The following is a 226,274-nucleotide window of genomic DNA, read 5'->3' as shown; positions in this document are numbered from 1 at the left end:
CAGCAGTCCTGCTCGTCGAGGACCAGAAACGGCCGGTGCGCGGCCGGATCGAGCTGGGACAGGGCAATGAGCCGCAGCCCGACCGACAGGATGTTGCAGACCGACCCGCCCTGGCCCGACCAGATGTCCTCGACATTGCCCCCCTGCTCCATGTCGAATTCGATGCAAAGCCGGTTGCCCTTGACCTCGCGCCGGGACACGACCGTGCGGTCCTGGCCGAGGATTTCGCGCACGGCGTGGCTGAGGTCGGCCTCGATTTCGTCGAGCACCTCGCCGAAGAGTTCCGCCGTCAGCTCCTCCAGCCGGGCCGCCACGCCCGGCGACAGGGCCAAAAACGCCTCGACCTCCCCAAGAGCCGCCCGGGCCGCGCCGTAGTCCCGCACCCGCCCCTCGGCCGCGCCGGACAGCCGGTACACCCGCCGTTCCAGCTCCCGTCGCTCCTCGGCCAACGCCGTCCAATCCAAAGCCGTTTCACTCTCCATCAGGCTCTCCTGCCCCCCTTCTCGCACAACAGGGCACACTTCCGTCACCCGGTCCTCAGCGGCCTGTGCTCACATACTTTTCCCCCGTTGGGGAGGGTCCGGGAGGGGATCATCCCCTCCCGGCCGCCGGAGGCATTCTTCATCCCCCTTTCTTTCCTCTTTCTACCCTTCAAACGCCTTCTCCACCGACTCCAATTCCCGGCGCACGGTGGCGATGTGGTCGCGGTACTCGGCCACGAGGCGGGCGTTGTCGGCGCGCTTCTGTTCCAGGAGCCGGCGCAGGGCCTCGGGGTCGGCTGTGCCGTATTCGGCCTGCGCCTTGGCTTCGAGTTCGGCCAGCTGGTTTTGAAGGTGGGAGAGGTCCTGCTCGGTGCGGACCTTGTCGTCGCGCAGGCGTTCGTATTGGGCCTTGAGCCCGGCCAGTTCGCGTTCCAGGCGGGCGTCGGCGTCGGGGGCGGCCGGTTCATTCGTCGGCATGGGTGACCTCGCGGTAAAGCTCCCAGATGATTTTCGTTTCCGGGTTTTCGGGGTTCAAGTTGGCGCTTAAAAATTCCCGCAGCCCGGCCCCCTCGCGGGTGCGTCGCCAGGCGAGGCGGGCCAGGCCTTCGAGAAACCGGGATTCGACCTCGGGCGCGGCCGTCTCCTCGGGCGGGAACTCCTGGTCCGGGAAGACTTCCTCGAAGGGCCGGTGCGGGATGGGCCACCGTTCCAGATCGTCGGCCCCGGGCCGCCAGATGGCCGCCATGGGGACGCGCTCCTTGGACCGCCGGCTGAAGTGGAGGCGCGTGATGTTGCCGGGGTTGGCCCAGCGCGTGGCGCCGGCCGTGACGGTCGGTTGGGGCCGGTGCATGTGGCCGTTTATGACCCAGTCGAGGCCCGGGATTTCCCGGATCTTGATCCGCTGCTCCAGGTAGTCGGGAAAGCCGATGCCGTGGTGGGTCAGCCAGACGCTCTCCTCGTCCGCCGCCTTTTCGACCGAGGCCGGCAGGGGCGCCCCGTCCGGGGACGCGCCAATGACGGCCGTGCCGGTGGGCGTCTCCAGGCGCAGGAAAAGGCCCGGCGCCTCCAGAACCTCGACCACGCCGGCCGCCCGCAAGACGGCCAGGGAGGTGTCGGCCGTGAACCGGGCCTGGTATTTGTCGTGGTTGCCGACCAGGACGAACGGATGATGGGGCCGGAAGAGCTCGATCAGGGCCACCATCAACGTGTTGGGGTTTTCGCGCGGCCAGTGGAAGAGATCCCCGAGCACGACCGGCACCAGGTCCTCGCGGGCGGCCTCGTCCAGGCAGGCGGCGAGCTTGGAGAGGACGTCGTCCATGAAGGATTCGAGCCGCTGCATGGGCGGGGCCCCGGCCACGTGGGGATCGGGGATGCAAAGGAGCCCGCGGGCTTTTTTCGTGGGCAGGGTCATGGCGTCTTTCCGGCCCCGGGCCCGGGGGTGGCGTGGCGGTGGCCGGGCCCGAGGAAATCGGCGGCGGAGAGTTCCCCGCCGCACAGGGGACAGGCGGGGAGTTCGGCCAATCGGGCCTCGATGCGCCCGGCCAGGGCGGCCAGGGACGCGGCGCTTCCGGCGGCGGCCGCCTCGGCGGCGGCAACGGCCTGCCGGGCCTCGGCCAGGGCGGCCAGGGTCGCGGCCAGAGGCTGGACGTCGGCCGGAACCGGCGGCGGGGCCAGCCCGGCCAGGGTCCGGTTCCGGCGGGCCAGGGCGTGTCCCGCGGCCCGGCCCGCTTCCAGGCGTCCGGCCAGGGCGGCAAGCGGTGCCACCGGGGCCGTTTCGGGCGGGGCAGCCAGTTTGTCCAGGGTCCGGTCGCGGCCGGCCAGCCGTTTGGCCGCCCGCCGGGCCTCGTCCAGGCGGCGGGCCAGATCGGCCGGCCCGGCCAGGTCGGCCAGGGCCGGCGGCGGCGCGAGCGGACCCAGGGCCCTGGCCCGGCCGGCCGCGCGGGCTTCGTCTGTGCGCAGGCGGGCGAGGCCGTCCGACTGGGAAGAAAGGCGGGCCGTGTCGGCCAGGGCCGGCGGGTCGGTGAGCGACGCCAGGGCTTGCCGGCGGCCCACGGTCCGATCGAGCCGGACGGCCAGGGCGGCTTGCCTGGACACGGCCCCAGCCAGGGCGGCGGTCGGGGCCAATTCCGGCGGCAAGGCGAGCGCCGCCAGGGCGTCCCGGCTGCGGCCAAGGCCGGCCACGCGGCCGCGAAGTCCGTGCCCGGCCGCCAGCACGGCGGCAAGGCCGGCCGCCTGCCGGTCCCCGGCGGCCAGGGCCGCCTCCAGGTCCGTGGCCGCGCCGAGCCGCAGTTCCAGGTCCGGCAGCGGCGCAAGTTTGTCGAGCTCGGCCAGGAGGCCAGCCATGCGTCCTTCCAGCCGTTTTTTCTCGGCCTTGGCCTTTTTCGTCCGGTCGGTCAGCCGATTTTGCATGCCAATCAGATGGGCCGCCTCGGTCGAGGCCGCGAAAAAGCCGGCCAGGACCGAACCGGGCTGGTTGAGCAGAAAGACCGGCTCGCGCTGGTTGCCGATGTGGACGTCCACCTCGTCGCCGCCCTCGATGGGCACGGGTCCGAGGCCAAGCACGGCCAGGACCGCCTCGGGCGGGGTGCGGCCGAACTTGGCGAACACTTCCGGTGCGGCCGCGCCCGGCCGCGTCAGCTCGTAAAGGGCGTATTTCGGCCGGCGGACCCAGGTGACGGTGGTGCCGTCGTCGGTCTCGGCCGTCACCCGGGCCTCGGTGGCGCCGTGGCGGATGACGTGTTTGGGCGGCGGATTTCTGGCCAGGCAGCGCAGGGCTTCGACCACGGCCGACTTGCCGGTGTTGTTCGGGCCGGTGAGGACGTTTAGGCCCGGGGCCAGGTCGAAGACCGTCCGGGCGTGGGCCATGAAATCGAGAAGCGTGAGCCGTGTGATCATTTCCGTCCAAAGAGACCAGATGCGGCGGGATTATTCAAGGGCAAAGGCGCGGCCTTCCCGGGGCGGGGAAGGGGGAGGGTCTCCTAAAAGGGCTTTACTTTCCAGGCGCTGTCCTTAACAATGGCCCATCATCAGAGATACAAGCCAGGAGCCGCCATGTCCGCCGCCTTGGACCAGACTTGTTTCGCCCCGGCCGAACGGGCCCCCTTCGACGAGATCGACCGCCAGTTCACCATTCTGACCGGCCATGAAATACCGGCGATCCTGAACGCCATCCCGGTCATCTCCATGGTGCTCAACCGTTGCCGCCAGGTCGTGTTCGGCAACCGCAAGTTCGTGGACGCGATCGGCGTGCCGGACATCCGCGAGGCCCTTGGCAAGCGGCCGGGCGAGGCCTTTCGCTGCGTGCACGCGGCAAAGACCCCGGGCGGCTGCGGCACCGGGGAATTCTGCGCCCACTGCGGGGCCGTGCGTTCCATCCTGCTGGGCCTTGCCGGCCGGGAAAACGTCCAGGAGTGCAACATCAACCGCGAGGAAGGCGGCAAGGTCGAGGCGCTGGACCTGCGGGTCTCCTCCTCGCCCTTTGCCCTGGACGCCGAGCAGTTCGTCATCTTTTCCATCACCGACGTCAGCCACGAAAAGCGGCGTCGGACCCTGGAGCGGATCTTTTTCCACGACATGCTCAATACCGTTGGGGGCCTGCAAGGGCTCATGGAGTTCATGGCCGAGGAGGTTGAGGACGACCTGCGCCCCGACGCCCAGCTCATCCACCGGGCCATGGTCCAACTCACCGACGAGATCACCTACCAGAAGCAGCTCTTGGCCGCCGAGACCAACGAACTCGAGACCAACTTCGCGCCGCTTCGCTCCGGCGACATCCTGGAGGTGGTGGAAGCCACCTTCCAGAACGGCGAGCAGGCCCGGGGCAAGCGGATCGAGGTCCACGACGGCTGCGACACGGTGGTCTTCGACTCCGACCCGGTGCTCCTGCGCCGGGTGCTCGGCAACATGGTCAAAAACGCCCTGGAGGCCACGGAACCGGGCGGCCTCGTGCGCATGGGCTGCGCCGCCGGCCCGGAGGCGGTGGAATTCTGGGTGCAAAACAGCGCCGTCATCCCGCGCAGCGTGCGCATGCGGATTTTCAACCGGTCCTTTTCCACCAAGGGCCTCGGCCGGGGCCTTGGCACCTACAGCATCAAGCTCCTGACCGAGCGCTACCTCGGCGGCTCGGTGGCGCTCGAGTCCGGCCCCGAAACCGGCACCATCTTCCGGGTCAGGCTTCCCCGCGGCAACCCGTCCTGAACCCCCGCCTCACTTAAGTTCCAGCACCAGCCGGATGCAGGAGAGCGGGGCCCCGATCCGTTCCGGCCGGCCGTCCATGGCCAGGGCCAGGGCCAGGGCATTGTAGGCCTCCTCCAGCAGGAAGCTCTTGAGCAGAAGCAGCATCTCCCGGCGGCCCGGCAGGATGGGCGAATCCCCGGCCTCGGCGGCATAGGCCCCGAAAAAGGCCCGGGAAACCGCCTCGGCCCACGGCCAGGCCCAGCCGCCGGCCCGCTCGGCATCCTCGGGATGGGCCTCCTTGTGCCGGCCGACCCCGGCTTCCCCGGCCGCGTAGAACGAATAGAACAGGGAGGCCACGTCGCGAAGGGCCGACCGCTTGAGCCGGCGTTCCCCCACCGGCCGTCTGGGATCGCCCTCGAAATCCACGACCAGAAAGTCCTTGCCCGTAAAGAGCAGATTTTCCAGGCGCAACTCGCCGTGGATGCGGATCTTGACCGTTTCGACCGAGGCCGTCAGCAGGCCGGCGATGGCCTGGAGCGACGGGGTTTCCCAGCCCACGGCCAAGGCACCCGCCTCCCGCCATTCCGGGGGCAGGGACGGCAGGGAACGGGCGAGCTGGGCCGTGGCCCGCCGGATGCGGTTGCGGATGGCCTGGTAGACGGACCGCTGGTAGAGCTTGGTGAAGGGCTCGGGCGCGAAGGCGCCCTGGCCCCGGGCCAGGGCCAGATGCATCTGGGCCGTGCGCCGGCCGAGGAGCCTGGCCATCTCCAGGTAGAACTCGTCGGCCATGCCGGCCATGGATCTGGCCATGTCCGGGGAACCGTCCCCGCTGCCGGACGCCTCTTCGGGCCCTTGGGGACGGTCGGGCAGGGCCCGGCGCTGTTCGAAATACCGTTCCAGGTGCTCGAGGGTGAAGTCGAGCCCCTGCCGGGCCCCGGCCACGTATTCCTGGACCGTGGCCACGGTGATGGCCTCCCCGCCGCCCTTGGGCCGGTATTCGACCACCCCGGCCAGCTTCGGGGTCTGGGGGAAGCCGCCCTCCCCGGACAGGTAGCGGAGCATCTCGGCCTCGGGGTGGGGCCCGCCGTCCAGGGTGCCGTAGAACTTGAAGTAGAGTTCGCCGTTATATTCCAGGCCGATGTTGCTCTGCCCTTCCCGGACCATCCGCGACGACGGACAGGCCCCGTCCCGGCACGGGGTCCGGGCGTAGCCGGGCTCGGGCAGGGCGACGAGCACCCCGTCGGCGCCGCGCAGCCGGGCCTTGCGGAAAACCGCCTCCGGCCACCAGGCCCGAAGCCCGGGCATGGCAAAGCCGGTGACCAGCGTTCCCTCCCGGCCGGCGTGGGAGACCTGGGCCACCACGTCCCGGGGGCTGTCGCGTTCGATGGCGGCCGCCTCCTCGCCCGTGGCCAGGGCCAGGACAAAGGACGCGACCCGGCTCTCGCCGGTCAGGGTCTGGATTTCAAGCAGCAGCAGCCAGGCGGTCAGCCCGCGCGGCCCAACGGGCACGGCGTCGAGGATGACCACCCGTCTGGCCCCGGCCAGGGGCGGGCCGGCCGGGCCCATGCGCCGGGCGTAGGGCGGCAGGGCCTCCTCGGCCAGGGCCTTGCGCTGGGTCGGACCGAGCAGGCTCTTGAGCCCCAGGCTGAGATCCAGGCGCGGGATGGCGGCCGAGGCCGTGTCCCGGGCCTGCTCCTCCCCCCGGGCCAGGCGCAGCCAGTAGTAGTCGTGCCGGGACAGCGGCAGGACATAGGGCGCGGCGGTGACGGGCGGGAAGCGGGTGCCGGAAAAGGCGTCCACGGGCGTGATGCCGGCAAAGGCGGCCAGATCGATGGCCGCCATCTGGGAAAAACGCGACAGGTTGACCACCACCAGGATGACCTCGCCCTCGTAGGACCGGGTGAAGGCCAGGACCTTGCTGTTCTCCGCGTTCAAAAAAACCATGTCCCCGCGGCCCATGACCGGCAGCCGACGCCGCAGGGCGATCATCCGGCGCATCCACCACAAGAAGGAGGACAGGTTGGCCTCCTGGTTCTCCACGTTGACGGCCAGGTAGTGGTACTGGGGGTCGATGACCGCGGGCAGGTAGAGGTTTTGGGGATTGGCGCTCGAAAAGCCGGCGTTCTTGTCCGGACTCCACTGCATGGGCGTGCGCACGCCGTCGCGGTCGCCGAGGTGGAAGTTGTCGCCCATGCCGATCTCGTCGCCGTAGTAGATGATGGGCGTGCCGGGAAAGGACAGGAGCAGGAAGTTTATAAGCTCCATGCGCCGGCGGCTCCCCTGCATGAGCGGGGCCAGGCGGCGGCGGATGCCGAGGTTGATGCGCGCCTGCCGGTCCGTGGCGTAGACCTTGTACATGTAGTCGCGCTCCTCGTCGGAGACCATTTCGAGGGTCAGCTCGTCGTGGTTGCGCAGAAACATGGCCCACTGGCAGGTCGGCGCAATGGCCGGGGTCTGCTCCATGATGTCGAGGATGGGAAACCGGTCCTCCATCATGAGCGCCATGTAGATCCGGGGCATGATCGGGAAGTGGTAGGCCATGTGGCACTCGTCGCCGTCGCCGAAATAGGCCACCGCGTCCTCGGGCCATTGGTTGGCCTCGGCCAGGAGCATGCGGTTTTTGAACCGGGTGTCCACGTGGGCCCGCAGCTTTTTCAGGAAGCCGTGGGTCTCGGGCAGGTTTTCGCAGTTGGTGCCCCGGCGCTCGTAGAGGTAGGGCACGGCGTCCAGGCGCAGGCCGTCGACCCCGAGGGACAGCCAGAAGTCCATGACCTTGGTGATGTCCTTTCTGACGCGCGGATTGTCGTAGTTGAGGTCGGGCTGGTGGGAATAGAAGCGGTGCCAGTAGTAGGCCCCGGCCTCCTGGTCGAAGGTCCAGTTGGAGTGCTCGAAATCCTTGAAGATGATCCGGGCCTGGCGGTACTTGTCCGGGGTCTTGCTCCAGACGTAGTAGTCGCGCCAGGGGTCGCCCGGGGGGGCCACCCGGGACCGCTTGAACCAGGGGTGCTGATCGGAGGTGTGGTTGACCACCAGCTCCGTTATGACCTTGAGGCCCCGGTCGTGGGCCTCGCGCAGGAAATCCTTGAAATCGCGGAGCGTCCCGTAGTGGGGATGGATGCCGTAATAGTCCGCGATGTCGTAGCCGTCGTCGCGCAGGGGCGAGGGATAAAAGGGCAGGAGCCAGAGCGTGTCGACCCCGAGATTGGCCAGATAGTCGAGCCGGCTGGTCAGGCCCGCGAAGTCGCCGATGCCGTCGCCGTTGCCGTCCATGAAGGCCTTGACGTGGACCTCGTAGATGACCGCATCCTTGTACCAGAGGGGATCGTCGTCACCGGGGAAGCGCATGGGGGACATGAAGAGGACTCCTTGGCCGTGCAGGTTTTGCCTTCCTTATACACAATCCTGGCGCGTTAGCCACTGTTGGGCCATCGGATCGGACCCGGCCTTTTTGACCGGCCTACCGGGCCACCACGGCCACGTCGACCCGGGCCGCCCCGGCCAGGAGCAAGGCCCGCACGGCCGTGTCCACGGTCGCGCCCGTGGTCATGACGTCGTCGACCAGAAGCACCCGCCGGCCGGCCACCGCCGCCGGGCTGCCGGCAAAGGCCCCGAGGATGTTGGCCAGGCGTCTCGGGCCCGGCAGCTGGCTTTGGGGGGTGGTGTCGCGCAGGCGGGCGAGGCCGGCCGGGGCCACCGGCCGGCCGAGCGCCCGGGACAGGTGCCGGGCCAGGACCAGGCTCTGGTTGAAGCCGCGCCAGGCCAGGCGCCTGGGGTGGAGCGGCACCGGCACAAGGACGTCCGGGCCGCCGGCCATGGACCCCGGCCCGGTCCGGGCCGCGGCCCGCAGGCAGGCTTCGGCCAGAAACCCGGCCAGGAGCCGGCCCTGGCCCAGGCGGCCGTTGAATTTGAAACCGAGGACCAGATCGCGAAGGAGCCCCTCGTAGCGGCCGTGGAAGGCGAACCCGTCCCAGGACCGGCCGCCGGCCAGGCAGGCCGGACAGACCAGCGGCGGCGCGGCCGGGTCTTCGGCCAGCTCGCCGCACCGCGGGCAGTGGCCGCCAAGGCGCGGGGCCAGCCGGGCGGCGCAGGCCGGACAGACGGAGCCGGCGCCGGCCGGGCCGGTCAAAAGCCCGTGGCAGACCTGGCAGCGGTCGCCCAGGGCCAGGAGGGCACGCCCAAGGCTCCGGGCCAGGCGGCGGAACAGGGGCGGCCTACGTTCCACGGCCGGCGTCCTCGCCGTAGGCCTCGACCCGGGCCGTGGCCCCGGCGTCGGCCGCGAGATCGCCGGGCGCGTCCAGCCCGCGCAGGAGACAGGGCTCCGCCGGGCGCAGGTGAAACGGCCACAGGAAGTATTTGAGGGTCAAGAGGGCGCCCTCGAAAAGCCGCTCGCCCCGGGGACGGCCGGCCACGAGGAGGACATGGGCGGCGCGGGCAGGCGGCGTGGCCACGGGCGGCGCGGCCGCCTCGGCGGCGAGCCGGATCTCGTAGTGGCGCTGGGCCCGGTCGATCAGGGCCTTGAAGAGCGCCGGCACGTGGTAGAAATAGATGGGCGCGGCAAAGGCCGCCACGGGCGTGGCCCGAAGCTTTTCGAACAGGGCCTCGGCCGCGTCGCCCGGCCGGGCCAGGGGACAGCGGTGGCCCGGCCGGGCGCAGGCCCCGCAGCCCCGGCAGGGGGCGACCGTGTGGTCGCGCAGCCGGACGATCTCCGCCTCCCGCCCGGCCCGGGCCAGTCCCCGGGCAAAGGCCAGGCCGGCGGCGTCGGAATTGCCGCCGCTTCTCGGGCCGCAGAGAAAAACCACCCCCGGCCCGGCCCCGGCCGTCACCGGGCGAACTCCGAGAAAAACGGGTTGTGGCGCTTCTCGTCCCCGACCGTCGTGGCCGGGCCGTGGCCGGCATAGACGAGGGTGGCCGGCGGCAGGGCGAAGATTTCCGTGGCCACCGACCGGATCAGCGCGTCGTAGTCGCCGCCGGCGAAGTCGGTGCGGCCGATGGAGCGGTAGAAAAGCAGGTCCCCGACAAAGACCACCCCGGCCTCGGGAAAGTGATAGGACAGGCTGCCCGGGGAATGGCCGGGCGTGGCCAGGACCCGGCAGGGCTGGCCGAGGAGCGTGGTTTCGCCGGGCGCGATCGGCTCCCAGTCGAAGGGCGGCACCAGCGGCAGGCCCATGAGCCCGCCCGCGCCGACTTCGGTGTCGAGCAGGAAGGCGTCCCCGGCGCCGCCGTAGGCCTTGGCCCCGAACTCCCGGGCCAGGGTGCCGACGCCGTAGAGGTGGTCGCAGTGGAGGTGGGTGAGGAGCACGGCCTCGAGGGCCAGGCCTTTTTCCTTCAGAAACTGCGCGACCTGGGCCGGGTCGCCGCCGACGTCCACGGCCACGGCCGCTGTTCCAACGACCGCCACATGGCAGTTGGTTTCCAGGGGGCCGAGGGGAAAAGTCCGGATATCCATGCAGCGCTTCACTCCCGATGGCTTGGTACGGGCCGGCCGCAGGCCGGACGGCCACGGGGCGCTTGCCGCGCCCTGGCCCAGGGTGTGCCGCTTCCGGGCCCGGTCCGTCAAGCGCCGTGGCCAAAGACCGCCGCTTCCGCTTGTTTTCCAGGCCCGTCAACGGTAGAGCAGACCCCCACACACAGCCACCAAGCGGGGTAGCGGCAATGCCTCTGGCGCCTCTTTCGCAACGCGATCTCATTTTGCACGAACAGTTCCTGAAAGACGTGTTTTCCAGGTTCCTGTCGTTTAAAACCTACAGCCTTTTTTTCCCGCCCACGGCCGACGACCCCATGGCCGCCGGCTTTGGCCAGGGATACGCCCAGGCCGCCCACCTGCCGGCCGAGCGCAAGCTCCTGATCCCGCTCGTGGCCGACGACCGGCTGCTTGGCGTGTTCGTGGCCCGGGGGGCGTCCCTGCCCGCGCCGCGCGCCATGCTGCCGCTTTTGCCGCGCATCGGGGCCATGGCGCTGGCCCAGCTGGCCCTGACCCGGGCCGCGGCCGCCGACGCCCTGACCGGCCTGGCCTCGGGCCACACCCTGACCGGGACCCTGACCCGCGAGATCGAGCTGGTCCAGGACCGGATCCTGCCCGGCTCGGCCAGCCTGGTCGACCCCGGCCTGACCGGCCTTCGCGGCGGCTTCGGCCTCATCGCCCTGGATCTCGACGCCTTTAGCCGGGTGGCGGCCCGGTACGGCTTCGTGGCTTCCGAGGCGGCCCTTGGCCGGGTGGGCGGCCTGCTCGAAGGGATGTGCCCGGAGGGGGGGCTGGCCGCCCGGCTCCACGACGACCTCTTCGGCCTCTTTCTGCCCGGGGCCTCGGCGGCCCGGTGCCGGGAGACGGCCGAGGGCTTTTTGCGGGAACTTGCCCGCATGACCTTTCCGGTCCGGGCCACGGGCGAACAGTTCAGCCTCACGGCCAGCGCCGGCTGCGCCATGTATCCCCAGGACATGCGCGGCGGGCAGTTCGTGGCCCCGCCGGCCGAACAGGCGAGGCTCCTTCTCGGCAAGGCCAAGCGGGCCCTGTCCGTGGCCAAGGACCTCGGCCGCGACCAGGTCATGGCCTACCACCGCATCCTGGCCGAGGGCGGCGTGGTCCTCGAAACCCTGCCCCTGTCCCGGATCTCGGTCAGCCACGGCCGGGGCGTGGACGCCGAGGCCGGCCAGCGGTTTCTCATCTGGTCGCCGCGCGACGAGCGGACCCTCGACATCCGCAAATCCGACGGCGAGCGGCTTTCCGGCCGCTACCCGACCACCTTCAAGGGCGAGGCCGTGCTCATGGACGTGGGCGAGGACATGGCCTTTGCCGAGGTGCTCCAGCTGACCGACCCCCACTGGCCCATCGAGCCCGGGGACCGGCTGCTCCTGGCCCCGGAAACCGAGGCCGCGCCCCCCGGCGGGGACGCGGGCCCGCCGCGCCGGGACATGGTGTCCGGGCTCTACGGGCACCACGATTTCCTGCGGGTCATGGCCTCGGACCGGGAAAAGCGGCAGGAATTCACCATGGTCCTGGTGCTTCTGCCCGAGGTGCCGTCCGAGCGGCGCACCGGCCGGCCGGCCGAGGCGGACATGGCCGAGGCTGCGGCCACCTGCCGGATGTTTTTCGGGCCGGACGCCGTCGGCGGCCGGTTCAGCTCGTCCAAGCTCGTCTTCTACCTGCCCGAGCGCGATCCGGCGGCCCTGCTCGAGGCGGCCGAGACCGCCGTCGGGGCCCTGGCCGAACGGCTCGGCGTCACGGCGGCCATGGGCCTGGCCGGCTATCCCTTTCTCCACTTCGCCCGGGCCGATGTGCCGGACAACTGCCGCAAGGCCCTGGACCATGCCCTGCTCCTGCCCAAGGGCCCGCGCCTGGCGGTCTTCGACTCCCTGTCCCTGACCGTCAGCGGCGACCGGCTTTTCGCCATGGGCGACATCTACGCGGCCATGGAGGAGTACAAGCAGGCCCTGCTCGCCGACGAGGGCAACACCCTGGCCCGCAATTCGCTCGGCATCTGCCTGGCCAAGCTCGGCCGCCTGCCCCAGGCCCGGGCGGAATTCACCCAGGTCATCGGCCGCGACGCCAAAAACACCATGGCCCTTTACAACCTCGGCTGTGTGTGCCGCCGGCTGGGGGAGAACGCGGCCGCGAGAAGCGCCTTCCAGAAGTGCCTGCGCGCCAACCCGGGCCACGTCTACAGCCTCTTGCGCCTGGGGCGGATGGCCGAGGAGAGCCGACGGTTCGACGCGGCCCTCAAGTATTACAAGCGGGCGGCCGGGGCGAAAAACGGCCCGGCCCTGACCTTGCGCCACCTGGCCCGGCTGGCCTTCAAGCGCGGCCGCCTGGACGAGGCCCGGGAGCACCTGCACCAGGCGCTCCTCCACGATCCCAAGGACGCCTTTTCCCTGCACCTCATGGCCCGGCTCTATCTGGAAGAAGGGCAGGATCCGGCCATTGCCGAGGCCATGGCCCGGCAGGCCGTGGCCCTGCGGCCCGACCGGGGCGAATTCTGGAAGGAGCTGGCCCGGGCCCTGTCCGTCCAGGGCAAGGCCGACGAGTCCCGGGAGGCCCTGGCCCGGGCCGAGGGCGTCTGAGCCGCCGCCGGGCGGGACAGACCACAAAAAAAGCGCGGCCGGGAGCAATTCCCGGCCGCGCCGCGTTGTTTCGACGGCCGTTTAGCGGAAGCGCGGCGGGACGGGGCCCGGCGCGAAGCCCGGACGGGGGCCCGGCCGGTAGCCCGGCCCTGCCCAGACCGGCGGCGGCACATAGCCCGGGCCGACGTAGACCGGCGGCGGCGCGTAGTACACGGGTGCCGGCGGATAGTAGACCGGCGGCGGCACATAGCCGGGGCCGACATAGACGGGCACGCTGACCGCGAAACCGGGGCCGGCCACGGTGATGGCCCGGGCCGTATCGGCCAGGGCCAGGACGGCCAGGACCAGGGCCAGGGTGCAAAGCAGACGTTTCATAGAGACCTCCCTGTGAAAAACCATGACGCTTTTCCCCATGCCAGGAACGTGCCACGGCCGTCGGCCGGCGGCCCATCGGGCCAACCCGCCGATGCGGCAGGCAAAAGACGGAACGGCCCTGCCGCCGGCCCCGGCCGGCCCGGCCGCGAAGCCCGATTTTTTCACCAGGCGGTTACGTTTTTTGCCCACACCGACGACATGTCGGCAAACCCCTTGCCCGGCGGCCGCAGTCCGGTTAGCCTCGTCCAAACGGCCCCCAAGGAGCCAGACCCATGATCTCCGACCGCATGTGGGAGCGGGCGGCCTTCCTGACCCGCTACGACGGCACGCCCGAGGCCGATTTCACGGCCGCCCTGGCCGGGGCCCACTTCGCCCGGGAAGCGGCCGCGGTCCACATCGGCACCAACGTGCCGGACGAAACGCCGCATGCCATCAGCACCCGGACCCTGGACACCGGCCTCGGGGCCATCGTCCGGGCCGAAGCCTGATCCCCCGTCCCGTTCCATGAAAAAAGGCGGCCCCCTGGGGGACCGCCTTGCCGGCGTTCGAAAACCCGCCAACGGCCGGGTTTCGGTCTGGAGACGGCCGCCTGCGGCCGTGGGATTCAGTCCGCCTCGGCCAGCGGGGACTCGCACTTCTTGAACACGATCAGCGGACAGTTCTTGCAGATGTCCGCGCCCGGGAAGGGGTGGCCGGAGCGGGTGAGGGACGCGCCGCCGGTCCCTTCCTTGCGGGCGAGCAACCGCTCCACCACGAGCCCGATATCCGGTCCCGGGATGGCCACGTTGATCTCGCCGCGCTCGGTCTTGCCGGCGTTGTAGCTGCCGCTGCAGGCCAGGAAGATGTTGGCCTCGCCGGTATTGTAGGCCTGGACGTTGCCGGCGCAGGCCGCCGAATTGATGGTCATGTTGGGACGCAGGGGATGGATGTCCCGGGCGGCCATCCAGTCCACGGCCAGGTGGTAGGCCTGCATGTTGTCGCAGTAGAAGTGGACCACGTCCGGGTCGAACATGGTGTCGGCCAGAGGCGAGACCGCCACGGCCAGCAAGTCCTTTTCCAGGCGCGGCTTGCTTTTGACAAACCGCTCGGCCTGCTCCAGGTCGCGCACGTACTTGAGGTGGCCCTTGATCTCGGCCGCGTCGATCTCCTTCCAGCCGAACACGCACTTGGCGTTGGAGCAGCCGAGCTGCTCCTTGCCGACGAGCACGGTCAGGCCCTCCATGCGGGCCCCGAGTTCGGCCTGGCAGAAGGTGAGTGCCTTGGCCGGCAGGTAGTGAGCCCCCCGGGCCTTGAAGGCATCGAGCTCGGCCTGGTCGAAAAAGTATTTGATGGCGATGGGATAATGCATGAGGCGCAGCTCGTCCATGAGGACCCGCTGCATCTCCTGGTAGGACAGTTTTTCCATGACTTCTCCTTGTTCCGCTTGATCGGCCTGGAAGCCCGGGGCATCCGGGGCGACTTGCGGCACGGGACGGCGGCCACGGCCGCCGTCTGTACCGTATTGTTTTCAATTATATATCGATCAGGTCGAAGGCCTGTCAACCGGAAAACTTTTGCGCTTTTTATCACCTGACGGATGCACGAATCCGTTGCGGACAGCAAAAGACTTGTGATTTTTGTCACAAGGACGTTGCAGGCAGTCCGCCAGGAACGTTGCGGTCACAGCAATGGCGCACCGTGTCGTTTCCGGATACCAAAACACTCGCAACGCCCATTTCGTGACGCGAGCTCTTGGGGGAGCCCACGGCCTGGGCCAGGGTGACGCGCTTGGTGGCCGGCAGGCCCATGGCCTTGGCCAGGGCCGCGCCGGGAGCGCCGCGGCCGGCGGCCAGGACGCCGGCCGCCGGCAAGGATGCTCTCCGATCCACACGGCCACGCCTTGGGCGTCAGGCGCCCGTCGGCCCGCCAAAGCGCCAGGCGCGGTCCCGGGCAACCGCCAACCGGGCCGGCGTCCCCTTGCCGCGCCGGCGGAAAAGGGACATAACGGCTAAGCCTGTCCGCAACCGGCAAGCGCCGCTCCCCACACCATGCAAAATGCGACAGCCCCCACCGACCAAACGCCGACCGAGGCCGGCACCCTGTGCGCCGCGCTGTGGGAAACCGCCGGCGACATCGTCGTGGTCCTGGCCCCGGACGGCCGCCTGTCGGCCATAAGCGACCGGGGCCTGGCCTTTCTCGGCCGCACGCGGGAAGAGGCCCTCGGCCGGGACTGGTTCGAACTGGCCATCCCGCCGGAAGACCACGACCGGGGCCGGGCCGCCCTGGCCGGCATCGTGGCCGGCCGCCTGCCCGCCCACGGCCGGTCCGACGCCTGGGACCTCCTTGCCGCCCCGGGCCGGCGGCGCATCAGCTGGAGCCACGCCCTCCTCGCCCCTGCGGCGGGCGGCCAGGCGGCCGTGCTCGGCTGCGGCCACGACATCACGGACCGGCTGCAAAGCGAAGCGGCGCTCCGGGAAAGCGACGCCGAGTACCGCAGCATATTCAACGCCGTAAGCGACGCCATCTTCATCCAGGACGCGGCCACGGGCGCGTTCCTGGAAGCCAACGACCGGGCCGTGGACCTTTTCGGGCACAGCCTGGAGGAATTCCGCCGCCTGGCGCCCCCCGACCTCACCGCCGGCTCGCCGCCCTATTCCGCCGACGAGATCCTGGCCAAGCTTCGTCTGGCCGGCGAAGGCCGGCCCCAACTCTTCGACTGGCTGGCCCGGGACAAAAGCGGCCGGCTCTTCTGGACCGAGGTCAGCCTGCGGGCCGTCACCTACAAGGGCCGGACCCGGATCATCGCCGTGGTCCGCGACATCACCGAACGCCGCATGGCCGAACGGGCCCTGCGCGCGAGCGAAAAGAAGTTCCGCCAGCTGGCCGAGGCCATCGGCGAGGTCTTCTGGCTCACCGCCACCGACTGGAAACGGACGTTTTACATCAGCCCGGCCTACGAACGGCTCTGGGGCCGCACCACCAGAAGCCTCTACGAGGCTCCCCTGTCCTGGCTCGAGAGCGTGCACCCCGAGGACCGGGACCCGGTCCTCTCGTACCTGACCTCCCTGGCCGGCAGACCCGTGGTCCCGGGCGTCTTCCCGGAATACCGCCTGCTGCGGCCCGACGGCACGGTGCGCTGGGTCCAGGCCCGCCACTTTCCCGTGGCCGACGACACCGGCGTCGTCTACCGGGTGGCCGGCATCGTCGAGGACATCACCGACCGGGTGCTGGCCCGCAAGGAACTCGAAGGCATCAACGAACGCCTCGAAGACATGGTGCGCGACCGGACCCGGACGCTCAACCGCATGAACGAGGAACTCATCCGGGAAGTGGCCGAGCGCCGGGAAGCCGAGGCGGCCATGGCCGTGGCCAAGGAGGCGGCCGAAGCGGCCAGCCAGGCCAAAAGCGAATTTCTGGCCAACATGAGCCATGAAATCCGCACCCCCATGAACGGCATCCTCGGCATGGCCCAGATCCTCGGCGGCACCAGCCTCGATCCGGCCCAGCAGGGCTTTCTCAAAGACATCGAGGACTCGGCCACCTCGCTTCTGACGCTCATCAACGACATCCTCGATTTCTCCAAGATCGAGGCCGACCGGCTGGAACTGGCCCGGGACCCCTTCGGCCTGCGCGGCGTCCTGGCCTCGGTCGAGGCCGCGCTCGGCGTCCTGGCCCGGGAAAACGGCCTGGAACTCCACGTGGACGTGGCCCCGGACGTGCCCGACGTGCTCCTTGGCGACGCGGATCGGCTGCGCCAGGTCCTGGTCAACCTCGTCGGCAACGCCATCAAATTCACCCGGCGCGGCGGCGTGGTCATCGGCGTCCAGTGCGTGGAAACCTGCCTGGCCCAGGAGTCGGCCGGGCCGGACGCCACCCAGGAGCTGGTCTTTTCCGTCAGCGACACCGGCATCGGCATCCGCCCCGAGGACGCCGACCGCATCTTCGAGGCCTTCACCCAGGCCGACGGCTCCTATACCCGGCGCTTCGGCGGCACGGGCCTGGGCCTGGCCATCACCCGCCGGCTGGTCGGCCTCATGGGCGGCGTGATCGGCCTCGAAAGCGAACCCGGCCAGGGATCGGTCTTCACCTTCACCGCCCTCTTCGGCCTGGAGGCCTTCGCGCCGGAACTGCCGGCCGGCCTCCACCGGGCCGAGAGCTCGGCCCTGCCGCCGCTGCGCGTCCTTTTGGCCGAGGACAACCGGGTCAGCCGCGACATCACCGAGAAACTGCTCCTGCGGCGCGGCCACGCCGTCACCACCGCCGCCGATGGCCGCGAAGCCCTGGACGCCGTCATCCGGCACCCCTTCGACTGCATCCTCATGGACATCCAGATGCCCGGCATGGGCGGCCTCGAAGCCACCCGGGCCATCCGGGCCCTGGCCGACCCCGATCGGGCCGGCGTCTTCATCGCGGCCGTCACCGCCCACGCCATGCCCGGCGACCGGGAGCGCTTCCTGGCTTCGGGCCTCGACGACTACCTCTCCAAACCGCTGCTTCAGACGGAGCTCGACCGGGTTCTGGCCGCCGCGGCCGTCCGCCGGGCCTGATTTTCCTGCACCGTTCTTGCATCCCTTCCTCCGGCCTCGCCAGGGCGGGCCAAGGACAGGGCATGGACAGCCGGCACCCGCTGCAAAAAGCCGCCGCCTTCGCCGCGGGGGGCTTGGTCGTCATCTGGATCGGCGGCGTCGGCGGCGCGGGCGCCTGCAAGACCGCCGCCTGGCTCTTCCTCGGCGTCTGGCCCGAAACCGCCCTCTACAGCCTCGCCCCGCCGCCCCTCATCCGCTGCGCCCTGACCCTGCCCCGCGACGCCATGGCCTCGAAAATCCTCCTCTTTCTCCTCACCACCGACATCCTGACCTACCTGCTCGCCGTGCCGCCGCTGCTGCTTTTCCCCTGCCTCCTCGTCCTCCTGGCCGGCCAGGGGCCGGGGGGCATCCACCGCATGGCCGCCAGGCCCTTCGCCACCGCCGGCGGCGGGCCGTCCGTCCGTCGCGTGGACCCGGCCTTTCGGCGCGATCGTGGATTGGGCGGCAGCTGCGGCGGGAAGCATTCCACGAAGCGTGGAGTGGGAGAGCAAGGGGGAAGAGAAGGGGAAGGAGAAGGGAAGATGCCTCCGGCGGCCGGGAGGGGGTCACCCCCTCCCGGCCGCCGGAGGCTCTTCGCTTCCTCCCCTCCCCCTACTCCACCCCGCCGCCGCGCAGCCGGTCCACGGTGCGCTGAATGAAGCAATAGAGCGCCGGAACGAAGTAGACGCCGAGGATGGTGGCGGCCAGCATGCCGCCGAAGACGGCGGTGCCGAGCGCATGCCGGCTGGCCGCGCCGGCGCCGGTGGCGACCAGCATGGGCACCACGCCGAGGATGAAGGCGAAGGAGGTCATGAGGATGGGCCGGAAGCGCAGCACCGAGGCGGCGACGGCGGCCTCGGCCGGGGTGTCGCCCTTTTCGCGGCGCATCTTGGCGAATTCGACGATGAGGATGGCGTTTTTGGCCGCCAGGCCGATCAGCATGACCAGTCCGATCTGGGCGTAGACGTTGTTGTCCAGCCCGCGCCACATCTGGGCGGCCATGGCGCCGAACACGGCCAGGGGCACGGCCAGGATGACGGCAAAGGGCACGGCCCAGGATTCGTACTGGGCGGCCAGGACGAGAAAGACCATGACCAGGGCCAGGCCGAAGATGAAGACCGACTGGCTGCCGGCCTTCACCTCCTGGAAGGCGATGCCGGTCCAGTCGTAGCCGTAGCCCAGCGGCAGCTTGCTCCTGGCCAGGCCGGCCATGGCGGCCAGCGACTGGCCCGAGGAGAAGCCCGGGGGCGTGCCGCCGGAGATTTCCACGGTGCGAAAGAGGTTGAAACGGCGGATGTATTCGGGGCCCCGGATATCGGTGGTCTGGCCGAGCGTGCTCAAGGGAACCATCTCCCGCGTGGCGCTTCGGACGTAGAAACGTTCGATGTCCGACGGGCTGCGGCGAAAGCGCGGCTCGGCCTGGAGCATGACCCGGTAGGTGCGGCCGAACTTATTGAAATCGTTGACGTAGAGACCGCCCAGATAGGTCTGGAGCGCCTCGAATACGTCGCTTGGCGGGATGCCGAGCGTCTGGACCTTGTCGCGGTCGAGGTTATAAAAAAGCTGGGGCACGTCCACGCTGAAGTCCGTGAAAAGGCCGGTGACGGCCGGCTCCTTGCGGGCCTCGTCCAGGAATTCGTAGGCCACCCGGGCCAGGTCGCCGACCTGGCCGCCGGCCCGGTCCTGGAGTTCGAACTGGAAGCCGCCGGTGGTGCCGAGGCCGGGAATGGGCGAGGGGTTGAAGGCCATGACCATGGCTTCCTGGATGCCGGCAAAAAACTGCCGGGCCCGGTTCATGGCCGCGTCCAGGGACAGTTCGGGCGTGGCCCGCTCCTCCCAGGGTTTCAGGATGACGAAGAGCGCGCTGGCGTAGGAGCTGTAGGTGCTGGTCAGGAGGTTGTAGCCGCCCAGGGACAGGACGTCGGCCACGGCCGGGTCGGCGGCGATGGTCTCTTCCATGCGCCGGACCACGGCGTCGTTGCGCTCGAGCGACGCCCCCTCGGGCAGGATGGTGTTGACGATGAAATAGCCCTGGTCCTCGTCGGGCACGAATCCCGTGGGCACGGATTTGAGGAGCCAGTAGGTGCCGCCGACCACGGCTCCGAGGCAGACCAGGGTGACGACGAAAAGGCGGATGGCGGCGCGCACGCCGGCGGCGTAGCCGTTGGTCGTCTTGTCGAAGACATAGTTGAATCCCCGGAAAAAGGCGCCAAGGGGCCCCCGGGCCTGGCCGGCCGGGCGCAGGATCAGCGCGCACAGGGCCGGCGAGAGGGTGAGGGCGCAGATGGCGGACAGGGCGACCGAGACGGCGAGCGTCAGGGCGAACTGCTGGTAGAGCCGGCCCGTCACCCCGCCCATGAAGGCGACCGGCACGAAGACCGAGATGAGGACCAGGGAGATGGCGATGACCGGGCCCGCCACCTCGGCCATGGCCGCCCGGGTGGCCTCGCGCGGGGCCAGGCCGCCGTGGTCGATCTTGTGCTGCACGGCCTCGACCACCACGATGGCGTCGTCGACCACGATGCCGATGGCCAGGACCAGGCCGAAGAGGGTCAGCGTGTTGATGGAGAAGCCGAAGACCTGCATGAAGGCGAAGGTGCCGACCAGGGAGACCGGCACGGTCAGCATGGGGATGAGCGTGGCCCGGCCGTTTTGCAGGAACACGTAGACCACGATGAGGACCAGGAGCACGGCCTCGAAGAGGGTTTTTATGACCTCGTGGATGGAGGCGGTGACGAACTTGGTGGTGTCGTAGGGGATGGTGTAGGCCATGCCCGAGGGGAAGTAGCCGGCCTGCTCGGCCATGATGGCCCGGATCTGCTTGACCACGTCCAGGCCGTTGGCCCCGGGGAGCTGGAAGACCTGGATGGTGCAGGTGGGCTGGCCGTTTAGGCGGGTGAAGGCGGAGTAGCTCTGGCTGCCGAGCTCCACCCGGCCGACGTCGCGGATGCGCACGATCTCGGCCCCCGAGCCCGTGCGCACGATGATGTCGGCGAATTCCCCGGGGTCGATCAGCCGGCCCTTGACCTGGACCGTCAGCTGGAACTCCTGGCCCGGCGGGGCCGGCGGCATGCCGATCTGGCCGGCCGGGGCCTGGACGTTTTGCTGGCGCACGGCGTTGGCCACGTCGGAGGCGGTAAGGCCCAGGCGGGCCAGCTTGTCCGGGTCGAGCCAGACGCGCATGCCGTAGTCGCGCTCGCCAAAGACGGCCACGTTGCCGACGCCGGGCACCCGGGCCAGGGCGTCGGTGATGTTGATTTTCGCGTAGTTGTTTAAAAACAGCGTGTCGCGGCTGCCGTCCGGGGAGTTGAGGTTAATGACCAGCAGCATGTCCGGGGACTGCTTTTTGACCGAGATGCCGCGCCGGGTCACTTCCGAGGGCAGGCGGGAGTTGGCCAGGGCCACGCGGTTTTGGACGTCGACCGTGGCCAGGTCGAGGTCGCGGCTGATGTCGAAGGTGACGTTTAGGACCATGCGCCCGTCGTTGGAGCTGACGGAGTTCATGTAGAGCATGTCCTGGGCCCCGTTGACCTCCTGCTCGATGGGCGTGGCCACGGACTCTTCCACGACTTGGGCGCTGGCCCCGTCGTAGGTGGCGGCCACCTGGACGGTGGGGGGCACGATCTGCGGATACTGGGCGATGGGCAGGGTGGCGATGCACACGGCCCCGGCCAGGGTGATGATGATGGAGAGGACGGCGGAAAAAACCGGCCGGTCGATGAAGAAATTGACCATGGCGGCCCCCTAGGGTTTGGCCGCTTCCGAAGCGGGCGCGGCGGCGGGGGCGGCCGGGGCGGCGCCGGGGGCCGGCACGACCTTGACCAGGGTGCCGGGCCGGACCTTGGACACGCCTTCGACCACCACCTGATCGGTCGGCGAGAGGCCCGAGTCGATGATGAACGAGGCGTCCTTGACCCCGCCAAGGGCCACGGTCCTGGCCTCGATCCGGTCGCCTTGGCCGACCACGTACACGGACTTGCTGCCCTGGACGTCGATGACGGCCCGCTGGGGCACGAGCAGGGCGCCCTGCCGCTTGTCCAGCACGGCCCGGACCTTGGCGAACTGGCCGGGTTTCAGAAATCCGGCGGGGTTGGGAAAGACGCCCCGGACGCCGAGCGTGCCGGTCTTGGCGTCCACGGCCCGCTCGGCCATGTCGGCCTCGCCGGTATGGGGATAGACCGAGTCGTCGGCCAGAACCAGGGTCAGGGGATATTCCCGCTCCTGGCCGCCTTTTTCGGCCATGGCCTTGGCCAGGGCCAAGTAGTCCCGCTCGCTGATGGAAAAGTCCACGTACATGGGATCGGTGGAAGAGATTTCGGCCAAAAGCGTGTTGTCGCCCTTGCCGACCAGATTGCCGATGGTGGCCAGGGACTTGCCGATGCGGCCGGCGATGGGGGCGGTGATGCGGGTGTAGCCGAGGTCGCGCTCGGCGGTTTCCACGGCCGATCTGGCGCTGTCGAAATTGGCGGACAGCTCTTTTTGGCTGGTCAGCCTGGTGTCGTATTCGTCGCGGCTGACGGCCCGCTGCTTGTAAAGGGTCTCGAAGCGCGTCAGGTCGACCTGCGCCTTGGCAAGCAGGGCCTGCTGCCGGGCCAGCTCTGCCTTGGCCTTTTGCAGATTCTCCTGATACTGGCGCGCCTCGATGACAAAGAGCAGGTCGCCCTTTTTCACCATGGAGCCTTCGGTGAAAAGCCGCTCCCGGAGGTAGCCCTCGACCCGGGCCCGGATCTCCACGTTCTCCTTGGCCGCCACCCGGCCGACAAACTCGGCCGTGACCATCACGTCGGCCACGGCGGGCGGGGCGGCCTGGACCATGACGGCCGGGGCTTCCGGAGCCTTGGCCGCCGCTTTCTCCTTGTCCTTGTCTCCCGAACCGCAGCCCCCAAGCAACAAGAGCATCAACAGCACGGGCAAAAAGGCGAATCCGGCCTCGGCCAGGGCACAACGACGCAGCAAGGGCATGGAAGGCTCCTTTACGGCTTTATGAAAGTATGCCTCCCTGATACGTCAGGATACGCCTGCCCGGCAACCGCTAAATCAGTGCAATGGCAACCATTGTACCGTCGCCGTTGCGCCCGGGCTCGCCGCGGCCCGCCCGGCCTGAATCCACACCGGATGCATCGGAGAACAAGGGAATCTCCGGCAGCGCCCGCCCGGAGAGCGCGGCCCAACAGGATCCTGCCTTTGCGTAAAGAAATACCAATGGATTGGGTCCCACCGGCCCATCTGCCAAGGCCTCTTCTCTTTGCCGCCCTGCTGTGCCAGTACTGTCCCACCCCACCGGGACGGTTCCGCCCGGCAGCGCCTTTTCCGGTCCCATTCCCGGAGAGGACCCCTGTGGCTTGGAACCGGTTGCGCCGTGGACAACCGCCGAGCCCCGGTCCGTCCGGCCATCGGCTGACCGTTGCCGCCCTACCCGGGGCGGCCGGCGGTTGACAGGCCCGCGTCCTTTGCCCCATTCCACGGGGCTGGCCCGGTCGTCGGGCCGCCAGGACGCCAAGGAGCCCGCCATGCTGCCCCATTCGCTTCGCTTTCTCGGCCCGCGCCGCCAGGATTACCTGCCGGGCCTGCTCGACCACTTCCGGCCCATCGCCCAGGGCATGGCCCTTCTCGAGGAAGCCCTCAAATATTCCCTGGCCCGCCGGCCGGAATCGGGGTTCAAGGTCCTGGCCGGCGAAATCGACATCCTCGAGGCCGAGGCCGACAAGATCAAGCGCCGCATCCGCAACCACCTGCCCGCCGCCCTCATCATGGTGGTGGATAAGACGCTTTTTCTGTCGTACACCAGCCAGCAGGACAATATCCTCGACGCCGTGCAGGAGGCCGTGACCTGGCTCGACCTGGCCGACTTCGAGGTGGCGCCGCCCCTGGCCCTGGCCGTGACCAGGACCGTGGGCGAGGCCGCCCGCACCGTGGACCTCCTGCGGCCGGCCCTGGCCGGGTCCATCGACCTGATCCTGCGCGCCCGGGGCGATCGCGGCGAGGTCAAGGACCGCATCGACGAGATCCGGCGGCAGCACGCCAAGGTGGTCAAGGCCAAGCGCGGCCTCATTGCCGCCGCCTACGGCTCGGGCATGGACTTCGCCCGGGTCTACCAGGTCATCCGGTTCGTGGAATACGTCTACCGGGCCAGCCACAGCGTCGAGGGCTGCGCCGACATCCTGCGGGCCATGCTGGCCCGCTGAGGGCCGCCGATCCCATGGACGCACCGACCGACCGCCTGGCCGCCATGGTGGCCCGCCTGCGGGAGCGGGGGCATCGCATCTCGCCCCAGCGCCTGGCGATCCTGGGCCATCTGGTCGAAAGCCCGGACCATCCCACGGCAGAGACCCTGTACCGGCGGCTGCTGCCCCGCTTCCCGGACCTGAGCCTGGCCACGGTCTACAAGACCATCGCCGCCTTGAAGGCCTGCGGCGAAATCCTGGAACTGCAGTTCAGCGGCCAGGACAACCGCTACGACGCCGCCTGCCCGACGCCGCATCCCCACTGCATCTGCCTGGCCTGCGGGGCCATCGCCGATCCGCCCGCCCCGGGCGTCCAGGCCATGGCCAAGGCCCTGGCCGAGGCCACCGGCTACGCCATCACCTCCCACCGCCTGGATTTCTACGGCCTGTGCCCGGCCTGCCGCCGCAAACGCGAGCAGAGACAGGAGCGGGAGTAAGGGGAACGCCCAGGCGGCCAAAGGGCTTGGCTCTTTGGCCGCCCTTTGCTTGGGCAAGGGGCGCGTCCCGCTGGAAACATTCGCCGAACAAACCAATTTTCCTGGCCATTCTAATAGCCTGCCCCCGCCTCTCCTGCCGGGCCGGACTCTTTTTTTCGCCCGGCCGGTTTTCTTTTCACTTTTCCGTTGCCACGGCCCGCCGCCTCTTGTAGAGAATGAGTATCCCTAAAATGCAACCCCGCCGCACAGCGGCGGCAGGCCTTTTGGCCGGAGGTGACGCAGATGTCTGAAAAAAAGACGCTGACCACGGGTTTTGGAGCACCGATCGGGGATGACCAGAATACGGCCACCGCCGGGCCGCGCGGCCCGGCCCTCCTGCAGGACGTGCACCTGCTCGAAAAGATGTCCCACTTCGACCGGGAGCGGATTCCGGAGCGGGTGGTCCACGCCAAGGGCGCCGGCGCCTACGGCTATTTCGAGGTCACGGCCGACGTGACCCGCTACACCAAGGCCGCCCTGTTCGCCCAGGTCGGCAAGCGGACCGACATGTTCGCCCGCTTCTCCACCGTCGGCGGCGAGCGCGGCTCGGCCGACACGGCCCGGGATCCGCGCGGTTTTGCCCTCAAGTTCTACACCGAGGACGGCAACTACGACCTGGTCGGCAACAACACGCCGGTCTTTTTCCTCCGCGACCCGCTCAAATTTCCGGACTTCATCCACACCCAGAAGCGCAATCCCCGGACCAACCTCAAAGATGCCAACATGTTCTGGGATTTCCTGTCCCTGACCCCGGAGTCCCTGCACCAGGTGACCATTCTTTTCTCCGACCGGGGCACCCCGGACGGTTTCCGCCACATGCACGGCTTCGGCAGCCACACGTATAAGTGGTACAACGCGGCCGGCGAATATTTCTGGGTGAAATACCACTTCAAGACCGACCAGGGGATAAAAAACCTGACCCGCCAGCAGGCCGGGGAACTGGCCGGCGCGGCCCCGGACTACGCCACGGAGGATCTTTTCCAGGCCATCGAGGCCGGCGACCATCCGTCCTGGACCCTCGAAGTCCAGATCATGACGCCCGAGCAGGCCAGGGACTACCGGTTTGACATCTTCGACGTGACCAAGGTCTGGCCCCACGGCGACGTGCCGCCGATGAAAATCGGCAAGATGGTCCTCAACCGCAACCCGGTCAATTACTTCGCCGAAGTGGAGCAGGCGGCCTTCAATCCCAGCAACTTCGTGCCCGGCATCGCGCCCTCGCCCGACAAGATGCTCCAGGGCCGGCTTTTTTCCTACCACGACACCCACCTGCACCGGCTCGGCCCCAACTACCAGCTCATCCCGGTCAACGCGCCGCAAAAGGCGACGGTCGCCAACTACCAGCGCGACGGCTTCATGCGCACCGACGACGGCGGCGGCGCCGGTCCCAACTACTGGCCCAACAGCTTCGGCGGCCCGGCCCCCGAGCCCGAGGCCCTGGAGCCGCATCTGCCCCTCGAGGGCGAGGCCGGCCGCTTCGCCTCCACCCACCCCAACGACGACTTCAGCCAGCCGGGCGAACTCTACCGCAAGGCCCTAAACGACATGGACCGGGAGCATCTGGTCGGCAACATCGTGGACCACCTCAAAGACGCCCTCCCGCGCATCCAGAAGCGCCAGTGCGCCCTTTTCCACAAGGCCGACGCCCAGTGGGGCGAACGCGTGGCCGCCGGACTCGGCCTAGACCTGGCCGAGGTCAGGAAGCTCGCCCACATGACCAAGGAAGAGCGCGCCGCGGCCACGGCCCAGTAGAGGAAGATGCCTCCGGCGGCCGTGGGGGATCATCCCCCCCGGACCCCCTGAAAGGGGGGAAAAGGGACGGCCATCGGTCGGGGGAGCGATTGCGAAAAATGGAAGGGGGGAATCCGGCGGGACCGGATTCCCCCTTTTTCATGGCCGCGTCGGGCCAGGGGACACGAGAGCGCGGGGAGCATCCCGGGAAGGGATTCCAAAGGGCGGCAGCCCTTTGGCCGCCGGAGGCTTCCCCCCGCGCCAATTTTCCAAGCGTGCTACGCTAGACGGCCAGGCCCGTGACGGCGAGCAGCCAGTAGCAGGCCGCCGCCACCAGAGCCGCGGCCGGGATGGTCAGGATCCAGGCCACCACCAGCCGGCCGGCCACGCCCCAGCGCACGGCGGACAGGCGTTTGGAGGCCCCGACGCCGATGACCGTGGTCGAGATGATGTGGGTGGTGGAGATGGGCGCGCCAAGCAGGGACGCGCCGCTGATGACGGCCGCGGCCGAGGTCTCGGCGGCGAAGCCGTGGATGGGTTCGAGCTTGAAGATCTTGTGCCCCATGGTCTTGACGATCTTCCAGCCGCCGGTGGCCGTGCCAAGGCCCATGGCCAGGGCGCACGACAGCTTGACCCAGAAGGGCACGTGCATTTCCGGGATCTGGTGGAAGGTGAAAAGGGCCAGGGAGATGATGCCCATGGTCTTCTGGGCGTCGTTTAGGCCGTGGCTGGTGGCCATGAAGGCCGAGGACACGATCTGGAGCTTTTTGAAAAGGAAGTTGACCCGCCCGGGCGTGCTGCGGCGCACCAGCCAGGACAGGAGCACCATGAGCAGGTAGCCCGAGAAAAAGCCGGCCACGGGCGAAAGGACCAGCGGCAGCAGGACCTTGTGGGCGATGGACCCGTAGCTTGGGGCGGAAAAGCCGCCGTAGGCGATGGCCGAGCCGATGAGCCCCCCGACCAGGGCGTGGGAGGACGAGGACGGCAGCCCCAGGTACCAGGTGAGCAGGTTCCAGAAGATGGCCCCCAAGAGCGCGGCCAGGACCAGCCCCTGGCTGCCGGCCACCATCTCCGGCCTGACGATGCCGCTGCCGATGGTGTGGGCCACGGCCTCGCCGAGAAAGGCCCCGACCAGGTTCAGGACCCCGGCCATGAGCACGGCCACGAGCGGCGAGAGGACCTTGGTCGAGACGATGGTGGCGATGGCGTTGGCGGAGTCGTGGGCCCCGTTGGTGAAGTCGAAAAGGAGGGCGATCCCCACCACCGCGACCAGGAGCACGGGGATGTCAGGCATTTTTGAGCACCACGCCTTCCAGCACGTCGGCCAGGGATTCGGTCCGGTCGACCGCGGCCTCGATGCGGTCGAAGATGTGCTTCCATTTGACGATGTCGAGGATCACGGCATAGTCCGCGTTGACCTCGCCGCCGTCGTAGAGTTCGCCGATGCCGACCATGAGCAGGGTCTCGCACTCGTGCTTCAGGTTCTCGATCTTGTGGAAGCTCTCCTCGGCCTGCTTGCTCTGGCTCATGCGGCCAAGGACCACGCCGAGCTCCTCGATCATGACCCGCATGTTGGCGATGATGCGCCGGGCCGGGTAGCGGATGCGGTCGAAGCCGAAGAGCCCGATGCGCGAGGCGATGGCCTTGATGAGGTTCAGGATGTCTTCCTGGGTCAGGTTGATCTGGTGGATGTCCTCGCGGTCGATGGGCGTGATGAAGGTCAGGGACAGTTCCTTGGCAATGCGGCGGCTTATGGCGTTGCCCTCGGACTCGATGATGTTGATGCGCTTGCAGCGCTCCTCCACGTCGTCAAAGGTGGTGAAGAGTTCGTCGAGGATGCCGGCCGCCTTGACGAGCTTTCGGTGTTGCTCCTTGAAAAGGTCATAAAATTTGGCCGACCTGGGGAACAGGCTGAAACCCATGCGCGTCTCCGCTGATTTGAGTTGGTCGAAAAAATGGAATCATCCGGCGGCGCGGGGCAGCCGCACCACCCGTGTCGCGCCGTCGAGAAACACTTCGCCGCCGCCCGCGGCCAGGCCGTCCGCCGGCAGTTCGAGGCCGACGGCGGCGGGCCCCTCGAAGCGGACCTCCACGAAACCGCCGGCTTCACCGGCTGTGGCGGCCGTGGCCGCCGCCGTGATGGACAGGGACACGCCATCGGGCGTCTGGGACAAAAGCGAGGCAAAGGTCCGCACCAGGGCCTCGTAATTCTGCCGCACCGGCAGGGGACCGTCCGGCCCGGCCACGATCCGGGCCGTGACCCCCTTGGCCCGAAGAAGGGTGCCGCTGGCCGCCAGCGCCTGCTTGAGGGCGGCCAGGGCGTCCACGGCCGGGGCCGCCTCCCGGGCCCTGGCGAACCGGTCCCGGGCCGCGGCCAGCAGGTCGTTTATGACGCCGGCCATGTCCCCGGCGGCCCGGACGACCGTGGAGAGGGCCTGGGCCGCGCCGGCCCGCTCCCGGTCACCGGCCGGTGCGGCGGCCAGCATGTCCCGGGCGCTCTCGGCAAAGCCCAGGACCTTGGTCAGCGGCGTTCGCAGATTGTGGGACGCGTCGATGACGAAATCCCGGAAGATCCGGTCCATGGTGGCGGCCTCGGTCACGTCGTGGAAGGTGACCACCCGGCCGGGACCGGCCGCGTCGCCGGCCACCCCCGCCACCGTCACCTCGACCACCCGGCCCGACTGCAGCTCGAACCGGCCGATGCGCCGGGATTTTTCGCCGCCGGGTTCGAACTCGCCCAAGGCCCGCTCCACGCAAAGGGGCATGCCGGCCTCGAGCGGGGTGCGGCCGACCAGCTCCGGCAGCCGGGGAAAGAGCTCCCGCAAGGCCCGGTTGGCGGCCACGATCCGGCCCGCGGCGTCCAGGATGGCCAGCCCCTCGGCCATGCCGTCCAAAATGGCCTCCTGCCGCTCCCGGCGGACCTCGATCTCGCGCACGTGGGACCCGATGCGCTCGCCAAGGGCGTTAATGGCCCCGGCCAGGGGGGCGAAGTCCCTGGCCCAGACGATGTGGATGCGCCGGTCGTAATGGCCGCGGCCGATATCGGCCACGGCCTCGGAAATCTCCCGGACCGTGCCGGTCATGCGCCGGGCCAGGCCCCAGGCGGCCACGCCCCCGGCCGCGAAAACCAGGGCCAGGACGGCGAGCAGCGTGTCCCGGAACCGGGCCACCTCGCCGCGCAGGGACGACACGGGCAGGGCCAGGCGCAAAATGCCGGCCGGCACGCCGGGAGACCCGGCCTGGGCCTCGGCCACGTAGAGCATGTCCCGGCCCAGGGTGTGGCTTTGCCGCACGTCCTGGCCAAAACCCGTTTCCCGGGCCAGGCGCACCTCGGGCCGGGAGGCGTGGTCTTCCATCTCCCCCACGCCCAAGGCCCCAACCTCGGAGTCGGCCACCACCCGGCCGGCCACGATGTAGGTCAGCCGGAACCCGAGGTGCGGGCCCAGGTCGTCGGCCCAGGCGGCCAGCGCCGCCTCGTCGGCAAAGGGGGCGTGGACGGCCAGCAGGTGGCCGGCCAGATTGAGCGAGGTCCGGGCCCGCTCCTCGGCCTCGGCCATGACCGAACGCTCGACCCGCCGCGTGGCAAAGACGAAGACCAGGCTCAGGACCAGCAGGAAAAAACACCAGGTCCACAGCAGATACTTGAGCGTGATGGAAGGTTTGGCCATGCCGTGCCCCCGCGTGGCGAACGCGTTACATGCCGATGACGGTTTCGTGACGGGGGAGATATAGGCGGCCTGGGCTCCGGGGGCAAGCCCGGAATGGGCGGATTCCCGGCCGGGGGTCAGGATCCGGGCGACGGCGCGACCGTCTCCCCGAGGTGGAGAAGGAGAATGCGGCGCATTTCCCGGATGGCCAGCGGATGGTCCTGGGCGGAGTGGCCGGAGCGGACGATCTTTTCCGAGACCGCGCCGTCCAGGTGGGAACTGGCGTAGGCCACCACCCCGTCGGTGCCGCCCGGGGTGTCGGCCGCCTTCTCGTTGCCGATGATCGAATGGAAGGGCACGGCCAACGGCAGCGAGGCCAGGACGCGCAGGATCGGACTGTTGGGCGACAGGCTGTCGACGCCCGTGGGAACGGGCAGGGCCGCCCTGGCCGCGTCCTTTTTGTCATGTCCCATGGCGGCGGCCAGGGCGGCCGTGACGGCCGTCACCGGCCGCAGCACGGTCAGGGGCAGGGTGATGAGGGCCCGCCCGATCCGCCCGATGGTGGTAAGCGCCAGCTCCGAGCCCCGGTGCGGCACGGCCACGAACACCATCCGGGCGACGTAGGGCCGGTGGGTGAAAAAAAAGATCTTCTCCACCGCCGCCCGGTCCTCGGCCGACAGGGAGAGCGACGCGAGCGGCGTTTTGGACACCGCGTCCCAGAGGGCCGTGCCGCTGTCCTCGGCCAGGGTCTTGGCGAGCAGGCCCCCCATGCTGTGGCTTACGACCACCATGGCGTTAAAGCGGGGATTGGTCCCGTTGGGGTCGAAGGTATGGCGCACCTCGTCCAGGGCCGCGCGGAGCATGGCCGCCGAATAGAGGACCGGATTGCCGGTCGGGTAGCGGAAGTACCAGAACTGGTAGCGGGCCCGGAGTTCGGGGTCGCCCATGAGGCCGTTAAAAACCGTGGCCCAGGTGGCCGGCGTGGACATGAGCCCGTGGACGAAGACCACCGGGATCTTCTCCGGGTCGTAGGGCTGGAGCATGTAGAGCCCGGACAGCTTGTCCCAGGCGGCCGGATCGAGCATGCCCTGCAGGCCGTTTGGCTCCGGGGACTGCTGCATCATGAAGGCCAGCGGCGTGGTCAGGTCGATTTCAAGCGGCATCCGCCGGTCGCCCACGGCCAGGGTGTCTTCCCGCATGGGATCGTGGACCTCGAGCTCGGCTTCGTACACGACCCGGGGGCCGGTGTCCGGCAGGGGCTCGATGCCAAGGCGCAAAAAGGCGGTGGCCGCGTAGGTCTGGCGCACGCGCGGGGTGAACCGGTCAATGGCCCGGCGCTCCTCCACCGGCGGCGGCTTGCGGACCAGGGCCAGGGGCACGCCGAGGCCGAGGCGGACCTGCTGCGGCGAGAGCCCCGCAACCTCGAACTCGTAGGCCACGTGGTAGCTCTCCAGTTCGGCCGGGGAAAAGGCCAGTTCCGAGACGCGGCCGGCCAGCCGGACCTTGCCCCGCAGCCACGGCAGCTCCTTGCCCGGGGCGTAGGCGAGGCCGGTCTGCCGGGCGTAGAGGATGTAGTAGGCCAGGGACCGGTTGTAGAAGTCCATGGCCTGCCGGGCATAGGGCTGGTAGACGCCCGGGGCCTCGGACAGCCGGGTGTTGAAGAGGTACTGGTAGGCGTAGACGGCGCTGGAAAGATGGAACAGGGCCGCCCGGTCCGGGTCGCCCTTGTTCCGGGCGGCCTCGAAATAGCAGAGTTCGGCCAGGACGAAGACCGCCTCCCGGCTGTGCTCGACCCGGGCCTCCCGGTCGAGGCCGAGGAGCATGGTTTCGGCGTCCCCGCGCCAGGCCCCCTCCAGGTCCCGCTGGGCCAGGAAGGCCAGGGTGCGCTCGGAGGGCCGGTCGGAATTGAGGGCCGTGCGCTCCAGGGCGTTGGCCCGGGTGTCGATGGGGACAGGCCGGACGCCGATGCGGGCGCAGCCGGCCAGGGCCAGGAGCACGAACCCCAAAAGCACGGCCCCGGCCGGAAGGCGCCGGGCCGCCAGACAGTGGCCGGGAAGCGGTTTACAGGCGTTTCGAAAAAGCATACCGGAAAATATCATCCCTTTTTAACCAGGAGACCTTATGCGCCACATCCTCCCGGCCGCCCTCGCAGTCCTGGTCCTGGCGCTCGGCGCCTGCAACGGGCTTTACGCCGTCGGCCAGAGCGACATCTCCGGCAAACCGACCGTCTACGCCACCGTCAACAAAGCCCCCAACCCCCTGCTCGTCGGCTGCTACATGCGAAGCGCCCCGAGCGAATACAACCGGCCCAACAAATACGAATTCTGCCTGGTCCAGGAAGGCGGCCGGTACGCCCTTTTCAACTACGTGATGGACGGCAAGTCCCTGGCCACGTTCAAGGACTGGACCGCGGCCACGGTGGACGGCGATTCGGTGACAAGCGGCTACGACGGGTCGCGCTACTTCGTCAAGGACGGCGAGGTCTGGCAGATGACCACCACCGGCGGGCCGCACCGCATGCTGCGGATAAACTGACACCATCCCCGGGGGTAACGGATGTCCGCAGAGGTGTTGGCCTGGTGTGGGGGCGTGGCCGCCTCCCTGGCCGTCGCGGCCGGGGCGGGGTGGCTGTTCGGACTTTCCGGCCCGGCCGGGGCGGCCGTGGCCGGGCTTTTCCCCGGGGCCGTGGCCGTGGCCGCCGTGCTCGCGGCGGCCGGCCGGCGGCGGGCCGAGCGGCAGGCCATGCTTCGGGCCCTGGCCGACATCGACGCCGGCCGGCCGCCGGCCGCCCTGCCCGGCGCCGGGGCCCCGGAAGCGGAGGCCCTGTCCCGGGCCCTGGCCGAGCTCGGCCGGTCCGTCGGCACCACGCGCGGCTTTTTCACGGGCATCCTCAAGGGCCTGCCCATCCCCTTCCTGCTGGTCGATCCGGACGAACGGACCCTTTTCACCAACGACGCCACCCTGCGAATGCTCGAAATCGACGGGCCGCCGGAGTCCCAGCTCGGCCGGACCCTGGCCGAGGTCTTCTACAACGACCCCGGCCGCGAGACCGTGGTCGGCAAGGCCATGCGCCAGAAGATGGTCTTTTCCAACAAGGAGGTGACCATCACCGGCCACAAGGGCGGCCGGCGCAACGTCTTCTACAACGTCTTTCCGCTTCTGGACGCGGCCGGCGCGGTCATCGGCGGCCTGTGCCTCTACCTGGACACCACGGAACTCAAGGCCAAGGAAGAAGCCCTGTCCCGGGAAAACGCCCGCACCTCCAGCCGGGCGGCCCGGGCCGGGGACATCGCTACCGACCTGGCCGCCACGGCCAAGACCCTGGCCCGCCAGGTGGAGCAGGCCAGCCAGACGGCCGGCAGCCAGCGCCGCCGCCTGGACCAGGTGGCCGAGGCCGTCACCGAGCTTGGCCAGTCGGCCCGCCACATCGCCGCCGTGGCCGGCGAGACCGACGCCGTGGCCGAAAAGACCCGCGACCGGGCCGCCGGGGCCGCCGCCACCATGGACCGGGTCCTTGCCGGCATGGAGGCCCTTTCCCGGACGGCCGCGAGCCTTGGCGGCCACATGGACACCCTGTCCGAGCAGGCCCGGGAGGTCGGCGGCATCCTCGGCGTCATCTCCGACATCGCGGACCAGACCAACCTGCTGGCTTTAAACGCCGCCATCGAGGCGGCCCGGGCCGGCGAATCGGGCCGGGGCTTCGCGGTGGTGGCCGACGAGGTCCGCAAGCTGGCGGAAAAGAGCATGGCCGCCACCAGCCAGGTGGAAAGAAACGTCACCGCCATCCGCCAGAGCGCCGAAACCAACCGGCAGGCCACGGGCGAGGCCGTGGCCCTGGTCCGGGAGACGGCCGCCATCGCCGGCGAGGCGGGCGAAGCCCTCTCCGCCATCCTGGCCCTGGCCGGAGAAACCACCAGCCACGTGCGCTCCATCGCCGAGGCGGCCACGGCCCAGACCCGGGCCGGGGACGACGCCGGCCGGGCCGGCGGGGAGATGGCCGGGGCGACGGCCGACACCACCCGGGCCATGGACGCCTCGGCCCGGGCGGTCGGAGAACTGGCCCGGGTGGCCAGCGACCTGGAAGCCCTTTTCAACGAGGCCGATGCCGGATGACAGGCTGCCTCTTTCCGGCTATGACAGGCCGATGTGGGAAACAGCTCTCGTATCAACCCTTACTTTTTTCGCGCTTGGCGCCTTGCTCCGGTTTTACATCCAAAAAACCGTGCGCACGCGCCATGACGCCTTAGCCCCCGGCCGGTTCGATTTCGACGCCTTCAAGTCCCGCGAGATCGCAGGACGCGGCGTGCACGACTCCACGCGGGTCGGCAAGAAACGCTGACCGCCGGCCAGGGCCCCGCGTCCGCCCGGGTCGCCGCTGTCCAGGCCGGCGCCCCGGCGGCCGCGCCCCGGCCCCTGACACCCGCAACCTTCCCCGAGGCCCGGCCGCCGGCCGGCCAGAGGAGACCCGTATGCCCCGCTCCCGCGTCCTCGCCTTCCTCGTCCTGGCCCTTCTGGCCGCCGCCCCGGCCTGGGCCGAGAGCCCCTCGAACCTGGCCGGCATCACCCTTGGCGACGCGGCCAAGGCGTACAAGGGCCGCATCCGCCCGGCCGCCACGCCCGTGGACAAGGCCCCGTGGCTGCGGCGGCAGGCCGTGGTCCCGGACAAGTATTTCGCCGGCGGCTACGTCCTGGTCGGCACCTGCGCCGCACCCGGCCGGGTGGCCCGGATCAAGGTCCGCTACCGCGACGGCAGCCTGGATTTTTTCCGCAAGGCCAGCGGCGAGATGCTTTCGCGCTACGGCGACCCCACCGAATACAAGGGCGAGCTCGACGGCCGGGTCATGGGCAACAAATGGGGTTTTTCCGACCCGTGGCTGCGGCCGGTGAGCCTCATCCTGCAGCGGGTCGAGGGCGAGGACCCGGAAACCGGGGCCGGCAACACCGTCAAGCTCACCAACTGGGGCCTGATCGAGGCCGAGCGGATCTGCTGGGAGGAGCGCCACGCCCCGCCGGCCGCCAAGGCCCCGGCCCGGGAGACGGCCAAGGGGGCGGCGCCCGACCAGGACAACGGCTACCTGCCCCGCTGAGGGACCGGGCGCCCCGCGCCGCGGCCTTCGTCCATGGAGCACACGACCATGCAGCAGATCCGGTTCGACGATTCGCTTCGCACGGGTTTTGCCCCCATCGACGAGCAGCACGAGCTGTTCCTCGGCATGCTCTCGGAGCTCGGGGCCCAAATCGCGGCCGGCGAGCACCGGCAAGGGGTCCTCGACGCCTTCCAGGGCATGCGCCTCTATGCGGACGGGCATTTCACGGACGAGGAAGCCCTCATGGCCGAGGCCGGCTATCCCGAGCTTCTGCCGCACTGCCAACTGCACGAGACGTTCCGGCAGATGGTCGGAGAGCTCGAGGGCCGCGCGGGCGAGGGGCCCGGCCTCCTGTCCCTGGAGACCCTCGAATTTCTCGGCGCCTGGTTCATCGGCCACATCCAGAACGAGGACCAGCGGTTCGCCGCCTTCGCCCGGGCCGGGCGCCCCGCCTGACCCGACGACCCCCACCGCCAAACGCCGAAGGGCCTGGGAAACCGCAATTTCCCAGGCCCTTTCCGCATCCTCCCGGCCGGCCGCCGGTCAGCGCGCCCCGTCCCCGCTCCCGCCGTCCCCGCCGCAGGGGGCCTCCCCCACGGCCGGCCCGCCGCTCCGGCGGACCGGATCGGGATTTTCGAGCAACAGGGCGTAGACGTAGCGTTCCACTGTTTCGAGAATCACCACGTCCGGCTTTTCCGCCTCGATGATGCCCGGGGAAAAGGCGTGGGACCACAGGAAGACCGACCGGGAACTCCGTTCGGCCAGAAATCCAGCCATGGGCCGGGCAAACGAATCGTGGAAAAAGAGCAGGCGCGGCCAGTCCGTCCGGTCCGTTTCGTAGGCCCGGCGTTCGCGTTCGGGATGGTCGGCCGGATCGGGGTACGGGCCGTCCGGGGCCGGCCGGGCCAGGACCGGGGTCGTTTTGTGCGGCACCCAATCGACCTCGCGCCAGACGTCGGGCAAAAGGAGCATTTCGGCCAGATCCCCGCCCGGCCGGTCCTCTTCCCGCACCGCGTATTCCGAGGCGCGAAGGGCCGGCAGTCCGGGCCGAAGCCCCGAGACGGCCTCGATAATGGCCGCGGCGCCGCAAAACGCGCCCCAGCCGTTCCAGTGGGTGTCGGTCTTCTGATAGGCCCGCCGTGTGGCCTTGGCCCCGGCCAGGGCGCCCCGCAGGTCGACCACGGCCAGGCCGGCCTCGCGCAGGCGCGGCACGAGCCGGTCGAGCCTGGACGCCGGGCCCAGGGGCGCGATGCCTTCGGGCATTTCCTCCGGGTAGACCGTCGCCTTGTTGGGCGCGAAGACCACCAGGTAGCCGATGCCCCGGGCCGCCAGCCAGTCGCGGCGCTCGACCTGGATGCGGACCATGGCCGCCAGGTCCTTTTCCGAGAGCGGCAGGACGTTTAAAAAATCGTCCAGGGCCCATTCGTTGGTGTAAAAAAGCCAGCCGTGCCGGCCGACCAGGACGCCCGGCACCGGGGACTCCCGGAAAAGGGCCAGCCGCAGCCGGCTGTTGGCCCGGATGAGATGGTCCCGAAACGGCGCGCCGTCCCGCACGGCCCCGGCCAGGGCCGGGCCGTACCCGGCCGGGTCGCTCCAGGCCTGGGACAGGGGCGGAACGGCGGCCAGGGGCCTTTTTTCCACGGCCAGCCGGCCGGACGGCAGGCCCAGGAGCGGCAGGACGGCCGACCCGGCCAGGAAGGCGGCCAGAACGCAACTTTGAAGCAATGGGAAAAAACGCGGCATGACGATCAGAACCTGGCGTAGATGAAGGGCGTGTAGGCCCCGGCCGCCAGGGCCATGGCCGAGGCGGCCAGCAGGCCGGCCAGGGCGGCCGTGCGGCACCACCCGGTGACCGTCCCGGCCGCATCCCCGAAAAGCGCGGCCGCCCGGTTCCAGAGGCCGCCAAGGGGCATGGCGAAAAGGACGGCCGCGGCCAGGGCGGCCAGCCGCTGCCGGGTGACTTCCGTGGCCAGGGTGTAGGTGAACCCGTCAAAGGAAAAGGAGAAAAGGGCCTTCCCATAGCCAAGGGCCAGGGCGGCGTCCGTGGCCCGGAAAAGGACCCAACCGAGCATGACGGCCAAAAGCAGGTAGGCGTGGCGAAACGCCGCCGGCAGCCGGTCGAGGCGCCCGCCCAGGGCCGTGCGCTCAACGGCCAGGAACAGGCCGTGCCACAGGCCCCAGGCCAGGAAATTGAGCGTGGCCCCGTGCCACACCCCGCACAGGGCGAAGACGACCAACAGGTTCGCCCGCACCCGCCAGGGCGAGACCCGGCCGCCGCCGAGCGGAATGTAGAGGTAGTCCCGAAACCAGGTAGAGAGCGAAATGTGCCACCGCCGCCAGAAGTCCCGCACCGAGGTGGCGACATAGGGGTGGTTGAAGTTCTCGGGCAGCCGGATGCCGCAAAGAAGGCCAAGCCCGAGGGCCATGTCGGTGTAGCCGGAGAAGTCGTAATAAATCTGGGCGGAGTAGGCGGCCAGCCCCAGCCAGGCCGTGCCCGTGTCGAGTCCCGGGCCCCGGGTGAAGGCCGCGTCGGCCAGCGGCCCCAGGGCCCCGGCCACAAGCGTCTTCTTGGCCAGCCCCACGGCAAAGCGCCAGGCCCCGTCCCGAAAGTTCGCAAGGGTCGGCCGGGGCCGGACCAGGGCCGGCAGGAGCGGCCCGAACCGGGCGATGGGGCCGGCCGTGATCTTGGGGAAAAAGGCCAGGGCCAGGGTCAGCCGGGGGAGGCTCACCTCGGCCGGCAGGACCCGGCGCTTGACATCGACCAGGTAAGCCACGGCCTGGAAGCTGAAAAAGGAGATGCCGAGCGGCGCGGCCAGGCCGCCGTACTTGTAGAAGGCGAGGAGCCCGATGTTGGCCGCGACGCCAAGGGCCGTGGCCCACGTCCGCGCCGCCCCGTCCGCCCGGCCGATCCACCGGCCAAGGCCGTAGTTGCCGACGGCGGCGGCCAACAGCACGGGCAGGCCGGCCGCGTCGGCCAGGAAGAAATAGGCCAGGCTGGCCACAAGGAGCACCGCTCCCCGGGCCCGCACCGGGGACAGGAAGAACAGGGCCAGGGTCAAAGGCAGGAAATAATAGAGGAATAACGGGGAATCAGGGATCATGGCCGCTCCGGGCGCAGGATGCCCCGGCCGACCGGCGGTGTAAACCGTTATTTTCCGGGGCAGGCCGGGCCGGCCGAGACCCCGCTTGCCCCGGCGCCTGTCCCCCACGGCCTTTCGGGTCGCCCCGGACCGCTTCCGGGACGTCTCCGGGCGCGGCCGCCGGCCTCCGGGCGGGGCCCGGGGCGGATGGCCGCCCCGGGCCGGCTACCGGCCTACTGGCCGAGCCACTGGGCCCAGATCTTGCGGTTTCGCGGGCCGTCCCATTCGCACAGAAACACGCCCTGCCAAGTGCCGAGCTGGATGCGGCCGCCGGACACGATGAGCGTCAGGGAGGGGCCGACGAGGGTGGTCTTGACGTGGGCGTCGCTGTTGCCCTCCACGTGCTTGTACCCGGCCTCCCGGGGCAGGAGCCGGGACAGGGCCGCGACCAGGTCGGCGGCCACGTCGGGATCGGCGTCCTCGTTGACGGTCAGGGCGGCGGTGGTGTGCGGGCAGTAGACGACCAGGGCCCCCTCGCGCCAGCCCTTGGCGTCCACGAGTTCCTGGAGGGCGCCGGTGACGCGGACGAGCTCTTCCCGGCGGGTGGTGTGCACCTCGAAGGTTTCCATGGCGTCTCCTTTACGTGCCGTCCCCGGCCGGGCGGAAGCCGTGGCCGAAGGACGGGTCGTAGAGTTTGGAATCGCCTCCCCGGCCAAGGCCCGGGAGCACGAGGAAAATCGTCTGCCGGTCCAGGCCTTCCCGGCGGGTGACGGCGGCCAGGGTCCCGACCGTGGCCCGGCGCAGGACCTCGCCGGGCCAGCCCAGGCGGTGGGCGATGGCCACCGGAGTGTCCCCGGGATAGCCGCCTTGGAGAAGGGCCTCGGCCACGCCCTCGGGGTCGCCGGCCGAAAGATACACGGCCATGGCCGCCTGGTGGCGGGCCAGATCGGCCAGGGCCTCGCCGGCCGGCACCGGGGTGCGGCCGGCCAGGCGCGTCAGGATCAACGTCTGGGTCGCCTCGGGCACGGTAAAGGACAGGCCGAAGGCGGCGGCGGCGGCCGAGGCCGCAGTCACGCCCGGGACCACGGCGTAGGGAATGCCGTCGGCCTCGAGGAGCCGGGCCTGCTCGGCCACGGCGCCATAGAGGGCCGGGTCGCCGGTGTGGACCCGGGCCGCCTCGCCGCCGGCCCTGACGGTCGCAACCAGCAGCGCGTGGGTCTGGCCCAGGGTCAGGGGGGCGGAATCGACCACCCGGGCATCCGGCCGGGCCAGGGCCACGATACCCGGGGACACCAGCGACCCGGCGTAGAGCACCAGGTCGGCCCGCCCGATGATCCGGGCGGCCTTGACGGTCAAAAGCTCCGGGTCGCCCGGGCCGGCCCCGATGAAGTGGACGCGGGGCGTGGCCGCGTTTGCGGCCCGCTGGTCAGGCACGGGCGGGCTCCTTGGCGGCGGCCAGGATGAAGACCGGGTTTTCGGCGGCCAGGCGGAGGTCGCCGCCAAGGAGCGAGGCGGTGTTGGCCTGCATCTGGGTCAGGCTCGACGACAGGCCGTGGTCGCGAAGGATCGTCAAGGCCGTGGTCAGGGAGCCGAAGAGGACGCAGTTGACCACCAGCCGGCCGCCGGGCCGCAGCCGCCGGCACAGGGCCGGCAGCAGGTCCGGCCGGCCGGACAGGCCGCCGCCGACGAAGATCCGGTCCGGATCGGGCAGGTCGGCCACGGCGTCCGGGGCCTCGCCGCGCACGGCCGTGACGGTGAGCGCCCCGGTCAAACGGATGTTTTCCACGAGCAGGGCATGGCGGCCCGGGTCGCGCTCCACGGCAAAAACCGGCCCGCCCGGACACAGGAGCGACGCTTCGAGGGCCACGGACCCGGCCCCGGCCCCGATGTCCCAGACCACGTCGCCCGGACGCGGGGCTAGGCCAGCCAGGGACACGGCCCGGACCGGAATCTTGGTGAAGACCCGGTCCAGGCGCATGAGCGCGTCGTCGGCCATGCCGAGGGTGAGCGGCACTTCCGCCGGCCGGGTCCGTTCGACCACGAGCAGGCTCAAGGGGGAAAAGTCGAGGGTCGTGGCCTCGGGCAGGGTCAGCCGCCACAAGCGCTCGCCGGGCAGGTTCAGGTCTTCGAGCACGGTCATGGCAAAGGCGTCACCGCCGCGTTCGAGGAGCCGGGCCGCCACTGCGGCCGGGGTGTTGACGGCGTCGGTGTAGACCGCGGCCAGGCCGCGGCGGACCAGGGCCGCGTAAAGGGGCGTCATGTCGTTTCGGCCGTGGAGCGACACGGCCGGCAGGTCCTGCCAGGGCAGGCCCAGCCGGGAGGCGGCCACGCCGACGGCCGTGACGTTCGGGAAAAAGACCAGCCGGGCCAGGCCGAACCGGCACAGGAGTGTGCGGCCGATGCCGAAGAAAAGCGGGTCCCCGTCGGCCAGGACGGCCACGGCCAGCCCCCCGGCCATGGCCTCCTCGATGGCGTCGCAAAGGGCGGCAAGCGGCCCGGCGATGGGGATGCGCCGGCCGGGGTGGTCCGGAAAGGCGGCCAGCTGGCGCGCGCCGCCGACCAGGACATCGGCCCGGGCCACGGCGGCGGCCGCCTCGGGTCCCAGACACGGCGGGCCCAGGCCAAGCCCCACCACGGCAACGGGGTTTTCAGTCACGACACATCCTCGGCGAACGGCATGCCCCCCTGTACGCGGGGCGCGGCCCGGGGTCAAAAGGTGCTTGCCCTTTTTATGCCCCTGGGCCACGAAATAAAATCCCGGCAGCAGGAGGCCACATGGAAGAACGACGGGTCACAATCACTTTTTCGGGCGGGGCGGCCGCGTCCCTGGGCTATACGGCGCTGGTCGGGCTCCTTTCCCTTCTCCTCGTGCCGGCGGCCTGGGGCGTGGGCGCCTTTATCGCCTGGTGGACGGGCAGGCTCGTCTTTGCCGACGGCACCCGGGCCGTGTTCGAGGGGCGTCCCGGGCGGGTCTGGCCGCTTTTCACGGCGCTTGTCTTCCTGGCCCTCCTGCCGGGGGCGGCCGCGGCGGTCGCGTCCCACGGCGGCAGGGCCACGGGCCTGCAGATGGTCCTGGCCCTGGCTCTTTTGCCGCTCATCGCGGCGCTCAAACTGCCGCTGTACCGGTGGATCATCGAGCATATCCGACTCGAACCGGGCGGCGCGCCGCGTTTCACCGGCCGTTATCCGGCCTATCTGGCCTGGGCGGCGGCGCTCACCCTGTCGTATTTCACGATCATCGGCTGGCCCTTCGTGGCCGTGGCCATGGTCAGGTGGTTTTGTCGCCACGTTCGGGGCGAGGGTTACGCGGTGGCCTTTGCCGGCACGGGCTGGGGCCTGCTCTGGCGCAGCCTTGTCTGGCTGGTCGGCATGGTCCTCATCCTGCCCATCCCCTGGGTCCTGCGGTCCCTGTACGCCTGGCTGGCGGACAACCTGGAGATCGTCCGCCACGACGCGCAAGGCGAATTCGGCTCCTTCTCGGCCTAGAATCATGCCTCGGCGAGGCGCCCGCCGTCGAAATCGAAGACCAGGAGCGTCAGGCGCGGTCCCTGGCCGGCAAACCGGCGCATGTGGGAAAGGGCCTCTTTGGCCAGCACCTCGGCCAAGGCCGTCTTGTCCCGGGGCGTGGGGGCCATATCGAAGGCGTGGCGGGCGGTGTTGGCCTGACCCGCCTGCCGGGCCAGGGGCCCGGGCCAGCCGGCGGCAGCGCACCAGCCGGAGAGCGCCGAAAAATCGGTGTCGCCCCGGCGGGCGTGGGTGTTGGCAAGGCCCTGGGCCATTTTGACCAGCTTGCCCACAAAGACCGCCCACACGATCTCCTCGAACCCCCGCCGGGCCGCTTCGGCCTGGGCAAAGGCGAAGCAGTCCGCCGCCTGGACGCAGGCCGTTTCCGGCAGATCGGGCCTGGCCCGGCGCAGGAGGGCCTCGCTGCGCCTCCCCGTGGAAAAGCCGGCCACCGGATGCCCGAGGGCCCGGGCCACGTCCAGGGCCTCGGCAATGGACGCCTCCCAGGCTTGATGGCTGAACGGCCGCACGATGCCGGACACGCCGAGGATCGAGATGCCGCCGACAATGCCCAGGCGCGGATTGAGCGTCTTTCGGGCCATGGCCTCGCCGCCGGCGACCGATACCACGGCCGCAAGCCCGCCCGCGTAGCCGGCCGCCTGGGCCGCCTCGGCCACGGCCGCCGCGATCTGCGCCCGGGGCGCGGGATTGATGGCCGCCTGCCCGACCGCAACCGGCAGGCCCGGCAACGTCACCCGGCCGACCCCCTCCCCGCCTGCGACCAGGACTTCCCCGGGCCCGGCTGCGGCCAGCCGCGACACCAGACAGCCGATCAGCGCCCCGTGGGTCACGTCCGGGTCGTCGCCGCCGTCCTTGACGACCCCGGCAAAGGCCGCCCCGTCCCGAAGCTCGGCCACGGCCACGGCAAGCGTCATCCGCCCGCCGCCGGGAAGCGGCACGTCCACCGCAGCTGGGGCCCGGCCGGTCAAAAGAAGCAGTGCCGCCGCCTTGGCCGCGCCGGAGGCGGCCGTGCCGGTGGTGAATCCCTCGCGCAGCGGCCCGTCGCGTTTCATGCCTCCTCCCCGGCGCGCTCCCGGCAGGCGGCGACAAACTGCCGGGCCGCTTCGGGATTGCTGCCGAAATGGAGATGCACGTAGCTGCCAAGCGTCCGGCCGGCCAAAAAACCTTCCGCCACGTCGATCACGCCCTTGCGCCCGGTCATGGCGTAGACGGCCGGCACCGCCCCGCTCCCGCCGACCAGCCGCGAATAGTGGAATTCATGGCCCCGGACCACCGTGCCGGCCGGTCCGAGCAGCGTCGCCTCCCGGGTCGTCACCTCGCGGTAGCCCAGGGCCGCAAACCGCTCGCCCATGGCCGCCCGGAGCGGAAAGACCCCGGCCATGGGATGTTCCCGGCCCTCCCCGTCCGCCACCGACTCCATCAGGTACATGAACCCGCCGCACTCGGCCAGGACCGGCCGGCCGGACAAGCAGAAATCCCGCACCGCCCGCCGCATGGCCGCGTTTTCGGCCAGCCGCCCGGCATGGAGCTCGGGATAGCCGCCGCCCAGGTACAGCCCGTCCAACCCCTCGGGCAAGCTCCCCTCCGCCAGCGGCGAAAACGGCACCAGCCCGGCCCCGGCCGCCTCCAGCAGGCGCAGGTTCTCGGCGTAATAGAAGCAGAACGCCCGGTCCCGGGCGACGCCGATGCGGGGAGAATAAGATGCCTCCGGCGGCTGGGGCGCTGCCCCAGACCCCGCCAGGGCGCCGCCCTGGACCCGCCGGGGGGGATCATCCCCCCCGGACCCCCCGACAGGGGGAAATGGGGGGAGTGTGTCCAGGAGGGCGGGGAGGTCCAGGGCGGCTTCGAGCCAGTCGGCCAGGCGGTCGAGACGGGTTAGGGCGTCGATGTCGTCCTCGGCTGTCAGGAGGCCGAGGTGGCGGGAGGGGGTGGCGAGTTCGGGCCGGCGCGGCAGCACGCCCCACAGGCGGGTGGCCGGCAGGGCGGCGGCCAGGGCTTCGCGGAGGAGGGCCGCGTGGGACTCGCTGCCGGCGTTGTTGAGGACAACGCCGCAAAAGGGGAGATCGGGATCAAAGGCGAGGTAGCCGCCGACGAGCGCCGCCGCCGACCGGGCCATGGAGGCCGCGTCGGCCACCAGCAGCACCGGCAGGCCGAGCAGCTTGGCCAGCCGGGCCGTGCTTCCGGCCTCGTCCGTGGCCGAGAAGCCGTCGAAAAGGCCCATCACCCCCTCGACCACCACCACGTCCGCCCCGGCCGCATAGCGTTCAAAGACCGCGCGCATGCCTTTCGCCCCGCACATCCAGTCGTCCAGGTTGTGGCCCGGCCGGCCGGTGGCCAGGGCGTGGTGGCCGGGATCGATGAAATCCGGCCCGGCCTTCATGGCCTGCACGGCCAGCCCGCGCCGGGAGAGCGCCCGCATGAGCCCCAGGGCCACCGACGTCTTGCCGCAGCCGCTGCGCGTGCCGCCGATCACCAGCCCGCGCGGCCCCGCTCTTTCCGTTTTCTGCATCGAGGATCCATAGCCGAGGTCGCCCCCGGGAGCCAGGGCGCAAAAGCCCTCCCCCCTCTGTACCACAGCACTTTTCTCCTGCGAAATCTGCCGTTTGAGCCAAATCTCCATACTTCGGCTTGCCCTTTTCCATTGATGCCGCTATTTTCACGTGAATGCTTCAGGATGGATCCTTCCCAACTGCAAACATTCACGAGAAAGGAACCATTCAAAAACACCCTCCTGCGTTTCCGATGCCCACCACGTCTGGATCGCAACAACATCGAACCAGGCACGCCGCAATTTTTTTGCGCAACCCCGGACAGCCAACAGGTACAGATCGACGCAAGGCCAAAGAATGATTCGTATTTCTATCCGTAAATTCACACTGCTCGGCCTCTGCCTCGGGACCGTTTTATTTTTTGCCCTCTATATCGCCATCAATAGCTATTTGCTGAAGAAAACATTTACGAATTTTGAAAACAACAGTCTGGCCAACGACGTCGTCCGGATGAGCAATGCCCTCGACGAGGAGATCCACAAGCTCGACGAGCTGATCCTGGACTGGGCCATCTGGGATGACAGCGCCCTGTTCATGCAGGGAAAAATGAAAAACTACACCAAATCGAACCTGAACGATCGAACCCTGGATTCGCTGCATCTCTCGTTCATCATGTTCGTGGACAACAGGGGGCGGATCGTCTGGTCCCGCAGCGAATCCGGCGAAGAAAACTATGTCGACGGTGTCCCGCAGCCAGTAAAGCAACTCATCTTCGACAAGACCTCGATCCTCGGCGGCGCCACTCAGGAAACCCGGATCCATGGCATTGCCAATTTGCCGCAGCAGCTGCTCATCATAGCCAGTTGTCCCATCCTGGACAGCGAAGCGAAAGGCCCCAAGCAGGGCACCTTGATCATGGGACGCCAGATCACGGCGGCGACCTTGGAGAAGGTCTCGGAAAGGGTACGCCTGAAATTCGATCTGGAGAGGAAAACGGACCCGCTTCCCGATACAATGCGTGCGTATATCCGGACCATCTCTCCCGAAGCCGGCAATGCCGCCATCGATATCTATGACATCGACGAAAACAGCCTGATTGGCGTGATGGCCTTCCAGGACATCACAGGCGAGGCCTCGCTGCGGCTCATGGTTTTTGGAGACAAGGATATCGTGCACCGCGGAGCGGCGGTCACCCTGCATTCTTCGATTCTGCTCGCCATCGGCGGCGCCATTCTCATCGGATCCATTCTTTTTCTTGTGGAAAGAAGGATCTTGCGCCGGATCATCAGCATCAAAAAGCAGATCACCCAGATCAATAGCGGCTCCAATGCCAGCAGTTCGCCGCCACGGATCCTTGTTTCGGGCGACGACGAAATCAATACCCTGGCCCAGGACATCAACGCCTATATCCGGGAGATCGACAACTACAGGACGAACCTGGAAACCATTATATTCGAAAGAACGAATGACCTGCAACAGAAAATCCTCGAAAACGAGCAGTATCAGAAGGAATTGAAACTGGCCAAGGATCTTGCCGAGGAGGCCAACAAGACAAAGACCGACTTCCTGGCCAAGGTGACCCACGAGATCCGGACGCCGTTGAACTCCATAAAGGGGATGAACGATTATCTTCTGAGCACGTCTTTGAACGATGACCAGCGGGAATGCCTGTCCATCATCAAGGAATCGTCCAACCATCTGTTGACCATTGTCAATGACCTGCTTGACCTGTCGAAGATCGAGGCCGGACAACTTGTCTTCGAGCACATCGACTTTGCCCTCAAGCAGTTGATCGAATCCACGATCAGGATCCTGCAGCCGCTGGCCAACCAGAAAAAGCTCGATCTTCACGTCGCCTATGAAGGCGATGCGGATATCGTCGTCAGGGGGGACCCGTCGCGCATTCGCCAGGTGCTGTTCAACCTGGCCAACAACGCGCTGAAGTTCACGCAGACCGGCACGGTGGGCATTGTCGCCTCGGTGGCCTGGCAGGAATCGCTCGATGCCTATGCGATCACGATTTCCATCAAGGACACCGGCATCGGCATCGCTGCGGAAGCGCTCCAGCGCATCTTCCAGCCCTTCGTCCAGTCCGACAATTCCACCAGCCGCAAATTCGGCGGCACCGGTCTTGGCCTGTCCATCTGCAACCAGTTGATTGCGCTCATGGGCGGCACCATCGCCGTTTCAAGCCGGCCCGGCCAGGGCAGCACCTTTACCTTCACGTTGCAGCTGCAGCGGGGAGACGCAAACCGGGTCCCGGCCCGCGGAGCGGCAGGATTTTTCCCCTACACGCCCCTGGACCGGCTGACCATTCTGGTGGTGGACGACAACGAATTGAATCTGGGTGTGGCCAAGCGGGTCTTTTCGCTCCTGAACCAGGAGCCGGTCCTGGCCCTGGGCGGAAGGCAAGCGCTCGATCTCCTGAAAACAGCCGTCTTTGACATCGTTTTCCTCGACATCGAGATGCCGGAGATCAACGGACTGGAGGTGACGCGCATCATCCGCAGCGGCAAGGCCACCCCGCTGAACCAGGACACCCATATCGTGGCCATGACGGCCTATTCCCTGGATACGATCCGAGAGCAATGCCTGCAGCAAGGCATGAACGACTTCATCACCAAGCCGCTGGACCCGGACGTCATTTTCGCAAAGCTGCTGTCGCTTGGTCGCACCGCGATGCCGGCCTGTCCCGACGGTCCGGCGGACGACTCCGCCCGCCAAGACGCCGATCCGGCTTCGCTTCTCCGGAGCCTGGCCGTTTTGAACGTGGAATCCGCTCTCAGGAAACTGGGGGCGGACAAGGAATTGTATCTCGATCTCTGCCGGGGGTTCCTGGAAAAGTTCAATGGGGAACGGTTCGATGTCCTCTATCTGACGCACCACCCGGAGCCCAGGGACCTGTCCCTGCACATCCATTCCCTCAAGGGGATTTCCCTGCAGATCGGCGCGGATCGCCTCAGTTTCCTTACCCAACGGCTTGAAAAGAAAATTGCCTGCGGCGAAAGCGACATTCACCGGGACCTGCTGCTTCTCAAGGACCAGATTGCCGTCGTCGAGACCCGATTGCGGGAACTCGTGCGGGAGGAGGAAGAGGAAGGCAGGGCACAGCCCCTGCCGCAGGAATGAGCAGGCCGCCTCGGCGAAAATGCCGCGCCCGGCGGACAGGCGGCAGGGCTTCGTGTCCCGTCCCCGGGACCAGCAGAGGGGACGGATTGTCGCCCGTGTCGGATCGATGGCGCTTTCTTGCCAGCGGACAAGGCTCAGGCGTCTTCCGGTTGCAGGATCTTTTTGACGACGCCGGTTATCTTTTCGACCGAAAAAGGCTTCACGACATAGGCGGTTGCGCCATGTTTGCCGGCTTCGAGTATCGTTGCGGTTTCAGCCTCGCTGCTGATGATGACAACCGGCAGGGCCCCCCATTTCGCCGAAGCCCGTACCCGGTCAAGGAGCGCTATCCCGGAAATCCTGGGCATTTTCAAATCCGCGAACACCAGATCGATCGCCGCTCCGCTTTCCAGCAGTTCCCAGGCCTTTTCGCCGTTGGCGGCGGTCAGGACTTCCTCGATGCCGATCTTGTGCAGGATCCTTTTGAGGACATGCAGCATGGCTGAGGAATCGTCGGCAACGAGGGCTTTCACGTTTTTCATATTTTGAAACAGTACTTTTCCAAGGGAAGTGTCCCTGTAAGCCCACTCCCCAGGCCCGTCCAGGCGGAGCGGAGAGGAGGCGCATCCCGACGCGCACGCCACACTTTCTGGCGCTCGAAGAGCCCATGAAAAACCTGGATTCCTGCGCAGTTGCCCCAGGCGGGAGCCTCTGGCGCCCATCACCAACCATCAGCAAATTCAGCGAAAAAATGAAAATAGTCAACCCCATTGGCCATGCGGCCGCAGACCCGCCACTGCCGCGCCGCCCGGCAGCGGCCGCTTCCGGGCGAACACCCGCGACCACGTCCGACGCCCGCCAGCCTTCGACGGCCGCAACCGCCGGTCCCCGGCCGGCGGGGAGAAGCCTCGTTCTTGACAATTCCGGCAAAAGTAGCCCACTTTCAAGTCCTGACCCCACGCCTTGATGACCCTTTTCCGGCGGCCGCGACGCGCCTGGTCGAGCGCGGCATGCGCAATCCTGCCTGCCCGTCCTCGGCGACGACGGCCGTCCCGCGGGGCAGATCGTCCGCCCCTGGCGAAATCGCCCCCAGGCCTTCCCCGGACAACGCAGCCGTGTTCCGCCCCACAAGGAGAGATCCATGACGCCTTCGGCGATGCAAATCGTTGCAGCGAGCCTCTTTACCCTGGCCATCCTCCACACCTTCACGGCGCCGCTGTTCTCGCGGCTGGCCCTGGCCCGCCCAGGCCATGCCGGGGTGTGGAACCTTTTGAGCGAAGTCGAAGTGGTCTTCGGCTTCTGGGCCTTCGTCTTGATGCTCCTCCTCTTTGCCGTCGAAGGCCGGGAGGCCGCCGTCGCCTATATCGACTCGTGCAACTTCACCGAGCCGATGTTCGTGTTCGCCATCATGGTCATGGCCGGGACGCGTCCCATCCTGCAACTGGCCAAGAAGGCCATATTTGTCGTCTCGACCCTGCTGCCCCTGCCGCGCGACATGGGTTTTTATCTGACGGTGCTGGTGGTGGTCCCCCTCATGGGTTCCTTCATCACCGAGCCGGCGACCATGACGCTCGGCGCATTGATCCTCCGGGACCGGTTCTACAACAGGGGCCTGCCCCCCCTGATGCAGTATGTCACCCTGGCGGTGCTCCTGGTCAACGTGTCCATCGGCGGCACGCTGACGCCGTTCGCCGCGCCGCCCGTGATCATGGTGGCCGGCAAGTGGCACTGGGACCTGGCCTTCATGGCCACGACCTTTGGCTGGAAGGCGGCGGTGGCCTGCCTGGTCAACGCCCTGGCCGCCACCCTGCTCTTCCGCCGACAGTTCGCCACGACCGGCCGGCCGGTCTACAAATCCGACGAAAAGCGGGTCCCGTTCCCCCTGATCGTGATCCACGTGCTGTTTTTGGCCGGTGTGGTGGTTTTTTCCCACCATCCGATCATCTTCATGGGGCTGTTCCTGTTCTTCCTCGGCGTGAGCCACGCCTACGCCCGGCACCAGGAGCCCCTGTTGCTGCGCCAGGGCCTGATGGTGGCCTTTTTCCTCAGCGGGCTTGTGGTGCTTGGCGGCAAGCAGCAGTGGTGGTTGCAGGAACTGTTGCGCGGCATGACGCACCAGCAGGTGTTTCTCGGCGCCACCATTCTCACGTCGTTTACGGACAACGCCGCCCTCACCTACATGGGGTCCCTGGTGGACGGCATGAGCGAGGCCTTCAAGTACGCCCTGGTGGCCGGGGCCGTGACCGGCGGCGGGCTCACCATCATCGCCAATGCGCCCAATCCGGCCGGCATCTCCATCCTGCGCGACGCGTTCGACACGAAAAGCGTCAAGCCGCTGCCCCTGTTTTTGGCGGGCCTGCTGCCGACCCTCGTGGCGGCCCTGGCCTTCAACCTTTTTTGAGCGGGGGCGTTGCGGGTGGGACTTGTCCCTTGGCCATGCCGCCCACCCAGCCCTGGCCTCTTGCCGATCTTTTGCCGGGAAAACGCCGGTCCCTGTCGAAAGCGCCCTGCGATCGTGCCCTTTATGACGGCGGACCCTTTCTACAGGCCGTCGCCGTCCAGTTCGATCAGGCCCAGGCGGACGGCGTAATGCACGAGCTCCGCCATGCTGGTTAACCCGAGCTTGCCGAAGATATTGGCGCGGTGGTTTTCGACGGTCTTGCGGGAGATGTAGAGATCCGCGGCAATGGCCCCGGCGCTGCGCCCTTCGGCGAGCAGGCGCAGGATCTGCTGCTCGCGCCGGGTCAGGGTGTCGTAGGCGGGATCGGCCGGACGCGAGCGGCGGACGGCGTATTCATCGAGTTTGAGGAGCAGCTGGGGCACGATGGAACCGTCCAGGTAGCGGTCGCCCCGGGAGACGGCCTCCAACCCGTGCAGCAGGTTGGCGGCGGCGGAATCCTTGAGGACATAGCCGAGGGCCCCCGCGCGCAGGCTTTCCGCCACCAGGTCCAGGCGGGTGTGCATGCTGACGACGAGAATCCGGGGACAAACGGCCAGGGTTCGCAATTGGCGGATGACTTCGATGCCGTTGGCGTCGGGCAGGCCGATGTCCAGGACCACGACATCCGGGGTCCGGGACCGGGCCAGCTCCATGGCCTCCCTGGCCGAGCCGGCCTCGCCGACCACGCCGTAGGCCGCCAGCCCGGACAGGATGGACCGCAGCCCTTCGCGAAAGAGCGGATGGTCGTCGACCAGGAGGACTTTTACAAGGCCTGGCATGGGCCCTGCCCTTCCACCGGGACTTCCACCGTGATCCGCACCCCCTTGCCGGGGCGGGCGCGCAGCGTCAGGCGCCCCCCGAGCAGCCGGACACGTTCCCGCATGCTCCAAAGCCCCATGCGCTTTTCGGACAAGGCCTGGGGAAGCCGGACCTCCGGATCGAAGCCCTGGCCGTCGTCGGCGATCCGGAGCAGGCAGTGCGGGTGGGAGGCGAGCAGGCGCACCGTGATGGCCGAGCAGCGGCCGTGCCGGCAGGCATTGGCCAAGCCCTCCTGCAGCACGCGATACAGGTTGATGCTCGTTTCGAAGGGCAAGCGGAGGGCCTCCATGCCGTCGGCAAAGAAGTGGATGGGAAGGCCATGCCGGGCGGACTGCTCTTCGCAGAGGCGAAAGGCCGTTTCGGCCAGCCCGAGCTGGCCGAGGGCCGGCGGCAGCAGGGTATAGGCCAGGTCCCGGAGGGACATGATGGCCGCGCCGAGGCGGGTCGAACACTCCAGAACCGTTTCCCTGGCCGGCTGGGCCTCGTCCGGATCGGAAGCGTCCAAAAGCGGCAGCAGCCTGTCGAGATTGAGGCGGGTGACCGACAGGGCCTGGCCCACGTCGTCGTGCAGTTCCCGGGCGATGCGCTGCCGTTCGTTTTCCTGGGCCTTGATCAGTTCCCGGGAGAGCTGGCGCAACCGCTCCTCGTTTTCCCGCGCCTCGATGATCCGGCCGAGATGGTCGGCAACGGCATTGAGCAGATGCCGTTCCTCGCGCAGAAACGGCCCTTCGTCGCAGGCCGGGCACTTGCTTTGATAGCCCACCTCCAGGCGGCCGACGACTTCCCCGTGCACCCGGATCCGGCCCGACTGCTTGGCAACCGGCCGGCGGGCGGCATTGGTGGCGAATCCCCGGCCGCCCACGGTCAGCTTGACGCAGGCGATTTCCGGATACTGCCAGGCCCGGGCCACGATGCCGCAAACGCCCGACAGGATGTCGTCGAGGGCCAGGTCATGGCGCTGGGAGAGCCGCGTGATCTCGTAGAGGCAGTCCAGTTCCTTGATCCGCTCCCGCAGGGCTCCCAGGATGGCCGCGTGCTCCGCTGCCGGCCCGGCCTCCGGTGTGCCTTCCGTCCGGGGCCCGGCCTGGCCCGTGCCTCGTGATGCGACTGTCTTGTCCATGCGCCCTTCCGCAGCCGGTTCCGTGGCCGGCGATCCGCCGGCCGGACCGGCATCGCGGCCGGCCCGGCGGCACTGTTGGCATCCCGGCGTCGCCCGCGCGTCCGGTCAGGAGAGCAGGATGCGCCTGGCCACGGCATCCTCCGCGTCCGTCACGTAGGGGATGCCGGTTTCCCGTTCCGTCTCCCGGTTCGCCGCGACGATATCCTCGCGGGCAATGGCCCGGACCGAGAATTTGCGCGCCCCGGCGAGCAGTTGCTGCAGCCCGGCGCCGAGTTTGTCGAGGAGCGTGCAGGTGGCCACGGCGCCCAGGGGAATCCGGCCCATCTCCTCCTCTCCGAGACGGCTGCGCAGGCCGTGCCAGGCGGCAAAGAACTGTTCGGGCCCGGCACCCAGGGCCGCCACGGACTTGGGCAGGCTCTCCCAATGGCCGTGCACCCGGGCGCGGCGGTCGGGATACAGGGCCCCCTCGATATTGGAGCCGAGAAATCCCGGGATCATGATGGCCCTTCCCATGCACACGAGCTTGGCAAAAGGGGCGCCGAGGGCCAGGGCCTTGAAGACATGGTCTTCCCGGGCGAACCCGCCGGCCAGGGAAATGTCCACCACCCGCCGTCCCGAGGCGGCCAGCGCGGCCGCGTACTCGCGGGCCTTGGCGTGGAGCGGCAGGGACGGTACGCCCCAGGTCTCCATCATGTTCCAGGGGCTCATGCCCGTGCCGCCGCCGGCGCCGTCGATGGTCAGCAGGTCCAGGCCCGCCTCCGACGCATAGCGGATGGCCATGGCCAAAGCCTCCATGCCATAGGCCCCGGTCTTGAGCGAAATGCGCTCAAAGCCCAACCCGCGCAGGTACGAGACCTTTTCCATGAAAGCCTCCCGGACCTGCCCTTCGTGGGTCGCTTCCGTATAGCCCAGCCGGCTGTGGCGGGCAAACTCCCGGATGGCCCCCTTTGCGTAAGCCCGGACGACATCGGGCCGCTCGGGATCGGGATCCACGAGATAGCCGCGCTTCTTGAGAAAGAGCGCGTAATCGATGTCTTTGACCTTGATCTCGCCGCCGATGTTCTTGGCGCCCTGCCCCCATTTGAGTTCGATGACCACGTCCGGGCCATACTTGTCGATGACATACTCGGCCACGCCGTTTCGGGCGTCCTCGACATTGAGCTGCACGATCATGGCGCCGTAATCGTCCTGGTACCGCCTGTAGATCTCGATGCGGCGATCCAGTTCCGGGGCGCGCACCACGCGTCCGTTTTCCAGAACGGCCAGCCGGTCGATGCCGACCACATTCTCCCCCACGACAATGGGAATGCCGGCCAGGGCGCAGCCCACGGCGAAGCTCTCCCAGTAGTGGGCCGCGACAAAGGTCGAGCCCAGGGCGCCGGTCATGAGCGGAAGCCGGATCTTGGTTTTCCGGGTGTTTCCGAAGGCGGTTTCCAGCCCGACGTTGTGGAACAGGCAGTCGTCCGCATCCCCGGACAGGGCGGCGGACAGGCCCTTGGCGCCGTACAGGCGGCCCTGGATGCGCAGGGTGTCATAGGAAATGCCGGCCGGACAGGCATTGGCCGCGCCGGCGGTGGTCTTGCCGAATTCCCGGGGGTAGAGCATGTCCCGGCCGACCAGGCTCGAAAGCCACGTCTCGCACCGGCCGGCGCAGTCCACCCGGCACAGGTTGCACAGTCCCGATTCCACCGGGGTTCCCCGGTTGGCCGTCCCCAGCACATCATTGGTCTTTTGTCCGTATTGCATGGTCGTTCCTCGAAGGGTCGCGTGTCCTCGGCCGCCGGCCGGCCAAGGGAATTGGAGATCGAAGGCGGTTTCTTAGCATGCGAAACCTCCTGTCGGTCGATAGGAAGACCACGGCATTTTCCGGGAACCTGTCCCGAAAAACCGGGAGAAATTCCCGGGTACGAACAGGACAATGCCCGATTTCAAAATTCCGGCGGCGCACTACAGTGGGGTTCACGATCGAGGGTACACGCATGGACAGGACAAGGTTTGCCGACACACTTTCGGGGTCGCCCCCGGCCCATCCGGCACGCTCCCGACCCGCCGGGCCCCCGGGGCGTCCGCCACGGCGGGCTGCGGCCGGCCCGGGGGCAGGGTTGCCGGTGGCCGCCATCTCGCGCCTGGGCGCCCTGCGCTGGCACATCCGCCTGGGGCCATCCGACGGGAACCACCGGCGGGAGGTGTACCTCTCACCGGAGGACGGGGGGCTCCTCTATGCCACGCGAACCGGCAACCGCCTGGCGATCCGGCTGCACGGCCCCCTCGGCGACGCCTGCGTCCGCAACCTGGGAGACTGTCTGATCCACGCCCTGTGCGAGGGCGTGGACCACATCGACTTCTGGCCGGGACTCCCCGGGGTCATCTCACCCGATGCCGGCCCCATGTTCGAAAGCTTCGGCCGAAGCCTGGCCCGCAACCATCTTTGCCTGGGGCTGGAAATACATGGCCCCGATCCCGGCCTGAAAGAACTGGCGGAGGCCTTCCGCCAAGGACTTGCCCAGGCGGGCAAACCGAACGGGACGTTATGATCGACGACTGGTGGCTGTTGACACTTCTTGCTTGCGGATGCTTGCCGCTCCTTTTCGGCAAAGGCCTCGGTTCGTCCCATCGACACCTTCCCCGGGACTTTGACTTCGACCAATACAAAAACAGGGAACTGAACCTCCGCGGGCTCTTCGACAAGACACGATTCAAATAGGCCCTCCCATGCCCTGTCCCGACGGCGCACAACCTTTCGCGGGCAAAACCACACCTCCCGTCCAGGCCAGGCCCTCCGGCACACGGCCGGAGGGTCGCCTTCCCCCGGCCTTGCAGGATCATGCCGGCGCATCGCCGAGGAAGGAATCAGCGCAGCTGGCTGTCCTTGTTGCCTCTCCGGTTGTAAGGACGCATCGCGCCCTGGCCCCGCTCCCGCTCCTCCTGGCAGGCGACACAGAGACGCACTCCGGGAAGGGCCCTTCGCCTGGCCAGGGGGATCGCTGCGCCGCATGCCTCACAGTCCGGCAACCCTTCGCCTTTCGGGAGCAAATTCCGGACCCGTGAAACTTCGTCTTCAATGGAGTGGGCAATCTGATCCTGCACCGCTCCGTCACCAGCCCAACCGTTCGCCATGGTCTTTTCTCCTTGAGGGCCGCGCGGCACGTCCGCCGCAATGGTCCGTCCGGAAAAGACTGTCAGTGCTCTTTGCTCAAAGTCAAGGATGCCCCGCGCAGCCGGGCAAAGGAGCCGGCCTGCAGGGAAACCGGGGCTTTTCGCCACTTCGCCGGATCAACGCGCCGGCGGCCGGCGAACCGGCCTGGTGCGGAAACGCGCCGGCCGGTGGGAAACGCCTGGTCCGGCGCTTCCCAGGCGTCCCGTGGCAGCCGGTCGGCAAGGGAGGGGCTATCCTTCCATTTTCTTGAACCCCAAGAGCACACGATACGGACCGGGCACCCCCGGCGGGGCCAAGGCAACCCTGTCGCCGCCGGTCAATACCGCCAGGGGGGGCGTGAAAGCCTTGCCGTTGACAAAAATGACTTCGACCATTTCTTCCGGCAGGCCGAGCAGGGCCAGGAGTTCCAGCCCGGTTATTTCTCCTTGAACCTCGACTTCCTTTGGATTGCTCCAGTTTTTTTTCCGAAACGTATCAGCCAGGTCCATGAAAGCGCGAAGGTGGATCACCGAAGACATGTGCGATTCCTCCTTTCGAATACATACCGTAAAGGCGGGGCAAAAAAAAGAGGTCCTTCCGGATTTTCCGTGGGTACCCGGGTTCAGGCCTGTCTAGGATAGAGGTCCAGGCCGCCGCAGAAGAAGTAGATAGCGGTCTTGAAGTGCTCCCGATTGCGGTACCCGCACGCCCTGCGCTTGATGGCCATGATCTTGCTGTTGAGTCCCTCGGCCGCGCCGTTGGTGATCCGATGCCGGCAAAAGGTCAGGATGTTGTCCAGATGCCGAGAGAGCATCTCCCCGACCTTGCGCATCGGGGGCAAGTCTGACTTCCTCACCCAGGTCAGCCAGCGTTTCATGAACCGCTTTGCCCAGCCGACGCTGAGGTAGTTCCACAATCCGGCCAGGCTTTCTTTCATCGCCCAGGCCTTGGCCACCTTCAGGTTCGTGGCCTTCAGGGCTTCCAAGGTCGGTCGGTGCTTGTCCGGCAGATTCTCTTCCCGGTAAAGCCAGATGTACTTGGTGCCCTTGAGGCGTTCGTCTTCCTGGCGGAGCAGTTCGCGATGTTCCTGCCGGCGGACCTTGTCCACGGCCTGGCCCACGTGCTGCATGATGTGAAAGCGGTCATGGACGATCTTGTGCGCCGCATCGGGCACGTGCTTGATCGTGGCCTTGAAGTACGGTTCCCACATGTCCATGGCCACGGCCCGGATGCGCTCGAGTTGCTGCGCCGTGAACTGCCGGTAATAGTCCTCGAGGCTCTCGGTCTTGCGATCCTGGGCCACAAACTCCACTGTTCCGCCAAGCAGGTCGCAGACCACGGTCATGTAGTCGTGACCTTTGCGGAAGGCCTTCTCATCGATACCAAGATAGCGTGCGGGGGTGGTCTTCTTCCTGGTTTGCCCTCGCCGGACGGCTCGATCCATGACGTTCCAGGCCTCATCCCAGCTGATCCGCATGAGCCGGCAGGTGCCGGACACGGTGGCGCACTCGCGCAACACATCGATGATCAAGCGCTCCATGAGCAAGGTAAAACGCCCTTTAGCCTCGGCCCAAGGCACTCTCACCTGAAGCACGCCGTGCTCGGGGCACTCGACGCGCGGAATCCGGGCATGAAGGAAGGTCTTGAACTGGCAGGTGTCGAGGTGACGCCATACCCGAGGCTCGGCATGATCCCGACAAGCCAGTTCGCGACCACAGGTCGGACAGCGCCAGCGGACACCGGCAACATGATCAACATGGACGTCCACCCGGCCTCCCGCCGTGTCCAACTCGACGTCGGCAACAAACCACGGGTCACTCAGCCCCAGAATCCGAGAATACAGGTCCGTGTCCTTCATGGTCACCCTCCCGGGGCGGACCATATCCGGTCACCTACCCACGGAAAAGTCGGAAGGACCAAAAAGATCTGCCGGGAGCCGGGGGGGACAGATCCCACCGCGGGCCGCGAAAGCGGCTTTTTTCTCCCTGGCCGGATGTTGTGAACCCTTATTGTGCATGAAGGCGAACGACAGTCCGCCGTTCGCCTTCATGGTCACCGAGCTGCGAACGCCTTGGTCCAAGGCGTTCGCGGTTTCTCGCAACAAACAGGCCTAGAAGTTGAACACCTCGTCGATTTCTTCATCCGTGAAATTCCAGGTCACGTTGTGCGGCGCGCACTCTTCCTCAAAGAACTCCGGCAGCCGGTCATCGGCATTGGTGAAGCCTGCCCGCTGGTTGAATCCACGCTCAGCCTTCAGGATGCTCTTGCCGAGGGCGACGACATCGTCGCCGGTCAGCGAGAGGTTGTAGCGGGCGTTGATCATCTCCACCAGGGCGTTGAAGCCATCGGCGATGTCCAGGATGGCGAAGGCGATAAACAGGCACATGCCCGTGCTGTCGACCGCGGCGGTGGCGATCTGCAGGTTGCGGGACAGTTCCACCTGGCCTTCCTTGCCGAGCGGATCCACGAACCCGCCGACCTTCAGGATGTTGGTGGCGACCGCATAACCGGCGGTATGGTCCGCGCCCATGGGGGTCGTGGCGTAGGTCAGGCCGACGCCCTTGACCGCGCGGGGATCGTAGGCCGGAATCGCCTGGTTCTTGACCACCGGAACCCGGGTCAGGCCGTACATCTGGCCGACCGCGCCGGCGCCGCTGCCGAGAATGCGGCCAAGGGGCGTTCCTTTGCGGATCTCCATGATAAGATCAAGCGCGGCCTTGCCATCGCCCCAGGGAATGGCCCCGCCTTCCATGGCCACGCCCACGGCAACGGCGGTCTCGATGGAATCCACGCCCACATCGTCGAACTCGCGGTCGGCGTAGGCGATCACGTCGAGGTCGTTAATCATCGCGTTGGCGCCAAGGGCCCAAACGGTTTCATACTCGAAGCCGCTGGTCAGGTACTTCCCTTCCTTGTCATTGTAATGCTGGGAACAACGGATGATGCAGCCGGCGTGGCAACCGTGGGTCGTCTTGCCGCCACGGGCCTCGATGGTGGCGGCCATGGTCTCGCCGCCGATGTTGTTGGCCCAGTCGTTGCGGCCGCAGCGGAAGTTTTTCGTGGGAAGGCCGCCGGCTTCATTGAGGATGTTGACCAGGACGTTGGTGCCGTACTTGGGCAGGCCCTGGCCGGTGACCGGGTGGGTGGTCAGGGCGTTGGTGAAACGCTTCGAGGCGCTCTTGAACGCTTCCGGATTGGAAATCGTGACTCCGGGAGCGCCGGTCTCGTCGATGACGACCGCCTTGATCTTTTTCGAACCCATGACGGCGCCCAGGCCGCCGCGGCCGGCGCTACGGATGTTGCACTGCGGATCGGCAAAGGAGATATTGGCCGCCGTGAGCCGCATTTCGCCAGCTGTTCCGATGATGGCCACGCCGACCTTTGGCCCGTATTTTGCTTGCAGGACCTTGATGGCCTCGTAGTTGCCCATGCCGATGGTCTCGGCGGGCGCTTCGTCGATGGTGACCTCGTTCATCGTCACCTTCACGACGTAATACTTGTCGTCCTCCGGAATGCCCTCGAACACCAGGGCCTTGATGTCCATCTTCGACATCTTCTGCCCGAAGGTGCCACCGGTGTTGCTTTCCTTGATGCCGCCGGTCAGCGGGCTTTTGGCGCCGCAGGAAAGCCGGCCGGAGTTGGCCGCACTGGTGCCCGTCAGATAGCCGGGGGCGAAAATCAATTTGTTGTACTTGCCCAGAGGATGACAGGTCGGTTTCACTTCGTCGGCCACAAAATTGGATGTCAATCCCCGACCGGCCAAACCGGCATACTTTTCGGGACATTCCTCAATCTTGACAGCCTTTGAAGCCATATCGATCCGGATAAACTTTGCCATCGAAGCCTCCATGATGTTGATAAAAGACGGCCATACCGACCTTACATCAGACAATTTCCCAGTTTTCCTCGTGCCTGCCTCGGTCTTTCGCCACTCCGCCCGTGCCCCCGTCGTCGTGACGCGGACGACCTCTGCCCGGTCTCCGAATCCTGGCGCCGGCGGCGGGGTCGAAAGGATTTTTCAGTTAGGTTAGAAATAGCAAGTTATGCTCCAAAAATAAAAATGCTATAATTATAGATAATTATAGCATCGTGACGGCGCGACGGGGATGCAAGCCAGGCCCGCCGTGACCGCACTCCGTCCAAAAGAGGCGGGAACAGGGAAGGTTTATTATGCTAATCTTAACATTTCAATCGGTTACAGAAAAGAGAACTAATGCAACACTCCGGTTTATTTTTGGGTCAAAATGCTCCAGTCCCGTCGGGGGGGGGACTCAGGAGGGAAAGGATCGACGCCTCCCTGGCCGGGAGGCACGCCTCACCGGTGGCGGGAATTTCCGATAAGCCGGCCGCGAAAGGAAAGCGCAGCTCGGGCGCCAGGTCTTGGCAGGGCCGGCCGCTGCGGCGGACTTTCGAAGGCAACGCATGAGGTGCGAACTACCCCCGACCGTTGCGGCCGACGTCCGATCCGAACCGGTGAAAGGCGTTGGCGAACCCGATGCCCGTTTTAGGGATGCTTCTTGGCGCGGACCACCGTGTTCCAAGGGAAAGGCCGCGCCTTTGGACGCGGCAAACGCGAGGGGAAAGGCAAAGCCCACGCCAACCAATATCATGAAAGGCGCGGGCTTTTTTCCAGGCCGAACTATTTCTTCGTATTGCCCTTGGCGTCCCGGGCCTCGGCCTCTTTCAGGAGTTCGACAATCCCGACATTTTTTTCCTTGGCGGCAGCGGCCAGCCCCTTCAAACCGTCGAATCCCTTCTCGATGACGAAGCTCTTCACCTCTCCCCGCTTGATATCGAACTCCTTCATGATCTGGTACATCTGATTCAGCGGATTATCCTGGCCCGTGGTGGTTTTTCTGGCGCTTTTGACCGACATGTCCTTCTTGGAAACATCGAACTTCGCCATGTACTCTTCACGGGTCAACCCATGGGAAGCCAGATGCCTTTTGCCGAGACTTTTGAATTCCGCCCCGCAGATGGCGCACTTGACGCCCTTCCTGGTTTTTTCGTGCTTCTGGGAAGCGTCGACCTGTTTGAGCGCCTCGGGTTCGATATCGAGGGCAGGCCCGCACCGCAGCGAACAAAGCTTTTCGTAGATGCTTTTGGTCACCACTTCCAGTTCGCTGAAATGGACCTTGCCGTGTCGCAACTGGTCTTTCGCCAGATTCAAAGCTTCCGCCCAAATTTCTTTATCGATCATGTCAAACTCCTATTTGCCTATTTGTTATGCAAAGGGGGTCAATAGGATTTCAGACGATTGATGTCAACATAGGGGATTCTTTTTGCCGATCCGTGCAGGCAATGGAAAGGTCCTGGCCGAAGGGAAGCGGCGGGATTTTCCGCTGGCGCGAGGTTTTCGGGGCCGCGGACAGCCCCTGCGGGCGGCGCCGGCCGCCGCCCGCCCCGCCTTGACCGAGATGGCTCAGCTCTCGCTTCGATTCGGACCGATCCCACGAAAAACGAGCGCCCCCAGGAGAGCGCCGGTAATGGGCGCGATCCAGAAGAGCCAAAGCTGTTGGATGGCCCAGCCACCGACATAGACCGCAACGCCTGTGCTGCGGGCAGGGTTGACGGAGGTGTTGGTGACGGGAATGCTGATCAGATGGATGAGCGTGAGGCAAAGGCCGATGGCGATCGGCGCGAACCCCGCCGGCGCGTTCTTGTGCGTCGAGCCCAGGATGACGATCAGAAACATCATGGTCATCACGACTTCCGTCACGATGGCCGCGTTCAGGGAATAGCCGCCCGGCGAGTGCGGGCCATAGCCGTTGGAAGCGAATCCGGCCGCCAGATCGAAGCCCGGCTTCCCGCTCGCAATGAGATACAGGACTCCGCCGGCGGCAATTCCGCCAAGAACCTGGGCCAGGATATACGGCACGAGCTTTTGCGCCGGAAACCGGCCACCGACACACAAGCCGATGGACACGGCCGGGTTGAGGTGGCAGCCGGAAATATGGCCGATCGCGAACGCCATGGTCAATACCGTGAGGCCAAAGGCCAAAGCAACGCCGAGCAATCCGATGCCGACATTGGGGAAAGCCGCCGAGATCACCGCACTGCCGCAGCCGCCGAGGACCAGCCAGAATGTCCCAAAGAACTCCGCACCATACGCTTTCATCGCCCACCTCCGTTTTGAAGTCTGTTCTCAACGAGTTGGTACAAAAAAAGCCAACCGCAATTGTCACACCTTACGGAAGAGGGGGGTGAATGCAAGAGGAGAGATGCGGAGCCTCTGAAAAGAGCGGATTGGAAAGGGCAAAGAGACGGCCCGCACCGCCGCCGACGGCCTACGGGCAGGCGGCGGGCCGGCGACCGGCACAATGCGAGGAAAGCGCTGTCAGGGCTGGCTCTCGATCCGCACGAAAGGGCCGAGGACGCGTTGGTCGGCCATCTGCAGGACGGGAGGAAAATAAAGCCTGTCCGCCTGGATATAGATCCTTTGGCCAGGCGCCGCGTCCCCGGGTTCCAGGCGAAATCGCCCACAGGTCGCCTCGCCCGGGCGAAACACCAACACGTCGAGCGTCTTGCCGGCAGCATTGCGCAGCGACACGGTCGCCGCTTTCCCGCTCACCAAGGGCCCCGGGACCCCCACCTCGATCTCCCACGGCCCGGCTCCGTCCAGGACCAGCGCCGCCGTGCCCGCGCTCCAGGACCGCTCCTTGCCGTCGATCCGCTCGGCCGCGAAAAGCCCCCGGGCCTCGGCCCGGGCGCCCGGGTGCGGCTCCTGGCGCAGCCCGGTCACGAGGGCGAAGACCAGCCAGAGGGCGACCGCGGCTGCTCCCCGGCGGACGCCGGCCCCCCTGCCCTCCCGCCCGGGCAACCGGTTGTCCGCAGCCAGGCCATGCCCCAGCAGGAGGAACATGAGGAGCCAGACCGGCGGAACGTAGGTCATCTCCTGAAAGAGGCCGAAGAGATGGAACACGATGGCGCTGGCCAGGGCGGCCCTGGCCAGGCCGTCCCCCCGTGCGGCCCAGAACCTCCAGGCCCGAAACGCGCAGCCGATCAATACCGTCCAGACCAGCACGCCCAAAAGCCCTATCCCGGAAAAGAGCTGGATGAAAAAATTGTGCGTGGCCTCGAAGGCCTCCGCGTCTTTGGGCATGGCCCGGGCGAGGCGGCTTTCCGGGTCCTGCATGAGCTGGCGGTATCGCCAGGCGTAGCTTTCATAGCCGTAGCCGACCAGCGGCGACTCCAGGCCGATCAGGACGCCCCCCGTGAACACGGTCAGCCGGGGCGTGTCCGTGAAATGCACGAGCCTGTCGGTGATCTTTTCCGTCAGCACCACGTCCTTGGACGTCTTCTGGCCCACGGCAAGATAGTGGTAGGCCAGAAGCGCCGAACAGAGGACGATGGAGAAACAGACGGCCACCCCTTTGAGGTAGGGGGTTCCGCCGGCGTTTTCCACCCGATGCGACTTGAAAAGCAGGAACACCGTCTGCAGGACCAGGTACAGGAAAATGATCCAGGCCGCCCGGGCCATGGTCAGGGTCACGACGATCGCGGACAGGGCGATGAAGACATAAACGGATTTCGACAGGTTAGAGCGCTGGAGCAGCAGAATGACGAGCGGGTAGGTCATGCAGAGGTACTCCGCATACCACCCCGGATTGAAAAAGAGGGAGGCCAGGCGGCCGTCCATGGACAGGGCCGCTCCGGACGAGAGGACATAGGCGGCCAGCCCGACAACAACGGAAAAAAGCGTCCCCAGGGCGATACCCCGGACCAGGGGCCGGAAGGCTTTCTCCTCCCCGTTGGCCAGGGCCCAGCCGAGGGAGGCGAAGAGCACCAGCCGCCAGGCCGCGCCCACCGCATAATAGGCATCGGCCGCCGGCGTGCCCGTCATCCACCGGGCCAGCCCCAGGACCCCGGCGGCCTTGTACGTGGCCCACAGGTCCGGACCGAGCGGCACCAGGACGCTCGTTGCGGCCATGGCCGGGAGGAGCCAGAAACACCACTCCATGACGGAACGCGGGGCCCGCAGGACCCGGTGCCGCTGGCGGATGCAAAGCAAAATCGTCAGGCAGAGGGTTTCGTATTCCAGCAGCCGGGTCGGCAGCATATAGTTTTGGAAGCCGAAAAAAACCAGCGAGCAGCCAAAGGCGCCAAGGAGCGCCGGCAGGCAACGGGGCCGCCAAAGGCCCAGCACGAGGCAGCCCGCCCCCCCGGCCAGGAAAAGCCTGTGCAGCATCCCGCCTTGCAGCAAGACGGCGCACACCACGACAAGGCTTGCGGAAAAAAAGCAGACCGCCGCCAGGGCGATGCCGACCTTCAGGGCGCGTGACAGGCTTTGCATACTTTCGGTCCAACTTTCCCCGGTCGATGGATTCCCGCGCCCCTTCCGGGGAGGTCCCGGACCGGACCGGCCTCAAGAGTTTGGAACGGATTTCGGAAACCCGGCCTTCCTGTGGCGGCCGCTGAAAATGGTGCTGCCATTTCTAGGAAAAATAGTTATTTAAATAGGATATTCTCAATATCCGCATGCACGGATTCCCAGGCGAAGCCCTAGCGGCCGCGCCCGGACTGGTTGCGCCCCGATAAAAAATCGCCGTACGCCTGGACGACGGAGCGGACCAGATCCCATCGGCCGGCGACGGCCAGGCGAACGACCCGCCCCACGAGGCGCTTTGCAAAGACGAAGGGCAGCAAGAACGGATAGGCATCCCGCGTATAGATCAAATTGCTGAGGTTCTCGTGGTAATTGGAGATGCCGTGGGCGGTCTGTTCCAGGCGTTTCCGGCTGCGCCCGCCCATATGGATGACCATGCTTTCCGTGCACCAGGACAACCGGATGCCATGCTTTTTCGCCCGCGTGCAGAAATCCAGCTCTTCGTAGAAAAGAAAGAACTTTTCGTTGAAAAGCCCGATCGTCCGGAAAATGTCGGCCGCGATGAACATCGAGCAGCCGTAGATATAATCCATCGGCAAGGGGGACAGGCCGGGAATATCCTCGATACGGGCCTCGGCGTGGAGGGGAGTGATCTTGGTCGTCCACTTGTCGTAGCGGAAACCGCCGGCTGTTTCGACACGGCCGTCGTCGTACCGCACGATCGTGCTGCCGACCACAGCCGCCTCGGGACAGCCGCGGCTGCAGGCGAGCAGGGCCTCCAGGCTCCGGCGGTCCGGAATCGTGTCGTTGTTCAGGATCCACACATACCGCCGGCCGGCCTCGAGCAGTTTCCGGATGCCGGGATTGATGCCGGCCGCATAGCCCCTGTTGCCCCCGTTGTCCAAGACCGTCACGCGAACGGGCGAATCGACGACATGGGCGGCAATATAGGCGTTGAAGATCCCGACGGAGCCGTCGGTCGATCCGTTGTCGCAGATCACGATGTCGGCCGGCAGGCAGGTGCCCGCCAGCACGGCCGCCAGGCAGGCCAGGGTCTCGGCATGGCCGTTCCAGTTCAGGATGACGACGCCGCACTCTTCATCGCAGCAAGGACGATCATGCATTCCAGTGTCCGGACAACAGGTTTCAACGCAGCCCGGCAGCGCGTCCCCTGCCGGTCCCTGGCCAGGCGCGCGGTGCGCGCATCGTCTGTCCCTGGGCCGGGCCAGGCGCCCAGGCCACTGCGCCGGTGAGGGACCGGCCGGCGGCGGATCCGGTCGCGCCGCCCCCGAAGCGCCGCGGGCGGGATGGGCCCAAGCAGCCGGTTTCGTGCCTGACGCCCGGCGCGAAACCGATTGTCCCTTACGCTGCCGGGAAGGCCGTGTAAACAAAGGGGAGCCCTGCCGACGGACCATCGGTCTGGCCCGAGGCGGCCTGGGCCCGAAGCGTTTCGGGGCCAAAGGCCACGACCGGAAACAGGAGCAGCCCGCCGTCCTCCCAAAGGGCGGAACCCTTTGCCACCGGCCACAGGATGCGGTAGCCAGGGAGCGTGTCTTCCCCACCCCGGCGGCTGCGGCCAGGACCGGGCCAATCCCCTTGAAAAAGAAGTGCCGCATGGACCGCTTACTCTTCGGCGTTTCCGGCCTGCCCGTGGACGCGGGAAAAAAGTTCAACTATGCCTCTGGCATAGCCTATCTCAAAAGCATCGGCCTCGATGCCCTGGAACTCCAGTTCGGGCGGCGGATCAACGTGACCGCCAACAACCGGGAGGCCATCCTCCAAAGCAAGCGCGACAACGGATTCACCCTGTCGGCCCATGCCTCCTATTTCATCAATCTCAATGCCGCGGCGGCGGACAAGCGGGAGGAATCGGTCCAGCGCCTCCGGGCCGCGGCCGAAGCCCTGGCCCAGGTCCAGGGGAAAAGCCTGGTCCTGCACCCCGGCTTCTACGGCCGCGACACCCCGGAGGCCGCCTATGCCAGAATCCGGGAAACCCTGGCCCTCTTGCCGCGCCTTGGCATCGACTACCGGCTGGAGACCACGGGCAAGCCGACGCAGTTCGGCACGCTCGAGGAACTGGCCGGCCTGTGCCGGGACGTGGAGGGGTGCAAGCTGTGCGTCGATTTCGCCCACATCCATGCCCGGGGCCAGGGGAACCTCAAAGGGTACGCGGATTTTCGCCGGATACTGGATTGCATCGAAGCGGAACTCGGGCGGTCGGCCCTTGACGACATGCACATCCACCTGAGCGGCGTCGCCTACACCGACAAGGGCGAGCGCAACCACCTGCCGTTCGCGGCGAGCGATTTCAACTACCAGGCCTGTCTGCGGGCCTTGAAGGACGTCGGGGCCAAGGGATGCGTCATCAGCGAGGGACCGGTCGTCGAGCGCGACGCCCTCCTGCTCCAGAAGACCTATGCCGCCCTTTGAGGCCGTGTTCCTGGACGACCAGGGCGGCATCTTCAAAAAACACAATCATGGAAGCGTGTTGTATTCCCATTCGAAGGCTTGGATTCCGAGGACGCGACACGTTCCCGCCGGCCCGGAATGGGGCCGGGTCAGGCCGGGTCCGCCTCGCTCCCGGCCGCGGCCGGACCGGACATCTCCAGCCAGACCGTGAAGGTGAAGGTGCTCCCCTCGCCTTCCCGGCTGGCCACGTCGATGGTCCCGCCCATGAATTCCACCAGCCGCCTGGAGATGGGCAGGCCGAGCCCCGCGCCGCCGTAGAGGACATGGGCCGAGGTGTGGGCCTGCTCGAAGCTTTCGAAGATGTCGTCCAACCGGTCCGCCGGAATGCCGATGCCGGTGTCCCGGACCGTGAACCGCAACCGGCGCACCACGGCTTCGTCTCCGGCCGCGTCGTCGTCCAGTTCCACCCGGATGTCCACATGTCCGGTGCCGGTGAACTTGACCGCGTTGCCGACCACATTGGCCAGCACCTGCCGCAGCCGGCCGGCGTCGCCGGTGACCGCGTCCGGGACGTCCGGGGCCACGGCCAGGGCCAAGGCCAGGCCCTTTTCCCCGGCCGCGGCCTGCATGGGTTCGATGGCGGCCCGGATTTCCCGGCGCAGGGCGAAGGGCTCGCGCAGGAGCCGGACCTTGCCCGCTTCCATCTTGGCGAGGTCCAGCACGTCGTTGACGATGCCGAGCAGATGCCTGGCCGACAGGTCCGCCAGGTCCAGGTATTGGGCCAGGGCGGGATCGGGGGATTTGAGCCGGGCCAGATGGATCATGCCCATGATGCCGTTCATGGGGGTGCGTATCTCGTGGGACATGTTGGCCATGAAATCGCTCTTGGCCCGGCTGGCCCGCTCGGCGGTTTCCTTGGCCTGGCACAGGGCCGCGGTAAGCTCCTTGCGCTGGCTGATGTCCTGGATGACGCCGATGAAATACAGGAGGTTGCCGGCCGCATCCGTGACCGGGGAAGTGGCCAGGTCGGCCCAGACGATGGAACCGTCCTTGCGCACGAACCGCTTTTCCCACGGGTGCGCGGCGAGGTGTCCGGCCCGCAGCCGCTCGAAATTGGCCTCCTCGTCTCCCCTGTCCCCGGGGTGCGTGATGTCGGCCGGCCGCAGGCCGGCCAGCTCCTCGGTCCCATACCCCGTGATCTCGCGGTAGCGGTCGTTGACCTGCAGGTACCGGCCGTCGGGAGTGACGAGGCTTATGCCCACGGCCGCCTGCTCGAAGACGGCCCGGAACCTGGCCATGCTTTCGCCAAGCGTCTTTTCGGCCGCGCCCAGGGAAGCGCCCATGGCATCCAGCTCCCGGACACGGGTGGCGGGCAACAGCGCGTCCGAACCCGCCGCCAGGGCCGCCGAGGCCCGGGCGGCCAGGGAAACCTTGGCCGCGAGCAGCCGCGACAGCCACAGCGCCACCAGGAGGCCGACCACCAGCAGCAGGCCGCCTCCGCCGCACACCATCCAAAGCGACCGGACGAGCGGGGCCCGCAACACGCTCATGGGAACGCCGACCGCCACCACCCACCCCCAGCCCGGCACCTTGGCAAAGGCCGTCTTGACCGGAACGCCTTCCCTGGTCACGGTATCGACCATCCCCGCCGACGCCGTGCGGATGGCCTGCTGGAGCGAGAGGGACACCTTGGTGCCGGCCGAGGTTTGCGGCGCCAGCGAGCGGGCCACGACGGTGCCGGAATCATCCATGATGAGGGCGGCCCACTCCGCCGGCAGGCGCAGGTCTTCCAGGGCATGCGTCCAGGCCTCGGTCGCACTGAGCATGCGCAGGCTGGCGGTCACCTTGCCGCCGGCCACCACCGGCACGCTGACGGCCACCACGAGCTTGCGGGAGACGGACCCGAAAAAGGGTCCGGAGACGGCGGGCCGGGTGCCCGTAAAAAACCGGCGCACCTGGTCCGTGTCCCTGACCGGGTCCAGCACCGCGCCGAAGGGTTCGAGGGTGCTAAAGACCTGCTCGCCGTCCGCCCCGGTCAGGGTGATGGCCAGGACGTCGCGATGCAGGGGCAAAAGGCGCTTGGCATGTTCGTGGACGGCCGGGAGTCTGCCCTGCAGGGCACTGTCGCACCGGGCGAGGGCCTCCAGGGAGGCCGCGTACGTGTCGAGGCGCTGGGCCACGGCATTGGCGGCGGCCTCCGCTCTTCGCGCCAAGGCCGTTTGCGCGGCCTGTTGCTGGGCACTTTCCAGGGCCACGACGGTGAAGGCCGAGAACAGGAGGATCGGCAACATGGCCAACACGCAAAGAAGCAGCAGCCATGTTCTGATGCCGAGGCTGAAATTCTTATCGATTTTCATGCATCAAACGCCGTCTCGCCTGTCTTTGGCCACAAGGATTTTTGGGCATACGCACGGAGCCGATTTCTGTAAAGCCAGGGGGCGCCCCCAAAGGGGCCGACCGCGTCGTACCGGCTGTTTTGCCTGACAATTCCTTGGACACCGCTTTTGCGGGAACGCCCTGTAACAGATTCGTGATCCTGCCGCCGCCCTTTTCCCCGGGGCTTCCCCCGCCCGTGGCGGCCCGGGCCTTGTCAAGGCGACCGCGGCGGCATACCCTGCCTTCCAGACCCCGCCAGCGGCGTTGGCCGCTGGAAACGTTGCGGCCGCCGCCCGGCGCCTGGCTCCCCGGCGGGCGGCCAGGCGCCGGATGCTCCGGAGGACCGCCTGCGGCAGCGGGTCTTGGCCATGGCCCCGGCACCGTGCCACCTGAAACCAAACGCCCCTCGTGTCACGTTTCGACGAGACGAGTTCCGCAGCCCCCTTTGGGCTGCGCTCCGGAAAGCACGGCGAAACCGCACCCGCCCCGCCCACGCCGCACGAGATCACCGGACACCAACCCGGTGGACGACGACAGCCGCCCGCCGGCTACTTCGGGACATCCCGGGGAGTCGGACATGAGCCTCATGGACTTCGGCGCCATCTGCGGCGCGCTGGTATTCCTGGCCCTGCTTGGCCTGCTCGTCTACAAGATGAGCTTTAGGCACTAACACTTCCGCTCCGGGCTCCCGCCCCCGGACGGGAGCCCCCTCCGAAGGCCGGCCCTTTTCCGGCCTGCCGGGCCGTCCGCATCCCCGGCTCTCCTGCGGGCGTCCGCCCCTTCTCCCGCCCGCTTCCTCCGCGCGGCCCGTTCCCGCCGCTCCGCCGGCCCCCGGCGCCTTGGCCCTCCTGCCGTGGCCCGCCCGGGGCCTCCGGCTCTTTCCTTCGCCGCCGTCTTCCGGACATCCCTGTGGCCAACCTGTTTCATTGCAGCATGTTGGCTGAATCACGGGGCCTCCTTTCCGCATTTTTTTGCAGCCAATGGCTGTTTTCCTGTTGCACAAGCCTCAAAATGGCGTATTCTGTCCAATATGGAGTTGTACCCAATGCAACTCTTTGGTTTTTAACATCTTATTTTGCGGAAGGAGTGCCCCCATGGACACCAAGATCACACCCGTCACCAACCCGACCTGGGGACTTACCACCGAAGAGTACGGTGATGTATCCAAAGGCTTCAGCATCAAGAACGATATCATGGGCAAGGATGTCTACAACGACAGTGACGAGAACATCGGCACGATCGAGGACCTGCTCGTGACCCGCGACAAGGCCATCACCTACGCCATCATCGGCGTGGGCGGCTTCCTCGGCATCGGCCGCCACGACGTGGCCATCGCGGTCCACCAGCTGCGCATCACCGGCAGCCAGATCATCCTGCCCGGCGCCACCGAGGACACCCTCAAGAACATGCCCGCCTTCGAGTACGACGAGTACCGATAATCTTCCCCCCTCTTCCCCCCCGGAGAGATTCCTCCCTCCGGGGCCTGCCTTTGGCCAGGGCTGCCCGTACGTTCCGACAGGCGGCCCTGGCCGTCTTTTTTGCGGCGTATGCGGCACCAGGACGCCCTGCGGCCAGGAATCTTCCCTGCCTCTGCCGCCCCCACCGCCGCCCACGGCAGGGAGCCGCTCCCCGGCCAGCTGGCCGCCCGAAGGCGGCAACCGGGTCCGACGGGGCGCCTCGGCCGTTTGACCAAACGCCGCTGCAGGCACGTTTTGGGGCGTTGCGGCGCGGGCCGGCCCCGAAGCCGGTCCGCGCCGCCCGCTTGCCCTTGTCCGAGGGCGACGGCTCTTCGAAATCCGCTGGCGCGAATTGCAAGACCAAGCCCCTCGGACAAGCCCATTCAAGACATCAGGCCGGAACCTTGTTTTTGACGTCCTCGCGCGCCCAGGCCCGATGTTGGCCGAGGGCCGTGATGAAGTCCGCCGCCACGGCCTTCATGTCCTTGGGCTTGGTGTCCATGATCACGCCGAGATCCTTGGCCGTCGCGTCCTTGCCGGCTCCGGGCACGAGCCCCGGCAGCTTGTAGGACTCCAGAAGCCCGACCGCCTCGCCCGTGGCCGCGATGGCCTTGCAATGCCTGTACATCTCGGAAATGAAGTTCTTCACCTTGCCCGAGAAGGCGAGCATCGAGATGCTGGCCTGGCCGCCCGGAATGTAGACGCCGTCGTAGAGCACCGAAGCCGAGGTGATGTAGTTCTTTTTGACCGGAACCATCTGGCCGTCCGCGCTCTCGATGTGGCCAAGGAGCATGGAGACGACCTCGACCACGGCGCCGGCCGCCACGAGGGCCTCCTGCATGGCCGCGAGCTGCTTGCCGTCAAAGCCCGGGGCCGCGATGATGGCCACCTTGCGGCTTTCGATGGTGCCCTTGGCCGTGCCGGCCATGCTGACCGCGGGCGAGCTCTTTTCGTACGTCGAGGCCTCGCCCGCCGGCGGGGTGGCCACGCCCACGCCCATGGCGATGGCCGCGGCCAGCTCGTGGTCGACCTTGTTGAAGTTGGCGACCATCCGCTCCCGGACCGCCTTGGACTCGACCTTGCCGAGCTCGAAGTGGGCGGCCTGGAGCAGGTGCCGGCGCTCGGGATCGGTCAGGCTCAGCCAAAACATCCGAGCTTGGCTGTAGAAATCCATGAACTTCTCGTCGCGTGACCGGGTGGCCGGACCCTCGATGATCCGACCGGCGTAGGGCACGAATCCGCCCTGTTCCCGGGAGGCCACGTTGGGCTCGTTGTCGCCAAGGGAGTTGGGAATATAGCTCACGCGACCCTTGTTGATGGTCTGGCGGTGCATGGCGTCGCGCTGGTTGTTGTGGACCTGGGCGATGGGCCTGTTGACGGGAATCTCATGGAAGTTCGGGCCGCCGAGCCGGCTTATCTGGGTGTCCAAATAGGAAAACAGCCGCCCCTGGAGCAGAGGATCGTTGCTGAAGTCGATCCCCGGCACCACATGCCCGGGATGGAAGGCCACCTGCTCGACCTCGGCGAAGAAGTTGTCGGGGTTGCGGTTGAGGGTCAGCCTGCCGATGATCTTGACCGGCACCTCCTCCTCGGGCCAGATCTTGGTCGGATCCAGGATGTCGAAGTCGAAGTTGTGCTCGTCGGCGTCCTCGATCATCTGCACGCCGAACTCCCACTCCGGGTAAAACCCCATGCCGATGGCGTCGTAGAGGTCCCGGCGCAGGAAGTCGGAATCCATGCCGCCGATCATCTGCGCCTCTTCCCAGACCAGGCCGTGGATGCCAAGCTTGGGCTTCCAGTGGAATTTGACGAACCGGCCCTGGCCGGTGGCGTTCACGAACCGGTAGGTGTTGACGCCAAAGCCCTCCATCATCCGGTAGCTTCGGGTGATGCCCCGGTCGGACAGGGCCCACAGGATCACGTGGGTCGACTCCGGAGTCAGCGAGATGAAATCCCAGAAGGTATCGTGGGCCGTGGAGGCCTGCGGGATGTGGGTGTTGGGTTCGGGCTTGCCGGCATGGATCAGGTCCGGGAACTTGATGGCGTCCTGGATGAAGAAGACCGGGATGTTGTTGCCGACGAGGTCGAAGTTTCCCTTGTCGGTATAAAACTTCGTGGCGAAGCCGCGCACATCCCGGGCCGTGTCCATGGAGCCCTTGCTGCCGAGGACCTGGGAGAAACGGACGAAGACCGGGGTCTGCCTGCCGGCTTCGCTCAGGAAGTCGGCGCTCGTGTACTCGCCCATGGCCTCGGTGCACTCGAACACGCCGTGGGCCCCCGAGCCCCGGGCATGGACCACCCGTTCGGGAATCATCTCGTGGTCGAAGTGGGTGATCTTCTCCCGGAAGTGGAAGTCTTCAAGGAGCGTGGGACCGCGCTTGCCCGCCTTGAGGGAGTCCTCGTCGTGGCTGATGCGCACTCCCTGGTTGGTGGTGAGGAACTCACCCGCGTCGTCGGCCGTGAACCCCATGATTGCCCTGGTCTTGGCATTATCGGGAGGAATCTCTCCCTTTTTGACATGCTTGCTCATACTGCTCCTTTGGGCGCAAAGCGTTTCCATGCTTTGATTGCAGGCCTCCCCTGTCCGCCCTGCTCCGCCCGGCAGGAGGGAAGGCACGATTCTTATGAGCCTAGCAGAAAAAAGGGGAGAGGCAAGCGGAAAACCGGCAAGGAACCGGCCGCTCCTTGCGACTGGAGCTGCATCGTGTCTAAAAGCAGCATGTTGCAGTCAGAAACTTTCTCCAAAAGCGACCATGGACAAAACCGCCTGCCGCCGGACCCGTTCCCAGAGGCCGAGCGGAAACCGGTTCCCCTGCCAAACGGTATCGACCGGCCGCCGGTTCTCTGGGAAAGTGTCAGCAAAAACGGGATGGCGGAGAAGCGGAAGCGAGGGGGGCGTGGACAGGGACGGACGGCGCGCCGCCTGTGTCCCGGCCGGGCTGGTCCGTGGCCTGTCCTCGAATCCGCAGGCACGGATTCGAGGACAGGCCACGCCCTGCTAGCCGTTGCCGCCCTACTTGGCCGGCGGGCCGAGGTGGGTCAAAAATGCCGTGAAGTTGCCGGTGTATTCGTGGGTGCCCACATGGGTGAAGACGCTGTGCACGTCGGCGTGGATCTCGCCGCCGATGTCGGTCCAGCGTTTGCAGAAGGCATAGTCCTCGGGCAGGTAGTCCCGGGTCTCCGGGTCGATGGCCGTCTCGAAAAAGGCCACGTTCCCGACGTTGTCGTCGTTGGTGTAGGAATAGTCGTAATGGAGTTCCGGGTAGGCTGCGGCCAAGCGCACCAGGACCTCGCGCCTGATCAACATGAAGCCGGTGGCGCCGTAATCCACGGGCAAAAGCCCGGTCACGGGCTCGGGGCGGCCGCCGGGCTTGAGCTTGACCGCGTAGTGGAGCGAGGCCGCCTCGGCCACCCGGGACAGGACGCCCGGGTCGATGATCCGCAGCTTGTCGAGGTCCAGGTGCTTGACCGGGTAGATGCCGCAGACCACGTCCTTGTCGGCCTGCAGATACTTCCAGGGCAGCTCCGGCGCAAAGCCGATGTCCGCGTCGATGAATAGGAGGTGCGTGTACTCCTTCTGGCGCAAGAACTCGTTGGCGATCAGGTTGCGCCCCCGGGTGATCAGGCTTTCGTGGGACGGGGTCAGCATGCCGGTGCGCACGCCCTGCTGTTCGAGAAACCCGATCATGGACACCACCGAACGCAGGTAATGGACCGTCACGTTGCCGTTGTAGCACGGCGTGCCGATCATCACCATGCGCGCTCCGGCTGCCTCCGGCTGGGACATGGACGACCTCCTGGATGTTCCGGGGCGCCCCGCGCGCGGCGGGGCGCCCATGGCTGCGGTTATCAAGCCACGGGACCGGGGAATCAAGAATCGGCCGGGAGTTGCGGCCCCCGCTCCCTACCTGCCCTGGGGCAGGAAGTACCGGCCGTCCTGCAGCCGGGCCGTGGACGTCACGTAGGCGGCCAGGCCGTGGAGGGTGACGTAGGCCACGTCCTTGTCCCGGGCCAGAAGGGGCAGGAGCGCCTTCCACTGGTCATTGGTGAATTCGTCGGGCCCGTGGGAATAGAGGCAGCAGACGCCGCCGATTTCCTTGAGCTTTTTCAAGAATGCCTCGACCTTGGCGGCAAATTCCGGACTGGCCGGGTCCGGGCCGAAGAGGTCGCGGGGCTTGCCGGCGTAGACCTGCATGAGGTCGTAGCCGGCGGGCGCGCCAAGGGCCGCGAAGCCGGCGGTGCCGACCCGGCCGCAGGTCAGGCCGAGTTCCCGGGCCACCTGCCGGGAAACGGCGTCCGTGACCAGGAAGGGGTAGACCATGGACTGGCAGGCGGTCCCGGGCAGGCCGGCCTCGATGTCGGCCTTGCCGCCGGCCATCTCGTAGCGGGCGTGCTCGGCCACGTTGACGTAAAGCGGCACGAGGCCGTTTTTGAAAAAGATGTCCACCCTGTCCCGCTCGGCCAGGAAGCGGGCGTGGATGTTGGCGTAATAGGGGTCGCCGAGCTCGGCGGTCACGCCGCGCACGTCGTTTAGGGCCTCGACGAGCTGCTTGAGGGTGGGGGTGCGCCCCTCCTCGGACAGGTCGAGCTCGGCCACGGTCCGGGGCGGGTCGTCGACCGTGATCCGAAGCTTGCCGGCCGACTGGTCCACCACGGCGGCGGCGGATTTGGCCCGGGGATCGAAATAGCGCAGCCGCACCACCCCGCCCGGAGCCACGGGCACGTGGTCGCGGGTGTGGTTGGCGATCTCGTGGCCGTTTGCCACGTGTTTGGCCATGACGGCGTAGTCCCCGGGCGTGGCCTTGGCCGTATTGAGGGCCAGCGTGGTCTTCATGCCGAAGGCGTCGCAATCGTCGGCCAGACGCGACCACAGCTCCAGGTTCGGCAGGTCGTCGATGACGATGTTGACGTAGGCGCGCGGGCCCTGGCCCGGGAGCGGCGCGCCCTTGGTGGCGGCGGAAAGCCCCTGGGCCCCGGCGGGAGCGGGAACGGACGCGGCCGCGAAAAGGAGCACGGCGAGCAGGAGGCCGCCAAAGCCGGCGGCAAAGCGGAACTGCACGGAACCCACCTCCGGGTCAAGGCTTGAGGGTGGCCAGCCCGTCGAACAGGGCCGGCGGATTGCCGCCGAGCCGCCAGACCACCAGCCGCCCGAAGCCGGCCGACCGGGCGGCCGTCCACAGGGTGGCCAAGGTTGTCGCGTCGGCGTGCCAGACCTCGTGGTCCTGGCCCTTGCCGTCGCGGTAGCGGGAAACGAGATACCCGTCGTCGGCCGAACGGGTGGTGGCGGCTTTGGTGCGGGCCAGAAGCGTCGTTGCCTCGGCCTCGTCGAGCTGCCGGGCGGCCTTGCCTCCGGTCCAGTCGAAGCCGCCGGTGGCCAGGGCCAGCCCCGTGGCCTCCAGGGCGCCCAGGGCGCGCAGCGAGGCGGCCTGCTGGGCCAGAAAGGCGGGCGTGGCCTTGGGGCCGGGGCCGGAATGGGAGCCGAAGAGGTTGTAGCCCATGAGCACGTAGTCCGGTCCCGTCGGCAGGGGACTCGAAAGGTAGCGGCGCTGGGGCTGGAGCAGCACGGACAGGGCCAGTCCCCGGGCCCGGGCCTGGGTCTGGAGTTCGCCGACGAAGACCAGGAATTCCGGCCAGACCGGGGCGGACACTTCCTCGTAGTCGATCTCGAGGCCGGAAAAACCATACCGCGCGGCCAGGGCCAGAAGCGTTGCGATGTGGCGGGCCCGGGCCTCGGGGCCGGACACCAGCCGGCGCACCAGTTCCGGGTCTTTGAGGCGGTTGCCCTGGCCCGAGGCCGTGACCAGATCGTTGACCACGGTGAGAAAGACCGGGGTGCCGCCAAAGACGGCCCGGGCGTTCCCGCCGAGCAGGGCCGCCCACGCCGGAGCCAAGCAAGGGGTGTCTTTTTCGTTGAAATAGGCCGCGAACACCCGGACTTCGTCGAAAAGCCCGGGATGGGCCCGCCATTCGGCCAGGCCCCGGGTCAGGTCCCAGTCGGCAATCCAGGCGGACAGGCGGTCGGCGGCGGCCGGCGCGGCCGGCCCGGTCGGCGACGCGGCCTGGGCCAGGGCCCGGCCCGGCGGAGAGAAGGCGGCCCAGGCCAGGAGAAAAAGGGCCAGGCACAGGGCCCGCACCGGGGGCCGCCGCCGGCGCACGGCCCGCGTGGCCTTTAGAACGTGTAGTTTATGCCTGCCCATGCTTCACTCAGATTGTAGTTCGGCGTGCTGAAGTAGGAGTACTTGAGCGACAACTTTAACCGTTCTTTCAAGGTGATGTCCATGCCGGCGTTGGCCCGCCAGACTTCCCGCCAGCCGTCGTTCCTGTCGCTCGAGGTGCCGTAGCCCAGGCTGCCGTTCACGTTGAACCAGCGGGCGGGCGAATAGCCGAAGGCGGCGTAGGCCAGGTGGGTGGCCAGATTCTGCGGGGCCCAGTACTCCATGGGGTTGCGGTCGCTGGTGGCGAACTGGAAGGCGTAGCCAAGCGAGAGGAGCGGGAATTCCATGAGCCGGCGCAGCAGGCGGCCGTCGGCGGAGGCGGTGTTGTTGCCGTCGGTGCGGGCGATGCCGTGGAGGTTGAGGAAGAGGTCCCAGAAGTCGAGGATCCGGTTGTGGCTGAAAAGGCTCAGCCGGTTGGCCATGATCCGGGCGCTTATGGCCTCCACCGTGTCGATGCGTTCGTGGGCCGCCTGGATGTCCCAGGTGCCGTCGACCTTGACCCCCTTGGGCGCGAGCGGCCCGTGGAGCGTGGCCTGGCCGTTGGCCCAGGTGCCGGGGCCGGCCTCGGTGCTTGTCAGCTGGCCCTGGACTTCCAGCCAGGAGCCGGGGTGGAAGAACCAGCGGCCGCCGACGGTCAGGTCCTGGCCGGACAGGTACTGGGTGTGGCGGGCCCGGGCGATGCTCTGGAGATCGGCGGCCGAGACCGCGCCGTCGGCGATGGTGTTGGCCAGCGCCTTTTGCATCTGGCCCTGGCGCTGGGAGCTGTCGATGGACCACTCCACGCCGCCGGCCCGGGCAAAGACCACCAGACTGTCGCGGATGTGGACGTTGCCGCCAAGGCCGGTCCACCAGTAGCGGCGGTTGTCGCTGTCCCACCAGGTGGTGGCCAGGGCCTCGGCCTGGGGCCGGGTGCGGAGCCTCGCCCGGTCGAGCTGGATGGCGGCCCGCCCGGAATCCGGGGCCAGGGCCACGGCCTGCTCGGCCAGGGCCACGGCCACGGGGTCGTCGTGGCGGTAGTAGGCGTTGACCGCGTGGTTGTAGGTCTCCTCCGCCGGATTGACCTTCAGCTCCTCGGCTTCCTTGAAATAGTTCTCGGCCTGCCCCAGCTGCTCCTGCCAGGAGGAGACCTTGGCCAGTTCGAGGGAAACCTGGTGCATGGGGTTGCCCTGGTCGAGGTAGCGGTCGAGGCTGCCGGCGTCCAGGGACGGGGACACGGCCCGGGCCGCGATCCGGCGGGGATCGGTGATCGGGGTCCAGAAGCCTTCGGGATTGAGCTCGAAGGCCATGGGGAAGGCGGCGGCCACGGCCTGGCCGTAGGCGTCGCGGCCGGCCGCGTCGGCGGCCAGCAGTTCGTCCGGGGCGTAGCCGCCGGGGTAGAAAAAGACCGGCCGGGTCTGGCCGAGGATTTCGCCCTTGGGATCGAGGGCCTTGAGGCGGGCCGACAGGCGGGACGGCGCATCCTGGCCGCCGGCCGCGTTCCAGAGGGTCGTCGGAGTGCCGTCCGGACCGGGCGCGGCCGGCGGCTTGTGGTCGGTCAGCGCCAGGGACCAGCGGCCGGTCCCGACCAGCCGCGCCATCAGGGCGGCATCCGGCAGGTACGGCGTGGCCGGGGCCAGGGATTCGCCCCCGACCACCAGCACGGCCCGGCCGCCGACCGCGGCCAGGAGGGCGTCGATTTTTTCGAGCACCCCGGCGTCGGTCCGGTCGATCAGGAGCAGCACGGCCGGATTCGGGTTCGTGTCCCTGTCGCCGAGGGCCGCGTCGCCGGCCGGGCGCCGGGCCAGGTCGTCGGCGCCGAGGAACGTGCCGTTTCGGGCGGCCACGACCCGGAGGTGGTCGGCCAGCTGGGACAGGCGGACCTTGCCCGGCGTCTCGGCGTCGCGCACGTCGCTGTAATAGAGGCAAAGGACCGGGCTTCCCGGACCGAAGGCCCGCAGCTTCTCCAGGGTCGGATAGGCCGGCCGGAAATCCTGCTCGCCCGCAGCCGCGATGGCGAACTTCATGCGGGCCGAGGCGTCGTCCGGGGCGGCTTCGTAGAGCGCCTTGGCCACCGCGTAGGCCTCCCTGGCCTGCCCGGTCAGCTGGTAGACGCTTAAAAGGCCGCGAAGGGACGGCAGGTGGCGCGGGTTTTTGGCCAGGAGCGCCTCGAACCGCTCCCTGGCCTCCGGGAACTTCTCCTGGTCGAGGAGCAGCCGGCCGAGCATGTTCTGCAGGGTCAGGGAACCGGGGTCCAGGGCCAGGTAACGGCGGACATAGCCTTCGCTGCCGGCCAGATCCCTGGCGAATTCCGAAGCCTCGGCCGCGACGCGCAAAAGCTCCCGGTCGTCCGGCCGCCGGGCCAGCCCGATCTCGGCCTGGCGCACCACCTCCCGGTAGTCGCCAAGGGCCATCAAGGCCTCGCACACCACCCCGCCGAGGGCCGGGTCGGCCGAGGCGGCGTAGGCCGGGGACAGGGCGGCCACGGTCTGGTCGAACTTGTTCTGGCGGTTCATGGCCCGGCCGAGGCCGGCCAGATAGTCCTGGGAATTCGGATTGTCGGCCAAAAGCCGGCGATAGAGGGCCTCGGCCCCGGCCGCGTCGCCGAGTTCCAGCCGGACCACGGCCGTGGTGCTGAAAAGGGCCCGCTCGTTTTTGGCCACCCGGGCCTCGTACCACTTGGCGTATTCCCGGGCCTCGGCGAAGCGGTTTTCGGCCACGAGCAGGCCGATCAGACGCAGGCGCAGGAGGTCGTCGGCCGGAGCCAGGGCCAGGCAGGCCTGGAAGTGGGCCACTGCCGCGGCCGCGTCGCCGTCGGCCAGGGCGAATTCACCCAGGGCATACTCGCGGTCAACGGGCGAGGCCTTGGCAAGAGCCTCGGCCAGAAGCCTTTGGGCCTCCTCGGCCCGGCCTTGCCGCTTTCGGACCAGGGCCAGGTAGAGCCGGGCCTGGTTCTGGGCCGGGTCGGCGGAGAGAGCCGCTTCCAGGAACCGGGCGGCCTCGTCGAGCCTGCCCGCGCGCCACAGGACCCGGCCGGCCTCGGCCTGGACCTGCCCCAGGGCCTTTGGCGGGACGCCGGCGGCCCAGACGGGGGGGGTGAGAAAGAAAAAGCCGTCCACCAGCTGGTCCGCGACCAGGGTCCGTGCGATGCGCAGATACAGCTCCCGGCCGAGTTCCGGGGTCAGGAGGCCGCGCACCACCCGACCGTCGGCGTTGAACCCCGTGACCGGGGCCTGGCCGAGCCCGCCGGCCGGCAGGGCGGCCAGGGAGCGCAGCTTGTCGAGGGCCAGGGGCGCCTGGCCGTTTTGCAGGCCGGCCATGGCCAGAAGGAGGTCCGGATAGGGGCCGGCCGGACCGGCGGCCAGGACCTTGCCGACCAGGTCCCAACGGTTGGCCGCAGCCAGGGACCAGGCGAGGCCCAGGGGCGTGACTTCCGGGGCGTTGGTCCGCAAAAGGGCCAGGGCCTCGCCGGTCCTGCCGGTCTCGATCAGAAGGGGCACGACCCGGGCCACCAGCGGATCGCTGGCCGGCAGGCTGCTGGCCAGCGACTCCTTCCAGAAGGCCAGGGCCGGGACCTCCCGGCCGGCCGCCCACAGCCGCCAGCCGATGTCGCGCATGACGGCCGGCTTGATGTCCATGTCCTCGACCAGGGCCCGCACGTCGGCGATGGTCTTGTCCGCGTCGCCGCCCTTGCCGATGCGGCGCACCATGGCGTCGGCCAGGTCGACGAACTGGTCGCGGAAGGGCTTTCTGTTCTGGATGCGGCCGAGGGCCTCGGCCGCGCCGGCAAAGTCGTCCTTGTGCCAGGCGGTCATGGCCAGGCCGAAATGGAGGCCGTCCTGGTCGGGCTCGCCGCGCAACTGCCCGGCGTAGGCCTCGGCCGCCTGGGTCTGGCCCGAGGCATCGAGCGCCATCAGGTACTGGCCCTGGAGGACCGGGTTTTTCGGGTCGAACTGGAGGCTTTTGTCCAGGAAGTCGGCGGCCCGCTTGTAGTCCTTGGCCGCCAGCCGGCCGCCGGCGATCCAGCTCGCCCACAGGCCGACGTTGGGGGCGCTGCGCCAGTCCTTTTCCCACAGGTCGGCCGCCTTGGCCGGGTCGCCCTGATTGTAGTAGACCCAGCCCAGTTCGCCGTCCACGGCCACCTGGTCGTAGTTGTTGGCCAGCGCCCCCTCGAGCAGGTCCCTGGCCAGATCCAGGCGCTGTTCGGCCAGCATCGCCTTGCCGGCGAAAAACTGAAGCGCGCCGAGCACGTCGGTGCGGGACGAGGCGGCCGGCGCGGCGGCCAGTTCGCGCAGGGAGGCCGGATCGCCCGAGGCGTAGCCGGCGGCCAGCCTGGCCACAAGCCGGCCGTCGGCCGAGGCCGGCTGCCAGGCGCCGAGAAAACGCCGCAGATCGGCCTTGGCCCCGGGCCGGGCCAGGAGATCGAGGAGCAGGGCCGCGGCCGTGTCTTCCTTGAGGCCCGAGACGTAGCGGCCAAGGGCCGGCTCCTTGCCGCCGGACTGCTCGTCCTGGCGCAACAGCGCCGTCAGTTCCAGGATGTTGGTCTCGACATTGTCCGGTTCGACCTTGAGGGCAATGGCCAGGGTGTCCAGTGCCCCGGCATAGTCCTTCCTGCGGATCAAAAGCGAAGCCTTCTGGTTCCAGAGCGGCGGATAGGCCGGGTCCTGGGACAGGGCCTGTTCGACCATTTCCAGGGCCTGGTCCGTCTGGCCGCGCGCCGCCGCCTGCTGGGACTGGCGCAAAAGCGTCACGACCGAGGCCTCGACGGCCAGGACGGGAGAGGGCGCGGCCAGCAGCAGCGCCAGGAGGAGGCAGGTGCGGATGGACATGGCGCTACCCCTTCACGTCGTAGTAGACAGCGGTGGAGTCGTCGGGCGTGGCGGCCCTGAAAAGCATGCGGCTCTTGTCGAAGCGATTTTCGAGCACCGTCATGTCGTCCTCGCCCTCGGCCGGGGGCAGGTCGAAGAGCAGCCAGTCCGGAGCCAGGGCGACATCGGTGGCGAGCAGCCGGGCCTTCCCGGCCGGACCCAGGCGCAGGGCCACGGCCAGGCCCCGGGCGCGCAGGTCGGCCATGGTTTTGGCCAGGACGGCGGGATCGGGGAAACGGTCCAGGGACAGCACGAAGCCGTGCAGCAGCTTGGCAAAGACCAGGGAGGCCGGGGCGTTGGCCACGAAGTGCGCGATCTCCCCGACCTTGGCCGCGTCCGCGTCCGGCAGGTCGAGGAAGGCGGTGACGCCGCTCGATGCCACGGAGACCAGGGCGGCGGCGTCGTTTATGGGATCGGCCGTCAGGGAGGCGGCCGGCAGGACCACGGTGGTAAGCGTGCGGGCCTCGGCCAGGGGCACGTCGGCCACCCGGCCGGCCTCCACCCAGCGCGGCGGAAAGGTGGCCAGGCGCAGGTCGGCAAACGACGCCACATGGCTCCCCCCGTCCCCGAGCGAGCCCAGGGCGAAGCTGCCCCGGCTGGTCCCGACGGCCAGCGGGATGGGGTAGGGGCTGACGTTCACCCCGTCCACGGCCAGGAGCAGCCGGTTGCTCTTGACGCAGCAGTCGTAGGCCACGGGGCCGGTGTGGTCGAGGGGCAGGACGTACTGGAAGATGGTGTTGAGCGAGGGACCGTTTTTCTCCTGGACCAGCACCCGGTCGGCCGTGGTCTGGATGCGCACGAAGGAGCCGGCGTCGCGGTAGCGCAGGTAAATGAGGCTCGCCCCGTCCGGGGAGGGGTCGACTTTCACCTCGCACCGGAAGTTCTCGAAGCCTTCGGAGCCGCGCAGCCGGGCGAAGCCGTCCTTGCCGGCCGGGTTGGCCAGGGTGAGCCGTGGCCCCTTGGCCGCGATCTCGCCCGCACCCACCTGCCACAGCCCCTGGCTGACCGAGGCCGCGAAGTCGAGAAAACGGGATTTGGGCATCCGGGACCCGATTTCGAGGAGCAGCCGGTCGGCGGTCCAGTCCGGGCCGACCTGCATCCGGGTCAGGGCCCGGCAGTCGGCCTCGCGGGGGTTGTAGGTCTCGCCGACCCGGGTGAAGGCCAGGGCGAAGTCTTCCTGGAGGGCCTTTTGGTTGGGCCGGGCCAGGGGTTCGGGCAGGCCCACGCCCAGGGTGTTGGCCGGAATGAAGAGGTAGCCCAAAGGCGGCTTGCCGGTGGCGGCGTCGATGGCCTGGTAGGCCTGTTTGTAGTCCCTGGCCACCCGGGCCTCGAAGGCCTCCGGGGTTTCGGCCGGTTTGCCGTCGGGCGCGGCCAGGTATTCGCTCAGGAAATAGCCGTAATGGCCGTCCGCGGTCTGGTTGATGAGGCCGGAGTGGTAGCCCATGGCGTTGACGTCCCAGAAGGGATTGTCCGCCACCTTCCTGACCTCGTCGTCGCGCACGAAGAAACGGTTCCAGCCCTTCAGGCGATCGGCAAAGAGGTAGAGCGCCGCGTTGTACCCCACCGCGGTCAGGACGGGCTGGCTGAAAAGCACGCTGTCCTTGCGGCCGCCCTCGAACATCAGGTAGAGGGCCTTGTCCGGCAAGGGCTTGTTTGCCTGGTAGAAATCGACGACATCCCGGGTGGTCACGGTCTTGTAGCCGGCCCGGGACAGGGCTTCGAGGTGCTGGCGCAGGGTGTCCTTGCCGACGGCCAGGCCGCCCTGGCCGTCGAGGGTGATGCCGGAATAGGAAATGGCCACGAACCCGTCGCGCTGGCTCCACAGGGCCCGGTCGTGGACCGGGGCCGTGTCGCGCCTGAAGGCCGTCTGGTAGACGAACGAGGCAAAGGCGGCGAGGATGGCGTACTGGAAGAGGTAGCGGAAGAATTTTCTCATGGTGTCCGTCCGGTGGCTGCGAGTCGGGTCCGGGGCCTGCCGTGTCCGTGGGCTCAGCCCATGCTCGGGCTCTTGTCATGCTTGGAGGCCCGGGTTCCCCATTCCGATTTCCAGAAGGTCAACACGGCCCAGACGATCTGCCACAGGAGCACGAAGAGGTAGAAGAAGCAGAATGGCACGCCGTAGAGCCAGAGGTTGGACCGCTTGATGAGAAGATAGGAGGTGCACATGAGCATGCTCATGAAAAAGACGCCGGCCACGTACATGGTCGGCCACACGCCGTAGGCCGCCGGCACGAAGACAAAGGCCCGCAGCACCACCACCGGGGCCAGGAGCGGCAGGATCACCCCCAGGTAGAAGGAGATGGCCATGAAGGGCTCCTTGTACCACATGAAAAGCGCGGCCCGAAGGCTCTCGCGCAACCACGACCGCTTCCAGCGCATCTGCTGGATATAGAACTGCCGGTAGGTCGAGGGCACGATGGTGTGGGTGATGGCCGTGTGCTGGTAGACGGCGTAGTGGCTGCCAAGGACGTAGTTGGTCAGGCTCCTGTCGTCGCCGAAGGTGGCGGGCTGGCCCAGGTAGCGCTGGTTGACCCAGGCGCCCAGGTAGCGCAGGAGCACGTCCTTACGGTAGGCGGCCAGGGGCCCGGACAGGCAGGTGACCGCGTCGAAGATGCTCTCGGCCGCCTTGAAGATGCGAAATCCGATGAAGTAGCGCACGGCCTGCATCCGGGTGAGCGTGTTGGTCCACTTGTTTTCCACTTCGCACCGGCCGGTGGCGGCCCCGATTTTCGGGTTCTTGAGCGGCTGGACGATCTGGAGGATGGAATCGGGCTGCAGGAAGCTGTCGGAATCGACGAAGACCACCACTTCGCCCTTGGCCCGTCGGGCACCCTCGGCCATGGCGTGGCGCTTGCCCCGGTTCTCCGGGAACACGTGGACGAAAAGCCGCTCCCCGACCTCTTCGAACACCTTGCGCTGAACCCTTTCCAACACGGCCACCGAACCGTCCGAACTGCCGTCGTCCACCACGATCACTTCCAGAAGCTCCTCGGGGTAGTTCTGGTTGAGGCAGCCGCGGATGGTCTTTTCGATCCAGACTTCCTCGTTGAAGCAGGGGATGACGACACTGACGGCCGGCTTGTAGCCCGGGTCCACGGGATAGGGCCGGTACAGGGCCGCGAAGAAGAACCGGGACAGGAGGTAGAACAGCGCGCACAGCCCGTACAGGAAGACCGGCACGTCGAACCAGAAGTAGAAGATGCTCTCCTTCTTGATGAACCAGACCCCGACCAGGGCGAGCAGGATGCCAAGGAGCGAGGAGGCCTCGAAGGAGCGCCACCTTTTGCGCTTGAAATACTCGGTGATGCTTTTTTCAAACCGCAGGGCCACCTGCCGGGTGGAACCATCCACCCGCACCACCCTGGCCGGCAGCTTCACGAACGACTCGTAGCCTTCGGGCATGGTGCCGGCGCTCAGGAAAAACCGCAGCATCACCGTGTCCCCGACGTGCAGGGACCGGTCGGCGTCCAGGAGCATGCCGCCCTCGGACACGTTCACGACCTTGCCGGAACAGTACCGGTACTTGCCGTCCACGGAATAGACGTCGGCCCGGCCTTCTGAAATGTAGCGCGTATCGTGCTGGCGGCGCGTGGCGTTCTTGGAAGGCAGGTCCGGGAGGAAACGGCGATCCGGGTTTTCTTTGGGGAATACTTCCATGTTCGTCTTGCCTCCCTGCGTGGGGGGTGTCGGGTGCCCGGCGCCGGATCCGCATCCCGGCCCGGCCTGGCCGCCTGGGTCCTGGCGTTTCATTTTGTTATTCATTCATAGCGGACAACAGGCGTCTCCCGGCGCGCGTCGCGGCGGCCGCGCCGGACCGTGGCGGCCGACGCCTCCGGCCCGACCACGCCCTCCGGAGAAAATGCTTTGGGAAACGTTCCCGTTATAGTCAGGAATGCTTCGGCGGGGTCCGCCCGGACATCTGCCCGCATCCTTTCAAAACCGCCCCTGCGGCCCCACCCCATTGGAAAGAAATCCGATTTTCGGCTCATGCTGCAAAACGGGGACCAGGGATCGCGCCCGGCGTTGCCCGCTTCGCCCCAGGCGGCCGGGGTCGGCATCCTTGGCCCGGGACGGACTTCCGCCGACCGGCCAGGCGATTACCTGCGAATATCCACGGACCGGGGAGAGGCGGCTCCAACGGCGAAAAAACGCCGCATCGGGCCGTCGCCGGCTTCGGCCGGCGGCCGTGGCCCGCGGCGCCCTTCGGGGTCGGGTCCCTTTTCCAGGGATGCCCGGAGATGCGCGACCTTCAGATCCCAGACAAGGAACGTCGGAAATTGGGGTGCCTTTTCGAGGCGGGGAACGGCGGGAACGCTGTCCGCAACCGGCCGGGGGTCCCGTCCGGCCGGTTGCGGCGAGGGAGGGAGTCTTTCTGAATTTCTTAATCGGCCTGTTTGGTTTTCATAACCGCGTCGGCCAGGCGGGAGAGGGCAAAGCAGAACATAACCACCAGGGAAACCAGGAAGATTTTTTCAACGGACATGGTGTTTACCTCCGGTTGCCTTCTTGCTTTGCATGGCGCGTGCCGAAAGCAGCTTCCCCTCCCCGTTTCCGCAAACGCAAAACGCCCGCCCGCCTCTCCGGGCGGACGGGCGCTTGGCGACCGGATGCCCCGCCTTGCCTACGGCGTCCGGTCCGCCTGCCGCTTCGGTTGCGGCAGAAGGAAATTGAGGACCACCCCGGCCACGCCGGCCAGGCCGATGCCTTCCAGGTGCACGCCGCCCAGGGAAAAGACCATCTTGCCCATGCCAAGGACGATGATCAGGGCCACGATCACCATGTTGCGCGGCTCCATCAGGTCCGCGCCCTCGCGCACCAGGGAGTTGAGCCCGACCACCATGATGGTGCCAAAGAGAAGCAGCATGATGCCGCCCATGACCGGCGTCGGGATGGTCTGGAGCAGGGCCCCGAGCTTGCCGACAAACGCCAGGCACGCGGCCGTGACCGCCGCCCAGGTCATAAGGGCCGGATTGTAGATCCGGGTCAGGGCCACCGCGCCCGTGACCTCGGCGTAGGTCGTCAGCGGCGGACCGCCCAGGCACCCGGCCAGGGCCGTGGCCACCCCGTCGCCGAGCAGCGACCGGTGCACGCCCGGATTCTCCAGGTAGTTGCGGCCCGTCACCTGGCCGATGGCGATGACCCCGCCGAAATGCTCGATGATCGGGGCAATGGCCACCGGCACCACGACCAGGATGGCGTCCAGATTGAAGGAAGGCCCGACGAACGACGGCACCGCGAACCACGGCGCGGCCGCCACCGGCCCGAAATCGACCAGCCCCAGAAAGAGGCTGGCCGCGTACCCGGCCCCGATGCCGCACAAAATCGGCACCAGCCGCAGCATCCCCCGGCCGTAAATGGCCACCAGCACGGTCACGGCCAGGGAGAAAAGCGACACGCCCATGGCCACGGGCTGGGGGAAAAGGACCGCCGCGCCGTCGCCCGTGCGGCCCATGGCCATGTAGACCCCGACCGGGGCCAGAATAAGCCCGATCACCATGATGACCGGCCCGGTGACGATGGTCGGCAACAGCCGCGACAGGATGCCCACCCCGCGCCACTTGATAAGGAGCGCGGCCAGGCCGTAGACCACGCCCACTGCGGCGAGCGCCCCCATGGTGGCCGGCACGCCGTAGGTCTTCACGCAGTACATGATCGGCGCGATGAAGGCGAAAGACGAGCCGAGAAAGATCGGAATGCGGAACTTGGTCAGCACCTGGTAAAGGAGCGTGCCGAGGCCGGCGCAGAAAAGAGCCACGTTGGGATTGAGCCCCGTCAGAAGCGGCACCAGCACCAGGGCCCCGAAGGCCACAAAGAGCATCTGCGCGCCCACGGGAAAATCCCGCACCCGCAACTCGTAATCCCTCCCCTCCCGTCGCTCTGTCGCCATGTCACCCTCCCTACTTACTTACTTGCTTGCACGTTCCCATGCCTCCGGCGGCTGGGGCATGACGAAGATGCCTCCGGCGGCCGGGGGGGATCATCCCCCCCGGACCCCCTGGACGGGGCACGCGGGAGTCGTGGCATAGGCACAACCCTGCCGTCCGCCTGCCCGGTCCGGGTGGGTCCGGGAGGGGGTGACCCCCTCCCGGCCGCCGGAGGCCTCTTCAATAATTACTTGGTGCCGAAAATCTTGTCGCCGGCGTCGCCGAGGCCGGGGATGATATAGCCGTTCTCGTTCAGGTGGTCGTCGATGGCGGCGGTATAGACCATGACGTCGGGGTGCTCGCGTTCCAGGCGGGCCAGGCCTTCGGGGGCGCTGACGAGAAAGAGGCCCATGATGTGGCGGCAGCCGGCTTCCTTGAGGAGATTGATGGTGGCGATGAGCGTGCCGCCGGTGGCCAGCATGGGGTCAAGGATCATGGCCCGGCGCTTGTGGATCTTCTTGGCGAGCTTGACGTAATAGCGCACGGGTTCGAGGGTCTCCTCGTTTCTGTACATGCCGACCACGCTGACCTTGGCGCCGGGGATCATGTCGAGGACGCCGTCCATCATGCCGAGTCCGGCGCGCAGGATGGGGACGACGGTGATCTTCTTGCCCGCGATGCGGTCCACTTCGAGGGGCCCGGCCCAGCCGTTGATGGAAATTTTTTCGGTCTTCAAGGACTTGGTGGCTTCGTAGGTGAGCAGTCGGGCGACCTCGCCGGCCAGCTCGCGAAAATCCTTGGTGCTGATGCCGTTTTCGCGGAGCAGGCCGAGCTTGTGGCGCACCAGGGGATGGTCGACGACGGTGACGGGCATGGGGCCTCCTGGCGTTTGGGGTGACGGGCGAAGCGGCGGACGCGGCGGGCGCGGGGCCGGGGCTGCCTATGCAGCCGTTATACGGAAAAGCCGTCCGGGATGCCACGGGCGGAGCTCCGGCAGCGACGATCTTGCGGCCGGCGAGGACTTGTGCCGGCTTGCGGCGGCCGGGTCAAGGGTGTTTTTCCCCGGCTGCGGCCCTAGGCGTGGGCAGGGCCCCCGGCCAGGGAGGCGGCCACCCGGGCCAGCTCCCGGTCCAGGGTCTCGACCACGGGCCGCAGCCCGGCCAGATCGCCGGCCGCGGCCAGGGCGGCCAGCTCGTCGGCCAGGGCCCGGCAACCGCCCGCGCCGACGGCGCCGCAGCTGTTCTTGATGGAATGGGCCGCCTGGCCGAGGGCCGCCATGTCCCGGGCCGCCAGGGCCGCGGCCAGACGCTCGCGGTAGAGCGGGGTTTCGTCGCAGAAAATCCGGCACAGTTCGCCGTAAAGGCCGGTGTCCCCGTCGAGGCGGGCAATGGCTTCGGCCCGGCGCACGGGATCGGGCTGGGGCGGCGCAGCACTCCCGTCGCGGCAGGCAATGGCCCGGAGCACGTCGGCGAGTTGGCCGAAATCCACGGGTTTGGCCACGAAGGCGTCCACGCCGGCCTGCCGGCACCGTTCCATGAAGGTGGAGAGGGCGTGGGCGGTCATGGCCACGATGGGCGTGCCGCTTCGGCCGGCTCCGGCCTCGCCGGCCCGGATGCGCCGGGTGGCCTCGATGCCGTCCATTTCCGGCATCTCCACGTCCATGAGCACGGCGTCGAAGGATTCGGCGGCCAGGCGGGCGATGGCTTCGCGGCCCGAGCCGGCCACGGTCAGCCGGTGCCCGAGGCGCGCCAGCAGGGCCTTGGCCAGCTTGACGTTCATGGGATTGTCCTCGGCCAGGAGCAGATGCATGGGCCGCTGGTCCTGGCGCAGGACGTCGAGGCTGCGGGCCGGCGGGGCCAGGGCCGCGGCTTTGGCCGGATCGCCCGGGGCCAGGGGCACGGTGAAGGCGAAGACGCTCCCCTCCCCCGGGGTGCTCGCCACCTCGATGACGCCGCCCATGAGGTCGACCATCTGCCGGCAGATGGCCAGCCCCAGGCCCGAACCGCCGAAACGGGCCGCGATGTCGCCGCTGGCCTGCCGGAAGGGCTCGAAAATGGTGGCAAGGGCCTCGGCCGCAATGCCAAGACCGGTGTCGGCCACGGTGAAGCGCAGCCACACGGCCGCCCCGTCGGCTCCCGGGCCGGCGGGGCCCAGGGCCGCCGGCCGGGCGGCCGGCTCCACCCGGAGGGCGACCTGGCCGTGCTCCGTGAATTTGAGCGCATTGCCGACCAGATTGGCCAGGATCTGGCGCAGCCGGGCCGGATCCCCCCGAACCACCCGGGGACAGGCCCGGTCCTGGCGCAGGCGCAGCTTGACTCCCTTGAACCGGGCCTGGGCTGTGAAGGAGCGCACGACCACGGCCAGGAGCCGGGCCAGGGAGAAGTCCTCCTCCTTGAGGGTCAGGCCCTTGGCCTCGGCCCGGGAGAAATCGAGCAGGTCGCCGACCAGTTCGAGCAGGCTGCGAGCCGCTTCCAGCACGTGGGCCAGATTGTCCCGGACATCGGCCGGCACCCGCGACTGGAGGGTGATGTCGGTGAGGCCAATGATGGAATTGAGCGGGGTGCGGATGTCGTGGCTCATCTTGGCCAGAAAATCGGACTTGGCCCGGTTGGCCTCCTCGGCCTCCTCCTTGGCGGCGGCGAGCTTCCGTTCGGCTTCCCGCAGCCGACTCACGTCCATGAGACATTCGATATGGCCCCAGACCCGGCCGTCCTCGCCGACGATAGGGGCGCTGTAGGCCAGAAACGGCATGCCGAGCAGGGCTTCCTCCTCCGGCGTGGAGGGGCGGGCGCAGCCACCGGCCTCGGCCGCGTCCCCGGCCAGGTGGCAGCAGTCGCAGGCCGCGTCCAGGCCCCGGAAGACCTCGTGGCAGGGCCGGCCGAGGACCGCCTCGCGGGACAGGTTCATGGCCCGCAGGAGCTTGTCCCCGGCGTCCACCACCTTGAGGTCCCGGTCGACCACGTGGACGTAGCCGGGGATTGCGTCGAAAATGGCCCGCAAGCGGCGGTGCATGTGGGTCAGCTCGGCCGTGCGGGCGGCCACCCGGGCCTCGAGGGTCCTGTTTTGCCCGGCAATGACCGCATGCTGTTCGGTCAGGCCGGCGAGCGCCTGCCGGAGCTGTCCGGTCATCCGGGCAAAGGCCTCGGCCAGCCGGCGCAGTTCCCGGCTGTGGGGCGCGGGCACGGGCAGGTCCCACCGGCCGAGCGAAATGGCGTCGGCCGCCTCGGCCAGCCGCTCCACCGGCCGGGAAATCCGCCGGGACACGACGATGCCGGCGGCGGCCGCCGCGGCCAGGCCGAGCAGTCCCACGGCCACGGTCTGGCGCGCCCCGGCATCGATGCGGCCCATGAAATCCGAGGCCGGGGCCACGGCCACCATGAGCCAGTCGAGGCCACGGCCGTCGGAGAACGGTTCGGCCAGCAGGTAGAGGTCGCCGCCCTCCCCCTGCACCTGGGCCAGGACCTCGCCCCGGATGCCGGCCAGGCCGCCGGGCCGGCCGGCCAGGTGGGCCACGGCCGCCTCCAGCATGGGCAGTCCCGAGGCTCCGGCCGGGGCCAGGGCGAACGTGCCGTCCGGACCGGCGACCATGCTCGTCTCGAGGCCGGCCGAGGAGGCGGCCAGAAGCGCGCCCGAGCGTTCGAGGAGATAGACCTCGCCGCTTCTGCCGACCTTGATGGTCCGCAGGAAGTCGTGGATGCGGGTGAGGGGATAGTCCACGCCGAAAACGCCCCGGAGCGCCCCGTCCGGGGCATAGGCCGGCAGGCAGGCCGTGACGGTCGGCACGCCCAGGGCGAAGTGCCGGTAGACCGGGGTCCAGGCCGGACCGTGGGCGGACGCGCCGGCCTTGTACCAGGGGCGGGTGCGCGGGTCGAAATTCCTGTAGACCTGCCGCAGGTCCCCGACGTCGCCGTCGGGCGTGACCGCGAAATTGAAGGAATCCCCGCCGGTCTCCCGGCCGGCCCGGACAATCTGGACCTCGCCGGCGGCCAGACGTCTGGCGCCGTAAAATTCGCCCGCGGCGTCGCCGTAAAAGCTGTAGGCGATGGACGGATTGGCCTCGACCACGGTGGCGAAAAACCGCGCGGCGTTGCGCGGGTCTTCAGGGACGAGCAGGCCGCGCCCCAGGGCCTGGGCGTTCAGGGCGTTGACCTCCGGCGGCACGGAAAGGTAGGCGGCCAGCGTCTGGCGGACCCGGAACAGGACCTCGGCCCGCAACTGGCCGGCCACGTCCAGCACCGCTTCCCGGCCGCCCGTCAGCCCGAGCCACCCCACCAGCCCGGCGCTGGCCAGCATGAGGACAAGGAAAGGAGCCGTCAGCCACACCCGCAGGGAAGGCTCCCGGACAGACCCGGGCCTGAAGGAAAACGGATGCGGCATGGCACGACCCGGTTGGTGCGTTCGAAAGGACGGGGCGGCGGCGCCCCGCTCTTGTCATTGCCAAAGACGGCCCGGCTGTCAATCCGCCCGCCCCGGCGTTTTGCCTGTGAAACCGGCCCGTGGCGCTCTTGGAGCCGGGCCGCCGGCACGCAGGGGGGCGCCGGGCCCTTTGCAAAAAATTCCCGGCCAGGCCGGGCGCGACAGGAAGAGGGGCAGTATTTTTTCCTTCGCTCTGCAGCGAGAAAACACCGGCGCCGGACGCCCGCTTCTTCGGCTGCCGCAAAGGCAACACCCCCCGCGCCAGTTCGTACAAGACGGCCATGGCCGTGCGACAACGGGAAGCACTCCTTGGCGCAACAACGTCGTTTCCTTCCAAGTCGTCGTGCAAGATCGGTTGTGCCCGGAAATTTCCCTCTCCGGCAGCCTTTCCCCCGACCTGCACCGGCCTTTGGCAGCGGCCCCGGCCACTCCATGGGCCGCGCCCACTGCGCCGGCCGGCCATCATCCCCCTGCTGTCTCTTGCACTCCCCAACGGGCCGTTATATCCAATGGAAAAATGATCCGTTCGAGGAGGGTTCCCATGAAAAAGCTTATCGTTCTGGCTGCCGCGCTCACCCTGGCCCTGTCCGCCGCCCCGGCCTTCGCCAAAGGCAAGACCTCCAAAAAGGCCGCCGCCAAAAAGACCTGGCAGTGCACGGTCGGCGGCAACGCCGTCATGACCGGCACGGTGGAAGAGTGCATGAAAATGGGCGGCATGGTCGCCAACTACCCGGGTCCGGACAAAGCCGCTCCCATGGGCAAGAAGGCCAAGAAAGCCAAAAAGTAGTTCCGCTTTTCGAGGGGGAAACGCCGCCGCCCGGATGCGTCCGGACGGCGGCGTTTTTTTGTTGCCCCCGGGGAGCCTGTCGGGCCGACCCCGGTCAGGCCAGGGTGTCGACCAGGAGCATGATGTTGAGGGCGATGACCACGGCCGCGACCACGGCCAGCACCCCGGTGGTGAAGGGCCGGTTGACGTAGCTGCCCATGACCGACCGGCGCGAGGTCAGCCCGATCTGGAGCAGGATGGTGATGGGCAGCTGGATCGACAGGGCGATCTGGGAATAGATGAGCCCCTTGAGCGGATCGCCCACGAAAAGGATGCACACGGCCGCGCCGACCAGGGTGATGACCACGCCGAGGCGCGAGTGGCTGTCGTGGATGTCGTAGGGCTCGCCGAAGATGCCGGCGAAGATGCTGCCTCCGGCCATGCCGGCCGTGACGCTCGAGGCCACGCCGGCCAAAAGCAGGCTTACGGCGAAGACCAGTCCGGCCGACGGGCCAAGCAGCGGCGAGAGAAGCGCCTTGGCCTGCTCCAGCTCCCCCACCGACACGCCGTGGCTGAAAAAGGCGGACGCGGCGAGCAAGATCATGGCGCTGTTGATGCAAAACCCGACCAGCATGGAAAAGAGCGTGTCCAGATACTCGTATTTGAGCTGGCGCTTGATCATCGCCGGCTCGTCCAGGTTCCACTGCCGGCTCTGGATGATCTCGGAGTGCAGAAAGAGGTTGTGCGGCATGACCACCGCCCCAAGGACGCTCATGACCACGGGCAGGGACCCGTCCGGCAAACTTGGGGTCACCCAGCCCGCAAGCGCGGCGGGCCAGTCGAGGTGCACGAGGGACAGCTCGAAAATAAAGGACAACCCGATGAGCGACACGAACCCGATGATGTAGCGTTCGAGCCGGCGGTAGGACTTGGAAAAAAGCATCCACAGGACCACGACCAGGGTCAGGAGCGTGCCCACGGCCAGCGGCAAGCCAAAGAGCATGCGAAGCGCGATGGCTCCGCCCAAAAGCTCGGCCAGGGCCGTGGACACCGAGGCGGCGACCGCCGTGCCGAGGGCCGAGACCGCCACCGGCCGCGGCAGGTGCTTCATGGCCGCCTCGGACAGGCAAAGGCCGGTCGCGATGCCGAGGTGGGCCGCGTTGTGCTGCAGGATGATCAGCATGACGGTCGAAAGCGTGACCATCCACAGGAGCGTGTAGCCGAAATCCGACCCGGCGGCCACGTTGGAGGCCCAGTTGCCCGGGTCGATGAATCCCACCGTGACGAGCAGGCCCGGGCCCACGTACTTGAAGATCTCAAGCGCCGTCAGCCGGGGCCGGGGATGGTCCCGCAGCCGGGCCATGTCCGACACGGCCGCCATGAAACGCCGCACAAACTCCATACCGCGCGCCTCCTTGAAACTTCAGGAAAATCATCCTGACAGAAGCCCGGGCCGACGGCAAGAAGCCATCCCGTTTCTTGACGGCAATGGTTGTCATGTATATTTTCCGCACGGCAACCGTTAAATGCGAGCCGATATGGACAATACGTTTTTCTTCGACATGGACAACGCCGTGGGCTACGCCATCGGCCATGCGGCCGCGCGCCTGAAAATCGGGCTGCGCCGGGTGTTTGTGGCCGCCGGCCACGACGTGACCCCCGAGCAGTGGGTGGTCCTCTACCGGCTCTACGAAAGCCAGGGCCTGACCCAGTGCGGGCTCGGGGAGCGCACGGTCAAGGACAAGACCACCATCACCCGCATCCTGGACCGTCTGGAAGGCAAGGGTCTCGTCGCCCGCCGGCGCGACGCCGCGGACCGGCGCAGCCAGCGCATCTTCCTGACCCCGGCCGGCGCGGCCCTGGTCGAGGCCCTCGTGCCGCTGGTGCGGCGCTACGCGGCCGAAGCCTTTGCCGACGTGCCACCGGACGACCGCCGGACCCTGGCCCGCATCCTCGGGAACATCGAAACCCGCCTGGACGCCATGCTCGAACCAAAGGACCTCCCATGAAGCCGTTTTTCCGCCCCAAGCACAAGCCCGAGGGGGCCTCGTCCAAGAAGAAGCAGGCGGCGATCCTGGTCGCGGCCGTCCTGGCCCTGGCGGGCTTCGGCTACTACCTCTATACGAGAAGCCTCATTTCCACCGACGACGCCTTCGTCGACGGCCGGGTCCACCCCATCACCCCGCGGGTGGCCGGCTACGTCAACGCGGTGCCGGTGGAGGACAACCAGCTCGTGGCCGCCGGGGACGTGCTGGTCGTCCTCGACCCGACCGACAACGCCGTGGCCCTGGCCCAGGCCAAGGCCGACCTGGCCTCGGCCGAGGCCCAGCTCGCGGCCCAGGAGCTCGGCGTGCCGCTCCAGCTGTCCCAGACCTCCTCCAAGGTGACCGCGGCCAAGGCCCAGCTCGAAAGCGAGCAGCGCAGCTTCGACCAGGCCGTCAAGGAACGCGACGCCGCCGTCCAGGAGGCGGACCAAATCCAGACCCAACTCGACCAGGACAAGCTCGATTACACCCGCATCAGCCAGTTGCGCGGCAAGGGCGTGGTCTCCCAGTCCGACCTGGATACCATCGAAAACAAGCGCCGGGGCCACGAGGCCCAGCTGCGGGCCGCCCGGGCCAAGGCCGAGGGCGCGGGCCGGCGGCTCGAATCCATCACCGCCGACATCAAGCGGCTGCGCTCGGAGATCACCCTGGCCGAAACCGGCCAGGACCAGGCCGTCATCCAGGACAAGGAGGCCGCGGCCCAGCGCGCCCGGGTGGAACTGGCCCGGGAAAAGGTCCGGCAGGCCGAACTCAACCTGACCTACACCAGGATCCTGGCCCCGGTGGCCGGGCACGTGACCAAAAAGCAGATCGAGTCCGGCCGGCTGGTGGCGGCCGGCCAGTCGCTCATGACCCTCGTGCCGCTGACGGCCAGCGAACTGTGGGTCACGGCCAACTACAAGGAAACCCAGCTTAAAAACGTCCAACCCGGCCAGCGGGTCACCATGGAGGTGGACACCTATCCCGGCCGCGACATCACGGGCCGGGTGGAATCCATCATGGCCGGCACGGGGTCGGTCTTCTCGCTTTTCCCCACGGAAAACGCCTCGGGCAACTACGTGAAAATCGTGCAGCGCATTCCGGTCAAGATCGTCTTTGACAAGGAAAACGGCGACCTGCCGAACCTTCGCCTCGGCATGAGCGTGGTGCCGACCATCCATACCGACTAGGAAGAAGCGGCCTCCGGCGGCCGGGGGAATGATTCCCCCCGGGCCCCCTCGGCGGGGGATGGCCGAAACCCTGTACGGAACGTTTGCAAGGACCCGGGGTACCATGGCGGAACAAGCGCCCAACAAATGGCTCATCACCCTGGCGGTGATGGTCCCGACCCTGATCGAGATCCTCGACACCTCCATCGCCAACGTGGCCCTGGGGCACATCCAGGGGAGCCTGTCCGCCGGCCAGGACGAGGTGACCTGGGTGCTCACCTCCTATCTCGTCTCCAACGCCATCGTCATCCCCATAAGCGGCTTTCTGTCCAAGCTCTTCGGCCGGCGCAATTACCTGCTCCTCTCGGTTGCGGTCTTCACCATCGCCTCCATGCTGTGCGGACTGGCCACCAGCCTTGGCATGCTGATCTTTTTCCGCATCGTCCAGGGGATCGGCGGCGGCGGGCTCCAACCCATGTCCCAGGCCATTTTGCTCGAAGCCTACCCGCCGCACGAGCGCGGGCTGGCCATGGCCATCTTCGCCATGGGCGCGGTCCTCGGGCCCATCCTCGGGCCGCTTCTCGGCGGCTACATCACGGACAACTATTCCTGGCGCTGGATATTCAACATCAACGTGCCGGTCGGCATCGCGGCCATCGGGCTCATCTGGCTCTACATCAAGGACCCGGGCTACCTGGTCCGGCGAAAGGCCGGCGACACGGTCGACTACATCGGCCTGGCCCTTTTGAGTGTGGGCCTTGGCTGCCTGCAGATCGTGCTCGACAAGGGCCAGCAGGACGACTGGTTCAATTCCGACGCCATCCTGGCTCTGACCGTGGTCGCGGCCGTGTGCCTCGGCGCCTTTCTCGTCTGGGAGCTGCGCACCAAGGCGCCCATCGTGGACCTGACCGTCTTTCGGGACCGCAGTTTCGCCACGGGCAACGTGGTCATGTTTTTCGGCTATTTCGCCTTTTTCGGGGCCATTGTCCTCCTGCCCCTCTATCTGCAAAACCTGATGGGCTACACGGCCTTTCTCTCCGGCGTGGTCCTTGGCCCGGGCGGGCTCATCATGCTGCTGGTCCTCCCCGTGGTCGGCAAGATGACCCAGAAGATCGACGCCCGGTACCTGCTGTTCGTGGGCCTGCTCATAAGCGCCTATTCGCTTTTTAACATGGCCGGCTTCACCCTCGGCATCGACCTCGGCACGGCCATCACGGCCCGCAACATCCAGGCGGTCGGCATCGCCTTTTTCTTCGTGCCGCTCTCCTACCTGACCATGGCCTACATCCCCAAGGAGGGCATGAACAACGCCTCGGCCGTCTTCAACCTGCTGCGAAACCTCGGCGGCTCCTTCGGCGTGGCCTTCATCACCACCCTCTTGGCCCGCCGGGCCCAGTTCCACCAGGCCCGGCTGATCGAGAACCTGACGCCCTACGACCTGTCCTACCAGACGGCGCTTGAGGGCATCAAAGCCTATCTGGCGCCCAAGGTCCAGGGGGTCTACGACGTCGGCCAGATGGCCGGGGCGGCCCTCTACAAGCTCATGCTCCAGCAGGCCAACGCCATGGCCTTCTACGACGTGTTCCACGCCCAGGGGATGCTTTTCCTCGGCTTGGCCGCGCTCATGTGGATCATGAAAAAACCGCCCATGGGCTCCAAGATGCCCGAAGGCCTGCATTAGGCAGGCCTTTTTCAGGGCCTTTGCGCCCTCCCGCCGATACCGCGAGCAGCCTGGGTCAATAGTTCCCTGGTACCGGCTAACCTGTTTCCTTCTTACCCATCGCCGGATTCAGCCGGCCCGGGCCGGCTGGCGGGACGCTTCCCGGCCGCGTTTCCTATTCCCCCCTGCCGCGCGGGGTGATTTTGCCCACCCGGGACGCGGCCGCCGCGGCTGCGGCCCGCCCGCCCGGTTCCAAACCCCGCTGGCACGGGATTTGATGCGAAAGCCTCCGGGCGACGCGCCCATAAGCGCCGCGAACCGTAACCAGGGAGGCGGAAATGGGTGGCTGGGAAGGAAAAGTCGACATCCACCGGATATTTGTCCTGCAACCGACCCGGCCGCAGACGTTTTTCGGCGTGGGAGCGCTCGCCCGGCTCGACGGCATCCTGGCCGGACTGGCCGCCGCCGGCCGGGACAAGGTGCTCCTGGTCACCGACACCGTGGCCTACCGGGCCAGCGGCGCCTGGGACACGGTCCGGCCCATGCTCGAACGCCACGTGGCCTGGGAGCACTTCGACGGGGTGCGCCCCAATCCCACCTACGCCAACTGCGAGGCCGCGGCCGCCCTCGGCCGGGAACTCGGGGCCACGGCGGTCCTGGCCATCGGCGGCGGCAGCGCCCTGGACACGGCCAAGACGGCGGCCGTGCTCCTGGTCCATCCCCGCAAAAAAGCCTCGGATTTCTACGAAAAAGGGGCGCCCGTCACCGGGGCCCTGCCGCTGGTCGCGGTCAACACCTCCCACGGCACGGGCTCGGAGGTCGGGGCCTTTGCCGTGGCCCAGTCCGACGGCGAGGAAAAGCCGGCCATCCGTTCGCCCCACCTCTACCCGGTCCAGACCATCGAGGACCCGGCCCTCACCGTCTCCCTGCCGGTCAAACTGACCGTGTCCACGGCCATGGACGCCCTGTGCCACGCCCTGGAGGCGGCCACGGCCGTGACCGCCTCGCCCTACTCCATCACCCTGGCCCGGGAAGCCGTGCGGCTGGTAGCCGCCTTTCTGCCGACGGCCATCGTCCAGCCAGGTAACCTCGCCGCCCGCTACTGGCTCATGTACGCCTCGGCCATCGCCGGCATGAGCTTCGACCTCGGCCTTTTGCACGTCACCCACGCCCTGGAACACGCCATGAGCGCGCTCAATGCCGACATCCCCCACGGCGAGGGCCTCGGCATCCTCCTGCCGGCCGTCTTGCGTGAAATCTATCCGGCCGCGCCCGAGGTCCTGGCCGACATCCTGGCCCCCATCGCGCCGGGCCTGGCCGGCCGGCCGGGCGAGGCCGAGACCGCCGTGGCCCGGGTCCGGGAATGGTTGGCGGCCATCGGCCAGCCGGCGACCATGGGGGCCTATTTCACGGGCGTGGACGTGCCGGCGCTGACGCGCATGGCCATGAAGTCCTCGCTGGCGAAAATGCTCTTGCCCCTGGCCCCCATCCGCGTGGACTGCGGCGTGGTGGAGCGGATCTTCCAGCATTCGCTCTAAGACGCCGGCCCGGGACGGACCGGCCGCCGGACCTCCTTCTTTCCGGGTTTGGACTTGGCTTTGGCCTTGGCGGGCGGCGCTTTGGGCGCGAGCCCGGGGTGGCTTTCCTGGAGCATGGCGAAGCGGGTCATGATGCGGGCCACGTAGGTGCGGGTCTCGGCGATGTTGGGGATGCCGCCGGAGCGGGCCACGGTTTCGGGCCCGGCATTGTAGGCGGCCAGAGCCAGCTGGATGTCGCCGAAGCGGCTGATGAGCGCGCGAAGGAACTTGGCGCCGGTGGTGACGTTGCGCTCCGGGTCGAAGGGGTCGGCCACGCCGTAGGTGGCCTGGGTGTCGGGCATGAGCTGCATGAGGCCGGCCGCGCCCTTGGGCGAGACGGCCGAGGCCGAGAACCGCGACTCCTGCTCGATGACCGCGTAGAGGAGTTCCGGAGCCAGGCCGTAGATCCGGCTCTTGTTCCGGACCAGGTCCAGGAGCGGCCCGGACTCGATGACCGGGGGAAAGCCCGAGGGACCGAGCGGGGCCGTGGCCATGCGGGCGTAGTCCCGGGTCGCGTCGCGGATCCAGTCGTCCTTGCGGTTTTGGGAAACCGCGCCAAGGTCCCGGAGCTTTTTCCTGATGGCCGGGAAACCGAGGTGCGGGTCCGACGGCCCCTCGTAGAGGAGGACGTAGTGCGCGTCGAGCTTTTCCTCACTCAGGTGCACGAGGCCGTAGTCGTCCTCGTAGCCGTACAGGGTGTAGGCGTCGGCGGGGAAAGGCAGCAGAAAGAGGGCCCCGGACAGCAGGGCCGGGAGAAAACGTCTTGGCATCGCGCCTCCGGCGGGATCGGCCATCCTCCCATAGGACGGCCGACCCGGCCGGTCAAGGGGCGGTCTATTTCCCGAACGGGCACTTCGGGTAGGTGCAGGCCCGGCAGGACAGGCACATGGACCCTTCGGCCAGCCCGGCCATATCCCGGCGCGTGAGCTTCAGACCCGAAAGGACCCGGGGCAGGAGCAGATCGAAGCTCGTGGTCTTGTGGAAAAGGGCGCAGGCCGGCACGCCGATGACATCGGCCCCGCCCACCCGGCCGACAAGGGCCATGGCCCCGGGCAGGACCGGCATGCCGTGGACGGCGTCGCAAAGGCCGGCGTCGTCGAGACCAAGGCGCGTCACGTCGTCCGGGTCCACGGACAGGCCGGCCGTGGTGACGATCAGGTCCGCGCCGGCGAAAAGCAGTTCGGCCACGGCCGCGGCCACGGCCGCCCGGTCGTCCGGCACCTTGCGGCAGGCCACGACCGCGCTTCCGAGGGCCTCGACCTTGGACCGGACCACCGGCTCGAACTTGTCCTCGATCAGCCCGGAATAGATCTCCGTGCCCGTGACCAGGACCCCGGCCCGGGCCTGCCGCAGCGGCCGGATGACAAAAAGCGGCCCCTCGGCCAGGACGTGCATGGCGGCCTCGAAGACGCGGCGCGGCAGGTAGAGCGGGATGGCCCGGCAGCCGGCCACGGCCTTGTCCGCCTCGACCACCAGATGCGACTGGCGCGAGGCGCACATGACGCCCTCGATCATGTTAAATGCCGTGAGGCGCTCGCGGTCGATGGTGAAAAGGCCGCCCGAAACGGCCATAAGCTCCACCTTGCCCTCGCGCGGCGGCCCGGACGGCACGAGCCCCGGCCCGCACATGGCCTCGGCAAAGGCCAGGGCCGCCTCGTTTTCGTGGACAAATTCGCCGAGCGGCTCGGACAGGTCCTCCACGTAGACGTTGTTGCGGCCCATGGTCTGGAGCCGGCAGACGTCCCCGGCCGTGATGTCGGCCCCGGCCGCGACGGCCACGGCCTTGGACGTGCCCGGCACGATCCGGGTCATGTCGTGGAGGGCCCGCCGGCCGGCGGCCGCGTCCAGGGGCACGGCCCGCAGTTTCGGCGTCTCGCTCTCGCGCAGGTAGGGCGCCTCGCCGGCGCAGCCCCGGCAGATGGCCCCGTCGGCCGCGGGGTAGCCCTCGTGGCAGACCGGACAGACGCCGATGGCCCCCATGTGGGACTTGGCCACGAAATCCGGCCGCAGCCGGACCTTGGCCACCCGGCAGAGAGCCCGGCCGCCGGCCTTGATCTCGGCGAAAAGCCTGGTCCGGTCCTGCTCCTTTTTCGGCTTGGTCTTCAGATACCAGGCGTGGATTTCCGGCCAGGCCTGCAAATGGGCCGGATCGAGCCAGACCCGGTACCCTTCGCCCGTGAACTTGTCGTAGAGGGACAAGGCGTAGCGGCCGAGGTTCAGAACCCGCATCCAGCCGTTGCCGTAGCTCGGCGGGGTCAGGATCTGGACCGCGTCGGGCAGGCATTTCTTGGTCTCCACCACCGCGTCGAAAAGGGTGCCCTCGGGCAGAAAGGCCCGGGCCGCGTCCACCATGTAGCCGCCGAGGATGAGCCCGGGCGCGGGGTTGCCGTGGAAGGCCGCGGCCACGTCCAGGAACTCCTCGAAGGTGTAGGGGCCGATGGCGCTGTCGGAGCGAACCTGTTCGGTCAAATTTGACATGCAAAACCTCGCAACACTACGCCCGGGTCGGCGGCCGCCGGCAGGCCGGCGGGAACGGTCAGGACACGTTGGCGTAGACGCGGTTGAGGAGCTGTTTGAGGGTCGCGATCTCCTGCCGGGACAGGCCCTGGCAGGCCCTCTCCAGACAGGTGACCCCGAGGTCGAGAAGCTGGTCCTTGAGGGACGTGCCGGCCTCGGTCAGGCGGATGCGGTGGCTGCGGCGATCGGCCGGATCGGGCTCGCGGCTGACCAGCCCCTTGTCTTCCAGGATTTTCAGCAGACGGGTGACGTTGGGCTTGTCCTTGTCGGCGCGGCGGGCCAGTTCCACGGGGGTCTGGCCGTCGGCCTCCCACAGGAGGTTCAGGATGCCCCACTGGTCCACCGTGATGTCCACCCCGGCCTCCTGCAGGAGGGTGTTCCCGAGCAGGCGCAGCCGCAGGGCCGTGCGCACCAGGAGAAATCCCAGGGACTCCCGCAGGGGAAAAGGACGCAGGTCGTCGGCGGTGGGAGGCGTTGCATTCATAGAGCCCTGTTCCTAGCAACCGAACACCCTGCGGTCAACGCCATTTGCCAATTTGCGTGACACTGCCGGACCGGCGGACCACGACGCCCGCGCCGGCCCGGCCGCGCCCCGGGCCCCTGCCTCAGGCCGGACGCACGGTCACGAAGTGCTCCTGCATGCACACGCCGCCGCCGCCCTTGTCCCAGGTGGCCATGCCCCGGGGCATGAGTTCGTTGTCGGCCACGCCCCGGCCCCGGGCCCGGCTTTCCACGGGCAGGGTGTGGCCGAAGCCGTGGACCATGAAGACCGTCTCCGGGTGGATGCCGTCCGTGACCTTGGCCTTGAGGGTGCCGGCGTGGGACCCGTTTCGCACCTCGACCAGCGCTCCGTCGGCGATGCCGAGCTTTGCCGCCTCGCCGGTGTGGATCCACAGCTCGTTTTCCGGCATCTGGGCAAAAAGCAGGGGATTATTCACCGTGTGGCCCTGGGTGTGGAGCCCTATGCGGCCGAAACTGACCCGGTAGCTGCCCTCGGGCGGCACGGCCGGGGCGGCGTACGGCGGCAGGGAGGGCACGCCGTCGGCTTCCAGCTTGGGACTTACGATCTCGATTTTGCCGGTCCCGGTCTTGAAGGTCTTGTCATCGACCGGCCGGTAGAGCGGTCCACCGAGTTTCACCATGCCGGTGGCCTCGAAGTCCCCGAGGGCGACGCCCGTGTCGGCCAGCTGGAACTTCCAGATGTCCTCGATGGAATCGAAATCGAGTTCCTTTATGCCCATGTGCCGGGCCAGATCGCGGTAGATCTCCCAGTCGGCCCGGGTGTCGAACCGGGGATCAAGCGCCCGCTTGCGCACGAAAAAGGACGGCGACACCCCGCTTTTGCCCGCGATCATGGACTCGCGTTCCAGGTACGGCGACATGGGCAGGACCACGTCGGCGTTCCAGGCCGTGTCCGACCAGGAGAAGGTGACGGCGACCAGAAGCTCCAGGTTCTTCCACCGCCGCCTGACGTCGGCCGAGTCCGGGAAGGCCATGAGCGGATCGTGGCGGTGGGCGATGTAGGCCTTGACCGGGTACGGCTCCCCGGATTCGATGGCCTCGAAGGCCAGGTTGACCAGGCCCGGGCCGGCCTCGAAGTGGGTGCGCCCCTCCATCCAGCCCACCCCGTCCACGCGCTTGTCGGCGGGCTTGGGAAAGAGGTCGACCAGGTTTTTGAGGCCCTTTTTGCCGACATGGCCGGGTTTGTTGACCAGGGGCAGGCCGCCCTTGGCCCCGATGGAGCCAAGGAGCGCGTTTATGATGTAGGCCGTGCGGCAGACCGCAAACGAGTCGCCGTAGCGGGCGGTCATCCAGCCCGGGTGCCAGATGACGGCCGGAGCCGCGGCCGCCAGCTGGGCGGCCAGGGAGGCAATGCGGGCGGCCGGCACGCCGGTCTCCCGGGCGGCGAAGTCCGGGCCGTAGGGCGCCACAAAGGCTTTGAGGGCGTCGAGGTCCTTGATCCAGGCCGTGGCGAAGGCCTTGTCGTAGAGGTCCCTGGCCAGCAGCTCGTGGATGACGGCCAGGTTGAACGCATAGTCCGTGCCCGGCCGGACGAGAAAAAAGTTGTCGGCCTTGGCCGCGGTCACCGTGGTCCGAACGTCGATGCAGGTGATCTTGGCCCCGGCCTCTTTCGCGTCGAGGAGGTCGTTGACTTCCTTGACGTTTATGGCCTCGAAGATGTTTCGCGTCTGGAGCACCACATGCTTGCTGTTCTTGTAATCGTAGGCCACGTCCTTGCGGCCGAAGCCGAAAAGCGAGAGGGCCGCGTGCTGGACGTTTCGGGCGCAGGCGCTGTCGTGGTTGCAGTAGTTGGGGCTGCCAAGGGCCTTTAGAAAGGCCCGGTGCATGTCGCGAAAGGGCCCGCCCCGGTCGGAAAGAAGGATCGAACGCGCGCCATGGGCCTCGCGGATGCGGGACAACTCCCCCGCCACGTGGCCGAGCGCCTCGTCCCAGGAAGCCCGCCGCCACTTGCCCTCGCCCCGCTCGCCGGCCCGGATCATGGGGAACTGGGGCCGTTCGTCGTCGGCCACCAGGGCCCCGCCGGCCGCGCCCCGGGCGCAAAGCGCCCCCTTGATGCCGGCGGCATGGGGGTTGCCTTGCAGATGCACCACCCGGTTTCCCTCGACCGTGGCCATCATGGGGCACCGCACGGTGCACATGCCGCAGACGCTGTAGACGCTTTTTCGTTCCATGGCTCACTCCGATCAACGCGGCGTTGCGTTCGTATCGCTTTTTTCCACCGCACACGAAGTAGCAGGAATCCGTGACCCGTGGCAAGGGAAAAGCGTTGTGAAACGAGGCGCATGGATATAAGAGAATCACGCCGTCCGGGACGGATGTTTGTGAAGGTGGGAACTTGTGCCCCGGGCCGTTGACAAGGGGGCCGGAAACACGTTTAGACTGGGTCAAAGAGATCCAAACGTCCCGGACGCAAGCGGCCGACGGCCGCGGGAGGCCACGGCGTGACCCTTACCAGACTGTTCAGCGAGGCGGCCGTCGGCCTCAAAAGCCTGCTCGTCGGGCTCGGCATCACCGGCCGGGCCATGGCCCGGCCGTCGGTCACGGTGCTCTATCCGAAACGGGAAGTGGGCAACCTCGACACCTACCGGGGCCACGTGGAGCTTGTCGGCAAGGACGGCGAACCGGCCGTGCCCCGCTGCATCGCCTGCGGGGCCTGCGTGCGGGCCTGTCCGTCCCAGTGCCTGGCCGTGGCCTGCCCCATCGGCGGCGGCAAGCCCGGACCGGAAGGCCGGTCGGCCGCGGAACTGGCCGGGGAGCTCATCCCCGAGGTCGAGACCATGGGCCCGGCCCCGCAAAAGGGGTGCAAGACGCCGGGCGCTTTCGTCTACGACTATTCGCTGTGCAGCCTGTGCGGCCAGTGCGTCAAAGCCTGCCCCGTGGATTCGCTGCGCTTTTCCCGCCACGCCTATTTCATCGGCACCCGCCGCCAGGACTTCCGCCTGGACCTGTTGACGCGCCTTCGCCGCCAGGCCCTGGCCACGGCCCCGACGCCCGCCGACCGCCCCATGAAGGAGCCCGCATGAGCAAGTACATGATCCAGCTCGACAAGAAGCGCTGCATTTCCTGCCACGCCTGCGAGGTGCACTGCCAGGTCAAAAACGCCGTCCCGCCCTCGGCCAAGCCCGGCAAGCTCGTGACCGTCGGCCCGGACATGGTCAAGGGCAAGCCGCGCCTGCTCAATCTCTACATGTCCTGCTACCACTGCGAGCGGCCCTGGTGTGTGCCGGCCTGCCCGACCGGAGCCATGGCCCGGCGCGAGGAAGACGGCGTGGTCTATGTGAAGGAAGAGCTGTGCGTGGGCTGCAAGGCCTGCATCCAGGCCTGCCCCTGGCGCATCCCCCAGTGGAACGAGGCCACGGGCAAGGTGGTCAAGTGCGACTACTGCCGCGACCGCATCGACGCCGGCCTCGACCCGGCCTGCGTCACCGGCTGCACCGCCCACGCCCTGACCTTCCAGCGCCCAGACCGCCCCACCCCGGACGAACGCGACACCTACGGCAAACGCCTGCTCCTGCGCCAAGGCTAGGTAAGCGAAGAGAAGAATCGGGGGGAACGCTTTTGAAAAGCGTTCCCCCCGAACCCCCTTCGAAACAAAGGGAGGACCGGGCTGGCGGCTCTTGGGCTTCTGGCCTTTTCTCCGTGCGAAAGGCTCTCCTTCTTTTGGGGACGAGGGCGGCAGAGCTACGGCCGGGGACGACCGCCCTTGACCGACTGTGACTTAAAAGTTACAGTCTTTCATGCTCGACGTCCGCCGCTACCAGACCGAAGACGGCCGGGAGCCAATCACGGAGTGGCTGGCCCGGCTCAAAGACCTTCGGGCCCGGGCGCGCATCCTGGTCCGGGTGGACCGCCTCAAAGCCGGCAACTTCGGCGACTGCCGGGCGGTGCGGGAAGGAGTTTCGGAACTGCGGATCGACTACGGCCCGGGCTACCGTCTCTATTTCGGCAAAATCGGCCGGACCGTCATCCTGCTTCTGTACGGCGGCGACAAGGACACGCAACCAGTGGACATCGACCGGGCTGTAGTCTGCCTGGCCGATTTTAAAAGAAGGGTAGGCTCATGAAAAATCTGGCCCAGGCCAGCGGCAGCCACGACGAAGCCCTGGTGCGGGAACTTCGTGCCGACCCGGCGCTGGCGGCCGAGTACCTGCAAGCCGCCATGGAAGATACCGACGAACCGGCCGTGCTTCTCATCGCCCTGCGCCACGTCTCCGAGGCCTGCGGCATGGCCGAAGTGGCCAGGGAAGCCGGCATTAAACGGGAAAGCCTCTACCGCGCCCTCTCGCCGTCCGGCAACCCGACCCTCAAGACATTGACCGCTGTGCTGCGGGCGGTCGGCCTGCGGCTGGCCGTGGCGCCCAGCCACGACATGGCCTGCACCGGCTGACGGGTACAGGACAAGAAAGAAGACTCGGGGGAAACGCTTTTCCTAAGCGTTTCCCCCGAACCCCCTTCGAAACAAAAGGGGGAACCGGGTCGGGTCAGCAGTCGGATTTTTGGACGGAACCGGCCGGGGCTGGCTGTGTCTCGGCGGCGGGCGTCTTTGCCGCCTCTTTTTTTTCCGAAACGGGCGCATGGTCCAAGCCGGCCGGCCCATCCGCCGCTGCGGCCGTCTCCGGAGCGGGCGGCGCGGCCTTGGGCTTGCCGGAAAGCGTCAGGGCGGCCTGGGCCAGGACCGCGTCCGCGAAACGCGCGCGGTTGGGATAGTGCATGGCCGCAAGAAACTCCCGCACGGCGTCGAGGCCCGGACAGACGGTGACGTACTCCTGCCGGCCGGCGATGTCCTCGGTCTCGGGGTAGGACACCACGTAATAGACGAGGAAGCGCCCGGCCCGGGTCTGGAAAACGGCCAGAAGCTCCACCCGGCCGGCCCGGGGCGGCATGAGTCCGTCGGGTTCGACCTCGCGGCGGAAAACGGCCAAGAGCCTGCCGGTCACGGTCACGGCGGACCCGTTTCGGGCCAACCGGAACTTTTTGACTTTCCCGAAAAGCTTTTCGCCCAGGTCCTTTTCGTTTTTCGGCCGCAGCAAACGGAGCATCGACGGGAGCCTCCACAGGCGGGAACTGGCCGCGGACCGGGTCCGCGGCGCAGGGGATATAGCCCGGCCCGGGCCGGGGGTCAAAAGGAAAGCGGGCCGCATAATCCTTGCCAGGCCCGCCGCTTTGGGCCATAAGACGGCTGTCGGGCCGGGTGGCTCGGAAAAAGGGCGTGGCCGGCGGCGGCGACGCCCTTTTTTAGGGCCTGACTTTGTGAAAAAAAGAACAATCTCCGGCCGCCATTTCTCCCCGTTTGCCCCCCTTTTCCGCCGGCATTGCGAAAAACAGAACAATTGCAACTCGTTCTTGACATTGCCACGCGCCGATGCTCTACCCTGGCCTGAAGGCTTCGCCACTGCGTGACGCCGAGCCCCGCGGCTGGCGCCCACAGGTACAGGCGGTCCCGAAAGCCCGGCGAGACAGGACGGAACGTTCCGCTCCCAGGGCCGCAACGGGACCAGGCCACGGTATGCACGGTTTTTTGCGGCGGCAGGCATGGTGCCTCCCCGCAGTTGGCTTGAACCGTACGCCCGCCCGATCCGCAAGACCCGGGCGGCCCGTACCCGCAACAGACGTTTCCCCCGCAACCCAAGGAGGCCCCTGGTGAAACACTGGAAGCTGACCCTGCCCCTGGGGCTTATGGCCCTCATCGTCCTGGCCCTGTGGACCCATCCGGCTTTTGCCGACAAGCTGGCCGACGCCATCGCCAAGGCCCCCCTGGGCGGCGAACCGGGCCAGATCGACCCGACCAAGCCGCTGGGGTTCCTCGGCATTCCCGGGGCCCCGGTCGTCAATCCCATCCTGGCCTTCTGCTGGGCCGTGTGGGTCGGCTGGATCTTCTCCACGGTCGGCGCCTTCGGCGGCGTCATGGCCGGCGTCGGCCACATGAGCGTGTTCGGCTTCGGCTCCTATGCCGGCGGCTTCAAGAAGACCGCGCCCGACCTCGGCAAGGTCGTCACCGACTCCATCAAGGCCTCCAACCAGTTCCTGGTCGGCCTGTCCGCCGCCATCAGCTCGTTTAACTACCTGAAGATGAAGCGGCTCGTCCTGCCCCTGGCCATCAGCCTCGGCCTCGGCTCCCTGATCGGCGCCTGGGGCGCCCAGGAACTGTCCGCCGGCAAGCTCGATTTCAAGTCCTACCAGGGCTACTTCGGCCTGTTCGTCCTCTTGCTCGGCGCCTGGCTCTTCTACGAGACCACCCCGGCCGGCCAGTCCAAGAAGCAGACCGCCAAAAAGGCCGCCCGCGCCTTCGAGGACGCGGCCAAGAAGATGCGCAGCGGCGAGGCCGTGGACGCGTCCAACATCGGCCTGCATATAAACCAGTTCACCCTGACCACCTGCGCCTTCACCTTCTACGGCGTGCCCTTCAAGTTCAATCCGCTGATCCCGTTCCTCGGCGGCGTGGTCATCTCGGCCGTGGCCGCCTTCCTCGGCGTCGGCGGCGGCTTCCTGCTCGTCCCGTTCCTGACCAGCGTGACCCAGCTGCCCATGTACCTGGCCGCCGGCACCTCGGCCCTGGCCGTGCTGGTCGGCATGGTCACAAGCATCATCACGCTGCTTGGCAAGGGAACGCCCATCGAATGGCACTTCATCGGCCTGGAGCTGGCCGGCGTGGCCGTCGGCTCGATCATCGGCCCCATGACCTCCAAGTACTTCTCCGACGTGTGGCTCAAGCGCCTTTTCATCGTGCTGGCCCTCTACGTCGGCGTGGGCTACCTGCTGGCCGGCTTTTTCAACTACAAGCTGCCCGGCGTCTAGGCCGGACGCTGTCTGGACACGGCTCCCCCTCCCGTCGTATCGGGACGGGGAGCCTTTTTCATGATGGACACCCTCCTCCTCGACATCTTCCTGGCCTGCGATGCCCTGCTCGTGGCCCCCTTCCGGCTCGTGCCCGACCCGGCCGCCGGGTTTCTCTGCGGCATGGCCACCCTGGCCGTGGCCGCGGCCGTCCTCGGCCGCCTGTGCGTGGCCGGGCTTGCCCGTCTCCACCGGGCGCGGCGGGAGCGGGAGGAAGGCGAGACCAGAAAGCACCACGAGCTGTCGCTTCGGGCCTTGCAGGCCGGGGACAAGACCGCCTACCAGGCCTCCAACCGGCTGGCCCGGGAGGCCTACGGCAACGCCATGGCCCTGGCCGCCGGCCGGGCGGCGGCGCTTTTATGGCCGGCCTGCGCCGTCCTGGCCTGGGCCGGCTGGCGTTTTGCCGGCGTGCCCCTGCCCCTGGTCGGGGAAGCGGCCGGACCGGCCGCCTTTTTCATCCCCGCCTACCTCCTGGCCCAGTGGGGGCTCTCGCGCCTCTTGCGCAAGCCGCCCGCCCGCCGGGACGCCCCGCCCGCCGACCTGCCCCCCTCCCCGTTCGGCTAGGGCTGGGTCCCCCCAAAGAACATATCCCTATCTTTCCAGAAAATATAACTATTCAAGTGTATTGTTCTTGAAATCCGCAGCGGCGGATTTCGAGGGCCCACCCGGCCCACCCTTTCCAGTCCGGCCGAAGTGGCGTAACCTTGGCCGGCAAAGCACAGGGGCGGACCATGCGGCGACGGGATTTTCTGGGGAGCCTTTTTCTGCTGCCGGTCCTGGCCGGCTGCGGCCGGGACGAGGACGCCCGGCACGTGGACCTGTCGCGCCGGGAGGAGCCGGCCCGACGCCTGCCGTCCAAAGCCGTCACCTACGCCTATCTGCCCCAGTACGCCCACACCGTCTCCTACGAACGCCACCGTCTGCTCCTGGCCTACCTCGGCCGGGCGGCCGGCCTGACCCTGCGCCAGGTCTTTCCCGACACCTTCGAGGAGCACGTCCGCATGGTGGACCGGGGCGAGATCGACATCTCCTTTTCCAACCCCTTTGCCTACATCCGCATGGCCCGCTCCGGGGCCCGGGCCTTTGCCCGCATCATCGAGCCCTCGGGCAAGCCCGACTTCCGCAGCCAGATCATCTGCCGCCGCGATAACCAAAACCTCCTGACCCTGGCCGATTGCCGCGGCAAGCGCTGGATGGCCGTGGACCCGTCCTCGGCCGGCGGCTACCTCTATGCCCTGGGCGAATTCCTGGACAACGGCATCCGCCGCCGGGACTTCGCGGAGATCACCTTCGCCCCGGGCCCGGGCGGCAAGCAGGAGAAGGTGGTCCTGGCCGTCTACGCCGGGACCTGCGACCTGGGTTCCATCCGCGACGGCACCCTGGACATCCTGCGCGGCACCATCGACCTCGGCCAGATCCGGGTCCTGGCCGAGAGCAAGTCCTACCCCGGCTGGGTCTACGCCGCCCGGGCCGGGTTCCCGCCCGAGGTCACGGGCCGCATCGCCGAGGCCATGTTCGCCCTGGACGCGTCCCGGCCGGACCATGAGCGGATCCTGCGGACCGCCGGCATGCGCGGCATCATCCCGGCCGTGGACGCCGATTACGACTCGGTCCGGACCCTGGCCGAAAAGCTCGGCCTCGACGTCATCGAGGACGCCGAATGATCCGCCCCCCCCGCCTCCTGCGCCTGGCGGGGGCGCGGCTGGCCCGCCTGACGGGCCTGTCCTGCCTGCCGCGCTTTCCGAGCCTGTCGCGCCTGAGCTTTCGGACCAAGATCAACTGCGGCATCGTGCTCATCGTCGGGCTCGTGAGCATACCGCTGGCCTACCTGACCTGGCGGGCGGCCGCCCAGTCGCTCCAGGCCGAGACCAGAAAGCGCGGCCTGGTCCTGTCCGAGAATCTGGCCATGCGGGTCTCGGACGCCATGCTGTCCATGGATCTCTTGCGGCTCAAAAACATGGTCGACGAGCTCAGGAAGGTGGACGACATCGTCTACGCCTTCATCCTCGACCGGGACGGCCGGGTGCTGGTCCACACCTTCCGGGACGGCTTTCCGGTGGAGCTGACCGACGCCAACGCCCCGGCCGGCGGCGCGCCCCACATCCAGCTCCTCGACACCGGCCGGGAACTGATCGACGACTTCGCCGCGCCGGTGGTCATCGTGGGCACGCCCTTCGGCACGGCCCGCATCGGGCTCTCGCGCACCAAGGCCGAGGCCGCGGCCGACCGGCTGGCCCTCATGATCGTCTTCTATTCGGCCCTGGCCATGGTGGCGGCGCTGGCCCCGTCGACGCTCTTCGCCCGGCGGGTCACCGAGCGGATAAACCGCTTGAAGATCCACGCCGAGGAGGTGGTCAAGGGCAACCTGGACCTGCGCACCGGCCCCCGGACCGAGGACGCCTGCTCGGCCATCATGGCCTGCGACAAGGCCGCCTGCCCGGCCCACGGCGACCGCGACCGCCGCTGCTGGCTGACGGCCTCCCCGGACCTCTATCGCGACGGCCCGGACTCCTGCCGGGCCTGCCCGGTCTACCGGGAGCAGAAGGGCGACGAGATCCAGGACCTGGCCGAGACCTTCGACGTCATGGCCGTGTCGCTCAAGACCCACCTCGACGAACTGCGCCGGGCCGAGCGGGTGCTCACCCGCCAGGAGCGGCTTTTGCGCACCATCCTCGACGCCACGCCGGACCTCGTCTGCCTTCTGGATGAGCGCCTGACCTACCTGGCCGTCAACCGGGCCTTTGCCACCTTTGTCGGCCGGGACGCCCAGGCCATCGTCGGGGCCACGGACGAGCAGGTCTTCCCGGCCGACGAAGGCGCGGCCATGCACGGCGAAAACAGGCTCGTCCTGACCTCCGGCCGCCCGAGCGACCGCGAGGTGCAGCTGCGCCGGGGCGGGGCCCCGGTCTGGCTCCACGTGGTCCGGGTGCCGGTCACGGACGCGTCCGGCCGGGCCATCGGGCTTTTGCGCACCGCCCGCGACGTCACCCAGCTCAAGCAGTTCCAGGAACAGCTCATCCAGGCCCAGAAGATGGAGTCCCTCGGCAAGCTGGCCGGGGGCGTGGCCCACGAGATCAACACCCCCCTTGGCGTCATCCTCGGCTACTCCCAGCTCCTCCAGGAGGACGTGCCGCCCGACAGCCAGATCCTGGTGGATTTGCAAACCATCGAGAAACAGGCCAAGGTCTGCCGGAAAATCGTGGCCGATTTGCTCGGGTTCTCCCGGCAGGCCGAAAGCGCCAAGATCGAAATGTGTTTCAACAATTCCCTCATGGAGGCCGTCACCCTGGTGCGGCACGCCTTTTCCCTGGACCAGGCGGCCATTGCCACGGACCTCGACGAACGCATGCCCATCATTTACGGCGACCCGGAAAAGCTCAAGCAGGTCTGGATCAACCTGCTGGCCAACGCCCGCGACGCCCTGGACAGGAAGGGCGGCACGCTTCTTGTCCGCTCGCGGCTTTTCGCCGCCGAGCAGAAGGTCACGGCCTGGTTCGCGGACACGGGCCCCGGCATCTCCCCGGACAACCAGAGCCGCATCTTCGACCCCTTTTTCACCACCAAGCCCGTGGGCCAGGGCACCGGGCTCGGCTTGTCCGTGTCCTTTGGCATCATCAAGGACCACGGCGGCACGATCACGGTGGCAAGCCCGGTGCCGGCCGGATTTTTCGACGCCGCCCTCCCGGCCGACGATTCTGGGAACGGGGCCGGGCCGGGCACGGTCTTCACCGTGGACCTGCCCCTGGACCATGAAGAAACCCTCGGCGGCAAAGAGGCCGCCGGTCCCGTGGAGGGATAACGCCCATGGCAGCAATCATCGTGCTCGACGACGTCATCGACGCCGGCGTGGTCATAAAGCGCATCCTCGAACGCAAGGGACACACGGTCGGCGTGTTTACCGAGGAAGAGGAAGCCCTGGCCCATGTGGCCAAAAAGAAGCCGGATCTGGCCATCCTCGACATGAAACTCAAGAAGATGAGCGGCGTGGAAGTGCTCGAGGAGATCAGGAAGCGGTCCCCGGACACCCGGGTCATCATGCTGACGGGCTATCCCACCCTGGAGACGGCCCGGGAATCGGTGCGGCTCGGGGCCTGCGAGTACTGCGTGAAGCCCATCGACAAGGAAGAGCTCGAGCGCAAGGTCGAGGAGGCGCTTGCCGGCCCCCCAAACGGCTGATAGCGGGTTGTTCGTGTTTTCCAAGGAACTCTTTCGACGCTGGACCTACCAGGTTTTCGCCCCGGGCGTGCTCCTTCGCGAGAAGTACAACGCCTTTCGGGAGCTTTTGCGCTTTGACGACGCCTGTCTGGAGCTGATCGCGGCCATCGAGGACATCCACTACGGCCAGGCGGCCGTGGACTGGGCCCGGGTCGTCCATCTGGCCCGCCGGCTGCGGATCTCGGTGGAGGAGATGGTGGCCCGGCTCACGAGGCTCTCCCCGGCCCACCACCTGGACCTGCCGGAATACGCCAAGAAGGTGGATTTCTACGTCCAGATGGCGCTCGATGTGCCGGCCGGGGACATGGCCCCGCCCTTTGTCGTGCCGCTCCCCGAGGTGGCCGGGGACGCGGCCCGGGCCGGGGGCAAGGCCGCCAATCTGGCCCGGGCCGGCCGGCTTGGCCGGGTGGCCGTGCCGCCGGGATTCGTGGTCACCACCGGGGCCTTCCGCTATTTCCTCGAAGCAGGCGAGCTGCGCCCCAAAATCGACCGGTGGCTGCGGCGCGTGGATCTGGCCCGGCCAAACGAGCTGGCCGAGGCGGCCGCCGAGATCCGGCGGCTCATCCTCGGGGCCAGGCTCCCCGACGAGGTGGCCGGGCCGCTGGCCGAAGCCGCCCGGGCCCTGGCCGTCGGCCCGGACGGCGAGCCGCTCCTTCTGGCCGCCCGCAGCTCGGCCGTGGCCGAGGACGGCCGGGCCTCCTTCGCCGGCCAGTACGAGAGCCTCCTCGACGTTCCGCCGGACGAGGCCGCCACGGCCTACCTCCGGGTCGTTGCCGGCAAGTACGCGGCCAAGGCCATCACCTACCGGGTCCTGACCGGCTATGCGGACGAGGAAACGCCCATGGCCGTCCTTTTCCTGCCCATGGTGCCGGCCGTGGCCTCGGGGGTGCTCTACACCCGCGACAGCGCCGACGAGGACGCGCCCATGGCCGCCTATGCCGTGCCGGGCCTCGGCGCGGACCTGGTCGGGGGGGCGACCACGCCCGAGCGCCTGGCCCTGTCCCGCCGGCCGCCCCATATTCTCCTCGACCGCCACACCCTGGACGCTCCGGTCCTGCCCGAGGCCGCGGCCCGGAAGCTGGCCGCCCTGGGACTGGCCCTCGAAAACGCCTTTGAGGCGCCCCAGGACGTGGAATGGGTCCTTGGGCCGGCCGGCGCCCTCACCGTGCTCCAGTCCCGGCCCATGGCCGTGGAGGGCGCACCCGCCGTGGCTCCCCCGCCCCGGCCGGACGTCCCGCCCCTGGTCGTCGGCGGCGGCCGGGCCTCGGGCGGCGCGGCCGCCGGCACCGTGCGCTTTGCCGCCACCGTCCTCGACGTGGCGGACATCCCCCCGGGCACGGTCCTCGTGACCCCGACCCTGCCGCCGGCCCTGGCCCGGGCGGCCGACCGGCTGGCCGCCGTGGTGGCCGTCGCCGGCAGCCGGGCCGGACATTTCGCCTCCGTGGCCCGGGAGCTCGGCCTGCCCGTGGTCACGGGCGTCGAGGACGCCTTCCACGCCCTCGCCGAGGGCGCGGTGGTGACCGTGGACGCCGACGCCGGGGCCGTCTACCCCGGCCGGGTGGCCTCGCTCCTGGCCCGGCCGCGCCAGAACCGGCCGAGCGAGGGCTCGCCCGTGGCCGAGCGCCTCGGCCGGCTGGTGCCGCTCATCGCCGGCCTGACCCTGACCGACCCGGCCTCCCCGGACTTCGCGCCTTCCCGGGTCAAATCCCTCCACGACATCGTGCGCTTCGCCCATGAAAAGGCCGTGACCGAGATGTTCTCCCTGGTCGGCCCCGGGGCGCGCGGCCTGGCCTCGGCCAGAAAGCTCAAAAGCCACCTGCCCATGACCATGTACCTCCTGGACCTCGGCGGCGGGGTGTTCGAGTCCGCGGCCAAGGACAAGGAACTGCGCCCGGACCAGATCCGAAGCGCGCCCATGTGGGCCCTGTGGTCGGGCCTGGCCGCCGACGACACCCCCTGGCCCGAGGGCCCGCCCATCACCGACGACACGGCCTTCGACCAGACCAGCGGCGGCATCTTCGCCAGCGACTCCAAGCATCTGGCCAGCTATGCCGTGGTCTCCGACCTCTACGCCCACGTCATGCTCCGCTTCGGCTACCACTTCACCGTGGTCGACGCCCTGTGCGGCCCGGCCGAAAGCCAGAACTTCGTCAATTTCCGGTTCAAGGGCGGCGGGGCCGGCTACGAGCAGCGCACCCTGCGCCTTTCCTGCGTGCGCCGCATCCTCACCCACTTCGGCTTCACCGTCAGGACCTCGGGCGACCTCCTCGACGCTTCCCTCGCCCGGGTGCCGGAGCACCTGGTCCAGAAGCGGCTGGCCATGCTCGGCTGCCTGCTGGCCGCCACCCGCCTGCTCGACATGCGCCTGTCGGGCGAGGCCGACGCCGACGCCTGGGTGGACCGATTCCTGGCGCGCACGGACCGGTGACCGGCCATGCCGGCAACCTTCCACGCCTACCCCCTGACCTGGGTGACGGGCCACATCGCCGTCGGCGGCGCCCCCATGTCCTACGAGCAGCTCGATTCCCTGAAGGAACAGGGGGTGACGGCCATCCTCAACCTGTGCGCCGAATTCTGCGACCTCCACGACATCGAGGCCGCCTCCGGGTTCGAGGTCCGCTACCTGCCGATCCCGGACGAAAAGGCCCCGGACCTGCCGGCCCTCGAAGGGGCCCTCGCCTGGCTCGACGAGGCCGTCTACCTCGGCAAAAAGGTCCTCATCCACTGCCGCCACGGCATCGGCCGCACCGGCACGGTCTTAAACGCCTACCTCCTGCGCCGGGGCCTGGGCCACAGGCTGGCCGCCAAGGTGCTGCGTCCCCTGCGGGCCAAGCCGGCCAATTTCGACCAGTGGTGGACGATCCGCCGCTACGGCAAGGCGGCCGGCCGGCTGACCGTGCGCGAGCCGAGCCTCGAATCCGGCCGGCGGGTCGATCTGGCCCCGTTTTTAAACGACTACGCCAGACTCGTGGCCACCGCCCGCCTGGCGGCCAAGGGCCTGCCCCGGTGCGGCCGGGACCACGCCCAATGCTGCCGCCGGCCGTTGACCCTCTCCCTGGCCGAGGCCGTGCATGTCAGCCACCGCGTGAACATCGGCCTGCCAAGCGAAGTGCGCCTGACGGTCATGGAGGACGCGGCCGAGGCCTCCCGGGAAATGGCCCGCCTCAACGCCCTCTACGGCGAGGCCAGCCCGCACTGCCTGTCGGCCTGGACGCGGCTTTGTCCGCTGTCCTTCGAGGGCAATTGCCGGATCTTCGCCAACCGCCCGCTCGTCTGCCTGCTTTCCGGCCTGCCGGCCGAGGCGGCCGCCGCCCTGTGGGAGCAGACCCTGGAGCCGGGCCTGGCCGCCCTGTCCCGCCAGATGCTTCTGGCCCTGGCCGGGACCATCGGCGAGGAGACCTTGCCGCGTTTTCCGCTGCCGGACGTGGTGTCCGGTCGCTACGTCTCCTCGGTCTTCAAGTTCCTCCTGGCCAAGGCCGGTCCGTCCGGACGTTGACCCGCCCGGCCCCCCGGGCTACAAGCCGGGGCACAAGTCGCCAAGGAGGATGGGCATGGCCGAGGATTTCAGGACGCTTCTCATGGAAACGGACAGGCTGCCGGACGGGGACCGCTGGTTCGGGGACATCCAGATCGGCGGCTGGTTCTACTTTTCCGCCCAGGCCGGGCCCTACCACGAAAGCCGGCCCCAGACGGTTCTGCCCGACCCCATGGGCTACGAATCCTTCGAGGTGCGCCTCATGACCGTCCAGGGCGTGATCAGCTACGGCCGCTACGGGGCCTGGCTCGACCTCCAGAACAAGCCCTGGGCCAAGCTGTTCGCCACCGAGCGGCCGACGGTCCTGTTCGCCCCGGACGTGCCGGTGGCCACCTGCCAGCAGATCTACGAAGACCTGCTCCACTACGCCCGGACCAATCCGCTGCCGTAAGCGAAACAGCCCCGGGAACCCGCGTCGACGCGGGTTCCCGCTGCGCGCCGCCCTCCCGTCCCCGCGCCTTCCCTCCGGCCGCCACTCGGTATTGCCCTGGCTATCGAATTTTTCTATTGCAATGGGCCGGAGGAATCGAAAATGCAAATACTGATCGTCCTGTCGAGCCCGGACCCGGAAATCAAATGGAACGCCGTGCGCTTCGGCAACTTCCTGCTCGAAAAGGGCGAGGAAGTGACCATCTTCCTGAACGGGCCGGCCGTGGACCTCTGCCAGGGCGACAGCGACGCCTTCCCCATCGCCGCCCAGGCCAAGCTCTTTGGCCTCAGCGAGGGCAAGCTCGCCGCCTGAGGCAAGTGCCTCGGCATCCACGGTGTGGAAGCCAAAGCCCCGGTCGTGCTGTCGAACATGGAATTTCTCTACGCCCAGATGCGGGCCGCGGATCGCATCCTCAACTACTAGCCCGGTCCGGCGGACCGGGCAGGGGGCCGGGTTTCGTTGCCAACGCCCCGGCCCCGCGCTATAGCCGGGCCATGAAGCGCCCCACCCCCTCCGTCCGCCGGCTCCTGGCCGGGTTTGTCTGCCTGTTCGCCCTGTGCCTGGTCGCCGGTTGCGCCGGCGTGGCCGACCGGGAACGCTCCGAAGCCCCGGCCGTGCGGCCCGGCCCCCCCCCGGCGCCGGCCACGACCGGCCAGCCGTTGCCGCCCGGCCCCCAGGCGACGGCGGCCGGCCCCTGGCCCGGGCGTCTCACCCCGGCCAGCCAGCAGATCCCGAGTTTCGCCTCCCTGGCCCCGGCCGTGGACCGGTCCATCGCCTACGCCGCCCGGAAGCCCGCCGGCGCCCTGGCCGTGGACCGGCCCGGAGCCCGGCTGACCTGGGGCCAGCTCCACCAGTCGCTTTCCACCTTCCGCCGCATCCTGCCGGAACTCGACCGTGATCCGAGTATTCTTTCCAAGTATTTCACATGGGCGCCCCTGGAGTCCGACACGCTCCTGACCGGCTACTACGAGCCGACCATCGAGGTCTCGCGCACCGCGCACGGGCCCTACGTCTGGCCCATCTACCGCAATCCCGGCAGCCTGGCCAAAACCCACAGCCGCGAGGCCATCGACTACAAGGGGGCCCTCAAGGGCCGGGGCCTGGAACTGGGCTTTGCCAAGGACCCGATCGCGGTCTTTTTCCTCCACGTCCAGGGCTCGGGCAAGCTGCGCTACGTGGAGGACGGCTCCACGGTCTATGCGCTTTTCGACGGCAACAACGGCCACCGCTACGTCGGCGTCGGCCGGATCATGGTCAACCGGGGCTGCTTCGCCGAGGAAGAGATGAGCATGCAGCGCATCCGCCGCTTCCTTGAGGAAAACCCGGCCCAGATCCGGGAATACCTGACCGCCAACCCGAGCTACATCTATTTCAAGGCCTCCCAGACCCCGCCGGTCGGGGCCATGGGCGTGCCGGTGACGCCCCACTGCAGCGTGGCCGTGGACCCGGGGTTCGTGCCCTACGGCACGCTGTTGGTGGTGGACGGCGACCTGCCCGGCTTTTCGAGCCCGTCGCCCGAGCGGTTTACGGGCTTCGTCATGGCCCAGGACACGGGCTGCATGCGCGGCAACCATTTCGACCTCTACCTCGGCCCCGGGGACAAGGCCGCCCACCAGGCCGGCCTCATGAAGGGCACGGCCAAGGCCTACGTCCTCATGCCGCGCTGACCCAGGCGCCGCGAAGGACGTTCGGAAGGGACCGGGGAAGGCGAGCCGGCAGCGGCGCATTCTTGCGGGATTCCAAAGGGCCGCCGCCTTGGGCCGCCGGAGGCCTTCCCCCCGGCTGGCATGGCGGCCTGCAACCACAGCGGGGCGGACACAGGCGGTTTCATGACGCGAGTGCTCATCGCCGACGACAATGCGATCTTCCGGGAAGTGATCAAGCGGCACGTGGTCGCGCTTTTCGGCTTCGAGACCGTGGAGGCCGCCGACGGGGCCGCGGCCGTGGCCCTGGCCGAGGCCGGCCGGCCGGACCTGATCCTGCTTGACCTCATGATGCCCGGCATGGACGGCATCGAGGCCATCCGCCGCATCCGGGCCCTGCCCGCCATGCGTGACGTGCCCATCGTCTTTCTCTCGGCCGAGACCGACCGCCGCAAGTGGGCCGAGGCCCTCTCGGCCGGGGCCAACGACTTCATCTCCAAGCCCTACCACCGCCAGGAGCTGGAGGCCCGGCTGTCGCTGCACCTGAAGCTCGCCAGCCTCGGCCGGGAACTGCGGTCCCAGAACGCCCTTTTTTCCCGGGAACGCTACCTGGCCGGCTGCGTCCAGCGCCAGCTCCTGCCCAAGGACCTCGATTTCCCGGGGTTCGAGTCGGCGGCCGTGTACCAGGCCCAGGAGCAGGTGGGCGGGGATTTCTACGAGGCCTGGGACGACGGCCGGGCCGTCTACATCCTCATGGCCGACATCTCCGGGCACGGCGCCTCGGCCGCCATGCTCATGGCTGTCTGCAAGGGCCTGCTCCTGTCCCTGCGCGAGGACCGGCTCTCGCCCGAGGAGATCGTCGGCCGGCTGAACCGGTTCCTGTGCACCCTGCTCGACGGCGGGGACCTCGACATGTTCGTGACCCTGGTCCTGGCCCGCATCGACCGGGCCGCCCCGATCCTGTCCGTGGTCTCGGCCGGCCACGTCCCAAGCTTCATCCTCGGCCCCCGGGGGCTTGCCGACATCGCGCCCCACGGCCCGGCCCTCGGCATCATCGCGGACTACGCCTGGACCGCCGAGACCGTGCCCTTCGGACGCGGGGACATGCTCTTTCTCTACACCGACGGCCTGACCGAGCTGCGCTCCCCGGACAAGGTGTTTTTCGGGGACGAGCGGCTGCGCCTGCTCCTGCGCCCGGACCGGTCGCCCAAGGACCTGATCGGCGAAATCATCGAGACCGCCCTGCCCTTTTGCAAGGGCACCCTCCACGACGACCTGGCCATGGCCGCCCTGCGCCGTCTCTGAGGGGGAAAAGAAAAGAGAAGAGAAGATGCCTCCGGCGGCCGGGAGGGGCTAAGCCCCTCCCGGACCCTCCCTGGCGGGGGAGGAGAGGGAGAAGGCCGGTCGTCGGTCAGACGGCCAGACTGGTAAGAGCCGCCGCCTTGTCCGGGAAGACGTCGAAGATGGTGCCGAGCGTCACCACCCGGATCACTTTCGCCACATGCGGGTGCAGGCTGCAGATGGCGAACCGGCCGCCGTGGTTGGCGACGGCCTTGCGGATCGAGACCATGGCCCCGATGGCCTTGCTGTCCATGAAGGCCACCTGGCCGAGATCGAGCAGCAGGTTCGCGGCCGAGGAACCGGCAAAACGCTCCAGCACCATGTCCTTGAAATCGTCGCTGACCGTATGGTCCACTTCGGCCGCTCCCACCTCCACCACCAGGCACGAGCCTTCGCGCGTCGCCGTCAGTTCCATGGATTCCCCCTCACGATGGTGCGTTGTGTCGCAGGGCCGGGCTCAGGCCTCGCCCGCGGCCTGGCCCCTGGCCACCTCGGCCGCGCAGGCCTCGCGCCAGGCCGGCAGGCGCTCCGACAGCCCGGAAGCCGCCAGATAGAGCTCGTCCAGGGGATTGAGCGCGTACCCCCGGCTGATGACCACCAGCTCGTGTTCGAAGCGGTTGGCCACGTGCACGGCCAGCAGCGGGGAAAAGCCGGCCCACCGGTCGCGGCCGGGCTCGTGGTGCAGGTACACGGCCCGGACCACGGGATCGTCCACGCCCCACAGGCCGAGCAGGTAGGCCCCGACCTCGGCGTGGGACGCGCCAAAGACCTGCCGCTCCATGTCGAGCACGGTGCCCCGCCCCTCCTGGCAGGCCGCGATGACCTCGCGGTAGGCGTCCGGAAAATTGGTGGCCATGACGAGCTTGCCGACATCATGGAGCAGGCCCGCGATGTAGCAATGCTCCTGGATCGCGCCCGGGGCCCCCTCCCCGACCGCGATCAGCCGGGCCAGCCGGCCCGTGCCGAAGCTGTGGGCCCACAGCTTCTCCAGGTCGAAGTCCCGGAAATCCTCCTTGCGAAACCGATCGAAGAGTCCGACGCCGAGAACGAGGGCCTTTATGACCTCGAGCCCGAGCAGGTTGACCGCGTGGGCCGGGCTCGACACATGGGTGCGCAGGCCGAAAAAGGCCGAATTGACGAGTTTGAGGATGCCGGCCGACATGCCGACATCCTGGGCGATGAGCCCCGCCACCTCCCGCATGGACGGGTCCTCGCAGGACAGGAGGTCGAGCAGGGCCGCGTAGAGCCGGGGCACGGTCGGCAGGCGGTCGAGCCTGGCCACCACGTTTTTCACCCGCTCATCCAGAAAGACCTCGCGCAGGCCAAGGCTCCTGGCGATGGCGGCCTTGAGTTCGGCCGGCTGGCAGGGCTTGGGCAGGAACTGGTGGGCCGGGCGCACGGTCTGCAGGATCATCTCCCGGTCGGAATGGCCCGAGAGCACGATGCGGATGGCCCCGGGATTGCGGATCTGGGCCTCGCGCAGGAACATGGCCCCGTCCATGCCCGGCATCCGCATGTCGGCCACCACCACGTCAAAGGGCTGCTCCGCGATCATGGCCAGGCCGGCCGCCCCGTCCGAGGCAAAGGCCATGTCCCACTCGCCGCGCATGTCGTGGAACATGCGGCGCAGGGCCGACAGGACGTTCGGCTCGTCGTCGACGAACAGTATCCGGGTCTTCACAACGGCTCCTCCCCGGCGGCGAGGCCGGCCGTGCCGTCCCCTTCGCCCCCGCCAAACGGCACGCGCACGACAAAGGTGGTCCCCCGGCCGGCCTCGCTGTCGAAATCGATGGATCCGCCGTGCTTGGACACCACGATGTTGTGGGTGATGGCCAGGCCCTGGCCCGTGCCCTTGCCCACCTCCTTGGTGGTGAAAAACGGGTCGAAGATCTTGCGGCGGTTCGCCTCCGGGATGCCGGCCCCGGTGTCGGCCACGGTCAGCTTCAAAAATTCGCCGTCCGCCTCGGTGCGGATGGTGATGACGCCCTTTTCGGCCGTGCCCTTGACCTTGTCGGCAATGGCGTGGGCGGCGTTGACCAGGATGTTGAGGAGCACCTGGTTGAAATCGCCGGGCAGGCAGAAGACCGGCGGCAGGGTCCGGTCGAGGTCGAGCGACAGGTCGGCCACGTACTTCCACTCGTTCTTGGCCACGATGACCGTGTTTTCCACGGCCGCGTTGATGTCCACCGCCACCTTGTCCTCGCCGCCGGGGTGGGAGAACTTCTTCATGGCCGACACGATGGCCGTGACCCGGGCCACGCCTTCCACGGACTGTTCCAGGGCCCGGGGGGCCTCGTCCAGGAGAAAGTCCACGTCGGCCTCGCGCCGGGCCGCCTCGATGGCCGTGGCGGCCTCCGCGTCGCCGGCCGTCCGGGCCAGCTCCCCGGCTAGGGCCGTGGTCTTTTCCAAAGCGGCGGCGAGGCCCGCGAAAGCCGTGGACAGAAAATGGAGGTTGTCGCCGATGTACTGGGTCGGGGTGTTGATCTCGTGGGCGATGCCGGCGGCCAGCTCGCCCACGCTCTCGAGCTTCTGGGCCACGGCCAGCTGGCGTTCCAGGGTCTTTCGCTCGCTGATGTCGAAGACGATCTCGAAAAGCTTGAGCTTGCCCCGGCGCATGGCCGCGACCACGGTCTTTATAATCGGCACGGTGCGGCCGTCCGGCCGGGTCAGCCGCATCTCCTCGTTGACCAGGTTGCGCTCGGCCAGGACGCAGGCCGTAATGCGGCGGCCGCCCTGGTCGCTCCAGTCGATGACCCCGCAGGACTTGCCGAGGAGCTGTTCGCGGCTTTGGCCGCACAGTTCCTCGGCCACGGGATTGACGTCCTCGATGATCCGGGTCTTGGGGTCGATGATGAAGATGCCGGCCTGGACCCCGGTGAGGATGCGGCGCAGGACCTCCTGCTCGTCGCGCAGGTCCTTTTCCACCCGCTTGCTGTCGGTCACGTCCGTGGCCACGCCGACGATCCCCTGGGGCCGGCCCTCGGCGTCGTCGAAGCGGGCCCGGTTGAGGACCAGGTGGCGTTCCCGGCCCGAGGCGTTCTCCAGGGCGATCTCGAACTGCTGCACCCCGTCCGTCTCCAGGATCTCCCGGTCCTTTTCGGCCAGGAATTCCCCGACCTCCTCGGAAAAGATCTCGCGGGCGGTCAGCCCCAGGGCGCTTTGGATGGACACGCCGAGAAAGGTCTCGAAGGCCCGGTTGAGGCTGACGTAATGCCCGGCCGGGTCCTGGACGTAGATGGGGTTGACGGCCGCGTCCATGAGGCTTCGCTGGAAGGAAAGCTGGTTATTGAGCTCGGTCTCGGTCCGGCGGCGGTCGGTGATGTCCTCGGCCACGGCGAGCAGGCATTCCGGACGGCCCTCCGGGTCCCGGACGGCCGTCACGTTGACCCGGGCCCACACCTCGGTCCCGTCCGGCCGCAGGTAGCGCTTTTCCCGGACCACGGAATCCTCGCGCCCGGCCAACAGCCCGGCCAGGGCGGTCCGGTCGCCTTCGCGCTCGTCGGGATGGGAGATGTCGGCATGGGCCCTGCCGACCAGTTCCAGGGCCGGCCGCCCCACCATGCGGGCGAACCGCTCGTTGACTTCGAGATACCGGCCGTCCGGGGTCTGGCGGTTGACTCCGATGCCGGCCTGCTCGAAGACGGCCCGAAACCGGCGCTCGCTTTCCGAAAGGTCGCGGCACCGGTCGGCCAGCTGTTCCTCGGCCCGAAGCCGCAGCGCCCCTTCGAGGGACACGGCCAGCTGGTAGGGATCGAGGGGTTTGAGGAGCAGCCCGTAGGGCCTGGCCTCGGCCAGGGCCGCAAGGCTTTCCCCGTCCCGGCTGGCGGCCACGAAGACGACCGGGATGCCCCGCCCGGCCAGGGCCTTGCCCAGGGCCACGCCGGCGGCGACGTCCGGAAACGGGATGCTGACCAGGGCGATGTCCGGGGCGAGCCGCACGGCCAGGTCCATAGCCGTGGCCGCGTCCGGGGCCGGCCCCACCGGCTGGTGGCCCAGCCGGACGAGCTCGCGGCGCAACGACTCCCCCGAGGCCAGATCGTCCTCGGCGACCAGAACGCGCCTGCGTTCCACGCTTGTGTCCGTGCCGGCCATGCGCCCACCCGACTGTTCCGTTTTGTCGCGACTGTACTCGCCACCCTAGGGCAAAACGGCGTGGGCGTTCAAGCACTATTGCGAAGCACTAGCCGGCGCAGTCCCCGCCCCCGTTCCGGGCCCGGCTCCGGCCGACCAGATCGGCCAGGGTAATGGCGTCGAGTTTCTCGTGCATGGCCCGGGAGGCCTCGGCCCAGACCTCGCGGGTCAGGCAGTCGGCCTGGCGCGGACAGGGGGTTCCCGCCTCGCCGTCGCACTCGACCAGGGTGAATTCGCCCTCCAGGGCCCGGACGATGGCCCCGACCGAAATTTCCTCCAAGGGCCGGGCCAGCTCGTGGCCGCCGCGCGGACCGCGCCGGCTGCGGACGAATCCGGCCTGCTTGAGCTCGCGCACCAGCTTTTCCAGGTATTTGACGGACACGCCCTGGCGGGCGGCGATGTCCTTGATGCGCACCGGACCGGCCTGGTCGTTTAAGGCCATGTCCAGGATCATGCGGGTTCCGTAGCGGCTGCGGGTGGTCAGCTTCATGGCGAGGCCTCCTGGCGGGATGGCGGACGGCAAAGCGATCAGCCCGGCGCACTCATCCATACGAATACGGTAGACAAACTCCCCGGCGGCGTCAACGCGACAAGGGTGCATCCGGAAAGAAAAGACCGGGCGGACCCGCCCGCCTCCTGCCGCCGTCCCTGCCGCCGCGACCGGCCCTCCGTCCCAGGCGCCCGGGCTGCGCTCCACCCTGCCCGTTGCGGGCCACGATCCCCGTCCCGGCCGGCCGCCGGACCGGCCCGTTGCCGCCGACTGCCGGCGCCCCGGCACGCCGTTCCTTCTGAAACACCGCAACCATTTCTTCCGGACCGTACGGCCCGGCAGCGCCGGAATTTTCTTTTAACATATTAAAATAAAAATATTTTTCAGCATGTTTCGAATCGAAACAAAAACCCCCGATTTTCTTGACACCGGCCCGGACGGGGGTCTAAAACAAAAACCGACTGAGTACTCAGTCGATTTGTGCGGACCTTCACATGACCAAAAAAGAAGCCATACGGTACGCTGCCACGGTCCTTTTCGCCCACAAGGGGTTTCAGGATACCACCATGCAGGACATCTGCAAGGTGACCGGGACCGCCGAGGGCACGATCTTTTACCATTTCAAGAGCAAGGAAGGCCTGCTCATCGCCATCCTCGAGCAGGCCAAGACCCGCATTCTCGAAGAGTACGACGCCGCCTTCACCGGCCGGGACTTCGCCTCGGGCCTGGAAATGATGGAAGAGGCCGTCACCTTCTACTTCCATCTGGCCGGGGTCATGGAACACGAGTTCACGCTGCTCCAGCGCCAGTTTCCCCACCAGCTGGCCGAGGACAACTCCGAGTGCCGGTCCCATCTGGCGGCCATCTACAACTGCCTGACCGACATCTTCGAACGGGTGGTGCGCGCCGGCCAGGACGACGGCTCCATGGGCGCGTTTCCGCCCCGGGAAACCGCCATGATCCTTTTTGCCATGGTCGACGGTCTGTTACGCCTAAAGACCTGCAACCTCTACGACGCCGGGGCGCTTTTCGACGAGCTGATCGCATCCTGCCGCAGGATGCTGGCCAAACCACGTGACGGGAGTTGCTGATGTTACTGAGAATCTTTCCCTTCCTCGGCTGGTTCAAGGGCTACGACATGGCCGCGCTCCGGGCCGACGCCATCGCCGGCCTGACCGTGGCCCTCGTGCTCATCCCCCAATCCATGGCCTACGCCCAGCTGGCCGGCATGCCGCCCTATTACGGCCTGTACGCCTCCTTCCTGCCGCCGCTGGTGGCCGCGCTCTTCGGTTCGAGCCGGCAGCTGGCCACCGGCCCGGTCGCGGTCGTCTCGCTCATGACCTCGGCTTCGCTCGCCCCCCTGGCCACGGCCGGTTCGGAAGGCTACATCGCCTACGCCATCCTGCTGGCCCTGCTGGTCGGCATCTTCCAGTTCTCGCTCGGCGTCCTGCGCCTGGGGCTGGTGGTCAACTTCCTGTCCCACCCCGTGGTCAACGGCTTCACCAACGCCGGCGCGCTGATCATCGCCTCCTCCCAGCTGTCCAAGATGTTCGGCGTCAGCGTCGACGACGCCGAGCACTACTACGAGACCATCATGCGGGTGGTGGCCGCAGCCTGGCACCACACCGACTGGACCACCTTCATCATGGGCGCGGCCGCCTTCGCCATCATGTTCGGGCTCAAAAAGCTCAACCCGCGCATCCCCAACGTCCTGGTGGCCGTTGTCCTGACCACGGTCGCGTCCTGGGCCATGGGTTTCGAGCACAACGCCACGGTGGATATGAGCGCCATCAAGTCGCCCGCGGTCGTGGCCGACATCGAGGCCTTCAACAAGGCGGCCGCCGCCCTGCCGGCCATCGCCGCCAAACGGGCCGAGCTGACCCCACGCGAGGACGCGGCCAAGGCCGCCCACGACCCGGCCGCCATCCTGGCCGTGGAACACGACATCGCCCTGCTCGACCTGGAAAAAGACCAGGCCGCCCAACAGAGCGCCGCCTTCCGGGACAAGCTGCGCCACTACCTCCTGGCCGGCGTGCCCGGCCAGGGCGGCACCCTGGCCCTCTACGACAAGGGCGAACTGCCGGCCGGGGCCAAGACCGACGGCCGCACCTGGATAATAAAGGTCGGCAACTCGCCGCTTAAGACCGACAAGCTCCTCATGATCGGCGGCGGCCAGGTGATCGGCGTCGTGCCCTCGGGCCTGCCGACCTTCACCATCCCCAAGCTCGACCTCAAGGCCATCGTGCGCCTGCTGCCCTTTGCCGCCATCATCTCGCTTCTGGGCTTCATGGAGGCCATCTCCATCGCCAAGGCCATGGCCGCCAAGACCGGCCAGCGCCTGGACCCCAACCAGGAGCTGATCGGCCAGGGCCTGGCCAACATCCTCGGCGCGGTCGGCAAGAGCTATCCGGCCTCGGGCTCGTTTTCCCGCTCGGCCGTCAACCTGCAAGCCGGGGCCATGACCGGCTTCTCGTCGGTCTTTACCAGCGCGACCGTGGTCATCGCGCTCTTTTTCTTCACCCCGCTCCTCTACCACCTGCCCCAGAGCGTCCTGGCCGCGGTCATCATGATGGCCGTCATCGGACTTTTAAACGCCTCGGGCTTCGTCCACGCCTGGAAGGCCCAGTGGTACGACGGGGCCATCTCGATCCTGACCTTTCTCTGCACCCTGGCCTTTGCCCCGCACCTGGACAAGGGCATCATGGTCGGCGTCACCCTGTCGCTTCTGGTCTTCCTCTACAAGAGCATGCGGCCACGCGTGGCCTCCCTGTCCCTGACCGAGGACAGCGCCTACCGCGACGCCTCGGTCTTCAAGCTGGCCGAGTGCCCGTTCGTGGCCGTGGTCCGGTTCGACGGCACGCTCTTTTTCGCCAACGCGAGCTTCCTCGAGGACCAGATCACCGAGCGGATGCAGGCGAGCAAAAGCCTCAAGCACATCATCCTGGCCGCGGACGGCATAAACGACATGGACGCCTCGGGCGAGGAAGCCCTGTCGCTGCTTGTGGACCGGGTCCGCAGCGCCGGTCTTGACATCTCGCTGTGCGGCGTGAAGGAATCGGTCATGGACGTCATGAAACGGACCCATCTTCTGGAACACATCGGCGAAGACCACCTCTATCCGGATCTGACCCAGGCCCTTTGCACCGTGCACAAGGATTCCTGGCACGCCCCGGGCGAGAGTTGCCCGCTGACCAGCGTGTGCCGTCTGCCCGGCGCCTAAGCCCGAACCTCTAAGGAGTCGCCATGTCCGTCATATCCATCTTCAGCGGCGTGTTTTGCAAGGAACAATCGGTGGTCGCGGCCCTTCACGACGCCACGGGCCTGCCCATCGTGCGCGACGCCGAGCTGGTGGCCCTGGCCGCCAAGCTCTCGGGCCTTGGCGCGGACAAGATCGAAAAGGCCTTTTCCGCCAAGACTTCGGTTTTCAACAAGTTCACCCACGAAAAACAGCGCGCCGCCGCCTGGTTGCGCCTGGCCCTGGCGACCAGGCTGGCCGAAGAGGACCGGATGCTCCTCGCCGGCTTCACGGCCCTTTTGCCGCCGCGCGAAATCGCCCACGTCCTTCGCGTCTGCCTGATCGCGGACGCCGGCTTCCGCCGGGCCGCGGCCGCCGAGGAGGCCGGGCTCCCGGACCGCGAGGCCCAAAAGGCCCTGGAGCGCGGGGACGAGGAACGGGCCCTGTGGGCCGCCCTGGTCGCGGACACCAAGGATCCCTGGTCTCCCTCCCTCTACGACATCGTCGTGCCCATGGACAAAACCGGAGTGGACGAGGCGGCCGGGCTCATCACCCGCCACGCCGCCGATCCGGCCGTGCGCGTCACCGACGCCTCCCGCCGCACGGCCCGCGATTTCCTCCTGGCCGCCCGGGTCGAGACCGCCATCACGGGCAAGGGCCACGACGTGGCCGTGTCCGCCAGGGACGGCGTGGTCATCCTGACCATCAACAAGAAAGTCCTGCTGCTCGACCGCCTGGAAAACGAGCTGCGTTCCATCGCCACCAAGATCGACGGCGTCTCCGACATCGTCACCAAGGTCGGCAAGGGCTACTACCAGACCGACATCTACCGCCGGGCCGACTTCGAGATGCCGACCAGGGTCTTGCTCGTCGACGACGAGCGCGAATTCGTCCAGACCCTGTCCGAGCGCCTGTCCATGCGCGAGGTCGGCTCCCACGTGGTCTTTGACGGCGAATCCGCCCTGGAGATGGTGGCCGACGACGAGCCCGAGGTGATGGTCCTCGACCTCAAGATGCCGGGCATCGACGGCCTGGAGGTCTTAAAGCGCACCAAGGCCACGAGGCCCGACGTCGAGATCATCATCCTGACCGGCCACGGCTCCGAGGCCGACCGCGACGAGTGCATGCGCCTTGGCGCCTTCGCCTACCTGCAAAAACCCGTGGACATCGAACAGTTAAGCGATACCCTCAAGCGGGCCAACGAAAAGGTGCGCGCCAAAAAGGCCGGCCAGTAACGCCTTGCCCGGTCCGCGGCCCCTTTGGCGGGCCGCGGACCGGGCCGGCCGGCAAACAAGGAAGGGGCCATGGATTTTCTCCGTCGCCTGCGCCCGGAGTTCTGGGACGGGACCGCCGAGGGCGGACCATACCGGAGCCTTTTCAACTACCGCCGCCTGTGGCGGCTGTCGGTGGCCTTGCTCGCCGCCGTGTCCCTGACCCCGCTTTGCATCATGACGGCCATCGACTTCGGGGTCACCAAGCGGGCCGTCACCCAGGAAAACCTCCAGCGCACCGCCATCACCACGTCCAACACCCGGCGCACCCTGTCCTATTTCCTGGACGAGCGCCTGGCCGCCCTGACCTTCGCCGCCCGCGAGGAGGCCGATACCGCCCTGGCCAACCCCGGGCGCCTGGCCACGCTCTTAAAAGACCTCAAGGCCGCCTTCGGCGGCTTCATGGACCTCGGCGTCATCGACGAATCCGGCCGCCAGATCGCCTACGTCGGACCCTACGACCTGCTCGGCATCGACTATTCCTCCCAGGAGTGGTTCAAAAAGACCCTGGAATCCGGCTTTTTCATCAGCGACGTCTTCCTCGGCTTCCGAAACGTCCCCCACATGGTCATCTCGGTTAGGGCCGAGCGGCCGGACGGCGGCTTCTTCGTCCTGCGCGCCACCGTGGACACCCAGCGCATCAACGACATCCTGGCCAGCATCGACCTGTCCGGCAGCGGCGACGCCTTCCTGGTCAACCACGACGGCATCCTGCAAACCGTGTCCCGTTCCCACGGCTCGGTGTTTGAACGCCTGTCCCTGCCCGTGCCGGCCCCCTCCGGGCGCACCGAGGTCTTCGCGACGACCGAGGCCGAGGGCGGGCTCATCATCGGCTACGCCTACATCGAGCGCACGCCGCTTATCCTCATGGTGGTCAAGCGCCAGGCCGAACTCATGAAGCCCTGGTACGCCATGCGCCTGGATCTGGTCGGCTTTCTCGGCGCCAGCATGCTGGCCATCCTGGTGGTCATCCTCGGGGTCGCCACCTACATGGTGGAAAAGATCTTCCACGCCGACCAGACCCGGGCCAAGACCATGCACCAGATGGAGCACACCAACCGCATGGCCTCCATCGGCCGGCTGGCCGCCGGCGTGGCCCACGAGATCAACAACCCGCTGGCCATCATCAACGAAAAAGCCGGGCTCATGCAGGACCTCATCCGCTACGGCAAGGAGCCGCCCACGCCCGAACGCCTGTCCGGACTGGTGGACTCGATCCTGGGGTCGGTCGAGCGGGCCGGCACCATCACCAAGCGCCTGCTCTCCTTCGCCCGGCACCTCGAAGTCCACATCGAGGCCGTGTCCTTGCAAAAAGTGGCCGAGGAAGTCCTGAGCTTTCTGACCAAGGAAGCCGAGTACCGCCGCATCCAGGTGGACGTGGAGGCAGACCCGGCCGTGCCGGCCATCGAGTCCGACCGGGGCAAGCTCCAGCAGATCCTCTTAAACCTCGTCAACAACGCCTTCCAGGCCATGGACGACGGCGGCCACCTGGTCCTTCGCGTCTTCGCGCCGGAACCCGGGACCGTGGCCGTCAGCGTGGCCGACAACGGCTGCGGCATCCCGGCCGCCGACGTCAAACGGATCTTTGAACCGTTTTTCTCGACCAAAAAGAAAAAAGGGGGCACCGGGCTCGGCCTGTCCATCACCTACGGGCTGGTGCAGGAACTCGGCGGCACCCTTGCCGTCGAAAGCGTGCTCGGCCACGGCTCCACCTTCACCGTGACCTTCCCCCTGGCCAAAGGAGAGGCTCGTGCGCCTATTGCTTGTGGATGACGAATCGGAACTGGTCTCGGCCCTGGCCGAACGCCTGACCCTGCGCGGCATCGAGGCGGATTTCGCCACCGACGGCGACGCCGCTTCCGAGCTGGTCCGGGCCAACCCCTACGACCTGGCTGTCCTCGACATGAAGATGCCGGGCCTCTCGGGCCTGGATCTCAAAAAAAAGCTCCAGCGCCTGCGACCCGGCATGCGCTTCATCTTCATGACCGGCCACGGGTCGGAAGAGGACTTCCGGGCCGGTTCGTCGGAAGCGGCCGGCTATCTGGTCAAGCCCGTGCGCCTGGACGACCTGCTCGCCGCCGTCAACCAGGCCCTGGCCGCCGGCCAGGGCTGAGGAGTCCGTATGCCGGAAAACGATGACCTGTTTTTTTTCGGCCGGGTCAGCGCCTCTGTTTCCCATGAACTCAAAAACATCCTGGCCGTCATCAACGAACAGGCCGGGCTCCTGGACGACCTGTCGAGGCTCGCCGGCCGGGGCATGCCCCTCGATCCCGAGCGCCTGGCCCTGGCCGCCTCCTGCCTGCTCAAGCAGGTGCGGCGCGGGGACGCCATCCTGACCCACCTGAACCGCTTCGCCCACACCGCCGACGCGCCCCGCCGCGAGGTCTCCCTGGCCGAGACCGCCGCCCTGGCCGTGGCCCTGGGCGAACGGCAGGCCAGCATGCGCCAGGTGGCGCTTTCGGCCACGCCCGGCCCGGACGCCCGGGTGTCGACCGACCCCTTCGTTCTTTGCCGGCTGCTCGCCCTGTGCCTGGAATGGGCCATGGCCGCGCCGGACACCGGCAAGACGGTCGCGGTCTGCGTGGAGGCCGGAGGAGACGGGGCGGGGCCGGCCCTGGTCGTCACCGGCCTGGCCCCGGACGCCGCGCCGGTGGACGACGGCCCGGGCCAGGCCCTGGCCGCCCGCATCGGGGCCCGCCTGGTCCGCCAGCCCGGCCGCGTGGCCATCGTCTGGCCTTAAGAAAGAGGACGAGGAAGAGGAAGAGAAGATGCCTCCGGCGGCCGGGAGGGGGTCACCCCCTCCCGGACCCACCCGAACGGGGTGGACGAATGGAAGGCACGGCGCAGGCGGCAAGGCGTCATTCCCGGCACCTCTAAACTCGCCCGGTTCCTCCGGGCGACGGGCCTGTGTGGCCGGAATTGGCCGTCCGACACTGGCTGCAAAGCCAGCCAGCACGGCCGGCCAATTCCGGCCACACGTCACATACCCGACCACCACCACCCCGCCACCCGCTTCCCCCCATCCCCGCTCCCCCGTCCGGGGAGTCCGGGGGGGATGATCCCCCCCGGCCGCCGGAGGCATCTTCCTTCTCCTCCCCTCCCCGCTACGCCCCGGGCAGCGAGACGGTGACGGTGGTGCCGGAGGCGGGGGTGGATTCCAGGCTGATCCGGCCGCCCTGGCTTTCGGCCATGAGGCGGGCGGAATAGGTGCCGAGCCCGCTGCCGCCGGCCTTGCCGCTGGTGGCGTATTTCTCGAAGAAGACCGGCAGGATGTCGGCCGGGACAGGCGACGGGTTGTGGATGGCGAGGACGGTGCGGCCGGCCTCGGCAAAGACGCGGATGGCGACCGTGGCGCCGGCCGCTTCGGCCTCGATGGCGTTTTTGAGCAGGTTGGCGGCGATGTTCTGGCACAGCACGGCGCTGCCCATGGCGAAGACCGGGCCGTCACCGGCCGACAGGGCCAGGGCCACGCCTTTGGGCGACGCGGTCTTGGCCAGCATGGCCCCCACGCCGGCCACGATCCGGGCCAGATCGATGCGCTGGACCTGGGGCACGTAGGTCCCGGTTTCCATCTTGTAAAGGTCAAGCGACAGCTCGATCTGGCGGAGCATGACCTCGCCGGCCCGTTCGATCTCGCCGAGCATTTCGCGCTGTTCGTCCGTGACCGGTCCGACGGCGGCGACGAGTTCCGGCAGGTTGACGATGCTGTTGAGCGGGGCCTTCAAGTCGTGGCGCATGATCCGCTCCACGTCCTCGCGGACCGCCTCCAGTTCCCGGCGGGCCGAGATGTCGTCGAAGATCCAGAGGGAGCCCGAGGCCGGGCTGTCGGGCTCGATGCGCGTGCCGTGGATGGAGCACCAGAAGACATGGCCGGCCTTGCTGCGCAACCGCTCCTCGAAATGGACGCTTTCGCCGGCCTCGATCCGGGCCAGGGTCTCCTGGCGAAAGGCCCGCAGCCGGGTGCTGCCGCCGTGGATGTCCTCCAGGGCCCGGCCGGCCATTTCCATGGAAGCCAGGCCGAAGAGTTCGGAAAAGCGGCGGTTGACCCGCACCACCCGCCTGTCCGGGCCGAGGTGGACGATGCCCACCGAAGAGGCGTCGAAGAGGGCCTCGAACTCGGCCATGAGCCGGCGCAGGCGGTCCTTGCGCTCCTTCTGCGCCGTGATGTCCTCTTTGACGGCCACGAAATGGGTGATGCGGCCGGCCTCGTCGCGCACGGGCGAGATGGAGGAATCCTCCCAGTAGATGCCGCCCTCCTTGGTCCGGTTGCAAAACTCCCCCCGCCAGACCCGGCCGGACCGGAGCGTCTCCCATAGGGCCGCGTAGAAGGCCGGAGGGTGGACCCCGCTTTTGAGCAATCTCGGGTTTTGCCCCCGGGCCTCCTCCGGGGTGTAGCCGGTCAGGACCGTGAAGTGCGGATTGACGTATTCGATGGTTCCGTCCGCGTCGGTGATGACGATGGAGGCCGGCGACTGCTCGACCGCCGCCCACAGGAGGCGCAGGGAGGCGTCGGCCCGCTTGCGCGCGGTGATGTCCGTGCAAAACCCTTCCAGCCGGACGATGCCGCCGGAGGCGTCGCACACGGCCCGGATGTTGAGCGACACCCAGATGGCGTCGCCGGTGCGCGTGCGGCGCCGGGTCTCGTAGTCGGACAGCTGGCCGCAGTCGGCCAGGCGCGCCAGCAGGGCCGTGCGTTCGCCGGGATCGCAATAGATCTGGTCCTGGATGTCGGTCACGCCCGCCAGAAGCTCCTGGGGCGTGTCGAAGCCGTACATCCGGGCCAGGCAGTGGTTGACCGTGCGGTAACGGCCCTCGGGGCCGGAGGTGAAGATGCCGACCGGGGCGTATTCGTAGAGGTTCCGGAGGGATTCGTTGGCGGCCGAAAGCTCCCGGGTGCGCGCCTCCACGGTCCGTTCCAGGTCGCCCTTGGCCGCGTCCAGGGCGGCGGTGGCCAGGCGGATGCCCCGGGCCAGCCGGGCCGGCCAGGTGAGAAAGACGGAAAAGGCCAGCCCCAGGACCAGCCAGGTGGCTCCGGCCGGGCCGAGCAGGGACCAGGGCACGGCCAGGGGGGCCCAGCCGCCGGCCGGGATGGCCGCCAGCCGCCAGGAGCCACCCGGCACGGCCATATCGGCCACGACCGGGGTGTCGCCGAAAATCGCCGGATCGCCGTAGGCCAGCGCGCCTCCCGGCCCCGCGTCGTCGCCGGCGCGGATGGCCAGCCGGATGGCGCCGATCTGCCCGGGCTCGACGTCCCGGAAAAAGGCGTCCGAATCGAGGATGACCGTGGCCAGGCCCCACAAACGCGGCGCATCCGGTCCGCCTGGCCCGGCCGGCAGCCTGACCGGCATGCGGGCGATGAGCCCCTGCCCGCCCTGGAGGAGCGGGACCGGGCCAAGGAGGGTCATCCGGCCGGATTCGAGGGTCTCGGCCAGGGCGGCCGCCTGCGGCGGCGGCAAGGCCTTTGGCAGGGACAGGCCGAGGATGCCGGGGTTGCCGGCCTCGGGAAAGACATGGCTGACGGTGAGGTCGCGGGCGAGCTGCACGGAACGGATGTCCGGCTCGCCTGCGACGAGCCGGGCGGCGAAGACCGTGAATTCCCGGTCCCCGGCATCCGGCCGGGAGGCGGCAAAGGCGGCCAGGGCGTGGAGGCAGGCGAGCCTTGCGGCCAGGGCCGCTTCCAGGGCCAGGCGGACCTCGCCGAGATGCGCCTGGACCGTGGCCCGCCGCCCTTCCAGGAAACGGGCGTTTTCGACCCGGAACACGAGCCACCCCGCCGGCACGACGAGCAGGCCCGCCGCCGCGAAGCCGAGGAGGAGAATCCCGGCCTTTGAAAAGAGGCCCTTGGCCATGGGCGGCATCCTTGGAATCACGTGCCGCAGGCACGGGGCAAAGCCCCCGGCTCCTGGGTCGTCGGGCCGTGGCGTCCCCCAAGACCGGGCATCCCTGCGACTTCCACCGTACTATCCGGCCACGGGAGGCGAGGCAAGGGGCATGGCCCGGACACACCGCCCACGTCGGGCCCTGCCTTGACTTCGGCGTTGCCCCCTGCCACGATCATGGCAATTTTCCCTCCGCCGCCGTGGCCATCCCCTCCAACCAAGGCCCTCCCATGCATACCCAGCCCGTAGCGCCCGTGGAACGCGTCTCCGTCACCACCCTGATCGACAACTCCCTGGACCATTTCCTCCTCGAAAGCACGGCTGTCCTGAAACGGCCGCTTCTGTCCTGGAGCAAGAGCCCGGTGGCCGAACACGGCCTGTCGCTTCTCATCGAGTTCGAAAGAGGCGGCGAGGCCCATACCGTCCTTTTGGACACGGGCCTGAGCGATCTGGCCCTTTCGCACAACATGGACGTCCTGGGCCTGGATCCGGACCGCATCGAGGCCGTCATCCTCAGCCACGGCCACATGGACCATATCGGCGGGCTGCCCGGCTTTCTGGCCAGGACCAGCCGGGGGTGCGACCTCATCTCGCACCCCGGGGCCTATTGCCGGCGGCGGCTCAACATCCCGGGCCAGGGGCCGCAACCGGAGCTGCCGGCCCTTAACGCGGCCGCCCTGGCCGAGGCCGGGGCCACCATCCGCACGGCCCCGGACCCGACCCTGTGGTTTTCGGACATGCTGCTGACGCTTGGCGAGATCGAACGGACGACGGCGTTCGAGCGGGGCTTTCCCTGGGCGGAAATCCACGAGGGCGGCCAATGGCTGGCCGATCCCTTCTGCGACGACCAGGCCCTGGTCTTTGACGTGGCGGGCAAGGGACTGGTGGTCATAAGCGGCTGCGCCCACGCCGGCATCATCAACAGCGTCCGCTACGCCCAGAAAGTGACGGGCACCCGGGCGATCCTGGCCGTCATGGGCGGCTTCCACCTGACGGGGCCCCTTTTCGAGCCCATCGTCGACCAGACCGTCGCGGCCATGCGCGAACTTGCCCCGGCCCATCTCATCCCCATGCACTGCACCGGCTGGAAGTCCACCCACGCCTTTGCCGCGGCCATGCCCGGACAGTTCATGCAAAGCAGCGTGGGCACGCGCTACGACTTCACCTGAGCGGGCAGGCGCGGCCGCGACCAGGCGGCCGCGCCCCCACGCTAAAAGACGATGACCTGCTTGCCGACCATCCGGCCCGAGAGCTGGTCCTGGTGGGCCCTGGCGAAGACGGCCGGATCGAGGCCCGAGTGCGCGGCGGCCAGGGTCGGCCGGACCGTGCCGGCGTCGAGGAGCCCGGCCAGCCGGGCCAGGATGCGGCCCTGCTCGGCCATGTCCGGGGTCTTCCACATGGAACGGGCGAACATGAATTCCCAATGGATGCTCGCGCACTTGGATTTAAAGACCGTGATGTCGAGGGGCCCCGACGGGTCGTCGATGCAGCAGACCGCGCCCTGGGGCCGCAGGCAGGCGGCCATGGCCGCCCAGTGGGTCTCCAGGTGGGTGGTGCAGAAAACGGCCGACACGTCGGCAAGGCCGGCGGCCTGGAGCTGGGCCGGCAGGTCTTTCCTGTGGTCGAGGACGATCTCAGCCCCGAGCCCCCGGCACCAGTCGGCGGACTCGGGTCGCGAGGCCGTGGCCACGACCCGAAGGCCGGCCCATTTGGCCAGCTGGATGGCCATGGAGCCGACCCCGCCCGCCCCGCCGATGACGAGGATGTCGCGCCCGGCGTTGGCCCCGGCGTCGGCGGTGAAACCGAGCCGGTCAAAGAGGGCCTCCCAGGCCGTGATGCCGGTCAGGGGCAGGGCGGCCACGGCCGGGGTATCGAGGCTCGCCGGGGCCTTGGCCGCGATGCGGGCGTCGACCAGATGGAACTCGGCGTCGCAGCCGGGCCGGGTCACGTCGCCGGCGTAATAGACCCGGTCGCCGGGGGCGAAGCCGGACACGGCGGCGCCTGCGGCCGCAACCGTGCCACAGGCGTCGTAGCCGAGGATTTTTTCCTCGCCGGCGGCCATCCTGGCGTGGACCTTGGCGTCCACCGGGTTGACGGAAACGGCCGCGACCCTGACCAGGAGATCGTCCGGCCCGGGCGCGGGAATCGGGACCTCGGCCAGGACGAACGCGCCCGGCCGGCCGGGCGGCACGCCGCCCTTGGCCATGACTGCCTGCATGGGAACCTCCTTGCCTCCGGTATGCCGGAGGCCTGCCGTATCCTATGGCCCGAATAAGGCCCGGCGGCAAGAAGCGACTGCCGGTGCCCGAGGCACCAAAAGGAGACCGGCGGCGGGGAGTGGCTAATACAGGAGGACCGCGTCCGGAAAGGCCAGGTCCTCCCAGGGCCGCCCGGCATGGGCCGTGGCCCGTTCCAGCAGGTAGACGCCGCGCAGGAACAGTTCCTGGGCAAAGTCCCGGTGCATCTCGAACCGGGCCGAGGTGGCGAGGGCCCGGGCCACGCCGAAGGTGAGCCGGGCCTCGAACTGGGCATCATTCTGCTCGGCGGCAAAGGACCGGGCGAATTCCAAAAACCGGGCCATGGCCAGTTCGATGCGGCCGCGAAGGCGCGCTTCAAAGACCGGCAGCCGGAAGTTGGAAGCCAGGAACACGGCCGTGTCCTGGACGTAGTCGCCCTCGGCCGAGCGGTTGAGGTCGATGTAGTGGATGCGCTGGGCCGTGTGGTCGTAGACGACGTTGTTGAGGTTGAAATCGCCGTGCAGGAACACGGAAAAGGGCGCGGCCAATCCGGCTTCGGCATCCGTGGCCGAGGCCAAAAGCTCGGGCACCGAGGCGATGGCCACCTCGCCGAGCCGCTTGGGCCCCCGGGCGAACCCGGGATAGAGCCGGAAGACGTCCTCCAGGCGGGAACGCATCTGGCCCATGAAGTCCGCCGGCACCGGCCGGCGCGAGAGCGTCTGCTCCCAGATGCCGCCCACGGTCTGGGTGACCAGGAAGCAGGCGTTTTCCACGATCTCCCGGTCGGCCGTCAGGACCACTTCCTGGAGATTGCAGCCGCCGAGATATTCCAGCAGCATGGAAGCCGAGTCGCCGTCGGTCTGGAAGGCCTGGATGGCCGGCGGGAGCCCCGGGGACAGGCGCTGCCACCGCTCGATGTTCTCCTTTTCCTTGGCCAGCTTGGCGGCCGTCCCTTCCTTGAAGAGCACGCCCTTGGACCGGGGCCCGTGCTCCTCGAGCCGGCCGATGCGGCAGCCCGACCGGGTGCCCCAGATGGAGCTGAACTCCCCGGCGGCAAGCGGGGCCCCGTCCTCGCCCTGACCAAGCGAATCCTGCAGGGCCTGGTACTGGTGGATTTTCAGCTTCTCGCCGAGGGCCGCGAAAATGACGGCCTCGCCGATGTTGAGCAGGGCGTCGCCCATCCGCTCCAGATAGCGGAAGATGTTGAAGCAGGAGATGGCGTTTTCCGGGGACTCGCCGCGCCGCAGATCGGCCAGGATGGCGTCGAAGGCGGCCTTGAACCGGTCGTCCAGGGAGAATTCCGCCCGGCAGATGCGCAGGGCCAGGCGCACGTCCTGGCGGGTCAAGGCCGGAAAGACCAGCCCCAGGGCCTTGTCCACGTCCACGAACGGGTCGCGGTAGTCGTAGCGGCGGATGAAGGCCGGGTCGGTCAGGTACTGGACCTGGGAGACGATGTTAACCGCGTAGTCCGCGATCCGCTCCAGGTTGATGTTGATGATGTTGGCGGCCCGCACCAGGTCAAGGGTGCGCTTGTTGGTGTCGCGGGAGTCGTGGATGCGGCCCCAGCAGGCGTTCTCGATGACGCTTTTCAGGTTGTCGATGTAGTCGTCGCGGCTCTCGATGCGCTTTATGCGGTCCGGGTCCGGCCGTTCGACCGCCAAAAGGGCGCTGGCCACCTGCTTGGACACCTCAAGGACCATGAACCGGAAATTTTCCTCGATCCCTTCCAATATGCGCATGGCGCCTCCCCGGCCCGTGTCGCGCCTCCGGACCCCGTGCCGGGAAGTCCCGAGGCCATGTGCTTACGCCCTGGCCGCCGCCTTGACCGGGCGGCCCGTCGCCCGAGGAGACGGCCTCAGGAGGAGGACTCGCCGGCGTCGATGACGAGGCCCGCGTCGCCCTCCTCGGCCGCGCCGTCCTCGCGCCAGGAAAATTTCAAGTGGAGCTTCATGCGCCCGCCCATGGACTTGGCCTCAATGAGAAACCCGAGCATGCCCTTGGGGTGGAGCGTCACCTCGCCCTCGCGGCTGGCGAACCGGAGTTCGCCGGCGGCAAAGCCGGCGGTGACCGTCTCCAGGTAGCGCCTGAGCGTCTCGGCGTCCTGGACGGACTCGTATTTGAACCGGGATTCCTTTTCCACGCGTCTCTCCCTTGTCGTCACAGCGGCGGGGCCGGCCCTCGAAAGAACCTGCAGCTTCTTGCCTGAAATTTCAAAGGGTTTCCAAAGGGCCAAGCCCTTTGGCCGCCGGAGGCTTCCCCTTTTCCCCTGCCGCCACCGCCGCTGGTCGTCCGACCCTGCCGTCGCGCGTGCCTATCCCAGCCGGGACCGGTATTCGGCGATGATCTTGCGCCGGCTGACCCCGTTTATGATCAGGCTCTTTCTGATGGCGAAGTCGTGCCAGGCCGGCTGGAGCCCGATTTCCCGGGCCGCCTTTTCCGGGTCCTGCTCGGCCGGGTCCCGGGTCTTTTCGCTCATGTGGCAGTCGTCGCCCATGAAGATGAGGATGGGGCGCTCGCCGTGCCAGCCCATGCGGTTGCGGCGGTTGACCACGTTGATCAAAAATTCCGTGTACTGCTGGGACTGGGGGTTCCAGACCTCGATGCCGTCCACGTCGTAATCGGCCAGAAGAATCGGCCAGAACTGCTCCGGGTGGGGGATGACGATGCCGGCCCCCAGGGACCGGGCCTCCTCGATCACCTCGGTCGCCCGGTAGAAGTAGGAGAGCGAAAAGGCCTCCTTGACCAGCTCCTTGACGGCCCTGGCGTAGACCTGCGCCTTGTTGACCAGCCGGTCGCCAAAGCGGGGGCGCAGGGTGTCGAGGAAGTTGCGCACGAGCTTGTTCTTGTAGGTGTCCTCGGGGAGGGTCGCCTCGTGGGCCAGGATGAGCGCTTTGAGCTTGGCGGCCTGGATGCGCACGAAGGCGACCAGCTCCTCTTCGGCGTTGCTGCGGCCGGCCGCCAGCTGGCGCCTTTCCTCCCCGGCCGGCTCGGCCAGGGCGTCCAGGTACTCGAAAAGCTGGGAGGCCCGGTAGCGGTGGGTGTGGCGCAGCATGGAGGCCAGGACCTCGGCCCGGTCCCGATCGAGGCCCTTGAAGTGGAGCAGGAGCTGCACCTTGCGGTTGAACCCGCTCGAATAGCAGTCCACCTCCACGCCCTGGTAGCCGTCGTACTCCAGGAGCATGTTGTGCTGGGTGGGGATGATGAGCTCGTCGATCCGGTTGGGATAGAGCTTGGCGATGCGTTCCTTTAAAAGCTCCATGGGCACGTGTTCGGGGTGCCAGTGGGCGGCCAGGACGTATTCCTGGCGCGGATAGGTGCGGACCGGATTGGCGATGCGCGCCGCCTGCTGCGGGGTCAGGGTGACGTCGTTTATGCGGGCGAAGGCCGCCTCGTCCTCCTCGGTGACGGCCGGGTCCACCCGGGAGAGGTCGATCTCCACGCAGCGGGCCTCCTCCGGTCCGGCCGGACCGGCGAGGCCGGCCGGGGCATGGCTGGAATCAGGCATGGCGGCTGTGACACTCCTTTTTCATGCGGTCAAGGGCCGCGACCGAGGCCGTCATGGCCGCGATGTCGCCGGCGGCCGCGGCTTCCTCCAGCCGGTCCACCTCGGCGTCGTAGGCCGGATAGAAGGCGTCGCCCTTGCCGGGGAAAGACGTCATGAGCCGGCTGTCGGCAATAAACGCGGCCACCACGTCCCGGTCCGGGGCCTGCCCGGCCCGCAGCGACACGACCAGGGCCTTGAAAAAATGCTTCATCCGCTTTTTGAGGCCCTTGTATCGGGGCCGGCCCTCGGGCTCCACGGCTCCGCCCCCCCCGGCATCGGCGGCAACGGCTTCGGGCGCGGCGGCCAGGGCCGCCTCCCGGGCCGCGTCCTCCCTGTCCACGCCGGCCGGGGTCGGCAGGGCGTCGAGACCCACGGCCGGGTACTTGAGCCGGACCTTCAGCATGGACGAGGCGCCGAGGTGTTTGATGCCGATTTTAAGGCTCATGAAATCGTCAAGCGGCACGACTTCGCCGCCGATGACGAGATTGCCGGCCGCGGCCTGGGCGGTCAGCCCGGCCAGGGTGGCCAGGGCCTCGACCCGGGGCAGCACCAACTCGAACTTCCGTTTGCGTGATCCGGACATGGTGGCGTTCTCCTTGCGTGCGGACCCGGATTGCAAGCGCAGGCCCACGCGTGTTTCGCGCCTATTGTAGACTAGATGATTTACGGTTTGATGGCAAAGGGGCGGGCGGGCTTTTCCCGGAGAAAAGCGCCGGGCCGGCCGCCCCCCTCCAGGCGGGAAAGGCTCAGCCGGCGGCCGGGTCCCCGGCCGGCAGGGCGGCCTGGGCGCGCCGGAGGGCCTTGGCCAGGTTCGCGGCCTCCACCGGCTTGGCGATGTAGTCGGTCATGCCGGCGGCCAGGAACTTTTCCCGGTCCCGGCTCATGGCGTAGGCGGTCATGGCCACGATGGGAAGGTCGGCCAGCCCTGCGGCCCGGATGCGCCGGGTGGCCTCGAGCCCGTCCATGACCGGCATCTGGACGTCCATGAACACGCAGTCGAACGCCTCCCGGCCGGCCGCGGCCACGGCTTCCACGCCGTTGCCGGCCAGGACCACTTCGCAGCCCTGCTTTTCCAGGAGCCGGCTGGCGGCCAGCCGGTTGACCGCGTCGTCCTCGACCAGGAGCACCCGGCAGCCGGACTTGCGGGAAAGGGCCATGGCCGGGGCCGCAGCCGGCAGGACGGCCGCCTCCGGCAGCCCGAGGGGCAGCATGAGATAGACGGTGGTCCCCTGGCCCGGTTCGCTCTCGATGGTCAGGGTGCCGCCCATGAGTTCGGTCAGCTGGCGGCTTATGGTCAGGCCCAGGCCCGCGCCCTGCTGGTCGCGGGTGTAGGAACTGTCGGCCTGGGTGAAGGGCTCGCCCACGGTGTCGATCTTGTCGTCCGGGATGCCGACGCCGGTGTCGGCCACGGTGAAAAGAAGCCGCGCCTGCCCGGGATCGGGCGAGGCCAGGGACGAAACCTCCACCGCCACCGACCCGGCCTCGGTGAACTTCATGGCGTTGCCCGTGAGGTTGAAGAGGATCTGGCGCACGCGCATCTCGTCGCCGACGAGGACGCCCGGCACGTCCGGGGCGGCCCGGCAGGCGAGCGGCAGGCCCTTTTCCCGGACCAGGGGGGCGAAGGTCTCGGTGATGGCGGCGAACACGTCGGCCAGGCGGAAGGGGGCCAGGGACAGGGCCATGCGCTCGGCCTCGATGCGCGACAGGTCGAGGATGTCGCCCAGGAGCCGGGTCAGCCGGCCGCCGGAACGGATGGCCATGTCCGCGTATTCGAGCTGTTCCTCGTCGAGCACGGTGGTTTTCAGAAGCTGCATCATGCCCAGGAGCCCGTTTAAGGGCGTGCGGATCTCGTGGCTCATGTTGGCCAGAAAGGCGCTCTTGGCCAGATTGGCCGCCTCGGCCCGCCGGGCCAGGTGCGTGGCCTGCCGGGCCGCCCGCTCCAGGTCGTCCTTGGACAGGCGCAACTGTTCCTCGATGGCCTTTCGCCGGTCGATGTCCTCGACCACGGAGATGAAATAGTCCGGCGCTCCGGCCGCGTCCCGGACCAGGGCCACGGTCAGGTTGATCCAGACGACGGTGCCGTCCTTGCGGATGTAGCGCTTTTCCCTGTTGTAGGTGTTGGTCACGCCGCCGAGCACCTGCTGCACCAGGGCCATATCCGACTCGAGGTCCTCCGGATGGGTGATTTTCTGGAAGGTCATGCCGACCATTTCCTCGGCCGCATAGCCGACGATGTCGCACAGCTTCCGGTTGACCCGCAGCCACCGGCCCTGCGGGGAGACCAGGGCGATGCCCACGGCCGCGAGTTCGAACGTGGCCTGGAACCGGCGCTCGCTGATCCACATGTTCCGGGCATGCCGCCCCTTGTCCGCCAGGAGCCGGCCGACCCGGGCCAGGAGTTCCCGGGCGTCGAAGGGCTTGACCAGATAGTCCTGGACCCGTTCGGCGATGAGCGTCCGGGCCAACTCGTCGTCGGCCTTGGCCGTCAGCATGACCACGGGCACGTCGTCCATGGCCGCGTTGCGGCGCAGTTCGCGGACCATGTCCTGGCCGCTGACCTCCGGCATCATCACGTCCGAGACGATCAGGTCCGGATGGAGGACCAGGGCCGCCTCCAGCCCCTCCCGGCCGTTGGACGCCATGGCCGTGCGGTAGCGGCCGCCGAGGATGCCGCCGAGATAGTCGCGCATGTCCGGGTTGTCCTCGACCACGAGGACCAGGGGCGCGTCGGCCGGCGGGCCGTCGGCCCGGGCCGGCCGACGGAGGCCGGGAACCGGTTCCGGCGGGACCGGCGCTTCGGCGGCCGCGTCCATCTCTTCCGGGGCGTCGTGGACCACGACCCCGTCCGGGGCCTTTCGCGGCAGGGTCACGGTAAAGGAGGCCCCGCCGCCCGGCGAGGCGTCAAGGAGGATGTCCCCGCCGTGGAGCACGGCGAATTCCCGGGCAATGGCCAGGCCGAGTCCGGTGCCGCCGTGGCGCCGGTCCGCGCCGCCGTCGAGCTGGCGGAAGCGCTCGAAGACCGCCTGGCGCAGGGCCGGCGGCACGCCCGGGCCGTTGTCGGCCACGGTCATGGCCACCCAGTCGCCGTCCTCTTCCAGGCGGACGTCCACGGCGCCGCCGTCCGGGGTGAACTTGAAGGCGTTGGACAGGAGGTTTTGCAGGATGCGCCGGACCTTTTCCACGTCCACGGCGGCACTGAGCCTTTCCGGGGCCGCGATGGTGAACCGGATCCGCTTTTCCCGGGCCAGGGACTCGAAGCACGAGCCCATGAACCGGGCCAGGCGGGCCACGTCGGCCCGGGCGTAGCGGGTTTCCATGCGGCCTGCGTCGAGCTTGGCCACGTCGAGCAGATCGCTCACATGGCGGTGGAGCAAGAGCGCGTTTCGCTCCATGACCCGGAGGTCGGCCCGGGCCGCGTCGTCGGCGCAGGCTTCGAGCCGCCGGGCCAGGGGGCCGAGGATCAGCGTCAGGGGGGTGCGCAGTTCGTGGCTGACGTTGGCGAAAAACCGGGTTTTGAGGGCGTCGAGCTCGCGGGTCTTTTCGTAGAGCCGGGTGATCTCCTCGTTGGCCGCGCGCAGGCCGGCGTTGGCGTCGCGGGAGGCGGCCAAGGCCGCCTCGGCCACCTGCCGGGCCCGGGCCAGCCGGCTGTGGGTCAGGCTGAAAAGCGTGCCCATGCCGCAAAAGATCAGGACGGAGATGAGGCTGACCGGATTGCCGAAAAGAAAGGAGAACCGCGGCTCCATGAAAAAGGAGGCGAGCATGGCCGAAAGCACGGTGGCGGCCAGCCCGCCGGCCATGCCGCCGACCTGGGAACTGAAAAACACGGCCGGGAAAAAAAGAAACCAGATATAGGGCCTGATCGCCCCCCAGAAAAGCCATTGCAGACCAAACGCCAGGAACGGGAAAACAACCGCCAGCACCAGGCCCTTGGAAACAAGGTCGCGGGGGAACGTTTTTTCCACAACATAGCCATCGTTTTCAATATCCTACCCCGCCATCCCACGCCAGAAGGCCGGGCGGGTCCCCACCGGAGGCCATTCCCTGGACACTTCACCGCTCTCTTTACTCCAGCCTAACCCCAAACGGGGAGGCGCAGCAAGCATCTTGCCTGTTCCGAATGCCCGTCCCCGCCCGCAGCCGGCCAAACCGGCCGGTCGGGAGGGGAATTCCGCCGCGAGCCGTATTTCCTTGCCCGTCCGGCCGGCCGCCGTCCCGGAAACAAAAAGGGCGGCGCCTCGCGGCCCCGCCCCTGCCTTCGCCTTTGCGCCCGGTCTGGCGTGGCGTTGGCCAAGATATTAAAATACTTATTTTAATATCTTGGCCTCCAAATTCGTGTGCGCGGATTTCGAGAACGCGCCCTTAGAGCTTGGAGCGCAGGACCATGTCCGTGATGGGGCCGCGCGACCGCTCGCCCTTGAGCACGATGTGGGCGTAGTTGGCAAATCCCTTGAACTTCCGCACGATCCAGTTGAGGCCGTTGTTGGCTTCGTTGAGATAGGGGTTGTCCACCTGGGAGGTGTCGCCAAGGACCACGCACTTGACCCCTTCGCCCATGCGGGTCAGCACGGCCCGGACTTCGGTGCGCGACAGGTTCTGGGCCTCGTCGATGACCACGAAGGCGTTCTCGATGTTCATGCCGCGCACGAAGGCCAGCGGCAGGATCTCGAACTTCTTGGGGTTTATGCGCAACATCTCGTCGTTGGGGTTCAGGAAGACCTTGTTGGCCGCCCGCGACCGGTGGAGCTTGACGAGGAGGTCAAAGACGTACTTCATGTACGGTTCCATCTTCTCGGACACGTCGCCCGGCAGGTAGCCCATCTTGGCCCCGATCTCGATGGTGGGTTTCAAGACCACGATCTTGTCGTACTGCTTTTTCTCCTGCACCGCGAACAGGGCGGCGGCCAGGGCCAGGAAGGTCTTGCCGTAGCCGGCCTCGCTCTGGATGGAGACCAGGTCGACGTGCGGGGCCATGATGAGTTCGAGGGCCAGGTTCTGGTACACGGTCCGAGGCCGGACGTTCCAGACATCGCAGGTGTAGTTGATGACCTTCTCGCCGTCCGGGGCGTGGAGCACGGGCTTGCCGTCGCGCCAGGTGAAGCAGTTGGGCACGATCTCGCCGTCGTCCTCGGCAAACCCGGTGTAGCGCTGGGATTCCGATTCGAACGGCCGGGAGTCCCGCAGTTCCTCGCTTTTGATGCCGCGCAGCCCGGCCCGCAGCTGCAGGATCCGGTCGTTGGTCACGAGGATGGGGTCGTCGATGGTGGAGGCTTCGATCTCGTCCAGGATGCGGTTGTCGATGCTGTCGGTCAGCTCGGAGCGGCTTTTGGCGTTCTGGATGAAGTGGATGTGGTCGCGGTTCTCGGTCAGGGTCTGGATGACGTTGGCCACGATATGGCGCAGCTTGGTCGTTTTTTTGAGTCCGTCGAGCTCCATGAGCACATGGCCCGGGATGTGGATGGCGTTTTCCACGCCGTTTCGAAGCTTCAGCACGCTTTGCGGGTTTTCGATCAGCACGTTGGTGTCGAGCACATAGTTCTTGCGGCCCTGGCTCTCTCCCTCGGTCATGCCTGCCTCCCTGGATTCCTTCCGCGCCGGCGGCGGTCCGTCCGGCGTCAACGAAAAGGGGCGGCCGGACGCCCATTGCGTCCGACCGCCCCGTTGGCCCGTTGGTGTGCCCTGCGGCGTCCGTCCCGCTCCCGGCGGACACGGCGGCCGAGGCCCGTGTCGCGTCCATGAGCAAGCACAGGCCCTCTCATGGACAACCGTATAAATTTATTAATTTTTCCGTGAAAAATACCGGCCTCTTCTTCAAGGGCCGCCCCCCTAGTTGATGCCGACCCGCTTGGCCACGTCGAGCACCTTGCTGCCCGGCTTCTTGGCGCAGGCCGCCATCAAGGCCTCGGAAAACTTGCCCAGGGGCGCCCATTTGAGCGTGGTGTCGCCGGAGACGCCGCTCAAGTATCCGTCCAGCCACAAGAGGATCATGCCGGCGGATTCGGCATCGGCTTCGGAGATTTCCTGGATGAATTCCTGGCAGGTGACGGCGCCGAAATCGATATCTTCGGCTTGCTGGTTTTTCTTGGCCAGGGCCGGGGCGGCGGTGGCCAGGACAAGGACAAGGCACGAAACCAGACAGCGGGACACGCGTTTCATGAGGGCTCCTTTGGCGGTTGGCGCGCGGTCCGCAGGCCAAACCACAAAGGCCGGCGGCGTGAGGCAAGGCCGTCGCGATTCGGCTAGAAGCTATGGAATTTTCGCAAGTTCCGCCAGACATATCCGCGCCGGCGTCCCAGCCGGCCGGCCGGGACGCCGGCCGCGGCCTTGGGGCCAAGCAGGCATGCCCCGCCCCGGTCCAACACGGCCTGGTTTTCCCGCGCCCCGGCCCGGCACCGTGCCTTGGAAGGCCACACATATCTATTCTTGATACAACATGCCGCAAAAACTGGTTTTTACCTTAAAAAGCACTGCCGTCTTTTTTAACGGCATGGACCTAGCGCTTTTTTTGCAGCTTGGCCCGGTAGAGGATGGCTCCGAGGTTCATGCCGAGGACCAGGACGATGAGCACCAGGGCCGTGCCGTACTGGAGGGGCCGGGTCTTGTCGATGTCCGTGCCGGCCGTGGCCAGGACGTAGATGTGGTACGGCAGGGCCATGACCGAGTCGGTCAGGTTGGTCGGGAGGTAGGGCGTGAAAAAGACGGCCGCCGTGAACATGATGGCCGCGGTCTCGCCGGCCACCCGGGACAGGCCGAGGATGGCCCCGGTCAGCATGCCCGGCATGGCCGCCGGCAGGACCACCAGCCGGATGGTCTGCCACTTGGTGGCCCCAAGGCCGAGCGAGGCCTCGCGGTAGGTCTGGGGCACGGCTTTGAGCGCCTCTTCGGCCGTGCCGATGATGACCGGCAGGACCAGGATCGAAAGGGTCAGGATGCCGGAGAGGAGGCTGACGCCCAGGCCAAAGAAGGTGACGAAAAACGCCAGGCCGAAAAGGCCGAAGACCACCGACGGCACGCCGGCCAGATTGTTGATGCCAAGGCGGATGAGCCGCAGGGTCCGGCCCGGGGTGGCGTATTCGTTTAAGTAGACGGCCGAGGCCACGCCGAGGGGAAAGGCCACGGCCATGGTGCCGAGGCTCAAGTAGATGGTGCCGAGGATGCAGGGCAGGATGCCGCCGGCGGTCATGGAGTCGCGCGGCATCTCGGTCAGAAAGCTCCAGGAGATGGCGGGCAGGCCTTTTATGAGCAGAAAGCCGCAGATAAGGAGCAGGGCTGCCATGTTGACGAGCGACGACAGGCCGAAGACGCCCCACATGATCTTCTGGGTGCGGTGGCGGCGGGCCAGGCTTTGGCGGGCGACGGCGGTGGCGTTCATGGGGAGTTCCTTGGCGGCTACAGCGTGGCCGCGCCGACCTGCTTGTGCTTTTCGGACACGTGGCTGGCCACGAGGTTGAAGACCAGGGTGAAAAGAAACAGCACGATGCCGATGGCGAAGAGGGCCCGGTAGTGGTCGCCGCGGAAGGACGCCTCGGCCATCTCCGCCGCGATGCTCGACGGCATGGGCCGGACCGCGGAAAAAATCGAGGTCGGGATGATGGCCGCGCCGCCGGCCACCATGAGGACGACCATGGTCTCGCCGATGGCCCGGGACATGCCGAGCATGACGGCCGTGGAGATGCCGGACAAGGACGCCGGCAGCACCACCTTGGTGATGGTCTCGAAGTGCGTGGCCCCCAGGGCCAGGGAGGCTTCCTTGAGCTCCCGGGGCACGGCGTAGATGGCGTCCTCGGACACGGAGCAGATGGTCGGCACGGACATGAAGGCCAGCATGATGGAGGCGTTGAAAAGGTTGAGGCCTGTTGCCAGGTCGAAGGTCTCCTGGAGAAACGGCGCCACCACCACCATGCCGAAAAAGCCGATGACCACCGACGGCAGGGCGGCCAGCAGCTCGACGATGGGCTTGAAAATGTCGCGGGTCTTGCGGCTGGCGATCTCGGCCAGGTAGATGGCGGTCATGACGCCAAGCGGGATGGCGATGGCCGAGGAGACCAGCGTGACCGACAGCGAGGCCACGATCAGGGGGAAAATGCCGAATTCCGGCGGATCGGAGGTGGGATACCACAGGTTGCCGAACAGGAAGTCCAGGACCGAGACGTCCTTGAAGATCGGCAGCCCCTCCGCAAAGAGGTAGATCATGATCAGCGCCAGGGCCACGATGGACGACAGGGCGGTCAGGAAAAAGGCGTTTTGGATCAGGCGGTCCTTGGTCTTGCGCGAAAGGGCCATGGGCGTCTCCAAGCGGCGCGTCCCGACGCCGCGCGGGCGGGCCGGGACGCGTTGCGGGCGTTTTCGGGCAGGCTAGTTGAGGGGAACGAAACCGGCTTCCTTGACCAGCTTCTGGCCTTCGGCGCCGAGCAGGAAGTCGACCAGGCCCTTGGCCGCGCCGGAGGGGGCGCCGTTGGTGTAGAGGTACAGGTCGCGGGAGACGGGGTACTTCTTGGACTTGGCGTTTTCCGCAGTGGCTTCGATGCCGTCGACCTTGAGGCCCTTGGTGGAGGCGTCGAGGTAGCCGATGCCCACGTAGCCGATGGCGTTCTTGTTCTTGCTGACGGCCTGGACCACCGCGCCGCTCGAGGCCTGCATCAGCGCGCCCGGGAAGACGCGTTCCTTTTTCATGACCAGACCTTCCCAGGTCTCGTAGGTGCCCGACGAGGTGTCGCGGGAAATGACGACCACCGGACCCTCGCCGCCAAGATCCTTCCAGCTGGTGATCTTGCCCGTGTAGAGGTCCTTGAGCTGGGCGGTGGTGATCTCGGCCAGCTTGTTGCCCGGATTGACGACGGGCACGATGGCGTCGATGGCGCAGACGATCTGGTTGGGGTTGACGTTTTTGGTCTTGGCCAGGTCGATTTCCTTCTGCTCCATGGCGCGCGAGGCCATGGCGATGTCGGTGGCGCCGTCGATGAGCGACTTGATGCCGTTGCCCGAGCCGCCGCCGGACACGGAAATCTTCACATCCGGGTGGGCCTTCATATAGGCCTCGACCACTTTCTGCATGATGGGCAGCACGGTGGTGGAACCGTCGACCTTGATGGTGGTGTCGGCAAAGGCGGTGGAAGCGATCATGAGACACGCGGCTACGATGCCAATCAGTTTTTTCACGGAAACCCTCCTCAATGGTTGTCGCGCCATGATTGGCGCGAAATGTCCCTGGTCACGGGCGGAAGGTAGGTTTGGCCCGTTACGGTTCGGTGACGGGGCCACGGAAAACGCGTGACGCCTCGGCCTGCGGCGTTCCCGCCGCTGCGCAGGCTCCTTGGGCCGGCACAATGTCACAATGCCCCTTTGCCCGGAAATGGCAAGCGGCGCAAAGCCGACCGGCCACGGAACGGGAGCGCCGCCTTGACCCGGGGCATCGGCCGGACTATCGTTGTATGGAAGCGGCGAAGGGGAAGGCTCGCCCCCCTGATTCCCGCCGCCGGAGCCGTCATGACCGCACCGTTTATCCTTTCGCCGTCGCTTTTATCCGCGGACTTCAGCCGCCTGGCCGACGAACTGGCCGCGCTCGCGGCCGCCGGCCTCACCTGGGCCCACCTGGACGTCATGGACGGGCTTTTTGTGCCCAACATCACCTTCGGCCCGCCGGTCATCGCCGCCCTGCGCCGCGTCAGCTCCCTTTATTTCGACACCCACCTCATGATCGAGCGGCCGGAACGGTATCTTGCGGCCTTTCGCGACGCCGGGGCCGACCTCATCTGCGTCCACGCCGAGGCCACCGTCCACCTGGAGCGCACGGTGGCCGAAATCCGGCGCCTGGGCGCGGCCCCGGCCGTGGCGCTCAATCCGGCCACCCACCTTTCGGCCGTGGAATACCTCCTGCCCGAGCTCGACATGGTCCTCATCATGACCGTCAACCCCGGGTTCGGCGGCCAGTCGTTTCTTCCCTTCTGCCTGGAGAAGGTCCGGACCCTCTCGGCCATGCGCCGGGAGCGGGGCCTTTCCTTCCGCATCCAGGTGGACGGCGGCGTGACCCCGGGCAACACCGCCGCCCTGGTCGCGGCCGGGGCCGACGTGCTGGTGTCCGGCTCGGCCTTTTTCGGCCATCCGCCTTACAAGGAGCGTCTGGATGTCTTTCACGCGGCGGCAGCGACGCAGGCCTCGTAACCCGGCCGGCCGGCCGGCCCGGCGCCTGGGCCGCCTGACCGGCCGGACCGGGGCCACCTGTCCGGCCGCCCACATGGCCGAGGCGGCCAGCCGGCTCACGCGCCTTTCCTCCATCATCGCCGCCCTGGACCAGGGCATCGCCTTTGTCGCGCCGGACGGGGTGGTGGTGGAAATAAACGACCGCTACCTGACGCTCCTCGACCTCCCTCGGGAGGCGGTCCTCGGCCAGCCCCTGGCCATCCTGGACCTCGAAACCGAGGACTACCAGGCCGGGGCCTTTCTCGACCTCTTCCGCCGGGGCGCGGCCCATGCCCCGGTCTCCTTCGACCGGCGCCTTTGCGACCGGGACGTCACGGCCAAGCTCCAGCCGGTCCTGGAAGACGGCGTTTTCACCGGCCTTATCGTGTCGCTGATCGACGTCACGCCCCTGGTCGAAGCCAGGCTGTCGGTGGAGCGGGAGAAAAGCTTTCTCGAACAGGTCATCACCATCGCCGGGGCCGCCATCTGCATCGTCAACCGCGACGACGTGGTGGTGACGATAAACGACGAGTTCACGGCCATAACGGGCTACAGCCGGGACCAGGCCCTGGGCCGGCGCCGGGGCGAGCTGTTGCGCGAGTCGCCCCCCTCGCCCTGCCCGGCCCGGCCCGGGGACGCCTCGGTGCAAAAACGCCAGTCCCAGATCCTGACCCGCGACGGCCGCCGGGTGACCATCCTCAAAAACGCCGCCCCCATCCGCGACAGCCAGGGCCTGGCCACGGGCGGCATCGAGTCCTTTGCCGACGTGTCGGACCTGATCCGGGCCCGGGTCGAGGCCGAGGAAGCCAGCCGCATGAAATCGGCCTTCCTGGCCAACATGAGCCACGAGATCCGCACCCCCTTAAACGCCATCATGGGGCTCTCCCAGCTCCTGCTTAAGACCGGCCCCAGCCCCCAGCAGCGCGAGTGCCTGGAAACCATGCGCTCGGCCGGCGAGGGGCTGCTCGTGGTGTTAAACGACGTGCTGGATTTTTCGCGCATCGAGGTCGGCCGCCTGGAGATCCGCCCCGTGCCGGTGGACCTCGACCGGCTCCTGGAGGAGATGCGCCGCATCATGGCCCCGGCCGCGGACGAGCGCGGCCTCACCCTGGCCATCGAGCGCGATCCGAAACTGCCACGGGTCGCGGTGTGCGATCCGGTGCGCCTCAAGCAGATCCTGTTGAACCTGCTCTCCAACGCCATCAAGTTCACTCCGAGCGGCCGGGTGGTCCTTGCGGCCGCCCTGCCCTACCCGCCGAAGGCCGAGGACGCGCCGACCCCGGTCCAGTTCCGGGTCCGGGACACGGGCCCGGGCATCCCGGAAGAGCTCCGGGAGCGGATCTTCGAGCCCTTTGTCCAGGCCGACGACGCGGTGGCCAGAAACCACGGCGGCACGGGCCTTGGGCTTTCCATCTCCGACCGGCTGGTGCGCCTTTTGGGCGGGGCCGGCCTGTCCGTGGACAGCCAGCCCGGCAAGGGCAGCACCTTCCATTTCACCCTGGCCCTCGAACACCCCGAGACCAGGACCGCCCCGCCGCCCACGGACCGGCCCCTGCCGCCGGCCGTGGACCTCGGCGGGCTGCGCACCCTGGTGGCCGAGGACAACCCCTTCAACCGCTTCCTGTTGCAAAAGATCCTGGAGAAGCTCGGCGTCGGCCGGCAGGCCTTTGCCGGAGACGGCAAAACGGCCCTGGACATGATCCTGGCCGCCGCGGCCGCCGGCACGCCCTACCATGCCATCTTCATGGACCTGCGCATGCCGGGCCTCGACGGCCTGGAAGTGACCCGCCAGGTCCGCCAGGCCGGCATCGAGACCCCCATCGTGGCCCTGACGGCGCAAGCCGCGCCAGACGACGCCGCCCGCTGCCGCGCCGCCGGCATGTCCGGCTTTTTTTCCAAACCCTACCGCATAAACGACCTGGAAGCGGTGCTCGTCGGGCTGGTTGGCGAGCCGGCCTCCCCGGCCGGCCGCTGAAGGTCCCGCCCATGCGTCCGCAAGATCCCCAAAACGGCAAGACCCTGGGCCGGGTCATGGCCTTCCTGCAGGACGCCCACTTCCTGACCCCGGACGAGGCCGCCCAGGCCCTGGCCGTGGCCGCCGAGGTGCTCGGCCAGGCCCTGGCCCGGCTGGAGAAGGCCGCGGGCGCAGGCGACGCCGGCGCCTGCGCCGAGGCGGCCCACGGCCTCAAGGGCAACCTGCTGAACCTCGGCCTGCCCGATCTGGCCGCCCTGGCCGAAGAGGCCTTTGCCAAGGCCCGGCGCGGCGACCTGGACCCGGCCCGGGCCGCCGGCCGCACCCTCGGGACGGCCCTCGCGCCCCTGCTGCCGGACGGCCGGCCGCCGGCCTGACCGCCGCCCGGCCGCAAGACGGCCTCCGGCGGCACCGGGCCTTTAGGCCGGCCTTCTACCGCGGTTCGCAGCAAAGCGAGGCGTCGTCGTCTTCCAGCGGCTCCCCGCAAACGTCCCCCTCCTCCCCGCCCAGATAGTCGAAATCGCCGCGCAGGGCCCGCAACGCCGCCGCCTCGTAGCCGATCTCGGCCGCGGTGCGGACGCCGAGCCGGCGCAGCAGCCCGATCGGCGGGCACCAGCCCTGGAGGGCGTGCTGGAGCAAAAAGCCGGCCACCACCGTCGGCAAAAGCAGCCACCGCTTGTTGACGCAGGACCCGAACCCGAGCCCGAGCAGGACCAGGCTCGACGCGTTGGTCTCAAGCACCCGCTCGATGTCCCACTCGCCTTCCAACTCCTCGAGCCGCCGGGTGATGGCCATGGGCCCGGCCCGCCGGTACCGCTCGATGTTGCGCTCGGTCTGCCGCCGGATGGCCCGGTTGATCCACGGCGGCGTATGGTCCTCGACTCGCCTGAACGTTTTCGCCAGCATGATCGCATCCTCCTTGGCTGGAGCGTGGGCGGGAAAAGGCCCCACCCTCCCACCTCTAGCACGACCGGAAGACGGGATGTCAACGGCCAATGCGCCCGGGCGCCCGGAAATCCACGGGACCAGGGCAGAGAGGTCACGCGGCACTAGGCTTCCGGGCGGTTGCGTGCTAGGGGAAGCCCTCATGAAGAGCACCCAAGCCGCCCTCCCCGGCGGCCCCGTTTACGTCGCCGGACACCGGGGACTGGTTGGCGCGGCCATCGTCCGGGCCCTGGCCGCCCGGGGCGCCGAGGTCCTGACCCGGACCCACGCCGAGCTGGACCTGACCGACCAGACGGCCGTGCGCGCCTTTTTCGCGGCCGCCCGCCCGGCCGCCGTGTTCCTGGCCGCGGCCAAGGTCGGCGGCATCCACGCCAACGACACCTATCCGGCCGATTTCATCCGCGACAACCTGCTGATCCAGACCAACGTCATCGACGCGGCCTACCAGAGCGGCGCCAAACGGCTGGTCTTCCTCGGCTCCTCGTGCATCTATCCGCGCCTGGCCCCCCAGCCCATGCGCGAGGAGAGCTTGCTCACCGGCCCGCTGGAAGCCACAAACCAGTGGTACGCCATCGCCAAGATCGCGGGCATCAAGATGTGCCAGGCCTACCGCCGCCAATACGGGTTTTCGGCCATAAGCCTCATGCCGACCAACCTCTACGGCCCGGGCGACAATTTCACGCCCGTAAATTCCCACGTCATCCCCGGGCTCATGCGCCGCTTCCACGAGGCCAGGCTCGCCGGCGCGGACACGGTCACGGTCTGGGGCACGGGCAACGCCCGCCGGGAATTTTTGCACGTCGACGACATGGCCGGGGCGGCGGTCGCCTGCTACGAGCGCTACGACGACGAGGAGATCATCAACATCGGCTCGGGCGAGGAAGTGACCATCCGGGAGCTGGCCGAACGGATGGCCCGGGTGACGGGATTTTCCGGCCGCATCGTCTTCGACGCCGCCAAGCCCGACGGCACGCCGCGAAAGGCCCTGGACATCGGCCGCCTGACCTCGCTCGGCTGGGCCCCGACCATCTCCCTGGCCGACGGCCTGGCCGGCACCTACCGGTGGTTTCTCGACAACATCGAGCAGGCCCGCCTGGCCTAGGGCCGAAGCCTCCGCCTCTCCCCCGGCCGGGTCTCCCGCCCGGCGGGAAGGCGCCCGCCGGTCCCGGCCCCGCTTGGCGCTTGCCAGCCTCGGGCCGCAGCGGTACCAGACGGGCATGACACCCAAGCGATCCTTCTCCCGGCTCTTCCTCTCCCTGCTCTGGCTCCTCCTGGCCCTGTCCGGCCCTGGCCCGGCCGTGGCCCTGGCCGCCGAGGCCGCCGTGTCCGGCGATCCGGGCTGGCGGCCGCTGCTCGACCGGCTGGCCGCCGACGGCCTGGACCGGACGGCCCTTACCCGGCTTTTCGCCGGCAACGCCGTGGCCTACGACCCGTCCATCATGGCCCGCAAGGTCGACGCCATGGTCAAAAAGGAGTTCGAGCCCAAACCCAAGCCGAGCCCCAAGACCCTGGCCCAGAGCAACTACCGGCATTTTTTGGTCCCGGCCGTCATCGACGGGGCCGTGGCCTTCATCCGGGCCAACCAGGCCGCCTTCGACCGGGCCAGGCGCGAGTTCGGCCCGCCGCCGGAACTGGTGGCCGCCTTCCTGGTGGTCGAGACCAAGCTCGGTTCCTATCTCGGCGACCGCGACGCCGTAAGCGTCCTGGCCAGTCTGGCCCGAAGCTCCGACATCGACGCCATCGCCCCATCCATGAAGACCCTGCAAGGCGATCCGGACCGCCGGGCCTTTGCCGCCAACGCGGCCAGGGACCGGGCCGAGTGGGCCTACCGGGAGCTTCTCGCCCTCCTGCGCTACGCCACCGCCACCGGCAAGGCCCCCCGAACCATCCCCGGCTCCATCTACGGCGCCATCGGCATCTGCCAGTTCATGCCCACAAACGCCCTGACCTACGGCATCGACGCCGACGGCGACGGCGTGGTGGACCTTTTCGCCCCCTGCGACGCCATCGTCAGCGTGGCCAGCTACCTGCGCGGCCACGGGTACCGGCCCGACATGACCGAGGCCGAAACCGCCAAGGTGGTTTACGCCTACAACCACAGCGACCTCTACGTCCTCGGCGTCATGGCCGTGGCCGACCGCATCAAGGCCAGACTGGGGGGGAGATAGGCAAGGCGCCTCCGGCGGCCAGGAGAGGCTCTGCCTCTCCTGGACCTCTCCGCCGGGGGGGATCATCCCCCCCGGCCCCCCCGAACGGGGGCGCGGCAAGGCGTCGGTTCGCATGAAACGGGCCGGGGATATTCGGAAGGGGAAAAGCGTATCAGGGGATGGGGAAGAACAGGGGGTTGGGGCCGGTGCGGCCGGCCAGGAAGCTGCCTTCGAAATAGCCCTGGCCGAACCCTTCCCGGTAGCCGGCGGCATAGGCGCCTTTCCGGGACAGGCTGGCCACGGGCGTGTAGCTCCCCATCCGCCCATAGGCCCGCACGAGCATGTCCCGACGCCGGTGTTCGAGATCGGCGATGCGGTCGGCCACTTGCTGGGCCCGGCTGAACCCCGGCTCGTCTCCGCTTAAGGCCTTCTTCGGCCCGCCCACGAAGATGTAGGTCACAAGGCCGATAACGCCGATCAGGATCACCAGATATTTCACCGGACCGCCACGGGGGCGTTACGGCCGCGCCCGGCCCCATGCCGGTCGGGCCCGCCCCTCCGTAGCCTTCTTTTCGGTCCCCGGGACGGCGATCTTTACCGGACGGGCGAAAATCCCGAAGGCCTGGCCGCGCGTCCGGGCGGTCAGGAACGGACGGCCGGGATGCCATGCTTCTTGAGCAGGGCGTAAAGCCTCGAGCGCGACAGGCCCGACACGTCGAGCATCCGGCCGATATCCCCGCCGAAACGCGTGGACAGGACGCGCAGGTAATCGGCCTCCCGGCTGTCGCGGTAGTCCCGAAAGCGCGGCAGGGGGGCGTCGGCCAACACGGCCGACGGCAGCCCGGCCCCGTCCGCCTCGGCCGCTGCGGCCAGGCGCCCCGTGACCCGGTTGCGGGCGGCACAGACCCGGATATGGAGCGGCAGGTGGACCGGCAGGAGGACCGTGCCCCCGGCGGCCAGGGCCAAGGCCCCTTCCAGGGTGTTTTTCAGTTCCCGCACGTTGCCGGGCCAGGAATAGGCGAGCAGTGCCCGGGAAAATTCCTCGGAAAAGGGCCGGGCCGGCGTCCCCAGCCGCGCGGCCGCGTCGCCCGCGAAATGGGCGGCGAAATCGAGAATGTCCTCGGGATGCCCGGCCAGGGGCGGCAGTTCGATGCCGACCCCCTGCAGGCGGAAAAGCAGGTCTTCCCGGAAAAGCCCCTGCCCGGCCATGGCGGCCAGATCCTGGTTGGTGGCGGCCACCAGCCGGAAGTGGCAGGCCGCCTCCTCCAGGCCGCCAAGGGGCCGGACCCGCCGCTCCTGGAGCACCCGCAAAAAGGCCTTTTGCACCGACAGCGGCATCTCCGCCACCTCGTCGAGAAAAAGCGTGCCCTCGTGGGCCCGCAGCAGCAGCCCCTCCCGGCGCCGGTCCGCGCCGGTGTAGACCCCCTTTTCCGACCCGAAAAGCACGCTTTCCACGATGCCGGCCGGCAGGGCGGCGCAGTCGACCACGACAAAGGGCCCGTCCCGGCGGGGGCTGTTGCCGTGGATGGCCCGGGCGAAAAGCTCCTTGCCGGCCCCGGTCGGGCCGGTCAGGAGCACGTTGACATCGCTGGCCGCGGCCTTGGCCGCCTGTTCCAGGCACTGCTCCCGCTTGGGATTGCCGCCGGCGATGCCGAGAAACCGGAACGATTCTGCCGTGCGGGCCGCCCCCCGGCCCCGGCTGCGGTGGTCCATGGCGCTGACCAGCTGGGCGGTCATGGTCTTCACGGTCGGCGGCTTCTCGATGTAGTCCCAGGCCCCCTGCCGCATGGCCCGCTCCGCCCCGTCCGGATCGCCCCAGCCGGTCAGCACGATGACTTCCGGGGTCGAGGGCGCGCGCCGGATGTCGCTTATGGCGTCCAGGCCGTTGCCGTCGGGCATGCGCACGTCGAGAAAGACCACGTCCACATCCGAGCCGCCGGCCAGGCGCAACCCTTCGGCCAGGGTGGCGGCCATGTCCGGCCTGTGGCCAAGCCGGCTCACCACCCGGGCCAGGGCGTCCCGTATGGTCTGGTCGTCGTCGATGATAAGGACGTTGCCCACCGCCTGCCTCCGTTGCCGCGCCGTTTCGCCACGGCCTGCCGTGGTCTTGTGCATGACCATCGCGTCCCGGCCTGTCAAGGCCCGCCTTCCGGCCGCCGCCCGGCCGGGACGCAAAAAAAAAGGCGGGTCGGACCCGCCTATCGCTCGCCTGCTCCCGGCCTCAGTTGGTGGCCGGGGCCGCCGCGCCGAGTCCGGCCAGGGTTTCGGGCCGGGTGAGCTGGTCGTTTGGCAGGGCCACGTATTTCTCGATCAGGGCGTGCCACAGCTTGTAGCCGTCGGGCCGCAGGTGCACGCCGTCCGTGGTCAGGCTCTCGTTTAAGGCCCCGTTCACGGCGAAGTGGCTGAACAGATCGATATAGATGCAGTTTTGGACCTCGGCGCACAGGGCCTTGAGGCCGGCGTTGAGTTCCGTGATCTTTTCGTTGGAAAGATCGGGCCGGTTGACCACGGGCAGGACGCTTTGCACAAAGATGAGCGTCTTTGGCGACCCCTGGTGGATGCGGCGCAGGATCTCCCGGTAGCGCGTCAGGATGCTGGCGTTGGCGCTCCACAGCTCGTTTACGCCTTCAAGGATGAAGACCTTCTCGGGCTTGAGCGCGACCACCGGGCCAAGGCCCTTCAAAATCTTCGAGGTGGTGTTGCTGACCGTCGCCTTGTTGACCACGTCCTTGAAATCCCCGGAATACTTCCAGCCAGCCGTCTGGCTGCCCCCCAGAAAAACCGTCTTGGCCAAGGCCTCGACCGAACCGAAAAACAGCAGGGCCGTCAAAACGACGCCCATGCGCAACCATGCCGACACCATTTCTCCCCTCTCCTTGCACAAACATTCCCTCGCCCGGCTGGGCGAACACGGGGGGCGGGATAGCATGCCCCGCGGGCATTGAAAAGACTTCTCCGCCCTCCCCCGTTGCCGGGGAAAAAGGACCGTGCGCGCAAAAAACAATCTTTTTTCAGATCAGAATTGACAAAATCCCGCTTTTCTGAATTCTGATGCAGTATGAAGAAGTAGTAACCGCCAAATCCGCAACCCGCCGTACCCCTCCCCCGACCACGCCGCGTCGGAGAACTGGCCGCGTTGCCGCGAGCGCCCATGACCGCCAAAACTTCCCGTCGTCTCATGGAAGAAGCGATATCCCAGCGTTCCCGCTGCTTTCTGTCGCTGCCCCAAACCGTCACGGGCATAAAGGAGCTCGACTGCTCCATCCGGGAATCCTCTTCCCGGGGCCTTCTCCTCGAAAGCACGGCCAAGGCGGCCGCCGGCCCCCACTGGGTGGGCCTGCCGGTGACCGGCTTTTTCCGGCTGGTGCTGCGGGACCACGGGCTGGAGGAAACCTTCTACACCTTTGACAGCAGCATCCGGGGGGCCGCCACCGGACCGGCCGGCCAGGCCAGGCTGCGCCTCAGGGAGCCCGAGGCCCTGGTCTTCGGCCAGCGGCGCAAGAGCCTGCGGGTGGAGCCGGACCTCGACCGGCTCCAGAAGGCCTTTCTGTGGCGCTACGACAAGGGCGCCACCTTCGCCCTGGACGCGCCGGCCCTGCGCGGCAGTGACTTCCAGGCCGGCCTGGCCCGGCTGGCCGACATCTCGGCCGGCGGCATGCGGCTCGTCCTGCGCGCGGCCCTGGTCCGGGACCGGGACCTGCTTCTGGCCCGGGGGCAACGGCTGGTCATCCATCTCCAGTTCGACGAACCGCGGGTGGCCGCCACAAACGAATTCTGGATGGTGGCCCGGGTCAGCCACGTCGCCCGGGACCGCATCAGCCAGGACGAGACCGTGGGCATGGAATTCCTGGCCGGCGGCAGCCTCGACCCCAAGGCCGGCAAGATCCGGTGGGAAACCGTCACGGACCATGTGATCCCGGGACTGGCCGACATCTTCTACCACTGGCACCTGGACCGGCACCGGGAGAAGCTGGCCTGAGGAGACCTGCGTCCCCTTACAGGGTCTGCGACGCCGAGGATTCCGGTGACGCCTGCGAGGCTTGGGAGGCCTGGCCGCGCAGGTCCCGCACGGACATGCCGCTGGCGGCCAGGCTGAGGAGGCCCGCGGCCGTCACGGGCAGGTACTGCAAGAGGTGCATGGCCAGGCCCACGGCAAAGGCCCGCTCCCGGTCCACGCCGAAAAAGCCGAGCGCCAGCACCACCGAAGCCTCGTAGACGCCCATGCCGCCGGGGACCCCGGGCAGGGCGAAGCCCAGGGTGGCCACGGCAAAGACCGTCAGCACCAGGGCCGGGTCGGCCGGCAGGCCGGCCATGAGGCAAAGCCCGACGGCGTAGAGCGCGGCGTAGCCGGCCCAGGCGGCCAGGGTCCACAGGCCGAGCCGGGCCAGGAACCCGACCCGCAGGTTGGCTTCCAAAAGCCCCAGCATCTCGGCCGCGAAAAGGCGCAGCCGCTCGCCCGGCAGCCACCGCAACACGGCGTGGGCCGCCTGGGGCCGGACCCGCAGCAGCAACAGGAACCCCCAGCCGCCCCCGACCCCGGCCAGCAGCGGATACAGGACCAGCCCCCGGCCAAGAAGCGCGGCCACGGCCACGCCGAGGGCCACAAGGGCGGTCAGGTCGAAAAACCGCTCCCAGAAGACCGCCTCCAGGGCCCGCCCCAGGGACACGCCCCCTTCCCGACGCAGGTAGAGGGCCTTGGCCATCTCCCCCAGCCGGGCCGGCAGCACGTTGTTGACCGCAATCCCCATGAGGCAGGCCCGCAGGCCGGTCACGGCCCCGACCCGGCCGGCCATGAGAAACCGCAGCCGCAGGCCCGGCACCAGGGTCGCGGCCAGGACCAGCGCGACGTAGAGGCCGACGGCCACGGGAGGAAAACCGGCCAGATCCGCCCAAAGCCGGGAGAAGTCCACGCCCCACAGGGCGTAGGCCAGACACGACCCGACCAGGGCCAGGCGCAACAGGAGGGAGAGGAACGGCCTCATCCGGGCCACCCGCCAAAAAAGGCCGGGAAAAGCGAGTTTCCCGGCCTTTTGCGCGACGCAGGGCGGGGCTGGATCATTTTTTGGGCAGGGAGGCGTAATAGGCGGCCAGGTCGGCCATGTTCTCGTCGGAGTGCTTTTTCATGATGGCGATCATGGCCTTGTTTTCGCCCTGGCCGGCCTTATAGGCCTCCATTTTCTTCAGAAGCGCGGCCGCGTCCTGGCCGTCGAGGTCGCCCTTGCTCTTGTGGCAGGCGCAGCCCTTGGCCAGATCGGCCCCCTTGGCCGCGTCGCCGGCGGCCAGGGCCACCGCGGCCGCGCCGCAGAGCACCAGGGCGAAGAAAGTCACGGCAATACGTTTCATGTTCCCTCCTTTGCTTGCCTGTGCATGCCGCCGCCCCGCGGCGGCGAAGTCCAGGGGGCATGCATACCCCACGTCGAAAAAAATGCAATCCTTGCGGCCCCATTCCCTTGCATTTCACAGATTTTTGTTGCAATTCCCCCTGCCCAAGGTAGTTTCGCAAGTCGAAGACAGTCCCTTTCAAAGGAACACCCCATGCTCCTGCGCCCCGCCCTCGCCCTGCTCGCCACCCTGGCCCTTTTCGCCTGCGCCCCGAGCCCGTCGGACAACGGCCTGCGCCAAGCCCTCAAAGAGCACCCGGACATGGTCCTCGACGCCCTGGGCGAACGCAAAAGCGAACTGTTCGGCCTGGTCGTGGCCGGACAAAACGAATACCAGGACGCCCAGCGTCAGGCCCGGCAGGCCGAGGAATTCAAGAAGCCGCTCACTCCGGCCCTGGACCCGGCCCGGGCCTTTCGCGGTCCGGCCTCGGCCACGACCACGGTGGTCGTCTATTCCGACTTCCTGTGCCCCTACTGCGCCCGGGGCGCGGTGACGCTCAAGGAATTCATGGAGCGCCACCCGGATTCGGTGCGCGTCCTTTTCAAGCACTACGCCACGGACGACCTGTCCAAGGAAGCGGCGCTGGTCTACGAGGCCCTGGCCGTCCAGGACCCGAAGCTGGCCTTCGCCTTCCACGACGCGGCCTTTGCCGCCCAGCAGGAGATCGAGCAGGCGGGCGCGCCGGCGGTCTACGCCCTGGCGGTCAAGCTCGGGGCCAACCTGCCCCGGCTGAGGCGCGACATGCGCAATCCGGAACTGGCCAAGCGCCTCGACGACGATGTGGCCGAGGCCCGGTCGTTCGGCATCGACGGCACCCCGACCTTCGTCATCAACGGCGTGTCCGTGCGCGGCGCGGCGCCGATCGACGAATTCGAGGACGTGCTGCGCCGAGTGGCCCGAAGCGGCGGGGAGGAAGCCCCCTGCGCCGCCTGCGACAAGAAAAAGCAGTAGCGCCCGAGAGCCCTGCCCAAGGAAGGCGACGCCGCCATGCCCGCATCTTTCCGTCGCGCCCGCCGCGCCCGCCCGTGCCGGGCCCTGTGCGCCCTGGTCCTGTTCCTCTGCTGCTGCGGGACCGCGTTCCCGGTCCGGGCCGGGGACGAACCGCCGACTCCGTCAGCCCCTGCGGCCGACGCCGCCTCCGGTCCGGCCGCGCCGCTCGTCCTCGACGAGGCCAGCCTCGTCGCCATGATGCACGACGTCATCAAGTATTACGACGACACGCGGCCGTTCGAGGGCCGCATCCTGGCCCTGCTGCCGGCCTACGAAAAGAACAAGGACGGGGAGGAGTACAAGAAGCTGCGGTTTCTGTTCGACACCCATCAAAAAGTCACGACCAGCCTCAACAACCTGATCGACGTCCTCTACATCTATCTCAAGCCCGGCAACCCGGACGACCAGGAACTGAACGTCTACGTCTACAACCGCAGCAGGAACATCATCACGTTTTTGAACAGCATGGTCTATTTCCTGACGGCCCGGAACCAGGAGATGGAGCTCGGCTCCTCGTCCGACGTGCAAAAGCTCTACGAGAGCTACCTCGTGCGCCTGACCACCCTGCTCTACGAGCTCAACAAGACCCTGGCCGTCTTCCACAAGTAACGTGGAGGGTCGCCACTCCGGCCCGCCACGTTACTTCCGGCCGCCCCCCCCGCCAACGACCGTCGTGAATCCAGGCCGCCGTTTGCCCCTACCCCTTCCAGGGGGTCCGGGGGGGATGATCCCCCCCGGCCGCCAGAGGCTCTTCTCTTTCTCTTCTCTTCTCTGCTCCCCTCCCCGCTAATGGCAGCGCAGGCCGGCCAGTTGGCCGGCGTCCAGGCGGGTGACCAGGGGCGTGGTCCCGACGATGGTTCGCACCTCGTCCCGGGCCCGGCCGGCCACCCGGGCGTCGCCGAACCGGCCGGCCAGGACCCGGTAGCGCCGCCCGCCCCCTTGCCCTTCCACGGCCACACAGGCCGGCATGCCCCGGGAACGGAGCCGCGCGGCCTGGGCCTCGGCGTTCGGGGCCTCGGTGAAAAAGCCGGTCTGGAGGACATAGGCGGACCGGCCGGCCTTGTCCCCGGCGACGGGAGCCGGCGCGGCCGGCGGTGAGGCGACCGGAAGCGGGCCGGCCGGGGCTGGTGCGGTCGCGGCCGGCCCGGCCGGGGCCGACCGGAAAGCGGCCGGCGAAGCCGGTCGGAAGGGAACCGGCGGGGCGGGGCGGACCGGGGCCTTTTTCGCTGTCCCCGGCGCGGGGGGACCGGCTGGCGCGGCAGCGGCTTTGGCCGGCGCAGGGGAAGCGGCCGGAACGGGCCGGGCGACGGGTGTCGGCCCGGCGGGCGGAACAGAAGTCGGCGCGACGGCCGGGGGCGACGGAAGCATGGCTTGCGGGGACGTGGCGACCTTCGGCACGGCGGCCATGGGCGCGGCGGCCGGAGCGGGTGCCGGGGCGGCCGGGAGCGCGGCCGGCAGGGGCAAAGCGAGGGGGGCCGGATCGGCCGGTGGGGACGGGGCCCCCGCGGCCGGCGGCGGCATGGCCCGGGCCGGTTCCGGGACGGGACCGGGCGGGAGGGCCGGATCGGCCCTCTCTGGCGGATCCGACGGATCGGACGGTGTGGCCGGATCGGACGGCGGCGGGGATTTTTCCGGCGCGGTCTGGTCCGTGGGCGGCGGGACGGCCTCGACAGCGGCGAGGACGGTGAAGGTCTCCCCGGCCAGACGCCGGTCGCCGGCGAAAAGTTCCAGGGTCCAGTCGCCGGGCGTGGCCCGGCCCGGCGGGAAAAGGGCATAGGCGGCCACGGCCGGTTCGCCCCGCCGGGCCGTCACGAACCACCGCTCGACCGCCGGCCGGCCGGTCCCGGTCGGCCGGGTCAGCCGGGCCTCGACCCGGACCGGGCCGCCGCCCGGCTTGCCGGCCAGGGTGAAACGGCAGCCAAAGCCCTTGTCCGCCGGCCCGACAGGACTCCCCGGCCGCACGGCCTTGGCCCCGGGCCAGGGTTCGGCCAGCCCCGGCTCGACCGAGAACGGCCCGCACATCTCGAGCACGGCCTTCTCGGGCGGACCGGCGGCGGCAAAGGCGTCCGGCCGGACCGGGCACAGGAGCAGGAGGAGGACAGCCAGGCAAAGGCAGGCCGCGTCACAGCCCTTGGGGCCCCTGGGGCCGCCGGGACGGCCGGGGCAGGCAACATCGGACATGGGCGGGAGGGCTCACTCGGCCAGGTGTTCGAGCATCCGCCGGGCCGCTTCGTAGCCGGGATCGAGGTCCAGGGCGGCCTGCAGAAACCGGCGCGCCTCGGGCAGATCGCGGCAGCGGTGGTGGGCGGTGGCAATGTTGTAGCCGACCGACGGAGCCTGCTTGACCAGGGACGGATCCGCTTCCAGGGCCTTTTCGAAATAGCGGACCGCCGTGTCGTACTGCTTGCCGTCGGCGTAGGCCACGCCGAGGTTGTAGAGGAGGCCGCCGTCCCTTGGCGAAATGGTCAGCGCCTTGCGGTAGTTTTCCACGGCCTCGGCCCAAAGCCCCTGGCGGCGCAGGAGAATGCCCCGGTTGTTGAACATCCACAGGTCGCTTATGCCCAGGGAATCGCCCTTGGCCTCGATGGCCTCGGTCACGAAGCGAAGGGCCATGTCCTGGTCCTTGTCCCCGATCTTGCGGGCGATCTCCATGAGCGACTCGCTGACCATGTCCGAGGCCACCCGGGTGACCACCCGCCTCGCCTCCTCGAAAAAGACCTTGGCCTTCTCGTTGTCGCCCTTGGCCAGGTAGGCCTCGCCGATGTCCACCTTGCGCTCGAAATTGAGCGGGGAGAGGGTGTCGAGCCGGGTCATGTAGGCCAGACGCTTGTCGAGCTCCCCGGACTCCCGGCACAGGTCCACGAGCTTTTTGAGCGGCTCAATATAGAGCTTCTCGGCCCGGGCCGCGGCCAGGTAGTGCTTTTCCGCGGCCGGATGGTCGCCCTTTTTGAGGGCCACATCGCCCATGAGCAGGTGGCACTTGAGGCTGTCGGGCTTGATCTCGAAGGCCTTGGCCGTCACCCGCTCGGCCTGCTCCAGGTCGCCGGAAGCGACCAGTTCGGCGGCCCGGTCGAGGAGCACGCCAAGCTGGTTGTTGGGCTTGATGGTGAAGGCGATCTTTTCGATGATGGCATTGGCCGAAATGGGTTTGGTGATGAAGCTGTCCGCCCCGATCTCGTGGGTCAGCACGATCTCGTCCCGGGACACCTCGGTGCTGGCCACGATCAGCCGGACCCGGTCGCCGTAGAAATTCTTGAGCACCTTGACGGTCTTGAGGCAGGCGGTCTTGTGGATGCGGCGCTCGAGGAAGAGAAGCAGCGGGGAAGAGAGGCGCTCCACGGCCTTGTTGGCAAAGGCCACCACCTCGTCGTAGTCGGTCGTCTCCCGGAAGACGCTTTTGACGTCCACCCGCAGCCCGGCCAGGGTGAACTTCACCAGGCGCACGAAGCTTTCGTCGTCGCTGGCCACCACGACCATGCCGCCGTCGGCGAAGTAGTCGATCACCAGGCGCTCGTAGCGTTTGGCCGTCTGGTCGGCTTTCACCCGCATCATATTGGACATGGCGCCTTCTCTCCTACCGGCCGGTCGGGCAGCTGCGGACCCGGCGCAAGAGCGCCAGCAGTTCCGGATCGGCCATGCCCGACTGGGCTTCCTCCGACGTCGGGGTCAGCACCCGGACCGGCGTCTTGCGGCCGATGCCGAGCCCCTGCAGACGCTCGATCAGGCCCGGGTCCACCACCTGTCCGGCCACGGCCGCCTTTTCGCCCGTGCCGAGGCAGATATCTTCCTCCAGGACCATGCCCGCGGTCAACGCCGAAACCGAGGCCTCGCCCCGGCAGTAGCCTTCGCGGGAACCGGCCAGGAGGCCGAGGACCTCGAGGGCCCTGGGATCGTAGAGGCCTTGGCGGCCGGCCATGACGGCGAGCGCCTCGTCGCGGCCGGTGCCGGAAGTCAGCAGCCGGTCGAAGTCGAAGGCCGCCTTGAGGAGCCTGGCCCCGAGCGGAATCTCCGGCCCGGCCGGGCCGCCGGAGCCGTCCCCGGCATAGGGCGTCTCCTGGTGGCGGATGATGTCGGCCACTTCGCCGAGCTTGGGGATGTTGACGAGGAGGTCCGCCCCGATGGCCGGGTGGCGGGCGAACAGGCGCTCCCGGTCCCCGTCGAGCGTCCCCTCGGCCCGAAGGGACGCGAACATGGCTTCCGGCATGACCATGGCCCCGAGCTGGGAAAGCATGACCGCAAGCTCGATGCGCCAGACGTCCGGCGCGTCGCAGTAGCGGGCCATGTCGGCCACCAGCCGCTTGACCCGGGTGGCCCGGCCGAGGGCCTCGGCATTGAGCAGGGCCAGGAGGTCGGTCAGGACCTTGATGATGCCGCGCAAGGCCCCTTTGAGAAATTCCTTTTCCGCCGAGGCCTGGAGATACTGGGCCACCGAGGCGGCCAGGGCCTCGTCGAGATCTTCCTCGGCGCAGGGTTTGGCCAGAAACCGGAAGACCTGGTCGGTGTTCACCGCGTCCATGGCCGTCTTGAGGTCCGCGTGCCCGGTCAGCATGACGCGCACCGTGTCCGGGCAGGTCTTGCGCAACCGGCCCAGGAACTCCATGCCGTCCATGGCCGGCATGCGCAGGTCCGAGACGATGACGGCGTAGGGCCCCCGCTCGATCACGGCCTCCAGGGCCCGGATCGGCCCCAGGGCCGTATCCACGACATACTTGCGGCGCAGCCTGCGCCGCAGCGCGGCCAGGATCTCCGGGTCGTCGTCCACGAAAAGGATCTTCTGTTTCGCGCCCATAGATGCCAAGTCCCCGCCGCCCCAGCCGGCAAAATGATCCTCATGGCGAGCCGTCTGCGGCCCTTTCGAGGGGAAACCGGATGAAAAACGTGGTCCCTTCTCCCGGGCGGGTGGCAAAGTCGATGCTCCCGCCGTGGCGGACCATGATGGCCTGACAGATGGCCAGCCCCTGGCCCGTGCCCTTGCCCACCGCCTTGGTGGTGAAAAAGGGATCGAAAACGCGCCCCTGGACCGCCGGATCGATGCCCGGGCCGTTGTCCGCCACCGCGGCCACCACCCCCTGGCCGGTCCGGCTCGTGGTGACCACGATCCGGCCCCGGGTCCACGGCTCGCGGCTGACGCGTTCCTCCACCGCCTGGGCGGCATTGAGGACCACGTTCAAAAATACCTGGGAAACCTCATGCGGCAGACCATACACCAAAGGAAGCTCGGGCGCGAGGTCAAATTGCACGTCCGCCACATGCTTCCAGGTGTTTCGCGTGATGGTGACGATGTCGCGCATGGCCGCGTTGCAGTCGAAAAAGATCGAATCCCCGGTCCCGGGATGCGACATCTGGCGCATGGCCGAAACGATCTCCGTCACCTGGCCGATGCCCTTGCGGCTGTTGGCGATGGCGGCCGGGATCTCGTCCCGGAGGTAGGCGACCTCGACCTGTGCCTCCACCCGCCGGACCGCCCGGACCGCCTCGGCCAGGGTCCCGTCCGCCCCGCCGGCCGCCTCGGCCGCCTCGGCCAGCCGGCCGTAGGCGGCCAGCAGGTCCAGGATGTCGGTGAAGGCCTCGTCCAGGAAGCCGGCGTTGTAGCCCACGTACTGGATGGGGGTGTTGATCTCGTGGGCGATGCCGGCGGCCAGGCCGCCGATGGCCTGCATGCGCCGGGCATGGACGGCCTTGAGTTCCCGGGCCTTTATCTCGGAGAGGTCCTGGCCGAGGAGCAGAACGCCCGGGACGGTCCCGGTCGGGCCGGGCACCGGATTGGCTGTCAGGCCAAGCAGACGCTCGCCGTGGCCCGGGACCTGGCAGCGGACCTCGTCCACGCGCACGGGCAGAAGCGTGCGCCGGCTCTCGGCCACGGCCTCGCGCACGGCCTCCCCGTCGAAGGCGAGCCCCACGTCGAAAAAATCCCGGCCGATCACGGCCCCGGCGGTCAGGCCGAGAATGGCCTCGGCCCGGGCGTTGAACCGCCGGATGCGGTCCTTGTCGTCGAGGGTGACCAGGATGGAGCGGATGGAGCCCAGAAGCATCTCGATGTCCCGGGTGGCCACCGCCATGTCCCGTTCGGCCTCAAAGCGCCGGGTCACGTCACGCGCGATCTCGGCCACGCCAAACACCCGGCCGTCGGGCCCGCGCAGGGGATGGCACACGGTTTCCACCTGGCGGGGCTCTCCCTTGGGCCCCACGGTTTCGGCCACCAGGGACACGGTCCGGCCGGAGGCCAGCGCCGCCTCGGCCGGACAGTTGCCGCAGATCTCCTCGCCCGCGCTCCCGGTTTCCGGGCACGGCCCGGCGGCGTCGAAATCCTTGCCCGCGTACAGCCGGCGCATGGCCCCGTTGGCGGCCACCACCCTTCGGTCGGCCCCGAGGAAACACAGGCCCTCGTCCGTGGACTCGAAAAGCGCCTGGAAAAAGGGCAGGCGCGCGTCGGGCCCGCCCGGGACAGGCGCGGCCCGGTCCCGGGAGCGGGACCGGGACCGGCTCATGGGGCGGCCTCCTCGAGCCAGACCACGCACCCGGCCTCGCCCGAGGAGGCCTGGCAGCGCAGGAAAAGCGACTCCTCCGGAGGCGGCGCGAACGCCTCCCCCGGCACGATCCGGCCACCGGTCAAGAACAGGGAGGCGTCCCGGAGCATGTCCCCGAAATACCGGAGCACGGCCGGGAAAAAGACCCCGGCCAGCCCTTTTCCGGACCCCTCCCCGGTTTCGCCGGCCACCCGGGCGGCCAGGGTCGCCGACAGGCCGACGGACGCGGCCAGGCGGCGGCCGTCCGGCAACACGCCCTTGAGGACACCGGTTTCGGGGTAGCGGTCCGGCTCAAAGGGCACGCCGATGGAGGCGATGGCCAGGTCTTCGCCGGCCAGCCTCGAAAGGACCCGGCCGAGGGCGTCGAAGAGGGTTTCGGCCACCCGATTTTCCGTGAAAAATTCCTGGAGGTAGCGCAGGCTCACCCGCGCCGTGTCGCGCATGGCGACATGGCGGCCCAGGAGTCCCTGGTACTGTTCGCGGTCGATATGCCCGCAAAGGAGCAGGGCCTCGCCGAGATAGGTGTGCTGGACCTTCTGGAAAAAGAGGAGCTCGTCCAGGGTCCGCCGGGTCAGCCGGCGATCGCCGACGGCAATGTCGCCGAAAAGCCTGGAGTCTTCCTGCTGCCTGTCCCGGATGGCCAGGACCTGGGCGGGCGAGAGGACCCCCCGGTCCACGGCCACCTCCCCGATGCGGCGGTTGTGTTCCCGCTGGAAACGCAGGGCCCCCGCGAGTTGTTCCTCGGTGATGGCCCCCTGCTCCACAAGAAATCGACCCAGAAAGCTCATGCCGGTCCTTTTCGGGCGGCCCGGCGGGCCGCCGGTTCAGGCGTCAAAACCCTTGCGCACGGAGAGGTCCGGGAAACGCCCCTCCTGCTCCGCCTTCTTCTCGATGGCCCGCGAAAGCCCTCCCGCCTCTTCGAAGCCGGGGTTGATGGCCAGGGCCATGTCCAGGAACTTCCTGGCCAGCCGGAGTTTGCCCTTTTCGTAATAGGTCCGGGAAATGTTGTAGAGCAGGTGGTCGTCCTGTCGGGTCAGGCGGTAGGCCTTGAAATAGTAGCGCAGGGCCTGGGCGTACATCTTGTGCTTGCGCATCTTGATGCCGAATTCGTTGAAAAGGTGCTTGTGCTCCTCGCCGAAGGCGGCTTCCAGGGTGATGATGCGCCGGCAGACCAGATTGGCGTTGTCGAGTTCGCCCCGGTCCAGGTAGGTGAGCCCGAGGCCGAAGGTGGCCCGGATGTGCTCCTCGTCCACGCGCAGGGCGTTTTTGTATTCGAACTCGGCGGACATGAGTTCGGCTTGGGAGCGGTGTTGGTCGGCCGCGTCCACGGTCTCGCGGACCTGGCGCATCATGGGCACGACCTTGTTCATGTAGAGGTCGGGCTCGGGAAGGTACTCCGACAGGAGCTGGTCCTTGCCGAGCGTCCTGGCCTTGCCGGTGGGGATGAAATGCTTGTTGAGGCTTCTGACCTTGAAAGACCCGTCGGCCTGCTCTTCGGCAAAGACGAAGATGTTCTGCTTCACCTTGCGCTTGGTGGCGCCGAAACCGATGACGGACTGGGTCTGGGTGGAAAAGACCCCCCGAAACGGCTCGCCCGGTTTGCCGAGGAGTTCCTTTGGGATGGCGGGGGATGCTTCCATGCGGGCGCCTGGTTGGTGGTTGCCGGTCGCGGTGCTGCCGTCCCGGCCAGGGAGCGCGGCCTGGGAGAACCCTTGGGAATCCTCCGCTTTCCTTTGGCCTAAATCCGCCTATCCATCAAGGATTTTGGCAAAGGCCAGCTTTTCCGCCGGCGGCACGAGCACCCGCCAGCGGGCCTTTTTCCCCGTTTGCCCGGCCTGCCCGGCCAGCCGGCGGATGGAGACCGTATTGAGTTCGAGCCCGCGGCTGAGCGCCAGTTCGCCTTTCAGGTCAAGGACGTCCTGGTCGAGCAGCATGCCCGGGGCCAGTTCCTCGACCGGCACCAGGCGCGGCTCGAACCCGTCGGGCAGGGTGGCCAGGGACTGGAGGGCCCCGAACACGTCCGGATCGTACCAGCCCTCCCGGTCGCCCATGCGGTCCAGGGCCTCGGCCACGGGATTGGCCGACTGCCGCTTGTAGCGGTAGAGGGCCTCCAGGGTGTCGAAATCGAGAGCCACCTTGAGGATGCGCGCGCCCAGGGGAATCCGCTCGCCGCTCGTCCCGTCCGGCGGCAGGCCGCCGCCGTCGTAGCGCTTCTCCTGGTAGGCGATGATCTCGGCCACTTCCCGCAGGCGCGGGATGTTGGAGACCAGATCGGCCGCGATCCGGGGATGCATGGCGAATTCGTAGGCCTTGTCCCCGGGCAGGGGCTCGCCCCGGTAGGCCCGGCGCAGGCTCTCGGCCGGCATGGCGGCGCAGCCGATCTGGGACAGCATGGCGGCCAGCTCCAGCCGCCAGGCGTCCTCGACCCCGAGGTAGGCGCCGAGGTCCACGGCCAGGCGCTTGACCCGGGAGGATTTGCCGAAGGCCTCGGGATTGACCATCTCGAGCAGGTTGGTCAGGAGCTTTATGGTGCCGCGCACCGTGCCGCGCAAGAGCTCCTTTTCGGCGGCCAGCAGCTGGTACTGGCGGAGGGCGGCGGCCAGCGCCTCCTCCAGGTCCGCCTCGGGACAGGGCTTGGTCAGGAAACTGAAGACCTTGCTCTTGTTGACCGCGGCCATGGCCACGCCGATGTCGGCGAACCCGGTCAGGATGATGCGCACGGCCTCGGGCCGGATCTCGCGCACCCGGCCGAGAAATTCCACGCCGTCCATGCCCGGCATGCGCAGGTCCGAAACGACCACGGCCACGGGCAGGCCGGCCCGCAGCATGTCGAGCCCGACCTCGGGCCCGGCCGCCACCTCCACCGCGTACCGTTTGCGGAAAGCGCGGGCATAGGCGGCCAGGATCTCCTGGTCGTCGTCCACGAACATGATGCGCGGCTTGTCCATGCCTCCCCCGGGCCGTGGCCCGCCTCCCGGGAGAGGCGGCCCGACGGCCCGGCAATAGGCCATTTCCGGCTGTTGCTCAAGACGGCCCCTGGGGCCGCCGGCCATGGGCCGGACGCCTGACCCGGGACTGCGCGGCAAAAGCCGCCTATATCCCGCCGGTCAGGTTGTCCGAGACGCCGCGTGTCGTCGTGTTGGCACCCAACGACAGCGGGGCGTTCACCCAGTTGGCACTGCGCGAACCGGCTTGCGCCGGAGTACTGAAGGACCACACGCCGCCCATGACGATGCGGTTGGGCTCCTGGCTGCGATACCCTGCGACCCCGCTGTCGTTGGCGTCGCAGGCGTTGACGTACCCCACCGCGGCGACGCCGCCGCCGGCCTCGGCCCCCCACTGCCACAACACGCCGCAGCAGTCTTCGCAACCGAGGTCCGAGACCATGCGGCGGCCGTTGGTATCCGCGTGGCCGCCGGTGGTGGCCGGCTTGACCGTGCCGCCGAGGGTGGTGCCCTGGTTGCTGCCGAGCGAAAAGGCCATGAACTCCGTCTGGGTCATGGGGCGCTCGCCCTGGGCCCCGAGCCACTGGGCGAACTTGAACCAATGGAAGGCCGGGGTGGTGTCGCCCAAGGCGATGGTCCCGCCGTAAGCGGAAACCAGCCTGCCGCCGCTGACCGACGGCAGGTAGATCATGCCCCACCTGCCGCCGGCCACGGGGCTGTACACCCGCCCGGCCTGGTCGCCGGCGCTGCGGTGTTTGAGGTCCCAGAGGCTGGCCGGCAGGATGTCCCCGGTGGCGAAACCGGACAGGGCATGGCCGTCGATGGTCCCAACCGACAGGCACAGGCAGTGAACCCCCATGATCTTGCGCGAGGTGGCGGCGTCGTAGCCGGCGGGGAAGGTGGCGTTGGCGGAAAAAAGCAGCTTGCACGTTCCGTCGGCCCTGGCGCAGGCGTAGACGTAAAAATCCTTGCCGGCCCGGTTGGCCGGATCGGTGTAGTCCGGAGACACGGCGTCCCAATTGGCCGCGGCGTTCAGGTCCATGGCCGGCAGGCCCGTCAGGGCATAGCCCGAGTCATTGACGTTGACCGTGATCCGGCCGGGCAGGGCCAGGGACCGGCGGCCGGCCGCGTCGGCGCCGGCCAGACCGGCCAGGGACGACCGGGCGTAGTGGGCCGGGAGCGAGGCCACCAGCCGCAGGACCGCCGTGGCATCGACCGAGGATGGGAGCTGCCCGGCCGGCACGAGCCCGTCCGGGCCCAGGGTGGCCACGCCGCCTGGTTGGCCCCTTTCGTCCCGCCGGACCTGGGCGTCGTCTGTGACCCTGCCGAGACCGACGGCGGCGGGCGTGTGCCCGTGGTCCGGCAGGCTCCCGGGCGTGTCGTTGCCGTGCACGAAGGCCGTCAGGTTTGGCGTGAGCCCCTCGCCGGCGAGGGTGATGGTGGTCACCGGGTCGGCGTAGGCGACGGCCGCAACCACGCCGTACCGGAGGCCGTCCGGACCGCAATCGGCCCGAATCCTGACCCCCGGGGCGCACTGGCTGCGCAGGTCCTTTTGCCCGGCCGCGTCATAGGTGGCCGAAAACGTCGCGGCATCGACGTAGGTGGCGGAAATGGCCATGGTCGCTCCTTTAAGAAAATTTCGGTTTGACGACGAGGATCGCGGTCCGTCCACGCCCGGTCCAGCCGCCAAGCGTCAGGGAGGCCTGGAGCCGGTAGGTGCCGGCCTCGGCCAGGTCGCCGGCCCGGGTCAGGCAGCGCAGGCAGGTGACGCCTCCGCCGCCGGCCGCGGCCGTTTCCGCCGGCCAGGCCACCACCGCCCCGGAAGGCGTCCTCACCGCCACGGCCGCCCCCACGGCCCCGCTCACGTCGCAGCCGCAGTCGAGGACGATTTCGAGTCCCACGTCGCCTTGATAGACGGTCCCTGCCATATCCACCTCACGGTTTTTCTGGTTCCACGGCCGCGGCGAGCCGCACGGTGGTCGTCCCGGGCGAGGCCGACCGGATGGCCGTTGCCACGGGAGAGGCCAGCCTCGCCTGCCTGGCCACGGGCGAGGCCAGGCGCAGGGGCTTGCGGCCGGGCTGGTCGATTCCGCACGGGTTGACGACAAAAATACCGGCCAGGGTCCGCACCAGGACCGAGGCGGCGGCCGCCGCCCGGACCGGTCCGGCCCAAAGGGCTCCCCCGGCCCGGCCGAGCGGGGCCCGGGCCGTCCTCGGCTGCCAGGCCGCGTCGTAATCGACCCAGGCCACATTCCGATCCGCCCATGGTCCGCTCATGGCCTGCTACTCCAGGCCGAGGATGCCGGCGGCATCGAAGACGGCGGTGAAGATACCGCCGGTCACCCCCCTGTCCGCGCCGAAATCCAGGAGGCAGACCAGCGGATCAGCCAGGCTGCCGGCCGTCTTGGCCGCGTACACAACCGCATACCGGGCCGTGACCGTGGCCTCGGTCCAGACCGGATCGGCCGCGTCCAGGGCGCAGGCCGTGCCAGAGACCGTCCAGGTGACGCCGGAAAGGGCCTGGCCGCCGGGCGTGTAGCCGTCGCCCGAGGCCTCGTGGCCGGCCACGTCGGCAAAAACGGCATGGGCCGCGTCCGGCAGGTAGGTGCTTTTGAGGAGCGCGCACTTGAGGGGGTCGGCGCTCAGGTTGAAAAAGCCGTTGCCCAGGGACCGCTTGAAGGCCGGGTACAGCAGGTTGGCCATGTTCCCTCCCGGGGTTGGATGGTTCGGGCGAAAGGGTCGGGGGATCGGCCGCCGGGCCGGCTAGACCTTGTAGTTGTAGTTGTGGTTGTAGCTTTCCCGGAAGCCGTTCGACTTGGAGGTGGTTTCGCTGACCGAACGCTGGACCGATTCGGTGGTCGAGGTGTTGGTGCGCTGGCCGAGGGACTCGCTGTAGCCGATCTGGGCCGAAGCGTTGACCGACCCCAGGGCGCTGGCCGCCATCTGGGCCGAGACTTGCGCCCCGGAGCGGATCTTCTCGGACTCCAGGCGCAGTTCGCCAAGGGAGTTTTGCAGGAGCATGTCCGCCTCCTTGATCGAGACCTCGGCGGACTTGAGGTAGGCGTCGATCCGGGCGGCGTGGTCCTTGCTTTTGAGGTCCGCCTCGGCCTGCCGGGCCGCGAGCCCGGCCTCGTAGCCGCGAAGGGCCAGCTCCTTGTCCTTTTGCAGGACTTCGGCCTGGGCCTGGGCCTGGCGCAATTCGGCCTCGAACCGGGCCACGTCGGCCTTTTGGGCCTCGATCCTGACCCGGTTTTCCTCCGTGGCCAGGGCCAGCCTGGTCTCGGCCTCGGCCTTGGCCGCGCCCACCCGCTCGCCAAAGGCCCGGACCTGCTCGGCGTAGACCCGGGCCTTGGCCTCCTGGCCGGCCACGGAGGCGGCATGGGCGTTGTAGCGGGCGGTGTTGGCGTTGACCGAGGCCACATAGGCCTGGACCTGGGCCTCGTAGGCGCCCAGACGGTCGCGGTTAAGCGCCGACTTGGCGGCCGCGCCCTCCATCCGGGCCTTGTAGAGCCCGACCAGGGCCGTCACCCCGGAAAGCTCGGCCAGATAGAGGTCGGCCGCCCGCTTCTGGGCCTCGCCGGAGAGCCGGGTCCCTTCGAGCCGGACCTTGTAGGCCTCGAGGTCGGACAGGGCGGCCCGGATGCGGGCCTCGTACACGGCCGCGTCGGCCTGGTAGCGGGCCAGCTGGGCGTTGTGCACGGCCACTTCGGCGTTGAGCGCCTCGTAGCCGTACTGGGCCAACGCCTTGGCCCCGTCAAAGGCCCGGGTGGCGGCCTGGTTGAACAGTTCGATGTTCTGGGCTTCGAGGGCCAGGGCCTGGTCCACCGCGGCCCGCCCGTTTTGCCCGGCCAGCTCGGCCTGTTTGGCCAGGATGTCCAGGTTGGCCGCAGCCAAGGCGTCGGCATGGTCGGCGTAGGCCTGGCGCAGGAGATCGGCCAGGGGGCCGGACAGGGCAAAGGCCCCCCGGGCGGCGAAGCCGTCGGAGAGCTCTTTGAGGCGCGCGGCCAGCGCCGCCTCGGCCCGACGGCCGGCCCGGTCCCAGAGGTCACGCTCCAACTCCGGGCCGAAGCCGGCCCCCCCCCGGGCCAGTTCCGTGGCCAGCCGGTCGGCCAGGGCGGCCCGAAGCGGCGAATCGTAGGCCGCCTCCCGGGGCAGGACGAAGAGGTTCCCCGGAACGAGCAGCTCGGGCATGGGCGGCCGCTCGCCCTCGAAGGTCGGGGTGATGGGGCCGGGCAATTCCGGGATGGCAATGGCCTCGAAGACCGGCGGCTCGGGCAGGGTCAGGGCCGGATCGGCCGGAAGCTCCACGTCCGGCAGGTTCGGCACCTGGCCCGGGGCGTCGGGCCAGGCCGGGTCCGGGTCGCCCGGGAGGACGATGTCCGGCGGAGCCACGTCGAACCGGGGCAGGTCGAGGCCGTCGAGGGCCAGGGCCGTCAGGTCCGGGACCCGTGGCCCGGCCACCGGGGCCAGGGTCACGGCGGCAAGGGCCGGCGCGCCCGGCACGGCCGCGTATTCCGGCTGGTCGGGCAGGCCCGGCAGGTCCACGGACGGATAGGTCAGCCGGGCCACGCCGCCCAGGCGCTCCAGGAAGGCGATGGCCGAGGTCCAGGCGTCGCTGGCGTAGTTCTGGGCCGTGTCGAACTTGTTGCGGACGATGCCGGCCGCGCCGGTGGAATCGCTCATAAGGCCTCCTTTTCGATGATGATCGGCGTCAGTCCGGCGCCGGCCGCCCGGGCCACCTCGTGGTCGTCGGCCACGAACAGTCCGGCCAGGGCCTCGAGCTGGAGCAGGGAGGCCTGGCCGGGGGACAGGGCGTAGTCGAAGAAACGGGGCAAAGCCACGTCCATGGCCGGATTCATGCGATAGGCGCCGATGGCCTGGCCGGTGCGGCCGTTGCGAAGGGTCCAGGCGTTGACCCCGCTGGCCTGCCAGGTGCAAGCCGCGTCCATGGCGCAAAGGGGCTGGACGCCGGCGTAGGCGTCGGCTTCGGCCCGGTCCTCGCGGGCCAGGTACAAGGTGACCGCGCCGTCCGCCTCGTGGGTCAGGACCGCGTGGTGCCACACGCCGCACTCCAGGGGGTCGGACAGGGCCGGGACATAGCCGGTCTGGGTCTCGAAGTGGGACAGGCGCGCCCCGAGGAGCCGGTTGCCGTTGTAGACGAAGAGCCCGGCCGCCTGGAGCCCGACGACAAAGCCCGACGGGTGGGGATAGGCGTTTCCGACCGCGTCCCGGTAGGCCTCCCCGGCCAGGGGCGGCGCGCCCGGGCAGGCCGTGTCCGCCCGTTTGGCCCCGGCGAGAAGTTCGGTGTTGGCGGCGAAATCCTGGTTCCACGGGGCCCAGGGATAGGTGACGATCTCGACCCAGTCCGGGTGGAGGTGGGGCGAGCAGAAGCCGAGAAGCGGCGAAATGCTGCCCGGGCAGTCCCAGGTGAAGTCCCGGCCGTCGGCGCTTTGGAGGAAATAAGCCCGAAACGGGTTCAGCACGCCTCTCGCGTCGTAGGTGTCGTCATAGGCGAGCGGCTCCCGCAGCCGGACCAGGCAGCTGACGGAAAAGGGAGCCGCGTCCGGAATGTGGTCGCGGCCAAAGAGCAGGCCCGAGGCCGCGCCGCCCGGCAGGACGAAGACGCCAAGCTCCCGGCCGATGCCGGCGGCGGGCAGGCCCGGCGGTTCGGGCAGCCCGGCCCGGGAGGCCGTGACCACGGCGACGTCGGCCCCAAGACCGACGGTCCAGCCGGCGAGCGGCCCGTCCTCGACGGCGTTGCCGAGGCTGGACAGGCCCTCGTACCGGGCCAGGCAGCCGGGGATGGCGTAAAAATACCCTTCCGGATCGGGAAGGGCCGGCAAGGCGGTCCGGCCGGACGGACGCCGCTCCCCCGCTCCCGGGGCCCGGATCGTGACCGTCTCCAGCAGGCCGATCCGGCTGCACACGATGGCCTCCCCGCCGGGCAGACGCAGGTGGCGGCCGTAGACCGGCAGATCGAAGACGTTTTCCCGGCGCATGGCGTCAAGTTCCCGCAAAGCCGTCCCCCGCAGGCCGGCCAGGGCGTCGGCGTCGCCATCAAACCGCAGGCGCACGGTCGGCCGAAAATCCGCGTTCACGCCGGCCTCCGGTCCAGGGACACGAGGGCAAGGACGACGGCCCCGAGATCGAGGGCCCCGCCGTCGGTTCCGGCCAGGGCCACCCGCCAGGTGGTCCCAGAGCCGCGACCGAGCCGGGCCACGGCCCGGCCGGGCAGGCCGGGTTCTCCGGACGGGCCGGCCACGCCGTCAAGGGCCGCACCGGCCTCGCTTGCGGCCGCCACCGCCGCCTCGCCGCCAAGGGTCCCCTCCTGGGCCACGTGCGTGAGCCTCTTCGGCCCAGGCAGGCCGCCGTCCGTGGCCGGCAGGGCCAGCCGCCAGGGAATGGCCGCGCCGTCGTCGTCGTTCCCGCCCAAATGGTAGAGACGGGCTCCGTCCGAGACCACGGTCCGGCCGCCGTGGCGGCAGGCCGCGACCACGGCCGGCCCGGCCAGGCAGGTGAGGGCCCCGCTCTCCAGTTCCAGGGAAAAACCGATGCCGCTCATGTCCACTCCTCCCCGCTGGCGCGGGCAAACACGTATGCCCCGAGGCCTGCCCCGCCGGCCCGGCCCCGTCCCTCGGCGATACATCCGGCCATGGCCGCCTGTCCCGTCCCCTGCCCACCCAGGCCGTCGTGCCCCAGGCAGGACGGCACGGGCAAAACCATGCCGTCCGGCCCGACGACGCCCGTCAGGCCGGGCAGGCCGGTGGCGACCGCCCGGGGCCGGGGCAGGCGGCACACGCCGCCGCCAAGGAGGCCGCAAAGACCCGTGCTGGCCGCCCGCGCCCGGGACAGGGCCAGACGGCCGGCGACCAGGGCCGCGACCGTGGCCGCGCCCGAGCAGGCCGCCCGGGGCAGGGCCAGCCCGGCCCGCCCGTTGCCGCCGCCGGCGCCGGCCACCTCGGGCGTCGCCATCCCGGCCAGGCCAACGGCCCCGGCCAGGGCGAGCATGTCCGGAACCGGCACCGTCGCCGCGCCAACGACCGATCCGGCCGTGCCCGTGGCCCCGGCCCGGACCCACCGGCAGTCGCCGGCCGCCCCTGTCACGGCCCGGCAGACCAGCCAGCCGGGCGCAAGGGACACGCCACCCCGGGCCCCGAGCGAGCCTGCGGCCGCGACCGTGATCCGGGGCAGGACGACGCCCTCGGCCTCGGACCGGGCGAAAAAGACGGCCGCGTCCTCACGCACCGAGAAAAAGGCCCCGGTCGTCAGGGCGTAGTCGACCACGGCGAAAAAGGCCGACTCGCCAAGGACAGGCAGGCCGGACACCGGCCCCTGCGACGCGCCAAGTGTCCAGTCGAGGGCCGTCCACCGGCCGTCGCTCAGCCTTCGGTAGGCCACCCACGAGTGCCCCACCCGGTCGATCCCCACCCGGCCAAAGGCCGTGACCAGCCGGTCCGCCGGCAACCCGGCGGCCAGGAGCAGGCCGTGGAGCAGGATCGCCCCGTCCTCGCAGTCGCCGGAGCCCCGAAAGTAGGTGGCGAGCGCACAGGTCCAGACGTCCACCCCCGCCCCGCCGTCCTCGACGTAGGCGAGCGACGCGGCCACCCCGGCCAGCAGGGCCCCGGCCACGGCGTCGTCGTCCGCCACCCCGACCGCTCCGCCGGCCAGGGCCCGGGCCGCCAGTGCCATGTCCGGGTCGCCCTGGCAGAGAAGCCGGACCACCGCCTCCGAGCCGAGGCCGGCCGTGACCGGACTGGCTAGGCTGCAATCGAGCCCCTTGGCGGCCAGGACCGGCAGGCCGCACCAGGCCCCGCCCCGCCGGTCCAGGTCGGAGGTGGCCTGGCCGATCCAGGCCGGAAGGCTGGCCCCGCCCGTGGCTCCGGTCCCGGCCAGGGAAGCCATGGCCGGCCAGCCGATGCCGGCCCCGGCCCCGGCCCCGGCCAGGGCGAAAAGGGACGTGAGGGCCGCCTCGACCCGAAGCGGCAGCGAAGCCAGGCCAAGGGCGGCCAGGGCCGGCAGGTCGATCCCGCCCCAGGCCGGATGCCAGCCATAAGTCCCGGCCCCGGCCACCGGCAGCGGAAGCGGACAAACGCCTATGGGCCGCCAGGAGCCGGCGGCCGATACGGTCGGGAGCGGCAGGCGGATTCCGTCTCCGGCGGTGGTCACGCCGCAGGTGCCGGTGCCCGAGGCGCAAAGCCACAGCGGGGCCAGTCCCGAGCCGTGGACCACCTCCTCGGGCAGGGCCTCCATGGAAAAGAGGTAGTCTTCAAGGACGGGCATGGGGCCTCCCGGGAAGGGCGGCGTCCCCGTCCGGCACGAGGCGGACGCGCAGGCCGGCAAAGGGCCCCGGCGGCGCGACCCGGCCGGAAACGTCGGCCCCGGCCCCGACGCTTGCGGCCCGGAGGGCCTCGCGCACGGCCGGCGTCACCAGGGCGGGAACCGGTCCTGGGCCTTGTCCTGTCACGGCATCCATGGGCACCCCCTGCGAGGAAAAAGTGTTGTCAAACGGGTTGTGGCCGCGCGAACCGGAACGGCCCTAGAATCCACCGTAAAGGACGAGTTCCACGATGCTGTAGTTGCCGTGGATGTCCGGCTTGAAGGCCGAGACCACGAGCCTGTAGGCCAGGAAGTAGTGGCTGTCGGCAATGTCCATACGGTCGGAGAGAAAGACCCCGTCGGCCCACCACGAGGCGTTTTCCGTGGGAAAGGGGCTCTGGTGGGCCTCGCGCATGCCGGTAAAGTCCGTCATCGTGAGGAGCCGGGTCCAATTGGCCTCGTCGTTGGAACCTTCCAGGGCGAAACTGGTCGGGTGGCCGCAGGGGCCGGCCCCGTAGGGGCAGTTGACGGCGTTCGAGACATTGGTCGCAAACTGGAAGCCGGTCACCCGGGCCGGCTGGTCGAAGCGCACGCCCACGTATTCCGGGGTGGCGTTTCGCGGATCGGGACTCCAGCAGGCGTTTTCCATGTTCCCGTTGCCGATGGACCGGTTGCGCACGGCCGCCGGTTCCACCACCCCGCAGGTGGAGTAGAAGACCTCGCCCCGCGTGAGGATGAGCCCGTCCTCGTCCGCCGGCACATGGCCGAAGACGTCTTCCGGGCGGCGCACAAAAAGCAGATCCCGGTAGACGTCCGGGGCGGACAGGTCCGGCGCGACCGTGAGCAGGCCGCCCTCGGTCTGGTGGTAGAGCATGAAGCGTTGCATGGCGCCTTCCTAGATTTGGAGGTGGACCTGACCACCGAGCTGGAGGCTGCCGCGCACGACCAAGCCCTCGCCCGGCATGTCGCCGACGAACCAGACCACGCCGGTGCCCGGGTCCGCGTCCTGGACCACCACCGCCCCGGGCGATGCTACCGGGACGGCGGACAGGTCGGTTGCGGCCGGAATCCGGGTCTCCCAGATGTCGACCGTCTCGAAGGAGCGGCAGATGCCAAGGGCCTCGACCCGCAGGCCCTTGACAAGGGCCAGGGTGTAGCAGGCGTCCCCGGCCGCCGCCTGGTAGAACCGGCCGTAGCCGTAGTGGGCCACTTTGAGGTGGAAGACGTGGTCGTCGCCGGTGTCGGCATAGACGGTTTCCAGGGCCGGCAGGGGCTCGCCGGGAACGAGCGCTCCGGCCGGCACCCCGCTTTGCGGCGTCCGGGACAGGTCCACCCGGCTGCCGAAGGAAAAGGGCGTGCTCCGGGCCTCGGAAAACGCCCGGCCGCACACGACCCGGACGCGGGCCGGAAAGCCCTCGAACCGGCAGTGCATGGCGAGCGGATAGATATCGGACATGGCTTCCCTCCGGCTGCGTCCGGCGTGCTTGTTTCACCACCCCGGGGCCGGGGGGATGATTCCCCCCGGCGTGGTCCGGGGCGCAGCCCCGATAGGCCAGCTCTTTTTGGACACGATTCTCCTACGAGGCCGGCATGGTCACGGTGAAGCTGTCGATGGTGGTGGTGGCTCCGGCGGTGATAGCCGTGCTCGACATGTTGAGCTGGGCCCCGGAGGTCGAGACCGAGCCGTCGAAGCGGGCGTGGCTGGCGTCCGCACCGGTGGTCCGGTCGTTGGCGTAGAAACGGAACCAGCCGGCCGTGCCCGTGGCCGCCGCCGCGCCGGACCAGACTTCGGCCGTGGTCTTGGCGCAGGCCCCGGCGGCCGGGTCGGCGAAGTTCAGGCCATTGGTGGCCGTGCCCGGGGTGAAGGCGCCCGAGGAGACGGTCACCTCGATCAGGTGGGTGGCCCCCTCGGCATCGTCGGCGCTGGCCGGCTGCACGCCCGGATAGATGCGGATGACGCCGTTTTGCATGATGGTCTTCAGTCCCTGGGTGCCGAGCAGCTTGTTGCGAAGACCGGTGGAAAGACGCAGGGCCATGGGGCTCTCCTTGGCAAAAGGTTGCGGAAATCGTGCCTTATTCGCTGCAATAGAGGCGGTAGCGGCCATGGTCGGCCACGGCCACGGCGCAAGCGGCCGGGATGTTGGCCGCGGCCAGCCGGCTGACCCGGCCCGAAGCCAGTCCGCAGTAGAGGCCGTCGGGTGCGGCCCACAGGACCGCGTCGCCGCAGAGGTCCCGGCCGGCCACGGCCTCGCGCCGGCCGGCCGGCAGCAGGACCTCGCTCCCGGGCAGGGGCGGGGCCGGGCAGACCCGGGCGAAGGCCATGGTTTTGGGGTCCGTGCCGGCGGCAAAGACCACGCCGGCGTCGTCCCCGATGAAAAGGCCGCCCGTGACCGGGGCCAGGAGCCGCACCCGGCCGGTGGCCGGCGGCAGGAACCCGGCCAGGGAATCGACCCACTCCAAGAGCCCGGCCCCTTCGGTGAACCGGACGAGGCTGCCGCAGGCGAGGAAGATCCGGCCGGCAAAGGCGGCGAGCAGATGCCCGGCCGGCGGCGGCACGTACCGGCCGGACCGGTCCGGGCCGGGGTAGGCCCCCGCGCTCTTCCAGTCCGTGGCCACGCCGTCGCGGATGCGGCCGGTTTCGTGGCCGTTGGCGAAGTAGACCGTGCCGCCGACGGCCACAAAGGCCATCCGGGCCCCGGGCGTGAGCCCGTCCCGCAAGAGACGCGGCCCGCCCTGGTCCGGGATGTGCCAGAGGCCACCGTCCCGCACCCCGTAGAGATTCGGGCCGTCGGAAAAGAGGTCGGCAAATCCCGTGTCCGACAGGCGGATCATCCCCGGCCGGCGGACGATCCGGCCGGCCGCCACTTCGACGTTGACGGCCTCGGCCAGTTCATAGCGGCCGGAAGCCGGGTCGCAGACCAGGCCCGCCGGCGAGGCGGACGTGCCAAGGCCGAGACAGACGGTGAAGCGGCAGTCCGGACTCACGGCCAGTCCTCCCCGAAAGCGTAGGAACTCTCTCCGACAACGGGCAAGTCCACGGGCTCGTCCTGAAAAACGGACGGCCGGCACAGGGCCAGCAGTTCGGCCAGGGCCGCGTCGAAACGGACGCCGTAGGCCGTGGTCTGGATCTTTTTCCCGCCGGCCCCCTCCTCCAGACGCTCGAAGCATTCCCGGCAGGCGAAGCTGACAAGAAGCGGTCCGGCCAGATGCGGCGGCAAGCAGGCCGGCCGGTCCGACGGCGCGACGAGCGTGTCCGGCAACCGGTGGTAGGAAAGGACCACCTCGACCGCCGTCACGGGCACGGGCCGGACAAAGAGGCGTCCCGCCCCGGCCGCGGCCACCCGGATGCGGCCCCTGGCCCCGTAGCGCACGGACCGCCGCAGCGTCGCCAGGTCCGGCAGGACCCGGACCCGGCAACGCCCGGGGAGGAGGAAGGCATCGGTCGGGCCATGCTGCAGGTCCGCCGGCAGCGCGGCGTCCCCCTGCCCCGGTCCGAAGGGCAGCCGGGCCTCGGCCGCAAGCCACGGCAGGCGGACCCGGCCGGCCACGGCGAAAAGGCCGCGGGCCAGGGCCCGGGCGATCTCCTCCTCGGCCACAGCCGGATCGGCCAGGATGCCGGCCACTTCGGCCACAAGGCCGGCCAGGGTGTCCGGGCAGGCAACGCGCAGCCCTTCGGCCGCCGCCCGGGGCAGGGAAATGTGAGCCTCGGCCATGTCGTTCTCCCTTGTTCGTTGTGCCGCGAAGGGCCGGACCCGCGCCCGGGGCGCGGGTCCGGTCAGGCGACGGCCTAGTCGAGGGTCAGGAAGCAGGGCTGGTGGCGGCCGGCGGTGGCGGCAGCGGCAAAGGCCACGCCAGCCACGGGCTGGTCCACGTCCAGGGTGGTATTCATGGCGGCCAGGCTCCCGGCCGTGGCCCCGGGCACCAGCATGGCCCCGATGGGGGCCGCGCCCCCGGCCAGGCAGCAGGCCACGCCGCCGGTCTGGGCGAAGTAGTAGTGCCCGGCCGGCACGTCGCAGGGCGCGACCCCGGCCGGCAGGTTCTCCTCCGTGGCCGAGGCGGCGACCCCGGCCCAGGGCGAAGGCACGAGCGACACCTTGGAGTCGGCGGTAAGCGCGGCCCGCACGGGTTCGGCCAGGGTCAGGATGACCGTGCCGCCGCCCGGGCAGGCGGTGTTGGACAGGATGCGGTACTGCCGGCCCCGGCCGTCGGCCTCGGCCACCTGCAAGAACCCGTCTTCGTAGGCGTTTTCCACCACGGGCGCGGCGCCGACAGTGAGCGACAAGACCCGGTCGCCGACGGCGGCCGGACCGGCGGCCAGGTGCTGATGCTCGGCCACGGCGGCCGGGGCCAAGCCCAGCGTGCCGGCCGCAAGCGCCGTGCCGCCGGCCCTGGCGTAACGGAACTTGCGCCCGTCGGCGGTGATGCGCAGGGCCCCCACCGCCTCGCGCTTGGCCGGCGAGGTCTCGGCCACGTCCTGGGTGAAGCTCAATTTCATGGGCTGGGCCATCTGTTCCTCCTTTGGTGAAGAGAAGATGCCTCCGGCGGCCGGGGGGGATCATCCCCCCCGGACCCCCCGGGCGGGGAATGCGCTCGTGTGGCGTTCGCTAAAAAATATGTTAATATTTTTTAGAAAAAAACAATTATTTAAATATGTTATTCTCGAAATTCGTATGTACGAATTTCGAGAACGCGACACTAGGACAGGTTGGTGTGGCAGGCGTGGGCCTTGCGGTTGGAGCAGATGAGGTTGCCGTGCCACAGGATCTTCATGGACCTGCCGGCCGGGCCGGCCAGGTCGACCCAGGGCTGGCGGGCGAAAAAGCCGTTCTGGTGGATGGCAAATCCCAGGTAGTTGGTGTTGATGGCAAAGCAGTGGCCGGCCGGGCAGTAGTCGTCGGCGGCCAGGACCATGCCCTCGTAGACGAGATGGGTGAAGCCGGCACTGGCCACGCCGTCGTCGGTGACGTAGCGCTGCTGGACTTGCAGGATCCGGGAGACCTTGTTGTAGAGGCTCTCGGTGGTCACGGCCACGTTGGGCTTGCCGTCGCGGCCGTCGGAGACCTTGGCCAGGCTGCGGAGCTCCTGCAGGGCCTCGAGGCTCATGGCCCCGGCCGCGTCGTTGGTCAGGCCCTTCCAGGGCGTGGTGCCGTCGGACGCCACCAGGTCGCTCTCGGCGATGCCGCCGTAGGGCTTGGCCGCGTCGGGCGAGGTCAGGGCGCGAAGGCCGGTGAGCGTCGGGGCCTCGTCGCCGGCCGCCGAATAGAGGGTGGAGGCCAGCCAGCTGGCGCAGGTCCGCTGGGCGGTTTCGAGCTTCTGGGTCACGAACTGGACGGCGGCGTAGTCCCCGGCCGCAGCCACCTCGTCGGTCAGGTAGACGGTGGCGTTGCCGTAGGCGTGCTTCCAGTGGAACGACGCGGCGTTGACCGTGACCCGGTCGTCGCTCGACAGGGTGTCGGAGCGGGTGAAAAAACCGCCCTCGGCATCGGAGTAGTTGAGCGGCACCCGGATCTTTTCGCCGCCGGCCGGACGCTCGAAGAGGCCGGCCTGACGGTTCATGAGGAGGTCCAGGAGAAAGGAGTTGCGGAAATAGATGTCCACGGCCTTGCCGCTCGACGCGGCGAAATAGTCGCTGGTGATGGCTTCGATCTCGGTCAGGGAAAGCGACATGCGGTATCCTCCTTGCGGTTAAATGCCGGCGGATTGGCGGCGGGCGGCCAGACGGGCGGCCAGCACGGCGTTTATGCCGCCGAACTGCCCGGGCGCGGCCAGCTCCGGCGCGCCGTCCCGGCCGCGCCCGGCCCCGGTCGGGGCGGCGGTGACGGTCTGGGCCAGACGCTTGGCCTTAAACCGGGCCAGGGCGTCGGCCTCGGCCTGGGACGCGGCCTCTTCCCGGGCCTTGGCCAGGGCGGCGTCGCCGGCTTCCCGGGCGGCGGCCAGATGGTGGGCGAAATAGGCCCCCACGTCGTCCAGGAGCGGATTGCCGCGCTTCTGGGCCTCCAGGACGCCGGCGGCGGACAGGTCCGTAAAATCCGGATTGTCGGCGGCGAACCGGGCGAGAAGTGCTCCGCGCTCGGCCTCCTTGCGGCGGGTTTCCACGGCGTCCAGCCGGGCTTCCAGGAGGGCATCCAGGCGGGCCTCCAGGTCGGCAAAGACCGTTTCCAGGCCGGCGATGCCGGCGTCCTCGGGAGCCGCCTTGGGCTCGCTCGTGCGGTCGGTTTCCATGACCTCCCCCTTTGGGCTTGGGTTGACGGAAATTCGAACGGGATGCGGCCAGGGCCTCAGTTGCGGCCGCGCCGGGCCGCGAACCGGTCCCAGACCTCGCGCCGGACGGACCCGCCGCCGGACGGGGCGGGCCGGGCCTCGCCGGCTTCCAGGGGCCGCAGCCCCTCGCCGCGCATCCAGCGGCGGTGGTTGGCCCGGCTGGGCTCGGCCAGAAAGGCCCGGACATGGGGCCTGGCCGAATCCTTCTCGACCACGGCGGCCACGGTTTCGAGCCAGGGAGCGTCGGCCCGGTAGGCCCGGCCGACGCCGACCAGCCGCCTGGCCGATCCGCCGCAGGCGCACCGACCCTCCCCCGCGTCCATGGCGGCCATGGCCTCGAAAACGCGGCCGCAGGCCCGGCACTCGAAGTCATAAAGCGGCATGCCTGGCCTCCCCTTCCTTCGTATCTGTCTCCGCTGCCGGAGAAGACCCACCGCTCCCCCGCCCTTCTCCCTTTCGGGAGGTCCGGGGGGGATGATCCCCCCCGGCAGGGGAGCCCGAGGGGACAGCGTCCCCTCGGTTCTTCTCTTCTCCCATCCGCTCCAGCACGGCGGCGCGGCCGGACCAGTCGAGCTTTTCGAGCAGGTCCCGGCGGTCGATGGCCCCCATTTCGTAGAGGGCCAGGGCCTCCTCGCGCTGCTGCACCTTGGAAACGGGCATGGTGGAACCGGAGACCACGGTCAGGCGGGCGGGCACGCGGCACTTGGCGCCGCTTACGGGCGCGACCGAGGCCCGGCCGTTTTCGGCGAAGCTGATCCAGCGTTCCTCGGTGTACCAGTTCTGCATGTGGCTCAGAAACATCCGGCCGCGTTCCCGGACCAGGCGAGAATAGTTGCGGATCTTGCCGCGAAGAAGCGTCGCCGCCTGCTCGATCAGGGCCGAGATGGCCTTGTAGGCGATGACCGGATGGTCCGGGGAGCCGGCCCGCTCCAGTTCGCCAAGGCCGGAGATCTGGCTGAAAAGCTCGCGGTAGATGGCCAGCACGCTTTCGATGTCCTTGGTGTTGTTGGCGAATTCCAGGTAGCGAATGCCCTGGGCCGCGGCCATGGAGGCCGGATTGACGATGCCCAGGCGATTGGTGAAGGCGGCGTTGGCCACGCCCGAATCGCGCGGATTGATGATTTTGGGCCTGGCGCAGCGGTCCTTGTGGTAGGTGAGCTGGGACAGGCATTTGTTCACTTCCGTCTGGAGCTCGGCCAGCTGCTCGAAGTCGGACGCCCCCCAAAGGCTGGCCGGATCGGTCAGGGAGTTGGCCAGGGCAAAGGGAAACCGGTCGTAGAGGTAGGTGGCCATGGCCTCGTCCGGGGTGAGGGCCGGATTGACCGAGGGATTGCCCCGGTCGGAAAGGACCAGGCCGCCGGCCCCGGCCACGGTGACGCAGCGGATACAGCCGGGGTAGCGTGGCCCGTCGGAGGTCATGGCGTAGTCCTTGACCCAGCACTCGCACACCAGCGTGGTGTCCTCAGACGGCCCGTCCGTCTGGCCCGCGCCGGCCAGCGTCCGGACCACCTCGCCGAACCGGGCGAAAAGGCCGCGCCGGCTGCCGTCGCCGGTGGCCGCCTCGCGGCGGCCGTCGCCGAGATCGGCCAGGAGGGCCGCATCGCTGGTCAGCCGGCCGGCCGCCTCGGGCCAACGCCTGGCCGCCTCGCGAAGGGTCATGGGCGTGAAATGGAGCACGGCCTCGGCGTCCTGGATGTCCGGACAGGCGGTCGGATAGACGCCAAAGGCAAAGGGATCGACCACCACGGTGCGGACCTCGCCCAGGCCGTATTCCAGGTCCGGGTCGAACACGACTTTTTCCACGGCCAGGCCGTAGGTCTCGCCGTTTAGGACCGACCGTTCGAGCACGGCCTGCTGCTCCTGCTCGGTCCACCACCAGGCGGCCGCCCGTTCGAGGGCCCGGAAAAGCTCCTCGTCGCCGGTGGGGCCGATCCGGTTGACGTTGAAGGTCGGATGGTTGTCGGTCAGCATGTTGACCGTGCGCTGGCGGTGCAGATGGAGAAGATTGGCGCTGACCAGCGGCACCCCGGGCTGGACAAGGCCCCGCCAGGCCCGGTTCTGGCCGAGCCGGTAGTGGCGGGTCCACTTCTCGTTGAGGCCAAGCCGGGCCTTGTCGCGGACCACGGCCTCCAGGAGCTCGAAGACGCGGCGGCCGACCTGGTCCGGCCGTTCGGCCGGGGGCAGGAGTGCGGTGGTCGTGACAGCGTCGGACATCACTTCCCCTCCTTTTTCGAATGGGCCTTGGCGACGCGGCGGACTGTGCCGCCGACGGGCCAGGGGCCGGTTCCGGTCTCCAGGGTGGCCCGGCCGGCCGGGTCGTAGCCCTGGGGGTGGTGGCGGCAGAAGGGACAACGGGCGGCGTCAAAGGAGGCTTCAGGATCAAAGGGCGGCGGAAAGCCGGGCTCAAGGGGGCCGAACATGGCGCCGGTCATCGGCAGGCTGAGGTCGGCGGGACTGAAGGCGGCAATGGCGGCATGGCACAGGCGGCAGCGCAGGATCATGGTTGGTCTCCCCTTTTCGCGGCGGCTTCCCGCCGCCCACAATCCCCATCAGTCCACGGATGCCGGACCAAAACCAGCCAGTTCCCGTCCGTTTTGGCGGCGAAAGGAAAAAATTCCCGGGCCCGGCCTGCCGGTTCGCCGGCAGGCCGGGCCGTGGGTCGGACGGGATTGAAGGATCTTTGACACGGCTGTTGTGGCCGGTCTCGGACTGCAAAGGGTCTTTCTGACTGAGCGCTCAGGACAGGAAGGGGATGGGAAATCCGGAAAAAGGGTCAGAGAAACGGGCTGTTGGACTCTTTTCCATTGTGGGCGTAACCGCTTTGGGATAGTACTTTTTTGAATTCCAAAAACCCCCTGGGAGGAGACGCCTTATGCTTGGGATGGAAAAGAAAGTCCGGGCTCTGTATGGCGACGATGTTGAAAGCAAAGTCAACAACCCCGTAGTGGAGGCCAAGGAAACCGCCAATTCGGCCCGGGCCGGCCTGGCCATCGCCCTTTTGGCCGTGATTCTGGCCCTTGGCGTGTACGTGGCCCTGGATGCCAAGCTGGCGGCCGTGGCCCAGTCCGTGGCCGATGTCCCGGCCAAGGTGGCGGCCGTGGAGGTCAAGGTGGCGACGTTCGAGAACCTGCCGGCCACCATCCGCAAACAGATGGCCGCCGACCGGCTGGCCGCCTTCGCGGCTTCGGCCGAAAGTCTGGCCGCCGGCCTCGATACGGCCGAGCAGAAGGCCGCCGTGGCCAAGATTTCCGAGATGGCCAAACAGCTGCAAGCCGACGTGGCCAAGTAGGGGTCTTTGGAGGACGCCATGGCTGACTTCGTTGTCGGCGTTTCCGACGGCTACCACTCCATCGCCTTTGCCGACGGCCTGGAGCCGGCCGGACGCCGCCCCTTTTCCATCACCGGGCCTTCGGCCCTCACCCAGGCCGAAAAGGACGTCCCTTCGGGCGAACCGGCCCTGGCCGAGATCCGGACCGGAAACCTGGCGGACCACAAGGCCTGAACCGGCCCGAACTTCTCCAAACGCCGAAACGGCCGCGCCCCTGGGGGCACGGCCGTTTCGGCCTGCTTGCGAACCCCTTTCGGCCATGCCGGGAGGGGTTCGCCGTTTTCGGGCCGGGGGAGGCCCCGGCCTTTTCACGGCGAAAAAACGCGTCGAACGGCTAATCCCCGGCCACGTCGCCGGCCGGGTTCCGCTCGGCCGCCTCGGCTTGGGCCTCGGCCGCCTTGACCGCGGCCACGGCCGCTTCGGCCTCGGCCAGGACCTCCGGGCCGTGCACGATTTCCACGATCCGGCGCATGGCCTCGCGCGGATTGGGATTTTGAAAGACGTTTCTGCCGATGCAGGTGCCGGACGCGCCGGCTTCGAGCGCCGCCTCGATCATGCCGGCGAAGCTCTTGAAATCCGCCTTGGACGGGCCGCCCGTCACCACCACCGGCGTGGCCGACGCCCCGACCGCCCGGCCGAAACTGCGGGCATCCCCGGAATAGGGCACGCCGGTCACGTCGGCTCCGAGCTCGGCCCCCAGGCGAATGCAGTGGTTGATGAGGCTCGGATCCATCTCGTTGACCACCCGGTCGCCCTTGGGGGCGATCAGCGCCAAAACCGGCACGCCCAGGCCATGGGCCTCGTCCACGATGGCCCCCATGTCGGCCAGCATCCGGTCTTCCATCTCGTTGGCGATGTTGACCTGCACGGCCACCATGTCGGCCCCCAGACGCAACGCCTCGGCCGCGCCGCACATGAGCGAGCGGGCGTACGGCGGCAGGCAGTGCCTCGTGCCGCCGGAAAGCTGGGCAATGGCCTGGGAAAAAAGCGGCACGTCCTGCAGGTAGGCCCGAAGCGCCCCCTTGTTGAGCACGATGCCCTGCACGGGAAATTCCCCGACCATTTCGAGCAGCCGCTGCAGCTCCTCGAGGCCGGTCAGCATCCCCTCCATCACGCCGTGGTCCAGGGGCGCGATGACCATCTTGCCCGTCAGGGGATGAAAAAGCCGCGCCAGTTTACGATCGCTCCCGTGCATGCGTCCTCCGATTGAGCGTTGAGCCTTGGTTACCTGTCAGACCACAAAAGCCGCGCGCCCTTGCGGGCCAGAAACCCCAGGGGCAGCCCCCGGTAATAGAGGCCGGGCCTTGGCGGCAGATCGCCGGCCGGCAGGCTCTGGCCGGCCAGGAGCGCCTCGATACGGCAAAGCGCCTCCTCGTTCAACCCCGCCGCCGGCCCGGCCGGCGGCACCAGCAGCCGGGCCCGGGCGCTCGGCCGGAACACGCCGGCCCGGTACGTGCCCAGGGCGTGGCCCTGGAACCGGAAGCCGGCCGGCAGCATGGCCGCCCCGGCCGGCAGGAAAAACACCTTCTCGCCAAAGGCCCGGACCGCCCCGGCCGGCAGCCCGGCCGGATCGCAGCCCGCCGCCCGAAGGGCCTTTTCCGGCACAGGCGCGCCCGGCAGTTCCCGGTCTTCCCGGACGACCGGCGTTCCTCCCGCCTTTTCGAAAAAAGCCATGTAAAAGCCCTGGGCCGCCGAGGCGGCGCTGTCCACCCGCAGGACGCCCGAAACATCGTCCCGGCGCGGGGCCTCGAACACGAACCCGGCCGGCGGGGCCAGCGGCACCGGGACCAGCGGCAGGCTCTCCAGGGCGAACCGCGTCTGGTCCTCGTTTTCCGCCACATTGGTGGTGCAGGTGGAATAGAGGAGCCGCCCGCCCGGGGCCAGGAGATTCGCAGCCGTGGCCAGGAGCTTGCGTTGCAGGGCAATAAGCGGCGCGACCTTTTCCCCGCTCCAGATTTTCGCGGCCTGGGGATTTTTATCCAGGGTCCCCCAGCCGCTGCACGGCGGATCGAGCAGGATGTGCGTGAACGCCCCCTCGGGCAGGTGCGGCGACAGGTCGGCCTGGGAGCAGGTGGCCGCGTTGGCGAGACTTTCCCGGAAAAGGGTCTGGCGCAGGGTGGCCAGCCGGTCCGGCGAGGGCTCGTTGCCAAGGACGAAACCGGTCGGCCCGACAAGCTGGGCCAAAAAGCCGGTCTTGCCGCCAGGGGCCGCGCACATGTCGAGCACCCGGGCCCCGGCCGGCGGGTCGAGCAAGAGCGGCGGCAGCATGGACGACCGGTCCTGGATGTGGATGCAGCCGAACCGCGCGGCCAGGGACGCGCCAAGGGCCGTGGGCTCGGCCACGATGCGCCGGCACCACGGGGAGAACGGCTCGGGCTCGGCCACATGCCCCGTGGCCCCGAGCAGGGCCTCGACCAGGGGAACTTCGCTTGGGGAACAGACCAGCCGGAAGGAACGGCCGGACGTGCGGGGAGCCTCCCCCGCCGGGGTCACATCGCAAGACGCCATGGGGCACCCTACTGCGCCGGCCGCCCCTTGGGAAGCCCCGGCCGGGCACAAGCCCCTTGCCAAACGCTCCCGTGCTGCCTATGCAATGGCCGCCCGCCATCGCCCGAAAAGGAGTGCGCCTGCATGGATTTCCTGATGCATCTCGTCGACATCGTCCTGCACGTCGACAAATACCTCAATGCCATCGCCGCCGACTACGGCACCTGGACCTACTTCATTTTGTTCATGATCGTCTTTTGCGAGACCGGGCTTGTGGTCACGCCGTTTCTGCCCGGCGACTCCCTGCTCTTTGCCACGGGGGCGCTGTGCGGCGGCGGGGTCCTGGACCCCAACATCATCTTCGGCCTGCTCGTGGCCGCGGCCTTCATCGGCGACAACCTCAACTACTGGATCGGCCGCCGGGTCGGACCGGCTGTTTTCGAGCGGGAAAAGACCCGGTTTTTCAAGAAGGAATACCTGCTCAAGGCCCACGCCTTCTACGAACGCCACGGCGGCAAGACCGTCATCCTGGCCCGGTTCGTGCCGATCGTGCGCACCTTTTCCCCCTTCGTCGCCGGCATCGCCCGCATGACCTACGCCCACTTCCTGGCCTACAGCATCGCCGGCGCGGTCATCTGGGTGGCGATTTTCGTCTACACCGGCTACTTCTTCGGCAACCTGCCGTTTATCAAGAAAAATTTCAGCGTGGCCATCCTCGTCATCATCTTCATCTCCATCCTGCCCGGCATCATCGAATACATCCGCCACCGCCGCGCCGCCGCTGCGGCGGCGGAGGCGGAATAGGGGGAGAAGGGGGAGAAGAGAAGATGCCTCCGGCGGCCGGGAGGGGGTGACCCCCTCCCGGACCCTCCCCAACGGGGGAATCGGGGAGTGCGGCAACTGCAATCGGGTTGCCATGGGGTTGTCACCAGGCCGGGGCTAGGGCCTTGCGGAGAACCGCAACGGAGGTAACACCCATGCGCCGATACGCCCTGCCGCCCTTTGCGGCGTCTTCCATCAACCGCGTGGCCTGGATCGTCCTGGCCGTCCTGTTTCTGGCCGCGGCCACGGTTCGGGCCGATTCCGGCCAAGCCCCGAAATACGTCTTCCTGTTCATCGGCGACGGCATGGCCCTGGCCCAGCGCAGCGCGGCCGAGTACTTCCTGGCCGCCAAGGAGGGCAAGCCCGGCCCCGGCGCCGTCCGGCTAGCCATGAACCGGATGCCGGTCCAGGGCCTGACCGCCACCTCGTCCCTCAACTCCATCATCACCGACTCGGGCGCGGCCGGCACGGCCATCGCCTCGGGCGTCAAGACCTACAACGGCGCCATCGGCGTCGACGGCGCGAAAAACCCCGTGCCCACCCTGGCCGAAAAGGCCCGGGACAAGGGCATGAAGGTCGGCATCATCTCCAGCGTGTCCCTGGACCACGCCACCCCGGCCTGCTTCTATTCCCATCAGGCCAGCCGCAACAACTACTACGAAATCGCCCTGGACGCGGCCAAAAGCGGCTTCGACTACTTCGGCGGCGGCGGCTTCAAGGACCCGGCCGGCAAGAAGTCGAAGACGGACGGCGAGAAGCCAAACGCCCTCGACGCCATGCGGACCGCCGGCTACACCGTGGCCGACACCAGAGAGGCCATCCTGGCCGCCAAGCCCGGCACCAAACTCGTGGCCGTCAATCCCGAACTCGATGCCGACAAGGCCCTGCCCTACGCCCTTGACGCTGACGGAGGCGGGGACGACAAGGGCCTGACGCTGGCCCAGTACACCACCAAGGGCATCGAACTGCTCGACAACCCCAAGGGCTTTTTCCTCATGGTCGAAGGTGGCAAGATCGACTGGGCCTGCCACGCCAACGACGCCGCCGCCTCGATCAGCGACACCCTGGCCTTTGACGCCGCCGTGGCCGAGGCCGTCGCCTTTGCCAAGGCCCACCCCGACGAGACCTTGATCGTGGTCACCGGCGACCACGAATGCGGCGGCCTGACGCTCGGCTTCGCCGGCACCCGCTACGGCAACTACTACGATTACTTGAAAAGCCAGAAGGACTCGTTCCTCAGGTTCGCGGCCGCCCTGGCGGAATACAAAAAGACCCACGACGCGACGACGGCCAGGTTCGAGGATGTCGCACCCCTGATCAAGGAAAGTTTCGGCCTCGTCGTGCCGACCGCCGCCGACCTCGAAGCCATGAAGGCCGCGCCCAAGCCCAACGAGGACAACACCTCGCCGGCCGACCCCCACGGCCTGTATTTCAAGGAATTCGAACTGGCCGCCGTCAAGGAAGCCTTTGGTCGCAGCATGCAAAACGAGAAGGAAAAGCCGGGCAACGAAATGGACTACCGGGCCTACGGCGGCTACGAGCCCCTGGCCGTGACCCTGACCCATATCCTGGGCAACAAGGCCGGCATCGGTTGGACCAGCTACTCCCACACCGGCGTGCCCGTCGTCACCTCGGCCCAGGGCCCCGGAGCCCAGGCCTTCGCCGGCTACTACGACAACACCGACCTGTCGAAAAAAATGGCGGCGGCCCTCGGCGAGACGGCCGTGGCCAGCAATTAGGCAGAGATGCCTCCGGCGGCCAGGAGAGGCTCTGCCTCTCCTGGACCTCACCGCCGGGGGGGATCATCCCCCCCGGACCCCCCGAAAGGGGGAGACATGGGGCTGTGGCGGGCGCGAAGGTGTCGCACCGTTGCAGCCCCATGAGCGTTTGGGGCGGGTCGGATGGGAATATAAAAAAAGCGTGGCAACGGCTGTGTGGCCGCGCGCCGCGCCAAAGGTCCGCATGCAGCTTTCCGCTTTTCTCCCGCGCCGGGAGGCCCTGCTTCTTCTGGTCTTCGCCGCGCTGACCGTTGGCCTCTGGTACTGGCCGACCGGGTTTGAGGACCGGCTGCCGGCCGACGCGGTGCAGGTCAAGGCCCGCATCCTCGATGTCGACAACACCCATGTGCGCCAATACGGCATCGTGCGCGAGGGCGAGCAGCGGGTCACGGCCGAGCCGGTCTCGGGGCCGTTTGCCGGACAGAAAATCGTGGCCGACAACATCCTGCTCGGCAAGCTGGAGCTGGACAAGGTCTTCGCTCCGGGCGACACCGCCCTGCTCGTCCTGTCGCTACGGGGCGGGAAAATCGTCTCGGCCGTGGCCCAGGACCACTGGCGGCTCGGGTTGCAGGGCGGACTCCTCGCCCTTTTCGCCCTGGCTCTGGTCCTCTACGCCGGCCTGACCGGGGCCAAGGCCGTGCTGTCCTTTCTCTTCGCCGCCCTGCTTTTGTGGAAGGTCCTGGTGCCGCTTTTCCTGCGCGGCCACGATCCGCTTTTCGTGGCCCTGGGCGTCCTCGGGGTGCTTATGGCCGGCATCGTCTTTCTGGTCGGCGGAGCCAACCGCCGGTCCCTGGCCGCCTATCTCGGGTCCTTGGGCGGCGTGGCCGTCACCTGCCTGCTCGCCGTGGCCACGGCCCCGGGTTTCGCCCTGCCCGGCGCGGTGCGCCCCTTTGCCGAGACGCTCCTCTACACCGGCTACGCCCACCTGGACCTGGGGCGGATGTTTCTGGCCACCATCTGCCTGGGGGCCAGCGGGGCCATCATGGACGTGGCCATGGACGTGGCCGCGAGCCAGGCCGAGGTAGCCGGCCACCACCCGGAGATCACCGCCGGCCGCCTGTGCCTGTCCGGGCTGCGAGTCGGCCGGGTGGTGGTCGGGACCATGGCCACCACCCTGCTGCTCGCCTACTGCGGCGGCAGCCTGGCCCTGCTCATGGTCTTTATGGCCCAGGGCGTGCCGCTCACAAACGTCGCCACCATGCCGCATGTGGCGGCCGAGATCGCCAACACCCTGGTCGGCAGCTTCGGGCTGGTCACCGCCGCGCCCCTGACCGCCGTGGCCGGGGCCCTGCTCCTGCGCCGGAAGCCGGCCGGGTCGGCCCAGGCCCCGCCGCAGGCCCGCGACGCCTCGTAGGGCACCGGCAGCCAGACAGAGCCCTGGCCCTGGGGCCGGATGCGCCCCCAACCCGGGAAAACCCTTTGCCGGCAGGTGCCGCAGCGGCCGGGGGCACAAGAGGCTTCCGGTCCGGGCCGGGCCGGTGTAAGCCGTCCCCCTGGCGCGGACGTCCGCGCCCCACCTCCAACCGGCCGCCTCGCCGGCCGATCCGAAAGAGCCATGGCTTTCCACGATACCCCCGACACCCCTGCCCCCCCTGACGCCCCTGTGACTCCCGCCCCATCCGACACCGACGGCAAGCTGATCGCCATAGGCGACGTCCACGGCCAGAGCGACGCCCTGCGTCGTCTGCTGGACGACCTGCCCTACACGCCCGGCCGCGACCGGCTGATTTTTCTGGGAGACTACATCAACCGGGGACCGGACACCCGGGGGGTGCTGGAAATCCTGGCCACCATCCGCCGGGACGATCCGGGCGCGGTCTTCTGTCTGGGGAACCACGAGGAGGCGCTGCTGCGCTATGCCGCCGGCGGCGATCCGGAGGATTTGCGCCTGCTGCGCACGCTCGGCATCGAGACCACGCTTGAAAGCTACGGCGACCTGACGGCCGCCTCCCTGGCCGGACTGGCCTTCCTGCCGGAAGCGCACCGGGAGTTTCTTCTGGGCCTCGAATCCTTTCGCCGCATCGGACCCTACGTCTTCGTCCACGCCGGCCTGCCCGGGGGGCTGCCGCCCGAGGCCTGTCCGCCGGACTGCCTGCTGTCGGTGCGGGGGGCGTTTCTGACGGGACCTGTGCCCGAGGGCCTGACGGTGGTTTTCGGCCACACCACCAGCCGCACGCCGCTGGTCGCGCCGGGCAAGATCGGCCTGGACACGGGCGCAGCCTGGGGCGGCGCCCTCACAGCGCTCGTCCTCCCGGACATGGTCTTCCTCCATGCCCCGGGCGAACGCTTCCTGCCCGCCACCAAATCCGTCAAATCCTAGCCGGCCCCAGCCGGTCCCCACGCCTTCACTGCCACTGCGCCCCATTTCCCCCTTCCAGGGGGTCCGGGGGGGATGATCCCCCCCGGCGGAGAGGTCCAGGAGAGGCAGCGCCTCTCCTGGCCGCCGGAGGCCTCTTTTCTCTTCTTCTACTCGCCCGCGCTGACGCCGGCTGCGGCGAAGGTGGCCATGTTGTTGTAGATGTTGGCGCTGGCCCGCAGGAGAAAGAGGGCGAGCGCCGCGCCCGTGCCTTCGCCGAGGCGAAGGCCCAGGTCCAGGAGCGGCTTCTGGCCCATGGCCGCCATGATGGCCTGGTAGCCGGGCTCGGCCGAGGCGTGGCTCAGGAAGGCGTAGTCGGCCACGGCCGGGGCCATGGCCCGGGCGGCGGTGTAGGCGGCGGTGGAGATGAACCCGTCCACGGCAATGGGCAGCTTGTTCGCCGCCGCGCCAAGGACCAGCCCGGCCAGACAGGCGATTTCGAGGCCCCCGAGGGCGGCCAGGATGGCGACGGGATCGCCCGAGGCCAGGACGTCGGCATGGAGGGCCAGGGCCCGGCCGATGATCCCGGCCTTGCGGCAGACACCCTTGGCGTCAAGACCGGTGCCCGGGCCGGTGATGGCCTCGGGAGCAAGGTGCAGGTAGGCGCAGAAAAGGGCCGTGGACGGCGTGGTGTTGGCAATGCCCATGTCGCCGGTGCCAAGGGCCTTGATGCCCTCGGCCTTGGCCGAGGCGGCCAGGGACGCGCCGAGAAGGAGCGCCTGTTCGCAGACCTCGCGGCTCATGGCCGGACCGGCGGCCAGATTGGCCGTGCCGGAGGCCACCCGGCAGCCGGCGAAGCGCGGATGGGCGGCAAAGGGCTCGCCGAGGCAGCCGGCGTCCACCACCCGGATGTCCACTCCGGCCGTGTCGCCAAGGACGTTAATGCCGGCCCCGCCGGCCAGGAAGTTGGCCACCATCTGGCGGGTGACCGCCTGGGGGAAAAGGCTCACGCCTTCGTCGGCCACGCCGTGGTCGCCGGCGCAGACGTAGATCCGGGCCGGGTCCACGGTCGGGGCCGCGCCGCCGGAGATGGCGAAAAGCCGGGCGGCCAGTTCCTCCAGGCGGCCGAGGCTGCCGCGCGGCTTGGTCAGGTTGTCGAGGTGGGCCGCGGCCACGGGGAAAAGGGTCTGGTCCACGGGGCGGATGGCGGAAAAAACCTCGGACAGGGTCAGGGACATGGAAGCTCCTTGCAACTCTAGGAGGGATCGGCCGCGAAGCGGGGCTGGCCTGTGGAGTCGAGCACGGCCTGCCAGTAGTCGGAACGGATGTCGATGTGTTTTCGCTCGCGGGTGGTCAGCGGCAGGGGCACATGGACGTAGCGGTCGTTGACCGTGCCAATCATGAGCCCGGTCTTGCCGGCCATGCCGGCATGGACGGCCAGCCGGCCGAGAAAGCCGCAGTAGACGGCGTCGGCGGTGTTGGCCGGCACGGCCCGCACGATGTAGCTCGGGTCGATGATCTTGAGGGTCACGGGCAGGCCCTGGCCCTTGAAATGGCGTTTTATTTCGGAAGCGAGCAGGCCGCAGAAATCCCCGAGCACCGGGTTGCCCGATGGATCGGTCCGGCCGGTCGGGGGCACCAGATGCTGGCCTGCGCCCTCGGCGGCCACGATCACGGCGTGGCCGCGCCGGGCAAGCCTGTCCGACAGGGCGTCGAGAACGCCGCCCGGGCCGGAAAGGGCGAACCGCTCCTCGGGCACGAGGACCATGTTGACGTGCTTGAGGCCCATGCTGGCCTCGGCCGCGATGAAGCCGGACTGGCGGCCCATGAGCTTGACCAGGCCGATGCCGTAGGGGGCGCCGAGGGCCTCGACATGGGCGCAGGCGATGGACTCGGTGGCCTGTTCCACGGCGGTCAGGAAGCCGAAGGAGCGGGACACGAAGTGGATGTCGTTGTCCACGGTCTTGGGGATGCAGACGATGCCGATGGCCAGCCCCCGCCCGGCGATTTCGGCCTGGATGGCCGAGGCGGCCCGCATGGTGCCGACCCCGCCGATGAAGACGCAAAAGCCGATGCCGAGCCGCTCCAGGGCGTCCACGATCTCGTCCACGGGCTGGGGCCCGCGCGAGGAGCCGAGGATGGTGCCGCCGAACTGGTGGATCTCGGCCACGCTTTCCGGGGAAAACTCCAGCACGTCGTGGCGGCACGAGGGCATGAAACCGCGCAGCCCGTAGCGGATGCCAAGGGTCGCGGCCGCCCCGTACTGGTGGTGGGCCTCCATGACGACGGACCGGATGACGTCGTTTATGCCCGGACAGATGCCGCCGCAGGTGACGATGGCGATCTTGGTCTTGTGCGGGGTGAAAAAGATCTTCTCCCGGGGCCCGGCCTCCTCGAAAAAGACCGGCTCCGCGCCGTCGCAGGAGACCGTGCCCCGGCCGATGCCGACCAGGACGCCCGCATCGTCGGCCACGAACGTCCCGGCCCGTTTGGGATTGTCGCAGGCCGGCCGGCCGAGCGTCGGCACGGCCGTGTCCGCCGGGGTCAGGGTCAGGTCGGGGGCGGCATCCTTGTTGTTGCGCATGGCGACTCCTTGCGGCATCTACGGTTGCAGAGACATCGGGCCATTCGTGTTAGCCTTTTGGAACCGGGCCGGCAACATGGGCGCATGGGAACATGGAACCATGGGCCGGCCGACCGGGGAGCGAACGTGGGACGCACCTTTGTTTTTCTGCCGCCGTTGCGCACGGTTTCGGGCGGCCTGGCCGTGCTGTGCGACACGGCCGTCCTTTTGGCCGCTGCCGGCCATGACGTGCGGCTCGTCCTTCGCGAGGCCGGGGCCACGCCGCTGGCCCTGCCGCCGGGCCTGCCCGTCACGACCCTGGCGGCGGCCGGCCTTGGCCCGGGCGACACCTACCTCGTGCCCGAGGGCTGGCCCAACGCGCTGGCCCCGGGGCTGGCCGCCGGGGCCCGGTGCGTGGTCTATTGCCAGAACTGGGCCTACCTGTGGAACGGCCTGCCGGACGGCGTGGACTGGAGCCGGCTTCCGGTTGCGTTCCTGGCCGTGTCCGATCCGGTGGCGCAGTTTATCGGACAGGCCCTCGGCACCGTGCCCCCGGTCCTGCGGCCGGCCATCGACCCGGCCCGGTTCTTCCCGCCCCCGGCCAAGCCCGCCACGGGACCGGCAGCGCCGGTCCGGGTCGGGTACATGCCCCGCAAAAACAAGGCGCTGGCCGGGCTCATCCGGCGCCTGGCCGAGGCCCGGGCCCCGCGCTCGGGCCTGGCCTACGAGTGGCTGCCCATCGACGGCCTGCCGCCGGACGGCGTGGCGACGGCCCTTCGCTCCTGCCACGTGTTCCTGGCCACCGGCTTTCCCGAGGGCTGCCCGCTCCCGCCCCTGGAGGCCATGGCCTGCGGCTGCATCGTGGCCGGCTTCGCCGGCTTCGGCGGCTTCGACTACATGCGACAGGCCGGCCCCGGCGGCCACGTCCCCAGCGTGCCGCTGCGGGACGTCCCCTGGGGCGGCAACGGATTCTACGCGGCCGACCATGACGTTTTCGGGGCAGGCGTCTGCCTGGAGCAGGCGGCCCGGCTGTGGCTGGAGGGCGGGGAAGCCCTGGCCACGGCCCTGGCCAACGGGAAGTTGACGGCCGCGGCCTACGCTCCGGCGTTGCGGGCAACGGCTCTCGAATCGGTCTGGTGACCGTTCCCCAGGCCCTCCGGCCCGACGGGCACGCGCCTGGCCGGCAAGATCCGCGGCGCCAGCCTCCTGCCTGACGCCACGATCCTGACGCGGCCCTCGCGCCGCAAGTTCCAACCCGCCTCCGCCCGTTTTTCCCGCGCCGGACAGCCGGAACGCCGCCTGCCGCCCCGCTCCGGCTGTCGGCCCGGGTGGCATCCCGCCTGCCGTCGCCCGCCCCTGCCAGCGAATCCGAGGGGCCGGTGCGCCGTTGGCCCGGCTCCCGCACCCCTTGTCAAAAATCCGGCAACGGCGCTTCCCGCCGACGGCCGCACGCAGCCGTCAGCCCCTTCTTCCCGCTGACGGCCTGCATGTTTTTTCAATTTTATTGCAAATTATAACAGCATCTTATGCTGGCATCGCAACAAGCGGGACAGGCAGGGACATACCCTGGAATATTTCTTGATAGCGGATCGTAACCAAAGGAACCAGTTTCCTGTCCGGGGCGCCGGACTGGCCCCTGTGCGCAACGAGAAGAGGGCGACGTATTTTCTGGGATGCCGTGCTTGACATACTCTTTCCCTATGACTGGAGATTCCCATGAGCCTCGTCATCAATCACAATCTCATGGCAATAAATGCGGCAAGGAATCTCAGCAACAGCTATGGAGCCTTGGCGACCTCGACCAGAAGATTGTCGTCCGGATTAAGAATCAATGGTGCGGCGGACGACGCCGCCGGCTTGGCCATTCGCGAATTGATGCGTTCCGATGTCTCGACGATGAATCAAGGAATACGCAATGCAAACGATGCGGTATCCCTGATTCAGACGGCTGACGGAGCGCTTCAGGTTGTCGATGAGAAGTTGATCCGGATGAAAGAGCTGGCCGAACAGGCGGCCACAGGCACCTACACTTCGGATCAACGACTGATCATTGATTCAGAATACCAAGCCATGGCCTCCGAGATCACTCGAATCGCCATGGCGACGGATTTCAATGGCATTCATCTCCTGAATGGCAATCTGTCGTCTATTGTCCATATGGGAAATGGGTTGAGTTCTGCAGGAAAGTTGAAAGTGCACTTCGGAACGGGCAACAACTCTTCCGAAGATTACTATTACGTGCAAATTGAAAATATGACCGCCGAAGCCTTGTCTCTCGGCTCCAATGCCACCGCCGAAGATGCCATCTCGAGAATTTCCGGCTATTGGGCAGCCGATCTCTATCAGACCTTCAAGCCCCTGGAGGAGTCCGGCGACATTACCACCGATGACTTCAATGAGCTGATAAACGACTACCCCGCTTATTTATCCGAAAGGATGACGGAATGGTCCATCCCCACATCGCAAGCGACTTTTGACGCCATACGGCAACGGTATCTCGACCTGCCGAGCGAGGGGTATCCGGATTCCTATGTGAATCCACCCGTCACGACCTGGGACGAATATCAGGCCCTCGATTCGTTTGCACAAGAAAAAATCAAATTCCAGTGGGCCAGGGCGGCGGCCACCAAGCTCGGCAACTATATCGGAGCGCCTGACCCGGCGATTCCTTCCGCGCCGGCAAGCATTTCCCCCTATGAATTTACCTCCTACTCACAATCCGTAACCGACAGCACCGACTGGTTCTTGGATAAATACGACTACAGCGGCAATACCATACGGACGCAGGAAGATGCCCAGAACGCCTTGGACGCCATAAGCAAGGCGATCATCAACAAGGACAAGGCCAGGGCGTCTCTCGGAGCCGTGCAAAACAGGCTGGAAAATACCATCAGCAATTTGCAGATCCAGGCTGAAAATCTGATGGCTTCGGAATCACAGATATCGGATGTCGATGTCGCTTCGGAAATGACGGAATTTGTCCGGCAACAGATCCTGACGCAAGCCGCTGTCGCCATGCTGGCCCAGGCCAATTCGTTGCCAAAAATGGCCATGCAACTGATCAGCGGGTAACCGTAACCCAAGGAGACAAACAGCATGCAAGTCAACGCCCTGGCCTCTCTCCAAAATACATTGTCCGATGTGCGTTCCAAAATCAGCAGCCGGCGACAGGAACGGCAAGCCACCCCCGGCGACCAAGCCGTTTCCTTGAACTTGTCGGGCAGGTTCGGCCCTGCGGGCGATCAGGCCGACATCTCCTTCGAAGAGGCGTCTTCCCTGGTCCATGACGTGCGCCAGGCCTCCCAGGCCTCCGATTCCTTTCGGAATGTTCACTCGCTCGACCTGGAACGGGTCCTGCGGTTGATCGGTTGAGCGGCCCCGTACGGACGACGCAACGGATCCGTGGACGCGCCTGACACGGGTCCGGTGGGCGTGTCGTGCCCCATCCATCCCGGACGCCTTCAGGTCGGGCCGCGTTCCGGGACGGCCTGACACCCCCTCCCACGCCAGGCGGCCGCGGCCGCCCGGTGGGCCGGGCCTTCACACCGACTTCCGGTCCCGGCCGGCCGCCGTCCCTCGGGCGCACCCGGCTTGCCCGATTCCCCCTCGCCCGCCTGTTGCCTTTTTCCCTCGATTCGTGCTTCACATGAAACAGACCGCAGCCGTCGGAGACGCCCCGTTCCCCGCCGCACCCCACCGCCCCCAGGAGGCGCGATGACCGGTTTGTTTGCTCGCATCACGAGTCGGTTGGCCCGAAAAGCGCCGCCGGACGCCGAGGCCCGGCCCGGACGCCGCCGCTTCCTGGCCCTGTCCGCCCTGGCTCCGCTCTTTGCCGCCGCCCCGGCCCTGGCCAAGGCCGACGCCACCGCCGCGGCCATGGACATGGCCGGCCACGGCTCCCCGGGCCACGCCGGGCACGGCGGCTCCATGGCCGGCGGCATGGACATGTCCGGCCACGGCGCCATGGATATGCCCGGGCATGGCACCCTCTTTCCCTGGCGCGATCCGGCCATCGCCATCACCGCCCCGCCGCGATTGACCGGCAAGGGGACCGGCGTGGTCATCACCCCGCACCTGCCGAGCCTCGGCTACGAAATGGACGGGGACGTCAAGGTCTTCCGCCTGACCGCCCAGCCCGTGGAACGCCTGCTCCTCGACGGCCCGCCGGCCCGGGGCACGGTCTGGGAGCGGTGGCACGCGGCCATGGGCGGCATGCACGGCATGGACATCCCGAAAAAAGTCCGGCTGTGGGGCTTTAACGGCTCGGTGCCCGGCCCGGCCATCGAGGTCGTCCAGGGCGACCGGGTCCGCATCGTGGTCAAAAACGAGCTGCCGGAGCCGACCAGCATCCACTGGCACGGCCTCGAGGTGCCAAACGGCCAGGACGGCGTCGGCGGCCTGACCCAGCCCCCCATCCGGCCGGGCCAGACCTACACCTACGAATTCACGGTGCACCAGGTCGGCACCTACATGTACCATTCGTCCTTCAACGAGAAAAAGCAGGTCGGCATGGGCCTTGGCGGCTTTTTCATCAGCCACCCGGCCGACGGCTCCCGCCGGGTGGACCGGGACTTCGCCATCCTGCTCCAGGAGTGGTTCTTTCTGCCCGGCAATCCTTACGTGGACGTGACCTCCACCGATCCCAACTGGTTCACCATGAACGGCAAGGCCGGTCCCTCCACCGCCGTCCTGACCGCCCGGGTTGGCCAGACCGTCCGGATCCGCTTCGCCAACCTGTCCAACATGCACGCCCACCCCATCCATCTGCACGGCGTCACCTGGCGGGTCACCGGCACCGAGGGCGGCCCCATCCCGGAGTCGGCCCAGTGGCCCGGCAACACGGTCAACGTGGCCCCGGGCACGGCCCGGGACGTGGAATTCACCTTCACCAACCCCGGCTACTGGCACATGCACTGCCACAAGCTCCACCACGTGGTGAACGCCCACGCGAGCGTTCCCATGGGCATCATGGGCATGGGCGGCATGACCATGCTCTTCGACGTGGCCGCCGCCGACGGGGACGCCAAGCCCGCGCCCGCCCCCATGGACATGCCCGGCCACGGGTCCATGCCCGGCAACGCCCCGGCTCCCGGCCCGGCCGCGCCCGACGCTCCGGCCGCCGCCCCCCACGCCGGGCACGGCCGGACAGGAGGACAATAAGATGCGACGCCCCCTCCTCTTCTTGTGCCTGGTTGCGGCCCTGGCCGGCTGCGCCAAGGTCCGACCCGAGGCCGATTTCGCCAAGACGGCCGCCCTGGTGGCCGCCACCGAGGACAGCCAGCCCCTGTGGGTCCGCACCCCCGAGGACGAGGCCTTTGTGGCCAAAGAGGTGCAAGCCATCCTGGCCCGGGGCGTGACCATGGGCGACGCCGTGCGCCTGACGCTCATCAACAACCCCGGCGTCCAGGCCCGGTTCGAGGCGATCGGCGTGGCCCGGGCCGAGGTCGTCCAGGCCGGGTTGCCGCGAAATCCCTCGCTGGCCGTGCTGTTCGGGTTCCCGCTCTTCGCCGGCGGGCCGCTGGGCAGCCTGGCCGCCCAGGCCATGGTCTCGGTGTCCGACCTGGCCGAGGTCCGGGACCGTACGGCCAAGGCCCAGGCGGAACTGGAGCGCGAGATCCTCGTGGTCGGCCACGACGCCATGGCCGCCGCCCGGGAGGCCAAGCTGGCCTGGCTGGAGATGGCTTACGCCCGGCGCAGCCTGGCCCTGGCCTCGGACGTGGCCGGAGAGGTGAAAAAGCTCGCCGCCGCCGGCAAGCGCTACAGCCAGTTCGGGCTGGCCGACGAGTCGAAGCTCGCGACCCTGGAGGCGGCCACGGCCCGGGCCGGGCTGGAGGTGGCCGAACTCCGGGCCAGGGCCGGCGTGGCCAAGGCCCGGTTGGCCCGGGTCATGGGCCTGGCCGCCGGCCAGGACTTCGCCATCGCGGGCGACGTCCCGGCCGAGCCGCCGGCCCTGCCCGACGCGGCCGCGGCCGTCGCCTTTGCCGAGGCCAACAACCTGGGCGTGCGGGCCGCGGCCTATGCCGTAAAGGCGGCCCAAAGCGGCGTGGACCTGGAAAACATCCGCTGGCTCAAGGACTTCGAGGTCGGGGCCGGCTATGACCTGGACATCGAGAGCAACCGGACCCTCGGGCCCGGGGCTTCGGTCAAGGTGCCGGTCTTCGACCAGAACCAAGCCCAGAAGGCCAAGGCGGCCTTCCGGGCCCGGCAGGCCGGTCGGCTGTTGCAGGAGGCCCGGGCCGAGGCCCGGGAAGCGGCCCAGCGCGCCCTGGAGGAGGCCGGGCTGGCCCGGGCCACGGCCCAGGGGCTGGCCGCCGGCGTCCTGCCCCCGGCCAAGCGGGCCGCCGACTGGGCCGGCACCTACGCCCGGGCCATGCAGCTCTCGGAGCTGGACGCCCTGGAGGCCCGGCTCGGGCTCCTGCGCGAACGGCTGCGCCACAACCAGGCCCTGCGCGAGGAGCAGGCGGCCCTGGTCAACCTGGAATTCGCCCTGGGCGGCCGGATCGGGAGCCTCTAGGACTCCGCCCCGATAAAATGCTTTGATCCCGGCCGGGTCCGGTTTAGACTGGGCCGATAGGCCGCGCTTTCCGACCCGTCAGCCCGTCCGGCTGGCCTTTTTTCGCGGCCTCCATCCGCAGGAGGTCAAGACCGTGCCCGCTTTCGCCAAACGCATGTCCCAGGTCCGCCGTTCGTTCATCCGGGAGATCCTCAAGGTCACCGCCGATCCGTCCATCATCTCCTTTGCCGGCGGCCTGCCCAAGCCCGACCTTTTTCCCACCGGCCCCATGGCCGACGCGGCCGCCAGGGTATTGGCCGAAAACGGGCCCGCCGCCCTGCAATATTCCGTCACCGAGGGCGAGCCGGCCCTGCGCGAGTGGATCGCGGCCCGGTACAAGGCCAAAAAGAACCTCGACATCGATCCGGCCCACATCCTGGTCACCAACGGCTCCCAGCAGAGCCTCGACCTCCTCGGCAAGGTCTTCCTCGATCCGGGCGACCTGGTCGGGGTGGAGCTGCCCGGCTACATCGGGGCCATCCAGGCCTTTTCCATCTTCGAGCCGGCCTTTGCCGGCGTGCCCCTTGGGCCGGAGGGGCCGGACCTCGACCGCCTGACCGAGGTGGTGCTCTCCAGGCGGGCCAAGATGTTCTACGCCGTGCCGAACTTCCAGAACCCGTCGGGCCTGACCTATTCCCTGGCCGCCCGCCGGGCCGTGGCCGAGATCCTTCGCATGTCGGACACGGTCTTCGTGGAGGACGACCCCTACGGCGAGCTGCGCTTTTTCGGCGAACCCCTGCCGCCCGTGACCAGCTTCCTGACCCAGGACGCCTACCTCCTCGGCACGTTTTCCAAGATCGCCGCCCCGGGCCTGCGCCTCGGCTGGGTGGTGGCCACGCCGGACACCCTGGCCAAGCTTGTCACGGCCAAGCAGGCGTCCGATCTCCACTGCTCGACCCTGGTCCAGCGCATCCTCATCCAGTTCCTGGCCGACAACGACCTCGACGCCCACATCGCCACCATCCGGGCCGTGTACGGGGCCCAGCGCGACCTGATGATCGAGCGGATCAAGGCGGAGTTCCCGGCCGAGGTGACCTGCACCGAGCCGGAGGGCGGCATGTTCCTGTGGGTGACCCTGCCGGAAGGCTGCTCGGCCTTTGCCCTCTTTGACCTTTGCATCAAGGAAAAGGTGGCCTTCGTGCCGGGCGGGCCGTTTTTCGTGGACGGCGGCGGCGAGCGGACGCTGCGGCTCAATTTCTCCAACGCCGACCCCGAGCGCATCGCCGAGGGCATCGCCCGCATGGGCAAGGGGATCAAGACCCTGCTCGCCCGGCCCGGCTGCGCCTCCGGGAGCTGACCGCCATGTCCGCCGCCCGGGAGACGCCCGCAGACACCATCGCGGCCGTGGCCACCCCGCCCGGGCGCGGCGGCGTCGGCATCGTGCGCGTGAGCGGCCCCCAGAGCCGGCTGGTGGCCTCGCGGCTCTTCCTGTCGCCGCGTCCCGGATTTTCCGGCCTTCGGCCCTACATCCTGCACCACGGGTCGCTTCGCGCCCCGTCCGGCCGCATCATCGACGAGGCCATGGCCGCCTACATGCCGGGCCCGGGCAGCTACACCGGCGAGGACACGGTGGAGTTTTTCTGCCACGGCTCGCCGGCCGTCCTGCGCGCGGTCCTGGCCGCCGCCTTCGCCTACGGGGCCAGGCCGGCCGGGCCCGGGGAATTCACCCGCCGGGCCTACGTCAACGGCCGCCTGGACCTGTCCCAGGCCGAGGCCGTGGCCGAGCTCGTGGCCGCGCGCGGCGATGCCCAGGCCGACATGGCCCTGGTCCGCCTGTCCGGCGGCATGGGCCAGGCCGCCCGGGAGCTGGGGCTGGCCCTGGACGACCTGCGGGCCAGCGTCTGCCTGGCCGTGGATTTTCCGGACGACGAGGTGGAATGCCTGCCCAAGAAGTCGTTTGGCGCGGGTGTTTCGGCGGTCATCGACCGGGTGGAGACGCTTCTGGCCGCCCACCGTCGGGCCAGGCCCTTTCGCGAGGGAGCCCGGGTGGCCCTTTTCGGCCGGGTCAACGCCGGCAAGTCGAGCCTTTTCAACGCGCTGCTCGGCACGGACCGGGCCCTGGTGGCCGACGTGCCCGGCACCACCCGCGATTATCTGGAAGAGGGGCTGGATCTGGACGGCCTGCCGGTCAACCTGACCGACACGGCCGGACTGCGCCAGACCCTGGACGCCGTGGAACAGGCCGGCAAGGCCCGGGGGCTGGCCCTGGCCGGCACGGCCGCCCTCGGGCTCTACGTGGTCGACGGCTCGGTCCCCTTCGCGCCCGATGCCGAGGCCGAGGAGCTGGTGGCGGCCCTTGGGCCCGACCGGGTGCTCGGGGTGGTGGCCAAGGCCGACCTGCCGGCGGCGACTCCGGCCCCGGGCGACATCCTGGCCATCCGGGGCCTGGAGTCGGTGGCGGTGTCGGCGCGCACGGGCCACGGGCTGGCCGGACTCCTCACCGCCATCCGGACTAGGCTCACCCGGGACGCCGGCCTGCCCGAGCCGGAAACCCCGGCCCCGAGCGACCGCGAGGCCGCCTGCCTGGTCGCGACCCGGGACGAGCTGCTGGCCTTGCTCGGCGACATCCGGGACGACCTGCCCTACGATCTGCTCGGCGTGCGGCTGGAGGCGGCGAGCCTGGCCCTGGCCGACATCACCGGCGAGACCTCGGCCGACGACGTTTTAAACGCGGTGTTCTCGAAATTCTGCATCGGAAAGTAGGCGGCCCGGCTACCGCTCGACCTTCTCCCGGATCTCCCTGGCCTCGGCCAGGTCCGGGTCCAGGTCCAGGGCGCGCTGGGCGTAGTCGTAGGCGTCGTCCTTGCGGTGCCACTTGAGGTAGAAGCGGGCGATGTTGAGAAAGGTCATGGGATGGCCGCCGAAGGCCTTGACCGCGTCGAGGTAGAGGCTCTCGGCCTTCTTGAATTCCCCAAGCGCGTCGTAGGTGTCGATGGCCAGTCGCCAGGCCTGCTGGTCCGTGGGGAAGCGCTCGATGGCCAGGGAAAACATCTCCGCCGCCTCGATCAGGAGCCCGGCGTCGGCAAACAGCCGGCCCACCTCGCGCGTCACGTCCGGCTCCTCGCCAAACGTCTCCACCACCCGCCGCAGATAGACCTTGCCCTTGGGATAGCTCTTCTGGTCCAGATGCTCGCGTCCGAGGTGCAGCCACTCCTCTTTCTGCACTTTTCGACGCCGGGCCGCCCGTTCCTTCTCCCGCTCCTCGGCCTCTTCCATCTTGATGCGCAATGCGGCCAGCTTCTTGAGCAAAAGCGTCTCGTCCCCGGGCTTGTACCGCAGAAAAGGCGTTCCAGAGACGCCAAGGCCTTCCAGGAAGGCCACCACCCGGGGATGCCGGCTGAAATCATCGCACATTTCGGCGAAAAGCAGGTCCACTTCGGACCGGCCAAGCCCCAGGGCGGGGTTGTTGCCTTTAAGGACCATGGCGTCGCTGGCCGCCTCGATGCACCGGTAGAGGTCGTCGCGCCGCAGATAGCCTCGGGCCCGGCTGATATTCTCGCGGATGCTGCGCGCATCCGCGAGCATCCGCTGGTGATCGACCTTGCGCGTCTGCATGTCGTCGCCCGCCTTTCGTTCGGACGGGCCGCCGGAAAGCCGGCCGACAGCGCGGCCGGCCTCCGGCGACTCGCCTCATGTTCGCGGACCCGGCACGGAGGTCCAAAACGATCGCTTCCGCTGGCCGCTTTCGGCCGCGCCCCGGCGGTCGTTGCCATGGAAAAAGGCCGGCCCGGCCGTCTTCCAGGGGGTTGCCGGCCGTCTTGCGGCATAATCGTCCGATTTTCTGGCGCGACAGGCCGGGAAACGTGCCGGCGTCGCTGTTATACACCTTGCCCGGCCCCTGCTCAAGGCCCGGCGGCCGGCGCGGCGGTGGAAGCGGCGCCCGGCCCGGCCGGGAAGGCCTAAACGGGACGGGCCTCAGGGCCGGGGCGGGGCCGCCGTCACCGGGGGAGCGTCCCAGGCCCCGGCCCGGGAACGGATGATGTACAGCGGCCGGTTGGCCACCTCGGTGTGGATGTGGCCGATGTAGAGCGACATCATGCCCAGCGCGCAAAGGACGATGCCGATCAAGAGGGTGTTGAAGACCGTGAAAAAGGCGATGGGCGTGATGTTGGCGGCCAGGAACCAGTTGCCGAGCACCATGCCGCACAACAGCGGCAGGGTCACGGCCATGATGATGAGCCCCAGGTAGCCGGCCAGACGCAGCGGCACCAGCGAGAAGGAGGTGAAGCTGTTGATGGCCAGGTTGAAAAGCTTTTTGACCGGATAGGCCGGCTTGCCCTGGCTCCTGGCCGGGGCGCAAAAGGCGATGTAGGTCTTTTTGAACCCCATCCAGTCGATGATGCCCCGGAACATGCGCGAGCCTTCGGTGAATTTCGAAAGCGTCTCCATGACCTTGCGGTCCAGCAGGCGGAAGTCCGTGGAATTGGGGGGCAGATCGAGGTCCGTGAACCGGCACATGAACCAGTAGAAGGTCTTGGACCCGATCTTTTTGACCAGGGAGTAGTCCGCCACCTTCTCGCGGATGGTGGCCACGATGTCGTAGCCCTCCTCCCACTTGGCGATGAGCTGCGGAATGATCTCGGGCGGGTGTTGCAGGTCGGCGTCGAGGCAGATGACGGCGTCGGCCCCGAGAGCGGCCTCCACCCCGGCGGTCAGGGCCATCTCCTTGCCGAAGTTGCGCGAGAACATGATGCCCTTGAACCGGGCGTCCGCGGCCACGAAGGATTCGATCACCGACCAGGAGGCGTCGCGGCTGCCGTCGTCGACCAGGATGCAGCTCCAGTCGTAGGGAATCCGGTCCATGACCGCGACGATCCTGTCGCGCAGGGCGCAAAGGCCCTGGTCCTCGTTGTAGACGGGCACCACGAGGACAATCGTGGCGCCCGGCTTCGGGGCGACGCGACCCGGATCGTCGGGCGTCATGAAACGAACCGCTTCCGGCTATTTGCCGCGCAGGAAGGCGTCAAAGTATTCAATGGTCTTTTTAAGTCCTTCGGTCAGCGGCACCTTGGGTTCCCAATCGAGCTTGGCCTTGGCCAGGGTGATGTCGGGGCGGCGCTGCTTGGGATCGTCCTGGGGCAGGGGCCGGTAGTCGATGACGGACTTGGAGCCGGTGTATTCGATGACCATCTGGGCCAGTTCCAGGATGGTGAATTCGCCGGGGTTGCCGGTGTTGACCGGGCCGGTGAAGTCGTCCGGCGTTTCCATCAGGCGCAAGAACGCCTCGATCAGGTCGTCGACGTAGCAGAAGGACCGGGTCTGCTGGCCCTGGCCGTAAACGGTCAGCGGCTCGCCGCGCAGGGCCTGGATGATGAAATTGGACACCACGCGGCCGTCGTTGGGGTGCATGCGCGGGCCGTAGGTGTTGAAGATGCGGGCCACCTTGATGCGCAGGTTGTGCTGGCGGCGGTAATCGAAGAAAAGGGTCTCGGCGCAGCGCTTGCCTTCGTCGTAGCAGGAGCGGAAGCCGATGGTGTTGACGTTGCCCCAGTAGGACTCGGGCTGCGGGTGGACCGAGGGGTCGCCGTAGACTTCCGAGGTCGAGGCCTGCATGATCTTGGCCCGCAGCCGCTTGGCCAGGCCGAGCATGTTGATGGCGCCGTGCACGCTGGTCTTGGTGGTCTGCACCGGGTCGTGCTGGTAGTGGATGGGCGAGGCCGGGCAGGCCAGGTTGTAGATCTCGTCGACTTCCACGTAGAGCGGGAAGGTGACGTCGTGGCGCAAGAGCTCGAAGTGCGGATTGTCGAGCAGGTGCAAGACGTTCTGTTTGGAGCCGGTAAAATAGTTGTCCAGACAGATGACGTCGCAATCCCGTTCAAGCAGACGCTCGCACAGGTGCGAACCAAGGAAACCGGCGCCGCCGGTGACGAGAACACGTTTTTTCAGGTGCATGGCTTAGGCCTTGAACACGGTTTGGGCTAGAGGTTTAGAGCCGGGAAAATGACCTAGTAAACGGGTTTTCAGGGAATGTAAACTCACCGCCAGACCAGCGACGCCCACTCCCCGGATTCCCGGGTTTCGGGTTCGGGCAGGCCGGCGGCCCGGTAGGCGGCGGCCACATCGGACGCCTGGGTGGTGAGGATGCCGGAAAGGACCAGCACCCCGCCCGGGGCCACGTGGCGGACCAGCCGGCCGGCCATGGCCACCAGCGGCGCGGCCAGGATGTTGGCGGCCACGATGTCGAAGACGGCGCCCTCGGCCAGGCTGCCCGCGCCGCCGACGGCCAGGCCCATGGCCGCTTCCACGTGGTTGCGGCGCAGGTTTTCGGCCGCGCACCAGACGGCCTGGGGATCGATGTCGAGGCCGACGCCGGTCAGCCCGAGCTTGCAAAGGCCGATGCCGAGGATGCCGGACCCGGTGCCGAGGTCGAGAAACCGGTTGCCCGGGCCGATGCGGCCGGCGGCGAAGCAGTCGGCAAAGGCCTCCAGGCAAAGGGCCGTGGTCGGGTGGTGGCCGGTGCCGAAGGCCATCTTGGGCTCGATCAGGATGGGCTTTCGGTCGCCGATGTCCTTGCCCTCCATCCAGGGCGGCAGGATCTCAAAGACGCTTCCCACCTCGATGGGCGTGAAAAAGGCCATCCAGGCCGCGCCCCAGTCCTCTTCCTCGATGGTGGAAACGGCGATGGAAAGGGCCGGCCAGTCCCTGGCCGCCTCGTCGGCGAAATCCCGGGCCGGGGGCGCGTCTTCCAGATGGACCCGGAACCGCACGGCCGCGCCGTCATCCACACTCGCCTCCTCCCAGCCCTGGGCTGTGCGCTCGGACAGCCAGGCCTCCACCCGCTCGGCCAGGTCGCCCTGGTCGGGAGCGGTGATATCCACCCGCAAAAGCTTTCTCACGCCTGCTCCTTCAAAGGAGGAAAAGAAGCGGGGAACCGCGCCCCCGCGCCTTGCCGGGAGGTTGTCCCGGACCCCTTGATGGGAAGAATGGTTATGGAAAATGGATCGCCCGGGGCCTTGGCCAAAGCCCTCCCCGGGCCGCGTCTTCCGGCTCCGGGAGGCGCGGCTCCGGCCGGCCCGGCCACGCGGCCGCGCCGGGGTCAGGCGCTGTAGTCCGCCAGGGAGCCGACGCCGGAGGTATAGGCCCCGAGTACGTCCTTGGAAAAATTGTAGGTCTGGCTCATGTCGCTGGCGGCGTGGGAGCCGGTGCCGCCGCTATTCATATACTCCAGGGTCTTGCCGACCACGGCCGCGCCGAAGGTCTGCTTGTCGGTCGGCGTGGAGGACGTCGCACTGAAACCGTTCATGGCGTCCAGGGTCTTGGACACGACTTCCGCGCCGATGGTCTGCTTGTCCATGGCCGCAGCCAGGGAGCCGAGGCTCGATGCATCCATGTCGCCCTCCGTGTTCCGGCCGCCTCGCGGCGGCTGTCCGTTCCCCGTACCGGGTCGCTGCCCGTCTCCGGTCAATGAAAGGCCTTGATCGACGTGTAACCGGCTTGGCGACCCCGGTCAAATCCCGGTCCGCCCCCCGCTGGGGAGGGTCCGGGAGGGGGTGGGAAAATCCCCTCCCGGCCGCCGGCGGCATCCTCGCTCCGCTTCCTCTCTTACCGGGCCGCCATGGCCACGGCGCTGCCGGGCAGGCGCAGGGTCTGGCCCACGTGCAGGCGCACCGGGTCGATGCCCGCGTTTTCCGACAGGATGCGGCCCACGCTCACGCCGTAGCGGTGGGACAGGCCCCAGAGGGTGTCGCCGACGGAGACCGTATGGAGCCGGGCCGCCTCGACGGCGGCCGACGGGGCCGACGGGGCCGGGACCGGCAGGGCGGCGTCGGCCGGGACGGCGGCCGCCGGCGCGGCCGGCTCGGTCCGGGGCGCGGCCGAAGCGGCCACAGCGGCCAGGGACGACGGCACGCGCAGGGCCTGGCCCTCGTGAAGCCGCAGGGGATCGACGCCGGGATTGGCCGCGACCAGGGCCTCGATGGAGACGTCGAACCGCCGGGCGATGCTCCAGAGGGTGTCGCCGGCCGCAACCGGAAAGACCAGGGATTCGGCCGAAGCCACGGACTCGCCGGCCGGGATGGTCACGAGCTGGCCCACCTGGAGCCGGGCCGGATCGAGCTCGCCGTTGGCCGAGACCAGGGCGGCGAAATCCACGCCGAACCGCTTGGACAAGGCCCAGAGGGTGTCGCCCTTGGCCACGGGATAGAGGGCCGCGTCGCTCAGCCCCCGGCCGGAACGGACGTCCTGGCGCGGGGCGGGCGGCGCGGCGCGGCCGGCCTCGGCCCGGGCGGAACCGGGCAGGGCCAGAAGCTGGCCGGGCTGGAGCTTCTGGGGATCGACGGCGGCGTTGGCCCGCTTGAGCTCGGCCGCATCGATGCCGAAGCGGCGGGCGATGGACCAGAAGTTGTCGCCGTCGGCCACCACGTAGCGGTCGCCGTCGGCCCTGGCCACGGCCGTGGCCTTGGCGGCGGCCTGCCCCGCGACGGGAATGACCAGGGGCTGGCCGATGTGCAGCCTTGTCGGCTCGACGCCGGGATTGGACTCGGTCAGGGCGGCCACGGTCACGTCGTGCTGCCTGGCCACGGACCAGAAGTTGTCGCCGTCGGCCACGCTGTGGACCCGGCCGGACGCGGCCGCCGGCCGGGCAGGCTCGGCCGGGTGCGGCGCGGGCGCGGCGGCCCGGCCCTCTGCCTCGGCCAGCAGGGCCGGGGACTGGCCGGCCGGCACGGCCAGGGTCTGGCCGATGGACATGCGGCGGGGATCGATGCCGGGATTGGCGGCGGAAAGGGCTTCCGGAGATACGCCGAGCCGCTTGGCCACGGACCAGAGGGTGTCGCCGTCGGCCACGGCATAGGCTCCGCCGGCGGCCGGGCGGGCCGGGGCCGGGACGACGGGAGCGGCCGGCGCGAGGACCGGCGCGGGCGCGGCCTTGGCGACCTTGACGGCCGGGGCCGGCGCGGCCGGGGCCGGGGCCTTGGCCGGGGCGGCCTCGGCCAGACGGAGGGGCGAGGCGCCGGCGGCGGCGATGGGCTTCAAGTCCTTGTCTTCCAGGGAGGCGAGGAGCGCGGCCTTGGGCAGGCCGGCGGCATCGGACACGGCTTCCAGGCACCGGGCGGCGAGCAACCTCGAACCGGCCCCGGAGATGTGGACGCCGTCCTCGGCCCGCAGCTTGACCAGTCCGCCGTCCGGGGCCTTGGCCAGCGGGGCGAAGGCGCCCGACGGGTCGGCCAGCACGTCCTTGACGTCAATGAAGGAACAACCGGGCAGGCTCCTGGCCGCCCGGGCCAACACGCCGTTGACGTGGACCATGGAGGTATTGAAGGACGGGTCGCCCATGACCGGCACGCCGATGAAATAAACGGAGGCGGCGGGGTTGTCCGCCCGGATGATGGCGTGGAGCCGGCCCAGACGCTCGGCGTAGGCCACGTCCCAGTCCCGGGTGCCGAAGGCGGCGGACCGGCCGTCGGACGTGGGCAGCGCCTTGTCGTCGTTGGCCCCGAGCATGATGAGGACCATGTCCGGGTGGTTGGCCTTGACCTGGGCGGCGAGCTGGGCGTCCCAGTCGAAAAAGGCGGGATTGGCCAGACCGCTCGAAACCTTGCCGAGATGGGCAAAGGAGACGCCCGGCCGTCCGGCGAAAACGGTGTCGAGTTGTTTGCCAAGGCCGATGGACAGGGAATCGCCCACGAGCAGAATGCGCCGGGCCCCGGCGGCGGGACCGGCAGGGGCCGCGTCGGCCACGGGCAGGCCCGGGGGCAGGATCAGGGACGCCATCAAAACGGCCAGGAGCAGGGCCTGACTCGGGTTTCGCATACAACACCTCATCGCCCGCCCGGAAACCCTTGCCCGCGACCCCCATCGCGAACGCAAGCCCCGGCGGCGGCATGAAAATGTAAGAAACGCGACCCAAGATGGTATGAGAATCTCAAACAACCGGCGTCCCTGACGCCGCGCCGCCGCAAGTGCCAAAGCCTCCCAGGGATATCACTTTCCCCAACGATTCGAGGCACTTGCCGCCTGACGCGACAGCCATGGCTGCTTTCCCATCCTGGGTATGCACCATACCAGAACGGGGTGTTTTCTACAAGAAGAATACCAAAAACCGGAAAGGATCCGGCAAGGAGGGGAAAAACTAGAACTGGAAGTAAATGAACGGCAGGACGCCGTCCGGGCCGAGCTTCAGGATGCAGGCGGCCGCCAGGCCGAGGGCCGCGCCCTGGACCGGCATGGGCAGTTTCTCGAAAACCGTCCGGAAGGCATCCCGGCCCGACAGGCCAAGGAGCTGCACGGCCAGGACCACGGCCACCAGCGCCAGGCACGTCGGCCGGAAACCGGCCCCGGACGGGTCCCAGGCCACCACGCGTCTGAGAATCTCCACGGCCTTGCCCGCGTCCTCGGCCCCGAAGAAGACCCAGGCCACGGTGACGTAGGAGAAGGTGGCCAGCCAGCAGCCGGCGTTCCACACGCCCGTGAGGACTCGCGAGCCGGTGGCCGGCAGGCCCGCCGCCACCCGGGCCGCCGCCCGGGCCGACCGGTACTCCCCGACCAGATGGGTCCCCACCAGCCCGAAACCGTGGATAAAGCCCCAGACCAGGAAGTTGTAGGCCGCCCCGTGCCACAGTCCGCCAAGGGCCATGGTCAGGACGAGGTTCAGGTATTTTCGAAACCGGCCTTTGCGGTTCCCGCCAAGTGAGATATACAGATAATCCCGGAGCCACACCGAAAAGGTGATGTGCCAGCGCCGCCAGAAATCGCGAAGGCTCAACGACGTATAGGGGGCGTTGAAGTTGTCCGGGATATCGAAGCCCATCAGGAGGGCCACGCCCTGGGCCAGATCGGAATAGCCGGAAAAGTCGCAGTAGATCTGGGCGGCATAGGACAGGACGCCGACCAGGACCGCGGCCGAGGAAAACCCTTCCGGCGCGCCAAAGGTGGTGCGCACGATATGCTCGGACAGGTAGCTCGAAATGATGATCTTTTTCACCAGCCCCCGGGTCAGCAGGTAAAAGGCCCGGGTGAAGTCCACGGGCACGACCCGCTCCCGCTTGAGCTGGGGCAGGAAATTGCCGGCCCGCAGGATCGGTCCGGACAGGATGGTCGGGAAAAAGGAGATGAAGCAGAAGACCTCGACCAGACTCCGCTCCACCTTGGCCGGGTCCCGGTAGACGTCGATGGCGTAACTCATGCCCTGGAACGTGAAAAACGAGATGCCGATGGGCATGATGACGTCGAGGAGCGGCACCGGACTGGTGACGGAAAAGGTGCGGAACAGCCAGTCGGCCGAAATGTAGAGCATCTCGTAATACTTGAAGAAAGCGAGCATGCCCAGGGAAAAGGCCACGTAGAGGACCAGGCAGAATCGCCGGAACCTGAGATCCGAGGTCTCGGCGAAAACCACGGCGAAAAACCAGGTCAGAAAACTGAAGACCAAGAGGATGAGCAGAAACTTGGCGTTGAACGAGGCGTAAAAAACATAGGAGGCGAGGAGCAGGAACAACCGGTACGGCGCATCGAACCGGCGCAACATCCAGTTGAGCGGCAAAATGGCCGCGAAAAAAAGAGAAAATTCAAAGCTGGTAATGTTCATCGGGTGACGTCGCGACCTCCGGGAAGTGGAGCGCAAGCTAGCTTCGCCGCCGCCAAAACGCAACCGGCTTGCACGCCAGCCGCTCCCGCCGTCAGAGGAATGACGCCGCCCCCCTCAAGCTATCTTCATCTATTTCATGGTATTAAGATAATTTTTTTACGGCCCGTCCCTTGCAACCCGGAATCCATCCTCCGGCCGGACACTCCCGCCGGCGGCAAACAATCGACACCGCCATGCACCAAGCCGCTCTCCCATTCCCGTGTCGTCCCGGCAGAGGCCTGCTCGCCCTGGCCGCCCTGGCCGCGGTGCTTCTCGGCGCGCCCGGCCCGACCCATCCCGGCCTGGCCCCCCTGGCCCTCCCTCGCCCCGCCACCCCACTCGGCGACGAACTGCGGACCCTGGTCGCCAACCTGGACCTTTCCGGCAGGCCCGACGCGGCCCCCGCCGGACCGGACCGGCATGTCCTGCGCCTGGCCGTCACGGCCTACACGGTCCGGCTGGTCGTGGACCCCCAGGCCGCCCATCCCCTGAGCGGGCCGGTGGCCGTGGGCCAGGACCGGCACCTCGGCGCCCCCGGCCGGACGCTTCGCCTCGTGTCCCTGGCCCCGGCCGACACCGGGCCGCAACCCCCGGCCGCGCCTCGGGTTGCCGTCAAGAATATGCCGCCCGAGGCCGACCGCGACGTGACGCCGGAGACCTCCCCGGTTGTCGTCGCCGAGGCCAGGCCCCTGGGCCCGGACAGTCCCGGGCCGCGCCCGACTCCGACCGTCGCTTCCGCTGCCACGCCGACTCCCGTGCAGGCCACCTCGCCCGTTGCCGTCCCCGTTGCCGCCGCGCCCGCATCGGCGCCGGTCGGCGCGCCCGGCCGGTCCATCCTCGTGGCCGGGGATTCGCTGTCCATCTTCCTGGCCGATGCCCTGCGCCCGCTCCTGGCCGGCCGGCCCGGCGCCTCCTTCGCCGCCCGGGGCAAGGTTTCAAGCGGCCTGGCCCGGCCCGACTTCTTCAACTGGGAACGCGAGATGGCCGCCCTGGCCGCTTCCGGCCGGCCGGATACCGTCCTGGTCATGATCGCCACCAACGACAACCAGACCCTCACCCGCCCGGACGGCAGGAAACTGGCCTTCGGCCGGCCCGGCTGGAACGAGGAATACGCCCGCCGCGTGCGCCGGCTGGTGGAACTGGCCCGCCAAGGCAACCCCGACGCCCGCGTCTACTGGATCGGCGCGCCGGTCATGGCCGATCCCGGGCTCAACGCCGACGTGGCCGCCATAAACGCCGTCATCGCCCGGCAACTGGCCGCCCTGCCCGGCTGCCGGTTCGTGGACGTCTCCCGGACCCTGGCCGACGCCGCCGGCCACTACGCCCCGGCCCTGCCCTCCCCGGCCGGCCCCCGCACCGCCCGGACCCCTGACGGCGTCCACCTCACCCCCTTTGGCGCCAAACTCCTCGCCCACGCCGCCCTGGCCTCCATGAGCCCGGCCGTGGCCGCCCTGGACACCCGCTAACGCCCGTCCCAGGCCCTTTACCGGCCTCCGGCGGCATGCTAGAGCCGGCCCATGGAAACGATCCTGCTCAAAATCCTCGAGGCGCAACACGAGATTTTGGCCGAGTTGCGCCTGCTGCGCCAGACGCTTTCGCCCGCGCAGCCGAAAGCTCCCCACCTCGCATCCCCCGTCGAGGCGGCACCACCGCCCCAGGCCCAGGCCCCCGAACCCCGGCCGGCCCCGGCCGCCGCCCCCGCTTCCGCTCCGGCCAGCACACCCGTGACCGCGCCGCCGCCACCGGTCGCGCCCCGCGAACAGTCGGGCGGCATGCTGACGGTCAACGAACTGACCGACCTCGGCGGCCAGTTCCTCGACCCCGGCCAGCGCAACCGCAGCCGCGTCAAGCCCGTGGACGCCACGGCCCTCAGCCACTCCATCCTCGACGACATCAAGGCCAAAAACAAAGCCAAGCGCAGCGCCTTCGCCGAATTCGACAAGTTCGACAAGGGCCGGTAGCCGGGAGGATAAAGAGGCCTCCGGCGGCCGGGAGGGGGTCACCCCCTCCCGGACCCACCCGAACGGGGTGGACGGATGGGAGGCACGGCGTAATTCCCGGCACCTCCAAACTCGCCCGGTTCCTCCGGGCGACGGGCCTGTGTGGCCGGAATCGGGTTGGCGTGCCGGCCGGCTTTGCGGCCTGCGTCGCCAACCCGATTCCGGCCACCCGTCACACCCCCGACCACGCCCCCCCGCCACCCGCCTGCCCAACCCCCGCCCACCCCGTTCGGGGGGTCCGGGGGGGATGATCCCCCCCGGCCGCCGGAGGCATCTCCCCCGTTCTTCCCCCCTCGCTTCCGGTACCCGGCCAGTGCCTCGGTTCCTTGGCGGTGCGTCATTGCCCGGGGCGGCGTATGGCGGTAGCAGGGGGATGGAAAAGAAAGGAGGCGCCATGAACGTCATTGCCATAAACGGAAGCCCGAGGAAGAAGTGGAACACCGCCACGCTGCTGACGCATGCCCTGCAAGGGGCCGAGAGCAAGGGCGCGGCCACGGAAATGGTGCATTTGTACGACCTGGACTACAAGGGTTGCATCAGCTGCTTCGAGTGCAAGAAGATCGGCGGCAAGAACTACGGACGCTGCGCGGTCAAGGACGGGCTGACGCCACTCCTGGAGCGGGTCGGCGCGGCGGACGCGGTGCTTCTGGGCACACCGGTCTATTTCGGCGCGGAGACGGGCATGATGCGCTCGTTTTTCGAGCGGTTCGCCTTTCCCTACCTGACCTACACCCCGGGCTACGAGTCGCTTTTCATCCGTAAGATGCCGACGGCCATGATTTATACGATGAACATCCCCGAGCAGGCGCTGCCCGAGTGGGGCTACGATGTTTTCATGGAGCGGATGCGGGGGGTGATGGCCCGGACGTTCGGGTCGTGCGAGATGCTGGCCAGCACGGACACCTGCCAGTTCGACGACTATTCCAAATACCTGTCCACCTGCTGGGACGCGGCGGCCAAGGCCAGACGGCGCGAGGAGGTGTTTCCCGAGGACTGCGCCAGGGCCTTCGCCTTAGGCGAGAGGCTGGTCGCGGCGGCCGGCAACTGAGCGGACGGGAAACCGGGCCGGAACGTGGTTCCGGCCCGGGGAAGGTCAGGGGTGCCACAGCCGGCGGTCGAAGTCGTATTCGCGGGAGGTGACGTGGTCCTCCAGCCGGCGGATGCGGCGGTCGAGGCGTTCGAAGCGGCGCTTGACCCGGCCCAGCGCATTGGCCCGGGAGGCGACGTAGTCGTCGTAAAAGGCCCGCTCCTCGTCCGAGTCCGGGGGAAGGACGGGCTCGGGTTTGATGAGGAAGCCGGCGATCAGGTAGGCTCCGACCATGGGCCAGACCCCGGTGAAGGGAGTCAGGACCAGGATGAAGACCCGGAACCAGAAGACCGGAACATCGAGGAACCGGGCCAGCCCCTTGCAGACGCCAAGGAAGAGGCCGGACCGGGACCGGTAGAGCCGGTCCAGACGCCATTGGCTGTAATGCCTCATTGTCCGTCTCCCTTGGTGGCCCTGGGTTCGAGGACCAGGGTTTCGAGAGTTTCCACGCGCTCTTCCAGGCGGGAGAGGCTGCGGTGGATCTCCTGGAGAAGCTGCGCCTCCTCGGCGTCGCTGCCGCGCGGTTTGGCCGCGCCGGGGCGCAGGAGCCGCACGCCGAGGAGGAAAATGGTGCCAAGGATGACCAGGCCGACCACCGTGGCTCCGGCCATGACCAGTGCCGTCAAAAGTCCCATCATGATTGTTCCTTGCGGCCGGGTCGAAAGAGACCTTCTTCCCGGCCCGTTGTCGGCCGCGTCGTCCCGTGACGCCTTGTTGACGGCCAGAAGTGGATTTCCGGGACGACACCGAGGATTTCACGCGGGCCAGGCCCGCGTCAAGCGCCCGGCGGCGTCGCCGGTCAGGCCTGGCGCTTGGCCTTGATCCGGGCCAGCTCGCGTTCCACGTCCTCGTCGGCGGCTAGGCGGTCGAAGCGGGCCTCCAGGCTCTCACCTTCGGGCGCACGCCTCACCCCGGTCGCCGACCCGGCCAGTTCGGCCTCGGCTTCCAGGCGCTCGATGCGGCTCTCGAATTGCTCGAAGCGGAGCATGGCCTCGGTCGAATCGGCCTTGGAGATATCCTCGCGCACCCGCTTCTTGCCGGTGGCCCGGATGTGGCGGTGCAGCAGCGTCCGCTGGCGCTCCTTGGCCGAGGCCAGCTTTTCGTCCAGCCGGGCGATGTCCTCGCGGCAGGCGGCGATCATGCCTTCCATGGCCGCCTGCTCTGCGCCGAGGGCCTCGGCCCGGGCGTCGAGGCCGCGCTTTTCGAGCAGTGCCTCCCGGGCCAGGTCCTCGCGGCCCTTGTCCACGGCCAGCTCGGCCTTTTCGCCCCACCGGGCGGCCCGGTCCCGGACGGCGGCCAGCTCCCGGCCGGACGTGGCGGCCTGGGCCATGGCCCGGGCGCAGTCGGCCTTCAGTTCGACCAGCGTCTCCTCCATCTCCTGGATCATGAGGCGGATGAGCTTTTCCGGATCTTCGGCCCGGTCGAGCATGGTGTTGATGTTTGAATGAATGATGTCCCTGAAGCGGCTGAAAATTCCCATGGCGTTCCTCCGGCCGCGCCGTGGAGGCGCGGTGCTGCCGGAGCGTTAGCAGGAGGCGTGCCGTTTGGCGCGGCATCGTATTTCAAGGGGTTGCAACGCAGTCCGCAAAGAAGGTTTGCGTCTTTCGCCGCACTATGGTTTTACAAGCCATACAAGAGGTCATATTCGCCATGTCCACTCCCGCCCCGGGCCTCCTGGAGGCCCTTGGACAGTCCGACGCCTTCCTGGCCTTCATGGAACAGGTCGCGGCCGCCGCCCGGGTCAACCGGCCCGCGCTCCTGGTCGGCGAGCGCGGCACCGGCAAGGAGCTGGCCGCAACCAGGCTCCATTTCCACTCCCCGCGCTGGGAAGCCCCCCTGGTCACGGTCAATCTGGCCGCCCTGCCGCGCACGCTCCTCGAGGCCGAGCTCTTCGGCCACGAGGCCGGGGCCTTCACCGGCGCGGCCCGCCGCCGGCCGGGCCGGTTCGAGGCGGCCGACGGGGGCACGCTTTTCCTGGACGAACTGCAGGCCGCGCCCCGGGCGGTCCAGGAGAAGCTCCTGCGCGTCCTCGAATACGGCACCTTCGAGCGGCTCGGCGCCAGCGACACCCTGCAAGTCGACGTGCGGGTCGTCGCGGCGGTCAACGTCGATCCGCGCGAGCTTATCCGGCGCGGCCGCCTGCTCCCGGACCTCCTCGACCGGCTGGCCTTTGCCGTGCTCCCGGTGCCGCCCCTGCGCCACCGCCACGGCGACATCCCGTACTTGGCCGCGCGGTTCGCCGCCCGGTTCGCGGCCGAACTCGGCCGGGACCTGCCCCCGTCCTTCGCCCCGGCCGCCCTGGCCACGCTTGCCGCCCACGCCTGGCCGGGCAACATCCGGGAACTGAAAAACGTGGTCGAGCGGGCCGTCTTCGAAACGCCCGGCCCCCAGATCACCCACGTCACCCTCGACCCCTTCGCCCACCCCTTCGCCCCCGCCACCCCGCTGGCCATAACTCCCGCCCCTCCCCTTTCGGGGGGTCCGGGGGGGATGATCCCCCCCGGCGGAGAGGTCCAGGAGAGGCAGCGCCTCTCCTGGCCGCCGGAGGCATCTTCCTCTTCATCACCATCCTCTCTTCTCCCCTGGTCCCAGGCGACCGCCGCCTTCGAGACCGACCTCCTGGGCCGGGCCTTGGCCCGAAGCGGCGGCAACCAGCGGCGGGCGGCCGAGGTCTTGGGGCTCACCTACCACCAGTTCCGGGGGCTCTACCGCAAATACGCGCCCGCCCTGGCCGCACGGCCCGGGCACCCTTGACGCGCGTCCCAATCCCCCGTAGCCCCAGCCCATGCCGCAACATACCCCTACCGACAGTTCGTGCCGGATAACCCGCCTGCCAAACGGCGTGCGCGTGGTCACGGAAGCAATGCCCCTGGTCAAGACCGCCAGCCTCGGCGTGTGGATCGAGGCCGGTTCGCGCCACGAAGGGCCCGGCCAGGAGGGCATGGCCCACCTGTGGGAGCACATGGCCTTTAAGGGCACGACCCACCGCGACGCCCTGGCCATCGCCAAGGAGCTCGACATCCTCGGCGGCCTGGCCAACGCCTTCACCTCCCGCGAGGCCACCTGCTTCCATATCCGGGTCATGGACGCCCACTTCGACCGGGCCTTTGACATCGTCAGCGACATCGCCCTCAACCCGGCCCTCGACCCCGAAGAGCTCGGCCGCGAACAGGCCGTCATCCTGCAGGAAATTTCCATGGTGGAGGAGACGCCGGAAGACAAGGTCCACGAGGACTTCTGGGCCGCGGCCTGGAAGAATCCGGCCATCGCCCACCCCATCACCGGCACGCCGGAATCGGTCACGGCCGCGACCCCAAAGACCCTGCTCGACTGGCGCCATGCCCACTACCGGCCGGAGGCCATCGTGGTGGTCGCCGCCGGGGCCGTGTCCCACGAGGCGCTCCTGGCCCTGGCCGAAGCAACGTTCGGGCGCCTGCCCGCCGCGCCGGCCCCGGCCAAGGCTCCGGCCGGCCCCTACACGCCGCCGCGTCTGGCTGTTCGCCGCGAGAGCGAGCAGAACCACGTGATCCTGGCCTTCCCGTCCGTGGCCAACACCAGCCCGGACCGCTTCGCCCACACCCTTTTGGCCACGCTCCTTGGCGGCAACATGTCCTCGCGCCTCTTCCAGGAAGTCCGCGAGAAACGGGGCCTGGCCTATTCGATTTACGCCAGCCTAAACGGCCTGTCCGATACCGGCCTGTTCGAGATCCAGGCCGCCGTGGAGCCGGAGCGCACCGAGGAACTCCTCGCCGTGGTCCGGGCCGAGCTGGCCGCCGTGGCCGGCGGCGCGGTCACGGCCGAGGAGCTCGACCACACCCGCGAACACCTGAAGGGGCTTCTGTACCTCGGCGCGGAATCGACCGAAAACCGCATGATGCGCCTGGCCCGCAACATCCTCCTTTTCGACCGCCACATCCCCATCGAGGAGACCGCGGCCGAACTCGACAAGGTGACACTGTCCGATCTGGCCGCCATCGCCCGCGCGGCCTTCACCCCGGAACTGACGGGCCTTTGCATCCTCGGCCCGACGGCCGCGATTCCATAAGGGAAGAGAAGATGAAGATGCCTCCGGCGGCCGGGGGGGATGATCCCCCCCGGACCCCCTGAAAGGGGGGGAATTGGGGAGGCTGCGGGTGTCGTCTTGGGGCAAAAGGGTGTAGGGGCCGGGGAAGAAACCGAGCGGAGACGCGTCCGGAGGTTCGGAAAACCGTGTCCGCTCTCTGGCGGGGCTCGCGGCGAGCCCGAAGGAGGCCATCCATGAGCGAAACCGTTTCCTACGCCATCGGCTCGGGCGTCCTGCGCCTCATCGCCGGCGACATCACCACCGACGACGGCGACGCCATCGTCAACGCCGCCAACTCCGCCCTGGCCGGCGGCGGCGGCGTGGACGGGGCCATCCACCGGGCCGCAGGACCCAAGCTCCTCGCCGCCTGCCGGGACATCATCGCCCGCATCGGCCGCCTGCCGGCCGGCGGGGCCGTCATCACCCCCGGCTTCGACCTGCCCGCCCGACACGTCATCCATACCGTCGGCCCCATCTGGCGCGGCGGCAACGACGGCGAGGCCGAGGCCCTGCGCTCGGCCTACGCGCAGTCCCTGGCCCGGGCGGCCGAGGCCAATCTCACCACCGTCTCCTTCCCGGCCATCTCCACCGGCGCCTACGGCTATCCCCTGGACCAGGCCGCCCGCATCGCCTTGGAGACCCTGGGCCAAGGCCTTGAAAGCGGCCCGGTCCGGGAGATCCGCGTCTACCTCCACGGGAAAAACGCCTTCGACCTCTGGCGTTCCGTGGCGGAAGCACTATTTAGCTGAGGTCGCTTTACCCGTCGTCGGAATGCCTCCGGCGGCCGGGGCCCTGCCCCGGACCCTGCTGGGGCGGAGCCCCAGACCCCGCCAGGGCGCTGCCCTGGACCCGCCGGGGGGGATCATCCCCCCCGGACCCCCTGAGCGGGGTAAGGGGCGGGAGCATGGGAAACGGGTGGTGGGTAGTCGTGGTCGGGGGTGCGTCGGTGCGGCCGGCATCGGTCCGGCGTGCTCGCCGGCTTGGCGGCGTGCGTCGCCGGACCGATGCCGGCCGCACAGGCCCGTCGCCCCGAAGACGGGGCGAGGTGGGTCGATTTTTTGCTTTGAAAGCCTGAAAACCAGTCGGACGGCAAGCCGTCCGCGACAGGTGCGTCTCGGGGAAGGACGACAGGGGAAGGGTGCCCCTTTCGCTGCGGGCCGCGTGGCCCGGGGTTCCCTCCCCCGGTTCCACCGGAGGTAATTGCATGGAATTACGTGGAACGACCATATTGGCCGTGAAGACGGACACGGGCGTGGCCATGGCCGGCGACGGCCAGGTGACGCTTGGCCAGTCCGTGGCCATGAAGCACGGCGCGCGCAAGGTGCGCCGCATCTACAAGGACAAGGTGGTCATCGGCTTTGCCGGGGCCACGGCCGACGCCTTCACCCTTTTTGAGCGGTTCGAGGCCAAGCTGGAGGAATTCGGCGGCAACCTGGTGCGGGCCAGCGTGGAGCTGGCCAAGGACTGGCGCAAGGACAAGTACCTGCGCCGCCTGGAAGCCATGCTCCTCGTGGCCGATGCCGGCAATATCCTGCTCCTCTCCGGCAACGGCGACGTGATCGAGCCCGACGACGGCGTGGCGGCCATCGGGTCCGGCGGCCCCTACGCCCTGGCCGCCGCCCGGGCCCTGGTGCGCCACACGGGCCTTTCCGGCCGGGAGATCGTGGAGCGGGCCATGGCCATTGCCGCCGAAATCTGCGTCTTCACCAACGACCGCATCGTGGTCGAGACCGTGGAGCGCCCGGCCGACGGCCTGTAACAGGCAGGCCCTTGCCGACAATACGGATCGCGGCCCACGCGTGGCCGCGTATCGCCAGGAGTAAGTAAGCATGCACGCCAGTATGACGCCGCGTGAAATCGTTTCCCAGCTCGACAAGTACGTCATCGGCCAGAACGACGCCAAGCGGATGGTGGCCATCGCCATGCGCAACCGCTGGCGCCGCCAGCAGATCGAACCGGGGCTCCGGGACGAGATCGCGCCGAAAAACATCATCATGATCGGCCCCACCGGCGTCGGCAAGACCGAGATCGCCAGACGCCTGGCCAAGCTGGCCGGATCGCCCTTTTTCAAGGTCGAGGCCACCAAGTTCACCGAGGTCGGCTACGTCGGCCGCGACGTCGAATCCATGGTCCGCGACCTGATGGAGATCGGGGTCAACCTCGTGCGCAAGGAGGAACTCGACCGGGTGGCGGCCAAGGCCGAGAAGGCGGCCGAGGAGCGCCTGCTCGATCTGCTCCTGCCCGAGTCTCAGCGGGCCGGGGCCAATCCCATCCCCATGCCGGCCGCCCTGGAAGCGCCGGCCCCTGCGGCCGAACCGTCCGACGCCAACCTCTCCACCCGCGAAAAGCTCAGAAAGCTCTGGCGCGAAGGCAGGCTCGACGACCGGCTCGTGCCCGTGGAAGTGTCCGTGCCCGCGCCCCAGGTCGAGATGATGTCCATGCCCGGCATGGAGGAGATGGGCTCCCAGTTCAAGGACATGTTTTCCAAGATGTTCCCCCAGCGCAAAAAGACCCGCAACATGCGGGTGCGCGACGCCTACGAGGTCCTTCTGCAGGAGGAGTCCGACCGGCTGGTGGACATGGACAAGGTGTCCGAGACGGCCAAGGAACGGGTGGAACAGACCGGCATCAT

190 protein-coding genes and 2 pseudogenes (2 of these 192 only partly in view) are annotated in these 226,274 nt (G+C 68.5%); 76 read left to right on the top strand and 116 right to left on the bottom strand.

From position 1 onward, the window contains the following. From DFW101_RS15765 to DFW101_RS15750, 4 genes are all read right to left on the bottom strand, one after another. Positions 1-482: the 5' portion of an ATP-binding cassette domain-containing protein gene (locus DFW101_RS15765; RefSeq protein ID WP_009182525.1), read on the bottom strand. 250 nt of this gene lie to the left of the window's left edge; only the first 482 of its 732 coding nucleotides appear in the window; its start codon is at positions 480-482; its stop codon lies off the left edge, out of view. Positions 483-644: 162 nt separating this feature from the next. Beyond that, positions 645-959 carry a hypothetical protein gene (locus tag DFW101_RS15760; RefSeq protein WP_009182524.1) on the bottom strand — a complete coding sequence of 105 codons (315 nt, stop codon included), beginning with the start codon at positions 957-959 and terminating at the stop codon, positions 645-647. Continuing rightward, a complete protein-coding gene (locus DFW101_RS15755; protein WP_009182523.1) occupies positions 946-1,893 on the bottom strand; it encodes a metallophosphoesterase family protein in 948 nt (315 codons plus the stop codon). Before DFW101_RS15755 ends, DFW101_RS15760 begins: the two co-directional genes overlap by 14 nt. Next, on the bottom strand, positions 1,890-3,377 hold the full coding sequence (locus tag DFW101_RS15750; RefSeq protein ID WP_009182522.1) for an AAA family ATPase: 1,488 nt from the start codon (positions 3,375-3,377) through the stop codon (positions 1,890-1,892). The genes DFW101_RS15755 and DFW101_RS15750 overlap by 4 nt, the downstream gene beginning before the upstream one ends. A 156-nt stretch (positions 3,378-3,533) precedes the next feature. On the opposite strand from DFW101_RS15750, the gene DFW101_RS15745 reads away from it, so the two are divergent. Next, complete coding sequence (locus DFW101_RS15745) at positions 3,534-4,679, top strand: sensor histidine kinase (RefSeq protein WP_009182521.1); 1,146 nt, start codon at positions 3,534-3,536, stop codon at positions 4,677-4,679. Between the two features lie 9 nt (positions 4,680-4,688). Here the strand turns inward: DFW101_RS15745 and treS are convergent, their stop codons facing one another. The 4 genes from treS to DFW101_RS15725 all read right to left on the bottom strand — a co-directional run bounded on the left by treS (position 4,689) and on the right by DFW101_RS15725 (position 10,104). Continuing rightward, entirely contained in the window at positions 4,689-8,012 is a 3,324-nt protein-coding gene (treS, locus tag DFW101_RS15740) for a maltose alpha-D-glucosyltransferase (RefSeq protein WP_009182520.1), read from the bottom strand. A gap of 103 nt (positions 8,013-8,115) precedes the next feature. Beyond that, positions 8,116-8,880, bottom strand: a complete 765-nt coding sequence (locus tag DFW101_RS20200; protein ID WP_009182519.1) for a ComF family protein — start codon at positions 8,878-8,880, stop codon at positions 8,116-8,118. Next, positions 8,870-9,481 (bottom strand): flavodoxin family protein, encoded by a 612-nt coding sequence (locus tag DFW101_RS15730; protein WP_009182518.1) that lies wholly within the window; start codon positions 9,479-9,481, stop codon positions 8,870-8,872. Before DFW101_RS15730 ends, DFW101_RS20200 begins: the two co-directional genes overlap by 11 nt. Beyond that, complete coding sequence (locus tag DFW101_RS15725) at positions 9,478-10,104, bottom strand: MBL fold metallo-hydrolase (RefSeq protein ID WP_009182517.1); 627 nt, start codon at positions 10,102-10,104, stop codon at positions 9,478-9,480. Before DFW101_RS15725 ends, DFW101_RS15730 begins: the two co-directional genes overlap by 4 nt. A 206-nt stretch (positions 10,105-10,310) precedes the next feature. Here DFW101_RS15725 and DFW101_RS15720 point away from each other — a divergent pair, with 206 nt between their 5' ends. Beyond that, positions 10,311-12,713, top strand: coding sequence for a tetratricopeptide repeat-containing diguanylate cyclase (locus tag DFW101_RS15720; RefSeq protein WP_009182516.1), 2,403 nt, complete (start codon positions 10,311-10,313; stop codon positions 12,711-12,713). Positions 12,714-12,794: 81 nt separating this feature from the next. Here DFW101_RS15720 and DFW101_RS15715 read toward each other — a convergent pair whose 3' ends face one another. After that, positions 12,795-13,088, bottom strand: a complete 294-nt coding sequence (locus DFW101_RS15715) for a hypothetical protein (RefSeq protein WP_009182515.1) — start codon at positions 13,086-13,088, stop codon at positions 12,795-12,797. Between the two features lie 272 nt (positions 13,089-13,360). Here DFW101_RS15715 and DFW101_RS15710 point away from each other — a divergent pair, with 272 nt between their 5' ends. Then, the gene (locus DFW101_RS15710) at positions 13,361-13,576 is read left to right on the top strand and encodes a hypothetical protein (RefSeq protein ID WP_009182514.1); all 216 of its coding nucleotides are present in this window, start codon (positions 13,361-13,363) and stop codon (positions 13,574-13,576) included. 116 nt (positions 13,577-13,692) lie between these two features. On the opposite strand, the gene DFW101_RS15705 is transcribed toward DFW101_RS15710, so the two are convergent. Together DFW101_RS15705 and DFW101_RS19830 are read right to left on the bottom strand one after the other, a co-directional pair. Continuing rightward, positions 13,693-14,493, bottom strand: coding sequence for a DUF169 domain-containing protein (locus DFW101_RS15705; protein WP_009182513.1), 801 nt, complete (start codon positions 14,491-14,493; stop codon positions 13,693-13,695). A 214-nt stretch (positions 14,494-14,707) separates the two neighbouring features. Beyond that, positions 14,708-14,938 (bottom strand): hypothetical protein, encoded by a 231-nt coding sequence (locus DFW101_RS19830; protein WP_009182512.1) that lies wholly within the window; start codon positions 14,936-14,938, stop codon positions 14,708-14,710. Between the two features lie 177 nt (positions 14,939-15,115). On the opposite strand from DFW101_RS19830, the gene DFW101_RS20195 reads away from it, so the two are divergent. Continuing rightward, on the top strand, positions 15,116-17,614 hold the full coding sequence (locus tag DFW101_RS20195) for a PAS domain S-box protein (RefSeq protein WP_009182511.1): 2,499 nt from the start codon (positions 15,116-15,118) through the stop codon (positions 17,612-17,614). Positions 17,615-17,676: 62 nt separating this feature from the next. Then, the gene (locus DFW101_RS15690) at positions 17,677-18,291 is read left to right on the top strand and encodes a hypothetical protein (protein WP_009182510.1); all 615 of its coding nucleotides are present in this window, start codon (positions 17,677-17,679) and stop codon (positions 18,289-18,291) included. Here DFW101_RS15690 and DFW101_RS15685 read toward each other — a convergent pair. Beyond that, entirely contained in the window at positions 18,245-21,367 is a 3,123-nt protein-coding gene (locus DFW101_RS15685) for an efflux RND transporter permease subunit (protein ID WP_009182509.1), read from the bottom strand. The genes DFW101_RS15690 and DFW101_RS15685 overlap by 47 nt on opposite strands. Positions 21,368-21,376: 9 nt before the next feature. Next, complete coding sequence (locus tag DFW101_RS15680; protein ID WP_009182508.1) at positions 21,377-22,594, bottom strand: efflux RND transporter periplasmic adaptor subunit; 1,218 nt, start codon at positions 22,592-22,594, stop codon at positions 21,377-21,379. Positions 22,595-23,082: 488 nt separating this feature from the next. On the opposite strand from DFW101_RS15680, the gene DFW101_RS15675 reads away from it, so the two are divergent. The 3 genes from DFW101_RS15675 (at position 23,083) to DFW101_RS15665 (ending at position 26,084) form a co-directional block, all read left to right on the top strand. After that, the gene (locus DFW101_RS15675; protein ID WP_232286089.1) at positions 23,083-23,817 is read left to right on the top strand and encodes a DUF47 domain-containing protein; all 735 of its coding nucleotides are present in this window, start codon (positions 23,083-23,085) and stop codon (positions 23,815-23,817) included. A gap of 14 nt (positions 23,818-23,831) precedes the next feature. Next, positions 23,832-24,293: a Fur family transcriptional regulator gene (locus DFW101_RS15670; RefSeq protein ID WP_009182506.1), complete on the top strand. Its 462-nt coding sequence runs from the start codon at positions 23,832-23,834 to the stop codon at positions 24,291-24,293. Between the two features lie 282 nt (positions 24,294-24,575). Further along, complete coding sequence (locus tag DFW101_RS15665; protein ID WP_009182505.1) at positions 24,576-26,084, top strand: catalase; 1,509 nt, start codon at positions 24,576-24,578, stop codon at positions 26,082-26,084. Between the two features lie 262 nt (positions 26,085-26,346). On the opposite strand, the gene DFW101_RS15660 is transcribed toward DFW101_RS15665, so the two are convergent. The 4 genes from DFW101_RS15660 to DFW101_RS15645 form a co-directional block, all read right to left on the bottom strand. Beyond that, on the bottom strand, positions 26,347-27,357 hold the full coding sequence (locus tag DFW101_RS15660) for an inorganic phosphate transporter (protein ID WP_009182504.1): 1,011 nt from the start codon (positions 27,355-27,357) through the stop codon (positions 26,347-26,349). Then, positions 27,350-27,985 (bottom strand): DUF47 domain-containing protein, encoded by a 636-nt coding sequence (locus DFW101_RS15655; protein WP_009182503.1) that lies wholly within the window; start codon positions 27,983-27,985, stop codon positions 27,350-27,352. Before DFW101_RS15655 ends, DFW101_RS15660 begins: the two co-directional genes overlap by 8 nt. A gap of 39 nt (positions 27,986-28,024) precedes the next feature. Further along, entirely contained in the window at positions 28,025-29,731 is a 1,707-nt protein-coding gene (locus DFW101_RS15650; protein ID WP_009182502.1) for a histidine kinase dimerization/phospho-acceptor domain-containing protein, read from the bottom strand. Positions 29,732-29,847: 116 nt separating this feature from the next. Further along, positions 29,848-31,794, bottom strand: a complete 1,947-nt coding sequence (locus DFW101_RS15645; RefSeq protein WP_009182501.1) for an esterase/lipase family protein — start codon at positions 31,792-31,794, stop codon at positions 29,848-29,850. Between the two features lie 37 nt (positions 31,795-31,831). Between DFW101_RS15645 and DFW101_RS15640 the strand changes: the two genes are divergently transcribed. The 5 genes from DFW101_RS15640 to DFW101_RS15620 all read left to right on the top strand — a co-directional run bounded on the left by DFW101_RS15640 (position 31,832) and on the right by DFW101_RS15620 (position 35,253). Then, the gene (locus DFW101_RS15640; protein WP_009182500.1) at positions 31,832-32,245 is read left to right on the top strand and encodes a hypothetical protein; all 414 of its coding nucleotides are present in this window, start codon (positions 31,832-31,834) and stop codon (positions 32,243-32,245) included. Between the two features lie 21 nt (positions 32,246-32,266). Next, positions 32,267-33,823 carry a methyl-accepting chemotaxis protein gene (locus tag DFW101_RS15635; RefSeq protein WP_009182499.1) on the top strand — a complete coding sequence of 519 codons (1,557 nt, stop codon included), beginning with the start codon at positions 32,267-32,269 and terminating at the stop codon, positions 33,821-33,823. Beyond that, entirely contained in the window at positions 33,813-34,049 is a 237-nt protein-coding gene (locus DFW101_RS15630) for a hypothetical protein (RefSeq protein WP_009182498.1), read from the top strand. Before DFW101_RS15635 ends, DFW101_RS15630 begins: the two co-directional genes overlap by 11 nt. Before the next feature lie 130 nt (positions 34,050-34,179). Further along, positions 34,180-34,797 (top strand): hypothetical protein, encoded by a 618-nt coding sequence (locus DFW101_RS15625; RefSeq protein WP_009182497.1) that lies wholly within the window; start codon positions 34,180-34,182, stop codon positions 34,795-34,797. 33 nt (positions 34,798-34,830) lie between these two features. After that, a complete protein-coding gene (locus DFW101_RS15620) occupies positions 34,831-35,253 on the top strand; it encodes a bacteriohemerythrin (RefSeq protein ID WP_232286084.1) in 423 nt (140 codons plus the stop codon). Positions 35,254-35,340: 87 nt separating this feature from the next. Here DFW101_RS15620 and DFW101_RS15615 read toward each other — a convergent pair whose 3' ends face one another. The 5 genes from DFW101_RS15615 to DFW101_RS15595 all read right to left on the bottom strand — a co-directional run bounded on the left by DFW101_RS15615 (position 35,341) and on the right by DFW101_RS15595 (position 40,533). Further along, on the bottom strand, positions 35,341-36,522 hold the full coding sequence (locus DFW101_RS15615; protein WP_232286083.1) for an alginate O-acetyltransferase AlgX-related protein: 1,182 nt from the start codon (positions 36,520-36,522) through the stop codon (positions 35,341-35,343). Positions 36,523-36,545: 23 nt separating this feature from the next. Further along, positions 36,546-37,898, bottom strand: coding sequence for an MBOAT family O-acyltransferase (locus DFW101_RS15610; protein ID WP_009182494.1), 1,353 nt, complete (start codon positions 37,896-37,898; stop codon positions 36,546-36,548). A gap of 212 nt (positions 37,899-38,110) precedes the next feature. Then, complete coding sequence (locus DFW101_RS15605) at positions 38,111-38,506, bottom strand: secondary thiamine-phosphate synthase enzyme YjbQ (protein ID WP_009182493.1); 396 nt, start codon at positions 38,504-38,506, stop codon at positions 38,111-38,113. Positions 38,507-38,516: 10 nt separating this feature from the next. Then, the gene (gene cobM, locus DFW101_RS15600; protein WP_009182492.1) at positions 38,517-39,311 is read right to left on the bottom strand and encodes a precorrin-4 C(11)-methyltransferase; all 795 of its coding nucleotides are present in this window, start codon (positions 39,309-39,311) and stop codon (positions 38,517-38,519) included. Beyond that, positions 39,304-40,533: a bifunctional cobalt-precorrin-7 (C(5))-methyltransferase/cobalt-precorrin-6B (C(15))-methyltransferase gene (locus DFW101_RS15595; protein ID WP_009182491.1), complete on the bottom strand. Its 1,230-nt coding sequence runs from the start codon at positions 40,531-40,533 to the stop codon at positions 39,304-39,306. Before DFW101_RS15595 ends, cobM begins: the two co-directional genes overlap by 8 nt. A gap of 119 nt (positions 40,534-40,652) precedes the next feature. On the opposite strand from DFW101_RS15595, the gene DFW101_RS15590 reads away from it, so the two are divergent. After that, a complete protein-coding gene (locus DFW101_RS15590) occupies positions 40,653-41,363 on the top strand; it encodes a hypothetical protein (protein WP_009182490.1) in 711 nt (236 codons plus the stop codon). Positions 41,364-41,365: 2 nt separating this feature from the next. On the opposite strand, the gene cbiD is transcribed toward DFW101_RS15590, so the two are convergent. Next, complete coding sequence (cbiD, locus tag DFW101_RS15585) at positions 41,366-42,454, bottom strand: cobalt-precorrin-5B (C(1))-methyltransferase CbiD (RefSeq protein ID WP_009182489.1); 1,089 nt, start codon at positions 42,452-42,454, stop codon at positions 41,366-41,368. After that, positions 42,451-43,911 (bottom strand): cobyrinic acid a,c-diamide synthase CobB, encoded by a 1,461-nt coding sequence (locus DFW101_RS15580; protein ID WP_043642993.1) that lies wholly within the window; start codon positions 43,909-43,911, stop codon positions 42,451-42,453. Before DFW101_RS15580 ends, cbiD begins: the two co-directional genes overlap by 4 nt. A 337-nt stretch (positions 43,912-44,248) precedes the next feature. On the opposite strand from DFW101_RS15580, the gene DFW101_RS15575 reads away from it, so the two are divergent. Beyond that, positions 44,249-47,020: a CHASE4 domain-containing protein gene (locus DFW101_RS15575; RefSeq protein ID WP_009182487.1), complete on the top strand. Its 2,772-nt coding sequence runs from the start codon at positions 44,249-44,251 to the stop codon at positions 47,018-47,020. 134 nt (positions 47,021-47,154) lie between these two features. Here DFW101_RS15575 and DFW101_RS15570 read toward each other — a convergent pair whose 3' ends face one another. Beyond that, positions 47,155-47,541: a response regulator gene (locus DFW101_RS15570; protein WP_009182486.1), complete on the bottom strand. Its 387-nt coding sequence runs from the start codon at positions 47,539-47,541 to the stop codon at positions 47,155-47,157. 599 nt (positions 47,542-48,140) lie between these two features. On the opposite strand from DFW101_RS15570, the gene DFW101_RS15565 reads away from it, so the two are divergent. After that, positions 48,141-49,400: a putative Na+/H+ antiporter gene (locus tag DFW101_RS15565; protein WP_009182485.1), complete on the top strand. Its 1,260-nt coding sequence runs from the start codon at positions 48,141-48,143 to the stop codon at positions 49,398-49,400. A 140-nt stretch (positions 49,401-49,540) separates the two neighbouring features. On the opposite strand, the gene DFW101_RS15560 is transcribed toward DFW101_RS15565, so the two are convergent. The 3 genes from DFW101_RS15560 to DFW101_RS15550 form a co-directional block, all read right to left on the bottom strand. Next, on the bottom strand, positions 49,541-50,218 hold the full coding sequence (locus DFW101_RS15560; RefSeq protein WP_009182484.1) for a response regulator: 678 nt from the start codon (positions 50,216-50,218) through the stop codon (positions 49,541-49,543). After that, the gene (locus tag DFW101_RS15555; RefSeq protein ID WP_009182483.1) at positions 50,203-51,378 is read right to left on the bottom strand and encodes a sensor histidine kinase; all 1,176 of its coding nucleotides are present in this window, start codon (positions 51,376-51,378) and stop codon (positions 50,203-50,205) included. Before DFW101_RS15555 ends, DFW101_RS15560 begins: the two co-directional genes overlap by 16 nt. A 105-nt stretch (positions 51,379-51,483) precedes the next feature. Next, positions 51,484-53,124, bottom strand: coding sequence for a glutamate synthase-related protein (locus tag DFW101_RS15550; RefSeq protein ID WP_009182482.1), 1,641 nt, complete (start codon positions 53,122-53,124; stop codon positions 51,484-51,486). A 362-nt stretch (positions 53,125-53,486) separates the two neighbouring features. Between DFW101_RS15550 and DFW101_RS15545 the strand changes: the two genes are divergently transcribed. After that, positions 53,487-53,912: a hypothetical protein gene (locus tag DFW101_RS15545; RefSeq protein WP_009182481.1), complete on the top strand. Its 426-nt coding sequence runs from the start codon at positions 53,487-53,489 to the stop codon at positions 53,910-53,912. Positions 53,913-54,228: 316 nt separating this feature from the next. On the opposite strand, the gene DFW101_RS15540 is transcribed toward DFW101_RS15545, so the two are convergent. The 8 genes from DFW101_RS15540 to DFW101_RS15505 form a co-directional block, all read right to left on the bottom strand. Further along, positions 54,229-54,495 carry a DksA/TraR family C4-type zinc finger protein gene (locus DFW101_RS15540; RefSeq protein WP_009182479.1) on the bottom strand — a complete coding sequence of 89 codons (267 nt, stop codon included), beginning with the start codon at positions 54,493-54,495 and terminating at the stop codon, positions 54,229-54,231. 270 nt (positions 54,496-54,765) lie between these two features. Next, positions 54,766-55,053, bottom strand: a complete 288-nt coding sequence (locus tag DFW101_RS15535) for a hypothetical protein (RefSeq protein ID WP_009182478.1) — start codon at positions 55,051-55,053, stop codon at positions 54,766-54,768. An 83-nt stretch (positions 55,054-55,136) separates the two neighbouring features. Then, positions 55,137-56,372 (bottom strand): ISL3 family transposase, encoded by a 1,236-nt coding sequence (locus tag DFW101_RS15530; protein WP_009179504.1) that lies wholly within the window; start codon positions 56,370-56,372, stop codon positions 55,137-55,139. A gap of 252 nt (positions 56,373-56,624) precedes the next feature. Beyond that, the gene (locus tag DFW101_RS15525) at positions 56,625-58,352 is read right to left on the bottom strand and encodes an aldehyde ferredoxin oxidoreductase C-terminal domain-containing protein (RefSeq protein WP_009182477.1); all 1,728 of its coding nucleotides are present in this window, start codon (positions 58,350-58,352) and stop codon (positions 56,625-56,627) included. 801 nt (positions 58,353-59,153) lie between these two features. Continuing rightward, on the bottom strand, positions 59,154-59,714 hold the full coding sequence (locus tag DFW101_RS15520; RefSeq protein ID WP_009182476.1) for a MucR family transcriptional regulator: 561 nt from the start codon (positions 59,712-59,714) through the stop codon (positions 59,154-59,156). 222 nt (positions 59,715-59,936) lie between these two features. Beyond that, entirely contained in the window at positions 59,937-60,632 is a 696-nt protein-coding gene (aqpZ, locus tag DFW101_RS15515; protein ID WP_009182475.1) for an aquaporin Z, read from the bottom strand. Between the two features lie 219 nt (positions 60,633-60,851). Next, entirely contained in the window at positions 60,852-62,807 is a 1,956-nt protein-coding gene (locus DFW101_RS15510) for an O-antigen ligase family protein (RefSeq protein WP_009182474.1), read from the bottom strand. Positions 62,808-63,016: 209 nt separating this feature from the next. Continuing rightward, the gene (locus tag DFW101_RS15505) at positions 63,017-63,964 is read right to left on the bottom strand and encodes a glycosyltransferase family 2 protein (RefSeq protein WP_009182473.1); all 948 of its coding nucleotides are present in this window, start codon (positions 63,962-63,964) and stop codon (positions 63,017-63,019) included. Positions 63,965-64,454: 490 nt separating this feature from the next. Between DFW101_RS15505 and DFW101_RS15500 the strand changes: the two genes are divergently transcribed. Further along, the gene (locus DFW101_RS15500) at positions 64,455-65,270 is read left to right on the top strand and encodes a TIM barrel protein (RefSeq protein ID WP_009182472.1); all 816 of its coding nucleotides are present in this window, start codon (positions 64,455-64,457) and stop codon (positions 65,268-65,270) included. Between the two features lie 128 nt (positions 65,271-65,398). Here DFW101_RS15500 and DFW101_RS15495 read toward each other — a convergent pair whose 3' ends face one another. Beyond that, positions 65,399-67,606, bottom strand: a complete 2,208-nt coding sequence (locus DFW101_RS15495; protein WP_009182471.1) for an ATP-binding protein — start codon at positions 67,604-67,606, stop codon at positions 65,399-65,401. 1,113 nt (positions 67,607-68,719) lie between these two features. Between DFW101_RS15495 and DFW101_RS15490 the strand changes: the two genes are divergently transcribed. Further along, on the top strand, positions 68,720-69,064 hold the full coding sequence (locus DFW101_RS15490) for a PRC-barrel domain-containing protein (RefSeq protein ID WP_009182469.1): 345 nt from the start codon (positions 68,720-68,722) through the stop codon (positions 69,062-69,064). Positions 69,065-69,473: 409 nt separating this feature from the next. Here the strand turns inward: DFW101_RS15490 and DFW101_RS15485 are convergent, their stop codons facing one another. From DFW101_RS15485 to DFW101_RS15440, 10 genes are all read right to left on the bottom strand, one after another. After that, on the bottom strand, positions 69,474-71,612 hold the full coding sequence (locus tag DFW101_RS15485) for a catalase (RefSeq protein ID WP_009182468.1): 2,139 nt from the start codon (positions 71,610-71,612) through the stop codon (positions 69,474-69,476). Positions 71,613-72,095: 483 nt separating this feature from the next. Further along, the gene (locus tag DFW101_RS15480; protein ID WP_009182467.1) at positions 72,096-72,869 is read right to left on the bottom strand and encodes a hypothetical protein; all 774 of its coding nucleotides are present in this window, start codon (positions 72,867-72,869) and stop codon (positions 72,096-72,098) included. Positions 72,870-72,986: 117 nt separating this feature from the next. Further along, complete coding sequence (locus tag DFW101_RS15475; protein ID WP_009182466.1) at positions 72,987-74,141, bottom strand: polysaccharide deacetylase family protein; 1,155 nt, start codon at positions 74,139-74,141, stop codon at positions 72,987-72,989. A gap of 16 nt (positions 74,142-74,157) precedes the next feature. Next, entirely contained in the window at positions 74,158-75,279 is a 1,122-nt protein-coding gene (locus DFW101_RS15470; protein WP_009182465.1) for a glycoside hydrolase family 18 protein, read from the bottom strand. Further along, positions 75,252-80,102, bottom strand: a complete 4,851-nt coding sequence (locus DFW101_RS15465) for a tetratricopeptide repeat protein (RefSeq protein WP_009182464.1) — start codon at positions 80,100-80,102, stop codon at positions 75,252-75,254. The genes DFW101_RS15470 and DFW101_RS15465 overlap by 28 nt, the downstream gene beginning before the upstream one ends. Positions 80,103-80,106: 4 nt before the next feature. Then, positions 80,107-82,077 carry a polysaccharide deacetylase family protein gene (locus DFW101_RS15460; RefSeq protein WP_009182463.1) on the bottom strand — a complete coding sequence of 657 codons (1,971 nt, stop codon included), beginning with the start codon at positions 82,075-82,077 and terminating at the stop codon, positions 80,107-80,109. Between the two features lie 53 nt (positions 82,078-82,130). Next, the gene (locus tag DFW101_RS15455) at positions 82,131-83,798 is read right to left on the bottom strand and encodes a glycosyltransferase (RefSeq protein ID WP_009182462.1); all 1,668 of its coding nucleotides are present in this window, start codon (positions 83,796-83,798) and stop codon (positions 82,131-82,133) included. Between the two features lie 964 nt (positions 83,799-84,762). After that, positions 84,763-86,028, bottom strand: coding sequence for a uracil-xanthine permease family protein (locus DFW101_RS15450; protein ID WP_009182461.1), 1,266 nt, complete (start codon positions 86,026-86,028; stop codon positions 84,763-84,765). A gap of 224 nt (positions 86,029-86,252) precedes the next feature. Then, complete coding sequence (gene upp / locus DFW101_RS15445; protein ID WP_009182460.1) at positions 86,253-86,879, bottom strand: uracil phosphoribosyltransferase; 627 nt, start codon at positions 86,877-86,879, stop codon at positions 86,253-86,255. A gap of 200 nt (positions 86,880-87,079) precedes the next feature. Continuing rightward, positions 87,080-90,382 (bottom strand): ATP-binding protein, encoded by a 3,303-nt coding sequence (locus tag DFW101_RS15440; protein WP_009182459.1) that lies wholly within the window; start codon positions 90,380-90,382, stop codon positions 87,080-87,082. Between the two features lie 580 nt (positions 90,383-90,962). Between DFW101_RS15440 and DFW101_RS15435 the strand changes: the two genes are divergently transcribed. Then, positions 90,963-91,208: a hypothetical protein gene (locus DFW101_RS15435; protein WP_009182458.1), complete on the top strand. Its 246-nt coding sequence runs from the start codon at positions 90,963-90,965 to the stop codon at positions 91,206-91,208. Positions 91,209-91,302: 94 nt separating this feature from the next. Here DFW101_RS15435 and DFW101_RS15430 read toward each other — a convergent pair whose 3' ends face one another. Beyond that, complete coding sequence (locus tag DFW101_RS15430; RefSeq protein WP_009182457.1) at positions 91,303-92,589, bottom strand: Nramp family divalent metal transporter; 1,287 nt, start codon at positions 92,587-92,589, stop codon at positions 91,303-91,305. Between the two features lie 136 nt (positions 92,590-92,725). Between DFW101_RS15430 and DFW101_RS15425 the strand changes: the two genes are divergently transcribed. The 4 genes from DFW101_RS15425 to DFW101_RS15410 all read left to right on the top strand — a co-directional run bounded on the left by DFW101_RS15425 (position 92,726) and on the right by DFW101_RS15410 (position 97,578). Continuing rightward, a complete protein-coding gene (locus DFW101_RS15425; protein WP_009182456.1) occupies positions 92,726-93,196 on the top strand; it encodes a MarR family winged helix-turn-helix transcriptional regulator in 471 nt (156 codons plus the stop codon). Continuing rightward, complete coding sequence (locus DFW101_RS15420) at positions 93,193-94,401, top strand: HlyD family secretion protein (protein ID WP_009182455.1); 1,209 nt, start codon at positions 93,193-93,195, stop codon at positions 94,399-94,401. Before DFW101_RS15425 ends, DFW101_RS15420 begins: the two co-directional genes overlap by 4 nt. 103 nt (positions 94,402-94,504) lie before the next feature. After that, positions 94,505-96,061 (top strand): DHA2 family efflux MFS transporter permease subunit, encoded by a 1,557-nt coding sequence (locus tag DFW101_RS15415; protein ID WP_009182454.1) that lies wholly within the window; start codon positions 94,505-94,507, stop codon positions 96,059-96,061. A 317-nt stretch (positions 96,062-96,378) separates the two neighbouring features. Then, on the top strand, positions 96,379-97,578 hold the full coding sequence (locus tag DFW101_RS15410) for an iron-containing alcohol dehydrogenase (protein ID WP_009182453.1): 1,200 nt from the start codon (positions 96,379-96,381) through the stop codon (positions 97,576-97,578). Here DFW101_RS15410 and DFW101_RS15405 read toward each other — a convergent pair. The 4 genes from DFW101_RS15405 to DFW101_RS15390 all read right to left on the bottom strand — a co-directional run bounded on the left by DFW101_RS15405 (position 97,575) and on the right by DFW101_RS15390 (position 102,827). After that, positions 97,575-98,387, bottom strand: coding sequence for a lytic transglycosylase domain-containing protein (locus DFW101_RS15405; RefSeq protein WP_009182452.1), 813 nt, complete (start codon positions 98,385-98,387; stop codon positions 97,575-97,577). The genes DFW101_RS15410 and DFW101_RS15405 overlap by 4 nt on opposite strands. 64 nt (positions 98,388-98,451) lie before the next feature. After that, positions 98,452-100,095, bottom strand: a complete 1,644-nt coding sequence (locus DFW101_RS15400; protein ID WP_009182451.1) for an FmdE family protein — start codon at positions 100,093-100,095, stop codon at positions 98,452-98,454. Positions 100,096-100,153: 58 nt separating this feature from the next. Beyond that, positions 100,154-100,618, bottom strand: coding sequence for a MarR family winged helix-turn-helix transcriptional regulator (locus DFW101_RS15395; RefSeq protein WP_009182450.1), 465 nt, complete (start codon positions 100,616-100,618; stop codon positions 100,154-100,156). 121 nt (positions 100,619-100,739) lie between these two features. Beyond that, positions 100,740-102,827, bottom strand: coding sequence for a molybdopterin-dependent oxidoreductase (locus DFW101_RS15390; RefSeq protein ID WP_009182449.1), 2,088 nt, complete (start codon positions 102,825-102,827; stop codon positions 100,740-100,742). A 270-nt stretch (positions 102,828-103,097) separates the two neighbouring features. Here DFW101_RS15390 and DFW101_RS15385 point away from each other — a divergent pair, with 270 nt between their 5' ends. From DFW101_RS15385 to DFW101_RS15370, 4 genes are all read left to right on the top strand, one after another. Further along, positions 103,098-103,679 carry a 4Fe-4S binding protein gene (locus DFW101_RS15385; protein ID WP_009182448.1) on the top strand — a complete coding sequence of 194 codons (582 nt, stop codon included), beginning with the start codon at positions 103,098-103,100 and terminating at the stop codon, positions 103,677-103,679. Next, positions 103,676-104,182, top strand: coding sequence for a 4Fe-4S dicluster domain-containing protein (locus DFW101_RS15380; RefSeq protein ID WP_009182447.1), 507 nt, complete (start codon positions 103,676-103,678; stop codon positions 104,180-104,182). The genes DFW101_RS15385 and DFW101_RS15380 overlap by 4 nt, the downstream gene beginning before the upstream one ends. Positions 104,183-104,393: 211 nt before the next feature. Beyond that, on the top strand, positions 104,394-104,720 hold the full coding sequence (locus tag DFW101_RS15375; protein ID WP_009182446.1) for a type II toxin-antitoxin system RelE/ParE family toxin: 327 nt from the start codon (positions 104,394-104,396) through the stop codon (positions 104,718-104,720). Next, positions 104,717-105,043, top strand: a complete 327-nt coding sequence (locus DFW101_RS15370) for an addiction module antidote protein (protein WP_009182445.1) — start codon at positions 104,717-104,719, stop codon at positions 105,041-105,043. Before DFW101_RS15375 ends, DFW101_RS15370 begins: the two co-directional genes overlap by 4 nt. 94 nt (positions 105,044-105,137) lie before the next feature. Here DFW101_RS15370 and DFW101_RS15365 read toward each other — a convergent pair whose 3' ends face one another. After that, on the bottom strand, positions 105,138-105,695 hold the full coding sequence (locus DFW101_RS15365; protein ID WP_009182444.1) for a hypothetical protein: 558 nt from the start codon (positions 105,693-105,695) through the stop codon (positions 105,138-105,140). A gap of 601 nt (positions 105,696-106,296) precedes the next feature. Here DFW101_RS15365 and DFW101_RS15360 point away from each other — a divergent pair. From DFW101_RS15360 to DFW101_RS15310, 11 genes are all read left to right on the top strand, one after another. Beyond that, positions 106,297-107,451 (top strand): sulfite exporter TauE/SafE family protein, encoded by a 1,155-nt coding sequence (locus tag DFW101_RS15360; RefSeq protein WP_009182443.1) that lies wholly within the window; start codon positions 106,297-106,299, stop codon positions 107,449-107,451. A 60-nt stretch (positions 107,452-107,511) separates the two neighbouring features. Further along, positions 107,512-108,054, top strand: coding sequence for a hypothetical protein (locus DFW101_RS15355; protein ID WP_009182442.1), 543 nt, complete (start codon positions 107,512-107,514; stop codon positions 108,052-108,054). A gap of 167 nt (positions 108,055-108,221) precedes the next feature. Continuing rightward, entirely contained in the window at positions 108,222-109,154 is a 933-nt protein-coding gene (locus DFW101_RS15350) for a phosphate/phosphite/phosphonate ABC transporter substrate-binding protein (RefSeq protein WP_009182441.1), read from the top strand. Beyond that, a complete protein-coding gene (locus tag DFW101_RS15345; RefSeq protein ID WP_009182440.1) occupies positions 109,151-111,289 on the top strand; it encodes an ATP-binding protein in 2,139 nt (712 codons plus the stop codon). The genes DFW101_RS15350 and DFW101_RS15345 overlap by 4 nt, the downstream gene beginning before the upstream one ends. Positions 111,290-111,294: 5 nt before the next feature. Beyond that, positions 111,295-111,666 carry a response regulator gene (locus DFW101_RS15340; RefSeq protein WP_009182439.1) on the top strand — a complete coding sequence of 124 codons (372 nt, stop codon included), beginning with the start codon at positions 111,295-111,297 and terminating at the stop codon, positions 111,664-111,666. Then, complete coding sequence (locus DFW101_RS15335; RefSeq protein ID WP_009182438.1) at positions 111,644-114,133, top strand: PEP/pyruvate-binding domain-containing protein; 2,490 nt, start codon at positions 111,644-111,646, stop codon at positions 114,131-114,133. Before DFW101_RS15340 ends, DFW101_RS15335 begins: the two co-directional genes overlap by 23 nt. A gap of 6 nt (positions 114,134-114,139) precedes the next feature. Continuing rightward, complete coding sequence (locus tag DFW101_RS15330; RefSeq protein WP_009182437.1) at positions 114,140-115,201, top strand: protein-tyrosine phosphatase family protein; 1,062 nt, start codon at positions 114,140-114,142, stop codon at positions 115,199-115,201. Between the two features lie 55 nt (positions 115,202-115,256). Beyond that, positions 115,257-115,631 carry a hypothetical protein gene (locus DFW101_RS15325; protein ID WP_009182436.1) on the top strand — a complete coding sequence of 125 codons (375 nt, stop codon included), beginning with the start codon at positions 115,257-115,259 and terminating at the stop codon, positions 115,629-115,631. Positions 115,632-115,772: 141 nt separating this feature from the next. After that, entirely contained in the window at positions 115,773-116,093 is a 321-nt protein-coding gene (locus DFW101_RS15320; protein ID WP_009182435.1) for a DsrE family protein, read from the top strand. A gap of 71 nt (positions 116,094-116,164) precedes the next feature. Beyond that, a complete protein-coding gene (locus tag DFW101_RS15315; RefSeq protein ID WP_009182434.1) occupies positions 116,165-117,337 on the top strand; it encodes an MltA domain-containing protein in 1,173 nt (390 codons plus the stop codon). A 162-nt stretch (positions 117,338-117,499) separates the two neighbouring features. Continuing rightward, on the top strand, positions 117,500-118,618 hold the full coding sequence (locus DFW101_RS15310; RefSeq protein WP_009182433.1) for a PP2C family protein-serine/threonine phosphatase: 1,119 nt from the start codon (positions 117,500-117,502) through the stop codon (positions 118,616-118,618). 106 nt (positions 118,619-118,724) lie between these two features. On the opposite strand, the gene DFW101_RS15305 is transcribed toward DFW101_RS15310, so the two are convergent. The 4 genes from DFW101_RS15305 to DFW101_RS15290 form a co-directional block, all read right to left on the bottom strand. Continuing rightward, the gene (locus tag DFW101_RS15305) at positions 118,725-119,069 is read right to left on the bottom strand and encodes an STAS domain-containing protein (RefSeq protein WP_009182432.1); all 345 of its coding nucleotides are present in this window, start codon (positions 119,067-119,069) and stop codon (positions 118,725-118,727) included. Positions 119,070-119,111: 42 nt separating this feature from the next. Next, positions 119,112-120,335 (bottom strand): response regulator, encoded by a 1,224-nt coding sequence (locus DFW101_RS15300; RefSeq protein ID WP_009182431.1) that lies wholly within the window; start codon positions 120,333-120,335, stop codon positions 119,112-119,114. Next, a complete protein-coding gene (locus tag DFW101_RS15295; protein WP_232286079.1) occupies positions 120,332-122,725 on the bottom strand; it encodes a PAS domain S-box protein in 2,394 nt (797 codons plus the stop codon). Before DFW101_RS15295 ends, DFW101_RS15300 begins: the two co-directional genes overlap by 4 nt. Before the next feature lie 109 nt (positions 122,726-122,834). Then, positions 122,835-123,275 carry an RrF2 family transcriptional regulator gene (locus DFW101_RS15290; protein WP_009182429.1) on the bottom strand — a complete coding sequence of 147 codons (441 nt, stop codon included), beginning with the start codon at positions 123,273-123,275 and terminating at the stop codon, positions 122,835-122,837. A gap of 494 nt (positions 123,276-123,769) precedes the next feature. Here DFW101_RS15290 and DFW101_RS15285 point away from each other — a divergent pair, with 494 nt between their 5' ends. From DFW101_RS15285 to DFW101_RS15260, 6 genes are all read left to right on the top strand, one after another. Continuing rightward, complete coding sequence (locus DFW101_RS15285; protein ID WP_009182428.1) at positions 123,770-124,366, top strand: TetR/AcrR family transcriptional regulator; 597 nt, start codon at positions 123,770-123,772, stop codon at positions 124,364-124,366. Beyond that, positions 124,366-126,495 carry a SulP family inorganic anion transporter gene (locus tag DFW101_RS15280; protein WP_009182427.1) on the top strand — a complete coding sequence of 710 codons (2,130 nt, stop codon included), beginning with the start codon at positions 124,366-124,368 and terminating at the stop codon, positions 126,493-126,495. Before DFW101_RS15285 ends, DFW101_RS15280 begins: the two co-directional genes overlap by 1 nt. Positions 126,496-126,518: 23 nt before the next feature. Continuing rightward, complete coding sequence (locus DFW101_RS15275; RefSeq protein WP_009182426.1) at positions 126,519-127,745, top strand: response regulator; 1,227 nt, start codon at positions 126,519-126,521, stop codon at positions 127,743-127,745. A gap of 69 nt (positions 127,746-127,814) precedes the next feature. After that, on the top strand, positions 127,815-129,554 hold the full coding sequence (locus DFW101_RS15270) for a sensor histidine kinase (RefSeq protein WP_009182425.1): 1,740 nt from the start codon (positions 127,815-127,817) through the stop codon (positions 129,552-129,554). Then, positions 129,532-129,894 (top strand): response regulator, encoded by a 363-nt coding sequence (locus DFW101_RS15265; protein ID WP_009182424.1) that lies wholly within the window; start codon positions 129,532-129,534, stop codon positions 129,892-129,894. The genes DFW101_RS15270 and DFW101_RS15265 overlap by 23 nt, the downstream gene beginning before the upstream one ends. A 9-nt stretch (positions 129,895-129,903) precedes the next feature. Beyond that, the gene (locus DFW101_RS15260) at positions 129,904-130,521 is read left to right on the top strand and encodes a sensor histidine kinase (protein ID WP_009182423.1); all 618 of its coding nucleotides are present in this window, start codon (positions 129,904-129,906) and stop codon (positions 130,519-130,521) included. Between the two features lie 364 nt (positions 130,522-130,885). On the opposite strand, the gene DFW101_RS15255 is transcribed toward DFW101_RS15260, so the two are convergent. Next, positions 130,886-133,630, bottom strand: a complete 2,745-nt coding sequence (locus DFW101_RS15255; protein WP_009182422.1) for a PAS domain S-box protein — start codon at positions 133,628-133,630, stop codon at positions 130,886-130,888. Positions 133,631-133,890: 260 nt separating this feature from the next. On the opposite strand from DFW101_RS15255, the gene DFW101_RS15250 reads away from it, so the two are divergent. Continuing rightward, the gene (locus DFW101_RS15250) at positions 133,891-134,829 is read left to right on the top strand and encodes an MBL fold metallo-hydrolase (protein WP_009182421.1); all 939 of its coding nucleotides are present in this window, start codon (positions 133,891-133,893) and stop codon (positions 134,827-134,829) included. A 41-nt stretch (positions 134,830-134,870) separates the two neighbouring features. Here DFW101_RS15250 and DFW101_RS15245 read toward each other — a convergent pair whose 3' ends face one another. From DFW101_RS15245 to DFW101_RS15195, 11 genes are all read right to left on the bottom strand, one after another. After that, complete coding sequence (locus tag DFW101_RS15245; RefSeq protein ID WP_009182420.1) at positions 134,871-135,878, bottom strand: zinc-binding alcohol dehydrogenase family protein; 1,008 nt, start codon at positions 135,876-135,878, stop codon at positions 134,871-134,873. 123 nt (positions 135,879-136,001) lie between these two features. After that, complete coding sequence (locus DFW101_RS15240; RefSeq protein WP_009182419.1) at positions 136,002-137,636, bottom strand: phosphate signaling complex PhoU family protein; 1,635 nt, start codon at positions 137,634-137,636, stop codon at positions 136,002-136,004. A 116-nt stretch (positions 137,637-137,752) separates the two neighbouring features. Beyond that, positions 137,753-138,037 (bottom strand): amphi-Trp domain-containing protein, encoded by a 285-nt coding sequence (locus DFW101_RS15235; protein ID WP_009182418.1) that lies wholly within the window; start codon positions 138,035-138,037, stop codon positions 137,753-137,755. A 171-nt stretch (positions 138,038-138,208) separates the two neighbouring features. After that, positions 138,209-139,402, bottom strand: coding sequence for a hypothetical protein (locus DFW101_RS15230; RefSeq protein ID WP_009182417.1), 1,194 nt, complete (start codon positions 139,400-139,402; stop codon positions 138,209-138,211). After that, positions 139,395-140,024: a GAK system XXXCH domain-containing protein gene (locus tag DFW101_RS15225; RefSeq protein WP_009182416.1), complete on the bottom strand. Its 630-nt coding sequence runs from the start codon at positions 140,022-140,024 to the stop codon at positions 139,395-139,397. The genes DFW101_RS15230 and DFW101_RS15225 overlap by 8 nt, the downstream gene beginning before the upstream one ends. Before the next feature lie 163 nt (positions 140,025-140,187). Further along, positions 140,188-143,403 (bottom strand): ATP-binding protein, encoded by a 3,216-nt coding sequence (locus DFW101_RS15220; RefSeq protein WP_009182415.1) that lies wholly within the window; start codon positions 143,401-143,403, stop codon positions 140,188-140,190. A 397-nt stretch (positions 143,404-143,800) separates the two neighbouring features. Continuing rightward, entirely contained in the window at positions 143,801-145,006 is a 1,206-nt protein-coding gene (locus DFW101_RS15215) for a PhoH family protein (protein WP_009182414.1), read from the bottom strand. A 258-nt stretch (positions 145,007-145,264) separates the two neighbouring features. After that, complete coding sequence (locus DFW101_RS15210; protein WP_009182413.1) at positions 145,265-145,594, bottom strand: HdeA/HdeB family chaperone; 330 nt, start codon at positions 145,592-145,594, stop codon at positions 145,265-145,267. A gap of 337 nt (positions 145,595-145,931) precedes the next feature. Then, positions 145,932-146,810 (bottom strand): phosphate ABC transporter permease PstA, encoded by an 879-nt coding sequence (gene pstA, locus DFW101_RS15205; protein WP_009182412.1) that lies wholly within the window; start codon positions 146,808-146,810, stop codon positions 145,932-145,934. A 17-nt stretch (positions 146,811-146,827) separates the two neighbouring features. Beyond that, positions 146,828-147,721 carry a phosphate ABC transporter permease subunit PstC gene (gene pstC, locus DFW101_RS15200; protein WP_009182411.1) on the bottom strand — a complete coding sequence of 298 codons (894 nt, stop codon included), beginning with the start codon at positions 147,719-147,721 and terminating at the stop codon, positions 146,828-146,830. Between the two features lie 72 nt (positions 147,722-147,793). Beyond that, a complete protein-coding gene (locus tag DFW101_RS15195) occupies positions 147,794-148,597 on the bottom strand; it encodes a phosphate ABC transporter substrate-binding protein (RefSeq protein ID WP_009182410.1) in 804 nt (267 codons plus the stop codon). 327 nt (positions 148,598-148,924) lie between these two features. Between DFW101_RS15195 and rpe the strand changes: the two genes are divergently transcribed. From rpe to DFW101_RS15180, 3 genes are read left to right on the top strand one after another with little or no spacing between them, the layout of a single operon-like run. Next, complete coding sequence (gene rpe / locus DFW101_RS15190) at positions 148,925-149,599, top strand: ribulose-phosphate 3-epimerase (protein WP_009182409.1); 675 nt, start codon at positions 148,925-148,927, stop codon at positions 149,597-149,599. Continuing rightward, entirely contained in the window at positions 149,562-151,592 is a 2,031-nt protein-coding gene (locus tag DFW101_RS15185; protein ID WP_009182408.1) for a hybrid sensor histidine kinase/response regulator, read from the top strand. The genes rpe and DFW101_RS15185 overlap by 38 nt, the downstream gene beginning before the upstream one ends. An 11-nt stretch (positions 151,593-151,603) precedes the next feature. Next, positions 151,604-151,966, top strand: a complete 363-nt coding sequence (locus tag DFW101_RS15180; protein ID WP_009182407.1) for an Hpt domain-containing protein — start codon at positions 151,604-151,606, stop codon at positions 151,964-151,966. A 55-nt stretch (positions 151,967-152,021) separates the two neighbouring features. Here the strand turns inward: DFW101_RS15180 and DFW101_RS15175 are convergent, their stop codons facing one another. Then, positions 152,022-152,495, bottom strand: coding sequence for a DUF2892 domain-containing protein (locus DFW101_RS15175; RefSeq protein WP_009182406.1), 474 nt, complete (start codon positions 152,493-152,495; stop codon positions 152,022-152,024). A gap of 181 nt (positions 152,496-152,676) precedes the next feature. Between DFW101_RS15175 and fcl the strand changes: the two genes are divergently transcribed. Both fcl and DFW101_RS15165 read left to right on the top strand, forming a co-directional pair. Further along, positions 152,677-153,636, top strand: coding sequence for a GDP-L-fucose synthase (gene fcl / locus DFW101_RS15170; RefSeq protein WP_009182405.1), 960 nt, complete (start codon positions 152,677-152,679; stop codon positions 153,634-153,636). Between the two features lie 115 nt (positions 153,637-153,751). Further along, positions 153,752-154,702: a lytic murein transglycosylase gene (locus DFW101_RS15165; RefSeq protein WP_009182404.1), complete on the top strand. Its 951-nt coding sequence runs from the start codon at positions 153,752-153,754 to the stop codon at positions 154,700-154,702. A 151-nt stretch (positions 154,703-154,853) separates the two neighbouring features. On the opposite strand, the gene DFW101_RS15160 is transcribed toward DFW101_RS15165, so the two are convergent. The 3 genes from DFW101_RS15160 to DFW101_RS15150 form a co-directional block, all read right to left on the bottom strand. Further along, the gene (locus tag DFW101_RS15160) at positions 154,854-155,180 is read right to left on the bottom strand and encodes a hypothetical protein (protein WP_009182403.1); all 327 of its coding nucleotides are present in this window, start codon (positions 155,178-155,180) and stop codon (positions 154,854-154,856) included. A 143-nt stretch (positions 155,181-155,323) separates the two neighbouring features. Beyond that, complete coding sequence (locus tag DFW101_RS15155) at positions 155,324-156,742, bottom strand: sigma-54-dependent transcriptional regulator (RefSeq protein ID WP_009182402.1); 1,419 nt, start codon at positions 156,740-156,742, stop codon at positions 155,324-155,326. Positions 156,743-156,902: 160 nt separating this feature from the next. After that, a complete protein-coding gene (locus DFW101_RS15150; RefSeq protein WP_009182401.1) occupies positions 156,903-157,544 on the bottom strand; it encodes a GDSL-type esterase/lipase family protein in 642 nt (213 codons plus the stop codon). A gap of 288 nt (positions 157,545-157,832) precedes the next feature. Between DFW101_RS15150 and DFW101_RS15145 the strand changes: the two genes are divergently transcribed. Beyond that, the gene (locus DFW101_RS15145) at positions 157,833-158,660 is read left to right on the top strand and encodes a PilZ domain-containing protein (protein WP_009182400.1); all 828 of its coding nucleotides are present in this window, start codon (positions 157,833-157,835) and stop codon (positions 158,658-158,660) included. A 16-nt stretch (positions 158,661-158,676) separates the two neighbouring features. Here DFW101_RS15145 and DFW101_RS15140 read toward each other — a convergent pair whose 3' ends face one another. Then, entirely contained in the window at positions 158,677-159,663 is a 987-nt protein-coding gene (locus DFW101_RS15140) for a lysylphosphatidylglycerol synthase transmembrane domain-containing protein (RefSeq protein ID WP_009182399.1), read from the bottom strand. A 73-nt stretch (positions 159,664-159,736) separates the two neighbouring features. Next, positions 159,737-160,024: a c-type cytochrome gene (locus tag DFW101_RS15135; protein WP_009182398.1), complete on the bottom strand. Its 288-nt coding sequence runs from the start codon at positions 160,022-160,024 to the stop codon at positions 159,737-159,739. 192 nt (positions 160,025-160,216) lie between these two features. Here DFW101_RS15135 and DFW101_RS15130 point away from each other — a divergent pair, with 192 nt between their 5' ends. Beyond that, positions 160,217-161,014 carry a DsbA family protein gene (locus DFW101_RS15130; RefSeq protein WP_009182397.1) on the top strand — a complete coding sequence of 266 codons (798 nt, stop codon included), beginning with the start codon at positions 160,217-160,219 and terminating at the stop codon, positions 161,012-161,014. Positions 161,015-161,050: 36 nt separating this feature from the next. Beyond that, positions 161,051-161,662 (top strand): hypothetical protein, encoded by a 612-nt coding sequence (locus DFW101_RS15125; RefSeq protein ID WP_009182396.1) that lies wholly within the window; start codon positions 161,051-161,053, stop codon positions 161,660-161,662. A gap of 177 nt (positions 161,663-161,839) precedes the next feature. On the opposite strand, the gene DFW101_RS20190 is transcribed toward DFW101_RS15125, so the two are convergent. The 27 genes from DFW101_RS20190 to DFW101_RS14990 form a co-directional block, all read right to left on the bottom strand. Continuing rightward, positions 161,840-163,234 carry an SPOR domain-containing protein gene (locus DFW101_RS20190; RefSeq protein ID WP_009182395.1) on the bottom strand — a complete coding sequence of 465 codons (1,395 nt, stop codon included), beginning with the start codon at positions 163,232-163,234 and terminating at the stop codon, positions 161,840-161,842. Positions 163,235-163,246: 12 nt separating this feature from the next. Continuing rightward, positions 163,247-164,614 (bottom strand): tetratricopeptide repeat protein, encoded by a 1,368-nt coding sequence (locus DFW101_RS15115; protein ID WP_009182394.1) that lies wholly within the window; start codon positions 164,612-164,614, stop codon positions 163,247-163,249. Between the two features lie 13 nt (positions 164,615-164,627). Then, positions 164,628-165,842, bottom strand: coding sequence for an HD domain-containing phosphohydrolase (locus DFW101_RS15110; RefSeq protein ID WP_009182393.1), 1,215 nt, complete (start codon positions 165,840-165,842; stop codon positions 164,628-164,630). A gap of 40 nt (positions 165,843-165,882) precedes the next feature. Then, on the bottom strand, positions 165,883-167,541 hold the full coding sequence (locus DFW101_RS15105; RefSeq protein ID WP_009182392.1) for a PAS domain-containing protein: 1,659 nt from the start codon (positions 167,539-167,541) through the stop codon (positions 165,883-165,885). Then, entirely contained in the window at positions 167,538-168,368 is an 831-nt protein-coding gene (locus tag DFW101_RS15100) for a cyclic di-GMP-binding domain-containing protein, MshE-related (protein WP_009182391.1), read from the bottom strand. The genes DFW101_RS15105 and DFW101_RS15100 overlap by 4 nt, the downstream gene beginning before the upstream one ends. A gap of 36 nt (positions 168,369-168,404) precedes the next feature. Next, complete coding sequence (locus DFW101_RS15095; RefSeq protein WP_009182390.1) at positions 168,405-169,220, bottom strand: tetratricopeptide repeat protein; 816 nt, start codon at positions 169,218-169,220, stop codon at positions 168,405-168,407. Between the two features lie 108 nt (positions 169,221-169,328). Then, positions 169,329-170,528 (bottom strand): HD domain-containing phosphohydrolase, encoded by a 1,200-nt coding sequence (locus DFW101_RS15090; protein WP_009182389.1) that lies wholly within the window; start codon positions 170,526-170,528, stop codon positions 169,329-169,331. A gap of 145 nt (positions 170,529-170,673) precedes the next feature. Then, positions 170,674-172,143: a phage major tropism determinant gene (locus DFW101_RS15085; RefSeq protein ID WP_009182388.1), complete on the bottom strand. Its 1,470-nt coding sequence runs from the start codon at positions 172,141-172,143 to the stop codon at positions 170,674-170,676. A 10-nt stretch (positions 172,144-172,153) separates the two neighbouring features. Then, a complete protein-coding gene (locus DFW101_RS15080) occupies positions 172,154-172,453 on the bottom strand; it encodes a hypothetical protein (RefSeq protein WP_009182387.1) in 300 nt (99 codons plus the stop codon). Between the two features lie 7 nt (positions 172,454-172,460). Continuing rightward, on the bottom strand, positions 172,461-172,802 hold the full coding sequence (locus tag DFW101_RS15075) for a hypothetical protein (protein WP_009182386.1): 342 nt from the start codon (positions 172,800-172,802) through the stop codon (positions 172,461-172,463). 6 nt (positions 172,803-172,808) lie between these two features. Beyond that, entirely contained in the window at positions 172,809-173,228 is a 420-nt protein-coding gene (locus DFW101_RS15070; RefSeq protein ID WP_009182385.1) for a hypothetical protein, read from the bottom strand. A gap of 60 nt (positions 173,229-173,288) precedes the next feature. Then, positions 173,289-175,208: a hypothetical protein gene (locus tag DFW101_RS15065; RefSeq protein WP_009182384.1), complete on the bottom strand. Its 1,920-nt coding sequence runs from the start codon at positions 175,206-175,208 to the stop codon at positions 173,289-173,291. After that, complete coding sequence (locus DFW101_RS15060; RefSeq protein ID WP_009182383.1) at positions 175,205-176,623, bottom strand: hypothetical protein; 1,419 nt, start codon at positions 176,621-176,623, stop codon at positions 175,205-175,207. Before DFW101_RS15060 ends, DFW101_RS15065 begins: the two co-directional genes overlap by 4 nt. Beyond that, positions 176,620-177,087 (bottom strand): hypothetical protein, encoded by a 468-nt coding sequence (locus DFW101_RS15055; RefSeq protein ID WP_009182382.1) that lies wholly within the window; start codon positions 177,085-177,087, stop codon positions 176,620-176,622. The genes DFW101_RS15060 and DFW101_RS15055 overlap by 4 nt, the downstream gene beginning before the upstream one ends. Then, complete coding sequence (locus DFW101_RS15050) at positions 177,084-178,805, bottom strand: transglutaminase domain-containing protein (RefSeq protein ID WP_009182381.1); 1,722 nt, start codon at positions 178,803-178,805, stop codon at positions 177,084-177,086. The genes DFW101_RS15055 and DFW101_RS15050 overlap by 4 nt, the downstream gene beginning before the upstream one ends. Then, positions 178,792-178,998 (bottom strand): hypothetical protein, encoded by a 207-nt coding sequence (locus tag DFW101_RS15045; protein ID WP_009182380.1) that lies wholly within the window; start codon positions 178,996-178,998, stop codon positions 178,792-178,794. The genes DFW101_RS15050 and DFW101_RS15045 overlap by 14 nt, the downstream gene beginning before the upstream one ends. Positions 178,999-179,061: 63 nt before the next feature. After that, positions 179,062-179,727, bottom strand: coding sequence for a discoidin/SUN/FTP domain-containing protein (locus DFW101_RS15040; protein WP_009182379.1), 666 nt, complete (start codon positions 179,725-179,727; stop codon positions 179,062-179,064). A 9-nt stretch (positions 179,728-179,736) separates the two neighbouring features. Beyond that, positions 179,737-180,297, bottom strand: a complete 561-nt coding sequence (locus DFW101_RS15035) for a hypothetical protein (protein WP_009182378.1) — start codon at positions 180,295-180,297, stop codon at positions 179,737-179,739. Positions 180,298-180,418: 121 nt separating this feature from the next. Continuing rightward, on the bottom strand, positions 180,419-180,877 hold the full coding sequence (locus DFW101_RS15030; protein ID WP_009182377.1) for a hypothetical protein: 459 nt from the start codon (positions 180,875-180,877) through the stop codon (positions 180,419-180,421). A gap of 37 nt (positions 180,878-180,914) precedes the next feature. After that, entirely contained in the window at positions 180,915-181,826 is a 912-nt protein-coding gene (locus DFW101_RS15025; RefSeq protein WP_009182376.1) for a hypothetical protein, read from the bottom strand. After that, a complete protein-coding gene (locus tag DFW101_RS15020; protein ID WP_009182375.1) occupies positions 181,823-182,554 on the bottom strand; it encodes a phage adaptor protein in 732 nt (243 codons plus the stop codon). The genes DFW101_RS15025 and DFW101_RS15020 overlap by 4 nt, the downstream gene beginning before the upstream one ends. A 74-nt stretch (positions 182,555-182,628) precedes the next feature. Continuing rightward, complete coding sequence (locus DFW101_RS15015) at positions 182,629-183,348, bottom strand: hypothetical protein (RefSeq protein ID WP_009182374.1); 720 nt, start codon at positions 183,346-183,348, stop codon at positions 182,629-182,631. A 188-nt stretch (positions 183,349-183,536) separates the two neighbouring features. Next, positions 183,537-184,508 carry a phage major capsid protein gene (locus tag DFW101_RS15010; protein ID WP_009182373.1) on the bottom strand — a complete coding sequence of 324 codons (972 nt, stop codon included), beginning with the start codon at positions 184,506-184,508 and terminating at the stop codon, positions 183,537-183,539. A gap of 18 nt (positions 184,509-184,526) precedes the next feature. Next, complete coding sequence (locus tag DFW101_RS15005) at positions 184,527-185,063, bottom strand: hypothetical protein (protein ID WP_009182372.1); 537 nt, start codon at positions 185,061-185,063, stop codon at positions 184,527-184,529. Positions 185,064-185,119: 56 nt separating this feature from the next. Continuing rightward, complete coding sequence (locus tag DFW101_RS15000; protein ID WP_009182371.1) at positions 185,120-185,485, bottom strand: zinc ribbon domain-containing protein; 366 nt, start codon at positions 185,483-185,485, stop codon at positions 185,120-185,122. Then, positions 185,472-187,316, bottom strand: a complete 1,845-nt coding sequence (locus DFW101_RS14995; protein WP_009182370.1) for a portal protein — start codon at positions 187,314-187,316, stop codon at positions 185,472-185,474. The genes DFW101_RS15000 and DFW101_RS14995 overlap by 14 nt, the downstream gene beginning before the upstream one ends. Beyond that, positions 187,316-187,603 carry a hypothetical protein gene (locus DFW101_RS14990; RefSeq protein ID WP_009182369.1) on the bottom strand — a complete coding sequence of 96 codons (288 nt, stop codon included), beginning with the start codon at positions 187,601-187,603 and terminating at the stop codon, positions 187,316-187,318. Before DFW101_RS14990 ends, DFW101_RS14995 begins: the two co-directional genes overlap by 1 nt. Positions 187,604-187,974: 371 nt before the next feature. Here DFW101_RS14990 and DFW101_RS14985 point away from each other — a divergent pair, with 371 nt between their 5' ends. Both DFW101_RS14985 and DFW101_RS14980 read left to right on the top strand, forming a co-directional pair. Beyond that, on the top strand, positions 187,975-188,391 hold the full coding sequence (locus DFW101_RS14985; protein WP_009182368.1) for a hypothetical protein: 417 nt from the start codon (positions 187,975-187,977) through the stop codon (positions 188,389-188,391). Positions 188,392-188,409: 18 nt separating this feature from the next. Next, on the top strand, positions 188,410-188,604 hold the full coding sequence (locus DFW101_RS14980; RefSeq protein ID WP_009182367.1) for a hypothetical protein: 195 nt from the start codon (positions 188,410-188,412) through the stop codon (positions 188,602-188,604). 160 nt (positions 188,605-188,764) lie between these two features. Here the strand turns inward: DFW101_RS14980 and DFW101_RS14975 are convergent, their stop codons facing one another. Both DFW101_RS14975 and DFW101_RS14970 read right to left on the bottom strand, forming a co-directional pair. Beyond that, positions 188,765-189,625, bottom strand: a complete 861-nt coding sequence (locus DFW101_RS14975) for a class I fructose-bisphosphate aldolase (RefSeq protein ID WP_009182366.1) — start codon at positions 189,623-189,625, stop codon at positions 188,765-188,767. A 29-nt stretch (positions 189,626-189,654) separates the two neighbouring features. Then, positions 189,655-190,938 carry an RsmB/NOP family class I SAM-dependent RNA methyltransferase gene (locus DFW101_RS14970; RefSeq protein WP_009182365.1) on the bottom strand — a complete coding sequence of 428 codons (1,284 nt, stop codon included), beginning with the start codon at positions 190,936-190,938 and terminating at the stop codon, positions 189,655-189,657. Positions 190,939-191,061: 123 nt separating this feature from the next. On the opposite strand from DFW101_RS14970, the gene DFW101_RS14965 reads away from it, so the two are divergent. From DFW101_RS14965 to DFW101_RS14950, 4 genes are all read left to right on the top strand, one after another. After that, on the top strand, positions 191,062-191,721 hold the full coding sequence (locus tag DFW101_RS14965; RefSeq protein WP_009182364.1) for a DedA family protein: 660 nt from the start codon (positions 191,062-191,064) through the stop codon (positions 191,719-191,721). Between the two features lie 173 nt (positions 191,722-191,894). Beyond that, positions 191,895-193,478, top strand: coding sequence for an alkaline phosphatase (locus DFW101_RS14960; RefSeq protein ID WP_009182363.1), 1,584 nt, complete (start codon positions 191,895-191,897; stop codon positions 193,476-193,478). Positions 193,479-193,701: 223 nt separating this feature from the next. Continuing rightward, complete coding sequence (locus tag DFW101_RS14955; RefSeq protein WP_009182362.1) at positions 193,702-194,871, top strand: YibE/F family protein; 1,170 nt, start codon at positions 193,702-193,704, stop codon at positions 194,869-194,871. Positions 194,872-195,072: 201 nt separating this feature from the next. Next, positions 195,073-195,837, top strand: a complete 765-nt coding sequence (locus DFW101_RS14950) for a metallophosphoesterase family protein (RefSeq protein ID WP_009182361.1) — start codon at positions 195,073-195,075, stop codon at positions 195,835-195,837. A gap of 146 nt (positions 195,838-195,983) precedes the next feature. Here DFW101_RS14950 and cobT read toward each other — a convergent pair whose 3' ends face one another. Next, positions 195,984-197,051, bottom strand: coding sequence for a nicotinate-nucleotide--dimethylbenzimidazole phosphoribosyltransferase (gene cobT, locus DFW101_RS14945; RefSeq protein WP_009182359.1), 1,068 nt, complete (start codon positions 197,049-197,051; stop codon positions 195,984-195,986). A 17-nt stretch (positions 197,052-197,068) separates the two neighbouring features. Continuing rightward, complete coding sequence (locus tag DFW101_RS14940) at positions 197,069-198,397, bottom strand: ATP-dependent 6-phosphofructokinase (RefSeq protein WP_009182358.1); 1,329 nt, start codon at positions 198,395-198,397, stop codon at positions 197,069-197,071. Between the two features lie 126 nt (positions 198,398-198,523). Here DFW101_RS14940 and DFW101_RS14935 point away from each other — a divergent pair, with 126 nt between their 5' ends. The 8 genes and pseudogenes from DFW101_RS14935 (at position 198,524) to mnmE (ending at position 207,632) form a co-directional block, all read left to right on the top strand. Beyond that, the gene (locus tag DFW101_RS14935; protein WP_009182357.1) at positions 198,524-199,516 is read left to right on the top strand and encodes a glycosyltransferase family protein; all 993 of its coding nucleotides are present in this window, start codon (positions 198,524-198,526) and stop codon (positions 199,514-199,516) included. A gap of 576 nt (positions 199,517-200,092) precedes the next feature. Next, positions 200,093-200,671 (top strand): annotated as a pseudogene (locus DFW101_RS19615) (flagellin N-terminal helical domain-containing protein); the annotation flags it as partial. A gap of 468 nt (positions 200,672-201,139) precedes the next feature. Next, positions 201,140-201,448: pseudogene (locus tag DFW101_RS19610) on the top strand (flagellin); the annotation flags it as partial. Between the two features lie 24 nt (positions 201,449-201,472). Further along, the gene (locus DFW101_RS14920) at positions 201,473-201,748 is read left to right on the top strand and encodes a hypothetical protein (protein ID WP_009182355.1); all 276 of its coding nucleotides are present in this window, start codon (positions 201,473-201,475) and stop codon (positions 201,746-201,748) included. Between the two features lie 342 nt (positions 201,749-202,090). Continuing rightward, entirely contained in the window at positions 202,091-203,536 is a 1,446-nt protein-coding gene (locus tag DFW101_RS14915) for a copper oxidase (protein ID WP_009182354.1), read from the top strand. Between the two features lies 1 nt (position 203,537). Next, entirely contained in the window at positions 203,538-204,890 is a 1,353-nt protein-coding gene (locus DFW101_RS14910) for a TolC family protein (RefSeq protein ID WP_009182353.1), read from the top strand. Between the two features lie 133 nt (positions 204,891-205,023). Further along, on the top strand, positions 205,024-206,226 hold the full coding sequence (locus tag DFW101_RS14905; RefSeq protein ID WP_009182352.1) for an aminotransferase-like domain-containing protein: 1,203 nt from the start codon (positions 205,024-205,026) through the stop codon (positions 206,224-206,226). Positions 206,227-206,231: 5 nt separating this feature from the next. Continuing rightward, positions 206,232-207,632 carry a tRNA uridine-5-carboxymethylaminomethyl(34) synthesis GTPase MnmE gene (gene mnmE / locus DFW101_RS14900; protein ID WP_009182351.1) on the top strand — a complete coding sequence of 467 codons (1,401 nt, stop codon included), beginning with the start codon at positions 206,232-206,234 and terminating at the stop codon, positions 207,630-207,632. A gap of 9 nt (positions 207,633-207,641) precedes the next feature. Here the strand turns inward: mnmE and DFW101_RS14895 are convergent, their stop codons facing one another. The 7 genes from DFW101_RS14895 to DFW101_RS14865 form a co-directional block, all read right to left on the bottom strand. Further along, positions 207,642-208,484 (bottom strand): tetratricopeptide repeat protein, encoded by an 843-nt coding sequence (locus DFW101_RS14895; protein ID WP_009182350.1) that lies wholly within the window; start codon positions 208,482-208,484, stop codon positions 207,642-207,644. Between the two features lie 360 nt (positions 208,485-208,844). After that, complete coding sequence (locus DFW101_RS14890; RefSeq protein WP_009182349.1) at positions 208,845-209,852, bottom strand: glycosyltransferase family 2 protein; 1,008 nt, start codon at positions 209,850-209,852, stop codon at positions 208,845-208,847. 18 nt (positions 209,853-209,870) lie between these two features. After that, positions 209,871-210,821 (bottom strand): UDP-glucuronic acid decarboxylase family protein, encoded by a 951-nt coding sequence (locus DFW101_RS14885; RefSeq protein ID WP_009182348.1) that lies wholly within the window; start codon positions 210,819-210,821, stop codon positions 209,871-209,873. Positions 210,822-210,904: 83 nt separating this feature from the next. Continuing rightward, on the bottom strand, positions 210,905-211,765 hold the full coding sequence (locus DFW101_RS14880; RefSeq protein WP_009182347.1) for a 50S ribosomal protein L11 methyltransferase: 861 nt from the start codon (positions 211,763-211,765) through the stop codon (positions 210,905-210,907). A 200-nt stretch (positions 211,766-211,965) separates the two neighbouring features. Beyond that, entirely contained in the window at positions 211,966-212,259 is a 294-nt protein-coding gene (locus tag DFW101_RS14875) for a hypothetical protein (RefSeq protein WP_009182346.1), read from the bottom strand. 212 nt (positions 212,260-212,471) lie between these two features. Continuing rightward, positions 212,472-214,679: a DUF459 domain-containing protein gene (locus DFW101_RS14870; protein WP_009182345.1), complete on the bottom strand. Its 2,208-nt coding sequence runs from the start codon at positions 214,677-214,679 to the stop codon at positions 212,472-212,474. Positions 214,680-214,998: 319 nt separating this feature from the next. Next, positions 214,999-216,453: an MBOAT family O-acyltransferase gene (locus DFW101_RS14865; protein WP_009182344.1), complete on the bottom strand. Its 1,455-nt coding sequence runs from the start codon at positions 216,451-216,453 to the stop codon at positions 214,999-215,001. A 233-nt stretch (positions 216,454-216,686) separates the two neighbouring features. Between DFW101_RS14865 and DFW101_RS14860 the strand changes: the two genes are divergently transcribed. From DFW101_RS14860 to DFW101_RS14850, 3 genes are all read left to right on the top strand, one after another. Further along, positions 216,687-217,958, top strand: coding sequence for an SGNH/GDSL hydrolase family protein (locus tag DFW101_RS14860; RefSeq protein ID WP_009182343.1), 1,272 nt, complete (start codon positions 216,687-216,689; stop codon positions 217,956-217,958). A 51-nt stretch (positions 217,959-218,009) separates the two neighbouring features. After that, positions 218,010-218,453, top strand: a complete 444-nt coding sequence (locus tag DFW101_RS14855; RefSeq protein ID WP_009182342.1) for a hypothetical protein — start codon at positions 218,010-218,012, stop codon at positions 218,451-218,453. A gap of 433 nt (positions 218,454-218,886) precedes the next feature. After that, positions 218,887-219,540: a flavodoxin family protein gene (locus DFW101_RS14850; RefSeq protein WP_009182341.1), complete on the top strand. Its 654-nt coding sequence runs from the start codon at positions 218,887-218,889 to the stop codon at positions 219,538-219,540. A 45-nt stretch (positions 219,541-219,585) separates the two neighbouring features. Here DFW101_RS14850 and DFW101_RS14845 read toward each other — a convergent pair whose 3' ends face one another. The 3 genes from DFW101_RS14845 to DFW101_RS14835 all read right to left on the bottom strand — a co-directional run bounded on the left by DFW101_RS14845 (position 219,586) and on the right by DFW101_RS14835 (position 221,059). Further along, positions 219,586-219,972, bottom strand: a complete 387-nt coding sequence (locus DFW101_RS14845) for a PspC domain-containing protein (RefSeq protein WP_009182340.1) — start codon at positions 219,970-219,972, stop codon at positions 219,586-219,588. Beyond that, positions 219,969-220,217, bottom strand: coding sequence for a hypothetical protein (locus tag DFW101_RS14840; RefSeq protein ID WP_009182339.1), 249 nt, complete (start codon positions 220,215-220,217; stop codon positions 219,969-219,971). Before DFW101_RS14840 ends, DFW101_RS14845 begins: the two co-directional genes overlap by 4 nt. 161 nt (positions 220,218-220,378) lie before the next feature. After that, positions 220,379-221,059, bottom strand: a complete 681-nt coding sequence (locus DFW101_RS14835) for a PspA/IM30 family protein (protein WP_009182338.1) — start codon at positions 221,057-221,059, stop codon at positions 220,379-220,381. A gap of 170 nt (positions 221,060-221,229) precedes the next feature. Here DFW101_RS14835 and DFW101_RS14830 point away from each other — a divergent pair, with 170 nt between their 5' ends. The 5 genes from DFW101_RS14830 to hslU all read left to right on the top strand — a co-directional run. Then, positions 221,230-222,333: a sigma 54-interacting transcriptional regulator gene (locus tag DFW101_RS14830; protein ID WP_009182337.1), complete on the top strand. Its 1,104-nt coding sequence runs from the start codon at positions 221,230-221,232 to the stop codon at positions 222,331-222,333. Between the two features lie 31 nt (positions 222,334-222,364). After that, complete coding sequence (locus DFW101_RS14825; RefSeq protein ID WP_009182336.1) at positions 222,365-223,624, top strand: M16 family metallopeptidase; 1,260 nt, start codon at positions 222,365-222,367, stop codon at positions 223,622-223,624. A 212-nt stretch (positions 223,625-223,836) separates the two neighbouring features. Then, on the top strand, positions 223,837-224,391 hold the full coding sequence (locus DFW101_RS14820; protein ID WP_009182335.1) for an O-acetyl-ADP-ribose deacetylase: 555 nt from the start codon (positions 223,837-223,839) through the stop codon (positions 224,389-224,391). Positions 224,392-224,846: 455 nt separating this feature from the next. Further along, complete coding sequence (gene hslV / locus DFW101_RS14815; RefSeq protein WP_009110667.1) at positions 224,847-225,401, top strand: ATP-dependent protease subunit HslV; 555 nt, start codon at positions 224,847-224,849, stop codon at positions 225,399-225,401. Between the two features lie 70 nt (positions 225,402-225,471). After that, positions 225,472-226,274: the 5' portion of an ATP-dependent protease ATPase subunit HslU gene (gene hslU, locus DFW101_RS14810; protein WP_009182334.1), read on the top strand. 577 nt of this gene lie beyond the right edge of the window; the window shows 803 of its 1,380 coding nt (coding positions 1-803); its start codon is at positions 225,472-225,474; its stop codon lies off the right edge, out of view.

Origin of the sequence: Solidesulfovibrio carbinoliphilus subsp. oakridgensis (genome assembly GCF_000177215.2) — a bacterium.
GTDB lineage: Bacteria > Desulfobacterota > Desulfovibrionia > Desulfovibrionales > Desulfovibrionaceae > Solidesulfovibrio > Solidesulfovibrio carbinoliphilus.
This window is presented reverse-complemented; position numbering and strand designations above follow the sequence as displayed.

What these genes read in the sequence shown, in the direction of transcription:
- cbiD (WP_009182489.1), bottom strand. Translation starts at nt 42,454, where the DNA reads ATGAAACGCGACGGGCCGCTGCGCGAGGGATTCACCACCGGCACGGCC.
- DFW101_RS15270 (WP_009182425.1), top strand. Translation starts at nt 127,815, where the DNA reads ATGGATTTTCTCCGTCGCCTGCGCCCGGAGTTCTGGGACGGGACCGCC.
- DFW101_RS15105 (WP_009182392.1), bottom strand. Translation starts at nt 167,541, where the DNA reads ATGAGCCGGTCCCGGTCCCGCTCCCGGGACCGGGCCGCGCCTGTCCCG.
- upp (WP_009182460.1), bottom strand. Translation starts at nt 86,879, where the DNA reads ATGCCCGTCACCGTCGTCGACCATCCCCTGGTGCGCCACAAGCTCGGC.
- pstA (WP_009182412.1), bottom strand. Translation starts at nt 146,810, where the DNA reads ATGAACGCCACCGCCGTCGCCCGCCAAAGCCTGGCCCGCCGCCACCGC.
- DFW101_RS15310 (WP_009182433.1), top strand. Translation starts at nt 117,500, where the DNA reads ATGACGCGAGTGCTCATCGCCGACGACAATGCGATCTTCCGGGAAGTG.
- DFW101_RS15645 (WP_009182501.1), bottom strand. Translation starts at nt 31,794, where the DNA reads ATGCTTTTTCGAAACGCCTGTAAACCGCTTCCCGGCCACTGTCTGGCG.
- DFW101_RS15280 (WP_009182427.1), top strand. Translation starts at nt 124,366, where the DNA reads ATGTTACTGAGAATCTTTCCCTTCCTCGGCTGGTTCAAGGGCTACGAC.
- DFW101_RS14940 (WP_009182358.1), bottom strand. Translation starts at nt 198,397, where the DNA reads ATGCGCAACAACAAGGATGCCGCCCCCGACCTGACCCTGACCCCGGCG.
- DFW101_RS15340 (WP_009182439.1), top strand. Translation starts at nt 111,295, where the DNA reads ATGGCAGCAATCATCGTGCTCGACGACGTCATCGACGCCGGCGTGGTC.
- DFW101_RS15255 (WP_009182422.1), bottom strand. Translation starts at nt 133,630, where the DNA reads ATGGCCAAGGGCCTCTTTTCAAAGGCCGGGATTCTCCTCCTCGGCTTC.
- DFW101_RS15465 (WP_009182464.1), bottom strand. Translation starts at nt 80,102, where the DNA reads ATGTCCATCCGCACCTGCCTCCTCCTGGCGCTGCTGCTGGCCGCGCCC.
- DFW101_RS15540 (WP_009182479.1), bottom strand. Translation starts at nt 54,495, where the DNA reads ATGGCGAACGGTTGGGCTGGTGACGGAGCGGTGCAGGATCAGATTGCC.
- DFW101_RS15245 (WP_009182420.1), bottom strand. Translation starts at nt 135,878, where the DNA reads ATGCAGGCAGTCATGGCCAAGGGCGGCGTGCCGCCCGGCCGGCCGGGC.
- DFW101_RS15625 (WP_009182497.1), top strand. Translation starts at nt 34,180, where the DNA reads ATGCCCCGCTCCCGCGTCCTCGCCTTCCTCGTCCTGGCCCTTCTGGCC.
- DFW101_RS14860 (WP_009182343.1), top strand. Translation starts at nt 216,687, where the DNA reads ATGCACCAAGCCGCTCTCCCATTCCCGTGTCGTCCCGGCAGAGGCCTG.
- DFW101_RS15145 (WP_009182400.1), top strand. Translation starts at nt 157,833, where the DNA reads ATGACCGCCAAAACTTCCCGTCGTCTCATGGAAGAAGCGATATCCCAG.
- DFW101_RS15140 (WP_009182399.1), bottom strand. Translation starts at nt 159,663, where the DNA reads ATGAGGCCGTTCCTCTCCCTCCTGTTGCGCCTGGCCCTGGTCGGGTCG.
- DFW101_RS14990 (WP_009182369.1), bottom strand. Translation starts at nt 187,603, where the DNA reads ATGATCCTGCGCTGCCGCCTGTGCCATGCCGCCATTGCCGCCTTCAGT.
- DFW101_RS15410 (WP_009182453.1), top strand. Translation starts at nt 96,379, where the DNA reads ATGGGTGGCTGGGAAGGAAAAGTCGACATCCACCGGATATTTGTCCTG.
- DFW101_RS15005 (WP_009182372.1), bottom strand. Translation starts at nt 185,063, where the DNA reads ATGGAAACCGACCGCACGAGCGAGCCCAAGGCGGCTCCCGAGGACGCC.
- pstC (WP_009182411.1), bottom strand. Translation starts at nt 147,721, where the DNA reads ATGGCCCTTTCGCGCAAGACCAAGGACCGCCTGATCCAAAACGCCTTT.
- DFW101_RS14885 (WP_009182348.1), bottom strand. Translation starts at nt 210,821, where the DNA reads ATGCACCTGAAAAAACGTGTTCTCGTCACCGGCGGCGCCGGTTTCCTT.
- DFW101_RS14840 (WP_009182339.1), bottom strand. Translation starts at nt 220,217, where the DNA reads ATGATGGGACTTTTGACGGCACTGGTCATGGCCGGAGCCACGGTGGTC.
- DFW101_RS14875 (WP_009182346.1), bottom strand. Translation starts at nt 212,259, where the DNA reads ATGGATGCATCGAGCCTCGGCTCCCTGGCTGCGGCCATGGACAAGCAG.
- DFW101_RS15390 (WP_009182449.1), bottom strand. Translation starts at nt 102,827, where the DNA reads ATGGAACGAAAAAGCGTCTACAGCGTCTGCGGCATGTGCACCGTGCGG.
- DFW101_RS15355 (WP_009182442.1), top strand. Translation starts at nt 107,512, where the DNA reads ATGATGGACACCCTCCTCCTCGACATCTTCCTGGCCTGCGATGCCCTG.
- DFW101_RS15030 (WP_009182377.1), bottom strand. Translation starts at nt 180,877, where the DNA reads ATGGCCCTGCGTCTTTCCACCGGTCTTCGCAACAAGCTGCTCGGCACC.
- DFW101_RS14950 (WP_009182361.1), top strand. Translation starts at nt 195,073, where the DNA reads ATGGCTTTCCACGATACCCCCGACACCCCTGCCCCCCCTGACGCCCCT.
- DFW101_RS15680 (WP_009182508.1), bottom strand. Translation starts at nt 22,594, where the DNA reads ATGCCCTTGCTGCGTCGTTGTGCCCTGGCCGAGGCCGGATTCGCCTTT.
- DFW101_RS15210 (WP_009182413.1), bottom strand. Translation starts at nt 145,594, where the DNA reads ATGAAACGCGTGTCCCGCTGTCTGGTTTCGTGCCTTGTCCTTGTCCTG.
- DFW101_RS15420 (WP_009182455.1), top strand. Translation starts at nt 93,193, where the DNA reads ATGAAGCCGTTTTTCCGCCCCAAGCACAAGCCCGAGGGGGCCTCGTCC.
- DFW101_RS14895 (WP_009182350.1), bottom strand. Translation starts at nt 208,484, where the DNA reads ATGCAGACGCGCAAGGTCGATCACCAGCGGATGCTCGCGGATGCGCGC.
- DFW101_RS15575 (WP_009182487.1), top strand. Translation starts at nt 44,249, where the DNA reads ATGATTCGTATTTCTATCCGTAAATTCACACTGCTCGGCCTCTGCCTC.
- DFW101_RS14835 (WP_009182338.1), bottom strand. Translation starts at nt 221,059, where the DNA reads ATGGGAATTTTCAGCCGCTTCAGGGACATCATTCATTCAAACATCAAC.
- DFW101_RS15590 (WP_009182490.1), top strand. Translation starts at nt 40,653, where the DNA reads ATGGAAGAACGACGGGTCACAATCACTTTTTCGGGCGGGGCGGCCGCG.
- DFW101_RS14920 (WP_009182355.1), top strand. Translation starts at nt 201,473, where the DNA reads ATGCAAGTCAACGCCCTGGCCTCTCTCCAAAATACATTGTCCGATGTG.
- rpe (WP_009182409.1), top strand. Translation starts at nt 148,925, where the DNA reads ATGACCGCACCGTTTATCCTTTCGCCGTCGCTTTTATCCGCGGACTTC.
- DFW101_RS15370 (WP_009182445.1), top strand. Translation starts at nt 104,717, where the DNA reads ATGAAAAATCTGGCCCAGGCCAGCGGCAGCCACGACGAAGCCCTGGTG.
- DFW101_RS15065 (WP_009182384.1), bottom strand. Translation starts at nt 175,208, where the DNA reads ATGAGCGATTCCACCGGCGCGGCCGGCATCGTCCGCAACAAGTTCGAC.
- DFW101_RS15440 (WP_009182459.1), bottom strand. Translation starts at nt 90,382, where the DNA reads ATGCCGCATCCGTTTTCCTTCAGGCCCGGGTCTGTCCGGGAGCCTTCC.
- DFW101_RS15490 (WP_009182469.1), top strand. Translation starts at nt 68,720, where the DNA reads ATGGACACCAAGATCACACCCGTCACCAACCCGACCTGGGGACTTACC.
- DFW101_RS15605 (WP_009182493.1), bottom strand. Translation starts at nt 38,506, where the DNA reads ATGGAAACCTTCGAGGTGCACACCACCCGCCGGGAAGAGCTCGTCCGC.
- hslV (WP_009110667.1), top strand. Translation starts at nt 224,847, where the DNA reads ATGGAATTACGTGGAACGACCATATTGGCCGTGAAGACGGACACGGGC.
- DFW101_RS15720 (WP_009182516.1), top strand. Translation starts at nt 10,311, where the DNA reads ATGCCTCTGGCGCCTCTTTCGCAACGCGATCTCATTTTGCACGAACAG.
- DFW101_RS15260 (WP_009182423.1), top strand. Translation starts at nt 129,904, where the DNA reads ATGCCGGAAAACGATGACCTGTTTTTTTTCGGCCGGGTCAGCGCCTCT.
- DFW101_RS15425 (WP_009182456.1), top strand. Translation starts at nt 92,726, where the DNA reads ATGGACAATACGTTTTTCTTCGACATGGACAACGCCGTGGGCTACGCC.
- DFW101_RS15215 (WP_009182414.1), bottom strand. Translation starts at nt 145,006, where the DNA reads ATGACCGAGGGAGAGAGCCAGGGCCGCAAGAACTATGTGCTCGACACC.
- DFW101_RS14970 (WP_009182365.1), bottom strand. Translation starts at nt 190,938, where the DNA reads ATGGCGTCTTGCGATGTGACCCCGGCGGGGGAGGCTCCCCGCACGTCC.
- DFW101_RS15650 (WP_009182502.1), bottom strand. Translation starts at nt 29,731, where the DNA reads ATGGCCAAACCTTCCATCACGCTCAAGTATCTGCTGTGGACCTGGTGT.
- DFW101_RS15100 (WP_009182391.1), bottom strand. Translation starts at nt 168,368, where the DNA reads ATGAGCTTTCTGGGTCGATTTCTTGTGGAGCAGGGGGCCATCACCGAG.
- DFW101_RS15010 (WP_009182373.1), bottom strand. Translation starts at nt 184,508, where the DNA reads ATGTCGCTTTCCCTGACCGAGATCGAAGCCATCACCAGCGACTATTTC.
- DFW101_RS15710 (WP_009182514.1), top strand. Translation starts at nt 13,361, where the DNA reads ATGATCTCCGACCGCATGTGGGAGCGGGCGGCCTTCCTGACCCGCTAC.
- DFW101_RS15435 (WP_009182458.1), top strand. Translation starts at nt 90,963, where the DNA reads ATGAAAAAGCTTATCGTTCTGGCTGCCGCGCTCACCCTGGCCCTGTCC.
- DFW101_RS15325 (WP_009182436.1), top strand. Translation starts at nt 115,257, where the DNA reads ATGGCCGAGGATTTCAGGACGCTTCTCATGGAAACGGACAGGCTGCCG.
- DFW101_RS15070 (WP_009182385.1), bottom strand. Translation starts at nt 173,228, where the DNA reads ATGGCCAACCTGCTGTACCCGGCCTTCAAGCGGTCCCTGGGCAACGGC.
- DFW101_RS15350 (WP_009182441.1), top strand. Translation starts at nt 108,222, where the DNA reads ATGCGGCGACGGGATTTTCTGGGGAGCCTTTTTCTGCTGCCGGTCCTG.
- DFW101_RS15715 (WP_009182515.1), bottom strand. Translation starts at nt 13,088, where the DNA reads ATGAAACGTCTGCTTTGCACCCTGGCCCTGGTCCTGGCCGTCCTGGCC.
- DFW101_RS14825 (WP_009182336.1), top strand. Translation starts at nt 222,365, where the DNA reads ATGCCGCAACATACCCCTACCGACAGTTCGTGCCGGATAACCCGCCTG.
- DFW101_RS14955 (WP_009182362.1), top strand. Translation starts at nt 193,702, where the DNA reads ATGCAGCTTTCCGCTTTTCTCCCGCGCCGGGAGGCCCTGCTTCTTCTG.
- DFW101_RS14845 (WP_009182340.1), bottom strand. Translation starts at nt 219,972, where the DNA reads ATGAGGCATTACAGCCAATGGCGTCTGGACCGGCTCTACCGGTCCCGG.
- DFW101_RS15655 (WP_009182503.1), bottom strand. Translation starts at nt 27,985, where the DNA reads ATGGGTTTCAGCCTGTTCCCCAGGTCGGCCAAATTTTATGACCTTTTC.
- DFW101_RS15345 (WP_009182440.1), top strand. Translation starts at nt 109,151, where the DNA reads ATGATCCGCCCCCCCCGCCTCCTGCGCCTGGCGGGGGCGCGGCTGGCC.
- DFW101_RS15660 (WP_009182504.1), bottom strand. Translation starts at nt 27,357, where the DNA reads ATGCCTGACATCCCCGTGCTCCTGGTCGCGGTGGTGGGGATCGCCCTC.
- DFW101_RS15045 (WP_009182380.1), bottom strand. Translation starts at nt 178,998, where the DNA reads ATGGATGCCGTGACAGGACAAGGCCCAGGACCGGTTCCCGCCCTGGTG.
- DFW101_RS15020 (WP_009182375.1), bottom strand. Translation starts at nt 182,554, where the DNA reads ATGGCCGAGGCTCACATTTCCCTGCCCCGGGCGGCGGCCGAAGGGCTG.
- DFW101_RS15460 (WP_009182463.1), bottom strand. Translation starts at nt 82,077, where the DNA reads ATGAGAAAATTCTTCCGCTACCTCTTCCAGTACGCCATCCTCGCCGCC.
- DFW101_RS15250 (WP_009182421.1), top strand. Translation starts at nt 133,891, where the DNA reads ATGCATACCCAGCCCGTAGCGCCCGTGGAACGCGTCTCCGTCACCACC.
- DFW101_RS15050 (WP_009182381.1), bottom strand. Translation starts at nt 178,805, where the DNA reads ATGCCCGTCCTTGAAGACTACCTCTTTTCCATGGAGGCCCTGCCCGAG.
- DFW101_RS15580 (WP_043642993.1), bottom strand. Translation starts at nt 43,911, where the DNA reads ATGCAGAAAACGGAAAGAGCGGGGCCGCGCGGGCTGGTGATCGGCGGC.
- DFW101_RS15290 (WP_009182429.1), bottom strand. Translation starts at nt 123,275, where the DNA reads ATGAAGCTGACCACCCGCAGCCGCTACGGAACCCGCATGATCCTGGAC.
- DFW101_RS15405 (WP_009182452.1), bottom strand. Translation starts at nt 98,387, where the DNA reads ATGCCAAGACGTTTTCTCCCGGCCCTGCTGTCCGGGGCCCTCTTTCTG.
- DFW101_RS15225 (WP_009182416.1), bottom strand. Translation starts at nt 140,024, where the DNA reads ATGTCCGGATCACGCAAACGGAAGTTCGAGTTGGTGCTGCCCCGGGTC.
- DFW101_RS15510 (WP_009182474.1), bottom strand. Translation starts at nt 62,807, where the DNA reads ATGCAAAGCCTGTCACGCGCCCTGAAGGTCGGCATCGCCCTGGCGGCG.
- cobT (WP_009182359.1), bottom strand. Translation starts at nt 197,051, where the DNA reads ATGTCCCTGACCCTGTCCGAGGTTTTTTCCGCCATCCGCCCCGTGGAC.
- DFW101_RS15130 (WP_009182397.1), top strand. Translation starts at nt 160,217, where the DNA reads ATGCTCCTGCGCCCCGCCCTCGCCCTGCTCGCCACCCTGGCCCTTTTC.
- DFW101_RS15055 (WP_009182382.1), bottom strand. Translation starts at nt 177,087, where the DNA reads ATGAGCGGCATCGGTTTTTCCCTGGAACTGGAGAGCGGGGCCCTCACC.
- DFW101_RS15670 (WP_009182506.1), top strand. Translation starts at nt 23,832, where the DNA reads ATGGACGCACCGACCGACCGCCTGGCCGCCATGGTGGCCCGCCTGCGG.
- DFW101_RS15115 (WP_009182394.1), bottom strand. Translation starts at nt 164,614, where the DNA reads ATGTCCAATATGATGCGGGTGAAAGCCGACCAGACGGCCAAACGCTAC.
- DFW101_RS15085 (WP_009182388.1), bottom strand. Translation starts at nt 172,143, where the DNA reads ATGGCCATTTCCGCCACCTACGTCGATGCCGCGACGTTTTCGGCCACC.
- DFW101_RS14865 (WP_009182344.1), bottom strand. Translation starts at nt 216,453, where the DNA reads ATGAACATTACCAGCTTTGAATTTTCTCTTTTTTTCGCGGCCATTTTG.
- DFW101_RS15470 (WP_009182465.1), bottom strand. Translation starts at nt 75,279, where the DNA reads ATGGGCAGGCATAAACTACACGTTCTAAAGGCCACGCGGGCCGTGCGC.
- DFW101_RS15305 (WP_009182432.1), bottom strand. Translation starts at nt 119,069, where the DNA reads ATGGAACTGACGGCGACGCGCGAAGGCTCGTGCCTGGTGGTGGAGGTG.
- DFW101_RS15635 (WP_009182499.1), top strand. Translation starts at nt 32,267, where the DNA reads ATGTCCGCAGAGGTGTTGGCCTGGTGTGGGGGCGTGGCCGCCTCCCTG.
- DFW101_RS15480 (WP_009182467.1), bottom strand. Translation starts at nt 72,869, where the DNA reads ATGTCCCAGCCGGAGGCAGCCGGAGCGCGCATGGTGATGATCGGCACG.
- DFW101_RS14855 (WP_009182342.1), top strand. Translation starts at nt 218,010, where the DNA reads ATGGAAACGATCCTGCTCAAAATCCTCGAGGCGCAACACGAGATTTTG.
- DFW101_RS20190 (WP_009182395.1), bottom strand. Translation starts at nt 163,234, where the DNA reads ATGTCCGATGTTGCCTGCCCCGGCCGTCCCGGCGGCCCCAGGGGCCCC.
- DFW101_RS15690 (WP_009182510.1), top strand. Translation starts at nt 17,677, where the DNA reads ATGGACAGCCGGCACCCGCTGCAAAAAGCCGCCGCCTTCGCCGCGGGG.
- DFW101_RS15175 (WP_009182406.1), bottom strand. Translation starts at nt 152,495, where the DNA reads ATGCTGGCGAAAACGTTCAGGCGAGTCGAGGACCATACGCCGCCGTGG.
- DFW101_RS14910 (WP_009182353.1), top strand. Translation starts at nt 203,538, where the DNA reads ATGCGACGCCCCCTCCTCTTCTTGTGCCTGGTTGCGGCCCTGGCCGGC.
- fcl (WP_009182405.1), top strand. Translation starts at nt 152,677, where the DNA reads ATGAAGAGCACCCAAGCCGCCCTCCCCGGCGGCCCCGTTTACGTCGCC.
- DFW101_RS15125 (WP_009182396.1), top strand. Translation starts at nt 161,051, where the DNA reads ATGCCCGCATCTTTCCGTCGCGCCCGCCGCGCCCGCCCGTGCCGGGCC.
- DFW101_RS15685 (WP_009182509.1), bottom strand. Translation starts at nt 21,367, where the DNA reads ATGGTCAATTTCTTCATCGACCGGCCGGTTTTTTCCGCCGTCCTCTCC.
- DFW101_RS15080 (WP_009182387.1), bottom strand. Translation starts at nt 172,453, where the DNA reads ATGGCAGGGACCGTCTATCAAGGCGACGTGGGACTCGAAATCGTCCTC.
- DFW101_RS14975 (WP_009182366.1), bottom strand. Translation starts at nt 189,625, where the DNA reads ATGCACGGGAGCGATCGTAAACTGGCGCGGCTTTTTCATCCCCTGACG.
- DFW101_RS15555 (WP_009182483.1), bottom strand. Translation starts at nt 51,378, where the DNA reads ATGGACAAGACAGTCGCATCACGAGGCACGGGCCAGGCCGGGCCCCGG.
- DFW101_RS15505 (WP_009182473.1), bottom strand. Translation starts at nt 63,964, where the DNA reads ATGCATGATCGTCCTTGCTGCGATGAAGAGTGCGGCGTCGTCATCCTG.
- DFW101_RS14965 (WP_009182364.1), top strand. Translation starts at nt 191,062, where the DNA reads ATGGATTTCCTGATGCATCTCGTCGACATCGTCCTGCACGTCGACAAA.
- DFW101_RS15315 (WP_009182434.1), top strand. Translation starts at nt 116,165, where the DNA reads ATGAAGCGCCCCACCCCCTCCGTCCGCCGGCTCCTGGCCGGGTTTGTC.
- DFW101_RS15570 (WP_009182486.1), bottom strand. Translation starts at nt 47,541, where the DNA reads ATGAAAAACGTGAAAGCCCTCGTTGCCGACGATTCCTCAGCCATGCTG.
- DFW101_RS14890 (WP_009182349.1), bottom strand. Translation starts at nt 209,852, where the DNA reads ATGACGCCCGACGATCCGGGTCGCGTCGCCCCGAAGCCGGGCGCCACG.
- DFW101_RS15375 (WP_009182446.1), top strand. Translation starts at nt 104,394, where the DNA reads ATGCTCGACGTCCGCCGCTACCAGACCGAAGACGGCCGGGAGCCAATC.
- DFW101_RS15400 (WP_009182451.1), bottom strand. Translation starts at nt 100,095, where the DNA reads ATGTCAAATTTGACCGAACAGGTTCGCTCCGACAGCGCCATCGGCCCC.
- DFW101_RS15135 (WP_009182398.1), bottom strand. Translation starts at nt 160,024, where the DNA reads ATGAAACGTATTGCCGTGACTTTCTTCGCCCTGGTGCTCTGCGGCGCG.
- DFW101_RS15620 (WP_232286084.1), top strand. Translation starts at nt 34,831, where the DNA reads ATGGAGCACACGACCATGCAGCAGATCCGGTTCGACGATTCGCTTCGC.
- DFW101_RS15705 (WP_009182513.1), bottom strand. Translation starts at nt 14,493, where the DNA reads ATGGAAAAACTGTCCTACCAGGAGATGCAGCGGGTCCTCATGGACGAG.
- DFW101_RS15330 (WP_009182437.1), top strand. Translation starts at nt 114,140, where the DNA reads ATGCCGGCAACCTTCCACGCCTACCCCCTGACCTGGGTGACGGGCCAC.
- DFW101_RS15495 (WP_009182471.1), bottom strand. Translation starts at nt 67,606, where the DNA reads ATGAAAATCGATAAGAATTTCAGCCTCGGCATCAGAACATGGCTGCTG.
- DFW101_RS15750 (WP_009182522.1), bottom strand. Translation starts at nt 3,377, where the DNA reads ATGATCACACGGCTCACGCTTCTCGATTTCATGGCCCACGCCCGGACG.
- DFW101_RS15415 (WP_009182454.1), top strand. Translation starts at nt 94,505, where the DNA reads ATGGCGGAACAAGCGCCCAACAAATGGCTCATCACCCTGGCGGTGATG.
- DFW101_RS15095 (WP_009182390.1), bottom strand. Translation starts at nt 169,220, where the DNA reads ATGGAAGCATCCCCCGCCATCCCAAAGGAACTCCTCGGCAAACCGGGC.
- DFW101_RS20195 (WP_009182511.1), top strand. Translation starts at nt 15,116, where the DNA reads ATGCAAAATGCGACAGCCCCCACCGACCAAACGCCGACCGAGGCCGGC.
- mnmE (WP_009182351.1), top strand. Translation starts at nt 206,232, where the DNA reads ATGTCCGCCGCCCGGGAGACGCCCGCAGACACCATCGCGGCCGTGGCC.
- DFW101_RS15165 (WP_009182404.1), top strand. Translation starts at nt 153,752, where the DNA reads ATGACACCCAAGCGATCCTTCTCCCGGCTCTTCCTCTCCCTGCTCTGG.
- DFW101_RS15725 (WP_009182517.1), bottom strand. Translation starts at nt 10,104, where the DNA reads ATGGATATCCGGACTTTTCCCCTCGGCCCCCTGGAAACCAACTGCCAT.
- DFW101_RS15000 (WP_009182371.1), bottom strand. Translation starts at nt 185,485, where the DNA reads ATGCCGCTTTATGACTTCGAGTGCCGGGCCTGCGGCCGCGTTTTCGAG.
- DFW101_RS14850 (WP_009182341.1), top strand. Translation starts at nt 218,887, where the DNA reads ATGAACGTCATTGCCATAAACGGAAGCCCGAGGAAGAAGTGGAACACC.
- aqpZ (WP_009182475.1), bottom strand. Translation starts at nt 60,632, where the DNA reads ATGAAAGCGTATGGTGCGGAGTTCTTTGGGACATTCTGGCTGGTCCTC.
- DFW101_RS15760 (WP_009182524.1), bottom strand. Translation starts at nt 959, where the DNA reads ATGCCGACGAATGAACCGGCCGCCCCCGACGCCGACGCCCGCCTGGAA.
- DFW101_RS15550 (WP_009182482.1), bottom strand. Translation starts at nt 53,124, where the DNA reads ATGCAATACGGACAAAAGACCAATGATGTGCTGGGGACGGCCAACCGG.
- DFW101_RS15110 (WP_009182393.1), bottom strand. Translation starts at nt 165,842, where the DNA reads ATGGGCGCGAAACAGAAGATCCTTTTCGTGGACGACGACCCGGAGATC.
- DFW101_RS15525 (WP_009182477.1), bottom strand. Translation starts at nt 58,352, where the DNA reads ATGGCAAAGTTTATCCGGATCGATATGGCTTCAAAGGCTGTCAAGATT.
- DFW101_RS14870 (WP_009182345.1), bottom strand. Translation starts at nt 214,679, where the DNA reads ATGCGAAACCCGAGTCAGGCCCTGCTCCTGGCCGTTTTGATGGCGTCC.
- DFW101_RS15075 (WP_009182386.1), bottom strand. Translation starts at nt 172,802, where the DNA reads ATGAGCGGACCATGGGCGGATCGGAATGTGGCCTGGGTCGATTACGAC.
- DFW101_RS15240 (WP_009182419.1), bottom strand. Translation starts at nt 137,636, where the DNA reads ATGCGCATATTGGAAGGGATCGAGGAAAATTTCCGGTTCATGGTCCTT.
- DFW101_RS15230 (WP_009182417.1), bottom strand. Translation starts at nt 139,402, where the DNA reads ATGCCTGATTCCAGCCATGCCCCGGCCGGCCTCGCCGGTCCGGCCGGA.
- DFW101_RS14830 (WP_009182337.1), top strand. Translation starts at nt 221,230, where the DNA reads ATGTCCACTCCCGCCCCGGGCCTCCTGGAGGCCCTTGGACAGTCCGAC.
- DFW101_RS15485 (WP_009182468.1), bottom strand. Translation starts at nt 71,612, where the DNA reads ATGAGCAAGCATGTCAAAAAGGGAGAGATTCCTCCCGATAATGCCAAG.
- treS (WP_009182520.1), bottom strand. Translation starts at nt 8,012, where the DNA reads ATGTCCCCCATGCGCTTCCCCGGTGACGACGATCCCCTCTGGTACAAG.
- DFW101_RS15040 (WP_009182379.1), bottom strand. Translation starts at nt 179,727, where the DNA reads ATGCAACGCTTCATGCTCTACCACCAGACCGAGGGCGGCCTGCTCACG.
- DFW101_RS14995 (WP_009182370.1), bottom strand. Translation starts at nt 187,316, where the DNA reads ATGTCCGACGCTGTCACGACCACCGCACTCCTGCCCCCGGCCGAACGG.
- DFW101_RS15455 (WP_009182462.1), bottom strand. Translation starts at nt 83,798, where the DNA reads ATGGAAGTATTCCCCAAAGAAAACCCGGATCGCCGTTTCCTCCCGGAC.
- DFW101_RS15035 (WP_009182378.1), bottom strand. Translation starts at nt 180,297, where the DNA reads ATGTCCGATATCTATCCGCTCGCCATGCACTGCCGGTTCGAGGGCTTT.
- DFW101_RS15185 (WP_009182408.1), top strand. Translation starts at nt 149,562, where the DNA reads ATGTCTTTCACGCGGCGGCAGCGACGCAGGCCTCGTAACCCGGCCGGC.
- DFW101_RS15755 (WP_009182523.1), bottom strand. Translation starts at nt 1,893, where the DNA reads ATGACCCTGCCCACGAAAAAAGCCCGCGGGCTCCTTTGCATCCCCGAT.
- DFW101_RS15630 (WP_009182498.1), top strand. Translation starts at nt 33,813, where the DNA reads ATGCCGGATGACAGGCTGCCTCTTTCCGGCTATGACAGGCCGATGTGG.
- DFW101_RS15180 (WP_009182407.1), top strand. Translation starts at nt 151,604, where the DNA reads ATGCGTCCGCAAGATCCCCAAAACGGCAAGACCCTGGGCCGGGTCATG.
- DFW101_RS15610 (WP_009182494.1), bottom strand. Translation starts at nt 37,898, where the DNA reads ATGATCCCTGATTCCCCGTTATTCCTCTATTATTTCCTGCCTTTGACC.
- DFW101_RS15640 (WP_009182500.1), top strand. Translation starts at nt 31,832, where the DNA reads ATGCGCCACATCCTCCCGGCCGCCCTCGCAGTCCTGGTCCTGGCGCTC.
- DFW101_RS14985 (WP_009182368.1), top strand. Translation starts at nt 187,975, where the DNA reads ATGCTTGGGATGGAAAAGAAAGTCCGGGCTCTGTATGGCGACGATGTT.
- DFW101_RS15530 (WP_009179504.1), bottom strand. Translation starts at nt 56,372, where the DNA reads ATGAAGGACACGGACCTGTATTCTCGGATTCTGGGGCTGAGTGACCCG.
- DFW101_RS15430 (WP_009182457.1), bottom strand. Translation starts at nt 92,589, where the DNA reads ATGGAGTTTGTGCGGCGTTTCATGGCGGCCGTGTCGGACATGGCCCGG.
- DFW101_RS15365 (WP_009182444.1), bottom strand. Translation starts at nt 105,695, where the DNA reads ATGCTCCGTTTGCTGCGGCCGAAAAACGAAAAGGACCTGGGCGAAAAG.
- DFW101_RS15380 (WP_009182447.1), top strand. Translation starts at nt 103,676, where the DNA reads ATGAGCAAGTACATGATCCAGCTCGACAAGAAGCGCTGCATTTCCTGC.
- DFW101_RS14820 (WP_009182335.1), top strand. Translation starts at nt 223,837, where the DNA reads ATGAGCGAAACCGTTTCCTACGCCATCGGCTCGGGCGTCCTGCGCCTC.
- DFW101_RS14960 (WP_009182363.1), top strand. Translation starts at nt 191,895, where the DNA reads ATGCGCCGATACGCCCTGCCGCCCTTTGCGGCGTCTTCCATCAACCGC.
- DFW101_RS15285 (WP_009182428.1), top strand. Translation starts at nt 123,770, where the DNA reads ATGACCAAAAAAGAAGCCATACGGTACGCTGCCACGGTCCTTTTCGCC.
- DFW101_RS15150 (WP_009182401.1), bottom strand. Translation starts at nt 157,544, where the DNA reads ATGGTGTCGGCATGGTTGCGCATGGGCGTCGTTTTGACGGCCCTGCTG.
- DFW101_RS15665 (WP_009182505.1), top strand. Translation starts at nt 24,576, where the DNA reads ATGTCTGAAAAAAAGACGCTGACCACGGGTTTTGGAGCACCGATCGGG.
- DFW101_RS15565 (WP_009182485.1), top strand. Translation starts at nt 48,141, where the DNA reads ATGACGCCTTCGGCGATGCAAATCGTTGCAGCGAGCCTCTTTACCCTG.
- DFW101_RS15745 (WP_009182521.1), top strand. Translation starts at nt 3,534, where the DNA reads ATGTCCGCCGCCTTGGACCAGACTTGTTTCGCCCCGGCCGAACGGGCC.
- DFW101_RS15535 (WP_009182478.1), bottom strand. Translation starts at nt 55,053, where the DNA reads ATGTCTTCGGTGATCCACCTTCGCGCTTTCATGGACCTGGCTGATACG.
- DFW101_RS14980 (WP_009182367.1), top strand. Translation starts at nt 188,410, where the DNA reads ATGGCTGACTTCGTTGTCGGCGTTTCCGACGGCTACCACTCCATCGCC.
- DFW101_RS15450 (WP_009182461.1), bottom strand. Translation starts at nt 86,028, where the DNA reads ATGGCGACAGAGCGACGGGAGGGGAGGGATTACGAGTTGCGGGTGCGG.
- DFW101_RS15500 (WP_009182472.1), top strand. Translation starts at nt 64,455, where the DNA reads ATGGACCGCTTACTCTTCGGCGTTTCCGGCCTGCCCGTGGACGCGGGA.
- DFW101_RS15395 (WP_009182450.1), bottom strand. Translation starts at nt 100,618, where the DNA reads ATGAATGCAACGCCTCCCACCGCCGACGACCTGCGTCCTTTTCCCCTG.
- DFW101_RS15275 (WP_009182426.1), top strand. Translation starts at nt 126,519, where the DNA reads ATGTCCGTCATATCCATCTTCAGCGGCGTGTTTTGCAAGGAACAATCG.
- DFW101_RS15090 (WP_009182389.1), bottom strand. Translation starts at nt 170,528, where the DNA reads ATGGACAAGCCGCGCATCATGTTCGTGGACGACGACCAGGAGATCCTG.
- DFW101_RS15560 (WP_009182484.1), bottom strand. Translation starts at nt 50,218, where the DNA reads ATGCCAGGCCTTGTAAAAGTCCTCCTGGTCGACGACCATCCGCTCTTT.
- DFW101_RS15520 (WP_009182476.1), bottom strand. Translation starts at nt 59,714, where the DNA reads ATGATCGATAAAGAAATTTGGGCGGAAGCTTTGAATCTGGCGAAAGAC.
- DFW101_RS15015 (WP_009182374.1), bottom strand. Translation starts at nt 183,348, where the DNA reads ATGGCCCAGCCCATGAAATTGAGCTTCACCCAGGACGTGGCCGAGACC.
- DFW101_RS14915 (WP_009182354.1), top strand. Translation starts at nt 202,091, where the DNA reads ATGACCGGTTTGTTTGCTCGCATCACGAGTCGGTTGGCCCGAAAAGCG.